Genomic DNA, 230,686 nt, shown 5'->3' on the forward strand with positions numbered 1-230,686 from the left:
TCGCATGCTCCGCTCAGACCTTCCCCCTTCTCACGCGAGGAGGGGGATTTTTTTTGACCTGATCAAAGCCAAATGGACTTGCGTGGAGTTTCAAGGTCACCCCGGGGCAAAGGCAAGTACGCCCACACAGGTACCTCGCATGAGCTGTCAACAGCCCATGTTGAAAGTGATTAGCAGCAGGCGTCGCCTGTTTCCGTCGAATTGCGGGTAATCGTTATTCCCCCAAGCGCACGGACGGGCTGGACGTGAAGTCGGCGCTGGAAAACCGCAGGTGCTCCAGAACCTGGTTGGCGCCGATGGCAATCACGATAATGGCGGCAAACGCGATGAGCATTGTTTTCATTGTGTATCTCCTTCGGATGGCGCCGTCGCCGATTTCAGATAGTCGATCAGATCGTCACGGTCTTGCTGTTCCACAATCCGCTGCATCGGCATCTTCGACCCTGGAATATAGTGATCCGGACCGTCCAGGAACAGTTGATCGATCGTCGTTTCCGACCAGACAATATCAGATCCTGACAGGGTCGCCGAATAGGGGTAGTCCGGAATAGTGCCCGCACGCCGGCCGAAGATGTTGTGAAGCGTCGGCCCGGCCTTGCGCGCGGTATCGCCGGTCAGGGCGTGGCAGATCGAGCATTTGCGCGCGAACTGCCGTTCGCCGTTGGACATTTCTTCCGGTTTCTTGAGGAATTGCGGTGTCTCGGTTGCCATCGGATCGAATGTTGCAAGATCGGCAAGGGGCCATGAATAGACGATGTTCTCGATGCCGCCCGCATGCAACACATCGCCGTCCTTCGAAAAGGCAAGCGCCCAGATCGGACCTTTCAGTGCTGCCCGGAAATCCGTTTCAAGCGCCCAGGACGTCGTGTCGAACACGGTGATATATCCATGACCGTCACCGGTCGCCAGACGTGAGCCATCCGGACTGACCGCCATGGCCAGTATCGGCCGGCGCTCGAAAGTGAAGTCATGCAGCCGTTCGCCGGTTTCGATATCGACGATCCGCGTCACTCCGTCCTGGGAGCCGTAGGCAATCCAGCTCTCCCGGTCACCCTCACCGCCAATGGCAATGACATTGATGCCGAAACCGTTGCGATCAACGACCCGCTTTTCACTTTGCGTTGCCAGATCCCAGAGCTTGATCGACCCGTCGACCGACGCGGAGTAGAGCTGGCGCCCGTCCTTTGAAAACGCGACCGCATTCACCCCGGCTGCATGTCCGGCAAGATAGGCCGGCTCGCCGCCGGCAACCGGCCACAGCCCCACACGTGCATCCCAGCTTGCGCTCGCAATCATCGTCTTGTCGGGAGAAACCGCAAGCCCCATGATCTTGGCCGTGTGCCCTTCCAGAACCCGGTTCGAGTTATCGCGGGTGTTCCAGAGAATAAGCTCGTTGTCGTCTCCGCCGGACACCAGATGGCTGCCGTCCAGAAACTGAACCACCTTGACCGCCGCCGCATGGCCCTCAAGCCATTGCGGCACCCGGTCTTTCCAGATGCCGACCGAATTGTCGAAGCTGGCAGTGGCCACCTGCCCGGTCTCAAGGGAAACGTCGATATCCATGACCGGGCCGCCGTGGCCCTTCAGGGTCTGGAAATCGGCGCTCCCGGCTGCGGAGACCAGCGTCAGAAGGAAGCCGGCAGCGGGCCCGAAGACCCGTGCAAGCAACCATACGGGATCCGGCTGAAACGGCATGTCACGCCGGGCCTATTCGGCGGGAACCGCGCTGTCGCCGCCTGAATGTTTGGCGGCTTCGCGCTTTTCAGCTTCTTCGACTTCCTTCACCCAGAGACCGTGGTGCTCCTTCGCCCACTGCAGTTCAACCTCGCCGGAGCCCATGGCGTCATAGGCGCCTTCCATGCCGATGGAACCGATGTAGATATGCGCCAGGATCAGCGCCATCATCACGAAGGCCACAATGGCGTGCCACAGCTGCGCAAACTGCATTTCCTCATGCGGTGCAAGCGCGGTAGGCAATGTACCGAGACCCACCAGCTGCGGCAGGCCGAGTGCGTTGAGCTTTTCGAAGGTGACCGCAAACATCGGCATTTCGAACGGGAACAGCAGCGACAGACCGGAAACGGAAATCGAAGCGCCCAGGACGATCACCCCCCAGAACACCAGCTTCTGACCGAAGTTGAATTTCTTGGCCGGCGGGTGCACGCCCTTCTTGAAAAGCCCGCCACCGACGGCGATCCATTTTACATCCGTCTTGTTCGGTATGTTGTGTGCCACCCACATCACGAACACCATGATCAGGCCCAGCATGAAGGCCCAGGCGACATTGTTGTGGATCCACTTCGAGAAATGCGCGACGGGCGCAAAAGCGTCCTTACCGATCATGGGGATGATCACGAAGCGCCCGAAAAGCGTCAACAGGCCGGTAATGCCAAGCAGGACGAAGGATCCCGCAAGCAGCCAGTGCCCGAAGCGCTCGATCGCCTTGAAGCGGGTGATGGTGCGGCCAGTCTTCTCGCCATCGATGCGAATACGGCCGCGAATGAGATAGAAAAGGGCCAGCAGCACGATGGTCCCGCCAAGCAGCCAGGCGCCATAAGTGGCAAGCGGACCCTTGCGCCATTCGAGCCAGCGCATGCCGCCATCCTGCATCAGAACGGTTGCTGCAAATCCACCGGAAGAGACTGTTACATCCGCGGAGCCATACCGCAGTGCCCGCCAGAGCTCCGGATCGGAGACACCGCCAAGTGTCCCGAGCTGTGAGGAAATCGACGCCGCGTCGTCCGGATCACCGGTATTGTTGCGGCGGAAGTCGTAGTCGACCTTCTCGCCACGCTGGCGCTTCATGATGTCTTCAAGCGTCTGCGCACCACCGGTCGCCGACCGGTCGGCGGACGTATCCTGTGCAAACCCTGTCCCCAGACCCGCACCAAGAAAGGCCAGAAGAACAAGCAAAGCCATAGTCACGCGTTTCATGACCGCAAACCTCATTGTCGATTACAACCGGAGACGAGCGGGGCGGCTGTAAAGCCGCCCCGCCTACGTTTCTTTCAGGCATCCACCCAAGCGTGACGGGCAGTCCGGCGTGCCGGTCTACCCTCACCCCGCAAGGGATCAGCCGCCTTTCTGGCCGTAAGCGGTACCCCAGCCCCAGGCACCCGAGCCGAAGCCGCGGGCAACCACACGTTCGCGGTAGATGGCCGACACGACGTCGCCATCACCCGCGAGCAGGGCTTTGGTGGAGCACATTTCCGCGCAGAGCGGCAACTTGCCTTCCGCGATACGGTTGCGGCCGTATTTCGCGAACTCTGCAGTGGAGTTGTTTTCTTCCGGACCACCTGCACAGAAAGTGCATTTGTCCATCTTGCCGCGCGATCCGAAATTGCCCGCTTGCGGGAATTGCGGTGCGCCGAACGGACAGGCGTAGAAGCAGTAGCCGCAGCCAATGCACAGGTCCTTCGAGTGAAGCACCACGCCTTCTTCGGTCTGGTAGAAACAGTCCACCGGGCACACCGCCATGCAGGGTGCGTCCGAGCAGTGCATGCAGGCCACGGAGATCGACCGTTCGCCCGGCTTGCCATCATTGATGGTCACAACACGGCGGCGGTTGATGCCCCACGGCACCTCGTGCTCGTTCTTGCAGGCCGTGACGCAGGCATTGCACTCAATGCAGCGTTCGGCGTCGCAAAGGAACTTTGATCTTGCCATTTGTCGTCCTCCTTACGCTGCCGAGATCTTGCAGAGAGTAGCCTTGGTCTCTTGCATCTGGGTCACCGAGTCATACCCGTAGGTCTGAGCGGTGTTACAGCTTTCCCCAAGCACATAGGGGTCTGCACCCTTCGGATACTTCGACCTCAGGTCCTCGCCCTGGTAATGACCACCGAAGTGGAACGGCATGAAGGCAACGCCTTCGCCGACACGTTCGGTAACCATCGCCATGACCTTGACCTTGCCGCCCTCCGGGCCTTCGACCCAGACCTGTGCGCCGTCACGCACCCCGAGATTGTTGGCATCCCGCGGATTGATTTCGACGAACATGTTCTGCTGGAGTTCAGCCAGCCAGGGGTTCGACCGGGTTTCGTCCCCGCCGCCCTCGTATTCGACCAGACGGCCGGATGTGAGGATGATCGGGAAGTCCTTGGAGAAGTCGTTCTTCTGGATCGACGCATAGAGTGTCGGAACACGCCAGAACGACTTGTCGGCATAGGTCGGATAGTCCGCGACCAGATCCCGCCGGTTGGTGTAGAGCGGCTCGCGGTGCAGCGGCACCGGATCCGGGAAGGTCCACACAACGGCACGCGCCTTGGCGTTGCCGAACGGGGCACAGCCATGGGCGATCGCCACGCGCTGGATACCGCCCGAAAGGTCGGTTTTCCAGTTCACGGTGCCGATCTTGTCCGCAGCGCCGGCAACAGTCTCGATCGACTGACGCTCTTCGGCCGTCAGGTCACCATCCCAGCCGAGATCGATCAGCATCTGCATGGTGAACTCGGGATAGCCGTCCTGAATGTCCGCACCGGGGTTGGAGACCCCTTCCGCAAGAAGGTTCTGGCCATCACGCTCCACGCCGTAACGGGCACGGAAGCACAGACCGCCTTCAGCGACCGGCATGGACATGTCGTAGAGATTTGCCGTTCCCGGGTGTTTCATCTCTGCGGTGCCCCAGCACGGCCACGGCATGCCGTAGAACTCGCCGTCGTTCGGACCACCGACTGCACGCAGCGTGGTACGGTCGAAGGTGTGCTGGTTCTCCATGTGCGACTTGATACGCTCAGGCGACTGGCCGGTGTAGCCCACCGTCCACATGCCGCGGTTGAACTCGCGTGTCAGGTCCTCGATGTTCGGCTCGTCCCCGTCCATGCCGATGTTGCGGAAGAGACGGTCGTCGAAACCGAACTTCTTGGCGAACATGGCGATGATCGTGTGGTCGGGCTTGGATTCGAACAGCGGTTCAATCACCTGTTCGCGCCACTGTAGCGACCGGTTGGAAGCGGTCACCGAACCACGGGTCTCGAACTGGGTCGAGGCCGGCAGCAGGTAACAGCCGTCGGTGCGGTCGTGCAGGATTGCCGAAACAGTCGGATAGGGATCAACCACGACCAGAAGGTCGAGCTTTTCCATAGCCTGTTTCATTTCCGGCAGACGGGTCTGGGAGTTCGGGGCATGGCCCCACAGCACCATCGCACGGGTGTTGTCCGGCTGTTCCAGGTTTTCCTTGGCTTCAAGGACACCATCGATCCAGCGGCTGACCGGGATACCGGTCAGGTTCATCATGGCCTTGTCCTTGCCGTCCGCACCCTTGATGGTGCCGAAGCGGCCCTTCAGCCAATCAAGATCTTCTTCCCACACACGAGCCCAGTGAGCCCAGGAGCCGGCGGTCAGGCCGTAATAACCCGGCAGCGTGTCGGCGAGAACGCCGAGGTCGGTCGCTCCCTGCACGTTGTCGTGGCCACGGAAGATGTTGGTGCCGCCACCGGCGGTGCCCATGTTGCCGAGAGCCAGCTGCAGGATGCAGTAGGCACGGGTGTTATTGTTGCCGTTGGTGTGCTGGGTGCCGCCCATGCACCAGATCACGGTGCCCGGACGATTGTTGGCAAGCGTCCGCGCCACGCGCTTCAGCTGGCTTTCCGGCGTACCGGTGACACGCTCGACTTCATCGGGCGTCCATTTGGCAACTTCTTCGCGGATCTGGTCCATGCCCCACACGCGGGTGCGGATGAACTCCTTGTCTTCCCAGCCGTTTTCGAAGATGTGCCACAGAATGCCCCAGATGAGGGCAACGTCCGAACCCGGACGGAAGCGCACATATTCGTCGGCATGGGCCGCGGTGCGGGTGAACCGCGGATCGCAGACGATCAGCGGTGCGTTGTTCTGTTCCTTGGCGCGCAGCACGTGCAGCAGGGAGACGGGGTGTGCCTCCGCCGGATTGCCGCCAATGATGAAGATCGCCTTGGAATTGTGGATGTCGTTGTAGCTGTTGGTCATGGCGCCGTAGCCCCATGTGTTCGCTACGCCGGCAACCGTCGTGGAGTGGCAGATGCGGGCCTGGTGGTCGACGTTGTTCGTTCCCCAGTAGCCTGCAAACTTGCGGAAGAGATAAGCCTGCTCGTTACTGTGCTTGGCCGAGCCGAGCCAGTAGACGCTGTCCGGACCGCTTTCTTCGCGGATCTGCAGCATCTTGTCGCCGATCTCGTTGATCGCCTCATCCCAGCTGATCCGCTTCCACTCTCCGCCTTCCTTTTTCATCGGATATTTCAGGCGGCGCTCGCCATGAGCGTGTTCGCGGACGGAAGCTCCCTTGGCGCAGTGGGCACCCAGGTTGAACGGGCTGTCCCAACCGGGCTCCTGCCCGATCCAGACTCCGCTGGAAACTTCGGCGATAACGGTACAGCCAACGGAACAGTGCGTGCAGATCGACTTGACGGTCTTCACGGCATCGCCGGTGGATTGTGCCTTGGCTTTGGTGACCGTTCCTCCGGTCACGGTAATGGCGGCTAGGCCGCCTGCGGCAAGACCGGATCCCTTAAGGAACGTACGGCGGTCTACCGACTTGTGTGCAGCGTCTTTCAGGATACTTGCACCTTGGGGGCGTCGCGCAACCCCATTGGTCTTTTTCCTAAGCATATTGCCCTACCTTGCTTGTATCAGAACCTGATACGGCTGGGTTATTTGTGAACCGGCGTCCGGGCGTCACGCAACCATGGCCGGGGAAGTCTCACAGGGTCCAGTTAGAACCGGGCGCTGTCGTAGTAGGCACGGGTATGAACCGTGTCCTGCATCTTGTCGGAAGCCAGATCGGGCTCAGCCGCTTCAGCGGTGGTTCCGGCGGTTACCGTGGTCACGGCAACCGGGGCAGAAATCGCCGCCAGCTTCAGGAAGTCCCGGCGGCCTGTACCCTCTTCGGGGCTTGCCGTTTCGGGTCGTTTCATTGTCGCATTCCTCCTCTCGCAGATGGATGGCCAAGCCACCCCATTTCAGATGCAACCGTCAGTTCGAGATCATGTCGAAGCCCTGTGCCTCGATTTCCATGAACTGGCGCCCCAACGATCCGACAGCACCGTAGAACACCGATGTTCCGGCCGCTTCCAGATCAGTGAAGAAATGTATCGCCCAGGGTTCCACGTGGGCGTTGAAGAAACTCTTCTGTTCGCTGAGAGACGTCACCTTGCCGAAACGGCCGAGGATCATCCCCGCCATCATCTCCATCAGCGATGCGATGTTGTCTTCCGGCTCATGCTTGTCTTCAGCGCGCTCAATCCCGCGCTCCGCCATGTCTTGGCGCAGCTTTGCGAGAGGCTTTTCGTTGAGGAACCCTGTCAGGTAATAGCTGGCGTATGGCAGCAGTTCGCCGCGCCCGAGACCGACGAAAAGGGCATTGAATTCACGCTCGGCCGTCTCCGGCGTCGTCACTGCCGCAATTCTGGCAAGCACATTGAGAGCATTGCCGAGGGGCGTGTCACCACCCTGCAGGCCTGCAATCTGCTCGAGCAGTTCGGCTCCGGCCGGGCGCGCAAGCACCAGTGCCAGAAAGTCGTACAATTCGGACCGGGCCTGATCTTCCGGTTCGATAATGAATTCCCTCGCCACAACGGCCATTCGAGCCTTTTCCTCCCACACACACGGTGCTTTTCTGGCGCAAAAACTTCTTAGACTTTAGTATTAATCAAAGTCGAAACGCATTCGGCGCCGTTTCGGCAGGCGCTCTTCTTCGGTTTCGACCAGTGCTGTTTCATCAGACACAATAGTTCCAATTTCACTAATTTGCACCTTCTCGTCTCTTTGCGTCAATCGAATAGATGTTTTTCCATTTTCGACATAAGTATGCTGCGCTGCAGCAAGTTGTTCCGATTGCGGCGCAGCAGAATCACTTTGCCCGGAAAGTACTTCACCTTCTCCGGCCTGCGTAGCGTCCGAGTTTTCGTCCGGCTCCGTTTCAGAGATTTTTTTCAAGAATCCACGACCAACTTCATAGGCGGTCTTCACCACCTGACCGGCGGTCGATGCATCGGTAAAATCATCGTCATAATCGTTCAGGCCATCGAGATTGGCGAGAACGGGGTTGGACAGCCACAAACGGCGCAATGCCCTCCGGCGCAGACGCTCCGGCACGGTCTTGGCCAGGAACTGCGTGAAATCGTCGTCCTTCTGCAGGCTGTCGGGATCAGGCAATCCAAGTTCTTCCAGGATTTCCGCGTCGGTCTTTTCTTCCAGCTGGACCCGTTTCGCGGTTTCAAGCTCAGCGTCCCGGCGCTCGACCTCCGCAGCTTCGGCCTCACGAACCGCAGCCTTGCGCCTTGACCAGAAATCCATTGGCTTGTCGTCGCCGGAGTTCACTGCAGTGTATCCTTCTTGCGGGTGCCGGGCGCCCGGTAAACGTCGGCAAGCTGCCGGATGCGTGGATCACCGATGCCTTCTTCCTCCAGGTCGATCCGGTGCTTGTCACGCTGGCGCTTGTAGAAGATTTCCTCTTCGTGGTGCATGTCAATGAATTCCCGGACCCAGGCAATCAGTCCTGGCGGCATTGGCACCTTCTCGACAAAGACCTCGGCGGAATCCGCGTAATCCAGGCCTTCATGGGCAGACGCTGTCATGTGCAGCACCTCAATGGGGATCGCCGGAGCCAGCTCCGGGGCAGCCCGCATCACAACGTAGACGGAGGGAACCTTGTCGGACAGGGCAATCAGATAGGCTTCGGTCTGGGTGTGATGCAGCTCCAGGCTCAAGGTCGTCGCATGGTATTCGATCGCATCGCCTTCGGCCCGCAGCATTTTCCAGTCCGCAGGCGCGGCTCCCGGCAGCAGGGACACCGGCAACCAGGTCCACTTCTGCCAGCGCGTTACGCCAGGCAGCCTGCGCACCACAACCCCCACCGGCATGACGCGCGTTCTTTCCCTAGTCACGAACCACCTACCTCCCCGTCCGCCGGTTCAATCCGACTCTGTTTTGATGTTACGTAAAATGCTGTAGCAAGCGACATAAATTTCAAGCCCCGCAGAAGTCGAACTTGACGCGCGCCTTTCCGCGCCCTTGTTATGGGGTTCGGCATTGTCTGACAAATCACAAGAGAATCGGTTTCGGACGATCCGGGGGAGAGGACGCGCACACAATGACGCAACCAAGGCTTCTGCTTTGCGATTGCCTGAATACACAGGCTATTGACGCCGGGCTTATCGAACAGGCGACGGGACTGCCCTGTTCGAAAATTCACACGCAACTTTGCCGCGGCGAAGCAGCGCAGGCTGCCGAAGCGCTTCAGGCGGGCAATGTCATCATTGCGTGTCAGCAGGAACGCCAGGCATTCGAGGATCTGGCCGCAGACCTTGAAGCGGACGAACCTCTTTTTGTCGATCTGCGCGACCGAGCCGGTTGGACCGCCGACACCCGCAGCACGTCTCCCAAGATGGCCGCGCTGCTCGCCGAATCGATCTTGCCGACACCCGGTGCAAAGGTCGTGGACGTTACCTCGGAGGGCACCTGCCTCATCCTTGGCGACAGCGAAGCTGCGCTTACCGCGGCAGACCATCTTTGCGAGCTCCTGAGCGTTACAGTCATTCTCGACCCTGCCGACGAATTGCCTCTTGCCGACGACCGGCGGTTCGACATCGTGCGCGGCCGGGTAACAACAGCAACCGGTGCGCTTGGCCACTTCAAGGTCGGTTTCGATGCCCTGCAGGAACGCATTCCCGGCGGGCGGGGCGCGTTCAACTGGACAGACCCCAAGAGCGGTGGGCGCACGGAATGCGACATCGTGCTGGACCTCCGCCGGGGGCAGCCGCTCTTTCCCGCACCGGAAAAGCGGGAAGGCTACCTGCGGGCGGACCCGGGCAATACGGGCGCGTTCACCAAGGTGCTCCTGGATGCCTCACAACTTGTCGGCACTTTCGAAAAGCCGCTCTACGTTCGTCTGGACGAGCAGCTCTGCGCTCACTCCAGGGCCCGCAAAACAGGCTGCACGCGCTGTCTGGATCTTTGCCCAACAGGTGCCATCAGCCCTGGCGGCGACAGTGTTGCGGTCGATACGATGGTCTGCGCCGGCTGTGGAAGCTGTTCGGCGGTCTGTCCGTCCGGTGCCATCAGCTACGATGCTCCTCCCGTCAGCCACACCTTCCAGCGCCTGCAAACGCTGGCGGCAACCTGGCGCAAGCTCAGCTCCGACGCACCGCGCCTGCTCGTTAACGACAGCAGCCACGGCGCAGAACTGATCCGCCTGGGCGCGCGCTACGGCAAGGGCTTGCCGGCAGATGTCATTCCGCTGGAGATGGAAGCCATCGCCAGTTTCGGCCATACGGAAAGCCTGGCAGCACTTGCCTGCGGCTTCGCCGACGTGACCGTGTTGCTATCACCAGCCACGGAAAAGGAAGGCATGCCCTTCCAGGCTGAACTTTCCAATGCGATCGCCGGCGAAGACCGCGTCTGCCTCATCACCCCGTCCGATCCGGACGAGCTGGAAGAAATCCTTTACCGCGAACAGTCTCCGGTGACCGCGAAGCAGCCGATCCTGCCCCTTGGCTCCCGCCGGCAAATCACGCGTCTTGCCGCCAAAACGCTCAACGAGCCGGGCAAGGTCATCCCGCTTCCGGAAGGAGCCCCCTATGGCTCGGTTGTCCTTGACCAGGACGCCTGCACGCTGTGCCTGTCCTGCGTGTCGCTCTGCCCGTCAGGCGCCCTGAAGGAAAATCCCGATGCGCCGCAGCTGCGCTTTCAGGAGGATGCCTGCCTGCAGTGCGGCATCTGCACGACAATCTGCCCGGAAAAGGCCCTGACACTGGACCCGAGGCTTGATCTTTCGGACGACGCATTGCGCGCCAGGGTGCTGAAGGAAGAAGAGCCGTTCAACTGTGTTGAATGCGGCAAGCCATTCGGTGTCCGGTCAACAGTGATGAGACTGACGGAAAAGCTCGCCGGCAAACACGCCATGTTCCAGGACAACAAGGCCATACAGCTCATACAGATGTGCGACGACTGCCGGGTGAACGCCGTCTACCATTCGGAAAACAACCCGTTCGCCTCCGCCGAGCGCCCACGTGTTCGCACGACGGACGACTACATCAGCATGCGGCGCGATCATTGAACCGGATGAGACAAGATCACTGGTACTGTATGGGGGCTCCGAGGTCGGCCGGCGGAATGCGGGAAACGAACGCAAGGATCGCTTCGAGTTCTTCAAGCGTCATCTGCACCGGCACGATCGGCGATGGCCTGCTTATGTCGAAAGGTTCGGTAACGCCGTCGATCACCGTGAAAGCGGGATGCGGATTGAGGGCAAAAAACGCCTCGAACCGCATTTGCCAGTCGGAGAAACTGCGCATCACCGCGAAGGAAGGCGATGAACCGATGGTCGTAAGGCGCGTCGCCTCGTTGACCATATGGCACCGTCCGCAATGGAGAACGGCCAGTTCCTCACCCCGGATCGCATCGCCGGACAGGACGACCGGACCGTCGTCCTCCACCTGTTCGAGCGCTGCGGTGAACACCTGCTTGCCGTCCTCCTCGAAAGCATCAACCGTGCGCCTGCCGATATCCCCGGTCAGCCAGTCCCGAAAGCGGATCGCGTGTTCGTTGGTTTCCTCATGGGTCATGAGGAACCAGGTCTTGCCAAGTCCGGAGAACACGGCAACCCCGGAAGCGCCTTCCGAAAGACTGAGTTCGGAGGATTCCGTGTCACCCACGATTTCGATGCGGATCCCGGTCTTGAGCGAAAAGCGCGGCAGCAGATACTGGAGGAAGCCGGTTTCCGCAATCGCGTTCGGCACGCCCATCCGGAAAGACCGCGATTGCGCGATCCCCGGTTTATGGAACAGGATGCCGGCCGACAGGGCAACGGCAAGAAATATCAAGGCACGGCAGCCCACGCGCTCCTCCCTCACGTTGCTGGCCAGATCCGCTAGGGTAGGTTTCAATCGGGCGAGCCGTCAATGTGCGCCGCATTCAACAGGAGAATAAGATGAGCGAAGATTTCAACATGTCCATGCGCAAGTTCCTGAAGCAGGTCGGTGTGACCTCGCAGCAGGCCATCGAAAATGCGGTGCGCGAAGCAGGCCCGAATGCGGGAAAATCCTTCAAGGTGAAAGCTGTCGTGACGATCGAGGAACTCGGTCTCGAGCACGTGGTCACCGGCGAAATCGAGGGGCAGGACTAACGTGTCACTGACGCGCGAAACCGCCCTGTCGGTTCTGAAGACGATCAAGGATCCGGCCTCCGGCGAGGACATTGCCGCCTCGGGCATGATGCGGGCACTGCAGGTCAATGGCGGTACGGTCCGCTTCGTTCTGGAGATCGACCCGCGGCGCATGGCCGAGATGGAAGTTCTGAAAAGCGAAGCGGAAACGAAGCTTGAAGCGCTGGAAGGCTGCGAAAGCGTTCAGGTGATCCTGACGTCCCATGCGGACCAGCCGGCCGCACAGGCCGCCAAACCCGCAGCGCCCAAACCGTCCGAACCGCAGCCGATCCGGGCGAAACCGGCAGCACCGGGCGCAACCGGGCCGCAGAAGGTGCCTGGCATCGACCGGGTGATCGCGGTTGCCTCGGGCAAGGGCGGCGTCGGCAAGTCGACCGTGGCTGCCAATCTTGCCTGTGCGCTGGCCGCCGAAGGCCGCAAGGTGGGTCTGCTGGATGCCGATGTCTATGGTCCGTCGCAGCCCAAGATGCTTGGCATCTCCGGCCGGCCGACCTCGCCGGATGGCCAGATGATCCTGCCGCTGCGCAACCACGGTGTCACCATGATGTCCATCGGCCTGATGACATCTGGCGACGAGGCAGTTGCCTGGCGCGGGCCGATGCTGATGGGTGCTCTGCAGCAGATGATGACCCAGGTGCAATGGGGCGCGCTCGATGCGCTGATCGTCGATCTGCCGCCCGGCACCGGCGATGTCCAGATGACACTTTGCCAGAAGTTCGCCGTCGACGGCGCCATCATCGTTTCGACACCGCAGGACGTTGCCCTGATCGATGCCCGCAAGGGCATCAGCATGTTCGAGCAGATGCAGGTTCCGCTTATCGGCATGATCGAGAACATGTCGACCCACATCTGCTCCAACTGCGGCCATGAGGAACACGTCTTTGGCCATGGCGGCGTTGCTGCGGAAGCGGAAAAGCTCGGTGTTCCCCTGTTGGCCGAAGTGCCGCTGCATCTCAACATCCGTCTTGCCGGCGATGGCGGCACACCGATTTCGATCAAGACACCTGAAGCGCCGGAAGCTTCCGTGTTCCGTCAACTCGCCCGAACTTTGATCGCGGAGGGCAACGCATGAGCGAAGTGCAGTTTCCGCCGCTTTTTCAGGGCGAGGCACTAACCGGACAGGCAGATCCCTTCGAACGTGCATTGGCGCTTGCCATCACCGGCACGGACCCTGGAACAGTCATCTATAACCTTGGCGGGGAACGCCTGCGGGCGGCTCTGATCTTTGCACCGGAAGTCCCGCTGGAGGAGGCCATGGCCATCCTGCCCGTGTGCGGCCTCGGCTTTCAGGCAGCGCTCGGCACGCTCGCCCCGCCGGAGGTGGCAGTCCACCTGGAATGGGATGGCCGGATTCGCGTCAACGGCGCGGTCTGCGGGCGCATGCGCGTCAAGGCGTCTACGCAGGATCCCGAGGCAACCCCGGACTGGCTGATCCTCGGCCTGGAACTCAGCATGACTAGCCGGAAATCAAACCCCGGCAAGGATCCTGACCGAACCTGGTTGTCCGAAGAAGGCTGCGGCGAGATTACCCCCGACCAGCTCCTGGAGTGTTGGGTGCGCCATAGCCTTTACTGGCTCAATCGCTGGCTGGACGACGGCCCGCGCCCCGTCCATTCCGACTGGCGCAGTCTTGTTCCGACGCTGGGTGAAACGGTGGAGGTTGACGGAACCTCCGGCACTTTCGTCGGTGTCGATGAAAATTTTGGTATGTTGCTGAGAACGGGTGAGGACACGACCTTGATCCCGCTTTCCAGCCGTCTTGAGGGATAACCGGATGAAACTCGCTCGTGCCATTCACCTGGATGACAGCGACCGCAACGTCTTCTTTTCCCCGGCTCGTACCGGCGAATGGTGCCTGTCCGGCGGCTTCGAGTTTTCCGACTGGACCGAAGCCGACCTGACCGGCAAGGCACGTCAGGCCTTTGCCAACGGCTGGCTGGGGCTGGAAACCTTCGGCAGAGCAACCTTCGTTGCCGTCACCCCGATCGAAGAGGCCGAGCTTGCCACCCTCGCAGAGCGGCTTGCTCAGCATTTTGTCGACATTTACGGCGCACCTTCCGTAGAGGCGGCGCTTGGTGTTGCCCGTCAGGAGCTGGCCTATATGGCAGAGCTTTGCGAGGAGCATCCGGAAAACACGCTGATCGCCGTTCAGCGCGACCTGACCGAAGACGGTGTGCGCGAAGCCTTCAGAACCATTGCCGCTCCGGAAGCGAAACTGGATATGGTCGCCGTCCACGGCGACATCGAATAGCACCCGACCTGCCGGCCGGATGCCGTTCTGGTGCCGGCCACTTGCTTGTCTGCTCAAGACACGGTTGCTTAACCAAGAAGTTTCAACAAACCCGCATTACACGTCGTTAAGTTGATCTCTCAGGTGCGTTTCGCGCATCATGCATATGCTTGTTTTGATTTCAGTATCTCCCCAAGGAATTTGCATATGCCCCGGCACACACTCTCCCGCCGTCTGTTTCTCGGCACTGCGACCGCTGCACTGACTGCACTGCCACTGCGTGGGTTTGCGCAGGAGCTTTCTCCTGCCCAGACACCAGGCGTTGAAGCCTCGCCCGAGCAGATTGCAAAGGCAGTCGCGGAGCTTGACGCAATCGTGGCCGACGTGATGACGCGCAGCAAAATCCCGGGGCTCGCCGTTGCCGCCGTTCATCGGGGCGAAACCGTCTATTCCAAGGGCTTCGGCGTGCGCCGCCTTGACGGACCGGAAACCATCACACCGGACACCGTGTTTCAGCTTGCGTCCCTCTCCAAACCGGTGGGCGCGACCGTCGTTGCGAGCCAGGTCAGCAAGGGCGTCGTCGGCTGGGACAGCCGGATGCGTGAACTGTTGCCCTGGTTCGAATTGTCCGATCCCGACCGCACCGAAAAGCTGACCATAGGTGACCTCTACAGCCATCGCTCCGGTCTGCCGGACCACGCAGGCGACGATCTGGAAGACCTGGGTTACGACCGAAAGGAAATCCTGCAGAGATTGAAGCTTCTGCCGCTGGCACCTTTCCGGATTTCCTATGCCTATACCAACTTCGGCCTGACTGCCGCCGCGGAGGCCGTTGCCGAGGCTGCCGGCACCGACTGGAGCAGCCTTTCGGAAGAAGCGCTTTACAGGCCACTCGGCATGACGTCGACCAGCTCACGCTTTGCCGACTACATAGCAGCAAGCAACCGCGCCATCCCACACAGCCGAGACGGCGACGGCTTTGCTCCGCTGTACCAGCGCAAGCCCGATGCCCAGTCGCCGGCAGGTGGCGTCAGTTCGACCGCCAACGATCTGGCCATCTGGCTGAAGATGCTGCTTGCAGACGGCGCCCACGCGGGAACTCCGCTTATCGCACCCGAGGCGCTTCTGCCGGCCATCAGCCCGCAAAGCTTTTCGGATCGCCCCCACAGCCCCGATGCCAGGTCCGGCTTTTACGGTTACGGTTTCAATGTCGGCACTGATCCGTCCGGCCGTGTCCGGATCGGCCATTCCGGCGCGTTCCTGCTGGGCGCGGGCACCTGCTTTGCGATGATCCCCTCGCTCGGCCTGGGCATAGTCGTCCTCACCAATGCAGCCCCTGTCGGGGCAGCTGAAGCCATCACGGCCTCTTTCACCGACCTGGCACAGCTCGGCCACATCACCCGGGACTGGTACGGCGGATATTCGAGCAGGTTCGAAGGCTTCTACACCAAACGTGGCAGCACTGTCGGTCAGGACCGCCCGGCAGATGCCGGCCCGACGCCTCCGCAAGACCTTCTCACCGGCACCTATTCCAACCCGTATTTCGGCAAGGTCGAAATCAAGGCAGACGGCGACAAGCTGGTGCTGATGGCAGGACCGAAACAGATCCCCTTCCCGCTGAAGCCCTGGAGCGGGCCGGTAATGGTGTTCGATTTCGTCACCGAGAACGCGCCCGACGGATCCCGTTCGACGCTCGTCTTTGGCGATGTATCATCCGGTCCGGCCAAGTCGCTCGAGATCGAACTCTTCAGCGAGACGGGACCAGCGCTGTTCGAACGGGTCTGACGTCACACCGGCGCAGCGGGTTTCACAGGTGAAACTCGCCCGTCAACCGCAAGGCCGCATACCCACCGACAGAAACACCGGTGACTTCGCCGCCAGACGTGTTCAGCACTGTTCTGACGATGCTTGGACGACCCATCTCGAAGCCCTGCTCCGCGACCAGGACCGCCTGTCCGCCATTACCAGGCAGAAGTTTTTGCGCCCGGAACAATTGGCAGGCCAGCGCACCGTTGGTGGTGCCGCTCGCCGCCTCTTCCGGATCGCCGACACCGTGGCAGAGATCCCGCAGGCGAACCTTAGCCTTGCCCAGACCACGCCCTGTCCGGCACCAGATGCCCATCGTGTCGATCGACCGTGCCTGGCTGAAACGGCGCAGCCCGTCATCATCCGGACGAAGGGCTGCCAGAGCATCGGTATCTTCCACTTCGATGAAAACATGCCGAAGGGCTGTCGAGGACGCCGCAACGCTGAGAATACCAGCCGGCTCCATGCCGAGCAGCGGAGCTATCTCGTCCGCGATTGCCTCGTTCAATCCGAACTTCGGCAAAGGCTGGTGCATGGTGATGGCACCGTCCGAGGCGACATCAACACCGATTTCCCCCGCGGGTGTTTCCTGCACATAGCTTCCAGGCCCAATCCGCCCGTCGGCCAGCAACGCTGCAAAAATCGCAACTGTAACATGGCCGCACATATCCATTTCCGCCCGGGTCGAGTGAAAGCGGACCTCGATCCTCTTGTCGGACTTCTGGCGGACAAAACCCGTTGTCGGGGCACCGATATCCGCAGCGATCCGCTGACGCGCGTCTGGCCACAGCGGCGTATCCTCAAAAACAACGCCGCCGATGTTGCCGCCTCGCTCATCGGCAGCAAAAGCGGCATAGAGGCGGACGGGCAACTTATCCATTTCGGCATTCTCACATTGTCGGCGTTGTAAAGAGGGCGCATCCGATCATGCAAGAGGAGGTGTAGCAACAGCGCCGGCGCGTTATCCAAAGATTGGAAACAGCCGCTGCGGGGCGTCAATTTTTCATCACGAATTCGTCACGCAGGACCCTCGCCATTTTATTTCCATGTGATCGCATTCAGAGCCAAGTATCTGCCAGCAGAAGAGACAATCTCAGGAAAGTGATCCCGTCATGAATACGACTTCCAGCCAGGCCCAGACTGCCGGTACCCTGCCCGCCCTGAGTTTTCATACGCTCGGTCTGATGTTCATCTCGGGCTTCTTTGCGACCAACGCGTTCGACCTCTGGGGCCAGATCATCAGTCCGGCTTTGGGTTTCGCGACCCTTTCACCGCACGGCCTCGCCAAAAGCCTGCTTGGCAGCCTGGGTCTTCCGAACGGCGACTTCGGCGGATATTTCGTCCATTTCTACGCCGTCGGACTGATCGGCTACCCTGTCGGCTGGATGTTCATCTTCGCACCGTTGTGGCAGCGCGTGGTCGGCAACACCCACTGGCTCCTGCCGTCGGCAATTTACGGTTTCGGTCTCTGGGTCTTCGCCATCGGCGGCATCACATCGGTCGCTGGCCTGCCCTTCTTCCTGAACTTCAGTGGCATCGTCTGGGTCGCCCTTGTTGGCCATGTTCTCTACGGCATCGTGCTTGTGGCAGTGCTGAAGCTGATCGAACGCAGCCAGGGCGCTTCATCCTGACACCTTGAGACGACCGGCAGCCTCCCACACCCGAAAGCGCGGGAGGCTGCAGTCCACTTGAGCAAAAAGCTCGATCGTGTCCCCGGCCAGGCCGTCAGTTTGCCGCCTTCAAATCTTCCCGGAAAGCCTCAACAATCATCTTGGCCATCTGATCGTGCAGCTCGGCACGAGACCTGCCGCCACCATCGGTGCACAGGCTGTCCGTCTCGCCGATGGATTTCATGAAGGCAATCGCATCTTGCTTGCACACGGGCAAGAAGCTGAAATGAACGGCATCCTCGATGTGATCCAGATCGGCGTCTGGCGCAGCAGCGGCCAGATGCGCAGAACGCACACCGACATCGATCTGCCCTGCCACGCCAAGATTGAGGAAATGCAGCGGCACACCGACGCCCGCGAAGCTTTGCTCCTGAAAGGCGGCCGCCAGCGCCGGATCGACAGCAATAACAGACTTGATCCGGGCATCATGGCTCTTTTGTTCGAAAAGAACCTTGTCGACCGTCCGCAGATCAAACGGCTCGACCTTGATTTCCTCCCTGTCGACAAACGCCCTGCCGCCCATGAACCATTTGCAGTCCGGCATCTGCGGATTGGTGTCGCAATAGTCGACATAAGCCTCCAGGCTTGCCGTTGCACCCACGCTTTCCAGAACGGCAGCGCCGCCAAGGGAAAAACCGAGCGCCCCGATATTTCCTCGATCGATTGACGCCAACCAGTCCGGATCGGCAATCAACTTATCAATCACCACGGAAAGGTCGTTCGTTCTTTGCCAGAGCTTCGGCGTATCTTCCGGCGTGGAATCGCCGCTGGTGGTGCCAGGGTGATTTGCACCGGCGACAATAAAGCCTTCGCCGGCAAGTTCGCTCGCGATCCAGGCCATCTTTTCGACTGACGCTCCCGACCCGTGCGAGAGCACGATCAGCGGATACATCCCTTCCGCCCTTGCGGCATCGGCCAATGCTGGCGTGCCTTCGAAGATCCTGTCATCGCCGATCAGCACCGCCTCCCCGCCCGGCTTGGCCGGGTACCAGACCAGAACAGTGAGATCCTCGCCTCTGGCTTTCGAATTTACCGAGATCTCGCGAACACCCACCGGTTCCTGGGCCTTGGCTGGTGTGGTGACAGCCAGCGTGAGAACCAACGGCAAGAAAAGAGATTGTATTTTCATGAGGGGTCTTTCAGTCAGTGGAGCAATGACCGAATTCTTGCTAAGGCCGTGATGGAAAGCGTCCTCTTTCACGATTCAGTCATGCCGGATCGCGATAAAGGTCCCCGCCATCGCCCCATCGAGGTGCCTTGCCCGTGCTGTTTGTTCCCCTGCCCTTCGTCAACGCGTTGCTTCTGGCGCTTGTCTTTGTGTTCCTGAAGAAAAGCAACGGAGCAACAGCCACACGCGCCTTCCTGATGCTGATTGCCCTGTGCTGCCTGCAATCCATCGTCCTGGGCCTGCGCTGGGGATATAACGTCGACGCTTTGCGCTTCGTGCAGCCGCTGCTGGCCGCTCTGCTGCCCCCTCTTGCCTATGAGAGCTTTCGCGGTCTCGTCGACCAGGCCGCGCCCGGACGGTTTCGCATGGTAGCGGCGCCACTGGCCGCACTCGTCATTCTGGGTCTGATGCTTGCGGCGCCTATCTTGCTGGATAGTGCCCTGGTGCTGCTGTTCCTGGCCTATGCCGTGGCCCTGGCACGGATCGCCTGGCGCGGACCGGACGGCCTCGGACTTGCCCGTCTTGACGAAGCTGCCGCTGCCCACCGGGCACTGTGGCTGGCCGCCTTCTGCCTGTGCCTGTCCGCCCTGTTCGATCTGGTGATCCTTTTCGATTTCGAACGCTCGGGCGGCAGCCATGCAGCCATTCTGGTCAGTAACGCAAATATAGTCAGCCTGCTGCTGATCGGTCTTGCCGCCCGCACGGCAGGCCATGCCCAGACGGAGACAAACACCGAGCCGGAACCCGCGGCCCAGACCGCCACCTCCGAAGACGCGGAAATCGTCGCGCGAGTCGACGCCCTGATGATGGCACAGCACCTTCATCGCGACGACACGCTCAACCTCTCAAGGCTGGCTCGCCGGGCCGGTCTGCCCGCCCGTCAGCTCTCGCAGGCCATCAACCGGGTGCGCGACATGAATGTCTCACGCTATGTGAACGATTTCAGGATCAAGGATGTCTGCACGCTGCTGCGCCAGGACGGCATCACGGTGACCGAGGCCATGTACCGGGCAGGGTTTTCGACCAAGTCGAACTTCAACCGCGAATTCCTGCGGGTGACCGGCATGACGCCGGATCAGTGGCGGAAGGCGGAGAGCAGCGATCTCGAACAGAAAGACCGAATGGCGCGCTGAGCGCCAGCAATGCACGCACCACCAACCTCATCCTGGAAACGTTCAGAGCGACCTGAAGTGCAAAGGCTCTGAGTGCGTGATCCGCGACGCAGCGAAGCGAAGACCCGGGATCGGAGAGCGTCAAAGCTGTCCGCGAACAGTTCTGGTCCATCTACAGGCCTCGCGGCACACCGGCCTGGCTTGGCTACGCTTGGCCGTGATTGCGAAAGATGGCCTGAAAAACAAAAAAAGGCGCACCGGTATCCGGTGCGCCTTCGAGGTCAAGGGGTCTTGCTTCAGACGGTACCCTGCTGAGCCTTGTCGAAGATGTCCAATGCGCCTTCCTTGGTCAGCGGAACCGGGTTACCGCCTGCGGTCGGGTCGACAATCGCCATTTCGGCAATCAGGTCGCGCTTGCTGTCATCGACATTGAGACCGGCCAGCGTGTGCGGTACGCCGAGGTCTTCACGCAGTTTCAGGATCGCATCGAGCACACCCTGATAACCGCCGGCGATGCCAAGGAAACCGGCAAGCCGCTCGAATTTCTGTTCGATGGCGGGTTTGTTGAACTGCAGCACGTAAGGCATGAAGACCGCATTGGTCATGCCGTGGTGAGTGTCATAAAGCGCACCGACCGGATGAGACAGCGAGTGGATCGCTCCGAGGCCCTTCTGGAAGGCAACAGCACCCATGGCGGCGGCGCTCATCAGGTGACCACGTGCTTCAAGATCAGACGCATCCGCAGCAACTTTCGGCAGGTTTTCAAACACCAGCCGCATGCCTTCAAGCGCGATGCCTTCGGACATCGGGTGATACATCGGTGCGGAATAGGCTTCCAGGCAATGTGCCAGAGCGTCCATACCGGTGCCGACGGTGATGAAACGCGGCATGCCGACGGTCAGTTCCGGATCGCAGATCACGATGGCCGGCAGCATTTTCGGATGAAAGATAACCTTCTTGGTGTGCGTCGCTTCGTTGGTGACAACACCCGCGCGGCCAACTTCCGAGCCGGTTCCGGCAGTGGTCGGCACCGCGACGATCGGCGCAATACCGGCCGGATCTGCACGGGTCCACCAGTCGCCGATATCTTCAAAGTCCCATATTGGCCGGGTCTGGCCGGCCATGAAGGCGATCAGCTTGCCTGCATCGAGGCCCGAACCGCCACCAAAAGCGATGACACCATCATGTCCACCGGCCTTGTAGGCGGCGACACCGGCAGCAATGTTGCTGTCGACCGGGTTCGGCTTGACGTCGGAAAAGACCGCAGCCTTAAGGCCGGCAGCTTCCAGGCTTGCAATCGCCTCTGCGACCATCGGCAGGCCGGCAAGGCCCGGGTCGGTGACCAGCAGCGGATTGGCCATTCCGGTGGCCTTGACTGCATCGGGAAGTTCCTTGATGCGGCCGGCACCGAAGCGAACGGAGGTCGGATAGGACCAATTGACGGAAGGAAGTGAGCTCATGGGTGTCTCGTTGTCTTGAAACTCAGGGTTCTGGTCGCTGCCACACCGACAAGGGAGGCAGTTACAAGTCTCGGCAGTGCCTCTTGCACCCCTCTCCCCCTTGCGGGGGAGATGTCAGCGAAGCTGACAGAGGGGGGTGACTGGGCTCTGCGTATATTCCGGTGCCTAGTTTGCCGAGGGGGTGGCACCCCCCCTCTGTCTCCTTGCGGAGACATCTCCCCCTCAAGGGGGGAGAGGGGAGCAAGCTCAATCACCCTGCCCGATTTGGGACTAGGAAACTGGGCTTGCTCGGTCGTCTGTCAGACCGGCCTCAATGTTCCAGACGGAAGTGGAACGACTTCGGCCGGGTCAGGTTGTGGAAGCCGATTTCGGAAAGAGCCGCGCCCTTGCCGGTGTCCTTGACGCCGGTCCAGACCAGGGCCGGGTCGAGATAGTCGCAGCGGTTCATGAACACGGTGCCGGTCTCGATCTTGTCGCCGATCTCTGCAGCGGCCTGAACGTCTTCGGTCCAGATCGATGCGGTGAGGCCATAGGGGCTGTCGTTCATGAACTGCAGCGCTTCCTCGTCGTCCTTCACCTTCATGATGCCGACGACCGGGCCGAAGCTTTCTTCGCGCATCACGGACATCTGGTGATTGACGTCCGTCAGCACCTGCGGCGCCAGGTAAGGCGTGCCTTCCTTGTCGGCTTCGAACTTGGAGGTATCGATGTGCGCCTTCGCGCCCTTGCGCAGAGCTTCTTGCGTCTGCTCGCGGATCCAGGCGGCAAAACGCGCCTGGGCCATCGGGCCGAGAGTGGTCGCTTCATCCAGCGGATTGCCAAGCTTGTACTGGCTGGTCAGATCGACAAAGCCTTCGACGAAGCGGTCGTAGAGGCTTTCATGCACATAGACGCGCTCGATGCCGCAGCAGCATTGGCCGGCGTTGTAGAATGCACCATCGACCAGGTTCTCAACCGCATAGTTCAGGTCTGCATCAGCCCGCACATATGCCGGGTCCTTGCCGCCCAGTTCCAGACCAAGCGTCGCGAAGGTACCGGCCAGCGCCTTTTCGATGGCACGTCCGCCGCCGACGGAACCTGTGAAGTTGACATGGTCGATCAGACCGGAACCGAGCAGTTTTTCCGTGCCCTGATGGGTCAGGACGATGTTCTGGAAAACGCCCTTCGGCAGACCGGCAATCTCGAAGGCCTTGGCGAGGCGCTCACCGACCAGAAGGGTCTGCGCGGCATGCTTCAGCACGACCACATTGCCTGCCATGAGCGCCGGCATGATGGTATTGATCGCCGTCATGAACGGATAGTTCCACGGCGCGATCACCATGACGATGCCGAGCGGCACGCGGCGCAGGTAGCGCTTGAAGCCCGCCTTGTCGGTGCGCTCCACATCGGCCAGCGCTTCAGCAGCGATCTTCGCGCAATATTCGGTGCGCTCGATGGTGCCGCCGAGTTCGCCACCGAAACGGATCGGCCGGCCCATCTGCCAGGCCAGTTCGGGCACGACTTCTTCGTTCATCGCCTTCAGCGCTTCCAGCGCCTTGAGGCAATAGGCAACGCGGTCGGCAACCGGCACGGCAGCCCAGCTTGCCTGTGCGGTCCGTGCGGTGGAAACCACCCGGTCGACCGCGGCGTCGTCCAGCGCCGTGCGTTCGGCATAGACCGAACCGTCGATGGGGGAAATCAGCTTGATGACATCTGACATTTTGAACCTCTCAGAACCGCCTCTACGGACGGTTTGTTGAAAGTGGTTGGCTCCGATTTCTTGTTTTTCAGCACCCACCTCCCTCATCCTGAGGAAGCGCGCGAGCGCTGTCTCGAAGGATGGGCCGCTTGTCCGGTGTGCCGCCCATCCTTCGAGACGGACCTAGCGGTCCTCCTCAGGATGAGCGGTAACCAAGCAGCTTGCCTTCTAGTGCTTCATCGCCTCTTACGCCCGCTCGAAGCCGCGGGCAATCTCGTAATCGGTGACCACGCGGTCGAACTCCTCCAGCTCCCATTCGGCGGCGCGGGAATAGTGGTCGATCACCTGGTCGGAGAACGCTTCTCGCAGGAATTTCGACTTGCGCAGGGTCTCGCGGGCCTCGCGCAAAGTGTGCGGAATTTCCCTCGCCTTCCTGGCGTCGTAGACGTCGCCGGTGGTCGGTGCGTCGAGTTCCAGCTTCTCTTCCATGCCCTTGATGCCGGCAGCGATCTGAACCGCCAGTGCCAGATAGGGATTGAGGTCGGAACCGCCGATGCGGCACTCGACGCGAAGGCCCTTGGTGCCTTCGCCGCAGAGCCGGAAGCCGGCGGTGCGGTTGTCGACCGACCACACGGTCTTGGTCGGCGCGAAGGTGCCCTTCTGGAACCGCTTGTAGCTGTTGATGTAGGGCGCCAGGAAATAGGTGTAGTCCGGCGCATACTTGATGAGCCCGGCCATGTAGTGGCGCATGGTCTCGGACATGCCATATTCACCCTTGGCATCCACGAAGACGTTGTTGCCGTCCTTGTCGAACAGCGACTGGTGCACATGGGACGAAGACCCGACGCGGGAATGATGCCACTTGGCAAGGAACGACGCGGAACGCCCTTTTGCCCAGGCAATTTCTTTCACCGCATGCTTGGCGATGGTGTGATATTCGGCCGTGTCGAGTGCCGGTGCATACTTGATGTTGAGCTCTTCCTGCCCGGCTTCGGCTTCACCCTTGGTGTTCTCGACAGGGATGCCGGCGGCATAGAGGTGATTGCGCACCGGGCGCATCACATCCTCTTCCTTGGTGGTCTGCAGGATGTGGTAATCTTCGTTGTAACCGGAAATCGGCTCCAGATCGCGGTAGCCGCCCTTGCGCATGTCCTCAAAGCTTTTCTCGAACAGGAAAAACTCCAGCTCGGTCGCCATGATCGGCGTCAGTCCAAGTTCCTCCAGACGCGCGACTTGCGATTTCAGCATCGCACGCGGGGAATGCGGCACTTCCTTGTGGGTGTGGTGATCGAGGACATCGCACATCACCATGGCCGTGCCTTCCAGCCACGGCACCCGCCGCAGGGAGGAAAGATCCGGTTTCATGACATAGTCGCCGTACCCGCCGGACCAGCTCGTCGCCGCATAGCCTTCGACCGTGTACATCTCCAGGTCGGTTGCCAGCAGATAGTTGCAGCAATGGGTCTCGTGATAGGCACTGTCGACGAAATGCTGGGCGTGGAAGCGCTTGCCCATCAGCCGTCCCTGCATGTCGACGATACAGGTCAGCACCGTGTCGATCTCGCCGGAAGAGACGAGAGTCTTCAGTGCATCAAAGGTCAGGTTGCCAGGCATTTTACGGTTGTTCCAGGTTGAGCGGTCGAGAATTTAATTCCGGAAAATCCCGGTCCGGAGGGGTCGCTCCGGACCGGCAGATCTGACCGTGCCTGCCGATGGCCGGCACGGTCCGGGTTTCTATCAGGAATAGCGGTAAGGCCGGCCGGCCTTCTTCATGTCCTGATTGTACTTCTTGAAGATCTCCACGACCTTTGCCTTGGTCGGGGATTCAGCTGCGATCTCGTCCCAGAAGGCCATCGCGGCTTCTTCGACCGTTGCCCATTCTGCGTCCGGAATGGAGGTCAGCTCCATCTTGGTGCCGTTGACGCGCAGGTTGGCTTCACCGCCCCAGTACCACCACTGGCGATAGTAGTGCGACGCATCCATGGCAAGCTGCAGCATGGTCTTCAGGTGATCGGGAAGCTCGTTCCAGCGCTCCTGGTTGGCGAAGAACGAACCAGCCCACGCACCCGAGATGTTGTTGGTGAGGAAGTAGTTGGTCACATCCGCCCAGCCGACGGTGTAATCCTCGGTGATGCCCGACCAGGCAATGCCGTCGAGTTCGCCGGTCTGAACGGCAACCTCGATGTCTTCCCACGGCAGGGTGACCGGCACGACGCCGAACTGGCTCATGAAACGGCCGGCTGTCGGGAAGGTGAAGACGCGCTTGCCTTCAAGATCCTTCAGAGAACGGATCGGGTCCTTGGTGGCAAAGTGGCACGGATCCCAGGAACCTGCGGAAATGTGCTTCACGCCAACCTTGGCATATTCCTCTTCCCAGATTTCCTTCAGGCCGTACTGGTTGAACAGCACCGGCACGTCGAGGGAATAACGGGAAGCGAACGGGAAGTAGCCGCCGAAGACGGTGACTTCGGTCGGGGACGCCATGCTGTCGTCGTCCGACTGAACGGCATCGATCGTGCCCTGCTGCATGGCGCGGAACAGTTCGCCCGTCGGCACCAGCTGGTCGGCGGTGTAGAGCTCGATCACCATCTCGCCGTTGGCGGCCTTGTTGAAGGCATCGATATGCGGCTTGATCACGTGCTCGGCGAGCGCCGGACCGGCATAGGTCTGGAGGCGCCATTTGATCTGCGACTGGCCATGCACGGCCGGAGCCGCAAGGGTGGTCGCTCCGGCGGCGGCGGCAGTGCCGATACCGGCTTTTTTCAGAAACTCACGTCTGTTGGTCATCTCAAGTTCCCCTAAGTTTCACATTCAGCTAAAGCGGTGCGGCCGTTTTCCGGCTCTCGTAAGTCCGCGGTCCAACTCCGTTTTTCCTCCGGACGTTGTCTTCTTGTCCCGTTCCTTGCTACCTGCCGTAAACCAGATCCGGCAACCACAGGGCAATTTGCGGGAAAACCATGACGAGGACGAGCGCCAGGACCATCACCGCGACAAACGGCGTAATCGAGCCGTAGATGTCGCGCATGCTGATTTCCTTGGGCGCCATCGCCCGCATCAAGAATAGATTGTAGCCAAAGGGCGGTGTCATGTAGGCGATCTGCGTGGTGATCGTGTAGAGCACCCCGTACCAGATCAGAACTTCGCCCGCCGGCATGCCCAGATCAAGGCTTGCGACCAGAGGCACGTAAAGCGGTGCCACGATGACCAGCATTGCCGTATCGTCCAGGAAGGTGCCCATCACCAGGAAGGACAGCTGCATCAGGATCAGGATCATCCACGGCGACAGGCCGAGCTGTTCGGTGAAGAGGCTCTCGATGGCCTTGACCGCGCCCAGACCGTCAAACACCGCGCCGAACCCGAGGGCGGCAAGGATGATCCACATGAACATGCACGAAATGCCGAGCGTGTTCTTCAGGCAAAGCTTCAGGATATCCCAGGTCATCCGGCGACGGATGATGGCAGCCACCAGGGCGGCCAGAGCACCAATGGCCGAGCTTTCCACCAGGCTGGTGTAGCCCTTCACGAAGGGTACCATCATCACCGCAAAGATGATGATCGGCAGGATGCCTGCCAGAAGCAGATGATATTTCTCGTCCTTGGAGGCGTCGCGCTCTTCTTTCGTCAGCGCAGGGCCGAGTTCAGGTTGGATCTTGCAGCGGATCGCGATGTAGACGACGAACATGGCTGCCATCATCAGACCAGGAACGACCCCTGCCAGCCAGAGCTGGCCGACAGGAGCGCGCGCGATCATCGCATAAAGCACCAGTACCACGGACGGCGGCACCAGAATGCCAAGCGACGACCCGGCCTGGATTACCCCCGTGACCATCCGTTTGTCGTATTTTCGTTTCAGGAGTTCCGGCAACGCGATGGTCGCACCGATGGCCATGCCGGCAACCGACAGACCGTTCATGGCGGAAATCAGGACCATCAGCAGGATCGTGCCAATAGCCAGACCGCCATTGAGCGGGCCCATCCACACGTGGAACATCTTGTAGAGGTCGTCGGCGATCTTGGTTTCCGACAGCACATAGCCCATGAAGATGAACATCGGCAGCGTCAGCAGCGGATACCACTTCATCAGCTTCATGGCCGCGGAGAACGGAATATCGCCACCGCCAGTGCCCCAAAGGGCCAGAGCGGCGATTGCGGCAATGCCACCGATGGCGCCGAAAACGCGCTGCCCCGTCAGGAGCATCAGCATCATCGACGAGAACATCAGGAGAGCGATCATCTCGTATGACATCAGAGCGTCTCTCCCTTGATCAGGGCGATATCCTTGATGAATTCCGAGACGGCCTGCAGCAGCATCAAAACAAATCCAATGATCATTATGAGTTTGACCGGCCAGAGATAGGGCCGCCAGGCCGTCGGGCTCCGCTCGATATAGCCGAGCTTTTCAGCCGCCGCGTCAGGACCACCGGTGATGAAGGTAACGAACAGGTCCCACCAGAAGCTGAGCGAGTCCTTGCCGAAATAGCCAAGCGAGTACGCCGTGGAATTCAACGCGCCATAGAGCAGCACGCCGAGATAGAACATCAGCAGCAGCACCGTGAAGGCATCGAACCAGGCCTTCTTCTTGGTGCTCCACTCGGCATAGAACAGATCCATGCGCACATTGGAGCCGAGCTGTATGGAATAGGGCCCGCCCAGAATGTAATAGGCAACCATCGCGAACTGGGCGACTTCCAGTGTCCAGAGCGATGGATTGAAGAAGGTCTTGGAGATCGATGACCACAGAAGGATCGCCGCCATGACGAAGACCCCCCACATGATTATCTTGCCGAGGCCCCGATTGAAGCCGTCGACGATGCAGATATAGACGCGGGCCGCCTTAAGCATGGGCTTCTCCCTGCGTCTGCCCGCCAACGGCTTGCGCGGCGTGCTCCAGCAGGGGCGCCAGAAGATCGCTCCACTGCGCTTCTTCTGCCGAGGTCTTCACTTCGTCGTTGCGGATTTCAATCATCAGGCAAGGCAGCTTGCGATCCTCGCCGTGCCGGCGGATTGTATAATAGACACCATCGGACGGAGCGTACGGCTCATTGTCTCCAACGGTCAGGCCACCCTTGGCCTTCAGGCCCTCCAGGACCGGATCCGCAAGACGCCGGTCCTTGTCGTAGATGAGGCCGATTTCCCAGGGACGGGACTGGCCCTTGTAGACCGGCGTGAACGAATGGATGGAGACCACCGCTGTCGGCAGCCCGCGCTCGAGACGCTGGCTGATCACATTGTCGATGGCGTCGTGAAACGGCCGGTGCGCAAGGTCCAGACGGAAGGTCTTCTCATCGGCCGACAGGTCCTGGTTGCCCGCAATCTTGGTGGTTTCGCTGAGGCACGGGATCAGGTCAGGCCGGTTTTCCTCACGATTGCAGTCGATGATCAGGCGCGAGACAGTGGTATGCACCAGCGGCGCATCAAGGCTCTTGGCCAGCCCCCTGGCAACGCCGAGCGCTCCCGGGTCCCACGCGATATGCGCAATCTTGTCCGCATCGGTAATACCGAGCGATGTATCGTAGGGGGGCGGAAAGAAGTTGGAAGCGTGATCGCAGACAAAAACGAAAGGCCCCGCTCCCTCCGCATTTTCAACGGCGACAGCCCGAGTCATTCCTCCGGTCTGGGGATTCGAACCCATTCCCTACTCCCTGAAAGATCGGCCCTGCATTTTGTAATGTTTATTACAGGATTGCCGACTTAACTAACTTCTGTAATATTTGATACGCAGATTGCAGCGGCTGTCAAATGAAATTCAGTGCCGCGGACCGTCATAAAGGCCGACGCCCATGGAACGTCCTCTTCTGGAAGATATTCGCGACCGTCTGGACGAATTCACCGCCACGGAAAAGAAGGCGGCGCATGCGTTGTTGGCCAATTACCCGATGCAGGGACTGGGCACCGTCGCCCAGTTTGCAGAGGCCGCGGGGGTCAGTTCCCCCACCATCTTGCGCTTCGTCGGCCGCCTGGGCTTTCCCGGCTTCGCCGAGTTTCAGCGAAAACTCCGCGGCGAACTGGAAAGCCAGCTGAATTCGCCACTCGCCCGCAGTGCCAACATGGAAGACGATCCGGTCGGCGACCCCCATGTCAGCCAGCTTCTGGAAAATGTGCGCGAGACCTTTGCCCATCTGCCGAAAGGTGAACTCACCGGCCTCGTCAAGCTGCTGTCGGACGAACGCAAGCATGTGCACCTGATCGGGGGCCGCTTTACCGACGGCCTTGCCCGTTACATGGCGGCGCATCTGCGGATCGTCCGGGCCAACGTCAATCACGTCGCCGGCCAGCAGGGCAACTGGCTGGACCAGCTCATCGGCATCGGTCCGAAGGACGTCGTCGTCGTTTTCGATATCCGGCGCTACCAGGCTGAAATCATCCAGTTTGCCGAAGCCGCAGCCCGTCAGGGTGCCACAGTGGCCCTTGTCACCGATAGCTGGATGTCACCGGTCGGCCGCATCGCCACCTTCGTTCTGCCTGCCCGCGTCGCGGTCCCCTCCCCATGGGACTCCTCGCTGGCGCTCATGGCGATTGCCGAAGTGCTCATCACCGGCGTTACCCGCGAGAACCAGAAGCGAGCCCAGGAGCGCATGCGCGCACTGGAGAAATTGCGCAACGACATCGACCCCTCGACAGAAGGCCGCGCCATGGGGCCGGATATCTGAGCGGGCCGGAAGCGCTTGAAACCGTGCACAGTCGAAGATCGGTTCGCTCGCGGTGAGCGACTCACCTATACTCGCCCCATCACGGCCCTGCTGAAAGCCGAAGCGGGCCCCTGACAGAAGCTGCGCCAGCCGGTCTGGCAGGTCCCGAACCGGCAGGCCTGAACAGGGAGCGAGATCCATCGCAAGTGACGCGCCCCTAAAAGGTGCCGTGTTTCGGCCCGTCATCCGCTCAACACCAAGAGCCTTTATCCGCCGGGGTGACCGGCTGCTGGTGCAAGACAAGCGACACCCCGTCAAAGGCCGGTACTTCACTCTGCCCGGCGGCAAGCAGGACCCGGGCGAAACGCTTGAAGCCTGCCTGAAGCGCGAATGCGTGGAAGAAATCGGTGCCGCAATCACCGTGTCGCACCTGATGCATGTGGCGGAAGTTCATCGACGCAAACAGGCCGCAAGAGAATATCAGCACCAGCTCGATTTCATTTTCGCCTGCAGCGTTGCCGAAGATTACGAACCGGTATTGGGACCACGCCCGGACGCCCATCAGGTCGGGACACGCTGGATAGGTTTCGACGAAGCTCAACAGCTACGTCCGCTTTATGTCACAAAACTGTTTTCACTTGGCTGTACGCGGGAGCCCGAAGTCTATCTCGGACCCCATAATGATTAATGCCCCAAAGACCATTCGGGAAAATCTCCGTTTTCTGTGCGCGGAAATCGATGGTCAGCTCATACAGCTTGAAGCCTTCTTCAAGGAACCGACGGCAGCGACGGCACGCCGGATCATGGACCGTGCCGGATACGCCCATAACCTGAAGAGCCGGATCCTTGCGGCCTGTGTCCAGCAGATGGCCGGAGCCAGAAAGAACGATCGCAAACATCTTACCCTGCGCAGCCTGGAGTTTGTCGCCACCGATCTTCAGCGCATCGCCAACCTGGTGCGCCAATCCTTGCGCCATGCAGAGCGCATCGAGACCTTTGTAACGCTCGAACCTGAACGTTATCCCGCGATCGTCCGTCGTGTCCGGCAAGGCGTCGCCCGCATCGAGGACGCCCTTCTCAGCAGGGACAGTGAAAAGGCCATAGAGATCGGCCAGCTCCAGAACAAGATCGAGGCTGACTACCGCAAGCTCTTCAAGGCCTACACACGCGACATGCGCAACCCGGACCGGCTGCCGGCCGACATCGCCAACAGCCTGCTGGTCGCCAGCGAATTTCAGCGCATGGGCGAATCCCTGCGGACCATAAGCGAAGCGCTGATTTCCGCCAACATCGGACAGGCAGTCAATTTCGAACGCTATTTCGCCCTGCAAAGCCTGATGTCGGACCTGGACACGGCCAGCGACGATGTCACCATTGAAACGATTGCCGAAACCAGGTCGGGAAGTTCCATCTCCGCCATCAAGGACAAGAAGACCGAAACGGTTACGGCGGTCTTCAAGGATGGCGACAAGAGCAAGGTCAAGGAAGAGCGCCAGGGGGTGAAAAGCTGGCATTCCATCTATCCAGGCCTTGCCCCGAAAATCCTGTCCTACCGCAAACGCGACCAGTCGGCAGCGCTCCTGATCGAACATTTGCCCGGCCTGACCTTCGAGCACATCGTCCTGAACGAAGGCGACGCCCTGCGCAACCAGGCACTTGCCAGTCTTTCCCGCACGCTGAAAGACGTCTGGAAGCAGACGCGGACTGCAGAACCGGCGGATCTCGGCAGCATGCAGCAACTTGGCAAACGCCTTGGTGACGTCCGCAGGGTTCACCCGGAATTCAAGGAAACCGGCATCCATTTCGCGGGAGAAACCCTTCCCTCGCTCGACGCCCTGATCATCGAGGCAGCCGTCCGCGAGGCAAGGGTAACAGCTCCCTTTTCCGTCTATATCCATGGTGACTTCAACGTCGACAACATCATCTACGACCCCGGCGAGAACCGGATCCACTTCGTCGATCTGCATCGCTCCCGCTACATGGACTACGTCCAGGACGTTTCCGTGTTCATGGTCTCGAATTACCGGCTTCAGGTGCTCGACAGGGAAACACGCCGGCGGATCAGCGATGTCTCTCTCGCATTCTACAAATCCGTAAGAGCCTTCGCCCGCAAGCAGGGTGACGACACGTTCGAATATCGGCTTGCCCTTGGCCTTGCCCGGTCCTTTGCCACATCGACGCGGTTCATTCTGGACAAGTCCCATGCCCGGCGCATGTGGCTGCGTGCCCGCTACCTGATCGAACAGGCCCTTGCCTGCCCGCCTGGCGCCGAGGCCCGGTTCCGCCTGCAAATGAAGGAGATCTTCGTTGACTGACCTCAGGATCGGCGTTGTCGGCATACCCGGCAAATGGTCGACGGAAGTTCTGGCGGACGCCCTGGAAGCACAAACAGGTTTTCGCTGCGTGGTCGACATGGCCGACGTCGTTCTGGATCTGGAAGCCAGGGCGCTGATAGCTGGGCAGATCGATCTTTGCAGCCTCGACGGCATCGTGGTCAAGAAGATCAGCCAGACCTACAGCCCCGCAGCGCTGGACCGGCTGGAGATGTTGCGCCTTGCCGAGGCCAGCGGCACCAGGGTCTTTTCCAGCACAAGGTCCATTCTCGGCCTGGTCAACCGGCTGAGCTGCACCGTGACACTGGCCTATGCAGGCATTCCCATGCCAGCCACCTGCGTAAGCGAAAGCGAAGACGAAGCCCTGGCCGCCGTCCTGCGGTTCGGCAGTGCGGTGTTCAAGCCCCTGTTTTCGACAAAGGCCCGCGGCATGACGCTGATGGATGCCGCCGAAGGCGAAACAGCCCTCCGGCACAAGATTGCCGCGTTCAAGGCCGACAATCCGGTGATGTACCTGCAGAAGAAGGTCAATCTTTCCGGCAGGGACCTCGGCATGGTTTTCCTCGGCGGGTCCTATCTCGGCACCTATGCCCGCGTCGCCCAGACTAACAGCTGGAACACGACCATCCTTCACGGCGGCAAATACGAACCGTTCGAACCGGATGCCGACCTGATCGAACTGGCGCGCCGCGCGCAGGAACCGTTCGATCTCGACTTCACCACCGTGGATGTCGGCCTGACGGACAGCGGACCGGTCGTGTTCGAGGTCTCGGCCTTCGGTGGTTTCAAGGGAGCTCTGGAAGGCGCCGGCATCGACGCTGCCAAGCTTTACGCCAACCATGTAATTGAAAAGGTGCGCGGATGACCGGCATAACCGTCCAGGACGTTGTCGACGCTCTTTCCCCGGCTCGGGAAACGCGAAACTGCGATCCGGTGTGCCTCACGGTCGGCGGCCATGTGGTCGAGGTGAGATGCACCTCGTCGGCGCTTCTGGCCGAATTGCTGCGCTATTTCCAGCATGTGATATCCGCGCCGAGCGAACCCGACAGGATCGTCCATGTGCTCGGATCCATGGAACTGCCCTTCGACCCGGAGTACACCGACTGGGAGCGGGAAACGGGAAAGTCCGGCCGCAAGGATGCGGTCTGCGACCTTGAAAACGGGCGCCTGATCCTGAAGGTCCGCACGGGTCTGCAGTTCCTGCAATCCCCCGACTGGGCGATCGCCTTTGGCCCTACGGACGATCACCCCAACCAGGTGATCAACTTCATCAACACCCAGTTTCTCAATCACTTCCAGCGGCAGGGGTGGGTCGCCTGTCATGCAGCGGCTGTCCGCACCCCCAACAGGGGGCTTGCGATATCGGGCCTTTCCGGCGGCGGCAAGTCCACCTCGATGTTGCGCCTGATGGAACTCACCGGCACGCAGTATGTCACCAACGACCGCCTTCTCGTGCGCAATGCCGGCAACAGTACCGATGCGCTCGGCATTCCGAAACTGCCGCGCATCAACCCGGGCACCATCGTCACCAATGCACGGCTGACCGGTCTTATCGACGAGGAGCGCGAAGAGGAACTGCGCAACCTGGAACCGGACGAACTCTGGCACCTGGAAGAAAAATACGACCTCTTCATCGATGACATCTATGGCCCCGGGCGCATTTCCCACGATGCGCGCCTGACAGATTTCTGGGTGTTGAACTGGTCCCGCGACAGCGCCGACGCGACCGAAGTAAGCAAGACGGATCTGAAGGACCGGCCGGATCTTCTGTCCGCGATCATGAAGAACCCCGGCCCGTTCTACCAGACGCCGCAAGGCCCGTTCTGGCCGATGAAAACACCGCTCGACACAGAGGCCTATCTGGGGGCGCTCGAAGGTGTTCAGGTGTGGGAAGTGAAGGGACTGATCGATTTCGACGCCCTGTTTGAAGCCGGTGCAGAGCTGCTGGGACAAACGCCATGACAGACCGCTTCGCCATCCTGGTGCGTCATGGCGCTTACAATCAAAAACCGGACACGCCGAGTGCCCTGCAGCCCTATGGCCTGACCGATGCAGGCAAGGTGCAGGCACAAGAACTTGGCGCCGAGATTGCAGACATCGCGCGGCAGGAAGGCATCCGGCTGGCACCGGAGATCTTGTGTTCACGCCAGCTCAGAGCCTGGCAGACGGCAGCGCTTCTCGGCCAGTCGCTTGGTGAAGTCCTCGGATCGGACTTCACGATCACCGAGGATGAAGCTCTTGCCGAACGCAGTGTCGGTGCCCTTGCCAACCTCACCTTGCGGGAAATCGAGCAGGTGATAGCAGACGATCCACGCACCGCCTCGCTGCCGGGAGACTGGAAGTCGAACAGCCACCACAGACTGCCGGTTCAGGGCGCTGAGAGCCTGATGGAAGCCGGACAGCGGGTGGCTGCGTTCCTGGATCAGAAGATGACAGATCTGGATGACGAGGCAGGACCCGGTGCCCGGATCTTCGTCGGCCACGGTGCTTCCATACGACATGCCGCCCATTGCCTGGGTGTGCTTACGTTTGATCAGATCCGCCAGCTCAGCATGCACCACGCGCGCGCCGTCGTCCTGAAACTGGAGAGGGACGGCACCTGGGTGCACCACCGGGGTGACTGGAAACTGCGCCAGCCACTTGAAACCGCAACGGATTGAACCGGATTGCTGCCATGATGACCCATCTGCCACTGACCCCGCTTCTGCCGCCGATGGACCAGGCGGAAGCCATTGATCTCGGCCTGCCCGAAAGCTGTGTTCCCTGGCCACTGGCGCCCATCGGGAATCTGCCCCTCGGCCAGTTCACCACCGAAAGCACCCTTCCCGGTGTTGTCGGCAGCCTTGCCCGGGCAAATGCTCTTGGCCCCTGGGACTGGCCGGAAAAGCCGGTAATCTTCATTTCCGACCTGCATGCGGATGCGGAAAGCCTGTTGAGATCCCTGACGGCGGCACGGGCAATCCAGCGCAATGGAGATGGTCTGAGCGACTTTCACCTGACGCCCTTCGGCCGAAGCTGCCAGTTCATCATCGGTGGCGATTGCCTGGACAAGGGCCCCAGCAATCTGGACCTTCTCGACAGCCTCAGCGCGCTGCTGAAAACCGGCGCCGATGTCGTCATCCTCGCCGGCAACCACGACCTGCGGCTTTACCTCGGTCTCGAAGCCCTGACGGTCAAGCGCAGCTCGCTCAATGCCCATATGTTCGTTCGCATGGGCAAGAAGGTGATGCCGCTCTTGAAGGAAGTACACGAGCGGTATGTCGGCAGCTCGGCCGACCTCGCCTTGCTGCCCGACGAGGAAACCTGCCTCTCGCTGATGGTTCCGGGAAAGAAGTGGACCAGACAATTTCCGAAGGCAGCCTCACGCTATCTGAGTGACGCGGCCATCCGCAAGGAAATGCAGCGGCTCAAGAAGAAGGCGGACAAGTTCGCGGAACACGCCGCCGAAGTCGGCCTTACCATTCGTCAGCTGTATGCTGCCGCGCTCAAATGCCGGGAACTCTTCGTTGAACCCGGCGGACGCTACGCCTGGTTCTTTCAAAGTCTCAAGGCCGTGCATCAGAGCGGCTCGCTGCTGTTCGTGCATGCCGGTATCGATGATCAGATGGCGTCCCAGATTTCGGCAAAAGGTGTGGCCCACGTCAATCGCCGCTTTCGGAAGGAAAGCCGGAAAGATCCCTTCGTGTTCTACTCCGGCACCATCGCCAATCTGATGCGCACGAAATACCGGGAAGTGGACCATCCGCTGACCGAAACCGGTGTAGACGATCTCCATATTGCCGGCATCAGGATGCTGGTACAGGGACACGTCAACAGGCACAGCGGACAGGAGCTGACGTCCAAGCACGGCCTCTTGCATCTGGAAGCGGACATCACGCTCGACCGGCATTCCAGAAGCTCCGAAGGCCTTGAAGGCATCGGCACAGGCGCCACGATCATCTGCCCGGATGGCAACATCGTCGGCATCAGCCGGGATTATCCCCACGCCAAGCTGTTCAATCCGACGCACATTCTCCAGCAACACGGATTGTCGTCATGATGGAACGCAAGGGCCGTTTCCGGCACCAGTCCCTGCAGGACAGGAAATCGATCCAGAAACTGCTCGACGCCGTCAAGCGTGGCATCGCCAAGGGCGAGCTGCAATTCGGTGACGACACTGGTGAGATTACCCTGCACCCGAAAGGTCTGTTGGCCATCAGGGTGACAGCCACCACGGAAGACGACCAGTCCCGCCTGGACCTGCGCATCACATGGGCCAACGACGGCCAGGACAAGAAGGACAATGGCAAGCTGAAGGTAAAGGGCGGATAGGCCAAGCCCCGAAAACCGGTTGCCTCCTCACCGTCATTCCGGACCAGGAAGGCGCAGCCGCCCGCAGATCCGGAACCCGGCCATCAGCCGCGCTGCGAGCGCGTCCTCTCAAGTCCCTGACTGAGAAAACAAAGCAGCCTCTCCTGGAGGAACACAATGACCGGTACGTGCTGGATCCCGGTCCTGGCTGCGCCAGACCGGGAGGACAAGCATCGGATTGGGAAAGTGCCTTGGGGCCCATGCGGCCCTCAGCAGATGCGCGGCAGTTGCTCGCCCGAGAGCCAGTCGACAACACGGGAGCCGCCGAAGCCGGTCTTCATGACCACCATGCAATCGGCGTCCTCCACGATTTCGCCGATCTTCGCAGCATTCTGCCCCAGCGGGTGAGCCTTCATGATCTCCAGCAACCGGTCTGCATCAGAAGCCTCGCAGATGCAGATCAGCTTGCCTTCATTGGCGACATAAAGCGGGTCGAGACCGAGCAGCTCGCAGGCCCCTTCCACATCCGGGCGAACGGGGATCTCACCCTCTTCGAGCATCACGCCAACCTTCGAAGCATGGGCGATTTCGTTCAGCGCAGTTGCCAGTCCCCCCCTGGTTGGATCCCGCAGAACCGAAATGCCCGGCACCGCGTCGACCATCGAACCGACGAGGCCATGCAGCGCTGCACTGTCGGACTGGATTTCGGTTTCGAAGGTCAGGTTTTCCCGTTTCGACAGGATGGCCACACCATGATCGCCAATGGTACCGGACAGAAGAACCGCCTGACCTGGCTCGGCCGCAGCGGGAGAAATCGAGACGCCTTCCGGCAGAACGCCAACACCGGTCGTCGTGATGAAGACCCCGTCGCCCTTCCCCTTTTCAACCACCTTGGTATCGCCGGAAACCACCGGCACTCCGGCTTCACGGGCTGCGCGCGCCATGGATATGACAATCCGTTCCAGATCAGCCAGCGGGAACCCTTCTTCCAGTATGAAACTCGCGGTGAGCGACACTGGCCTTGCACCAGCCATGGCCACATCGTTCAAGGTGCCATGGACCGAAAGCGATCCGATATCGCCACCTGGAAAGAACAGCGGCGAGATCACATGGGCATCGGTCGACATGACGAGCCGTCCTGGCGGCACTTCGAGCACCGCCGCGTCATGGCCCTGGTCCAGGATTGTATTTTTCAGATGCCGGTGAAACAGGTCCTCGATCAGGACGGACATGGCCCGGCCGCCGCCGCCATGGGTCATGTCAACAGCACCGGTACGGAATTTTGCCTGCGGATCGATGCTGGTCACGCCGCGGCCCCCTTGGCGGCGGCAATCGCCTTGCGCTTGCGGCCATAGGTCCAGTATGCGGCGCAGGCACCTTCAGAGGAAACCATGCAGGCCCCCATCGGATTGTCCGGCGTGCAGACCGTGCCGAACAGCTTGCATTCCGTCGGTTTCTTCACGCCGCGCAGGATCGCGGGACATTCGCAGGATTTGACTTCACGCGACTCCTTCGGGCTGAGTGCAAAACGCTCTTCGGCATCGAAGTCGACATAGGCTTCTCGGATTTTCAGGGCACTGTCAGGAACATAGCCCAGCCCGCGCCATTCAAAGGTCCGGCGCAACTCCAAAACGTCGTCAACCAGCCTTTGGGCCTTGCGATTGCCTTCCTTCGTGACGACCCGGGTGTACTGGTTTTCCACTTCATGCCGGCCTTCGTTGATCTGGCGGATCAGCATCAGGGTCGACTGCATCACGTCGAGCGGCTCAAAGCCGGCAATGACGACCGGTTTCCTGAAGTCCCGCGCCGCCGGTTGGTACGGCGCCCAGCCGATGACCGAGCTGACATGAGAAGGCCCAAGGAAACCATCAATCTTAACCGGCGGCTCCCCTGGCTCTGCCGGAGCGTTGACGATATGGGCGATGGCAGGCGGTGTCAGAACGTGATTGCAGAAGACGGAGAAATTCTTCAGGCCTTCCGCCTTTGCCTGCAGGATCGCGACCGCCGTTGGCGGCGTCGTCGTCTCAAAGCCGATGGCGAAAAAGACCACTTGCCGTTGCGGGTTCTCCCGCGCAATCCGCAGCGCATCCTGGGTCGAATAGACCATCCGGATATCGGCGCCTTCGGCCTTGGCCCGGATCAGACTCCTCTGCTTGGTGCCCGGCACCCGCATCATGTCGCCATAGGTGGTCAGGATCACATTCGACTTCAGTGCCAGCTCGATCGCATCATCGAGACGCCGTACCGGCAAGACACAGACCGGGCAGCCCGGCCCATGCACATACTCGACATTTTGCGGAACCAGATCCTGCACCCCGTAACGGAAAATGGCGTGAGTATGCCCACCGCAAAATTCCATCAGATGGTAGCGTCGGTCCGGCTCAGCTTCCTGCCGGATTGCAAGGGCAAGCTTTTGCGCCAGTTTGCCGTCCCGAAATTCCTTGATGTATTTCATGCGTCCGTCCCCACCACCGGCTCGCCCGCCATCTCCTCCAGCTCCTCGGCAAGAACACCGGCTTCCGCCATAAGCTGAAGGGTCCGTTCGGCTTCCTCCTCGCTGAGCTTGTGCAGGGCATAGCCGACATGGACGAGCACATAGTCGCCAACGGCAACCTCCTCCAGGAGAGCTGTCGAGACCGGTTTCCGGATCCCTTCCAGAGCGACAGTTGCCATGTCGTCGCTATCGACGGAAACCACCCTTGCGGGAATGGCGAGACACATGACGGAGAACTCCTATTCCGCAGCAAGGCCGCGTGCGTGCGCTGCCTGCGTCTTCAAGGCACCGTCCAGCCAGACTAGCCAGCCTTCCAGGCCACCGCCAGTGCGCGCCGACACTTGCAGGATCTGGATCTTGTGATTGACCCGTCGTGCATTCCGGATCGCCGCGCCGACGCAAAAATCGACATGCGGCAGAAGGTCGGTCTTGTTGAGGATCATCAGGTCGGCGTTGGCGAAGATATCGGGGTATTTCAGCGGCTTGTCCTCACCTTCCGTTACCGAAAGGATCACCACCTTGAAGGCTTCGCCGAGATCGAATGCCGCAGGGCAGACCAGGTTGCCGACATTCTCGATGAAAAGCACGCTGCCTTCGTCCAGCGGCAACTTCTCCAAGGCATGACCGACCATATGTGCATCCAGATGGCACCCCTTGCCGGTGTTGATCTGAATGGCAGGTACTCCCGTTTTCCGGATCCGCTCGGCATCGTTTGACGTCTGCTGATCGCCTTCGATGACCGCAGCCGGGATCCTGCCCGCCATCCGCTTCAAGGTTTCGACAAGCAGCGTTGTCTTGCCGGAGCCGGGGCTTGAAACGAGATTGAGTGCCAGAACGCCTTTTGCGGCCAGCAAGGCACGATTGTTGTCCGCATAGGAATTGTTCTTGCCCAGAATATCGGTTTCGATCTGGATCAGCCGTGCCTGGCTCATGCCCGGAACGGAAACGCCGGCTTCCCCTTCGCCGAAATGGACATGACCTGCGTCATGTGAATGGGCGTGTCCATGGTGATGCTCATGGTCATGTTCGTGAGAGCCGCTGCAACCGCATACCGTACACATCACACCACCTCCAGTTCCCGGATCTTCAGCTCTTCCCCACTGACACCCTGCAGGGCTTCCGAACCACATTCCGGGCAGCAATCGAACCGTGCGCTCACCTGCACGGTCTTGAAACAGGAAAGACATAGCGCCTCGGCTGAAGGCCTGGAAATTTCCAGAATGGCGCCTTCGGCGAGTGAGCCCCGCATGACGACGTCGAATCCGAATTTCAGCGCCTCTGGTTCGACGCAAGACAGCGGTCCGATGTCGACCGCGACCCGCTTCACCCGGGTAAAGCTATCCTTCGCCGCCTGATCCTTCAAAATGTCGAGTATGCTCTCGCAAAGTGACATTTCATGCATGGGCTGCCTCCCTCTGCTGATCTGCCTTTTGCAGCCACTCCAGCAAGAAAGCCTCGGCTGCAGCCAGATTGGCAGCTGCCTTGTCGGACAGCCCTTCCTTTACCTCACCAAATTCATAGCCGGAGATACCAAGCACGAAGGCTTTCGGTCGGGCGCCATAAAGGGTATCGCAAAGCGCCAGAACAGTCTGCGGAATCAGACTGTGGCTGCCAAGCACTTCCGGTGCACCCGGCGCGATTTCCCGGAACGAATAAGGTCCCGCGGCACCGATCTCAGCGTCAACGAAGATCACCACATCGTGCTCTGAGACCGCCAGCGCATGTTCGGCGACAAGCTGATAATCGGTATCGACCTCCAACCCCGGCAATCCGCGCACGTCGATAGCCTCGGACAAGGCCGGCCCAAGCCCGTCATCGCCCCGCCCGGGATTGCCATATCCGATCAGAAGCATGAAGACGTCCTCTCTTCAGAGTTCCTACAAAAACCCTTTCCAGCGTCATCCCGGCCAAGCGCAGCGCGGGCCGGGATCGGGGAGGCACAGATTTCTCGGCAATTCATTTCCCGAAAGAGAGTATCGAACTCGCCGATCCCGGATCTCCGCTTTGCTGCGTCCGGGTGGACGATCTGAGAGGCTGTCATATCGTCGAACCTCCCACGCTCACACACACTGCGTCCGGCTGTCGACCAACGCGCCATCCGCATTGAACAGCTCCACCTGCAGCGGCATCTGGCCGAGAGCGTGGGTGGCACACGAAAGGCATGGATCATAGGCGCGGATCGCGACTTCGACATGGTTGAGCATGCCCTCGGTGATCTGCTCCTTGCCGGAAAGATGCTTGACCGCGACATCCTTCACCGCGCGGTTCATGCCCTCGTTGTTATGGGTCGTGGAGACGATCAGGTTGCAATAGGTCACCTGGTCATGTTCATCAACCTTGTAATGGTGGATGAGGTTGCCACGCGGAGCCTCGATCACCCCGATGCCTTCCTCGCGCCGGTCCCCCTTGGCAATCAGATCCGTCCCTTGCAGATCCGGGTCGTTCAGAAGCTCCCGGATCTTCTCCACGCAATGCAGAACCTCGATCATCCGCGCCCAGTGATTGGCCAGCGTGGAATTGTTCGGCGTACCGCACGTCACGGCCTTGAGGTCTTTCAGGGCTGCATCGGCGAGAGGCGTGTCGATGAAGGCAGCCGTGTTCATGCGTGCCAATGGCCCGACCCGATACCAGCCGACATCCGGACCAAGCGTCGTGATGAAAGGGAATTTCATGTACGACCAAGAGCGCACGTCCTCGACAATCAGCTCGTGATATTTCGTGTAAGGCACCTGATCGAAGATCATGTCTCCGGTGGAGCTGAGAGCCCGCAGGTTGCCGTGATAGAGATCAAGCGCCCCGTCGCTCTCGCGCACCAGTGACATGTAGTTGGAGGGGAACGAACCGAACTCGGCGACCAGGTCTTCATGCTCCAGTGTGTAGTTCCTGGCGAGTTTCACCGCATCCAGGGACCATTCGATCATCTGGTCCACCGAGGCAAGAAAATGATCCCGCCGTTCAATGGGCAGGTTTCGGTTGATACCACCGGGAATGGCGCCGGTGCCGTGCACCTTCTTGCCTGCCGTCGCCTCGATGATTTCCTGCCCGTATTTGCGCATCAGGACGGCGCGCTTGCCGAGTTCCGGATTCTCCTTGATCACCTCGAAGATGTTGCGCTTTTCCGCAGGCGCACCGAAGCCGAACAGAAGATCGGGCGCTGCCAGGTGGAAGAAGTGCAGCACGTGGGACTGCATCACCTGGCCGTAATGCATCAGCCGGCGCATCTTTTCCGCCGTCGGCGTCAACTGGTCGACACCGGCGATCATGTCCATGGCTTTCGCTGCCGCCAGATGGTGGCTGACAGGGCAAATGCCGCAAAGCCGCTGCACGATCACCGGCACTTCCCACATCAGCCGGCCTCGGATGAACCGCTCGAAGCCGCGGAATTCGACAATGTGCAGCCGGGCTTCATCCACTTCGTTTTCCGCATTGAGGTGGATCGTCACCTTGCCGTGGCCTTCCACGCGGGTAACGGGAGAGATTTCAATCAGTCTGGGTTCAGTCATCGCCATCACCCTCAGTCGAACTTGATCATTTCACGCTCGAAGCCCCGGAACTTGCCGGTCAGCAGCTTGGAAAGCGTGTCGAAGATGATGTCCCCACTGGGTGCACAGCCGGGGATCTGGTAGTCGATCTCCACCACCTGGGAACACGGATAAACCTCGTCCAGAAGCAGCGGCAGAGCCGGGTCGTTGGGCACGTTGTGGGTCGTGTTGCGGATGTATTTGCCGGTGATATAGGCCTCGTCCAGACACTCGCGCAGCGGCGCATCGGAATGCATGATCGCGTTGCGCATGGCCGGCAGCCCACCCATGATCGCGCATTGGCCGAGCGCGATCAGCACATCGCAGTTGCGCCGGAAGTCATGCAGCACATGCACGTTTTCCTCGTTGCAGCAGCCGCCTTCGATGATGCCGATGTCGCACCGCTGGGTGAAGCGCTTCTTGTCGGTAAGTGGCGAGCGGTCGACATCGACAAGCTGCATCAGCTCGATCAGGCGCTCGTCGATATCCAGGATCGCCATGTGACAGCCGAAACAGCCGGCAAGAGAAGCGGTCGCGATCCGGGCCTTGGGCAGCTCGCTCATTTGCGCTTCTCCTCGATGTCGTGACCGATCAGGCCATGATCGAATTCCCGCTCGCCGATGGGAACGGCGAAGCCGACGCGCTTGCGGATGATGCAGCCGACCGGGCAAACCTCCGCCGAAATCGCGTGATCGGTCACCTCCGCATCGGTATCGGCAAGGTTCTCGCCGTTCACTGCGACGCGGCGGTGAATGCCCCGGCCGACATAACCGAAGATGCCCTTGCCATCGACGTCCTGGGAGGCGCGAATGCAGCGCCCGCAGGAAATGCAGCGGTTGGTGTCCAGCGCGATGTCGGGATGGGATGCGTCCAGCGCCCGGCACGGCTCCAGATAGGGAAACCTGGTGGCTTCCGTCATGTCGAGCCGGTAGGCCATGGCCTGAAGCTCGCAATTGCCGCTGGCCTCGCAGATCGGGCAAAGGTGATTGCCCTCGTGAAACAGCATTTCCACCAGATCGCGGCGCATCTTGGTCAGGCGCGGTGTCTCGTTCTCCACCGCCTGGCCGGGGGCTGCCGGCTGGGTGCAGGCGGCAACGCTGCGCCCACCCGCCTTCACCGTGCAGACCCGGCAACTGCCCTGATGGCGCAGGCCTTCGTGATCGCACAGGCGCGGGATATAGACCCCGGCCTCGTCGGCCGCTTCCATGATGGTCTGGCCCGCATAGGCGGTGATCTCCACCCCGTCGATGGTGAAGGTGAAGCCGGTCTCTCTCTTCGTGCCGCTCATTGAGTGAAATCCTTGTCGAAGATATAGGAGCGGCGCTTGGCGATCTTGCGTGCCCCGTCGATGGCCGACTGGATGTCGAACGTATCGCGGATGCCGTCCTTGCTTGGCTTGATCACCGCCGAATAGACCAGCGGGAAGTTCTTCAAGGTGGTGAGAACCGGGTTGGGAGACGTCATGCCGAGACCGCAGCGGCTGGTCTCGATGATCGTTCCGGAGAGGTCCTTGAGGTAGTCGATGTCCTCCGGGTTCGCGAGGCCCTTGCGGAACTTCTGGATCGCCTTCTGAAGGAAGACGTTGCCGACCCGGCAGGGCGTGCAATAGCCGCAGCTCTCATGCACGAAGAAGGACATGTAGTATTCGACGATTTCCAGAACGTTGCGTTCGCCGTTGAAGACGATGATCGCGCCGCCGGTCGCAAGGTCGTCGAACGTCAGTTTGCGGTGAAAGCTGTCGCGGGCAATCATCGTGCCGCTCGGTCCGCCAACCTGAACCGCGGCGGCATCCTCGCCGCCGACCATCGCCAGCAATTCCCGGACCGTGTGTCCGTAAGGCAGTTCGTAGATGCCCGGGTTCAGGCAATCGCCACAGACGGAGAAGAGCTTGGTGCCGTGCGAGCCCTCCATGCCCATGGCATTGAACCATGCTGCCCCCTTGTCGAGAATGCGCGCGGCATGACAGAAGGTCTCAACGTTGTTGACCACCGTCGGATACCCGAGATAGCCGCGGTTGACCGGGAACGGCGGCCGCGTCTTGGGTTCGCCCGGCAGGCCCTCGCAGGAGCTGATAAGCGCACCTTCCTCGCCACAGATGTAGGCGCCCGCGCCAAGCTGCAGGCGGATATCGAAATCAAAGCCCTTAACGCCCAGAATGTCCTTGCCGAGAAGACCGCGCCGGTGTCGTTCTTCCAGAACCTGAAGCAGAAGCTCGCGCAGATAGACATATTCGCCGCGCAGATAAAGGATGCCCTCGCGCGCACCGACAGCCCTTGCCGCTATAGTCATGCCTTCGATCAGGAGATGCGGCCGTTCGGTCAGGAGGACGCGGTCCTTGAAGGTGCCCGGTTCGCCTTCATCGGCATTGCAGATGACGAAATGCTTTTCGGCACGCTCGCTGGCGGCAAAACGCCATTTCCGGCCGGTGGTAAAGCCCGCGCCGCCACAGCCGCGCAACCCGCTTTCCTCGATCGCGGAGATGATCTGCGTCGGTGTTATCGTGGCCGCCTTGGCAAGCCCGGCATCTTCTGGAACAGGCCCCAGCAGCACTTCACCCGCATGGCGGATGTTGTTGTCGACCATATGCAAGGCGCGTTCGGATGGTGTCAGCGCCTCGAACCGCTCGCTGATCAACTGCTCCGGGCTGCGGCCTGCCTTCAGCGCCTGCGCGGCGCTGCGCGCGGTCTCCGGCGTCAGTTTCGTCAGGACGATGTCGTTGACCATCGCGGCCGGTGCCTGATCGCACATGCCGATGCAAGGAGTGTATTCCAGCGAAAACGCACCGTCGTTGCTGGTTTCGCCGATTTTGAGCCCAAGCTCCTCTTCAAAAACACAGGCAACCTCTGACACCCCGGAGAACCGGTCGACGATATCGTCACACAGCCGAATGGTGACCCTGCCTTTCGGCGCCAGGGAGAGGAAGGAATAGAAGCTGGCAACGCCCTCCACCTCGATCCGGGTGAGACCGGTAGCGGCGGCAACATGGTCCATGGTGGCCGGGGCAATGCAGCGGTAGCGGTCCTGCACCTCGCGCAGGATGTCGAGCATTCGGTGCTTGTCGTTGCCGAATTGCGCGCAGATCGCTTCGATCTCTTCGGCAGGAACAGGCGCGGTTCCGCAGATGGCCGTGGAGACCCCGTTCCCGGTCTTGTGCCCGTTGTCCATGGCCCCTCCCTCCTGATACCCAAAGCAGTTTGCGCCCGCGAAAGCGATGACCGTTCCGTCCGGCGTGATTGGCTGGTGTTGCGCCCTGTCGCTAAATCGATTTGAGATCAAACCGGACTGCAGCACATGATGGCAACGACCCGCAATACACTTGTGAAATTTCCGAGTGGTTCCACGCTTCCAGACTTGCAGGAAAACGTCTTTGAGGAAGATCAACCTGCTTAAAATCGGGGCAGATGGAACCCGATGGCCTATCAGTCGATCCTGCTGACCGAGGCACGTTCAAGGACCTTCAGTCAGGGCAAAAAATCAGTCATCGAAGGTTGAGGGCGCTCGCAAATTTGCCGCGATCACCGCCTGACCGAGCGCAAGGCCGCCATCGTTGGCGGGCACACTTTTGTGGTTGAGAACAGTGTAGCCATCGGCTTTCAGCGTCTCGGTCAGGCCGTCGCGCAAGAAGGCGTTCTGGAAAACGCCGCCGGAAAGAACGACCCTGCCGGATGGTCTTGCGCCTGCAGCCGACAGGCCGCGCGCAAGGCCGTCGATCAGGCCTTGGTGAAAGCGCGCGGAGATAGTCTCATGCTTCACACCGGATTTGAGATCGCCAAGAAGCGCAGGCCAGACCTTGTCGAACGACAGCAATACGGTTTCCGACGTCGTCACCTCCACCGGATATCCTTCCTTGCCAGCCACGGAGGCGCGCGCCAGCACCTCCAGCTGCATTGCAGCCTCACCTTCGAAGCCTTGCTTGTCCGGACAAATATCAAGCGCGGCAGCCACCGCATCAAACAGTCGCCCGGCAGAGGACGTCATCGGTGCGTTGACACCTTTCTGCATCATCTGATCAAGCAGCTTTGCCTGATGGCCGGCAAACCTGGTTTCCAGACCGGTTCCCACCAGGTTGACGCGGTAGTTCACTCCAAAGGCAGTAAACAATTGCGCAGCCAGATTGCGCCACGGCTCCCGGTTTGCGGCCTCTCCTCCCGGCAACGGCACTTGCCTCAAATGGCCACGCCGCACGAAGCCGCCATAGCTTCCCTGCAGGATTTCACCGCCCCAGACCGTCCCGTCCGCACCCCAGCCCAGCCCGTCCAGAACAACGGCATGAACGTTCCCAGGCATCGCCTGGTCTTGCCCCTGATCAGCCAGACAGGCCGCGAGATGCGCATGGTGATGCTGCACCCGAACCAACGGCAGGCCACGCTCCCGGGCAAAGTCTTCGCCGGTCCGCGTCGACAGATATTGCGGATGTGCATCGACGGCGACAATATCAGGTTCGAACCGGTAGAGGTCCAGATAGAGCCTCAGCATCTTCTTGTAGTCCGCAAGGGTCGGCGCGTTTTCAAGATCGCCGATATGCTGCGACAGGACTGCATTGCGGCCATCGAGAAGGCAGAAGGTCGCCTTCAGCTCTCCCCCAAGAGCAAGAACCTTCGGCGCCCCCTCGAAAGAAATGGGCAGACGGATCGGCGACGGAGCGTATCCGCGCGCGCGGCGCAGGATGGAAACGCCGAATCGATCCTGACGAACGACGCTGTCATCCAGCCGGTTGACCACGTCGCGGTTGTGCATCAGGAACCCGTCGACAATGCCTGCAAGGTTGTGCCGGGCACATGCGTTTTGTGTTTCCTGCGGGTTCTCGGAAAGATTTCCGGAGGTCAGCACAATCGGCCCCTTCAGCTCGGCCATCAGCAGATGGTGCAAGGGGGTGTTCGGCAGCATGACACCCAAGCGGTCGAACGGACCGGCGATACCCGGCGCCAGTGGTGTGCCCGCTTTCTTAAGCAGAACGATCGGTGCCGCCGGGCTTTCCAGCAGCGCCACCTCTTTTGCATCAGCCAAGGCGAAGCCCCGGATCTGGTCCAGATCCCGCGCCATAAGGGCGAGTGGCTTCACCGGACGGTGCTTGCGCAACCTCAGCTTTTCAATGGCGCTCTGATTGCCTGCATCGACCGCTATCTGAAACCCGCCAAGACCCTTGATCGCCAGAATGGCACCGCGCCCGAGCCGCTCGGCGGCAAGGACGACAGGATCGCCATCAACGGCACATCCGTCTTTGTCCTCAAACCAGAGTTTCGGCCCACACTGCGGACAGGCAATCGGTTGGGCATGGAAGCGTCGGTCAGCCGGGTTTTCATATTCGATGCGGCACGCCCGGCACATTTCGAAGGCCGCCATGGCTGTCGAAGCCCGGTCATAAGGAATGTGCCGCAGGATGGACAGACGCGGTCCGCAATGGGTGCAATTGGCAAAGGCATAGCGGTAACGCCGGTCGGCCGGGTTGCGGATGTCGGCCAGGCAGGCCGGGCATGTTGCGGCGTCCGGTACCACGCCAGTGGCGACCTTGCCATCTTCACTCGGCAGAATTCTGAAATCTCTGGCATCGGGCGCACCTGCCAGATCGGACACAACAATCTGGTCGATACGTGCCAGCAGTGGCGCGTCCGATTGCAGACGGCTCAGAAAAAGGTCAAGCGAGCGCTCGTCACCACTTGCTTCGATCAGCACACCTTCGCCGTCATTCAGCACATGACCGGCAACACCCAGGCCCCTCGCAAGCTGCCAGACAAACGGCCGAAACCCGACGCCCTGGACAAGACCCCTGATCCGTATGGATTTGGCTGACCTGGATGGACCTGTTTCTTGCACGCGCTCAAGATCTCTGGATTGCCCGACACCACCGCCGACGATGACATTCATTTCTCGCCAGCCACGAGGCACCGCCCCTGTGCAGGCACGGTTCAGTAATCCCCTGAATGGCGAATGATTTCCAGATGGATATTTTTTGAATGACCCGCAATCGAGGCACGCGCAGCCCGAACGGGAGCTCGAGGTAGCCTGTCGGAACAAGGCCTCAAGGTTTGTGGAACAGAGGGGAAATGCTCCTGCTCCGGACGACTTTCCGCCCGGAGCAGTGCTGGATCACTCAGCGCAGCGGGCGCTGCGCAAAGGTATTATAGGCCTGTTGCCCGTTCGAACCGTTTCTGGTTTCCAGGCGTTCCAGATTGATGATGGCCGACAGCATCAGCCGGTCCTGGCTCCAGTCCGCCGGTTTCTGGATCGATAGTGCCGACAGGAAAACCACCGCCACCATGGGCAGCACGGCCAGGCAGGTAACGCCCCAATGAGGACGAACCCGATTGGTCTCCAGCAAGGCCTCCACGCGGCGGCGCAGTTTCGCGGCCGGGGAACGGCGAAGCAGCTTGTCCTGCACCTCCAAAAGGGCAACGGCTGCGATCCCGACGGAACGTTTGCGCGCTTCCTTGTCCTGGCGCTTGCGGATCCCCGCCTGGGCGGCGCGGAGCAGACACATGCAATAGGACCTCAGGTCCACATGGGCGTTTTCGGCGACCTTCTGATCGCAGGCCAGTTCACGCAGACGCTCGACTTCCGACTTCCACATGTAGAAGAACGGGTTCCAGAAGAACAGCGGGCGCAGCAGTTCAAGCCCGATTTCCCAGGTGACATCGCCCTGGCGCAGATGCTGGAACTCGTGCTTGAGAACCAGCTTCAGGTCTTCCGGCTCGGCCAGCAGGTCGGACGGAATGACCACGTAGTGGCGCCTCAGCCCACGTGCGGAAAACGGCACCATTGCGCGATCCGACAGCAGCAACAGCACACGGCCATTGCTCCGCCATTCATGGCAGGTTGCCAGCACCCGGTACAATCGGACGAAGCTGACGACAAGCTTCAGCGCGAAATAGCTGAACCCGGCCACGAAAGCCAAAGCAATCCCGGCACCCAGACCGGTAGACAGGGTCAGGATCGTTTCGCTGATCTGCGTGCGCAGTCCAAGCAGCGACTGAAAGTCTTCCGCCGAAATGGCGATGCCGCCACGCAGGTACTGCGACACGGCGTAATCGGCCAGGTTGACGGACATGGTCCGGGGGACCACCTCCGCCGACAACATGTGCTGGTAGCCCATGACGGCGAAGGGTGTTAGCAGGATCAGGGCGAACAAGCCGTTCAGCAGCCCAAGCTGTACGGAAAAGTCGACCTTCTTGCCGGAACGGGCCAGCAGAAGTTTGGCGCTCAGCCACACCATTGCGGTAATGGCCAGTGTGATGTTCAGATCGATATAGATATCGAAAATCTGGTTAAGTAGCGTCATCTGTCCTCCTCCTGTCCAGCAACGCTCTGATTTCCTCCAGATCGTCTCCCGATAGTTCGTATTCATCGACAAGTCGGGCCACGAGGGACGCCGGTGTGCCGTCGAACAGTTTTTCTGAAAGGTTTCGGAGAGATCGGGACTGGTAGGTATCCCTGGTCAGCCGAGGGGAATAGATGAATGTCTTGCCTTCTTTGCGGCTGTCCACGAAGCCTTTTTCATCCAGGATCCGCATGATGGTGGCGCAGGACGTATAGGCGAGTTTTCTCTCCGGCGGCAGACATGCAAGGATGTCCCGCACGGAACCTTCGCCGAGTTTCCAGAGTTCGGTCATGAACTCCAGTTCGACTTCGGTCAAAAACTCGTTGCTCTTACGCTTTCTCATTACAGTCCTGCACCGATTGCGGAATGGATGTGGCTTACGCATCTATTCATGCACCAGAATATCGGAAATTACTATGTCTTTAGTCGACGAAGGTGTTCGGGTTTCTCCCCTGATCGAGACCACCTGATGGACGAAGCGCGCGGGAAACCCGCGCGCCTTTATTCACGTCAGACTTTCCAGAAGCAGAAGACACCCCAACCGATGCTCAGGGCGAGCGGCCACCAGAGCGGGTTGCCCACCAGGCCAAGCCAGGCCAGAAAGATATAGGCCGTTCCGAGCAAGGTGATGAAGAGGCGGTCGCCGCGGGTCGTTTCCAGTCCCAGGACACCGCGCCGGGCAGCGCCACCGGGAAATTTCACTTCCAGAGCAGTCAGCACCCCGATTGCGGAGAATATACCGACGAACAGCAGAGCCGTCGGCAGGGTCCAGGCCATCCAACCGAGCATCATACCCTCCCCAGGGCAAAGCCCTTGGCAATGTAGTTACGGACAAAATAGATGACGATGGCGCCGGGAATGATGGTCAGGGTCCCGGCGGCCGCCAGCAGACCCAGTTCGTAACCGGCGGAGGAAGCGGTTCGGGTCATCACGGCGGCAATGGGTTTCGCCTCGACGGCGGTAAGTGTCTTGGACAGCAGCATTTCCACCCAGGAGAACATGAAGCAGAAGAAGGCGGCCACCCCGACGCCGGACTTGATGGCCGGCAGGAAGATCGTCATGAAGAAGCGCGGGAAGGAATAGCCGTCCACATAGGCGGTTTCGTCCAGTTCCTTCGGCACCCCGCTCATGAAACCCTCCAGGATCCAGACCGCCAACGGCACGTTGAACAGGCAGTGTGCCAGTGCAACGGCAAGATGGGTGTCGAACAGGCCGACGGCGGAATACAGCTGGAAGAAGGGCAGCGCGAAGACGGCGGCCGGTGCCATACGGTTTGTCAGCAGCCAGAAGAACAGGTGCTTGTCGCCCACGAAGGAATAGCGGGAGAATGCATAGGCTGCCGGCAGCGCGACGGTGATCGAAATGACCGTGTTGATGGTCACGTAAATGATCGAGTTGATGTAGCCCCAGTACCAGGTCGGATCGGTGAAGATCTCGATGTAGTTGGCGAAGGTCCAGGTCTGCGGGAACAGGGTGAACCCGGACAGGATCTCGTTGGTGGTCTTGAAGCTCATCGCGACGAGCCAGTAGATCGGCAACATCAGGAAGAGAATGTACAGGATGGGAACCAGGCTTTTCAGGCGCATGACGGTTCTCCTCAGGACTTGTTATCGTTCATCGTCATCAGCGTGTAGAACAGCCAGGAGGCGAACAACGTGATGGCGAAGTAGATGAGGGACATGGCGGCTGCCGGTCCAAGGTCGAACTGACCCAGCGCGATCTTCACAAGATCGATCGAGAGCAGCGTCGTGGAGTTGCCCGGACCACCGCCCGTCAGCACGAAAGGCTCCGTATAGATGTTGAAGCTGTCCATGAAGCGCAGCAGCACGGCAATGGTCAGCACCGTTTTCATCTTCGGCAACTGGATGAAGCGGAACACCGCCCACCGGGAGGCTCCGTCGATTTCCGCCGCCTGATAATAGGCGTTGGGGATCGAAACCAGACCGGCATAGGCCAGGAGCACCACCAGCGACGTCCAGTGCCAGACATCCATGACGATGATCGTCACCCAGGCAGCGATCGGGTTCTGGGTCATGTCATAGGAGATGCCCAGGGTGTGGTTCAGGAAGTAACCGAGCAGACCGATATCCGGCAGGGTGAAGATGTTCCACATCGCGCCGACCACGTTCCACGGGATCAGCATCGGCAAGGCCATGGTGACAAGGCAGAACGGCACCCAGAACCCTTTCTTGGGCATGGACAGCGCAATCGCGACACCAAGCGGCACCTCGATAATCAGGATCAGGAAAGTGAACAGGAACTGCCGTCCGAGCGCATTGTGAAAGCGCTCCGAGCGAAGCACCTGCTCGAACCAGTCCAGACCCTGCCAGAAGAACAGGTTGTCGCCGAAGGTTTCCTGAACGGAGTAGTTCACCACGGTCATCATCGGGATGAGCGCGTTGAAGGCGACAAGAATGAGCACCGGGGTTACGAAGAACCAGGCGCGTTGATTTTGCGTTTTCATCGGGCCCCTCCCTCAGGCTGGCTCGCCAGCCAGCCGTCCTTGTAGAGACGCGTCTGGGATTGTTTGAAGTCGAGCATCACGTCGTCTCCGGCATTGGGCGCTTCGCCCTCCAGAATGGCGTTGATACGCATGTCATGAGCGATCGCCTCAACCACCTTGTGGCGGCCGATATCGGCAACCTTGCGGACCTTCGCCGCAATGCCTGCACCGTCGGCAGACACCTTGACGAATTCCGGACGGACCCCGATCTCCGCCGTGCCGTCGCCGGCGGCAGTCACCGGGCCTTCCAGCGCGACCTTTTCACCGCGGAAGAACGCGGCGCCGTTCTGGACGTCGCAGGGCAGGACGTTCATTCCCGGGGAGCCGATGAAGTGACCGACGAAAGTGTGGGCCGGACGTTCGAACAACTCCACTGGCGTCCCGATCTGCACGACTTCACCGTCCTGCATCACCACCACCTGGTCGGCAAAGGTCAGCGCTTCGGTCTGGTCGTGCGTCACGTAGATCATGGTCGCCTTGACCCGCTGATGAAGCTCTTTCAGCTTGGATCGCAGCTTCCATTTCAGATGCGGGTCGATCACCGTCAGCGGCTCGTCGAACATGACGACGTTGACGTCCTCGCGGATGAGGCCGCGGCCCATGGAGATCTTCTGCTTGTTGTCCGGCGAAAGATTTGCCGCCCGGACCTTCAGCATGTCGCTGACTTCCAGCATTTCGGCGATCGCGGCGACCCGGCGCTTGACCGTGTCCTCGTCCCGCCCGCGGTTTCTGAGCGGAAAGGCCAGATTGTCGTAGACGGTCATCGTGTCGTAGATGACCGGAAACTGGAACACCTGCGCGATATTGCGCTTTGCCGGCGGCAGCGAGGTGACGTCCTGATCGTTGAACAGGATCTTGCCTTCAGAAGGAACCAGCAGGCCGGAAATGATGTTCAACAGCGTGGACTTGCCGCAGCCCGACGGGCCAAGCAGAGCATAGGCGCCGCCGTCATCCCACGTCAGGTCGATCTTCTTCAGCGCGTAATCCGCATCGCTCGCCGGGTTGGGCTGGTAGCTGTGACGCAGATTGGAGAGTTTGATTTGTGCCATGATGTCCTCTCCTCAGGCGACCAGCTGGCCGTCAGGCGCAAAGAAGAAACAATGGCTCGGATCCAGGTAGAAAGTGTGGACCTCGCCGACGGAATAGGGATGAACACCGGGTGACAGAGAGACCCAGGCGTTGCCGTCCATGTCGAAATGGGCACTGCTTTCCGAACCGCTGAGCTCCGTCACCAGTACGTGTCCGTCAAGCTTCACGGTATGATGTGCACTTGCCACCGGCATCACGTGATTGGGCCGGATCGCAAGGGTGTAGGCGCCATCTTGAAGTCCCGACGCAGCACCTGTGGCCTGCCAGCTCGTGACCTCGTTCAGGATCACCAGGTCCCCGCGCTTGGTCACCGCGGCGACATTGATCGGCGGGTTGGAGAACACCTTGGCTGCGTCCAGATCCTTCGGCTTGCGATAGATGTCGGCGGTCGGGCCGAACTGCACCACGTTGCCGTCGGTCATGAGGGCCGTGTGCCCTCCCAGAAGAAGGGCCTCTTCAGGCTCGGACGTTGCGTAGACGACGACCGCGCCGCGGCCTGCAAAAAGTTCCGGAAGCTGGTCGCGCAGTTCCTCGCGCAGCTTGTAGTCGAGGTTGGCGAGCGGTTCGTCGAGGAAGACCGCATCGCTTTCCTTGACGATGGCCCGCGCCAGCGCGGTGCGCTGCTGCTGGCCGCCCGACAGTTCATGCGGCTTGCGGTTGAGATACGGGTTCAGCTTCATCAGCTTGGCCGCTTCTTCCACCCGGCCTTCGATCTCCGACCTGGCAACTCCTGCAACCTTCAGCGGCGAGGCGATGTTGTCGAAGACAGACATATGCGGGTAGTTGACGAAAAACTGGTGCACCAGGCTGATGTTGCGCTTTTGCGCGGACAGGCGGGACACGTCCTTGCCATTGAGCACGATCTGCCCTGTCGCCAGGCTGTCGAGACCAGCCATCAGCTTGATCAGCGAGGTCTTGCCCGAGCCGGTTTCCCCAAGCAGAACGTTGAAGTGACCGGGATGCAGCGTCAGGCTCGTTTCCTTGACATGGGTGATGCCTGCAACGCGCTTGCTGACGTTCTTAAGTTCTAGAGACATTTATTTTTCGCCCGCGTCCGGACAGGTGCAAGTGGCGAAACATCGATTTCGCGCCCTGTCGCTTCGGATCGGTGGTGGACCGGGGAGACGCCCCGGTCCGGTTTGTTGGGTGATGGGTGCCCGGGCACCATGTTCTGCATGGCAGACACGATGCCCTTGCACGTCGCGCTCAGATTTACTTTTCAGCCCAGCGTGCGACCAGCTCGTCGTAGTTCACGGTCTGGCCCTGCGGCTTCTCGTTTTCGAGCTTTGCCTTCGGTGCGCCCGGCTTGTTCAGCCATTCTTGCGGATCCGACTCTTCGTTCAGACGCGGACCGCAGCCACCGTAGACGTTGGCGCGCTCGTCAGCCTGCTGCATGCGGGCCATGACGATGTCCATTTCCTGTGCCAGACGATCCATGGCTTCCTGCGGCGTGAACGCGCCGGAGTTCACGTCACCGATCTGCTGCCACCAGATCTGGGCCAGCTTCGGATAGTCCGGAACGTTGATGCCGGTCGGGGACCAGGCAACACGGTCCGGCGAGCGATAGAACTCGACCAGGCCGCCGAGCTTCGGAGAACGCTCGGTGAAGGACTCGTGACGCACGGTACTGTCGCGAATGAAGGTGAGACCGACATGGCTCTTCTTCACGTCAACCGTCTTGGAAACCACGAACTGGGCATAGAGCCAGGCTGCTTTCGCACGATCCACCGGAGTGGAGTTCAGGATGGTCCAGGAACCCACGTCCTGGTAGCCGACCTTCTGGCCTTCTTCCCAGTAAGGACCATGGGGGCTCGGAGCCATGCGCCACAGCGGCGTGCCTTCGTCGTCAACCGTGTTGTTGCCTTCGGACTTCGGCTTCACCATGTCCGCGGTGAACGCGGTGTACCAGAAGATCTGCTGGGCAACGTTGCCCTGGCTGAGAGCCGGCAGAGACTGGTAGAAGTCGAAGCTGGCAGCACCCGGAGGCGCGTAGTTGCGCAGCCATTCGTCCCACTTGCGGATCGCGTAGACGGCCGCCGGGCCGTTTGCAGCACCACCGCGGGAAACCGAAGCGCCAACCGGGTTACAGGTGCCGGCTTCCATGCGGATGCCCCACTCGTCAACCGGCACGCCGTTCGGCTCGCCCTTGTCGCCTGCACCCGCCATGGACAGCCAGGCATCGGTCATGCGCCAGCCGAGGTCCGGTGCGCGCTTGCCGTAGTCCATGTGACCATAGATCTGGACGCCGTCGACTTCCTTGACGTCCTTGGTGAAGAATTCGGCGATGTCCTCATATGCGGACCAGTTGACCGGCACGCCGAGTTCATACCCGTATTTTTCCTTGAAGGCTGCCTTCAGGTCTTCACGGTCGAACCAGTCCTTGCGGAACCAGTAGAGGTTCGCGAACTGCTGGTCAGGCAACTGATAGAGGTCGCCGTCCGGGCCGGTCGTGAACTGGGTGCCCATGAAGTCTTCCAGGTCGAGACCCGGGTTGGTGACATCCTTGGCGTCGCCGTTCATCCAGTCGGTCAGATTGTAGGCGAGCTGCAGACGGGAATGGGTGCCGATCAGGTCGGAGTCGTTGACATAGGCGTCATAGAGGTTCCGGCCGGTCTGCATCTGGGTCTGCACAGCCTGCACCACTTCCCCTTCGCCGAGGATCTGGTGATTGACCTTGATACCGGTGATTTCTTCGAAGGCCTTGGTCAGAACTTCCGACTCATAGGAGTGCGTCGGAATGCCTTCGGACAAGACATTGATTTCCATACCCTTGAACGGTTCGGCCGCATTGATGAACCACTGCATTTCTGCAAGCTGCTCATCTTTTGACAGAACGGATGGCTGGAATTCCTGGTCGATCCACTTTTGCGCCGCTGCTTCATCGGCAAAAGCGGACCCTGCCCCCGCAAGCACAGCACCAGCTGCGACTGCGGTGAGTAGATACTTACGCATCTGCATCTCCTCCCGTGAGATATTAAACGCCGTCATTAACCGGCTACGAATAGATGGTCACAGCATCGCCATGTTGTCAAACTAAATTTTTAGTAGATAATCAAGCCTACTCAAACGAGTGGCAAAATATTGTTTTCAAAGGCTTTTCAAGAACAGGAACGCCCCCTGCACCCGACCCGAAAACCCGGTCACCTGTCGACCAGCACCGTCAGTGTGGCACAATTTTGACATCAGATGTAGCACGAAATCGGGTTTCGAGTCTTTCATATTTTTCTACATCATACTTCTATTGAGGTTCGTTTTGCATCGCAAAACGAAATCCGAATACTGACTTTGCACTGCAGCGTGACCTGCTCGCCCATGTCCACAGCCTGTCTGCGCCCAGGATACGACGTCCACCAGGCAGGTCTTCACGATCGTCTGTCGCCCATTGGCTGCTGGTCGGGCATCTATGGCAGAAACAATTCCTGTGTTGACGCACACCATCCAGCGGCTATCTCACTGCTTGGACAAGCTGCCGGCGCAAGAGCGGCCTTCAAAGGAAGGATGACCAGATCCGATGACCTCTTTTTCCACCGATGCACCGGTCCTGGTAACGGGTGCCACGGGCTATGTTGCCGGCTGGCTGGTGAAGGAATTGCTCGATGCGGGAATTACGGTGCACGCTGCTGTCCGTGACCCGGACCGCAAGGACAAGGTCGCACACCTTCAGGAGATTGCGGCCGGATCTCCGGGCACCCTGCGTTTTTTCAGGGCCGACTTGCTGGAGGAAGGTTCCTACGCCGAGGCGATGGCAGGCTGTGCCATCGTCTTCCACACAGCCTCCCCTTTCACCACATCGGTCAAGGACCCGCAGAGGGAACTGATCGAGCCAGCGGTCAAAGGCACACGGAACGTTCTGGAAACCGCCACGCGGACTGCAAGTGTCAAACGCGTGGTCGTCACCAGCTCCTGCGCGGCCATCTACACGGATGCAATCGACTGTATTAAAGCCCCGGGTGGCAAACTGACGGAGAAGGTCTGGAACACCACCGCCTCTCTCGAATACCAGCCCTACAGCTATTCCAAGACGCTTGCGGAACAGGAAGCCTGGAAGATCGCCAGGGCTCAGGATCGCTTCGAGCTGGTCACCGTCAATCCGTCGCTGGTGATCGGTCCAGCCCTTAACGCCAGGCCGACATCCGAAAGTTTCAACATCGTCCGCCAGATGGGCGACGGCACCATGAAACGGGGCGCTCCGAAACTTGGCCTTGGCGTCGTGGATGTGCGTGACCTTGCCAGGGCACACATGGAGGCGGGTTTCCGGGAAGAGGCCGAGGGACGGCATATCATCTCCGGCCACGACACCAACATCCTGGAACTCGGCAAGGCCTTGATCGAGAAATACGGCGATCGTTATCCGGTGCCTCGCCAGTCGCTACCCAAATGGATCGTCTGGCTGGTCGGGCCGATCGTCGGCGGTATTTCACGGAAATTCGTCACCAACAACGTCGACGTGAAATGGCGCGCCGACAATTCCAAAAGCAAACGCGCCCTCGGCGTAACCTACAGACCGATGAAAACCTCCATGGAAGAGATGTTCCAGCAGATGATCGATACAGGTGTGTTCGGGAAGTAGCTCGCTTCAGATCACGCCCTCACCGTTCGCTGAGGTCGCGGCATGGATTGCAGGGTCAGGCCCTGCAATGACGGACGCTGGACTAAGTATCGCCGTATCCATACCCTCTATTCTCCCGCTCGTTCGCCGTCATCCCATGGCTCGACCATGGGATCCATGCCGTTGCCCTTGGGCCAAACCGCAGCCTCGGCAGGCATGGTCAAGATGCGGATTACAGGGGCAAGCCGTGGAAAGACCGAAGACAGGTGAGGAGTAATTTCGCCGGCAAAGGTAATTGAATCCAACCCCATACTTCCGGCGAAACGCGAGCCGGGACCCGGTAGCCCCACGATTTCAAAAAAGAAAAAGGCGCAGCCCGGAGACTGCGCCTTTCGCAAAGCTTGGAGAACCCGCCGGGTCTTACATCTTGCACTCGGCTGAATAGGCGTCACCATGATCGGTCAGGGCCGTTCCGACGATCTTGTTGGTGTAGACATCACCTTCCTTGATCACCTCGCGAACATAGATGTCCTGGATCGGATGATGGTTCGGGCCGAAGCTGAACTTGCCGCGCACGGACGGGAAGTCAGCTGCTTCAAGCGCTGCGCGGAAACCGTCAGCGTCCGTCACATCCGCTTTCGCCATGGCCGACAGCAGCAGATTGGCCGTGTCGAAACCCTGGGCCGCATAAAGCGACGGCAGGCGACCGTATTCGGCCTGGAAGCTTTCAACGAAGGCCTTGTTGGCATCGTTGTCGATATCCTTGCTCCACTGGCTCGTGTTCTTCACGCCCAGCGCAGCATCGCCGACTGCCTGCAGGATACCCTGATCAAAGGAAAAGGCCGGACCAACGACCGGAAGGCCGACTCCGCTGTCGGCATATTGCTTCAGGAAGGAAATACCCATGCCGCCAGGCAGGAAGAAGAACACGCTATCGGCGCCCGATGCGCGGATCTGGGCAATCTCGGCCGCATAGTCGGTCTGGCCCAGCTTGGTGTAGATCTCACCCGCCAGTTCACCGTCGTAGTAGCGCTTGTATCCGGTCAGCGAATCCTTGCCGGCCGGATAGTTCGGCGCGAGGATGAAACTCTTCTTGAAACCGGCTTCCTTGGCGTAGGCGCCTGCGGCCTCATGCAGGTTGTCATTCTGATAGGCAACACTGAAATAGTTCGGATGGCAGCCCTTGCCGGCCAGAGCGGACGGACCGGCGTTCGGTGACAGATAGAACTTGCCCTGGGCCGTGACAGACGGCACGACGGCCATGGCCAGGTTCGACCAGATAATGCCGGTCAAGACGTCGACCTTGTCTGACTGGATCATCTTGTCGGCAAGCTGAACCGCGACGTCCGGCTTGCGCTGGTCGTCTTCGATGATCACTTCCAGGTCCTTGTTGCCGGCCTGTTTGACCGCCAGCATGAAGCCGTCACGTGCATCGATGCCAAGACCTGCACCACCGCCGGACAGGGTCGTGATCATGCCGACCTTGACGGGTTCGGCCTGTGCCGCTCCCGCCAGAAGGGCCACCAGGCTGGCGGCCGCAGCAAATTGTTTCAACATAGGAAATCCCCTCTTCAGTCCCTTGAGCCCGCTTGCGGGGCTCTTGAAACGACACTCTATCGGCACAAACGCCGATGGCAAACATGCAATTCGTCCAAGAATGACGAGACGCAGACTGTTTCAGAGCGCGGTGCGCACATGCCAGAGCTCGGGGAAGAGTTCGACTTCCAGCATGCGCTTCAGGTAACTGACGCCGCCGGTTCCGCCGGTTCCACGTTTGAAGCCGATCACCCGTTCCACGGTGGTGACATGATTGAAGCGCCACCGGCGGAAGTAGTCTTCCAGATCAACCAGTTTCTCACCGACCTCGTAAAGGGCCCAATGGGCGGACGGATCCCGGTAAACCTTCTGCCAGAGCGTCATGATCGCGGGAACTTCGAGATGTGGAGCAGAAGCAGGTACCGCAATGGCGTCATCCGGCACATCGAGACCCTGGCTGCGGGCGAATGCCAGCACGACCTGGTAAAGGCTGGGGCGGGCCAGCTCCGCATTCAGCAAAGCAACGCTTTGCGCATCGTGCTCGTGCGGTCGGATCATTGCCGTGTTCCGGTTGCCCAGCGCATATTCGATCAGCCGGTATTGCAGCGACTGGAAGCCCGAGGACATGCCGAGGGCATCCCGGAACTGGGTATAGTCGCTCGGCGTCATTGTCCGCAGCACATCCCAGGCAGAATTCAGTTGCTCCATGATCCGGCTGACCCGGGCAAGAAGCTTCATCGCCTGCGGCATGTGATCATCGGCAATCGCATCGCGAGCGGCGTTCAGCTCATGCAGCATGAGCTTCATCCACAATTCCGACGTCTGGTGCTGAATGATGAAAAGCAGTTCATCGGAAGCGTCCGACAACGGTGCCTGTGCATTCAGAATCTGCGTCAGCCCCAGATAGTCGCCATAGGACATCTTGTCCGCAAAGCGCATCTCGGCGCCTTCCGTTTCCGGATTATAGGCTTTGCCCGGTTCGGCTTCGTCGCTCATGGCTCTCTCCCGCTGGGCTCTTCAAATGGCCCTTCCAAGGCATCTATACCGTCCGGACAGCAGACTTGGATAGGTGAGAATTCAAAGTGTTACGAGAAAAGAAACAACAGCCGTCCACTTCCAGCCGGCACGCCGGTCAACTGCCGGCAGCTTCCAGAATGGCGTCAGCTGAAAAATCGTAGTGGCTATGATTGGAAGACGATTTGCAGAAACGGGCAAAGTCGATCTTGTCCCAATTCCCGTCACCAAGCCTGCTGAGATATAGCTCGACGTTCTGGGCGGTGATCGGCGACATCTTGAACACGACATCGACGAAAACTTCCCCCTGAACGCTTCTGAAGAAATGATCCCTCAGCATCACGATCGCCCAGGCACCTGCAAAGAAATGCCCGCCATGAGTCATGGTCAGTTCGTTGGACCGTACCGCGTTCATGCCGCGGTTCGACCAGTTCAACCCGGCGAACAATATATCCTTGCCGATGTTCAGCCCGGCATCGGTTGCTGCACGCTGTGCACCGAAAGCAATGTCATCGTTCGCACCCCAGACGACGTCAATTCGCGTACGGTTCAAAACGCTTTTCGTCCGCGCGAAAGCAAGTTCCTCGCTCCAGTCGACCGGAATGGCATGGACCAGTTTGACGTCACTGTTGTCTGCGACAGCCCGCAACATGCCGAGTTCCCGCTGCAATCCGGCAGGCGTGGTTGAATCGCCTGTCAGGGACAGCAATCGGATTTCCCCGGCATCCGGGTTGAGCCGCCGCGCTTCGGCAAACAACGACTGTGCCATCTCGTAACCGGCCGTTTCATTGTCCGGAACGACCGAGGCGATAATACCATGAAGATCGATGTTCCTGCGTTCCAGGTCGACCCGTTGCTTCGGTGTCAGCTTGTTGAGCAGGAACAGAACCTTGCTCTCCCGACCCTCCATAAGCTGCATCAGACGGGCAGCCGCCTGGTTCTCGTTGACCAGAATGAAATAGTCCGGCAGCTCCCCCTGTTCCAGCCGGAGGCTGAGAAGCTCTTCCATGCCGTAGGGACGCCGATCGGCGTGCAGGATTTCCAGGTCGACGTTCAGATCGGCAGCAGCCGCCATCATGGTTCTGGACACGTCACCCCAGAAACCGGTCTCACCACCCGGATTGATGAAGGTCACGCGGAAGTCCGCCGCCTGGACCACGCCGGCTGCCACCCAGAACCACACCATGCACAGCAGTCTGACGAACATCATTTTCCTTCGCTCTTCATCCTTGCCCGTCCCGTCTTGCAGCTCTTCACGCAAGAACGGCCCCGCTTCAGATCACGGACATTCACCGCAGCACCGGTTGAATGTTCGAAAGCCGAACGGAACCTTGACATGGGGCCGGCCAATCGCACCGAAACAGTGCCTGGTCATACCCCCGGCGTCATATTAGCCACCACAAATATGTTCTGCAGAAGTGGCAACCACTTACGCACATTTTATTGGCGCATATCCAAAGATTGCCAGAAACCGGCTCCTGAGGCATTCCTGCGTGAAACCCGGCCGCAACAGAGCTGCTGCCTGCTGGCCGTTCGCTGGCAGCCGGCACCTTGATCCGATTGTGTTAATCAATCCGAAATTAGCACAGGAAAAGCGCTCGTCAGAGCCGGCTTCGCCGGAAGGATTGCATCGTGTTTAACGAACCCTGACCGGCGACACGAGATTTCACCTGATTTCCGGTCTTCTCCTTTCACAAGATGCTTGCAGCCCATTCGTGAGGCGAAACTGCCTACAGAAAGACGTGGTTATGCGTTTGATTTTGTGAAAACCTGACACTCGCGCTTTGAAACGGACAAATACCGGGGCCCTGTAAATGTCAATTCGTGCAAGCATTTATCACCTGACCCATTACCGATACGACCGTCCGGTTACCTTAAGCCCGCAGATTATCCGCTTGCGGCCGGCCCCTCACAGCCGCACCCGGGTCCTGTCTCACTCGTTGAAGGTTTCGCCCGAAGGACACTTCGTCAATCACCAGCAGGACCCCTACGGCAACTGGCTGTCCCGCTTCGTGTTTCCCGAGCCTGTACGCGAATTCAAGATCGAAGTGGATCTGGTCGCCGACATGGCCGTCTACAATCCCTTCGATTTCTTCATTGAGGAGAGCGCGGAGGAATGGCCCTTCGACTATCCGCCGGAACTTCGCGAAGATCTTCAGATCTACCGTCGCCTCGACCCGACCGGCCCGCACATGACCGCGTTCCTGGAAACGGTTCCGAAGGATCGCCAGAGAACCGTCGACTTCATCGTCGGGCTGAACGCCAAGGTCTCCCAGACCGTCAACTATGTCATTCGCATGGAGCCTGGCGTACAGACACCGGAAGAAACCTTCGAGAAAGGAACCGGGTCCTGTCGCGATTCCACCTGGCTGCTGGTGCAGGCCCTGCGCCATCTCGGTTTTGCCGCAAGGTTTGTCTCCGGATATCTCATCCAGTTGAAGCCGGATCTGGAAGCACTGGACGGCCCCTCCGGCACCGATCACGATTTCACCGATCTCCATGCCTGGGCCGAGGTCTTCCTGCCGGGTGCAGGCTGGATCGGGCTCGATCCGACCTCCGGCCTTCTGGCAGGCGAAAGCCACATTCCGCTGGCCGCGACGCCGCATTACGTCAACGCCGCCCCGATTGTCGGCATGGCAAGCAAGGCGGAGGTCGACTTTGCCTTCGACATGAAGGTGGCCCGCGTCGCCGAACATCCGCGCATCACCAAGCCGTTTTCAGACGATGCCTGGTCGGCACTCAATCAGCTCGGCACCAAGGTCGACCGGATCCTGTCGCAGGAGGACGTCCGCCTGACCATGGGCGGTGAACCCACCTTCGTCTCGATCGATGATTTCGAAGCCGCAGAATGGAACACCGACGCGGTCGGCCCGACCAAACGCCAGAAGGCGGATATTCTGATCCGCCGGCTGCGTGAACGCTTTGCCCCTGGAGGGTTCCTGCATTACGGCCAGGGGAAATGGTACCCTGGTGAAACCCTGCCCCGCTGGACTTTCTCGCTTTACTGGCGCCGCGACGAAAAACCGATCTGGCATGATCCGGATTTGATCGCGGAAGAAGGCGACGATACCAAGGCCAGCGCAGATCAGGCCGCAGCGCTGCTGCAGGAGATCGCCACGAAGCTGGAAATCGACCCGGACCACGTGGTGGCCGCCTATGAAGACCCGGCGGTGTGGCTGGTGAAGGAAGCCAACCTTCCGGAAAATGTCACCCCGAAAAATTCCAAGCTGGAGGACGCCGAGGCCCGGCATCGTATTGCCCGTGTCTTCGACCGCGGGCTGACCGAACCTGCCGGATATGTGCTGCCGATCCAGCGCTGGCAATCGAAGGCCGGCGGACACCGCTGGCGATCCGAACGCTGGAAGCTGCGCCGTGATGCGCTGTTCCTCGTACCCGGAGACAGCCCTGTCGGCTACCGCCTGCCGCTGGAATCCCTGCCTCATGTCCCACCGGCCCAATATCCCTACACCAACATCGCCGATCCGACCGTCCCGCGCGATCCGTTGCCGGAGTTTCCTGCGGGCCCGCGCGCTGACCGCAGGCAGGATGTCGCCCATTTCACCGCCAGCGAAGGCCAGCAGGACCGGCGGGAACAAACCCTGACGGACGACGAATTTGGCGGGGCATCGGTCAGAACAGCGCTGTCGGTGGAAGCTCGCGACGGACGTCTTTGCGTCTTCATGCCGCCGGTGGAACGGATCGAGGACTATCTGGAACTCATCTCGGTGGCGGAATCTGCTGCGGCTGACTTGAAGCTGCCGGTTCATATCGAAGGATATCCGCCCCCGCCCGACCCGCGCATGAATGTCATCCGCGTTGCACCGGATCCGGGCGTCATCGAGGTCAACATCCATCCGGCGTCCAGCTGGCAGGAATGTGTCGCGATCACCGAAGGCGTCTACGAGGAAGCCCGGCAGTCGCGGCTCGGTGCCGACAAGTTCATGATTGACGGCAAGCACACCGGTACCGGCGGCGGCAACCACGTGGTAGTTGGCGGCGCGACGCCGCTCGACAGTCCGTTCCTGCGCCGGCCTGATCTCCTGCGCAGCCTGATCCTGCACTGGCAGCGCCATCCAAGCCTGTCCTACCTGTTCTCCGGCCTCTTTATCGGCCCGACCTCGCAGGCTCCGCGCGTCGATGAGGCCCGTCATGACGGCCTTTACGAGTTGGAAGTCGCCCTGTCACAGATCCACCGCCCTCATGAAGGGGCAACGCCGTTCCCCTGGCTTGTTGACCGGTTGCTGCGCAACCTTCTGGTGGATGTCACCGGCAACACCCACCGAGCGGAAATCTGCATCGACAAGCTCTATTCGCCCGACGGCCCGACAGGACGGCTAGGCCTCGTCGAGTTTCGCGGCTTCGAAATGCCGCCGAACCCGCGCATGAGCCTTGCCCAGCAGCTGTTGCTCAGGGCGCTCGTTGCGCGCCTGTGGCAGCAGCCACTGTCCGGCAACCTGACCCGTTGGGGCACGGCCCTGCACGACCGGTTCATGCTGCCGCATTATGTCTGGACCGATTTTCTCGACGTCCTGGGGGATCTGGAGCATCACGGTTTTCAGATGCGTCCGGACTGGTTCGAAGCCCAGGCCGAATTCCGCTTCCCCTTCTGCGGAGAACTCGAGGTCGATGGCGTTCACCTGGAACTTCGACAGGCGCTGGAACCCTGGCACGTACTGGGCGAGACCGGCGCCATCGGTGGCACGGTGCGCTATACGGACAGCTCAACCGAACGTCTGCAGGTTAAGCTCACCACCAGCGATCCGGATCGCTACGCCGTCACCTGTAACCGGCGGACCTTGCCGCTCAGGAAAACCGAGACCAACGGCGTTTCGGTTGCCGGTGTCCGTTACAAGGCCTGGCAACCGGCCATGGCGCTGCACCCGGTGCATCCGGTCGACGCCCCGCTGACCTTCGATATCTTCGATCGCTGGAGCGGCCGGGCCCTTGGTGGCTGCGTCTATCATGTTGCTCATCCGGGCGGACGGAACTATGACACGTTTCCTGTCAACGGGAACGAGGCAGAAGCCCGCCGCCTTGCAAGGTTCGAGCCCCACGGCCATACGCCCGGGCTCTATCTTCCGGGGCTTGAACGGCCGCATCCGGAGTTTCCGTTGACGTTGGACCTGCGCAGACCGCAGAATGTCTGACGAACCGGCAGCCCCGCCGACTGGAAACGATGCATGAGCTTGGACGAAAACGCAGAACCCGGAGCGCTTCGCTACGGCCTCTTGAAGGCCTATCGTCCCTTTCCGGATGTTTCGGACGAGCTACTCTTCCCTGATGGCCGGGTAAGACCGGTCTGGCGGCCGTTTCTGGAGCATCTGAGCGCTCTGACGCCGGAGGAAATTACCGAGCGTTTCGCGCGCGGCAATCAGTATCTGAACGATGCCGGGGTCTATTTCCGCCAATACGGGCAGGACGGGGCGAATGAGCGGGAATGGCCGTTGAGCCATATTCCGGTGATCATCAGCCAGGACGACTGGCAGGTGATTGCAGACGGTCTGACCCAGCGCGCCGAACTTCTGGAACAGGTTGTCGCCGATCTTTATGGCGACAACAGGCTGGTGACCAACGGCTACCTTCCGGCAAGCCTGATTGCGCAAAGCCCGGAGTGGCAGCGTCCACTGGTGGGCATCAAGCCGAAATCCGGACACTTTCTGCACTTCCTGTCGTTCGAGATCGGCCGCGGGCCGGACGGAACCTGGTGGGTTCTGTCCGACAGGGCACAGGCGCCTTCCGGTGCCGGCTTCGCGCTGGAAAACCGGGTTGCAACCGGACGCGTCTTCAACGAGTTCTTCGCCCGCGCCAATGTCCATCGGCTGGCCGGGTTTTTCCGACGGTTCCGCGACCACCTGGTCGAGCTGCGTGGAGAAAGCGAAAGCCGCGTTTCGATCCTGACACCAGGCCCGCTGAACGACACCTATTTCGAGCATGCCTACATCGCCCGCTATCTCGGTTTCATGCTGCTGGAAGGGGAGGACCTGACCGTTGAGAACGGCAAGCTGATGGTTCGCACGGTCGCCGGACTGAGGCCCGTCAGCGTTCTCTGGCGGCGCCTTGATGCCGCCTGGGCCGATCCGGTGGAATTGAACGAAACCTCTCACATCGGTACACCAGGTCTTGTTCAGGCGGTCCGCAGCGGCGCAGTCACCATGATCAATGCGCTCGGCACCGGCATTCTGGAAACACGTGCGCTCCTTGCCTTTCTGCCGCGCATCAGCGAACACCTGCTCGGCGAGCCGCTGAAGCTGCCCAACGTCGCGACCTGGTGGTGCGGTGAAGAGGGAACGAAAGCCTACGTGAAAGAAAATGCGGAAGGCATGATGTTCAGCCCCGCGCTGTCGACCGCGCTGCCTTTCACGTCCTCCCATACCGATTTTATCGGCAAGGATTTCGACAAGTTCCACAAGGGCATTCTGGAAACCTGGATCGACAGCAAGAGCGACAGGCTGGTCGGGCAGGAAGCCGTGACCCTGTCGACGACACCTGCCTATGACAACGGGCTTCTGGTCCCCCGGCCGATGAGCCTGCGCGTCTTCCTGGCCCGAACGACCAACGGCTGGGAAGTCATGGCTGGCGGCTTTGCCCGGATCGGACAAACGGAAGATGCAAGTGCGATTGCCATGCAGGCAGGCGGATCGGCGGCCGATGTGTGGATCGTCGGCGGTCAGAAGCCGCACAAGGAAACCTTGCTCCACCAGACGGAATCGCCGTTCTTCAAATCACAGACCGGTTCCCTGCCATCGCGCGCAGCCGACAATCTGTTCTGGCTCGGCCGCTACGTGGAGCGTGCGGAAGGCGCGGTGCGGCTGCTGCGTGCCTATCATGCCCGTTTGATGGAAACGGCGGACCCGGAAGCCCCGCTTGTGGCATTGACGGCGGAATATCTGGACAAGATCGGCATGGCGCCCGTCGAGCCGGTTCCCGATGGCCTGTGCGACATGCTGCAATCGGCCGTCGCCAGCGCTGCAAAGGTACGCGACCGGTTTTCCGTCGATGGCTGGCTGGCGCTGAACGACCTTGCCCAGGCCGCGAACGGCGCCAAGCGCACGATGCGCGACAATGCCGACGTTACCAGAGCCATGGGCCTGCTGCTGCGCAAGATCACCGGCTTTTCAGGTCTTGTGCATGAAAACATGTACAGGTTTATCGGCTGGCGTTTCCTGTCCATCGGCCGTGCACTGGAACGCGCCCACCGGATGGCTGATCTCCTGTCGGTCTTTACCGACGAAGACGCCCCGGAAGGCTCTCTTGAACTGCTGCTTGAGGTTGGCGACAGTGCCATGTCCATGAGCCGGCGTTATGCGGTCTCTCTCAGCCATGCCACCGTGCTGGACCTTTTGGCGATGGACACCAAGAACCCGCGCGCGGTGCTCTACCAGCTGACCGACATGAAAGACCATATCGGCGTGCTGCCCAACGCGACGGAAAACGGACATCTTTCGGAGCTGGCCCGCTCCGTCCTGCAGGTTCACACACTTCTGGCAATCGCCACCCCGGAGACACTGACACCGGCTTCTCTTGCCGATCTTCGCGATCAGATCTCCTATCTCTCCGTGGAGCTGACCGATGCCTATATCCGGTAACGGACGGTCGCTTTCACCCGACACGCCCGACGCGAGGCGCCCGTGCATTACGATGTAACGCTTGAAATCACCTACGACTATGCCAGCCCGGCCAACTACGGACATCATGCGCTCCGGCTGATGCCGGCGACCATTCCCGGCGAGCAGAAGCTGATGGCGGGGCAGATCCATATCGTGCCTGGCCCTTCTGAGCGTCACGACCGGACGGACTTCTTCGGCAATGCTGTCACCGACGTTGCCTACCGGCGCAGCCACAGTGAACTCAGTTTCAAGCTGAAGGCCCGTATCGACAGAACAGCGGTGCCGGAAGAACTCGACATTTCACCGCCGTTGCACGCGCTGGCAAGGGAGCTCTCCGGCGTTCAGTCGCTTGCCCCCAGGGCGCCGGTCCATTTTCTTTCCGCCTCGCCGCGCCTGCCCCTCGACCCCGCATTTGCAGTCTATGCGCAGGACCATGTCGTCCCGGGCATGAGCACGATTTCCGCCGTCGAAGCCATCGGCAAGGCCTTGAACACGGACATGCGTTTCGATGCCGAGGCCACAACAGTCGACACTCCGGCCATCGAGGCGTTCGAGCGGCGTCATGGCGTCTGTCAGGATTTTTCGCACATCATGATCGCATGCCTCAGAAGCATCGGCATTCCGGCAGGCTACGTCAGTGGCTTTCTCCGGACCATTCCGCCGGAAGGCCAGGAACGGCTGGAAGGTGCGGATGCCATGCACGCCTGGGTCAGGGCCTGGTGCGGCATCGAGATCGGCTGGATCGAATATGACCCCACCAATGCCCTCAGGGTCGGACAGGATCACATCGTTGTCGCGCATGGCCGCGACTATGGAGACGCGGCACCGGTGAAAGGCGTGTTGCGCACGTCAGGATCCCAAACCACCGATCACAAGGTCGATGTTGTTCCGCTTTGAAACATGGTTTTTCAGGCCGCTCCATCTGAACACCGCCTCCGGAATTTTATCGCGAGATATCCCCGACTGAGCAGGGCGAGCCTGTTTCCATCATCGCCGTTTTGCTAAAATGTGGAACGCGACCAAGGGGAGCTGGTTATGCGTTCGTTTCTTCATGCCATCGTGTTTTTGCTGGTATCAACCGGCACCGTGCAGGCAGGTTACGATCAGTCCAAGGACTGGTTCCATGCCAGGGACTGGCGAGAACGGGTCCGGATCCAGTTCCTGCTGGTCTTTACGGGAGACTACGCCTCACAGGTGGACGGAACCTTCGGCAGGCTCACCTATAACGCACTCACAACTTTCCAGAAGCACCGGGACTTCACCCCGAACGGTGTGCTCGACGACGAGCAGATGCAGATCCTCCAGCGCGATGGCCTAGACCTTGTCGAACGGGTCGGTTTTGAAACCTACAAGGACACCGTTTCCGGATTGCAGCTCGGCGTTCCGGGCAAGCTCTTCGAACCGTCCACCCAGACGCCGCGCGGACACCTCTGGCGGGCCTACGACAACAGCATCGAACTGGAAACCCTGCAGGTTTCGGCGGAAGAAACCGACTACGCGGCCCTCTACAAGCGCCTGACCGATACCAGCGACGGGCGGACTGTGGAGCACAAGCAATTCCGGAATGACTACTTCGTCGTCTCCGGTCGGCAGGATGGACGTGATTTCTACCTGCGCATGATGAAGACCTCTTCGGACAGCCGCGGCTTTTCGCTTGCCTGGCAGGCACGCCATGCCGTCTTCATGGATCGCGTGGCAGTTGCCATGTCGAACAGCATGACGTTTTACGACGGAACAGATGAGGAGAAACTGGACGCGGTCACATCAGCTCCCGGCCTGCAGGTTCTGGAAGAGGACAACAGCAGCAATCCGCTTCCCAAGGGAGCACGCAAGGATATTATCGGCCGCAAGACCTCCTCCTCCGGCAGCGGCTATTTCCTGACGAGCGAAGGCCACATCGGCACCAATGCACATGTGGTCGGCAACTGCTGCTCGCTGGATATTCCAGGCCACGGTACCGCGAGGCTGGTGAAAGCGGACACGGAAAACGACCTCGCGATCCTGCAGCTTGACAGCGGCAAGTCGGATCATGTTGCGCAGTTCCGCTCAAAACAGCCGATCGTTCGCGGAGAGGAGATTTTCGTGATCGGCTATCCCTTTGCCCAGATCCTGGACAACAACCTGAACTTCACTCCCGGCATGATCTCGTCGCTGGCAGGCGTCAAGGGCGACAGCCGCCATTTCATGCTGACAGCACCGGTACAGCCAGGCAATTCAGGTGGCCCGGTTCTGGACAGGACGGGGGCTGTTGTCGGCACTGTTGTGTCTCGTCTGGACAAGTTCAAGACGCTCAAACTGGCCGGTGACCTGCCGGAAAACGTGAATTTCGCGGTCAGGGGCAAGCTGATGGCGGAGTTCATGGAAGATCTCGGCCTGGCGCCTTCCTACAACACCATAACCAACATCAAGAGCCCAACCCGGATCGACGAGGAGGCTTCTCGATACACCGTGCTGGTGCTCTGCCGGAACTGAACCCGCCGAAAAGGCCGGGTTCATTCCGACAGACTGTCTTAGCGGATGGCCTTGTCTTCACCGTCGAAGAAATGCAGGCGGCTCTCGTCGAAGGTCAGACCAACACGAGTACCCTCCTCCACGTCTTCGGCACCACTGATGCGCACAAGGATCGTTTCAAGCCCGTCGAGCGCCACGTAAAGGAAGGTGTCTGCACCCAGATATTCGGCCACTTCCACCGTCCCGGTGCAATGCCCCTCGCCCGGCGTTGCAAGGCTGATGTGCTCCGGACGGATGCCGAGTTTAACCGGTGTTTGCCCGCTGCCGGCATACGGATAAGGTCCTCCGCCATGCCCGCGCAGCGAAAACCGTCCTTCTTCGAGTGAACAGGGCAACACGTTCATCTTCGGCGAACCGATGAACTGGGCCACGAACAGATTGTCCGGCCGTTCATAAAGTTCGCGCGGTGATCCGACCTGTTCGATCCTGCCGGCCTGCAACACCACGATCTTGTCGGCCAGCGTCATGGCTTCCACCTGATCGTGTGTCACGTAGATCATGGTGGTGCCGAGGCTCTTGTGGAGCCGGGCGACCTCAAAACGCATTTCAACGCGAAGCGCTGCGTCCAGGTTCGACAACGGTTCATCGAACAGGAAGGCACTTGGCTCGCGAACAATGGCGCGGCCGATGGCCACCCGCTGGCGCTGTCCACCCGAAAGCGCCTTGGGGCGCCGGTCGAGATATTCGTCCAGCTTCAGCACTTCAGCAGCCGCATTCACCTTGCGGTCGATCTCCGCCTTGGGAAAGCCTGCCGTCTTCAGACCGAAACCGACATTCTCGCGCACCGACATATGCGGGTAAAGCGCGTAGGACTGGAAGACCATCGACAGTCCCCGCCCCGATGGCGGCAGTGCAGTGACGTCCTTGCCATCGATTTCGATAGCACCACGGCTGGTTTCCTCAAGCCCTGAGATCAGACGCAACAGTGTCGACTTCCCGCAGCCGGACGGTCCGACAAAGATGACAAATTCGCCATCCTTGATGTCGAGGTCGATGCCCTTGATGACCTGCAGGTTGCCGAACCACTTTTCAACCTTGTTGAGCTGGATCGCTCCCATCGCGTCCCCCTTAAGCTGCCTGCTCGGCGTGTGAAGGCGAAGCCCAGGTCAGCCAGATGGCCGACGTCCAGGAGAACGATCCGCCACCTGCTCCTGCGCCCGTTTCCGGACTGAAATATTCCGCAAAGCCCCCGGTTTCGATCAGCCGTGCGGTGTCGGCGCGCAGTCGTTCGGCCCGGACGGCATCGCCTGCTTCGGCAAAGCCTTTCGCGATCATGTAATTGATCATCGCCCACACCGGTCCGCGCCAATACCGCAAGGGCTCGTAACTGCGGTGATCGGGATCATAGGACGGCATCAGGTATTCGACCCGCTCCGCGATCCTGTCAAAATGCGCCTGAAGCGCACCAAGGGTCTGCGGATCATGGAGCCCGGCATAGAGCGCCAGGAAGGAAGCACTGGAGATGCCATCTGTCTGCTTGCCGCGACGCTCGTCAAAAGCGACATGTGCCTTGACCTCATCATTCCAAAGCGTCCGGCTGCCTTTTTCCATCGCCGCGATCCACCCTCGGATCTCGTCGGCTTCCGCACTCATGCCGAGTTTTTCGGCCAGCGCGAGAAGATCCCGGTTGGCGCGCAGGAAGATGAAGGTAACGCCCGGGTCGGCAACGAAGAACGGGCAGGTTTCGGCGACTTTTTCCGGATCCCAGCCTACCTTTCGGCAAGCAGCGACAATGCTGAGATAACGGTCGTAGTCCTCCTTGTGCGGCCGCATGGCCGGATCGACATGAGAGGTGTCCTTCCGCTCATAGGGACCAATGTCCTTGACCTCGACCGCCCGCAGCGCCTCGTCCCAGTCCGGCAGGTTGTCCCGCCCGGATTCCCAGGGGTGAATGACCGCAATGACACCAAGGTTTTTCGGGTCGCGATAGGCAAGATACCAGCGATGCCAGGCCATCAGTTTCGGCAACAAGGCCTTCGCCCGCTCCAATGCCTTGCCGGTCCGGTCAGCCTCCACCAGGCTATGGACAACGGACGCGGCCACCGGCGGCTGGGAATGACCGGAACTCGGGATCGGACCGCCGTCGGTTCCCCACACGCCCGGTCCGGGAAAATAGCTCGGGTCGTCCTTGCGAAACAGGATGTGCGGCACCATTCCGTCGCGCCACTGGCCCTGGAACAGCATCTCGATTTCCTGCCAGGCCCGGTCCTGGTCGAATTCCGCAAACCCCAGGGCGACAAAGACGGAATCCCAGTTCCACTGGTACGGATAAAGACCCTTCGTCGGGATCGTGTACCCGCCCTGGTCGTTTTCGGTCAGGATGGCCTTTGCCGCCTGGTCTAGATCTGCGTGTGCCACAGCGTACTCCCTCGGGCTCTTCAGAGCCCCTTCTCTTGATCGTTCAACCCTTGACGCTGCCGGCCGTCAGGCCCTGGACAAGGAAACGTTCGAACCACAGGAAAATGAAAAGGACGGGCACGGTCGCAATTACCGCGCCCGCCATGAGATGCTGACGTGGCACCTCGGAGGAATTGAGGGACACCACTCCGCGCGACAGCGTGAAGATGTCCGGATCGTCCAGGAACATGAACGCGAACAGGAACTCGTTCCAGGCGATCATGAAGACGTAAAGCGAAACGGAGGCCAGCGCCGGAAGGGACAGCGGCAGGGTGATCTTGAGGATCACGCCGATGCGTGACAGCCCGTCCATCAGTCCGGCTTCCTCCAGCTCCGACGGCAGACCGCGAAAGTAGCCCTGCAGCATGTAGAGCGCGACCGGGATGGTCGTTGCCGGATAGACGATCAACAGGCCGGTGAGCGTGTTGCGCAGGCCAAGCTGCGAGAACACCGCATAGAGCGGGATCACCAGCACGATCGCCGGCACCATGTAGATGAGCAGCACGGAGCGGGCCAGGAATGCCTGCCCCGGAAACCGCAGCCGCGACACGGCATAGGCGCCCGGCACCGAGAACAGCAATGTCAGCACGACGGTTGCCACCGACACGAAGGCGGACACCATCAGGTAACGACCGAAGTTGAACTGGGTGAAAAGCTCGACATAGGACCGGAACAGCCCGCTGATGCCCTGACTGACGTCGATCGACAGGTCCAGCGGATTGGCCAGCAGCGCCTGTTGGCTTTTGAGCGAGGTCATGATCATGACGTAGAACGGCAAGGCGACAATGATCGAGAAGACGACGAAGCCGACGCCCTTCGCGATGCGAATATAGACAACCTCACGCTCGTAGCGCGACATGGCACCAAGCCGGGCCCCACCGAGGCAGATCGCATTGGCACCGGTAACGCCAGCGACAAACATCACCAGACCAAGTCCCTGCCACAAGGAGTGCTGACCAAGCGACAGACCGAAGGGCGCCGCGAAGGAAGCCACCATCAGGACGACGAACAGGACGGCAGCACAAAGCCCCCTGTCCGCCATGGCTCCAGCGCCCCCGGTCGACTGCCTCCAGACCAGAACCAGAGCACTGACAAGCCCCGCAAGACCTGCCGCTGTTGCCTGCGGCTGCGCCACATCGCCGGTCACCAGTGTCAGTGTGACACCGATGACCACCATGGCAGTGACGCCCCAGATCAGGCCGGTCAGCGCCGCGAGAACGATACTGCCGGGTCTCATAGCCCTTCCTCCTTCGGCGAAAAGCGGATGAACAAAGTGGCGAAGGTGACAAGGACGACAAAGACGACCACGGCAACGGCTGCACCGGCGCCGAGATTGGACAGGGCAAATCCCTGCTCATAGACATCGACGGTCAGCGTACGCGTGCCCGCGTTGCCGCCGGTCAGAAGGAAGATGTCGTCGAACTTGTTGAAGGTCCAGATGAAGCGCAGCAGGAACAGGACCGAGAGGATCCCCATCAGTTGCGGCAGCGACAGGTACCAGAACTGTTGCAGCGGCGTCGCACCGTCCATTTCGGCAGCTTCATACATGTCCGTGTTGATCGACTGCATGCGCGCCAGGATGAACAGGAAAGACAGCGGGAAGTAACGCCAGGCCTCGAAGGCAATCACCGTCGTCAGCGCCAGCGGAAACTCCATCGGAATGCCGAGAACGGAAAACTCGATCGCCCTCTGGCCAAAGAAATTGATCGGATCGGCGACAACGCCCATTTTTGTCAGAAGGGCATTGAGCGTGCCGGAAAACGGGTCGAACAGCACGACCCAGGTAAAGGCAACCGCGATCACCGGCGAGACGTAGGGAAACAGGAACAGGCCCCGTAGGACACCGCGACCGGGGAAGGTCGTGTTCAGGAGCTGGGCCGCAAAGAGACCCAGCACCAACGCGCCACCCGTCCCGAAGATGGTATAGTAGAACGTAATGCGCAGCACTGACCAGAACTCGTCCGCGCTGAAGATCCGGCTGAAGTTCTCGAACGTGAATTCGAAGTTGGTCAGCACATTGTTGGCTTCGCCCGAAATAACCGGCTCGCTCGCACGTTCGGGACGGTTTGCATCCAGAAACCCCTGCGACACGGTTCCAACCAGTTCGACGTCACCTCGCCAGCCAGGCGCTACGGTTCCAAGATCGCACGTCAGCGCGGCGCCATTGAGCGAACAGTTTTCGGAATGCGAAGTCACCGTGAAGCCATCGGGCACTACATCGCTCAGCGTCACGTTGCGGACTTCCTCGTCCTGGGACGAATTGCGCAGCCGGTATTCCAGCCGGGCCTCGTCGCCTGGTGCATTTGGCCGACCACGAACCCGTTCGTTGACGAGCACGGTCGGCGGCCGCAGGTCGGCAAGCTGAACCGGTTTCACACTGATCCAGAAATTGGCAAGCAGCGGTCCGGCAACAATCATCAGGATGATGGCAAATGTCGGCGCCAGCATCAGATACGCCAGCCACATTTCACGCCGCTGCATCGGACCGATGCCTTTCGGCGGCCCTGAGGAAGCGTCAGCTTCGGTTTTGGTGTTCATGTTTCCGCCCGGGGTCTAGATCCCGTTCTGCCGTTGGCGACCGACAAGTCCCAACCGGCAACTGTCTGGAGCCCATCTCGGCTGCCGGCAATGCAGCGGCAGGAGATTGGGAAGGACCGGGCATCCGATAGACGCCCGGTCCGGGCCGTTATGTGCGGGCTTTCCCACCCCCTCGTGGGGTCTTGAGGGGTGGAAAGGCGTTACTGGATCTTGGCCAGTTCTTCATTGAGCTTGGCAACGGTTGCCGCAGCATCGCGTTCGTCGTCGATGTATTCACGCACCAGACGGTTCATCACCTGGCTGTTGATCATCTTGGAGGCAAGCGAGAGCTGGCCTTCCTTGACGCCCCAGCGGCTGGCGGTGTCGAGACCGGAGACGATGGTCTTGATGGTGTCGGCATCGTAGAGATCGGTCAGCGGCGCCTTGCGGTCGACACCCACCGGGAGCTTTGCCCAGCCATCGACGAATTCGGTCGCGTTGTCGGCAGAACCACGACGGATCGGGAACTTGCCTTCCGGCGCGATCGACAGGGTCGACAGGTAGCCGTCATCCATGGAGAACTCGACGAACTGCATCGCCGCTTCCGTGTCCGCGTCGTTGGTGATGCCGAAGTAACGGATGTCAGCCCAGGCTGCCCCATCTGGATTGGACGGGCCGCTCAAGGTGGTGACAACACCGGTCTTGGAAGCAAGTTCCGTGGAAGTCGGATCGTCAGTGATGGTCGGCGGAGCGCTGTCCCGCAGGCCGGCAAGCTCATCCAGGATGAACGGCGACCAGATGATCATGGCTGCTTTGCCGGCAAAATAAAGCTCGCGCGACTGCTTCCAGAAGAGGTCACCGGGAGGCGATGCCTTGGCGATGGCCTTGTAGAACTCCAGCGCTTCGACAGTCTTCTTCTCGTCCAGCGGCTTGAAACCGTCGTCACCGACAGGGCTGACACCATTGGCCAGAAGCACGTGCTCCAGCACCTGGCTCATGAAGTTCTCGTCAACCTTGGTCGCGGCGACGAAGCCGAACATTTCAGGCGGGTTATGCAGTTTTTCGACGGCCGCCAGAATGTCTTCGTAGCTGTCCGGAGCGGCAAGGCCGTTTTCCTCAAAGAGGTCCTTGCGGTAGATCACCATCTGGGTCCAGCCGTCCACAGGCACGGAGGCGACACCGTCTTCAACGGCAGCCATGGCAACCGCGCCAGGCGCGAATGTGCCGGCACCCAGTTTTTCAAACACTTCGGTCGCAGCTTCCGTATCCAGGATGCCTGCTTCGGCCCAGGGCAGCGCGTATTGCAGCGTGTGATAGATGACATCCGGCAGATCGCCGGCGGCAAAGGCTGCCGTGGCACGCGTGCCGAGATCGGATTCCGTCACCGGAATGACGTCCACCTCGATGCCTGTCTTATCCTTGAACGCGGCGGCCATTTCTTCCTGCTTGGCCAGGCGTTCCGGTTGTTCTTCAGTCGTCCAGAACCGCAACGTCTCGGCCTGTGCGGCCGTCAGACCGAGCGTCAGAACGCCCGCGATGGTCGAGGCCAGGAATGTTGTCCTCCCAAACATATTACTCTCCCTTCCTGCCGGAATGTGGCTGTTGGTTCAGCCGGTCGCGGAGCGCGCTTGCAAGCGCCTCCGATGAATTTGCCGGAGCGCCATCCGAGGCGCGCCGGATCAGGTTTGCCTTGGCAAGGGCCTGCAGATCCGTGGGGTTCTTGCCGTCCAGAACATCGATAAGCATGCGGGCAACCCTGCCGCCTGCTTCCTGGGCGCTTTGCGAAAAGGTCGTCAGCGGCGGGTCCAGGTATTCGCCCACCGGCAGGCCGTCATAGCCGACGACGGTAACGTCGGAGCCGACCTTCAGACCGAACTTGCGGCAGTACTGCACCGCTCCGATGGCAAGGGCGTCAGTCACGCACAAAAGTGCGGTCGGCGGCGCCTCCAGCGACAACAGCGCCTCGGCCCCTGCAAAGCCGCCTTTTTCGCTGAGCGGCTGAAGATTTTCCAATGCCGGATCATGCGCAAGGCCCAGGGCCTCCAGGCCCTGCCTGTACCCGTTGCGGCGCTGAAGCGCGAAGTTGAGTTCCATCGGACCGCCGATGAACCCGATCCGCTCGTGTCCGAGGCTGTAGAGGTGGCGAACGCCGTCAGCAAAGGCCGCCTCGTTATCGATATCGAACCAGGCATAGCCTGCCGGATCGCGCGTGCGGCCGTGGGCAACGAATGGAAAATTCTGTTCCCGCAGATAGGCGATGCGCGAATCGTCCACTTCCGTTCGGGTGACGATGAAACCGTCCACCTTGCGCCTGGCGATCAGCCGCTTCACGGTCTCGATCATGTGTTCGCGCGAATGGGCAGTGGTCACCAGAAGGTCCAGCCCCAGTTCGTCGAGAGCTCTTGCGATGCCGTCGATGAACTCGGACAGGAACGGATCCGCTCCACTGCCGTGACCCACGGGGATGACGATGCCGAGCGTGTCCTGACGTCCGCGCTTCAGATTGCGTGCGGTGGCCGACGGCTGATAGCCCAGATCCTGAACAGCCTTGAGGATACGTCTGCGGGTGGCTTCGGAAATATCGGTGTAATTGTTGAGGACCCGCGACACGGTTCCTTTCGCAACGCCCACATGGCGCGCCACGTCATCAATGGTGACGGAATCGCGAAGTCGCGACATCGATCCTCCCTGCGAGCCCGAAGGGCTCAATTCCCGGCCTGCAGCCTCAAAAGGCAACAGATTGTTTTATTGAGGAAAATTTTTACAAAACCGATTTTGCAAGTCAACAAAATCGGTTTTGGAGATCAAATTTTTATTTTTTGCAGAGCGGGAAGCGACTGACGTTGCAACGAAACATGCCGCCGCAACGTTTCGGAAAACAAAAATGGGAGGAGTATTTCCACTCCCCCCTCGCGCCGGTCAGTTCTCATCGATGGCTGTGGAGACAGGCCTTGCAGACACCGTCTGCGGCGATTGTCAGAACGGTACGCCGGAGACGAGAATCAGATTTGCATAAGGCGTGCATTCACCGGTACGAATGACCGCACGTGCCTTCGAACAACGCTCCTTGAAGTCCTCGTGAGACATGCGGACATGTTCGATCGGCTTGCCTGTATCAGCCGCCCAATGGGCCAGCCGGACCTCGATCTGCGTGACGAGATCTTCCGATGCCTCGTCCGCAAAGACCGCCTGCTCGACGATCATTTCATCGGCCAGCGCTTCCAGAACATCGAAGAAGGCCGGAATACCGGGGCTGACTGCCAGGTCGATCACACCAACATTGGCAGGAACCGGAAGGCCTGCATCGGCAAGGACGATCTCGTCCATATGGCCGAGCGAGGCTACCAGTTTGCTGAGATGCCGGTTTAGAAGCTTCGTACGTTTCATGGCCTTGTCCTGAATGTTCGGTGGTGATTACGTCAGCGAGACCAGAGTTTCGCAAAGCGGCACAGGGGCATAATAGGGTGCGGACGCCTTGCTGACGAGATCGAGCCGAAGCACGGAAAGCCCAAGCGCCTGCAGCCCTTCCGTTTCCTTCTCCGGAACCGCTTGGTCGACGATCACGAAGTTGAGCAGACGGTCGACCGGGCAATCGCTGCCCGCGTCCCGCCGCAAATAGGCAAGCAGGGTCTGCACCTTGTCGGCAACGCTCATCGTGCCGGTTTCCGGATCCTGCCCCGTTCCGGGCACATAGACCTTCGGAACGGTGCGTGCGGCAATGGCTTTTCCGACGCCTTTCGGCAGAAGATTCGCGATCAGGCTGGTATAGAAACTGCCCGGCGCATAACAGATGAGGTCAGCGGACTGGATGAGGCTCCGGTTGCGGTCCGGAAACGCTGCTTCCGCAGGGTCCTTGCCGGTCAGCCCCCGATTGAGGAACAGGTTCCTGATCGGCGAAACCAGTGGCGGATGCTCCTTGCCGGTCAGAAGATGCTGGCCGATGACAACCTCGCCATCCTCAAGGTCTGCCCCCAGGTGCAGGTTGTCGTCTGCAACGGCCCGGACGGTGCCTTGAACACCCACCAGCTTGGCCACCAGAAAGATGATCGGTTCAAGTTGCTGGTTCTGGTTGAGGTAACCACCTGCCAGGATCAGGTTGCCGATGCTGGCGCCGCGAAGGTCGAAATCTATCGGACGTGCGGCGTGAAACATGCCCAGCTGATTCTGGATGAGCGTGCGCATCGGCTGCTCTATCGCCTCCACCAGCGGATGCGTTCCGGCGATCATGCTTTCCAGCTCGGCGGCCAGATCCACTTGCGAGGCTGTTTTCGAAAACCGATGTGTGAACAGGCGAAAAACGTCCGGATGGCCGAGCACCGTTTCGTCGGCGAGTGCCATCAACCGGCTTCTGAGATCACCAATGGCCGGCATGTTGAAGGCAATCCTGAGCCCTTGCGAGCTGCCGCCGGAATCGAACGGTGTCACCAGGTGGATGGAATTATGCGTGTAGCGCTTCAGGCACTGGGCGACACCGTTGAGTGCCGATCCACCGCTGAAGAACAGCGTCCTCGGGCCAAGCTTGGGATTGGACAGAAACCGTTCGATCCGAAACGGATCCGGCAGGCGCGCCACACGGGTGATGGTGATTTCAGTCAAGTCCGGTCCCTTGGGAATTCCGGCGCCATTTGCCGGGTAAAGTATTTGCGGGCGTTCGTCCCGGCCAATGCACTATCCGATCCATATGGCACGGAAATCATTGACATTCGTCAGTGTCGGCCCGGTGACAACCTGATCTCCGATCGTGTCGAAAAAGCGGTGAGCGTCATTGGTAAGAAGTGCCTCTTCCACATCGGCACCCGCCTTGTCCGCCCTCGCCAACGTATCCGGGCCAATGACAGCACCCGCTACCTCTGCTGCCCCGTCGACACCGTCCGTGTCGCAAGCGATCGCGTGGATACCTGGAGCCCCGCGCAAGGCAAAGGCAAGAGCCAGGGCGTATTCGGCGTTCGGTCCGCCAATGCCCTCGCCGCGTCGGGTCACCGTCAGCTCACCGCCGGACAGGAGCAGCAAGGGCCGGCTGCCTTCGGGGCGCTCGCTCTGGCGGCTGAGGGCAAGCTCTGCATGGGCACGCGCAACTTCCCGCGCTTCGCCTTCCAGGGCATCCCCCAGGATCTCGACATCACAGCCTTCTGCTTCGGCAAGTGTCCGGGCAGCTTCCAGCGACTGGGAGGGAGCTGCGAAGATGACATTCGACACACGGCTAAGCTTTTCGTCATCGGGCTTCAACACACCGCTTCCGGCGGCGAGAACCTGTTGCACCGAAGCCGGCACTTCGATCTTCCACTGCTCCAGGATCGCCTTGGCATCGGCCGTCGTGCTGGTATCGCCAACCGTCGGACCGGACCCGATTTCAGCAGGATTGTCACCGGGAACATCGGAGATGAGCAGAGCCAGCATCTTTGCAGGATAGGCAGCGGCTGCCAATTGTCCGCCCTTCACCCGGCTCAGATGTTTCCGCACGACGTTCATCTGGCCGATTGGCGCACCGGAGGCCAGAAGCGCCTGGTTGACCGCCTGCTTTTCGGCCAGCGAGATTTCTCCGGCAGGCGCAATCAGCAAGGCCGAGGCACCACCGGACATGAGCGCCAGCACGTAGTCGTTCTCACCCAGGCCGGAAACAAGCTCGATCATGCGTTTGGTCGCGACAAACCCCATTTCGTCCGGAACCGGATGCGCGGCCTCCACGATCTCGATCCCTTCGCACGGCCTCGCGTAGCCATAGCGCGTGATCACCAGGCCCTCGCACGGCCCCCAGATGTTTTCGACCGCTTCCGCCATTCGGGCGGAGGCCTTGCCTGCGCCGATCACCACGACGCGGCCCGCTGGTTTCTCCGGCAGAAACGCACCAAGGCTCTGCATCGGGTCCGCCACTTCGACGGCCCGCAGGAACAGCCGTTTCAAAAAATCCTGAACGCTTTCGGCCATGGCACCACTTCTTCCTAAATTCATGTTCTCCTGTTTGAGCGCAGAACTGCAGGAATTATCAAGGCCGAAACGATGACCTTCAACCTGCGAACGCCCAAAACCCAGCGAAACCGTGTGCCCTGCAGCATAGAATTGTTTTGCGTTTCACCGTCACCATCCACACATGAGGGCCAATTCCACGGAGGACCTCATGACTGCGCAGACAATGCCCGCCTTCGATACGGCGATCCGCAACCCGGAAAACCCCGACCACCTGATGGTGATTAAGGACGTGCCCCGGCGAATTCGCATCTATCAGGGCGCGGCCCTGCTGGCGGACAGCATCAATGCGGTTCGCGTTCTTGAAATCGGCAAGTCTTTTTATGACCCCGTGATCTACGTGCCGGAAGCCGATCTCAAGACCCGGTTCGGGTATGTCGACAAGTCTACCCATTGCCCCATCAAGGGCGACGCCAGCTACATTTCCCATGATGGCGAGGAGATCGGCTGGGTCTACAGATCCCCGGTGCCGATGGCGGAGAAACTTGCCGGGCACTACGCCTTCTGGCCATCCAAGGTCCGGATCATCGAGGGCGAGTAGAAGGCCCTCGAATGCGCACCCGGTCAGCCTAACGCCGCTCGGCAGCCAAAAACCTGTAACAACGGCTCAGTCCTTGCCGACATCCTCGACATAGACCAGCGCCCGGCCCTGACAGATGCGGGTGCCGTCCTCGGCTTCACAAACCGTTTCCAGATCGACCAGGTGTTTTTCCGGCCGCAAGCGCGTGATGGTCACCGAGGCCGTCAGCGTCTCCCCAACCGGGGCAGGCGCCAGAAACTCCAGGTTCTGCTTCAGGTAGTTGGTTCCTCTCCCCGGCAGTTCGACGCCCAGCAGATAGGAAAAGAGCCCGCCGATCAGTGGTCCCGGAACAGACACCGGTACTTCCGCACCGTTTCCGGCAAGCTGCGCGAAACCACGCATGTCGTCTTCTGTGTAGCTGCGTTTGACTTCCGCGCGCGCTCCGACTTCCATGCTCATGTCCGCCCCCCCAGTTTGCAGGAACCGGACAAGGTCACGGCCCCGTCCGCTGCACGGGCGACCTCGATCAGGATCAGGTCCCCATCGTCCTCGCTCGGCGTGAACGAAAACGTTAGCTCCTCATCCGCATAGGCCGGATTGGGAAACATCAAAGTCTGCACGGCATGGCTTCGCCCCGGATGGAGGGCCTCCAGATGCGCAAAGACCCGCGTATAAAGCAGCATTCCGTGGGAGACCGTCCGACCGAACCGTGTGCGAGCCGAAAATTCGGGATCGACGTGGATCGGGTTGTCATCACCGGACAGATCGGCAAAGGCATCGAAATCCTCCTGACGGGGGATCCAGCTAAACGTTGCGCTGTGCTGCGCGTCAGCGGTCAGGCTCATCGGTTATGCTTTCTCCAGGGAATTGTCGGCAAGGAAGTCGTCTTTCAGAATGTTCTTGCGCACCTTGCCCGCCGCGGTGCGCGGCAGGTCGTCAACGACGGTAAAGCTTTTCGGCACCTTGTAGGGCGCCAGCTGCTTGCGGCACCAGTCGGCCAACGTCGTCGTATCGAGGTCTTCGCCGGGACGTACAATCAGGAAGGCCGCACCGACCTCGCCCCACTTAGCATCAGGCACACCAATCACCACGGCCTCCAGAACGGCCGGATGTCCAACAAGAACCTTCTCGACTTCGGCCGGATAGACGTTCTCGCCTCCCGAGATGTACATGTCCTTGATCCGGTCGACGATGTAGTAGTAGCCGTCCTCGTCGCGGCGCCCGATGTCACCGGATTTCAGCCAGCCGTCGACCGTGAAGGTGGCAACCGTCGCTTCCTTGTTGTCCATGTAGCCCGGCGTGATGTTCGGCCCGCGAAACTGGACTTCCCCTTCCCCCGGCCCTTCGACGATACCGCCATCGCCGTCGACCAGGCGAACATCCGTCAGGATCTGCGGTTTTCCGACTGAACCGATCTTGGCGGGCGCATGGCCCTTGTCCATCAGGAACACGGTTGGCCCGGTCTCGGTCATGCCCATGCCGTTGCAGATGGTGACGCCCCGCTCCTGAAACTCCGACAACAGGTGTTTCGGCACCGGCGCACCGCCACAGCCGAGCGAGCGGACCTTCGAAAAATTCGTCTTGCCGATCCTGGGTGACAGCGCCAGCGCCTGATAGATCGCCGGAACACCGAAAAAGCAGGTGACGTTTCCGGCGGAAACGAGATCAAGCACGGTCTCCGGGTCGAACTTGCGCAAGACAGTCGACATGCCGCCGTTCAGGAAGATCGGCAGCGTCGGCAGGTTAATCCCCGCCGTATGGAAGAGCGGCAAGAAATTGACGCCCTTTTCGCCGATCGAAAGACCCGTTGCCTGGCAGTAGTTGATCATGTTGGCATAGGCCATGCCTGCCGTCTGGATGACCGCCTTGGGCAGGCCCGTCGTTCCGGAGGTGTAAAGCAGATACCAGGGGGCTGAAGCCTTGACCTTGCCGCAGCCGATCGCTGCAGGACTTGCCCCCGTCAGAAGACGATCAAGAGCGCTGCCACCCCGGCCCTCGGCGCCCAGCGGCAGAAGCGACAGGCCGGTTGTGGCGGCAAGTTCTTCGGCAATCTCGACAAACGCAAGATCATGAAACAGCAGCTTCGCACCGGAGGCCGCCAATATGGGCTGCAGCTCGGCAACCGGCTGCCGCCAGTTGAGCGGCACCAGCAGGATGCCGGTTTTCTGAGCCGCAAACAGCAGCACGAAGAAATCCGGGTGGTTATGGCAGAGCACCGCCATGCGGTCGCCCTTGGCAAGGCCGCGACCCAGCAGAAGGTTGCCCAACCGGGTGGCGCGCTCGTTGATCTCGCAGAAACTGAAAGATCTGCCGCTTTCATGATCGACAAAGGCTGTCGCCCCGGGCGTGAGCTCCGCCCGTTTTGCGGCCATGTCGGTTAAATATTCCATGCGTCCTCCCAACACCTGGCGGGGCCTCGAGCCAGCGCCCTGCAAGGCGAGGTGTCCGTCTTGCAGTCGCCGTCCTGGTCCTTCGGACGGGCGTCTCCTCAGGCCCGTTTCCTGGTGAATTCCTTCATGCCGTCGAGCGTGCTTTGACGGCTCACCAGGTCCAGGAACCTGGCTTTTTCCTGGTCGAGACGGTCTCGCACCATCGCGCATCTGCGTGAATCCCAAACACTCTGCCGTGTCGTGCGGTGGGTCTGCGCGAAGCCTTTGCCGAGATCCACGACCCAGCCGTCAACAGTTGCAACAAGCTCAGCCCCTGGTACCTGACAGACGGCAAGCCCCAGTTCCACAGCCTCCGAAGCACTGATGCGCGTGTTGCGATACTGGATCGCAAGTGCCTTAGAAGTGCCGATGCGGTCCGGCAGCAAGGCTGTCCAGCCGCCATCCGGCCCGAAGCCCACCTGATTGTAGTAGGGCTGGACAAAGGCCGTCCCGGACATGGCGACCATGTCTGCCGCCAGCATCAAGCCAGCAGAACCACCCGTCACCGGCCCATTGACCGCCGCCAGCACCGGCGCCGGAAAGGACAGCAGGTCGAGGATCGTCTCGTGCAGGCTGCCGACAAGCTCGTCCGAGTAGGCTACGAGTTTACCTTGCGATCCGGCATGGTCCAAAAACCCGCCAATATCGCCACCAGTCGAAAAGCTGGATCCGCGGCCCGACAGAACCAGCGCCACCGGTTCGGCCATCGCCGCTTCGGCAATGGCGCTCCGCAGTTGCGAAACCAGGGCCGGAACCAGGGCATTGTGCCGGTCCGGCCGGTTCAACCATATCCAGATCGCGCCGCCGCGTGTTTCTGTCTCAACGAGGCCCATGACATGCGCCTCAGGGTTTGATGCCGTTGGCAATCAGGTCGTAGGCACTGGCAACCAGTTCGGAAATGGGTTTTTCCGACTTGAACACGACCAGCTGCTCGCCAAGGGCCCGGGCGATGCCCATGAGGGCCCAGGCACGGGTTTCCGTGTCCCCCTTGGAGATCTGGCCGGCGGCCTCGGCAGCAACCAGTCCCGACCGGTAACCGGCGGCGAATGTCTTGTAATATTCCTCATAGGCTGCAGGATCGACGAACAGTGCTTCCTGAACGATCCGGTAGAGGTCCGGATGGGCCTGGACGAATTCCAGGAAGGCCTGCAAGCCGGCCTTTTCCGCTTCAAGCCGGTTGCCGATGCCCTGCGTTGCCTCGGCGATCGTGTGCCGGACCAGCCGCCCCATTTCCAGGACGAGCTCCGAGAACACCTGCTCCTTGGTGGTGAAGTAGATATAGAAAGTGCCTTGGGCGACACCTGCCTCACTGGTAATGTGGCCGATGGAGGCGTCGTTGTAGCCTTTCTCGCCGATCACCCTTTCGGCAGCAGTCAGGATTGCCTTTCGGGTGGCTTCACCGCGCGCCGTTTTCGGCTGGTTGCCTGCAGCCTTTTGCGGCGCGTCTGCTTCTGCGGCTGGTTTGCGCACCTGCTGTTTCCTCCCAATTCATGAAACATGAATCAGTATTCATGTTTGAGGGTTGAAAGCAAGAAACTTCTTCAAACCGGGCCGAAGAATGCGGCAATTTGGCCCCATGCACTTTCCGATGCCGTACCCATCTTTGCCGTAACAGCGAAAACTTTCCGGCAATCACCTTGGGATATTCTTCGGTTTCTCCGGGTATTGCGCACATTTTCCGACAAGGGAACAAGGCCGGTTTTCCTTGGCAAACCACGGCAACGGACACTATGGCGATTGGACGCAGCCGGGGTTTTTGACCTTGATCAAGGCCAAAACTTTGATAAGCAGTTTTGAATGGCTATAAGTTAGCTGCTAGTCTGGAATCGGACGGAAAGGTTCCAGGCAGCAAATTGGCCGCGCGGGACGCGAGTTGCGCGGGCAGGAGAGAGGCGCTGGCAAAGGTGCCCGCGATGAGAGGATCCTGAGAATGGACGTGAACGCGTATCTGGAAGAACGCCTGGGCAAACTGCATGACAACGGCAATTACCGTGTGTTTGCAGATCTGGAACGTCAGGCAGGTGCTTTTCCGCGCGCAACCCGTTACCGCGAAGATGGTTCCGTTCAGGACGTGACCGTCTGGTGCTCCAACGATTATCTCGGCATGGGCCAGAACGAAAAGGTCGTGTCCGCGATGCAGGACGTGATCTCCAAATGCGGCGCAGGCGCAGGCGGAACGCGCAACATTTCCGGCACCAACCACTACCATGTTCTTCTGGAGAACGAGCTGGCCGACCTTCACGGCAAGGAAGCTGCTCTGATCTTCACGTCCGGTTATGTTTCCAACTGGGCAGCGCTGGGTACGCTCGCCTCCCAGGTTCCGGGCATGATCGTCTATTCGGACTCGCTCAATCACGCCTCCATGATTGAAGGCATCCGCCACGCCCGCTGCGAAAAGCGCATCTTCAAGCACAACGACTATGAAGACCTGGAACGCCAGATGGCGGCGGACGATCCGGACGCGCCGAAACTGGTCGCATTCGAAAGCGTCTATTCCATGGATGGCGACATCGCGCCGATCAAGGAGATCTGCGACGTTGCCGACAAGTTCGGTGCACTGACATACCTCGACGAAGTGCACGCCGTCGGCATGTACGGCCCGCGCGGTGGCGGCGTTGCCGAACGCGAAGGCCTGATGGATCGTCTGACCATCATCGAAGGCACGCTCGGCAAGGCCTTCGGCGTGATGGGTGGTTACATCACCGGTTCGAAGACGGTGGTCGACTTTATCCGCTCCTTCGCCTCCGGCTTCATCTTTACCACCGCCCTGCCGCCGGCGCTGGCAGCAGGCGCAGCCGTCTCCATCCGTCACCTGAAGGACAGCCCGTTCGAGCGCAAGGCGCACAAGGACCGGGTCGCCCAGGTCCGCGCCGCTCTCGACAAGCGCGGTATCCCGCACATGGAAAACCCGAGCCACATCGTTCCGGTGATGGTGGGTGATGCCAAGAAGTGCAAATGGATCTCCGACATCCTTCTGGACACCTACGGCATCTACGTTCAGCCGATCAACTATCCGACGGTTCCGGTCGGCACGGAGCGCCTGCGCTTCACCCCGACCCCGCTGCACACGGCCGAGGACATCGAACACCTCGCCAACGCGATCAACGACCTGTGGTCGCAATGCGCACTGGCCCGCGCTGTCGCGTAAGCTCTGGTTAAAAAGCAGACCCTGCAAAACCCGCTTTCCGATGGAAGGCGGGTTTTTTGTTTGTTCAATTCCAAGTGTCGTCATCCCATGGCATGACCATGGGATCCAAGCCGTTGCACCTCCATACAAAGTGCGTGAACGAGGAAACGCGTTGGCATGGATTGCGGGATTAAGCACATCCGAACCTCCATGATTTGTCGTCCCGGTTTGTTGCGTCAGCAGCAAGACCGGGACCCAGTACGCCGTGTCGTATGAGACGAAAACCGCAAAGTCTGTGAGTTACTGGATCCCTGCCTGCGCAGGGATGACAAGTTGCCAGTGCTTGAGTGCAAATATTCTGTGGCGAGAGCTTCCCCGGATACGAGTGGGGCAAGCCGTATTATGACATGTGCAAACAACGACAAACTTCGCGACACGACCATCATCCACCCTGCCCTTTTCCCGACCTCGCCCTAGCTACTCTCAGATGCCTTTGCCATGGGGAGACGGTTGCGATGCGGATAATCCTTGCTGTTGTTGTCTGGTGCCTTTTTCTGATCCCCCCAGCCTTTTCCGAAGAACTCGACCTGGAACTGGTGCTCCTGGCCGATGCGACCGGGTCAATCGATGACGAGGAAATCCGCTTCCAGCGCAAGGGCTATGCCGACGCGATCACGGACCCGTCAGTGCTGAATGCCATCGCCAGCAACATCTACGGCAAGATCGTCGTCACCTATGTCGAATGGGCGGACATGCACTCCCAGGATGTTGTCGTGGACTGGACCGTCATCGACGGACCTGAGAGCGCCCAGCATTTTGCAACGGAACTGATGGCAGCCCCGCGCCGCGCCTACGGCCGCAACGCCATTGGCGCAGCGCTTCTGAAAGGCAAGGAGCTGATCGACGAAAATGCCTTTGCGGGCTTGCGCAGGGTGATCGACCTGTCTGCCGACAGCGCCAACAACTGGAACGGTCCGACCATACCCGAAGCCCGGAATATCGTGGTTTCCTCCGGTATTGTCATCAACGGCCTGGCGGTTCTGTGCCGGCATTGTTCCGGCCGGCCGATTGCCTACGATCTGGAAAAGCGGTTCTACGAGAGCATCATCGGCGGTCCGGCCGCCTTTGTGGTGACTGCCGACAGTCCAGCGACATTTGCCGAAGCAGTGCGCAAGAAACTGATCCTTGAAATCGCCGCCAAACCCACCGATGCGCAGCGCATCCTGAAGCAATTGGCGGCCTTGCAGTAATCCTCACACGGGCCTTTGACCCGCCCTTTCCAAACGCATTTTCGCCTTTGGCAAATCACGGCTGTCGCACAACCGCGTCATCGCATTATGATTTGAGACGGCAGCTCGCGCTGTCCTAACGTCACAGCGTTCGAGGGGGATACCGTTTCATGACAACCGGCCTGTTGCTTCTGGCGCTGTTTACGGTCTGCTACACGCTGCTGGCCAGGACATTGTCGAAGGGCGTCCTGACAGCGCCGATCCTCTTCATCGGCTTCGGCTACCTGATGGCCCAGACCGGGCTGATGCCCGGAACCGATGCTGAACGCCTTCTGCATATCGTTGCCGAAATGGCTCTCATCGTCCTTTTGTTCCTGGACGCTGCCCAGATCAATCTTCAGGCCCTGCGCCAGCGCCACCAATGGCCCCTGCGCATGCTCGCCCTTGGCCTGCCACTTGCCATCATTATCGGAACCATCGCGGCCATACCGTTTTTGAGCGGTGAACCGCTCATCGTCGCCGCTCTTGCTGCCGCGCTGCTCGCCCCGACCGACGCTGCTCTCGGCCAGGCTGTCATCACCAACAAGGCGGTGCCGGAGCGGGTGCGCCGGGCGCTGACGCTGGAAAGCGGCCTCAATGACGGACTGGCCCTGCCGGCCATCTTGCTGTTCGCGAGCCTTGCCGGGGAAATGATGCAGCCGGGTGCGACAGACTGGCTGATGTTTGGCGCCAAGCAACTGATCCTTGGTCCCCTGGCGGGCGCGGCTATCGGAGCTGCGGGCGGAGTGCTGTTTCTGGCTGCCAAACGCCGGGGCATGACCACCGATACCATCGAAGGCATCGGCGCCATTGCCATGGCGTGCGGCGCTTATCTTGCCGCCGGCGAAATCGGCGGCAACGGTTTCATATCAGCGTTTGTCGCAGGGCTCTTCTTCGGCAACGTCATCAAGGGGCAATGCGCCTTCATTTACGAATTCACCGAAAGCGAAGGCCAGATGCTTTCCTGGGGTGCCTTTTTCCTGATCGGTCTTGCCCTGTTGCCCGAAGCCATCGCTCACCTTGATGCCGCCAGCCTTGCGCTCATTCTGGTGAGCCTGTTCGTGGTGCGACCACTGGCGGTCTGGCTGTCGCTTGCCGGCACGGATGCCGCCCCGCTGACCAAGCTCTTTTTCGGCTGGTTCGGCCCGCGCGGACTGGCAACAGCCCTCTTCGCGCTCCTCGTCGTTGACCAGATCGATCACGCAATCGGTGAACAGCTCCTGAACCTGGCCGTTAACGCGGTCTGGATCAGCGCGGTCCTGCATGGTGTCACAGCCGTGCCTTTTGCCAAATGGTACGCTGCTCACATGTCCGGCAAGGACGGGGCAGCGGAACTCAAGGCAATGCCGCCCATGCGGCCGGAAGTGCCTGCCGACTGAATTTCGACCAACCCAATAGCAAGGGCGCATATCGCCAGTAGCCGGGGGAAGACATGACAAAACAGGTTGTTGCCAAACTCAGCGAATTGCCGGACAGAAAACCGACCTATGCCCTCGTCGCAGATGTTGACCTTGTGGTTGTTCGCTTCGACGACGACATCTCCGTCTTCTACGGCCGCTGCCTGCATCGCGGCGCGCTCATGTCCGATGGCTATGTCAGCGGCAACAACCTCATCTGCGGCGTTCATTACTGGGATTACCGGCTCGACAGCGGCGTCTCCGAATACAACAACTCCGAGGCCCTGCCGAAATTCAAGAGCTGGGTGGAAGGCGACGATATCCTGGTCGACGAGGACGAGGTCGCCACCTGGGCTCGGGAGCATCCGCAGCCGTTCAACCGCAACAGCTACCTCGGCCTTTATGCCGACACCAGCCACGGCACAGAGGAAGAACCTTACAACGGCCTGATCCAGCAATACGCCCGCGACGGTCTTAAAAAGACAGGTCATCATGGCCGCGTCGACGCCATGGGCGTGCCGCGCAACCAGTTGCCCGACTGGGACGATATCCAGATCCTGACGGCCCAGCTGCAGAAATTCCCGCTTCTGGAGGACGAACCGGTCGGCACCGACGTTGTTGTCGGGCCGAACGCGCAGAAACCGCTGAAACTGAAAATCCCGTTGCTGGTTTCCGACATGAGCTTTGGCGCCCTGTCGGAGCCGGCCAAGATTGCCCTTGCCAGAGGCGCAGACCTTGCCGGAACCGGCATCTGCTCCGGCGAAGGCGGCATGCTACCGGAAGAACAACAGGCCAATTCAAGGTATTTCTATGAACTTGCCTCGGCCCGTTTCGGTTTTGCGTGGGACAAGCTCGACAAGGTTCAGGCGTTTCACTTCAAGGGCGGTCAGGGGGCCAAGACCGGCACGGGTGGGCATCTGCCCGGTGCCAAGGTCAAGGGCAAGATTGCCGAGGTCCGCGGCCTCAAGGAAGGCGAAGATGCGATCTCGCCGCCCCGCTTTCCGGACTGGACAGATCGATCCCAGATAAAGGATTTCGCCGACGAGGTCCGCACCCGCACCGGCGGCATCCCGATCGGTTACAAGCTGTCGGCCCAGCACGTCGAAAAGGACATCGACGCGGCGTTGGAGTTGGGTGTCGACTACATCATCCTTGATGGCCGTGGCGGCGGCACCGGGGCAGCACCGATCATCTTCCGCGACAACATCTCCGTTCCGACCATTCCCGCGCTTGCCCGCGCCCGGAGGCACCTCGACACGTCGGAACGGCCAGACATCACGTTGATCATCACAGGCGGCCTGCGCAAACCGGCCGATTTCATCAAGGCCCTGGCGCTCGGTGCCGACGCGGTCGCGCTTTCCAATTCGGCCATGCAGGCCATCGGCTGTATCGCCATGCGAGCCTGCCACACCAACAATTGCCCGGTCGGGATCGCCACCCAGAAACCGCATCTGGTCAATCGGCTGGAAATCGAGAAATCCGCCCGCCAGCTGACCAACTTCTTCGAAGCATCGGTTGAACTGATGCAGGTGATGGCAAGGGCCTGCGGCCATTCTCACCTGAGCCAGTTCACCCTGGAAGACCTGACGACCTGGAAACGGGAAATGGCCGAGCTATCCGGCGTTGCCTATGGCGGCATCGCGTGACCGATCGCGACGTTTAAGGGAGGAAGACCAATGGACGCTCAGGATCTCGACTGGATCAAGGTTGGGCACGTCAAAGACCTGCCCGAAGGCCGGGTGAAAACGGTCACCGCGCGAACAACCTCGATATGCCTGTCGCATTTCGAAGGCCAGTGGGCGGCGATGGACAATCATTGCCCGCATCAGCGCGGCCCGCTCGGGGAAGGTTCCATCGAGAAGGGGTCGGACGGAAAATGCTGGATCCGTTGCCCCTGGCACGGCTGGGATTTCGATCCGCTGACGGGCACGCCTCCCGGCGGTCACGAAGACAGCGGCCAGAAGCTCTATCCCCTCAGGATCGACGGTGACGAGATCTACATCGGCCTGGACCCGGAGCCGCCCCATGAACGCACGGTGACCGACGTCATGGCCGAAACCATGGTCAACTGGGGCGTCAAGCGTGTCTTCGGCATGGTCGGCCACTCCAACCTCGGTCTTGCCGATGCAATACGCCGTCAGGTCGACAAGGGCGCCTTGGGCTATATCGGCATTCGCCACGAGGGCGCGGCCGCCTTCGCTGCCTCCGCCTATGGCAAGCTGACAGGCAAACCGGCAGCCTGCCTCACCATTGCCGGCCCCGGCGCAACCAACCTTCTGACCGGCCTCTGGGACGCCAAGGTCGACCGGTCACCGGTTCTGGCCCTCACCGGCCAGGTGCAGACCCAGGTGTTCGGCCCGGGGGCCTTTCAGGACATTGATCTCAAATCCGCGTTCGAAGCTGTCTCGAAGTTTTCCCAGCCGGTACTCAGCAGCTCCAACCATGCCGAACTGATGTCGCTGGCCTTGAAAACCGCGCTGGTGGAACGGGATGTCGCCAATCTCATTTTCCCCGACGACGTCCAGACCAACCCGAGCAGCAAGGAGGCAGGCAAACCCGAAGGCCGCCTCGGCGGAACCGGCATCACGCCCTCCGGCGAGGATCTCGCAAAGGCCGTTGAGATGATCAACGCAGCGAAACGCCCGGTCATTGTGCTTGGCTACGGCGCCAAGGATGTTCGCGACAAGGTCGTCGCGCTTGCCGAAAAGCTCGGCGCACCGGTCCTGACCACTTTCAAGGGCAAGGGCCTGATCCCGGACACCCACCCACTGGCGGCCGGTGTTCTTGGCCGCTCCGGGACCCCGATTGCGAGCTGGTTCATGAACGAGGCGGATCTGATCGTCTCGCTCGGGTCTTCCTTTGCCAACCACACAGGCATCGCCCCCTACAAGACCATCATCCAGGTAGATTTCGAGCGCATGCAGCTTGGCAAGTTCCATCCCGTGACCCTGCCTGTCTGGGGCGAGATCGGCACCTTCTGCGAAGCCATTGTCGATCAGGTGCTGAAACCGGCAGATGCCCCCGACCAGGCGAGCGAGCTGGTGGAACGCTGGACAATCTGGCGCGCGGAAAAGGACCTTCGTCTTTCCGAGGACGGCGGCAGGGGCATTCACTCGGCGGCCGTTTTCAAGGCTTTGAGCGATCTGTGCCCACCGGACGCGATCATCCCGGTCGACGTCGGCAACAACACCTATTCCTTCGGTCGGTATTTTGAGCCTTGCGGACAGCGTATCCTGATGTCCGGCTATCTCGGCTCCATCGGCTTCAGCCTGCCCGCGGCCCTGGGTGCCTGGAGCGCGACCCAGGATTTCGAGGAATTCCGGGGCCGCAAGGTGATCTCGATTTCCGGTGACGGAGGTTTTGGTCAATACGCCATGGAGTTCACCACGGCCGTCAAATACGGAATGGATATAACCCATATCCTTTTGAACAATTCCGAGCTCGGCAAGATCTCCAAGGAGCAGCGCTCGGGCGAATGGCCGGTCTGGGAAACGAACCTCACCAACCCGTCCTTCGCCGCTTTCGCGCGCCTGTGCGGTGGTCACGGCCACCGGGTGACCGACCCCGCCGAGCTGAAAGACGCCATCGCCGATGCGATCGCTCACGACGGTCCGTCACTGGTGGAAATCATTACCGATGCGGATCTGGTGTGATGGAAACCGTGACAAGGTCTCAATCGCTCCTTTTACGCGGCAAGGCCACTCGAGCTACACCTCCTCCTCCGTCATCCCATGGCTCGACCATGGGATCCATGCCATTGCGGTTCGACATGACGGACCTCGCTCAAGGCACGGAAACGGCATGGATTGCAGGGTCGAGCGCTGCAATGACGGGGTGAGAAGAGAAGAGCGGCCAACTCGGACCGGAAGAATTGAAGAGACCGTTGGCAATGCTTCGTAATGAGCTAAGCTGACACCAATCACATCCAGACCTGGCGGGGGTCCACTTGCAAACAGCAGCCATTCTGATCGACATCGGAAAATACTATCTCATGGCCGGCGGGCTGGTCGCGGCACTCTTTCTTGTCATCGGCATCGACCGGGTGGAGCCATCCGCACGCGGGTCTCATGTCTTCCGGCCCTTGCTCATTCCAGGTATCTGCCTGATCTGGCCGCTGGTGCTCTATCGTTGGTACGTGCTTGAAAAGCATGGGGAGGCTGGCCGGTGAAACGTGCACATCGCAAAGCCCATGCCCGTATCTGGACCGTCCTCGGCCTGCTCCTGCCGCTGGTCTTCTTCACCATTCTGGCGATGCGTCAGTCGCCCCCCACGGACAGACCGGCTGTGCTGATTGAAGCTCCGGTGGAAAGCTCCGGGGAGGCAAGCCAATGAGCGTGCAATACACACCGGTGATCTGGAATCGCAACAAGATGGTCTATGATGCCATCCTGCTGATTGCCGTTGCGCTTTATCTTTACATCTTCATTCGTGTCGGGCCGTTCCATGAGGATATCACCCGGCCAATCGACGGTGCCATCCTGAGGATGCGTGCCTTCGGCAGTTGTGCCTTCCTGATGCTGACGGTGATCCTGTGCATCGGGCCGCTGGCACGGCTCGACCGGCGCTTTCTGCCGCTGCTTTATAACCGCCGCCATTTCGGCGTGATGACCGCCGGTATTGCCGCCGTTCACGCCAACTATGTGCTTGGCTGGTATTTCAACTTCTCACCGACAGACAGCTATGTCGCGTTACTGTCGTCCAACACAAGCTACGGGCAGGTGATCGGCTTTCCCTTCGAGGCTTTCGGTATCGCTGCTCTCCTGATCCTGTTCGTACTGGCTGCCACCAGCCATGATTTCTGGCTCAGCTTTCTGGGAGCGCCGATCTGGAAGGCGCTGCACATGTTCATCTATGCCGCCTACGCCTTCGTGGTGTTGCATGTCGCGCTCGGCGCGCTGCAAGGCCCGTCCGATCCCATCTTCACCAGCATGGTTGCGGCAAGCGTTGTCATGGTCTGCGGTCTTCACTTTGCAAGCGGACGCCTGGAGGCCAATCGGGAAAAAGGCGATGCCACGGCAAAGGCTTCACTGGAAGAAGCCGGCTGGGTCGTCGCCGGAGAGGTGGACGAAATCGACGACAAATGCGCCAAGGTCGTGACCCTGAGCGAAGAGGAGCGTGTCGCAATCTTCAAGTATGACGGTAAGCTGTCAGCTGTCACCAATGTCTGCGCCCACCAGAACGGTCCGCTTGGCGAAGGCAAGGTGCTGTGGGGTTGCATCACCTGCCCCTGGCACGGATATCAATACAATCTGGCCGACGGTCGAGCACCCGCGCCCTTCACCGAGAAGATCGCCACCTACAAGCTGAAGCTGGTCGGCTCCACCGTCCTTCTCGATCCCAACGCTCTGCCACCCGGCACCTATGTCGAGCCGGTCGTGATCGGAGGTGCGTCATGAGCTGGAAACAAACCAAGGCGGCGCCGTTTTTCGTCGGCTATCTCAACAAGGTGCCGAAGCCGCTGGTGGCCTTTCTCGGGGTCTTCTCCCTGTGTTTTGTCGCGGGACTGGGCCTTGCAGCCTTCGCCCTGTCCACCACCCAGAACGATCCGGGCAGCGGCACGTTTCAGTGGGGCAACAGGTTCGAGCAAACAGGCCTGTTTGAACTCCGGCCCTATCCGGTGTTCCGCATTCCGGCTGATGGCGACACCCCTGCCCGCACCTACATGCTGGCAGGCCAGGGCAAACGCGGTGTCTTTGAACAGGCAGAAGCCAATCGCGAGATGCCGGTGACCTTGCGTGGAGTGCCGGTCAACCGCGGCGATCTGACAATGATCCAGGTGGGACAGGTAGAACCTGCAACGGAGGATACACCCGGCTTCACCCCATCCGAACCCGTCTCGCTGGGACGCTGGAAACTGACCGGTGAAATCTGCGACGGCAAGTGCTATGCGGGCGCCATGCGCCCGGGCCGGGGCCTTGCGCACAAGGCCTGCGCGGACCTTTGCCTGACCGGCGGCATTCCCCCGGTCTTCGTCTCGTCCGGACCGGTCGAGGGACGCAATTTCTTTCTTCTGGCAGGCAAGGACGGCCAGCTTCTTGGCGAGGCCATCGATCCGCTGCTGGCGCTATTCATCGAGGTCGAAGGCGAGGTCGAACAGCTGGACGACCTGATGGTGTTCAAGGCAGACCTTCTGACCGCCAGGGTGCTGAAATGAGCGACCAGCCACAAAAGCCTCTCTGGCAGACCATCGTGATCTCGCTGGTGATGACAGCACTCCTCGCCGGGATCGCCTGGGCTGTGTGGACCTACGCCAACAGCAGCGTCCAGGATTTTGCCCCCGGCACGTTGCTGCGCGACCTCCGCTTCTTCGTCGGCCTGCTCGCCGTGTTCCTGGTTTTGAGCATCCTGGACCGGATCATTGAATTCGTGAAGGCGAAGCTGGGCGGCGGACACTGAGGAAACGGTCAGGATGGCCGTCCCAAAAAGCCAAGTTTGTGCACCTCAGCCCTTCACCAGGTTCCGCAGCAGGCTGTTGAACTTGTCCGGCTCTTCCATGTGCGGCGCGTGGCCCGACGCTTCAAAGCCATGGAAATGGAAATCCGGAACATTGTCCGCGTGCCAGCGATGGACACCCGGGCCGTAAAGCTGGCTGCGCAGACCCGCCACCAGATGAAACGGCACGGGAAAGGCTTTCAAAAGCAGGCGGAAATCCTGCGCGGTGAGCGACGACCACATCGGCTTCAAGAGCACAGGATCGGCTGCAGCAATCTCTTTGCGGGCTAGCTCCGCAACGCACTCCGGCACGGGCAGGCCTTCGGCGAACAGTCGTCTCGCGATCCGGGCCGGCAGTTTGGCCCAATCCGCCACAATGGCATTCAGGAAATGGTCGTTGAGTTCGGCATTGAGGCCGTTCAGCGTTCCGTTCTGCCAGTCGGGGTCGTTCAGAACCTTCGGCGTCATGTCAATGGCAACGAACTGCGAGATCCTGTCGGCGCCGTGCCGCTCGATCATTGCATAGGAAACCAACGCTCCCATCGACCAACCGCAGAGGATTACTTCAGTTAGTTCGCGCTCGGCCAAAGCTGCATGAACCGCATCGGCTGCTGCCTCGATGGTCAATGGCAACCGGCCCGCTGTTTTACCGTGGCCCGGCAGATCCGGAACAATGCAACGGGCGTCAGTTTTCAGAGCCCCGATCTGGCCTTCGAAGAACCGGCCCGGACAAGACCAGCCGTGGATCAGCACCAGCGGTCTGCCCGTTCCCTCGTCGCGGATATGCAGCATATTCCCGCTCACGCACGCCCCGCCCGTAGCCGTCCGACAATGCCCGTCGGGAAAAAATAGACCGACAGAATGAAGAGAACACCCAGCCACAACAGCCAGCGTTCCGGCGCCACCAGCGTCGAGAACACCGGCACCGCGCTGGTTGCTTCTGCAGCAACACCCATCAGGTTCTGCAGATAGGTCTGCGCCAGAATGAACAGGGTTGCCCCGAGCACGGCCCCGTAAAGCGTGCCCATGCCCCCTATCACGACCATCAGCAGAATGTCGATCATGATCTCCATGGAGAGCGTTGTTGCCGGGCCGGTGTAGCGCAGCCAGATGGCCAGAAGAGAGCCTGCAAGCGCTGCCATGACTGCCGACAGAACGGTGGCCGTGGTGCGATACCAGACCACGCGGTAACCGATCGCCTCCGCCCGGAAGGCATTGTCGCGAACCGCCTTCAGCGTGCGGCCGAACGGCGAATTGACGATGCGCAGCATGATAAGGAACAGGATCGCGGCGGCGAAGAACACCAGGTAATAGGCCAGGATCTTGCCATTGATGCTGACGTCGAACACCTTCGCCTTGATAAGCTTGAAGGCGGGCGTCAGTTCGCGCGGGATCTTGTAGTTGAGCCCATCCTCACCGCCTGTTAGCCAGGACATCTGCGACACCAGCACCGCAAAGGCGCTTGCGACCGCCAGCGTCACCATGGCGAAGAAGATCGCCTTCACCCGAAGCGAGAACAGCCCGATGGCCAGCGCGAACAGGGCCGCAACCCCCGCGCCCGCCGCCGTGCCCCAGATCAGCGAACCGTAGTTCGGCCCGGTGGTGGACAAGGCAAGCGCGGTCCCATAGGCGCCGATGCCGAAGAACATGGTGTGGGCGAAGGAAACGATACCGGCATAGCCCAGCAGCAGGTCGTAACTTGCCACCAGCACGATGAAGATGCAGATCCGTGCGGCTGTCTCCAGCGACTTGGTGCCGGGAAAGAGAAACGGTGCAAAGGCGAGCGAGATCAACACGATCAGCAGCAGCGCCGTCAGAAGGCCGCTGCGCGGCGTGTCGCCGGAAAGAAGTCTGGTCAGCATGATCTTGTTCCGTCCCTACTTCGCCTTGACCACCGGATAAAGGCCCTGCGGCCGCCACATCAGCACCGCGACCATCAGCGCGATGGTCGAGATCAGCGCTACTTTCGGCGCCAGGAAGGCCGTGTAGTTTGCAAGCAGTCCCACCAACATGGCGCCGATGAAACAGCCCTCGACCGAGCCAAGGCCGCCGATGATCACCACGATGAACACCAGCACCATGATCTCCGAGCCCATGTGTGCAGTAATCGTTTCCTGATAGAGGCCCCACATGACGCCCCCAAGCCCGGCCAGCGCCGACCCGGTCATGAACACGATCAGGAACAGCCGGCGGATGCGGTAGCCGAGCGCTTCCACCATCTCGCCGTTCTCCACCCCGGCGCGCACCAGCAGACCGATCTTGGTGTTCTTCAGGATATGGCGCATGCCGATGAACAGCGCGAGGCCGATGCCGACCGCCACCAGGCGGTATTTCTCGATGGCTGCTTCGCCGATCACCAGCGATCCCTGCAAGGCTTCCGGGCGGGACATATGCAGCTCGTCCGGCCCCCAGACCACGTAGATCATCTGCTGGGCCACGATCAGCCCGCCCATGGTGACAAGGATCTGCTTCAGATGTTCGCCGTAGACCGGCATCACGATCACCCGCTCGAAGGCAAGACCGAGAAGGCCGGTGACGAGCATGGCCGCAAGGATGGCAATCAGCACGGCGGAGAGATTCATGAAGACGCTTGGCGAAGCCGTCCAGCCGGCCAGCCAGGCCAGAACCGTGAAGCCGACGAAGGCGCCGACGGCAACAAAGGCGCCATGGCCGAAGTTGATCACGTCCATCAGCCCGAAGACCACCGTCAATCCCGACGCCATGATGAAGATCATCATGCCCATGGCCAGCCCGGCCACCGTCAGTGTCAGCCAGCTCGCCGGATTGCCGATGGCAATGAGCCCGACGGCAGCCAGCACCGGCACCAGCAGCACCGGCAGTTTCTGGGCAAGCTGTTCCTTCAGCGGGATCTTCTCGATCCGCGGTTTGATCGCCGTCTCGCTCATTGATGCGCCTCCAGGCTCAGTCCCATGAGTTTTTCCTGCAAGGCGACATCCGCCACCAGTTCGTCCATGCGGCCGGAATGAATGATGTGACCATCGTCCATCACCGCGACCGTGTCGCCGATGCTGGATGCCATGGCGAAATTCTGCTCCACCAGCAGTATGGTGGTATCGGTTTCCTTCAGTTCCTTCAGCGCATCGGTCATCGCCTTGATGATCGCCGGTGCGAGACCTTTTGTCGGCTCGTCGATCAGGATCAGCCGACGCGGCTCGATGATCGCCCGCGCCACGGACAGCATCTGCTTCTGACCACCGGACAGCGTTCCTGCGGAGGAATTCCAGAAGCTGCCGATCGGTGGAAACAACTCCTTGATCCAGGCAAGGCGCTTTTGGTCCATCGGCCCGTTGGCAGCGGCCAGGATCATGTTTTCGGCAACTGTCAGATCGGTGAAGATGCCCATGTCTTCCGGCACGAAGGCAATTCCCCTGCGGGAAATTTCAGGCGTCGACAATCTGGTGATGACATGATCGCCAAACCGGATATCGCCCAGGCTGGCCGTCCAAAGCCCCATGATGGTGCGTAACGTTGTGGTCTTGCCCGCGCCGTTGCGGCCGAGCAGAACGGTCACCCCACCTTCAGGCACTGCGAGGTCCACACCCTGCAGGATGTGGTAAGGGCCGATATGGGTGTGCACTCCGGAAAGGGTGAGCAGATTTTCCGCCATCACGCAGCCTCCCCGGAGGGAGCCGGTGCCTTGCCGAGATAAGCCTCCTGCACGATCGGCAGGGCAATCACTTCCGAGGGTTCTCCATCGGCCACCAGCGCCCCGTTGTGCAGAACGATGATACGGTCGGCCAGGGTGCGAATGACATCCATCTTGTGCTCCACCAGCAGGATCGTCCGGTCCATGTCGCTCTTCAATTTCTGGATCAGCTCCAGGATCACCGGCACTTCGTCGACGCTCATTCCGGCGGTCGGCTCGTCGAACATGAGCACCTGGGGCCCAAGCGCGATCAGCAGCGCCACCTCAAGCTTGCGCTGGTCACCATGGGGCAGAGCGGAAACGGTCTGTTCGGCCTGATCGATCAGCCGAACCTCCGCCAGCACGTGGTCTGCCCGCTCCAGAAGTTCCACATGGCTTTCTGCAACGGTGAAGAGATCGAACCCCTTGCGTGCCTTCGCCTGAGCTACAAGCCGCACGTTTTCGCGCACGCTCAGGGTCGGAAAGAGATTGGTCAGCTGGAACGCCCGGCCGATACCCCTGTCGGTGCGTTCAGGCACCGACAGTCGGGTGATGGTCTCGCCGTTGAGCAGCACAGCCCCGGAGGTCGCTGCCAGCTGACCGGAGATCAGGTTGAAATAGGTGGTCTTGCCCGCGCCGTTCGGCCCAACGATCGCCGTCAGGGTGCCTCGCTCGAAGGCGCAGGAAACGTGATCGACCGCCACATGACCGCCGAAGCGAATGGTCAGGTCCCTCGTTTCCAGAATCGGGTGTTCCTTGGCCACGATGCGCGTTCCCAGGCTTGATTTGTCGCGAAAACTGTATCGGATGAGTGCCCGGCCGGACGGGTTTCCCACCAGCCGGGCAAACTTAAAGGTCTTGGGGCCACGCGGGCGAAGCTGAAGGCTCCGCCGCGTCTTCATTCGGCTTACTGGTTGCGCACCGGGATGTTCATGTCCTCGATTGTCAACTCGCGCACCAGCTCCGGGATGCCCCATTCGACATCCGGGTCGACCTTGATCTTGAAGTGATACATCGACTGCAGAGCCTGGTGATCTTCCGCCCGGAACATCATCTTGCCCTTTGGCGTTTCGAACTCCATGCCTTCCATGGCAGTGATCAGGTCTTCGGTCTCCGTGGACCCGGCCTTGCGGATGGCCTCGACAATGGCAATGCCGGAAGACATGCCACCCGCGGTGAAGAAGTCCGGCGGCGCATTGAAGCGCTTCTGGTGTTCGGCCACCAGCCAGTCGTTCACCGGGTTCTTCGGGATCTCGTAGTAATAGTAAGTCGCGCCTTCCATGCCCGGCAGCTCCTTGTAGGCCGCCATGGCCGCCAGGATGTTGCCGCCCGTGGCGATCTCGACACCAAAGCGCTCCGGCTCCATTGCCTTGATCTTGCTGATCGGATTGCCGCCACCGGCCCAGATCACGAACAGGAACTTGCGGCCCGGCTCATCCTTCAGGGCATCAAAGACTCGCTGCGCGTTGGCTGTGAAATCCTTGGTATCGGTCGGCGCATATTCCTCGAACACCAATTTGGCACCCGTGCCTTCCAGCGCTTCCTTGAAAGCGGCGACGCCGTCACGTCCGAACGCATAGTCCTGTGCGAGCGTCGCGATGGAGACGCCTTCCTGCCCCAGTGCGACAGCGTTGGCGATCGCGTCCTGGGACGAGTTGCGCGCGGTGCGGAAGATGTAGCGGTTCCAGTTCTCGCCGGTGATGCTGTCGGCAACCGCCGGCTCCACCAGAAGCACCTTCTCGTATTCTTCGGCGACCGGCAGCATGGCCAGCGCAACGCCGGAGGAGACGGGGCCGACAGCAATATCGACTTCATCGTCACCATAGGCTTCCGCCAGCGCGGCCTTGCCGATATCCGGCTTCAGCTGGGTGTCCTTCTCGATGACCACGATCTTGCGGCCGTCGATTTCCATGGTGCCGTCGGTGGCATATTCGAGACCCATCATCAGGCCGGTATGCGACTGCTTCGCATAAGCCTCCAGGGCACCGGTCTTGCCGTAGACATGGGCGATCTTGATATCGTCGGCCTGGGCACCGGCAATCCCGGCAGCCGCCACGCTGATGCCAGCCAAAAGCGGCACGGCCCAGCGGAAAACGCGTTTCGTCATGAATTCTCCTCCCGTTGCGCGAAAGGCCGGCAAACCTGCACGGCCGCTCCCACGGCCTCCACAGGGTAACATCATCGCCTGACGCTGGAATATATGACACATGAATCAGTATTCATGTCAAGGCAAGATACGTGTTCGAAGTGGCCGCCTTTCCGGGCGGGTCGTCAGTTAGCGTAACACGAGCTCATGACAGATGAATGCAGCCCGGTCCTGCAAAGACACGGCAACAAGAGCGGCAGCGCAATGCCAGACAGTCATGTGATAAAGACTGTCTGAAGGATGATGATGACAGAGGGAAAAGATCGGCTCTGACAGGAGAGCCGCCAAAATCGTCAAAAAAACAGACCCGCCCACTAGACGAATGCAATGCAAGTGACCCGCAGACCAGATGCCCTGCGTCCCGGCATAAGTGGAAAGGTGTTCTCAGCCCCCTGCGCAATCCGTGTTGCCAGCCCCTCGAGGACAAGACCTTCAACGGTTACCCACAGTCATTCCGGACAAGCGCAGCACAAGCTGCGTGCAGATCCGGAATCCAGCGCATCTGCGTGCGTGTAGCGAACTCTTTTTCGTACGAGGAGACGCGCCAATGGCACGGCTGATAGCCTGATTCCGGATCGACGTTGCCTCACTTGTCCGCAATGACGCGCGGAAGGCGGGCCGCCTGGACCAGTCGCCTCGGCGAGACTACCTCAGCCGCTGTTCCGTCTTCGCATCGAAGAACAGCGCCGAAGCCGGGTCGAAGTCGATGGCGACAGTTCCATCAGAAACAGGCGCATCCTCACCCTTGGTTTCCACGATCACACGCTCGCCCGTTGGGCAGATGAGATAGGAATAGGCGACACCGCCAAGCTGCTCGCACAGATCGACCTTCGCCCCTTCCTGCGCAGGCGAGACTTTCAGATGCTGCGGGCGCAGACCAACCAGCACCTTTTCGCCCTTGGCCGGCAGCGCGACCGATGTCGGCACGGCAACACCGCCGAACGCAGCAACACTGACCGCCCCCTCCCCGGCAATACCCTCCACGAAATTCATGCTGGGGGAACCGATGAAGCCGGCAACGAACCTGTTGTCCGGATCGGAATAGAGCTGCATCGGCGAGCCGACCTGTTCGATATTGCCACCGCGCAGAACCACGATCTTGTCCGCCAGCGTCATCGCCTCGACCTGGTCGTGCGTCACGTAGATCATCGTCGCGCCGATATCCTTGTGCAGGCGGGCGATCTCCACGCGCATGTCGACACGCAGCTCGGCATCCAGGTTGGAGAGCGGTTCGTCGAACAGGAACACTTCCGGACCACGCACGATGGCCCGGCCGATGGCAACACGCTGGCGCTGCCCGCCGGAAAGCGCCTTCGGCTTGCGCTTCAGATAAGGGTCCAGCTTCAGGATGCGGCTGGCTTCGGCAACCTTGGACTGGATCTCGGCCTTCGGATGACCGTTCATCTTCAGCCCGAAGCCCATGTTCTCCTCGACCGTCATATGCGGGTAAAGCGCATAGGTCTGGAACACCATGGCAACGCCCCGTTCCGCGGGGTCTGACTTGGTCACATCACGGTCACCGATCTCGATCCTGCCGTCGGTCGTTTCCTCCAGCCCGGCGATCATGCGCAGAAGGGTGGACTTGCCACAGCCGGACGGACCGACAAAAACGCAGAATTCGCCATGCTCGATCTGAAGGTCCACTCCGTGGATGACTTCCAGGTCGCCATATTTCTTGACGGCTTTTGTCAGTGTGACGCCAGACATGTAATTCTCTCTCCCTTGGGATTCTTGTTAGGCAGGGAACTGCCAGTCCTCGACCGCCGCCGCGATCTTCGAGGCCGTATCCAGCAATGCAGGCCGTGCCTCCAGAAGCTGTTCGAGGCTCTTGCGCTGCGTGGACGTGGTAACGGAAAGCGCTCCAACCGGGCGCCCCTTGGACGACAGGATCGGCGCTGCAATGCAGATGATGCCGGGCTCGTGTTCCTCGCGGTCGTAGGACAGCCCCTCTTCGCGGATCTTTTCCAGGTCTGCACGCAGTTCAGCTTCGCTGGCCAGCGTTGCCGGGGTGTAGCGATAGAACGACTGCTTCTTCAAAACGTGATCGAGGTCCGCAGGCTCCAGAAAGGCCATCAGGGCCTTGCCGACCCCGGTGCAATAGGCCGGACCAACCTTGCCGGCCTGCGAAAACATGTCGATGGCATTGGTCGGGTTTCTCTTGTCGACATAAAGCACCTGCCCGCTGTCAAGCTGTGCCAGGTGCACCGTTTCGCCGACAGCTTCCGACAAGGCGTTGATGAAGGGCCGCGCAATCGGCGCGATGGAGCTTTGCCGCCAGGCCGCATGCGCCAGCCGCACCAGGCGGATACCCAGCGAATAGGTCTGCTGGCGCTCGTCGTAAGCCAGCATGCCCTGGCTCACCAGCGTCTGCAGCAACCGGTACAGCGTCGCCTTGGGATGAGTGCTTTCAGAAAGCAGTTCGGAAAAGCGCACGGGCCGGCCCACAGCCGCAACCTTGTCCAGCACTTCCAGCGCCTTGCCGACCGTGCCGTCACCTGTCGATGACCCCGCCTGTTTGTTCATGAGCTCCTCCTTCGGCCCGTTTCTTGTCGTCGAGCCTGTTGACAACTTATCGCCATCACATCAAAGTATCAATATACAAAACTAAGTTTCACATAATGGAACCAAAAGGGAGGACACCATGCGTTCCATGCTGAAAACGTCCGTAGCGGCATTTGCCATGTTGGCAGCCGTGATGGGCGCAGCTTCTGCTGACGGCCTGACAGGCAATCTGAAAATCTTTCTCGACACATCGAACCCGGCGCCGCGTGCGACCATGGAAGAGATGATCGCTCAGTTCCAGGAGAAGAACCCGGAGCTGAACATCGAGACGACGGTGATTGACCGGGAAGCCTACAAGACCCAGATCCGCAACTTCCTGACGGCAAATGCGCCGGACGTTGCCACCTGGTACGCGGCCAACCGCATGCGGCCTTACGTGGAGGCCGGCCTTTTCGAGGATGTGTCCGACCTTTGGGCGGAACCGGCAATTGCCGACAACCTCGCCTCTACCAAGGGTGCGATGACCATCGACGGCAAGCAGTGGGGCGTGCCCTACACCTACTATCAGTGGGGTGTTTACTACCGCAAAGACATCTTCGACGAGCTTGGCCTGTCCGAACCCACTACCTGGGAAGAAGAAAAGGCGAACTGCCAGAAGATCATCGATGCCGGCAAGAAGTGCTACACGATCGGCACCAAGTTCCTCTGGACCGCAGGTGGCTGGTTCGACTACCTGAACATGCGCACCAACGGCTTCGACTTCCACATGGACCTGCTCACAGGCAAGGCGTCCTGGAAGTCCGACGAAGTCCGCAAGACCTTCGCCAACTGGCGCGAGCTCATCGACATGGGCGCCTTCATCGACAACCATCAGACCTACTCCTGGCAGGAAGCTCTGCCGTTCATGGTCAAGGGCGATGCAGCCGCTTACCTGATGGGCAACTTCGCCGTGGCACCGCTGCGCGAAGCCGGTCTTTCCGATGACCAGATCGATTTCTACCAGTTCGTGGAAATCACGCCGGGCATCGCCAAGGCGGAAGACGCGCCGACCGATACCTTCCACATTCCGGCCAATGCCGAGAACAAGGAAAACGCGCGCGAATTCCTGAAGTTCGCGGTCTCGCCGGACGTCCAGACCTGGATAAACGACGGCAAGCACCTCGGCCAGCTCCCGGTGAACGCCAAGTCGTCCGTGGACCAGGACAAGTTCCTGGAACAGGGCTTTGAGATGCTGTCCACGAACTCCCCGGGCGGCGTTGCCCAGTTCTTCGACCGCGATGCCCCGGCTGAAATGGCAAAGGTTGCCATGGAAGGCCTGCAGGAATTCATGGTCAAGCCGGACAACCTGGACAAGATCCTGGACCGTTTGGACCGCGCCCAACAGCGTATCTACAAATAAGGTCTGCCTTCGCATGACCGGACAGGGGGCAACCGCTCCCTGTCCTCTTTTCCGGTATACGCCGACGACTCACGAAGAGTTCCGAAAATGGCCCAAGCATCCGTCGCCGAGACCCGCCAGAGTTCCTGGTGGTATCGCAACCAGCAGCAGTTGACACCCTGGCTGTTCCTGGCTCCCGGGATCCTGTTCTTCCTGTTCTATGTGATCTTTCCGATTTTCCAGTCGTTCAACCTGTCGCTCTACGAGTGGGACGGTTTGGGCCAGGCGGAATATGTCGGGCTCTACAATTACGAGGAACTCTACTGGGATGACGCGTTCTACACCTCGCTGAAGAACAACGTCATCTGGCTGCTGCTCTATCTGCTTGCCATTCCGGCCGGTCTGTTCATCGCGCTGTTCCTGAACCAGACCGTCACCGGCATCCGGCTGTACAAATCCCTGTTCTTCTTTCCCTTCGTGATTTCCCAGGTCGTCGTCGGCCTGGTGTTCACCTGGTTCTACGACCCGACATTCGGCATCCTCAACGTTCTGCTCGGCGCGGTCGGCCTGCCGCCGCTCAACGTGCTGGGGGACGAGAACTGGGTCACCGTGGGCATCATCGTCGCGGGCCTCTGGCCCCAGACGGCCTATTGCATGATCCTCTATCTCACCGGCCTCAACGCGGTTGATCCGGAGCAGATCGAGGCCGGACGCCTCGACGGCGCCAAGGGCTGGCGCATGCTCTGGTACATCATCGTGCCGCAGCTTCGCCCGGCCACCTTCATCGCCTTCGTCGTCACCATCATCGGCGCTTTGCGCTCTTTCGACCTGATTTCGGTCATGACCAACGGCGGGCCCTTCGGCGCCAGCCGGGTGCTCAGCTTCTACATGTTCGAGGTCGCACTCTCCGAATACGGCTTCCGCATGGGCTACGGCGCTGCCATTGCCGTGGTGCTGTTCCTGATCATGCTGGCCTTCATCGCCTACTTCCTCTGGTCGATGTACAAAGAAGAAAAGGCGCGCTGACATGTTCCCGACACCGATCGAACGCACGTCCCGCCCCTGGCAGATCACCTATCAGACGCTGCTTCCGCTGGCGCTGATCCTGTGGCTGCTGCCGCTGATCGCGGTCGCCATCTTTTCGGTCAAGCCGGATTCGGATTTTGCCAACGCCAACTACTGGGGCTGGCCGTCATCCTTCGAAGGCTTCACCAACTACGCGCTGGTCTTCACCGGCTCGGACATGCCGCAGTATTTGCTGAACTCGTTCAAGATCACCATTCCAACGGTGATTGGCGCGGTTGGCCTCTCGTGCATGACCGGCTTCGCCCTCGGCATCTACAAGTTCAAGGCCAATATCTGGCTCTTCTTCATGTTCGTGGCGGGCAACTTCGTGCCATTCCAGATCCTGATGGTACCGGTGCGCGACCTGACCCTGCAGATGGGCCTCTACAACACCATCACCGGCCTGGTTCTGTTCCACATCGCCTTCCAGACCGGCTTCTGCACACTCTTCATGCGCAACTTCATCCGTGCCCTGCCGTTTGAGCTGATAGAGGCCGCGCGCGTTGAGGGCGTCTCCGAATGGCGGATCTTCTGGTACGTGGTGCTACCGCTGATGAAGCCGGCCATCGCCGCGCTGTCGGTGCTGATCTTCACCTTTATCTGGAACGACTACTTCTGGGCCGTGGTGCTGACCCAGGGCGTTGAAAGCCAGCCTGTCACCGCCGGCATCACGTCCTTCAACGCGCAATATCGTGCTGCCTACCACCTGATGAGCGCCGGTTCCATCGTGGCCGCCCTGCCGCCTGTCGCCATGTTCTTCCTGATGCAGCGCCACTTTATTGCAGGCCTCACACTCGGAGCCGTGAAATGATCCGCAGCTGGCATCTTGGAGATGACAGACAGAGCCTGGTCCTGGCCAGCTTCGACGACCGATTGCCGGAAGCTGTCTACTGGGGGCCCGCCCTTCCCACTGGCGAAAACCTGGAGACGCTTTCGGCAGCCGCACTTGCCGACGTCACCGGTGGCATGGTCGACCGCAACGCCGGTCTGAGCCTGTGTCCGGAAGCCTCCGAAAGCTTCCCCGGGCAAACCGGCCTGACTGCAAGGAACGCATCCGGCGCGCCGCTCATGCCCAGTTTCCGGTTCGAAAGCGAAGCCGCTTCGGAGCATGGCCTGACGCTTGTCTTTGCCGACAACAGCCTTGATCTCAGCCTCGTCTTCGATCTCGTCCTGACACCGGAAACCTCCCTGTTAAAGCTTCAGACACGGCTGGAAAGCGCCGATGAGATCACGGTCGACTGGCTGGCGGCTCCGGTTCTGCCGGTCCCGGCTCACACTGGCGAGATGATCGAGTTTTCCGGCCGCTGGTGCGCGGAATTCCTGACCCGCCGCCTGCCGTTTGCGCCCGGTGCCCGTGTCCGCGACAACCGCACGGGCCGCACGGACCACGCCCATTTCCCGGGGCTTGTTGTCTGCAATGCCGGAACGTCCAACACGGCCGGTGAAGCTTTCGCGTTTCACTATGGCTGGTCCGGGGGCCACAAGATGGTTGCCGAGGAACTTGCCGATGGCCGTCGCCAGGTCCAGTTCGGCCACGCCACTGCCAGCCTTTCCAGCGGACGCCACTTCGTCACCGCACCGCTCTACGCCACCTATTCCGCCACCGGCTTCAACGGTGCCGCCGTTCGGTTCCAGCGCCATGTTCGCGACCATGTGGTTCAGGGAGCCCGCACTCCCCGCCCGGTCCACTACAATTGCTGGGAAGCGGTCTATTTCAAACACGACCTCGACGAACTCAAAGCCATCGCCTCCCAAGCGGCGGGCCTGGGCGCCGAGCGCTTTGTGCTGGACGACGGCTGGTTTGGCCGCCGGGATGACGACACCTCGTCTCTGGGAGACTGGGTGATCGACAAACGCAAGTACCCGGACGGCCTCACCCCGCTGATCGACCATATCAAGGCGCTCGGCATGGAGTTCGGCATCTGGTTCGAACCGGAAATGGTCAACGAGGACAGTGACCTCTGCCGCGCCCATCCCGACTGGGTGCTCGGTCACGCAGACCAGATCCGCGGGCGCCAGCAACTGGTGCTGGACGTGTCCAACCAGGAGGTTCGCGACTATCTTTATGCCCACATCGCCGATGTCCTGAAAAACAACGACATCAGTTACATCAAGTGGGACCACAACCGCATCCTGCCCGTGGTCGATGCCGAACAGGCCGAAGGCTTTTACGAGCTGGTCGACCGTCTGCGGTCCGATTTTCCGGCAGTGGAGATCGAGAGCTGCTCGTCCGGCGGCGGGCGGATCGACTTCGGCGTTCTGGAACGCACGCACCGGGTCTGGCTTTCGGACAGTAACGATGCGCTGGAACGCCAGCGTATTCAGCACGATGCCGCCCTGTTCCTGCCAGCCTCGGTAACAGGCTCTCACGTCGGGCCCCGTCACTGCCATACTTCCGGCCGGACGATGGACATTCGTCTGCGCGCCTGGACCGCGGCTCAACGCCACATGGGCTTCGAGATGGACCCGCGTGAGCTGACAGAAGCCGAAGCCGAAACGCTGCGCAATGTCACGAGCTGGTGGAAAGCCAATCGGAGCTGGATGATGCAAGCCGATATCCTGCGGCTCGACAGCGCCGATCCGGCCGTGATCGCAGAACAGCAGCTTGCCGGCGACGGCAGCCGGTTCGTTGCGTTTGCCGCGCTGACGCGACCAAGTGACCAGATCCTGCCGCGTCCGTTACGCTTGACCGGTCTGGACCCGCAAGGCAGATACAGGCTATCTCTCGTCAATCGGGACGAAGCGCCCCGGCTGTCCCGCGGTGCGCCTCTCCTGAAACATCAAGACCTTGAAGCCAGTGGACAATATCTGATGTCCCACGGGCTCACGCTCCCCTGGCGGTTCCCTGAAACCGTCTGGGTTGTGGAAGGCGAACGTCTTTGAGTAACGTTACTCAAAACGAACCGATTTCGGCTTAGGCCGCCAAAACAATTGAGGAAGTGCCATGTACGCAACATACCCGGATCTCGACAACGCATCGGTATTCATCACCGGTGGCGGCTCCGGCATTGGCGCGGCGCTGACGGAGGGCTTTCTGCGGCAGGGGGCGAAGGTCGCCTTTGTGCAGCGTTCCGACGCAGCGCCCTTCTGCGACGAGATGGAACAGAAATTCGGCCGCCGTCCGCTGTACCTGCCCTGTGACATCACAGACATGGCTGCCCTCAAGGCAGCCCTGGATCAGGCAGCAGAAGCCCATGGCCCGATCACGGTTCTGGTCAACAATGCCGCCAACGACAAACGCCACAAGACCGAAGAGGTTGACGAGGCGTTCTGGGACTGGTCCGTGGCGATCAACCTGAAAGCCTATTTCTTTGCCTGCCAGCATGTGGTTGCCGGCATGCGAGCGGCCGGCGGTGGCTCCATCGTCAACTTCTCGTCCATCTCCTACATGATGGGCAATGCGGGCTACCCGGTCTACACGACCGCGAATTCCGGCATCAACGGCATGACCCGCAGCCTCGCACGGGAATTCGGCCCGGAGAACATCCGCGTCAACGCAATTGCGCCCGGCTGGGTCCTGACCCAGAAGCAGAAGGACATGTGGGTAACGCCGGAAGGTCTGGCAGCGCACATCGACCGGCAGTGTCTCAAGGTTGAACTGCAGCCGGACGACATGGTTGACCCGGTGCTTTTCCTTGCCTCCAGAACCAGCAAGGCGATGACCGGACAGGCGCTGGTCGTGGATGGCGGCGTGGTGGTGACGGGATGAACACACATCCAAAAGCGTCCTGGATCGCGGCGGATTGGGGCACCACCAATCTGCGCATCTGGGCGCTTGACGAAGCCGGCGGCATCCTTGCCCATCGCAGCTCCGAAAAGGGCATGGGGCGACTGGAGAAACAGGATTTCGAACCCGCTCTGATCGAACTGATCGCTGACCTCCTGAAGGACGGTGAGGTCACACCTGTGATCGTCTGCGGCATGGCCGGGTCCCGGCAGGGTTGGGCCGAAGCTCCCTACATGACCGTACCCTGCGCGCCGCCGTCGATCCGGAACGCTACCCGGGTGGATGCAGCCGACCCGCGCCTTGACGTGCGCATCCTGCCGGGCATCAAGCAGCTCACCCCTCCCGATGTCATGCGCGGCGAGGAAACACAGATCGCGGGGTTCCTTGCGGATAATCAGAAATATACCGGCACCTTGTGCCTGCCTGGAACGCACACCAAATGGGTCGCTCTCCAGGACGGACGAATTGAGCGGTTCCGCACCTTCATGACAGGGGAGACCTTCGCGCTTCTGTCCAAACACTCCGTCCTGCGGCACGGCCTTTCCGCCGATGACCTCGACAGCACAGCCTTTGCCGAAGCGGCCGAACACAGTTTCAATGCGCCCGAAGCGCTGACTGCCGATCTCTTCGGCGTGCGCGCTGCAGGCCTTGTCGCGGACCTTGGCCCTGCACAGGCAAGCGGCAGATTATCGGGGCTTCTGATCGGAGCCGAACTGGCCGCTGTCAGCCGTGATTTCGACCTTGGTAACACGGCCCTGCTGGGCAGCGACAAGATCGCCGGTGCCTATCGCAGCGCCTTGACGCATCTCGGCCATGCCTCAAGGCAGCTCGATGCGGAAACCATCACCTTGAAGGGCCTGACCCTTGCCTATTCCTTCTACGAACCGGAGCATTCATGAGCCGTAACCTGATAGCCATCCTGCGCGGCCTGACCCCGGACGAGGCTCTGCCCGTTACCGAATGCCTGATTGCCGCCGGCATCACTCGTATCGAGGTTCCGCTCAACTCGCCGGACCCGCTTGTCAGCATTGCCGCCATGGCCAAGGCCTTTTCGTCGAACGCCGAGATCGGCGCAGGCACCGTACTGGCGCCCGAACAGGTGCGCGACGTCAAGAACGCCGGCGGCACGCTGATCGTATCGCCCGACTGCAATCCGGATGTCATCAAGACGACGAAAGCCGAAGGCATGTCTTCTTTTCCCGGTGTGATGACGCCAAGCGAGTGCTTCACGGCGCTGCGCAGCGGGGCAGATGGCCTCAAATTCTTTCCAGCCTCGCTCATCGGCCCGGACGGACTGAAGGCGATGCTGGCGGTATTACCGAAGGGCACTGCGACCTATGCCGTGGGCGGTGCCGGCCCGGACAATTTCGGGGACTGGATCAAGGCCGGGGCTGCCGGCTTCGGCATCGGAACGGCTCTGTTCAAACCCGGTTTCAGCGTTGCCGAAGTCAGCGACCGGGCCGAAAAAATCGTCGCCGCCTACGACGCGGCCGTTGCAGCATGCAGGTGATGTCATGAGCACAGTTTTCGACGAGCGCCAGTGCACCCTTGGCGAAGGCCCGTTGTGGCATCCCGAACGCCAGCAGCTGTTCTGGTTCGACATTCTCAACAAGCGCCTGCTCAGCCGTGACAACGGCACGGAAAAGACCTGGCAGTTCGATGAATATGTTTCTGCCGCAGGCTGGGTCAGCCGGACCGAACTCCTGATCGCCAGCTCTTCAAAGCTGTTCCTGTTCAATCTGGAAACGGAAGCCTCCGCAAAGATCTGCGATCTGGAGGCCGACAACGCAATCACGCGGTCCAACGACGGCAGGGCAGATCCCAAGGGAGGCTTCTGGATCGGCACCATGGGCTTTGGTGCCGAAAAGAACGCCGGATCGATCTACCGCTATTACAAGGGAGAGCTGCGCAAGCTGTTCTCCGACATCACCATTTCCAACGCGATCTGTTTTTCGCCGGACGGCAGGACAGCCTATTTCGCCGACACCGACACCCTGACCATTCAGAAGGTCGCCCTGGACGCCGAGGGCTGGCCAGCAGGTGCGCCGTCCCTGTTCGTCGATCTGTCCGCCGACGGGTTCAATCCGGATGGCGCCGTGGTCGATAGCGAAGGATTCCTGTGGAACGCCCATTGGGGGGCGAACCACGTTGCACGCTATACAGCGGACGGGAAATTTGCCGAGGCCGTTTCCATGCCTGCAAAACAGATTTCCTGCCCGGCATTCGGCGGGGCGGATCTGCAGACGCTCTTTGCCACATCCGCCGCCGAAGGTCTTACTGGCGAGCACGAAGGCAAGACCTATTTCGCGCAAGTGAAGGTTCGTGGACAGAGCGAGCACAGGGTGTTGCTCTAACAGGGCCGCCGTCCATCTCCCGGGCAAAGTGTTGGGAGCACCGGGACAAAATGCAAGTTCAGTGGACCTTTAAAGGGTTGTCAGGCCCCGCCTTTGCGGGAATGACACGGAACATGTGGCAACGCTTCACCATCCGGATGAGCGTTGCCGAACCATCAAGCAGTGAGCATCCATCATGAAACGCACTCTCGGCACCTGCTATTATCCGGAACACTGGCCGGAAGAAATCTGGGAAGCTGATGCCCGCCGGATGGCCGAGACCGGGCTGACATGGATCCGCATCGGTGAATTCGCCTGGTCGCGCCTCGAGCCCCGCCCCGGTGACTTGCACTTCGAGTGGCTGGACAGGGCCATCGAGACCTTGGGCCGTGCCGGGTTGAAGGTCGTTCTCGGCACACCGACCGCAACGCCGCCGCGCTGGGTTGTCGACAAGCATCCGGACATGGTCGCCGTCGATGCCAACGGCAATCCCCGCAAGTTTGGTTCCCGCCGCCACTACTGCTTTTCGCACGAGGGCTTTCGGCAGGAGAGCGACCGGATCGTGAAGCTTGTCGCCGAGCGCTACGGCAACAATCCGCATGTCGCCGCCTGGCAGACCGACAACGAATATGGCTGCCACGACACGATTCTCTCCTATTCGGATGCTGCGCGAAAAGCGTTCCGGATCTGGCTGAAGGGCCGCTACGGCTCCATCGAGGCGCTCAACCGCGCCTGGGGCAACGTGTTCTGGTCTATGGAGTATCTCTCCTTTGACGAGATCGACCTGCCGAACCTGACCGTAACCGAACCGAACCCCTCGCACACGCTTGCTTTCCGGCGGTTCTCCTCCGATCAGGTGGTTACCTTCAACAAGCGTCAGGTCGATATCATCCGGGCGCATTCCAGCGCACCGATCAGCCACAACTACATGGGCCGGGTAACGGACTTCGACCACTTCAAGGTCGGCGACGATCTCGAGATCGCGACATGGGACAGCTACCCGCTCGGTTTTCTGGAAGACCGTGTCGGCGCGAATGACGCCCATCAGCGAGCCTTCATGCGCCAGGGCGATCCGGACTTCCAGGCCTTCCACCACGATCTTTACCGGGCCGTTGGCAAGGGCCGCTGGTGGGTGATGGAACAACAGCCGGGACCGGTGAACTGGGCCCCCCACAATCCTGCTCCTCTGCCGGGCATGATGCGGCTTTGGGCCTGGGAGGCGTATGCCCATGGGGCCGAGGCCGTGTGCTATTTCCGTTGGCGACAGGCGCCTTTCGCGCAGGAACAGATGCATGCCGGCATGCTGCGCCCGGACAATGCCGATGCACCGGCACTGCTCGAAGCCCGCAAGGTCGCCGACGAATTGCGCGACGCGCCTGACGTCTCGGCCCCACAGGCACCTGTTGCACTGATCTTCGACTATGACGCGGATTTCGCCTGGACCACCCAGCCGCACGGCAAGGGGCTTTCCTATTTCCAGCTTGTTTTCGACACCTACAAGGCGCTGCGCAAGCTCGGGCTTTCGATTGATATCCTGCGCGGCGAAACCCGCGACTTTTCCGGCTACAAGATTATTGCCCTGCCTGGCCTGATCTACGTGCCGCAGGACCTGAAACAGGTGCTTGCCGAAACCGAAGCGCTGGTGGTGATGGGCCCACGCACAGCCGCCCGCAACGCCGACATGGTCATTCCCGTGCCATTGCCACCAGACATGCCCGGGCTTGACCTTGCGGTCTCACGGGTCGAAAGCCTGCGCCCAGATATGCCGATGCCGCTCAAGGGCGGCGGCGCCTTCACCGGCTACCGCGAGGAACTGGAAGGTGCTGGCGAAGTCATCCTGGAACTGGAAGACGGCCAACCCGCCGCCTACCGCCAGGAACATCTCGTCTATGTCGGCGGCTGGGGTGACGAAACCGTGCTGAAGCGCCTCTACACCATGCTGTGCGAAGAAGCCGGGATCGACACGCTCGACCTTGCCGGCGGCGCCCGCTGCCGTGTGACCGATGGCCTGAGGATCTGGACAAATTACGGCGCCGAGCCTGCCGACACACCTGCCGGTCGGATCGAAGCTGCAGGGGTGTTGTTCGAAAAGCTGTAAGGCAAAGTTGGTTCTACCCTGAGAGTGGTTAGATAACCGAACTCTTCCTCCTCCCCGTGATTGCAGGGCTTGTACCTGCAATCCATGCCGAAACAGCGCCGCAAAAAAGGGCCTGTCGAGCGGGAACGAAACGGCATGGATGCCATGGTAGCCATGGCATGGCGAAGATATTGGACGATCTACAGGTTATCTTTACGGCTGTGCCGTCAGGCCGCCTTGCCTTTCGTCAGCTCGGTGATGATGGCCGAGAAATTGTCGACGCCCTGTGCGCCTGATACCAGGTGCTGACGCTCGAAGATGACAGCCGGAACGCCGTGAATGCCGTTGCCGGTCCAGAAGGCTTCTTCCGCACGAACGGTTTCGGCAAAGCGGCCGTCTTCCAGAACGGCAAGGGCTTCAGCCCGGTTGAGACCAATGCTTTCGGCCACATCCGCCAGAACCTGATTGTCATTGAGGTCCTTCCGGTCGCCGAAATAGGCCTGGAACAGCGCCATCTTCAACTGGTGTTCCTTGCGGCTCTCACCGGCCCAATGGATCAGCTGGTGCGCCTTGAAGGTGTTCACCATGCGCATGTCATCCGTGAAATTGAACTCGAAACCAAGGCTAGCGCCAAGGTCCGTCAGCCGGTCCCGCGCTGCCTGGGATTGCTCCGCGCTGGAGCCGTATTTGCGCATGATGTGTTCGCGCAGGTTCTCTCCCTCGGCAGCCATATCCTGATTGAGTTCAAAAGGATGCCATTTGATGGCGGCCGTAACGCCGGTCCTTGCGATCGCCTGTTCGAGCTGCTTGAAGCCGACGATGCACCACGGGCAGACGACATCGGAAACAATGTCGATCTGCAACACATCATCGAGGCCGGTTGTGTCGGTGTCTTGCGAAGTCATGATTGGTTCCTGTTCCGGCGCTGTCAGCCATTTGTCTGGCCGGCGCCATTGTCTGTCTTGCCCCGCATATAGGAGCCGCTGCCAGCCGGGAAAAGGCAGTGGTTACCACGGGGAAACCTCATTCTTTCGTCGGAACGCTGCTTTCCGCCTCCCGTCAGAGCGTCGCATCGCCCTTTGGGGGAGGTGTCCAGCCACGCTCCGATCCTTCAGGGCGATCACCACCCCTGTCGACTTGCATGATTTCGAACAGGGTTTCGGAATGCGCCCGCATGGCATCGATATAGGAAGTGTCGACGCCACCGTCGTTGAAATTCTCGCGAAGGTCATCGAGCATCGCAATGTCGTGATGACGGAATTCCCTCGCCTTGGTGCGCGCCCGGAACGGATGGTACCCCAGCTCGGTCAAGGCCTGGCGCCCAAGCGCCAAGGCCCCTTCGAAGACCTCTCGCTCGGCACAATGAGCACCGGCATTTTCCAGTTCGTAGACGTGATGCCGGTCGCGGGCACGGGCGAGGATCCGGACATTCGGATAGGTCTTGGCAACGTGTTCCACCAGTTCCGTCTGCTTGTCGCGATCATCTAGCGCGGCAACGAAGAGGTCGGCATCGTCCAGCCCGGCACCGTGCAGAAGGTCTGGCCGGGTCGCATCCCCATAGAAGGTTCGAATGCCTATCCTGCGCAGATTTTCGATCGTCTGCGGGTCATGATCGAGAATGATCACGTCATAACCACTGGTCAGCAGCAGTCGCGAGACGATCTGGCCGAACCGGCCCATGCCCGCGACAACAACCCGGCCGCGCCTGTCGATGACATCCGGTTCCCGATCCGCTTTCGCCAGAGCCCGTGGAGCGACGATTTTTTCGTAGAAGATGAACAACGCGGGTGTCAGCAGCATGGAAATCGCCACCACCAGGGTCATGGTCTTGATCAGCGATGGTTCCAGCACCCCGCTGCCCGAGGCAAATCCGAACAACACGAAAGCGAATTCCCCTGCCTGTGCCAGCCCGAGCGCGAACAGCCACCGATCTGGCCCGGTGAGGCGAAAGAGGGCTGCAAGCAGGAACAGCACCAGAAACTTGACTGCCATCAAGCCGAGCGCGAGTCCAAGGATCGATAAAGGGGCACCGAACAGCAGGTCGAAATCGATCCCCGCCCCGACCGTCAGGAAGAACAGGCCAAGCAACAGGCCCTTGAAGGGTTCGATATCGCTTTCCAGCTCATGACGATAGTCGCTGTCGGACAGGACAACCCCGGCAAGGAAGGTTCCGAGGGCCGGCGACAGACCGACAAAATCCATGACCAGGGCGATGCCGATTACGAGCAGCAGCGCGGTTGCCGTGAAGATTTCCCGCAGGCGTGCTTCGGCTATGAACCGGAAGACAGGCCGCAGCAGATGACGCCCTGCCAGGATGATGGCGGCAATAACAGCCAGAATGACAAGAGCCTGTGCCCAGCCCGGCAAGGCCGCCAGAGCTTCACCACCATGACCGGCACTCTCGCCATGCCCATCCGCGGCTCCTTCCCCGCCATGGCCACTGATGGCAAGCAATGGAAGAAGCGCCAGCATTGGAATGACCGCGATATCCTGGGTCAGCAACACCGAGAAGGAACTCTGCCCACCTTGCGTTTTCAGCCAGCCCTTCTCGTTGAGGGTCTGCAAGACGATGGCGGTGGAGGAAAGCGACAGGATCATGCCGAGCGCCAAAGCGCTCTGCCAGTGAAGACCGAACGCCAGACCGGCCGCGGCAAAGACGAGCGCTGTCCCGACAACCTGCAGGCCGCCAAGCCCGACAAGCTGCTGGCGCATTTTCCAGAGCATGGTGGGCTGCAGTTCCAGCCCGACCAGGAACAGCATCATCACCACGCCGAATTCTGCAAAATGCTGCACGTCGGCCGCTTCCGACCCGACGATGCCGATGACCGGCCCGATCACCACACCGGCGATCAGATAACCGAGCACGGAGCCAAGGCCGAGCCGGTTGGCAATCGGCACCGCGATGACGGCCGCGCACAGATAGACGAAGGCTTCGCTGAGCAGCGCCATCAAACCGTCTCCCCTGCCAGCAGGAACGCATCCAGGTCATCCGGCAGCACCGGCGCTGCGGCCGCCTTTGCAAGATCCAGCTGATCGCGGACCAAAGCATTCAGAAGCTTTCCATAGGCATGGCGGTGGGCCTCAAAGCGGTTTTCCTCCAGTGCCCGCCCGGCCCCGAACAGCGCAAAGGGCGCAAGGTAGCGCATGCCGCACAGATCCGCCGTTTTTTCGAATGGGCCCAGCAAGCTGCGCAACTCGGCATGGTTCATGCCCGTCTGCGAATAGGCATCCGGTTTGGCACCGGTCGTGACCGCGTTCAGAAACACCTTGCCATGCAATGCCTTGCCGGCATGACCATAGGCAAAGCCATGTTCCAGCACTAGATCCTGCCACTCTTTCATGATGGCGGGCGCCGAATACCAGTAAAGCGGATGCTGGAAGACAACCACGTCATGAGCCCGCAGGCGGTCCTGTTCCCGGTCGATATCGATGCTGAAATCCGGATAGTCCGCATAAAGATCAACGGTGGTGATCTCCTTGATCGACCGCGCGGTTTCAAACAGCGGCAGGTTCACCTCCGACCTGTGCGGTCGTGGGTGGGCAAAGAAAACGATTACCTTGGCCAAGAGGATCTCCCGGATCTGAGTAAGCCCGCAGAGCCGGCAAGGCCTGCCGGGCACGGCGGACCAACGGTCTGTATTCTCAAGAGTTTATAGGGATCATCCGCAACAGATAAAGGGCGCGAACAGGAACCGGCCTGTTCGCGCCCATTGAACAATAAAGTGAGCGATAGACAGTGGGATGCTGTCGGCGTCAGTCCGCCCTGGCAACCCGTACCCGGGAGCCCGTCTCTCCGGCCTCGGCAATCGCATGAATGACCGCCTCGAAATGGAGCGCCTCCCGGAAGGACGGCACGGCATTGCGCCCTTCGGAAATCGCCTTCAGGAACTCATGAACCTCTATCACCTTCAGATCGTTGAACCCGAGCTGATGGCCGGCGGCCGGAACGAATTGCCCGTACGGGGGATGAGCTGGCCCGCTGAGCAACGTCTTGAAACCCTGTTCGGCAAGCTCACCCCGGTTCTGATAGAGACGGAGTTCGTTCATGCGCTCCTGATCAAAGGTGATCATGCCTTCCGTTCCATGCACCTCGAAGCCGATGTAGCTCTTGCGGCCCCAGGCACTGCGCGAGGTCGAGACAACACCATGGACACCGTTTTCGAAGGTCAGCAGCGCAGATGCGATGTCTTCGTTTTCAACCGGACGCCGCTCGCTTGAGCCATTGCCCATGGGCCGTGTTTCATGAACCGTCCTTGTCTCCGCGACCAGGCTTTCGACCGGTCCGACGAGCGCGGTTGCGAGCGAAATCAGATGGCAGCCAAGATCGCCGAGCGTGCCGAGGCCGGCATCGGCCTTGGTTGCCCGCCAGGTCCAGGCGAGGTTCGGATCAGCCTGGTAGTCTTCATCGACCATTCCGCGAAAATGCACGATCCGGCCGATGGCGCCATCCGCGATGAGTTTGCGGGCATGCGAAATCGCCGGATTATGCAGGTAGTTGTAGCCGACGATGGTCTTCGCACCTGTTCTTTCGGCAACAGCCAGCATCTGTCTGGCGTCCTCCAGACTGAGCGCCATCGGTTTTTCCAGATGCACATGCTTGCCGGCCTCGAGCGCGGCAAGCGCCATTTCCTTGTGCACCTTGTTGGGTGTGGTGATGCAGACGATACCGACCTTCGGATCCGCAATCAGATCTTTCCAGTCGCTCGTTGCCCTTGCAAAGCCGAACTGGTCGGCAAAGGCTTCTGCCTTTTCTGCAGGAACATCGCACAGAACTTCCAGGCGTGTCGCCGGCACATCGCCGAACACCGCTTTCACCGAACCATAGGCAAGCGCATGGCACTTTCCCATGAAACCGGTGCCGATCAATCCGATACCGAGACTTGTCATGTAATCCGATCCTCCCGGAGGTGACGAAGCGGACCGTTCCGCCCTTTAACCTCATCCTGAGGAAGCGCCTTGGCGCTGTCTCGAAGGATGGGCTGCTTGCTCATGAGTGTGCCGCCCATCCTTCGAGACGGACCAGACGGTCCTCCTCAGGATGAGGTCATAGTGGTTCTGACGCTCAGACTTCGTCCATGCCGACGGCGCGGCGTTCGGCGATGGACTTGAGGGCAGCTTCCGCCAGGGCGAGCGCCTTCAATCCGTCCTCGCCACTCGGTGACGGCGCAGTACCGGTTTCAATAGCCTCGACGAAAGCGGTGATTTCAGCCGCATAGGCTTCCGTGTAGCGGGTCATGAAGAAATCATGTAACGGCGGACGGGTGTATCCGGCTTCGGTTGCCACTTCGATAGATACCGGACGCTGGTTTTCCGCACTCACCACACCCTTGGAGCCATGCACTTCGATGCGCTGGTCGTAGCCATAGGTTGCCCGGCGGGAATTGGAGATGGAGCATTGCTTGCCGGACGCCGTCGTCAGCACCACCATCGCGCTGTCGTAATCGCCGAGCTTGCCGATTTCCGGATCGACCAGAACCGACGCGGTCGCGTAGACGGTCGTGACTTCATCGCCGAGTAGGAACCGGGCCATGTCGAAATCATGGATGGTCATGTCACGGAAGATGCCGCCGGACGACGTGATGTAGGATGGCGGCGGTGCACCCGGATCGCGCGAGGTGATCTGCACCATTTCCACGTCGCCGATCCGCCCTTCGTCAATGGCTGCGCGCACGGCGCGGAAATGCGGATCGAAACGGCGGTTGAACCCCAGCATCAAGGTTGCGCCAAGGTCTTCTACCGTCTTCAGGCAGGCTTTCACCCGGTCTAGCGACAGATCGACCGGCTTTTCGCAGAAGATCGCCTTGCCTGCGCGTGCAAACTTTTCGATCAGATCGGCATGGGTGTCGGTCGGCGTGCAGATGATCACCGCGTCGACATCCCCGGCGGCAGCGATCTCTTCGATCGTGCTGACACGGGCGCCATAGGCGGCTGCAAGCGTTTCGGCGGCTTCCGGGAAGGCGTCCGCAACAGCGACGAGCGTCGCACCGGCGGCCGCGCCAACGGCCTTTGCGTGCACTTTACCGATACGTCCAGCCCCAAGCAGGGCGACATTGACGGCCATGATACTTCCTCCCGGATGACATGTGGCAGAGCGGTTTGAACCAGCGCTTGCCAATTTAGAATAAAAATTCCAAAATCATTTTCGACGGAATGTGTCAAGCCGGAAAAGAAGAAGACAATGAATGACGCCTCGCCCGATCCAGAAAATGAACCCAATCTCGCCTCCGCCGAAATCCTTGCGCCGCCGCAGTCGATCGATGCGTTTTTTGCCCGGCTCGGCAGCACCGCCGAAAGACTGCCCAAGCGCCTGAAACAATTCGCAAACTACATCGCCGCCAACCCAGACAAGGTGGCGGTTTCCACGGTTGCCGAACTTGCCGAAGGCGCCGACGTTCAGCCGTCCGCCGTGATGCGTTTCTGCCAGGAAATGGGCTTTTCCGGTTTTTCGCAAATGCAGAAACTGTTCCGCTCGGACTATTCCCAGAAATGGCCGGACTACGCCACCCGCCTCGCCAAACTGCGCGAGCACGGCACCGAGTCCCCTTCTGCGCTCCTGGCCGAATTCGTCGAGGTTGGCCGTTCTTCGCTGGAAAACCTGCTGACAACCGTCGACCCGACCGCGCTTCAACAGGCAGTCGATGTGCTGGCCCGTGCCGAGACGATTCACATGATCGGCTTCCGCAGGGCCTTCCCGGTCACGTCGTATCTTGCCTATGCCTTCGAAAAGATGGACGTGCCGGCGGTTCTCCATTCAGGCATCGCCAACATCAACATGGAACACCTGATCCGACCGAACGACGCGGTCATCGCGGTGACCTTCGCCCCGTACACGGAAATGACCATCGACATGGCCACCAAGGCCCGTGCCAGCGGCGCTGACATTGTCGCGATTACGGATGTCGTGACCAGCCCGCTCGCACGCCTGAAAGCAATCCAGCTACTGGTCTCGGAACTGGACGTAGGCGCGTTCCGGGCGCTGTCCGCAAGTCTCTCCCTGGCCATTGCCCTGGCCGTTTCCGTGGGGGCCCAACGGAACAGGCTGTGATCTTTCTGGAAAAAATCTGTTGCGCTTCGATAAAAATGGAATTTATATTCCAAATGCGGCAACGGCGATCCCGAGCCGCCACAGACTTCTGATGACGCGGGTGGGATTGTTCGAGGCCCGCGGACCACGTTCTGGGAGGAACACCATGAAGAAGACACTTATTGCAATGGCGGCTGCCGCCGTTGCCTTTACCGGCCTTGCCGCTCCGGCCTCCGCTGATGGCGAACGTTTCGTTCTGGTCAGCCATGCACCGGACAGCGACAGCTGGTGGAACACGATCAAGAACGCCATCACCGTTGCCGGTGGCCAGATGGGCGTTGAAGTGGAATACCGCAACCCGCCGACAGGCGATCTTGCCGACATGGCTCGCATCATCGAACAGGCTGCTGCGTCCAACCCGAACGGCATCATCGCGACGATCGCCGACTACGACGTTCTGAGCGGCCCGCTGTCCAACGCGGTTGCCAAGGGCATTCCGGTCATCACCATCAACTCCGGCACTGAAGAGCAGTCCAAGAAAATCGGCGCTCTGATGCATGTCGGCCAGCCGGAATACGATGCCGGCAAGGGTGCAGGTGAAAAGGCCAAGGCGGCCGGCGTCACCAGCTTCCTTTGTGTGAACCACTACATCACCAACCCGGCTTCGGTTGAACGTTGCCAGGGCTATGCTGATGCACTGGGCGTCGAACTGGGCGGCCAGATGATCGACAGCGGCCAGGACCCGGCTGAAATCAAGTCCAAGGTCATGGCCTACCTGCAGGGCAACCCGGACACCAATGGCGTCCTGACCCTCGGCCCGACCTCTGCGCATCCGACGCTGGCTGCGCTGGAAGACATGGGCAAGTCCGGCACCATCCACTTCGGCACCTTCGACCTTTCCGGTGAAATCGCTGAAGCCATCAAGGGTGACGTGATTGCCTTTGCCATCGACCAGCAGCCTTACCTGCAGGGCTACCTGCCGGTCGTCATCCTGACGAACCTGGCTCGTTACGGCGTGGTTCCGGGCAACTCAATCAACTCCGGCCCGGGTTTCGTGACCAAGGGCAACATTGCCCTGGTGGAAAAATACGCCGGCGAATACCGCTAAGCTGAAGGGCCGCCAGGCGCGGCCCTGTGGAGAGGCGGCCTTCCGCCTCTCCCCTGCAACTGACACGCTCGCGCACCCCGAAGGGTAAGCGCTGAATTCCAGAACACTGTTCTGCGGCCGGGCCGCATACTGGACGCGGCCGGCCACCCCGGCACGCAGGAGGAGACCTATGGCTGAGACACAATCGGCAGCCGCCCCTCGGAAAGACGAGCGCATCCGCGAAATGTCGCCTATGCGCAAGGCCCTGATCCGCCCGGAGCTGGGCGCGATCTGCGGCACTATTCTCGTATTCATGTTCTTCCTCGGCATCGCCAGCGACAGCGGCATGTTTGCCCCGGAAGGCATCATCAACTGGGGCACAGTCTCTGCCCAGTTCGCCATCATCGCCGTCGGCGCCTGCCTTTTGATGATCGCCGGAGAGTTCGACCTCTCCGTCGGTTCGATGATCGGCTTTTCCGGCGTCATCATCGCGCTGTTCACTGTTCAGTGGGGGTTCCCCGCATGGTTCGGTATCCTGGTCGCATTTGCCATGGCGCTGGCCATTGGCGGGCTCAACGGATACCTGGTCATCAAGACCGGCCTGCCCTCCTTCATCGTCACCCTCGCCTTTCTCTACATTCTGCGCGGTCTGACGATCTTCATTTCCATCGCCACCACCCGCAAGACCATTATCGGCGGCGTGCGTGAAGCGGCGGAAGGTGATCCGATCGCATGGCTTTTCGGCGGCAAGGTCTTTTCCGGCCTCTTTGTCTGGCTGGCCGATCTCGGCATTGTCGGCAAGTTCGTTGCCGGTCCGAAAGCAGGACTGCCGGTGGTCGAAGGCATTCCGATGCTGATGATCTGGGCAATCATCCTGATCGTGTTCGGCCATATCCTGCTCACCCGTACCCGCTTCGGCAACTGGATCTTCGCCGCCGGCGGCGACGCCCAGGCAGCGCGCTATGTCGGCGTACCCGTGAACCGGGTCAAGATCCTGATGTTCATGTTCTCCGCCTTCTGCGCCACTATTTTCGCCACCTGTCAGGTGATGGAATTCGGCTCGGCCGCAGCCGACCGCGGCCTCCTGAAGGAATTCGAAGCCATCATTTCCGTAGTGATCGGCGGCGCACTTCTCACCGGCGGCTACGGTTCGGTGGTAGGGGCGGCGCTTGGCGCACTGATCTTCGGCGTTGTTCAGCAAGGCCTCTTCTTCGCCGGGGTCGAAAGTTCGCTCTTCCGGGTTTTCCTCGGCGTTATCCTGCTGCTCGCCGTGATCCTCAACACCTACATCCGCCGCATGATCACGGGGGAACGCTAAGATGTCCGACAACCTCATCGAACTCGTCGATATCGAAAAACACTTCGGCCCGGTAATCGCCCTCAATGGTGTCTCCGTTTCCGTGAAGGCCGGCGAATGCCACTGCCTTCTGGGCGACAACGGCGCGGGCAAGTCCACCTTCATCAAGACCATGTCCGGCGTCCACAAGCCGACCAAGGGCAAGATCCTGATGGAAGGCAAGGAAGTCAGCTTCAACAGCCCGCGGGACGCCATGGAAGCCGGCATCGCGACCGTCTACCAGGACCTGGCGATGATCCCGCTGATGTCGGTGACCCGGAACTTCTGGATGGGCCGCGAACCGCAAAGGCGCTTCGGCCCGTTCAAGTTCTTCGATTTTTCCGAAGCCAACGAAGTCACCATGACCGAGATGGCCAAGATGGGCATTCATCTGCGCTCGCCGGACCAGGCGGTCGGCACATTGTCGGGCGGTGAACGCCAGACGGTCGCCATCTCGCGCGCAGTCTTCTTCGGGGCCAAGGTGTTGATCCTCGACGAACCGACATCTGCCCTGGGTGTGCGCCAGACCTCCAACGTGCTGGCGACGATCGACAAGGTCCGCCAAAAAGGCATCGGTGTTGTCTTCATCACCCACAACGTGCGCCATGCCATGGCCGTGGGCGACAGGTTCACGGTGCTCAACCGCGGCAAGACGCTTGGCACCGCAGAGCGCGGAGACATAAAAGCGGAAGAACTTCAGGACCTGATGGCCGGTGGCCAGGAACTGGCGGAACTGGAAGGTTCCCTCGGCGGCACCATCTGACGGGCTGAATCAAAAACGGAATGTGCACGTGAAGAAACTCGATGTCATCACGATAGGCCGCTCGTCGGTCGACCTCTACGGAGCCCAGGCTGGCGGCCGTCTGGAGGACATGGCGTCCTTCAACAAGTATATCGGCGGCTCGCCCACCAATATGGCCTGCGGCACGGCTCGGCTCGGCTTGAAATCCGCGCTGATCACCCGTGTCGGTGACGAACACATGGGCCGTTTCATCCGCGAGGAACTGGAACGGCACGGTGTCGACACACAAGGCGTGATCACCGACAAGGAGCGGCTCACCGCGCTTGTGCTGCTTGGCATCCGCGACCAGGAACAGTTCCCGCTGATTTTCTACCGCGAGAACTGCGCCGATATGGCTCTTGGCGAAGATGACATCGATCCCGCGTTCATTGCCTCGGCCAAGGCCGTGGTCGCCACGGGCACGCACCTCAGCCATCCGCAGACGGAAGCTGCCGTTCTGAAGGCACTGAGGCTTGCCCGCGAAAACGGCAGCCGTACCGCGCTCGACATCGACTACCGCCCCAACCTCTGGGGTCTGTCAGGGCACGGCGACGGCGAGAACCGCTTCATTGCCTCCGACAAGGTGACGGCCAAGCTGCAATCGAGCCTGCATCTGTTCGACCTGATCGTGGGCACGGAAGAAGAATTCCACATTGCCGGTGGAACCACGGACACGGTCGAGGCACTGCGCAACGTGCGCAAGGTATCGGGTGCGACGCTTGTCTGCAAGCGCGGGCCGATGGGGGCAACCGCCTTCGAAGGCGCGATCCCCGACAGCCTCGACGACGGCATTTCCGGTCCCGGCTTCCCGATTGAGGTGTTCAACGTTCTGGGGGCCGGCGACGGCTTCATGTCCGGTCTGCTGAAAGGCTGGATCACCGGCGAGGACTGGGTCACGGCCCTGACCTACGCCAACGCATGCGGCGCGTTTGCCGTCTCCCGGCACGGCTGCACACCGGCCTATCCGAGCTGGGAAGAGCTGCAGTTCTTCCTGAAACGGGGCGTGAAGGACAAGACCCTGCGCAAGGACCCGGAACTGGAACAGATCCACTGGTCCACAAATCGGCACCGGCTGCACGGCGGCAACTGGTCGACCATGCGTGTCTTCGCCTTCGACCACCGTATTCAGCTCGAACAGATGGCCGATACGGCCAACGCCGGTCACGAGCGGATCGGATCGTTCAAGAAACTCTGCCTCGACGCGGCCCTTTCGGTCGCGGACGGCCAGCCGGGCTATGGCATTCTGTGCGACAGCCGACACGGCCGCGAGGCGCTTTATCGGGCCGCCGGAACCGGGCTTTGGATCGGTCATCCGGTGGAGTGGCCTACCTCCCGGCCACTGACACTGGAACCGGAAATCGGTCCGGATTTCGGCGGCCTGGCCGAATGGCCGACGGAGCATGTGGTCAAGGTGCTGTGCTTCTATCATCCGCATGACACCGACGCGATGAAGGCCGAGCAGGAAGATGTCCTGAAGCGGCTGTTTGCCGCCTGCCGCCGCAACCGGCTTGAAATGCTTCTGGAGATCATCCCCTCCAAGGTTGGTCCGGTTGATGCCGACACCACGGCAGATATCATCCGCCGTTTCTACGAGATCGGCGTCTATCCGGACTGGTGGAAGCTGGAACCCATGACCTCGGCAGAAGCATGGGCGAAGGCTTGTGACGCGATTTCCGAAAACGACCCTCACACTCGCGGCATCGTGGTGCTCGGTCTTGATGCCCCGGAAGAGGAACTGGCCGCGAGTTTTGCCGAAGCGGCCCGCTTCCCGCTGGTCAAGGGCTTTGCGGTCGGCCGCACAATTTTTGCCGAAGCAGCCCGCAAATGGCTGGCAGGTGAATTGACAGACGAAGCTGCCGTCGCCGACATGGTGAGCCGCTTCGCCCGCCTGTGCAGCATCTGGGACACGGCGCGCGCAGAAGCCGGAACCGAGGCACACGTCAACGAACTCCAGGGAATTTCCGCATGAGCACGATCCGTCTCACCGCCGCCCAGGCCATGGTGCGGTATATCTCCGCGCAGATGACCGAGGACGGCGAGCGTTTCATCGACGGCATCTGGGCGATCTTCGGCCATGGCAATGTTGCCGGTCTGGGCGAGGCGCTGGAGCAGGCCGGCAACGCGCTGCCGACATGGCGCGGCCAGAACGAACAGACCATGGCCCACACGGCCATCGCCTATGCCAAGGCCAAGAAGCGCACACGGGCAATGGCCGTCACCTCGTCCATCGGCCCCGGCGCCACCAACATGGTGACCGCCGCAGCCCTTGCCCATGTCAACCGCCTTCCCGTTCTGCTGATCCCCGGCGATGTCTTTGCCAATCGGGCACCCGACCCGGTGCTGCAGCAGGTGGAGGATTTCGACGACGGCACGGTTTCGGCCAATGACTGCTTCCGTCCGGTATCGCGCTACTTCGACCGCATCAGCCGCCCGGAACACCTGCTGACGGCCCTGCCGCGCGCCTTCCGCGTGATGACCGACCCGGTCAATTGCGGGCCGGTGACCCTGGCGTTCTGCCAGGACACGCAGGCAGAAGCCTTTGATTATCCGGCAAGCTTCTTCGAGCCGAAGGTCTGGCGCATCCGTCGCCCGGAACCCGACAGCCGGGACATCGCCGATGTTGTCGCCCTCATCAAATCCGCAAAGAACCCGGTTCTGGTCTGCGGCGGCGGCGTTATCTATTCGCAGGCTGAAGAAACTCTTGGCGCGTTTGCGACAAAGCACGGCATTCCGGTGATCGAGACCCAGGCGGGCAAGTCGGCGCTGGCGCAATCTCATCCGATGAACTTCGGCACTGCCGGGGTCGACGGCTCGGCCTGCGCCAACGAGATTGCCGAAAGCGCGGACCTCGTTATCGGCATCGGCACCCGCTTCCAGGACTTCACCACCGGCTCCTGGGCGCTCTTCAAGGCTCCGGGCCGCAAGCTCGTCTCCATCAACGTCCAGGGCTACGACGCCCTGAAGCATGGCGCCGTCGGTGTCATCGGCGATGCCAAGGTGTCTCTGGAGAAGATCTCAGCGGCCCTTGGCTCAGAGACAAAATCGGCTTTCAATCCGCAGTCCCGTCTTGACTGGCTGGCGAAGGTCGATGCCCACTGCAGTGCGCGGACCGATGGGCCTGAAGGCTACCTGCCGCTCGATGCTGAAGTCATCGGCGCGGTTCAGCGGACATCTTCGGAAAAGACCATCGCAATGTGCGCGGCTGGCACCATGCCGGGCGCCCTGAAGCTTCTGTGGCAGGCGCCGCAGGGTGGCTATCACATGGAATACGGCTATTCCTGCATGGGCTACGAGATTGCCGGTGCCATGGGCATCAAGCTGGCGCAGCCGGAACGGGATGTCGTCTGCTTCGTCGGTGACGGCTCCTACATGATGGCCAACTCGGAACTTGCGACTGCCGTCATGAGACGGGTGCCGTTCACGGTCGTACTCACCGACAACCGGGGCTACGGCTGCATCAACCGGCTGCAGATGGGCACCGGTGGCAACCAGTTCAACAACCTCTACAAGGACTGCAATGTCGAGGCGCAGCCGGACATCGACTTCGTCGCCCACTCGGCCGCCATGGGCGCCCACGCGGTAAAGGCGAAGGACATCGCCGATCTGGAAGCGCAGATCCTCGCCTCGAAGGACCGGGCCATCCCGACAGTAATCGTCATCGATACGGACCCGATGCACGGGCCGGGCGAGAACGGTGGCGGTCACTGGTGGGACGTCGCCGTGCCGGAGGTTTCTGAGCGGACCGAAGTCAACAAGGCCCGTGAGGGCTATGTCGACGCGCTGAAGCACCAGAACCTTGTGGATTGAGGGGGAGGCATCGCAACACACCGGCCTCCTCTCTCAAGACCTCATCCTGAGGAGGACCATCAGGTCCGTCTCGAAGGATGGGCGGCATATACCGAACAAGTGGCCCATCCTTCGAGACAGCACTGAAGTGCTTCCTCAGGATGAGGTTCGAAAGTTACGATCAACTCCAACGCTCCAATGCGTTACAGGACAACAGCCATGATCCTTTACGGCACCAACCCGATCGCCTGGGCCAATGATGACGACCAGACCCTTGGCGCGCATATTCCGACCGATCAGATCCTGTCGGAAGCTTCCGAAATCGGCTTCGACGGTATCGAGAACGGCCACCGCTGGCCCAACGACCCGGAAGAGCTGAAACAGCTTCTGGGCGGCCATGGGCTCAAGTTCATTTCCGGCTGGTACTCGCTCAACCTGCTTGCCCAGTCGGTCGAGGCCGAAAAGAAGGCCATTCAGCCGCATCTGGACAAGCTGAAGCACAATGGCTGCAAGGTCTGCATTACCTGCGAGACCTCCAACACCATTCAGGGCTCTCAGACCGACATCAACACCAGCCCGGTTCTGACCGCAGAAGAGATGAAAGCCTTCGGCGCCAAGATCGAGGAACTTGCCGCCTTCTGCGCAAGCCAGGGCATCGACCTTGTCTACCACCACCACATGGGCACTGTGGTCGAGACACCGGCGGAAATCGACGCCTTCATGGATGCCACCGGCCCGGCGACCAAGTTGCTGTTCGATGCCGGTCATTGCTATTTCGGCAGCAATGGTCAGGACCCGGCGCCGGTTCTGGAAAAACACGCTGCCCGCGTGAAGCATTTCCATGCCAAGAACGTTCGGCCTGCCGTGATGAACGAAATCCGCGAAAACAAGAAGTCCTTCATGGACGGCGTCCGTGCCGGAGTCTTCACCGTACCGGGTGACGGTGAAGGCGGCGTTGATTTCAAACCTCTTCTCCAGATCCTGAAGGACACCGGCTACGAAGGCTGGATCGTTATCGAGGCAGAGCAGGACCCGGAAGTCCGCAATCCGTTCCAGTATCAGAGCCTCGGCCTCAAGACCCTCAAGCAACTCGCAAAGGAAGTGGATTTGACATGAGCCATCTTCTCGTCAAACCGTCCGGCACCTCCGGCAAGGTGCACGACATCACGCCTGAAAGCGCCAGATGGGGCTATGTCGGCTTTGGCCTGTATCATCTGGAAGCGGGACAGTCGGCCTCGGAAGAAACCGGTGACAAGGAAGTCATCCTTGTCCTCGTGGAAGGCAAGGCGTCGATTTCCGCTGCAGATGAAAGCTTTGGTGAGCTGGGCGACCGGATGAGCGTTTTCGAGCGCAAGAAGCCGCATTGCGTCTATGTGCCCAACGGCAGCAGCTGGTCCGCAACGGCAACAACCGACTGCGTTCTGGCGGTCTGCACCGCCCCCGGCAAGGGCAACTACAAGGCCCGTGTGATCACGGACATCGGCCAGGTGGAACGTGGCAAGGGAGCGAACACCCGCTATATCCACCCGATTGCGATGGAAGAAAGCGATATTGCCGACAGCCTGCTGGTGACGGAAGTGTTCACACCCCAGGGCAACTGGTCATCCTACCCGCCGCACCGGCACGACGAAGACAATTTTCCGGACATGACCTATCTGGAAGAGACCTACTACCACCGCCTGAACCCGAAACAGGGTTTCGGGTTCCAGCGCGTTTTCACCGAGGACGGCGAGCTTGACGAGACGATGGCTGTTGCCGATGGCGACGTGGTGCTGGTTCCCAAGGGCCATCACCCCTGCGGCGCACCCTACGGCTACGAGATGTATTATCTGAATGTCATGGCCGGCCCGATGCGCAAGTGGCGCTTCCAGAACCATCCGGATCACGACTGGATCGCCCAACGGGACGCTGGATAGGCTCAAGCAGCTGAGACTGAGCAAGTGGCCCATCCTTCAAGACGGGCCTTTGCCCCTCCTCAGGATGAGGATCGTGAATGGTGAGGACAGGGAAAAGGCGCCAACGGCACCGTTCCTTTCCCCCTCATCCGTCATCCCGGACGCAGCGAAGCGAAGATCCGGGATCGGTGAGCCAAGGGTTATCGTCAAAAAAGGGCGCCAAAAGGCGCCCTTTTCGTTTCCTGAGATTGCCGTCTTATGCGGCGATGAGAATGTGGCTTTCTGCTAGCTGTTCTGCGAATTCGACGCCGCAGCCTGCTCCTGTCTGGCGCACGACCTTGCCATGCAGCACGGTGCCATCCAGGAATTCCAGCGTCATGCGCTCGCCAATCGGCAGGTCAGTCATATCCAGGATCTGCGCACCGGTGACGCTGACGTCGATCAGCTGCGCGGTGCGCTTGCGACCGTCCGCAAAGGTGATGGCAACATCCTCGGAAATCGCTTTGCGCACCGAACGTCTCCGGTCCTCGACGTCCTTCGTGACGTCCGCCAGGAACTTCTCGACCTCGCGGGCAAGGCTGTCACTTGCCTCCGAAACCAGATCGGACGCGGTGTTGACCGATCCGGCTTCCGTCGACGTTTGTTCAACTGCACCGGAAACAGACGACATGCTGCTGGCTGCATTGCCTGTGCTGTCGCTGGCAGAACGAGCCGAGCGCGCAATTTCCTGGTTTGCCGCCCGCTGTTCCTCGATAGCCCCTGCCACGGAACTGGTCAGGTTCTTGATGTCGGACACCTTCTCGGCAATGTGCTCGATGGCACCCGCTGCATCGCGAACCGAGGACTGGATGCCTGAAATCCGGCCGGAAATCTCGTCCGTCGCCTTGGAGGTCTGCTCTGCAAGCTGTTTGACTTCCGATGCCACGACCGCAAAACCGCGACCGGCTTCACCCGCACGGGCAGCCTCGATGGTGGCATTGAGCGCCAGAAGGTTGGTCTGCTCTGCGATATCGCGAATGAGATTGACCACGCTGCCGATATGTTCGGCAGCTTCCGACAGCGTCTGAACGTTGCGGTTGGTCTGTTCCGCCGCTTCCACGGTCTCCAGAACGATGCGGGTGGTGGCTTCGGTCTGATTGGCGATTTCCTGAACCGTGGCCGTCATTTCTTCTGTTGCGGCGGCAACGGCGGCAACGTTTTCAGAAGCGCTGATGGAGGCGTGACCTGCCTGATCGGATTCAGACTTCGCATTTGATGCCAGGTCTTCCAGCGTTGAAGCTGCCCCCCGCATCCGTTCCATCTGGTCGGACACGGTTGCCAGGCGATCAGTCATGATCGACTTGAAGTCCGTGATCACCCCTTCCAGGAAAGCCTGGCGCTGGCGTTCCCTGTCACGTTCGTTGCGGGCCTGATCTTCAAGATGACGGCGCTGAATGGCATTTTCCTTGAAGATAGCCACAGCCTTGAACATGTCGCCGATCTCGTCGCCACGTTCGGAACCGTCTGTCTCTACGCGCGTGTCCCCATCGGCAAGCCGGTTCATGGCGGAAACCACCATGTTGATCGGCTTTGTTACGGAGCGAGCTGCAAAGAAGCCAAGGGCAGCGGCAATCGCAAGCAAGGCGAGCCCGGCGAGGACCATCCGGTTGCGCATATCTGTCAGCGGGGTAACGGCTTCTGCATAAGGCTGCATGGCGACGATGGCGAAGTTCTTGCCCTGGTAGGTGAACTTCTCCGCTTCAACGTCCATCAGTTCGTCACCAAAGTAGGTAGACATGCCGAAGGCGCTGCCTTCCGCGAAGGCCTTGTCGATGACGGGCCCACTCAGTTCCGTAGCCAGAATATCGTTCTTGTCGGCAGTGAGCGGCGTGTCATTGCGCATCATGCGATCTTCGCCGATCAAAGCCAATTCACCGGTTTCTCCAAGCCCGAGACCGCTACTCATGAGGGAATTGATCTTGTCGATCGGCATCTGGAAGGCCACTACGCCAACCGTTTCTCCATTCACGTGAATGGGGTGCGCCATGAAGCTGGCGGGGGCGTCGAAGCTCGGTTTATAGGCGGCAAAATCCTCAAAGGCGACTTCGTCCTCGGCGGTGATCGCCATCGCCTTGCGATAGACTTCGCCGAGGTCGGTATCCGCCCACTGGCCACCACCCTTTTCAAAATTCGTGGCGTAATCCAGTTCCTTGAAGACCGTGTAGACGAGGTTGCCCTTGGCGTCGAACAGGAACACGTCGTAATAGCCCTGGTCCTGCTGCAGTTTTCGGAACCAGGGGTGATACTTGGCGTGCACCTCGTCGTAAGCCGACCCGGTCTCGGCCCGGTCCAGCTTGTGTTTCTCGCCGGTCGGATGCGGGTTGCCGGTGATATAGGCAGCTTGCAGTTCTTCCTGCGGATTGCCGCCGTACATTTTCCAGAAATCCCAAACAGAGGCGAACTCCTGGACAGCGGCTGCTGTGCCAGGGTGCTCAGCCGTCAGAATGAGCTCGCGTTCGATCGCCTGCAGATAGGCGACTGTTTCCTTTTCGCCAGTCTCGGCAGCCGTCTGAAGGCGTTCCTTCGTCAGTTCTTTCACGATCACAGAAGACGTGAGGTAGCTTTCTACACCGACACCGATGCCAACCACCGCAGCGGCGCCCAAAACCAGCGCCGGAATCTTTTTCGACAGACGCATGCCTGAGAACATTCGTACCCCCCATCAGATGGCCCGTTCAGCCAACGATCAAAACCGAAGGTAGGGTAAGGACAAGGAGCGAATGAAAGCTTAATTTCATCGCATAAAGTTATTTTCAGGCAAATAATCGCGAAAGAATTCGGAGCCGCTCCTAAATCATACTGTCAATAATCGCAATATATTCTCTTGTGGGTTGAACGCCTCTTCTTGAAGCAATCAATCACCAGCCGAATCATACGCACTTACCCTTAGGCAGTTTCGAGACAGGCAACGAGGGCGCCACGGTGCTGGATCACCTTGCCGGCGAGACTTGCACCGGCATCAACGCTTGCCGGGACGTCGCCCCCCGAAAGATATTTCGCCAGAAATGCAGCGTTGAAGCTGTCGCCGGCCGCAGTCGTATCGACAATGTTCGAAACCGGCGCAGGCTGGAAAGCCTGCCGGGAACCGGCATCTGCGCAGATCACCTCTTCCGGCCCGTTCTTGACCACAACCATGCCTGCCCCTGCAGCCAGATAGCGGTCGGCGCTGACGTCTGGCGTTCCATCACCGAAATGGGCCAGCTCGTCCTCGAAGGACGGCATCAGGAAATCACAGCAGCCGGCAGCTTCCGTAACACTTGCCCGCATGGTGTCCGCGTCTTCCCAAAGACGCGGACGCAGGTTCGGGTCGAACGCCGTTTTGGCACCGGCTTTTCGCGCGGTTCTGAGTGCGTCCAGAAATTTTGCCCGGTCTTCCGGTGGAAGGATCGCAAGGGTAATCCCGCTAAAGTAGATCAACCCCGCACCACCAAGCGCAGATGCAAGATGTGTCCCGTCCGCGGCAAGACACCGGGCTGCCGATTGCGATCGCCAGTATGCGAAGCTGCGTTCGCCGTCCTTCAGTTGAATCATGTAGAGGCCGACCGTCCGGTCGTCCCGCTTCTGGATGGCAGCCGTCTCCAGGTCTGATCCTTTCAGGAAAGAAAGCATCTGCTCCGACACCTGATCGCGGCCAACCGCAGTGTAATAGCCAACGGTCCAGTCGGCAGGCAGGCATTTGCGCGCATACCAGGCGGTGTTGAGCGTATCGCCGGCAAACCCCATGGCATAGGTGCCCTCACCCGTTGGTGCCATCTCGACCATACATTCGCCAATGGCAAGGAATTTGAGTGACACGGCGGGGCTCCTCGATGCTCGGGGATCAGAAAAACTTAAGGCGAAAACCCCGCAGAAAACCGGGATTTAAATCCATTAGCATAAAAGCCCCTGCCTTAAAAAGTGGCACAAAGGTCTATGCGCCTTGCCAAAGCGGTTTGGCCGTCCGGACGATGGTCGTTCATCCCCGGTTTCTGCTGTTTCTCGGATTAATTTTATTTGATGCCGGCGCGCATGAAGCTTTGGACAAACTGCCTCTGGAACAGCAGAAAGGCGATCAGCAGCGGCCCGGAGGTCATCAGCGTCGCGGCATTGATGACCGACCACTCCACCCCGCTGTCGATCGCCGAGAAGATGCTGAGACCAACGGTAACCGGGCGGGTGTCCACCGAGTTGGTCACAATCAGCGGCCACAGGAAATTGTTCCAGTGGTGACTGACGGAAACGAGGCCGTAGGCAAGATAGGTCGGTTTGGCGAGCGGAATATAGACCCGCCACAACACGCCCAGAACCGAAGCACCCTCGATGCGTGCTGCCTCGTCCAGTTCCTTCGGGATGGTCATGAAGGTTTGCCGCAGCAGGAAGATGCCAAAGCCGGACGCGATGTAGGGCAGCGCGATGGCGGGGATGGTGTCCACCAGATTGAGCATGCGCATGGTCTGATAGTTTTCCACCATCAGGATGTCCGGCATCACCAGAAGCTGCAGCAAGACAAGCGTGAAGAGGATATTGCGCCCGGGAAACTGGAACCTTGCGAAGGCAAAGGCAGCCAGCGTGCCGAGGAAAAACTGCCCGGCTAAGATCATCGAAACCAGCAGGAAGGTGTTCAGAAAGTAGCGGGCGAAGGGCGCCGCATCCCAGGCCTTTGCGAAATTGTCGAGTGTCAGCGGTGCAAGAAGCTCGAACCGTGCCTCATAGGCCGCCGGATGAAACGCGGTCCAGACGGCATAGGCCAGCGGCAGCACCCATAAGAGTGCCAATGCCCAGGCAGCGAAGGTGTTGAGCACCCTGTCGAAGGAAAAGCCGGCGCCGGTCATTTGTAATGCACCTTGCGGTCGAAGAAGAAGAACTGGCCGATGGCAAGCAGCGACAGAAGCACCAGAAGAGCGACGGTAAGCGTTGCGCCATAGGCGGTTTCCCAGAAGCGGAAGGCGACCTCGTAGATGTAGAACAGCAGCAGTGCCGAGGCGTTGTCCGGCCCGCCGTCCGTCAGAATGAAGATATGGTCCACCAGGCGGAAGGAATTGATGACCGCGTTGACGCAGACGAACAGGGTCGTCGGCATCAGGAGCGGAAAGGTGATCCGCCAGAAGATCGTCCAGCGCCCGGCGCCTTCGATCTGCGCGGCCTCCTTCAGCGTGACGGGAATTGCCTGCAGCGCCGCAAGGTAAAAGATCATGAAGAAGCCGGCTTCCTTCCAGACGGTGACCACGATGATGGCGTTGAGCGCGGTGTCCGGGTTGCCGAGATAGTTGCTGGCAGGCCAGCCAAACAGGGCACCGGTGATCTGGTCGACCAGGCCAAAGCCGGGCGTGTAGAAAAACATCCAGATGTTGGCGACGGCGATCAGAGGCAGAACGGTCGGCGTGAAATAGGCCATGCGCACGAAGCTTCTGCCAACCAGCCTGTCGTTGACCCAGAGCGCCATGACGATGGCCAGACCAACGGAGACCGGAATGGTGCCAAAGGCGAACCAGGCGTTGTTCCAGAGCACTTTCCAGAACACCGGGTCATCCAGCATGCGCTCATAATTGGATAGGCCGATGAACTTGGCCGGGCGGCGTCCGCGCGGGGTGGAAAAGAAGCTGTTCAGGAACGTCGTGACCGCGGGGATGTGGGTAAAGGCAAACAGGAACACCATCGCCGGCAGCAACAGCAGCCAGCCCTGGATCCAGTCGCGTTTCAAGGCAATGCCCCGCTTCATGGTCTAGGCCCCGATAAGGAGAAACACCCGACCTAAAGCAAATTGCGGTTAGGACGGTGAAAGGTCTGGGGAACGGGACGGAACACCGGAGTGGGACCCGGCGCTCCGCCCCGAATGGCGTTAGCGGTATTCGCTCAGGATCTCGTCGGCCTGCGCCTGAGCTTCCTTCAGCGCCGTTTCGGCATCCTTCTGGCCCGTGATGGCAGCAGCCAGTGCATCGTTGAAGATGCCCGTCACGCGCTGGTTCTGGTAGGTCGCCAGTTCAGCCTTGGCGAAGTCCAGCTGGTCGCGGGCAACCAGGACAGCCGGGAAATCAGCCGCATAGGCTTTCATCGTGTCGGTTTCCCAGGTTTCGGCGCGCGGAGCGACGTAACCGGTTGCGATGGTCCACTTCGCGGACTGTTCCGGAGCCGTGATCCACTGAACGAACTTGACGGCAGCCTTGTTCTGTTCGTCGGAAGCTCCCTTGAACAGGTAGAAGTTGCCACCGCCGGTCGGTGCGCCGCGCTGTGCCTTTTCCGGCAGCATGGCGACGCCGAACTTGAACGGAGCATTGTCACGAACGTTGGTGAGGTTGCCGGTGGAGGTCCACATCATGGCCGTCTGGCCTTCGAAAAAGGCTTTCGGCGTTGCGCCCCACTCGATGATGCCCGGAGCCATCACTTCGTGCTTGGTGCTGAGATCGACAAGATACTGCAGCGCCTCGACCACCTTGGGATCATCGAAGTTGGTCTTGTTGCCGTCGGCATTGGCCAGGATCGCGCCGTTTTCGATGGCAAGGCCCTGGAACAGCCAGTACGGGAAACCGGAAGACGGAATACGCACGCCCCACTGGGTGACATTGCCGCTGTCGTCTTTCTTCGTCAGCTTCTTGCCGAATTCGACCATTTCGTCCCAGGTTGCCGGAGCGACCTCCGGATCAAGCCCGGCCGCTTCGAAGGCTTCCTTGTTCCAGTAGAGCACCGGTGTGGAGCGCTGGAACGGAATGCCGTAGGTCTTGCCGCCGGTCTGGCTGTTTTCCATGAATGCCGGATAAAAGCCTTCGACCCATTTCTTGTCTTCGTCGCTGGTCAGATAGTCGTCGAAGGGCTGGATCAGGTCTTCATCGATCAGGGTGAACATGTCGGCAGACAGGATCACCGAAAGCTGGGGCGGGTTGCCACCGCGCGAAGCGGTGATCGCCTTGGCGACGGTGTCCTGGTAGGAACCGGCATAAACGGCGTCGATGGTAACGTCCGGGTTCTGCGCAACATAGGCGTCGGTCAGTTCCTGGATGGTGTCAGCAGCCTTGCCGCCAACGGCGACCGGAAAATAGAATTGCAAATCAACAGCCTGAGCGGAGGCCCAGGTGCTGAAGGTAAGCGCCGTTGCCGCAACGGCTTTCAGGAAAGTGGACTTCAACATCAGTTTACTTCCTAAGGTTCGAAAATCCGCAGGTCTGCGGTCGGTCTACGCGGGCGTGCGCAGCAGGTCAGGAGCGCAACAAGGCTCCGAACTCGGAAATGAGATCGTCCCGGCGGCGGCCGGTATCGGCGTCGAAAACATGAAGGTCGTCCGGCGAAAAGCCGAGCTGCACGGATTGGCCTGGCGTGAAGGCCCGGCTGGCCGGAAGGCGCACCTGAAAACCGGTGCCGGCAACTTCGCAATCGGCCAGCACATCCGCCCCAAGATACTCGACGGCACGAACAGACGCGTTGACCGGACCGCCCTCTTCCAGATGCATTGCCTCCGGGCGCAGGCCGAGCTTGAAGTCCGGCGCGGTGCACAGCTTCCTGAAGGCATTGGCCGGAAAGAGGTTCATTGGCGGGGTGCCGATGAAACGGGCGGCAAAGGGCGTTGCCGGTTTTTCGTAAAGATCCCGCGGGCTCGCCACCTGCTCCAGCCGGCCACCGTTCAAAAGCACCACCTGATCGGCCATGGTGATGGCCTCGACCTGATCATGCGTGACATAGACCATCGTGAAGCCGAGCTGCTGCTGCAGCGCGCGGATCTCCACCCGCATTTCATGGCGCAGCTTGGCGTCGAGATTGGACAGCGGCTCGTCCATCAGGCAAATCGGCTTTTCGCCGATGATTGCCCGCCCAAGCGCGACACGCTGCTGCTGACCGCCCGAAAGCTGACCCGGCTTGCGCTCCAGCAACTGGCCAAGGCCCAGAAGATCGGCAACCCGTGCAAGGCGGTGGTCCCGGTCGGCCCTGCCAACCCTGCGAACCTTCAGGCCGAAAACGATGTTCTCGCCAACGTTCAGATGCGGAAACAGCGCATAGGACTGGAACACCATGGCAAGATCACGCTTGGCCGACGGACGGCCGGTGACATCCTCTCCGCCGATCAGGATGCGTCCGCTGCTGACATTCTCGAGACCCGCAATCATGCGCAATGTCGTTGACTTGCCACAGCCGGACGGCCCCAGAAGTGCCGTGAAGGAGCCTGCCGGAATATCGATCGACAGACCATCGACGGCCACCGTCTCACCCCAGGTACGCGACACCGTTTCAAGGACGATCGGCTTGCCGGCGCCAGAGGGTTTTGCACCCGGGATATGCGGATCTGATGTCACGCCTCATCCCCGTCTTCGGCCACGAACACTTCCGTTTTTGTGCCTTCCAGCGATGCCAGGAAAACATCAGGCACCGGGCAATCGGTGAAGATCGCATCGACATCGCTGAGCTGACCGCCGCGCACATGGGCATTCCGGCCGAACTTGCTGTGATCGAGGACCAGATAGGACCGGCGGCAATTGGCGAGTATCGACTGGCGGGCCGCCACTTCGTCCTCGTGGAAATCCAGCAGCGTGCCGTCTTCATCGACACCTGCGACACCAAAAATGCCGATATCGACCTTGTAATTGGAGAAGAACGCCTGCGCTGCGGACCCCAGCACGTCGCGATCGCCATGACGCAGCCGCCCGCCGGTGATGGTCACCTGAAACGACGGATTGACCGAAGCCGTGAAGGCCACGTTCAGATTGTTCGTGAAAACCGCCAGTTTCTCGTGCCCAACCAGGGCCTGCATCACGATCTCCGGGGTCGTGCCGATGGAAAACGCGATCGACTGGTTGTTGCCGACATGGCCGGCCACCAGTTTCGCAATCAGCTGCTTTTCCGGAAGATTGAGGATCTGCCGGGTGGAATAATGAATGTTGGACGCCGGTGCTGGAGGCTCGACGCCGCCGTGGGTCCGGCGCAGGATCCCCAGTTCGCATAGACCGTTGACGTCCCTGCGAATTGTCTGCGTGGTCACCTCGAACCGGTCCGCCAGTTCCTCGACGGACGCAAATCCTGCCTTTTGTACCAGATCCGCGATTTCGGCCTGACGCTTTGAAATGTCTATTTGCCCAAGCATGTTCTTCTGATCCGCCATCGTCCCCTCTCCTCCTGCAGATGCAGAAGGCCAGTTGCTCCAAAGGCATCATGTTGACTCGAAAAAGCCTGACTTCGAAGCCCGTTAAAACATTTTCATATGAACCTTATTCGACGCTCATATGAAAATGATGTGACAATAGGGGATAGCGGGCAGCCCAGGAACACAGGACGCGACAGCGTCCTCAGATTTCAGGACGCCATTTTTCTATCTGTAATTGCCCGGGCGTTTCACGAGGCTGCCAGGCCGATGACCCGGCAGGGAATAACCCTGCGGTTCGATGACAAGACGCTACCGAAGAAGAGACAAGACGGCGCAAAAGTAGAAGAGTTGAATTCAATCGTCGAAGTTATGTAATAAAATAACAAATCTGTTTCGTCATCCAACTGTCAATCAGATGTCATGCAGCGTTTTTAAGTAGCTCCCGGGATGCACCCTCACCTCCGGGAGATATCATGAAAACGATCGTTTGCACTTCGCTGGCGCTGGCCCTGACCGGCTCCGTCGCCTTTGCTCAGGACGCCCTGCCGCAAGCCTCCAGCCAGTGGTACAAGGATGGCGAAGCCGCCATTCAGGCCATTTTGGACCGTCAGCCGAACACCAACCGCGCCAAGAACGTGATCCTGCTGATCGCAGACGGCAACGGTGTCGGCACCAACTACGCCACCCGCCTTTTCGACGGTCAGCAGAAAGGCATGCTGGGCGAGGAAAACGTTCTCCCGTACGAAACTCCGGAGTTCTACAGCGCCCTGGTCAAGACCTACAACATCAACGCCCAGACGCCGGACTCCGCTCCGACCGCCGGCTCGATGAACACGGGCGTGAAGCAGCGCTTCAACCTGATCAACCTCGGCGAAGAAGCCATCCATGACGATTGCTCCACCGTCGAAGGCAACCAGCTTGCCCTGTTCTCCGAAATGATGACCGAAGCCGGCAAGTCCGTCGGCGTCATCTCCACCGCCCGCCTGACCCACGCAACTCCGGCTGCCGTCTACGCCAAGACCGCGAACCGCAACTGGGAAGACGCCGTACCGGAAGGCTGCACCGCACAGAAGGACATCGCGACCCAGCTGATCGACGCCATGGAAGCCGGCACCGTTGATTTCGCAATGGGCGGCGGTGGCCGTTACTTCCTGCCGAAGGACAAGGAAATGGGTGGGCTGAAGGGCCGCCGCGAAGACAATGTCGACCTGGTTGAGCGTGCAACCGGGCTGGGCGCACAGTTCGCATCCGACACCGCCGGTTTCCAGTCGCTGAAGCTTGACGGCTCCAGCCCAGTCCTGGCCCTGTTCAACAACAGCCACATGGAATATGAGGCCGACCGCGCCGACAATGACGAGCCGTCCCTGGCCGACATGACCAAGGCAGCCATCGAGTATCTGTCCAAGAACGAAGGCGGCTACTACCTGGAAATCGAAGCCGGCCGCGTCGACCACGCCAACCATGACGGCAATGCGGCCCGCGCCATGCGCGACGGTGTTGCCTTTGCAGAAGCCGTTGCCATTGCTGACGAGCTGACCAACGATGAAGACACGCTGATCATCGTCACGGCCGACCACGAACACGCAATCGCCTTCAACGGCTATTGCGGCCGCGGCTCGGCCATCCTCGGTCTTTGCTACGACGTTGCCCAGGTTGGCATCAAGCATTCCGACAAGGTTCTGACCGCGGATGACGGCAAGCCGTACACCGTGATCGGTTACCTGAACGGCACAGGCTCGGTTCTGAAGAAGGGCGAAGGCGAAAACGACTACACCGGCTCGCGCCCGGACCTGGACCAGGAAACGGCCACCGATCTGGACTACGTCCAGCAGGCGCTGATCCCCAAGTCCTCCGAAACCCATTCGGGTGAAGATGTCGCGGTGTATGCGAAGGGCCCGTGGGCACACCTGGTTGATGGCACCATCGAGCAGAACGTGATCTTCCACGTCATGAACCACGCTGTGAACGCCCAATAAGCCTTCAGTCAGCGTCCAACTAGCGCTCAGCGGGATCCCTGGTCGAAAACCGGCCAGGGATCCTGAAGGCCTGCCGCCCGGCAGGCCTTTGCCTGTTTGTCATATTAGCCGGATAAGTTAGGAGCATGAATTGGCCAGAACCAGCGATGTCATGAACCGCAGACAGCTCATCGTCGGGCTCGGTCTCGCTCCGTTTGCCGGGCATCTGCTAAAGGGCACAGCCAGTGCGGCGGACGCCCCCCTCAAGTTGCGCACGCTTTACAACAAGGACCGGAGCTTTTCCGACCTCGCCCATTCACTGGAAGGCACCAGGGTGTCGGTCGGTGGCTACATGGCCCCACCCCTGAAGGCCGACAGCCAGTTCTTCGTGCTCACCAAGATACCGATGGCAGTTTGCCCGTTCTGTGAAACCGAGGCGGAATGGCCGCGGGACATTCTCGCCATCTACACCAAGCGCATTGTCGATGTGGTCGCCTTCAACAGCAAGATCGTGACAAGGGGCGTTCTGGAGCTGGGAACCTTCAAGGATCCAGAGACCGGGTTCGTCAGCCGGGCAAGACTGGTCGATGCTGTCTATGAACGCAGCTGACAACTCCTCATGAATCTTGCTCTTCAAGTCGACGATCTCCGCGTCAGGGCACCCGGTGGCCGGGTGCTGCTGTCTTGCGATCACTTTGAAGCAACACCAGGCGCAACCATCGGCCTGCGTGGCCCGTCAGGTGCCGGGAAATCGACCTTTCTCTACGCGCTCGCCGGACTGCACCCGGCCATGACAGGTCATATCCGCTGGGGTGCAACCGATCTGGTGCAGCTGAACGATACCGCCCGCGCCGCGTTCCGCCGCAGCCATGTCGGGCTGATCTTCCAGGACTTCCTGCTGTTCGAGGAACTGAGTGCGCTTGGCAACGCCTCCCTTGCAACAGCGTTCAACCCGGCAGAAAAGCGCCGGGCGATCACCGACACCGCACGGGATTTTCTCAAGAGCCTCAAGGTGCCGGCAGAGGCGCGGACCGTAGACAGTTTTTCCGGAGGCGAACGCCAACGCACTGCGATTGCCCGCGCGCTGGCCCACGACCCCGCGATCATTCTCGCGGACGAACCGACGGCAAGCCTCGACCGCAGGACAGCCGATGCCCTGATCGAAGACCTGATCAGCCTGACGCGCGCGCGGAACAAGACGCTGATCGCCGTCAGCCACGACCAACATCTGCTGGACCGGATGGATAGGGTCATCGAAGTGACGGACGGCCACCTGCAGACGGAGGCCGCCGGTGCCTGACTTTGTCGCAGACCGCTGGCAGGACCTTTCGCCACTTGCCCAGGACACGCTGTGGCTCGTGCTGCTTCTGTTGCCTGCCGTGATAACCGGCCTGATCGTGATCTGGGGCTTCCGGCCACAGGCACTGGTCGGAGCACTGCTCTGGCGCTTCCGCTGGACCAATCTGACCTTCGTTGCCCTGATCGCCATTTCCATCGGTATCGGCGTTGGCCTGATAGCCCAGGAACGCGGCCTCAGAAAGGGCACCGCACGGGCAGCGGAAAAGTTCGATCTGATCGTCGCTGCCCCCGGCAGCGAAATCACGATGATGTTTGCTGCCGTCTATCTGCAACCGAGCGACGTGCCGCTTCTGGGAGGCGAGATCTACAACGAGATTGCCACCCATGACGACGTCGACCTTGCCGCCCCGATTGCCTTCGGCGACAGCTACCTGTCGTCACCTGTTGTCGGCACCACGCCGCAGTTCGTCACGCATCTGGCAGGGAGCCTCGCCGAAGGCAGGCTCTTTGCCGGCAGCGGGGAAGCGGTTGCCGGCTCGCGGGTCGACCTGAAGCTTGGCGAGACATTCGAACCCGCGCACGGCATTGGTGACAGCGCGGAAGAAGATGCCCACGCCGGCCACGCGCTCACCATCGTCGGCAGGATGCCGCCCACCGGCAGCCCGTGGGACAAGGCCATTCTCGTTCCGGTGGAAAGCGTCTGGGAGGTGCATGGGCTGACCAATGGCCATGGCCCGGAACGACAGACACAGATCGGCCCGCCGTTTGACGCCGATTATTTCCCGGGAACACCGGCGATACTCGTTCATGCCAACGAGCTCTGGGCGAATTACGCCCTGCGGTCCGAGTTCACCCGCACCGACACCATGGCGTTCTTCCCCGGCGCGGTGCTTGCGCAACTTCATGCACTCATGGGGGACATCCGCCAGATCATGTCGGTGATGGCGGTGCTGACCCAGGTGCTGGTGACCGCTGGCGTCCTGACGGGGCTGATAGCCCTTGCCCGGCTGTTCGCCAGGCGTCTGGCACTCCTGCGGGCTCTCGGGGCACCGGGACGCTTCGTCTTTGCCGTGGTCTGGTCTTATGCCGCCACCCTGATTGTCCTGGGCTCGGCTGCCGGGCTGGGCGTCGGTTGGATCGCGGTCGATGTCATCTCCTCAATCGTCACCGCCCAAACGGACATTCTGGTGACGGCAACGCTCGACTGGCCGGAGTTTCACCTCATCGCCGGTTTCGTCAGTCTGACGGTGCTGCTCGCGCTTTTGCCCGCCTTCATGGCAATGTCACGTAATATCATTACTGATTTGCGCGCCTGACCTGAAGCCCGAAGGATCTTCCCGATATGCGCGCCCTTGCCGTCCTGTTGCCGCTGCTGCTCTGCCTGCCACACTCTGCTTTGGCGTCCGGCACACATACTGCCTCCGAAACAGGGCATGGCGATGCAGAAGCACACGAAACGCATGACGAAGCCGAACATCATCATGATGAGGATGAAGGCAGCCACGAAGGCACGTCTGAAGGCGTGCGTGCTGTCCACGCCTGGATCCGCGAGACTTCGGCCAACTCCGCGCTGCTTTTCGTCAACATCGAGAACACCTCCGGACGGCAGGTAAAGCTGGTTGGCGGTCACACCGAGATCGCCTCGAAGGTCGAACTGGTCGGCTTTGCCTTGAAGGACGGTGAAACCGGCTACGATCCCCTGCCGCCCGTTCCGATCCAGCCGGGCAAGTCCCTCGTTCTTGCTCCCAACGCCCTGGCCCTGCGCCTCGGCGGCCTTACCCGCCCTTTCCGGGAAGGAGAGGATTTCGAAATCGAGATCGAATTCGATTTCGGCCATATCGAGATGCAGGCCCAGGTCGAATCCATCAATGCTAGCCGGCACAGCCACGCCGGGCATCAGCATTAGATCTGCCGGGATAAGAGACAGGGATTCAGTGGGGTTGGTATCCCAAGCTTCAGTCGATGAATACCCCCACCCCTACCCGTCCCCACAACGGGGAGGGGGATCAGTCCGTGCAGATTGAAAAGATCTCACTTGTCTGCCCGAATACCTGAAAAGGGATAGCGGGTTTCAGCGCACCTACATGTTAGCGCGGTAAAGCATTAGTCACCCTCCCCCTTGAGAGGAAGGGTTTGCGGTGGGCGTCAGCAGCCATGCACCCCTTCGCTACCCTGCCGGGAATATCACCTGTACAGGAACGACCGCCCCTCGCCATCGAACAGATGCAGCTTTTCCGGCGGGGCCGTCAGGCGCAGTTCCGTGCCCTTTTCGACCTTGTAGATACCCGGGATCTTGGCAATGAAAGCATCGTGGCCTTCTCTCGGCGCGAAATAGAGCACTGTTGTCTCGCCGAGGGCTTCCACGATTTCGACATTCGCCGCGACCAGATAATCGTCACCTTCGGTAACGCTGAGATCTTCCGGACGCACGCCCAGCTTGACGCGCGCACCCTTGTCGCTGTCTAGCGAGGCAATCGGTACGTCCGCATGACCGCCATCAGACATCTGGACGGATGTCATCTGGCCGGTCGCCGTCACCTTGGCATCGACAAGGTTCATTGCCGGAGAGCCGATGAACTGGGCAACGAACGTGTTTGCGGGACGCTCGTAAAGGTCCAGCGGCGCACCGAATTGCTCCACGTCTCCACCATGCAGCACGACAATCCGGGTCGCGAGGGTCATCGCTTCCACCTGGTCGTGAGTGACGTAGATCATGGTGCTTTCCGGCATGCTCTCCTTCAGCTGTGCGATCTCGATCCGGGTGGCAACACGCAAGGCGGCATCAAGGTTCGACAGCGGTTCGTCGAACAGGAATACCTTGGGATCCCGCACGATCGAGCGGCCGATGGCAACGCGCTGGCGTTGACCGCCGGACAGTGCTTTGGGCAAACGGTCGAGATAGGCGGTGAGCTGCAGCCTGTCCGCAGCCGCCCGTACGGCCTTGTCGATTTCGTCGCGCGACTTGCCCGCCAGCTTCAGGGCGAAGGCCATGTTGTCGTAGACCGTCATATGCGGATAAAGCGCATAGGACTGGAACACCATGGCAATGCCGCGCTGTGCCGGCGGCACGTCGTTGACGACCACACCGTCGATCTCCAGCGTTCCGCCGCTGATCTTTTCAAGTCCTGCGATCATCCGCAGCAATGTCGACTTTCCGCACCCGGACGGACCGACGAAAACGATCAGCTCGCCTGCGTTGATCTCCATGTTGATGTTGCGCAGAACTTCGACCGATCCATAGGACTTGCTGACATTCTTCAAGGACAACGATGTCATGCCGGCTGCTCCCGATTGTTGATTTTGTTCATGTTATTTCACCGACCCGGCCAACAGGCCGCGCACGAGGTAGCGCTGCATCGCGAAGAACACGAAGAGCGGCACTGCGATGGACACAAAGGCCGCCGTCGCGAGAATTTCCCAGTTGCCGCCACGCGTTCCCAGGAGTTCGACGATCTGGTTGGTCATCACCGTGGTCGAGCCTGTGGCATCGATCAGGAACACCTTGGCCACCAGCAGATCGTTCCAGGTCCACAGGAACTGGAAGATGGCGAAGGACGCCAGGGCCGGAAAGCTGAGCGGCAGGATGATGCGGGTGAAGATTTGGAAATCCGTCGCCCCGTCCACCTTGGCATTCTCGATGATGTCCCGCGGCAATCCGACCATGTAGTTCCTGAGCAGATAGACCGCGAGCGGCATGCCGAAGGCCGTATGGGCCAACCAGACCCCCATGTAGCCCTTGCCGATACCGACGGCGAGATGGAGCCGCAGCAGCGGAATGAGCGCCAGTTGCAACGGCACGACGAGCAGCGCCACGACGGCGGCGATCAAGAGGGCGCGGCCGGGAAATTCCATCCAGGCAAGCGCATAGGCTGCGAACGCCGCAATGACGATCGGGATGATCGTCGCCGGAATGGTGACCGTCAGCGTGTTGAAGAACGCCTTGCCCATGTTGTCCTGTCCGGTGCCGGAAAAGAGGATGGTCTGGTAGTTTTCCAGCGTGAATTCCGGCGGCACGGTCGCGGTCACGAAAACACGCTGGCCACGGCCGGAGATCTGCTTGTCATTGCCCTTCCAGACATAGGACCCGTCGGCCTGGAGCGTCAGGCTTTCGCCATCGCCCATATCCGCCGTTTCGCCCGGCTGGTAAGCAGACACGTCTCTGGACGAGACGCCCCACGAGCGGATCTCGCGCGGCTCGCCTTCGAAGATGTTGCCGGACACGGTGAAAAGGTCTCCATCGGCAACACGGGTCTCGTCCGGATCCGAAGTCCGGTAGACCTCGTTCTGTTCGGCCGGAAACAGCGCCGCCCACCAGCCCGAGCTGGAGATCTGGTCCGCTGTCCGGAAGGACGAGACGAAAAGCCCGACGGTCGGAAACAGCCACAACAGAACGAGCGCTGCGACGGAGATCTGAACGGCCCAGGTCAGGCCGGATTTTTTCCCAGCAATACTGGCCATCACTTCATCTCCTTCCGGGCGTTGTAAACGTTCCAGACGAGGATCGGCGTGACGAGCAGCATGATGATGATGGCACTCGCCGACCCCACTCCCCAATCGTTGGCACGGAAAAGCTTGTCGTACATGTAGTTGGCCAGAACCTGCGTCTCCCACTGGCCGTTGGTCATCGCGAAGACGATGTCGAACACCTTGAGCACGGTGAGCGTGATCGTGGTCCAGACCACCACGATGGTCCCCATGATCTGCGGCACCTTGATCTTGAAGAAGATCTGGAACGGATTGGCACCGTCAACGATCGCAGCTTCCACGGTTTCCTCCGGAATGCCGCGCAGGGCCGCGGACAGGATCACCATGGCAAAACCGGTCTGGATCCAGATCAGCACCACCATCAGGAAGAAGTTGTTCCACAGCGGCAAGGTCAGCCAGGTCTGCGGTTCGCCGTAGGGCACTTCGGCAATCCAGACACCGAGCGCGGAACACAGCGAAATCCAGATCAGCCAGATCCCGCCAACGGCGACCAGAAGGCGCAGGGGCAGAAGCCAGATCGACTTGTCCTCCCCCCGGGCGACAATGCCGCGCACGAAGGTCCAGGCCACATAGGCAACAACAACAGCGAACGCCAGCAGGAGAAGGGTCGGCAGAAGCTGAAGAAAGACAACGGAGCCGATGCCACCGTCAAACTTCAGCCAGATCGCGTTCAGAACGCCGATCTGGTTCTGATCGGCGGCGCGGGTATCGTAGATCAGCTTGAAGATGACCGATGCGCCAACGAAAGAGATTGCCATCGGCATGAAGATCAGCGACTTGGCGAAGTTGCCCCACCTGATCCGGTCCGTGAGCTGGGCGACCAGCAGCCCGAAAGCCGTCGAGGCAGCCGGCACGACAATCAGCCACAGCATGTTGTTGCGCACCGCTTCCCAGAACTTCGCCTCGTTCATCATCTGGCGATAGTTGGCAAGGCCGACAAAAGCCCCTCCCTGGGAGCGGTCTGTCAGCGACAGCCGCAAGGTCTCGAAGACCGGATAGGCAAGATACAGCGTCAGCGCGAACAAGGCCGGGAACAGGAACAGCCAGGGCCGGATCATGTTGGCCCGGTTGATGTTCTTTCCTGCATTGGGGCCGCGCGCCGGAAACAGGACCTTGTCGAGAAAGACATTCGAAAAGAAGAAATAGGCAAGGCAGGCTCCAACGCCAACGACGATGGTAAAGAGCCCTAACAGTGCCGGATTGTCCGATAGCATGGCCGTTCCCTCCCATTATTGATTATGGGGAGGCACCCGGAAGACCGGGGGCTTCCTGCGTTTAGGAACTTTGTTTCTTGGACGTTTTCGCCGATCCGTCAGAAGAACGGCCAGCCTCCCTGGGGAGACCGGCCGCCTGAAGGATTACTTGAGGGCGTCCCAGCTTTTCTGGATTTCCTCGGCGACGGCTTTTGCGTCCTTGCCGCCGGTATAGTCGACCATTCCGGTCCAGAACGTGCCCGCGCCAACGGCACCCGGCATCAGGTCGGAGCCATCGAAACGGAAGGTGCTGGCATTGACCAGGATCTCGCCCTGACCGCGCAGCGTGTCGTCCTTGTAGGCTGCCGGGTTGGCACCCTTGTGAGGCGTGAGGAAGCCAGTCTGGGCCATCATCACTTCATGCGAGAGCGGCAGTTCGAAGAACTTCATCAGTTCGTTGGTCGCGTCGGACGGATTGGTGATCGCCATCAGCGTACCACCACCGAGAACCGGGCTGCCGAGATCCTTTTCCGCGTAGGCCGGGAAGTAGAAGAAGTCGACATCGGTGCCGAACTCGACGCCATCCGGGAAGAAGGCCGGCACGAAGGATGCCTGGCGGTGCAGGTAGCACTGCGGCGGTGAGGAGAAGAGACCCTTCGGGCTGTCACGGAAATCGGTGGAAGCAACGGCTCCCGCACCGCCCGCGACCTTGGCATCGTCGCGTGCGAACCAGCCGAATTCCTCGATCGCGGCAACGACACGCTCGTCGTCAAAGGGGATCTCGTTGGTGGTCCACTGGTCGTAGACGTCAGCCGGCTGCGTGCGCAGCATCAGATCCTCGACCCAGTCGGTTGCCGGCCAGCCCGTGGCAGCACCTGAACCCAGACCGATACACCAGGGTGTTTCGCCATCGGCAACGATCTGCTCAGTCAGCGCCTTCAGCTCTTCCATGGTCGTCGGCACTTCATAGCCGGCGTCCTCGAAGTTTTCCGGCACGTACCAGACAAGGCTCTTGACGTTGACGTTGTAGAAGAAGCCGAACAGCTGATCCTGGCCGTCGGCATCCTTGTAGGTGCCGAGGTTCACCCAGCTTTCGCCGGCCCCGTAGTTGTTGGCGACCCAGTCAGCCATGCCTTCCGGGAGCGGCTTCAGCAGGCCGCGCGCAGCCATGTCGGCGGCAAGGCCCGGCTGCGGGAAGACAGCGATATTCGGTGCGGCGCCGGCTTCGGCATCAATCACGATCTGCTGTTCGAAGGAATCCGAACCGGTGTAAATGACTTCAGCGCCGGTAGCTTCGGTGAAATAGGCTAGCACGTTGCGGAAATAGCCGTCTTCCGGCTGCAGCCACGGGCCGGCGATCGTCACGGTCTGCCCCTTCAGGTCAGGCGCGCTCTCAGCCCATGCGTTGTAGCTGTCCCAGTTGAACGGGCCTTCGCCCGGAGCGAATTTCAGGTCAGCCGCGGATGCAGAGCCCGCGCCAAGCCCGATGGCAAGCGCCAGACCTGCCGTGCAGGCTTTCAAACGTAGTTTCATATCTGTCCTCCCAGATTGTCCCTATGCTGGAACACTCCACCCAAGGTGGCATACCTCGCCACCTTGCAGCAATACCTACCCGTTTTTCCAGGTCGGCAATTCTACCAGAACCCTTTATCCAAACCGCTTTGGATTTGGCCCTAACCATGTCTTCAGGCTTCGGCCTTGTCAAGCGCGCAACTCGCGAATTAATGTTGCATTTCAATAACAGCCTGTTGGGAGGGCGCTTTCAAAGCGTTTTGGGCCAGAATGAGCAATGGCGTAAACCTGAAAGAACTGTCGCAACGGCTGAACCTGTCTCAGACCACGGTAAGCCGCGCACTCAATGGCTATCCGGAAGTCAGCGAAGAAACGCGCAAACGCGTGACCGAGATGGCCGACAAGCTCGGCTACGCGCCCAACAGCCAGGCGCGGCGGCTTGCAACCGGCCGCGCAATGGCCATCGGCCATGTCATACCGCGCTCAATTCACGAGATGATGAACCCGATCTTTCTGGAGTTCATAGCCGGCGCCGGGGAGACCTATTCGCGCCACGGCTACGACATGATCATCTCCGTCGTAGACGATGCCAAGGAAGAAGACGCCTACCGGCAGATCGCCTCACGCAAGAAGGCCGACGGCGTGATCATTCACGGCCCCGCAAATGACGAACGCAGGCACAGGCTTCTGAAAGAACTCAATCTGCCCTTCGTCGTTCACGGACGCATCCCGGGTGCCGAGGAAGAAACATCGTGGATCGACATGAACAACCGGCGGGCCTTCGAGCGGGCGACGAACCTGCTGTTGGACCTCGGCCACACCCGGATCGCACTGTTGAACGGTCTGGAACATATGGACTTCGCCAACCGGCGCCGGCGCGGCTTCGAGGAAGCGCTGGCAGCACGGGGCCTTACACCGGACCCGGGCCTGATGCGCAGTGCGGACATGACCGAACCCTACGGCTGCGACAATGCGATGGAGATGCTGAAAAGCGACAATCCGCCGACCGCCTTCCTGATTTCGTCCATGATATCAGCGATCGGTGTCGCCCGCGCTGTCGGCCAGTGCGGATTGAAGACAGGCAGGGACGTGTCCATCATCACCCATGACGATGCCCTGTCTTTCCTGCCCAACAGCGGCGAAGTGCCAATTTTCACCTGCACCCGCTCCTCGGTTCGCTACGCCGGGGAAAAGGCTGCCGAGCTGCTCCTGAACATGATTTCCAATCCGGCCAGCAAACCGGCTTCCCTGCATCTGGACGCGGAGCTGATCATCGGACAGTCCACCGGCCCGGCCCCAGCTGCGGCAAAATGATCAAACGTGGCTGAGACCGCAGTCCTGCAGCACATCCTTCATCCTGAGCATTCCGTTGAGACGGTGTAACCGCGCCGTCTCCGTGGCGCCGTCGGTGTCGCCGTCCCGGATCGCCTGCACAATCTTGCGATGATCGGCAGCATTCGAGGCCGGTGCCTTGTTCAGGCGCAGCAACACGGTGTTAGCCCGGTAGACCTGATCGAGAAACCCCTCGATCTCCGCTTCCAGACGCAGATTGCCGCTCGCCTTGGCCATCAGCCTGTGGAACCTGTCGTCGTGAACGGCCCAGGCCTCGATATCCTGACGTTCCAGCGCATCATCGGCCTCGTTGAGCACTTCTTCGATTTCCGCGAGCGTCTCGTCGCCCGCCTTGCGGCAAGCAGTGCCTGCGGCAAGGGCTTCAAGCGCCGATAGGATCTGGTAGATCTCGCAGATGTCCTGCAGCGAAATAGGCAGAACCTTTGCTCCCCGGCGGGGCACGAGGTCCACCAGACCGTCAGCCTCCAGCCGGATAAGCGCTTCGCGAACCGGCGTCCGGCTCATGCCCAGCCGTGTCGCGATGTCCGGTTCCGGTGCCTGAAATCCCGGCGGCAATTGCCCGTTCAGGATCTCGGTTTTCAAGCGTTCATAAGCGTTGTCGACGCGAGTGGATCTGGCTTTCGTTGGCATTGCGGGATGCACCCGTTCTCCTGACGTGTCTTAAACAGTTTGCATTGTCCCGCACCTCTCGCTCGAGGCCGGAGCGGCATTTCTGATCGCTGAAGGCATTGCCCTCCGGCGCGGCCGCCCTGTTTTGGAAGCAAATCAATGCCGTATTGCTAATTATATCGATAGAATTTTATCCATCCCCATGCCCTGAGGGCACCCGGGCAGAGTCGCGACCTTCCGGATCCGCTCATTTGCTGGATTTTGCACGAATTTCGGGCTTTCTTGAGGCTGAAAAAATATTGTCAAAAATTACGGTGACTTAAGGACATGCTCCAGTTACCGAAGCGTCAAGTCAGTGCTGCAGAACGCGCCACTTCCTGAAAATGCCGCGCTTTTGGCGGCAGATGTTTACGAATTTGCCTGGCTCAGACAAAGGGCGGGTTTCGCCACGCTCTTCAGAAGCAGCTTTTCCGCTCCAATTGCACGCAGGTAAACCGGCAGCGGCACCTATGTGACCCAAAGCCGCTCGTAAAACAGGTCAATACTGACAATAAAAGCCACCAATTGACCGGATACTTCATGCGCAATTACAACAATACCAGATTAAACAAAGAGCAATACTTGAAATACCCCGAAAAAACACAGTTTGTTATGCTTTTTAAGCTTTCATGAAATCAACCGTCGGTGGGAGCTTTTATGGAACGCGTCGCAACAGTTTTGTCTTTTGAGCATGACCATGCTCTTTTGACACTTGCGATCGCAACGTGTCTCTTCGGATGCGCCTTTTCCTTCCTGCTCCTTGCGAAGGTTGACCGCGATGCAAGCCCTGCACGGGTCATCTGGCTCATCTGGTCTGCACTCGTCGGCGCCTCGGCAATCTGGGCGGCCCAGATCATCGCCTTTTCTTCGGTAAAGCTTCCCGCGGAATCAGGGTACCGGCTTCAAACGGCTCTGCTTGCCCTGCTTGTCGTCTTTGCCGGTCTCCTCTCAGGTTATGCACTTGCTGTGCGTCGAAACATCCGGCTCGCACCGGAACTTGGCGGCATCCTTTTTGGCCTTGCCATTGCAGGAATGGGTCTGACGCTGACGACGGCCAGGGAGATCGCCGGTTTACCTGATACGAGCGAAGCCTTCGGACTTTGGACATTTCTGTTCGGAACGTGCCTTGGGGCAATTGCAATGAGTTTCGTTCCGCAGCTGCAGTCCAGACGCGCATTTGTAAGTGCAACGCTGTTCCTTTTCCTGTCAGCAGTTTCGATACACTTGCCGGTGCATTCCCCGGCCACGCCCCTTCGCGAAGTCAGTTTCCCGCGCGAAATCATGCTCATGTCCGAAAGGCACATGATGGTGATGTCGCTGGTCATCTTCGGCCTATGCACCTTTGCGGCTGCAACTGGTGCGCTGCTCGACCGGTACAGGAAAAACGCGGCCAGGCGAGCCTATAAACACCTGTCGCTGCAGGATTCTCTGACACGACTTCCAAACCGGCATTTTGTGCAGAAGGCTGCGGCAGACCTTCTGGAAAAGGCCGAACTGGAGGGCAAGACATGCGCCGTCGTGCTGATCAGCCTGGACCAGTTCAAGGTCATCAACGACCTTCACGGCTACGAAGTCGGCGACACTGTGCTGTGCACCCTGGCCAACACACTGAAAAACAACCTGAGCGACAGGGTCTTCATCTCCCGCTTCTACGGTGACGAATTTCTGGTCATCAATCCGTCGCTCGACACATTGGATGACGCCGTAGACTTCGCCCGTCTGGTTCGCTCCCTTGCCCGAAGGCCGGTTCAGTGGAATTGCTACCGCCTGTCCATCCGCTCCAGTATTGGCCTTGCCGTGTTTCCGCGCGACGGCAAGGACCTGAACAAGCTGGTGCAAAGGGCAAACCTTGCTGCCAAGCAAGCAAAATCGATCGGCGGCAACCTGATCCAGCCCTATGTCACGGGCATGGAGGAAACCAATCGCTGGGAGGCGGGCCTGGCGGCTGACTTGCGCAATGCAACGCTCGAAAACCAGCTCAACCTGGTCTTCCAGAAACAGAATCTGACAAAGACCGGCGAGCTGATTGGCTACGAAGCTCTGGTCAGGTGGCGCCACGCGGAAAAAGGTCCGATTCCGCCGGAGGACTTCATTCCGATTGCCGAACGGTCAGGCATTATCCTGGATATCGGCAACTGGGTCCTGGAAGCAGCATGCAAGGAAGCTGCCTGCTGGGAAAACCCGGTAACGCTGTCGGTCAACGCTTCCCCGCTGCAGTTCTCCCGTTGCGATTTTGCCGGTCTCGTTTCCACCGTACTTATGAAGACAGGCCTGCCGGCGGAACGCCTGGAAGTAGAACTCACCGAATCCACCCCGATCGAGGATCACGAACGGGTTCACGAGACGATCCTCTCGCTGCGCAAAATGGGCGTGCGCGTTGCCATGGACGACTTCGGCAAGGGCTATTCCTCGCTCAACACGCTGCAAGCCTTTCCCTTCGACAAGATCAAGGTCGACAGAGCCTTCACCCAGTCGCTGGAAACCAACCCCCATGCCCGGGCAATCCTGCGCTCTGCCGTTCTGCTCGGCCATAGTTTCAAGATCCCAGTAATCGCCGAAGGTGTCGAAACGGAACGACAGCTGCAATTCCTGCAACAAGCCGGATGCCTGCAAGTGCAGGGCTTTCTGTTCGGGAAACATCTACTGCCTTCGCAGATCAAAAAGTTTCACCCGAGTTTAGACAGAACGGGAAGCTGACTTATCACTGAATTCAACTTAAATTATTATCAAATTAAACCTTGATATTAATATCAATATCCTAAAAGAAGCAACGACAAACAAAGATTACCCTAGGTAATTACTGACAACTCTTGGCCATATTCTCTAATCTCAACTTACTTTTGATTAACTATAAAATTTTACCTTAAGGGCAGACAACGATCACGGTGCTGCAATGACGACCTTCCCTGCCCCTGCCAAACTGATGCACGGATTGAAAACCCGCCTTGCCGGTCTGCTGGCAGGCGCGTCACTGATCAGCCTGTCCTTCGCCAGCGCAACCGTATCCGCCCAGTCGCTTGAAGAAGCCATGGGGGCGGCCTACGCCATCAACCCTGGCCTCAAAGCGGAACGGTCGCGTTACGAAGCGACCAACCAGGACGTCTGGACCGCCAGGTCCGAGTTTCTGCCGACGGTTACCGGCACCTACCTGGGAGAACAGAACGCCTTCCGCAGCGAGCGCAGCGGCAACAGCGACAGGTCGTTCTTCCACGAGCTGGGCATTTCCATGTCCCAGACGGTGTTTCAGGGTTTTGCGGGTGTCAATCGGCTGAACCAGGCTCATGAGGAAGCGAATTCCGGTCGCAACCAGCTCATTGGCGCCGAACAGACGCTGCTGTTCAACACAGCTGATGCCTATCTGCGCGTTGTTCGCGATCGGGCGATCCTCGCTCACCTGCGGGCCTATACCAACGTGGTGCAACGGGAAGTGAACGCCGCCCGCGCCCGTTACAAGTCGGGAGACGCAACGCGCACCGATATCGAACAGGCGCTTGCCCGTCTCGGTGAAGCGCAGGGGAATTCGGACCAGGCGGTCGGCGACCTGGAAGCCTCCGAGGCTGTCTATGAGCGGCTGACCGGACAAAAGCCGGGCAAGCTCGGCTGGCCTGGCATTCCACAGACAATCGAGCCCGCCGGTCTGGATGACGCGATCAACGTCGCGCTGCAGAACAATCCGTCCATCCGCGCCGCAACGGCAGATGCAAGGGCCGCACGTTACGCCGCACGCGCCGCAGTCGGCGACATGCTGCCGCGTGTCTCGCTGGAAAGCGAATGGCAAACCGGTTACCAGGGCAACCTTGGCAATCAGGACGAAGAAGACTTCCGTTTTGGCGTGCGCGTCACGGCCCCTTTCTTCACCGGTGGCCGCAACATTGCCGCGGTCAAACGCGCAAACTTCACGGCAGCCCAACAGGAATACGAGCTGGACGACACCCAACAGATCATCCGCGAGAACGTTGTCCGCGCGATGAAGCAGCGGGCTGCCTCAAGGCTGAAGGTCAAGGCTGTAAAGCGCGCGATTGAGGCCAACCAGCGTGCGGTCAAGGGCCTGCAGGTGGAATTCGACAGCGGTCAGCGATCCCTGCTCGATGTTCTGGACGGCGAGCGCGAACTATTGCTCAGCAAGGTCGACCATGTCCGGGCACGCTATGACAGCCGCATTGCGGACTTCTTCCTGCTGGCCAACATTGGCCGGCTGGCGCCGCAGCATTTCGGAATCATCGAGGAACGGCCGGCACCGGTCCCGCGCCTCATGCCTGAGTTCAATACCTGGGACCTGCGCCTTGGACCGTCGGAGAACGATGTCTTCCAGTCGACCGTCGTCGAGGTCGTGACCAGCGACATGGTCTTTATCGAGACAGAACCACTGCCTCCGATTCAATAACCGGCAACACAAAAAGCGGGCGTAACAAGCCCGCTTTTTTTGCCTTCCTGCTGATCAGTACTGAACGCCTTCCAGATCCGTGAAGTCGATGCGTCCGCCATCGGCAAACTCGATGTAGCCCCCCGAATCCTGCGAAAGGGTGATCTCGCCCGCCGCTGCATCGATGCTCTCGATGGAACCTTCCGTCATGGTGATGGACCAGTCGACACCATAGGTTCCGATATCGGTGCCATCGGCGGCCTTGCTCAGATCGACGATATCGATCCAGCTCCCGCCGGCACCGCCGTAAATGCTGTCATGCCCGTCGCCGAGCATGTAGGCGAACAGATCCGACCCGTCACCGCCGGAAAGAACGTCGTCGCCCGCGCCACCCCGGATCACATCGTCACCAGCCCCGCCATAGATGAGGTCGTTGCCACCCTGGCCCAGCAGGATGTCATTTCCGCCAAGTCCGGAAATGCTGTCCACGAAATCGCCCCCAACAATCGTATCGGCATTACTTGTCCCGACCTCGCACAGGGGCACATCATCAAAGTCGACCACGTCCAGGGTAATTGTCTCGGTATCCGACAAGCCTCCGCTGTCCGTCGCGGTAACGTCTATCGTGATGCTTTGCTCCGTTTCGTAGTCGACTGCCGCATCATCCTTCAGCTTCAGCAGATAACTGTCGCCATTGCTCACGACTTCAAACCGGTCATCCGACACCGTGAAGGTGTGCGTGTCGCCGATATCGGGGTCCACTACCGAAAGTTCGATAAGTTCGACACCTGTCTGGTTTTCGGGAACATGATGTTCGTTGCCCGTACAGTCGTCGTCGTGGCCGTGATAGGTCTGACCGTGGACGCCGTCATCTTCATGATAGTGTCCTGTTTCCCCGTCCTGGATATGCCCCCAATGGCCATCATGATGATCGTCCCAGTGCTTGTTGCCCTGGTCCGGCCGGTAGATCGCGTTGCCGACGATCAGATCAGGCGGCGAGTTCTCAGTCACACCCGAAGTCACCGTCACGGGAAAAACCGCGCTCGACTGGGATCCGTCACTTGATGTGGCGGTGATCGTCACGTCGATGGTCTCGCCTGCAACCAGCGCTGCACCACTGGCGAGGGTCACCACACCGGTGTCTGCGTCGATATCAAACCGGCTGTCGTCGATGGAATAGGTCACCGTGTCTCCGGCGTCGGCATCTTCCGCGAATGCCGTCAGGCCGATCACCATTCCGGCAGCAGCTGTCGCCGCAACCAGATTCTGGGCCGTATCGACATCCCTGACAGGCCCGATCGGCGCATTGTCGTCGGCAGGCCCTTCCGGCTCCACGTCGATGACGTCGATCACGATGGTTTCCGTGTCCGACAGCCCGCCGCTATCGGTAACGGTAACCTCAACGCTCACCTGGGTCTCGGTCTCATAATCAAGCGCCACACCGTCCTTCAGTTTGAGAATGTTCTCACCGTTGATCGATATGACCTCGAAGCGACTATCGGAAACCGTGAAGCTGTGCGTATCGCCGACATCGGGATCGAATACCGACAAGGTACCGATTTCCGCCCCCGGATCTTCTTCATAGACCGCGGCACGAGCAGTGGTTTCGAAAGTTGTCTGGTCGAAGACGACGTCGTCGAAATCCTCGTCACCCCCGCCGGCAATGTCCTCAAAGCCGATCCTGATGCCGCTTTCCACCGTGTAGTCGTATCCATTCGGATTGAGTGACCCGTTACCGGAGAAAAGAACATTGACCTCAGCCCCGACCAGCAGCGTCCCGTCAGGTCCGACGGCCTGCCAGTTCCCTTGCCCGTCTTTCTGGAACGTCACCTTGTCACCGGCAAGAAGACCATTGTTCGTGTCTGCACCATCCGGGATCAAAAAATAGCCGATTTCGCTCGCTTCGACGCCTTCCAGATAGAGGGTCGCCGTATCGCCCGGTGTCAATTGGTTCTGGTTGACCCAGACGATTTCGCCGGCCATGGGATTGCCGTTGCCGTCCACGTAGAAGACACCAAGCACATTGCTGTGGCCGGCGTATTCCTCGACAAAGGTCAGCGTCACGGAAACACCCGGCCCAAGTTCCGGATCGAAGTCGAGGTCCGGCGCCTCATTGGCATCGGCAATCGCAATCGTGAAGGTTTCGGTTGAGACTGATCCGTCAGTCGAAGTAGCCGTCACCAGAACATCGATTTCCGGTTCGGTTTCGTTGTCGAAGCTTGCCCCACTGGCGACGGTGATCACCCCCGACACCGGATCGATCTCGAAGCGCGAGTCACCGCTGAGTTGATAACTCACGCTGTCGCCTGCATCCGGATCGTTTGCAAAGGCAGTCAGACCCACGACGGCACCTGCAGCGGCATTTTCAAGAACCTGGTTTGCGCTGGCATCAATGTCGGTGAGCGGACCGATGGGAGAATTGGTGTCGTCGATATCGATCACGTCGATCACCACGATCTCCGTGTCGGAAAGCCCCCCCTGGTCGGTTGCCGTCACCTCAAGGGTCACCTGAGTCTCGGTTTCGTAATCGAAGGCCTGATCGTCTTTCAATTTGAGCAGGTATCGGTCGCCGGAAACGACCACCTCAAACCGGTCGTCCGAAACAGTGAATGTATGCGTATCGCCCACATCCGGATCGAACACAGACAAGGGCGCAATCTCGGCGCCGTAATATTCCTCGACGACCGCAGTGCGGTTATCGGAAACGATGGACACACTGTCGATCAGCGCACCACCCAGATTATCGGAACCGATCTCAACGAATGTCAGCGTATTGGAGCCGTCGCCGGATCCGCCAACGATGTCATAGGCATAGGCCTGCCAGCCCGTTCCCGATGTGGCCGGGTCGATCGTGTCGATCAACTCGCCGTTCCAATAGACCTCGGCGACACTTTCCCCCACGCCGCCGCGCGATTTCATGTCGAATGTCAGATGATAGACCTGACCATCAAGCTGCCCCTCTATTTGCTGAGAAGCCCAGCCATTGTTCATGGCTGCAAGGTCCAGATGATGACCGCCGTCTGTCGCTCCGTAACTATTGTGCCCCGCCTCATGCACATCGACGTTGTCGTAGGTCCAACCCTCTATCGAAGTTGGATTTTCGTACCAGCCGGACCCGGCGGGTCCGCCGTGAACCCCGTCATGGATTTCGAAGCTGCCGTTGACGACAAACTGTTCTGAGCCGTTTTCCAGATGAACGATCAGATCCGGTGCTTCATTGCTGTCTGTCACGGCCACGGTGAAGGTCTTCGTTGAAGAAGAGCCATCCGTTGACGTTGCGGTGACAGTCATCTCGATGGACGGTTCTGTTTCCGCATCGAACGTCGCACCATCCTTTACGGTGATGACACCTGTGTCCGGATCGATCTCGAACCTGTCGTCACCAGTCAGCTGGTAGGTGACACTGTCCGCCGGATCAGGATCCTCGGCGAAGGCAGTGATCCCGGCAAATTCGCCCCCATTGGCGGTCTCTGAAATGCTGTTGGCTTCCGGGTCGATATCGCTCACCGGCCCGATATCGAATTCGTTTTCGTCGCCCACAATAATCCGGAAGGTACCGTTCGAGGTTGACCCATCCGTTGACGTGGCTGTGACTTCAATATCGATAAAAGGCGTCGTCTCGCGGTCGATCACCGCGCCAACGGCAACGGTAATCACGCCCGTGTCTGGGTCGATATCGAACCGGCTGTCTGTGATGGAATAGGTCACCGTGTCCGTTGCATCAGGATCCTCGGCAAACGCCGTCACACCGACAACCGTGCCACTGGCGGAGTTCTCCTGAACGAAGTTGTCGGCACCATCAACGTCCGTCACTGGGCCGATATCGAACTCGTTCTCGTCGCCCACCGTGATCCGGAAGGTGCCGGTAGCAGTCGAGCCATCCGTTGAGGTGGCTGTAACCTCGATATCGATATAGGGGGTTGTCTCGCGGTCAATCACCGCGCCATCGGCAACGGTAATAAGGCCCGTATCCGGATCGATCTCGAACCGGCTGTCTGTGATTGAGTAGGTAACCGTGTCGGTCGCATCCGGGTCTTCGGCAAACGCCGTCACACCGACGACTGTACCACCGGCGGAGTTCTCCTGGACGAAGTTGTCGGCACCATCAACGTCCGTCACCGGACCGATATCGAACTCGTTTTCATCGCCAACCGTGATCCGGAACGTGCCGGTCGAAGTCGATCCATCCGTGGACGTCGCCGTCACTTCAATATCGATAAAAGGCGTCGTTTCGCGGTCAATCACTGCACCATCAGCAACGGTAATAACGCCCGTATCCGGATCGATCTCGAACCGGCTGTCTGTGATTGAGTAGGTAACCGTGTCGGTCGCATCCGGGTCTTCGGCAAACGCCGTCACACCGACGACTGTACCACCGGCGGAGTTCTCCTGGACGAAGTTGTCGGCACCATCAACGTCCGTCACCGGACCGATATCGAACTCGTTTTCATCGCCAACCGTGATCCGGAACGTGCCGGTCGAAGTCGATCCATCCGTGGACGTCGCCGTCACTTCAATATCGATAAAAGGCGTCGTTTCGCGGTCAATCACTGCACCATCAGCAACGGTAATAACGCCCGTATCCGGATCGATCTCGAACCGACCATCGGTGATGGAATAGGTGACCGTGTCGGTCGCATCCGGATCCTCGGCAAACGCCGTCACGCCGACAACGGTGCCACCGGCGGAGTTCTCCTGGACGAAGTTGTCGGCACCATCAACGTCCGTCACCGGACCGATATCGAACTCGCTTTCATCGCCAACCGTGATCCGGAACGTGCCGGTCGAAGTCGATCCATCCGTGGACGTCGCCGTCACTTCAATATCGATATAGGGGGTCGTCTCGCGATCAATCACCGCGCCATCGGCAACGGTTATCACGCCCGTATCCGGGTCGATTTCGAACCGACTATCGGTGATGGAATAGGAAACCGTGTCCGTCGCATCCGGATCTTCGGCAAACGCCGTCACGCCGACGACCGTGCCACCGGCCGAGTTCTCCTGGACGAAGTTGTCGGCTCCGTCCACATCCGTCACCGGACCGATATCGAACTCGTTTTCATCACCAACTGTAATTCGGAAGGTTCCGGTCGAAGTCGAGCCATCTGTCGAGGTGGCAGTGACTTCAATATCGATATAGGGGGTCGTCTCGCGATCAATCACCGCGCCATCGGCAACGGTAATAACGCCCGTATCCGGATCGATCTCGAACCGGCTGTCTATGATCGAGTAGGTGACCGTATCCGTCGCATCCGGATCATTCGCAAAGGCGACCACGCCGACAACGGTACCCCCTGCGGCGTTTTCCGTTACAAAATTGTCGGTGCTGTCGACGTCCTCGACAGGGCCGACCCCGGTGTTCCCACCATCGCCGCTTTCACCAGCACCTCCGCCGCCGCCGCTGGTTCCGTCACCAACCTGGGAGCCCGATGACTGAATGCCATCGCCGCCCAGATCGAATTGAGACAACGTCGGGTCGAGACCACCCGCTTCCGGAACGGCACCGTCGCCAAGGCCGCCGTCATCGTTTGGACCACCATCGGCGGTTTCGGCCACTTCGGTACCGCCGTCCGGCAGTAGCGTGTCACCGGTTCCAGCTCCGCCCAACCCCTGACCCAGCCCCCCATGCGCACCCTGGCCGTCTCTACCGCCGTCGCCGCCAAGTCCCTCGGCATCCTGGGTTGAGGCACCAGATCCTCGATCTTCGAGAGGCACAGCCTGATAAAGGTTCGCCAAGGTTGCTTCACCGGTATCTTCCGGTTCCAGGGACAGGGAATAATCATTGCCACCGGCCGGGCGGTAGGGATCGCCTGCTTGAGCCTCCATGCGTGCAGGCGACGGTTCTGATCCGCCGTTGGACTTTGCTGCGGTCTCCGTTGAAGAAGAAACGCCGGGCTTGCCTGCATTCGCTGAAGTATCGGTGTCGGCCATGACTTGCACGTGCTCCGTTAAAACCTAACGTCATCACACGCAGGGTTACCTTAATAAAAACCAACTTCATTCTTAGAATTACATGTATAACTTGATGTAAATTTAGAATTTGTGGTATTTTTGGTAAACGGTTTTGAAACAATTACGCGCCTTAATGTATTCAAGGAGGCGCTTACTATGGCATCTTTTATCACTGATACTTTTTCCAGTATCAAACTGCCGCAACTGGAGTTTTTTTCCTCCGAAACCGGAGAAAAAGTATCAACACCGAAACTCCCGCGCTCGGTGGTAACCGCTTCCATCCTGATCAATATCCTCGGTCTGGCGATGCCGCTGACCATCTTGCAGGTCTATGACCGGATTCTGCCGAACAAGTCGACCGACACTCTCGTCATCCTGATCGCAGGACTGGGTTTCGTTCTGGTGATCGATGCGGTTCTGAAAACGACACGGTCCTATCTGACAGGCTGGCTTGCAGCCTCTTTTACCCATCAGGCCAACGTCGAAGCGGCCAGACGTCTTCTGCACTCCAGAGCGGACATCAACTCTGAGGCGACGGTCACCAAACATCTGGACTCGCTGCGCTCGCTGCAAGCAATGGGCGACCATTACGGTGGTCAGGCCCGCCTCCTGGCAATCGACCTTCCCGCCAGCCTCCTCTTTCTTGCCGTCCTGTTTCTTATCGGGGGGCCGATCGGCTTCGTGCCGCTTGTTCTCCTGGCCTTGTTTGCCCTGAGAACCGCCGCTCTAAATACAAGGATCGACAGCCTGATTGAAAAACGCGCAGAGCAGGATCAGCGCAAATACGATTTCATATTCGAGGTCCTGTCCGGCCTCAACACCATCAAGGCTATGGCCTTCGAGCCGGTCATCCTGCGCAGGTTTGAACGCCTGCAGACGCAAAATTCTCGTCTTGGCTACGACTATATCGATCTCACCAACCGGGCACGGAATTCCTCCGGGTTCTTCACCGTCCTCACAACGGTCTGCGTGGTGTCGGCCGGGGCCCTCATGGTCATGTCCGGGTTCATCAGTGTCGGGGCGGTTGCGGCCTGCACCCTGCTGGCAGGTCAGGTCGTGCAGCCCCTGCTGCGCGGCATCAACCACTGGACGGACATGCAGCGGGTCAAACATGATTTCCGCGAAGCGCGCGCCCTGTTCGATTTGCCAAAGGAAGAGCGATCAGGGAACAGGAACCTGACAATTGTCGGCAACATCAAGCTGCAAAATGCCAGCTTCGCCGCGCGCAGCGATGCGATCGTGCCTGTCCAGAATCTGAGCCTGACGATCAATGCCGGAGAAACAGTTGCCTTTGAAGGCAGCGACGGCAGCGGCCGAACGACGCTTGCTCGCCTGATTTCCGGTGATATCGAACCGACCTCCGGCAAGGTCATGATAGACGGCCAGGATCTGTACGGTGTCGACCACCGGTATCTGTGCCGGCACATCGCCTACGTCAGCAACGACGCCCAGATGTTCGCCGGCACGATCCTGCAGAACCTGACTCTCTTCGGATCTCGCGCGAGCCCGCAAAAAGCCCGCATGGCCGCTGACCTGATCGGCCTTGAAAAGGACATTCACCTGCTGCCGCTGGGTTACGACACTCCGCTCGGCAACGCGATTGAAGAAAATCTCACTGACAGCATGGTACAGCGCATCGCCATTGCGCGCGCGCTCGCAGGCGAACCGAAGATCCTCATCCTCAACGATGCCAACGGCGCTCTCGACCACAAGAGCGAAGCGCAGCTCGTTGAAGCGTTGAAGCGGCTCAAAGGCCAGTTGACGACATTGATCGTCAGCCACCGCCCGTCTTTCCGCGCCATTGCCGACAAGCAGTTTCTGATGGAGCACGGCCGGATTAGCGCCTTGCCGGACACGCCGAACACACCTCGATACAAATTGCGGCGGCGCGAGCCAGCCGACACCAAAAAGCAGGCTTAGGAGCTGAACATGTCCCTGGCGGCTTTTGAAAACGCGGATTCGATCTTTCAGAATCTGAACCCGGCAGAGAGCCGGATGAACCTGGAAACCCGTGTCCAGCAGCATTCAGGCAGTACGATCGACCGCGCGTCTCCGGCAGAAGCCTGTTTGCTGCCCCTGCTGGAAGCCCTCGGCTGGGATGGCATGGAACGCCATCTCTTCGAAGCCCTGCCTCACCTTGAAGGCATAAGGGGCATCTTCGATCTTCGCGCCGTGCTGACCCGGCTGAACTTTCGGGTCACTCCGACCGGACGGTCCGCAAAGCAGCTGACCGCGGAACAGTTTCCCTGCCTGGTGAAACACGGAGACAATCTACTGGTCGGCCTGGGCCGCACGAGCGACGGCCGGTTCCAGGCCTACAGCGGCGAGGCTCATCGCACGGTCGCCATTGCCTTCAGCGAACTCAAGGATGCCGAGATCTTCGTGATCGAGCCGGATGACAGCACCGAAAGCGCCGGTTTTCAGCACTGGTCCTCCCGCCTGTTCCATCAGTTCCGGGGCACGGTGCTGTCGATCATGACCGTCGGCCTGCTGTCGAACATCCTGGCGCTCGGTCTGCCGCTCTTTGTCATGAGCGTTTACGACAAGGCTATCGGCGCCAAATCCGTTTCCGTGCTGGTCACGCTGCTGATCGGCATTGCACTTGTGCTGATCATGGACTGGATGGTCAGAGGCACCAAATCGCATCTCCAGGCCTACCTGGGCGCCAGGCTCGACGCGGTGGTCGCCAACACCACCTTCCGCCATTTCCTGCATCTGCCGCTCCCCCTGATTTCGTCCGCCCCCATCGGAGCGCAAATCACCCGTCTGAAGCAGTTCGACGGCGTGCGGGACGTCTTTCACGGCAATCTCGCCAATGCGTTGATCGACCTTCCCTTCTCGGTGATTTTCGTCATGGTTCTCGGCTTCATTGGCGGGCCGCTGGCACTGCTGCCGGCTGGGCTGCTGGTGCTCTATGTCCTGTCGGCCATGCTCATCGTTCCGCGCATGAAACAGGCAATCAATCAGGCCGGCGATGCAAAGTCGCGCATGCAGAACATCACCGTGGAGATCCTGTCGAAGCGAAAGGCCATCCGGGAACTGTCCGCCGACGACATCTGGGTCGAGAAATACCGGGCGATTTCCGCGGACTTTGCACTGAAGAACCTGAAGACGAGGCAACTGTCGCAGGTCATGCAAGTGGTCTCGCAGATGTTCATGACCCTGTGCGGCATCGGTGTCCTCGGTTTCGGAGCCGTTCTGGTCATGAACCAGGACCTTTCTCAAGGCGCGCTCATTGCCGTCATGGCCCTTTCCTGGCGTGCGCTCAGCCCGATGCATCAGGCCTTTCTCAGCGTATCGCAACTGGGCCAGGCCCAGCAGACGATCGAACGGATCAACAGCCTTCTGAAAATCGAAATGGAACGCCAGCCCGGCAGGCTGCCGAGCCTGCACCGCCAGTTCCAGGGCACGATCCGCTTTTCCAACGTCGTGCTGCGCTACCCTTCCCGCCAGGAACCGGCCTTGCGCAATTTTTCGCTTCAGATGGAGCAGGGATCCGTAACCGCGATCACCGGCCCGAGCGGCTGCGGCAAGACCTCGCTGGTGCGGGCCGTGCTCGGGCTTTATCGACCCCAGATGGGCGCTGTCCTTGTCGACGATCTCGACATCCGCCAGCTCGACCCGGGCGAATGGCGCAACTCCATCGGCTATGCACCGGAACACCACGATTTCTTCTACGGTACGATTGCGCAGAACTTCCGCATGGCCAATCCGCAGGCGGACAACGATCAGGTTCGCAAGGCCTTCGAGGAATTCGGCCTCAACGCCTATGGCGAAATTCTGCCCCAGGGTGTGGAGACCCGGCTGACCGGCCAGCTGATCGAAGTGCTGCCGGACAACGTCAAACAGCGCCTGCTGCTGGCCAGGGCCTTCATGCGCCCTGCCCCGATCTATCTGCTAGACAACCCTGCCGGAAATCTGGATTTCGAAGGCGACAAGTTCCTGATGAAGAAGATCGACCAGGTTCGCGGAAAGTCGACCGTCATCATCACGACCTACCGCCCCAGCCACATGCGCATGGCAGACAACCTCGTCTACATGCAGAGCGGCATGGTGGCGATGGCCGGAGCCCCGAAGGACATCCTTGAAGACGTGCTCAAGCAGCAATCGAAATAACGTATGGGGCCGCCGCCGGCCCGCCGCAAGACAACCGCCGAGGACTTTCCAATGGCAGCAAAAGACGATCCCGACACACTCCGCAAGGCGGTCTACGGCCGCGTCGGCCTTCCGCTGGAATTGGAAGACGGCGTGCCTCCAGCCTTTTATTCACGCCTCCTCATGGGACTGACCATCGCGACCGGCTTCCTGTTGCTGTGGGCTGCCATCGGCCAGATCCGGGAAGTGGCCAACACGATCGGGGAGATAGCGCCTGCCGGCCAGATTTTGAAAGTGGAGCACCTGGAAGGCGGCATCGTCTCGGAGATCCTTGTCGAAGAAGGCCAGCTGGTACAGGCCGGAGACCCACTCGCCCACCTGGAAAAACAGGATACGACCACGGAACTCGCCCGCATTCAAAGCCGTCTCAGCTATCTGGAACTTGAGGAACGCCGCCTGCTTGCACAGGAATACAGCGATGCCAACACCGTTGGCCTGCGCCTGGACCCGTCGGTGGATGGTCTGAGCACCCAGCAACGGGCGGCCTTGACCGCCAACCGCAAGGCGGTTGCCGACGAACAGGAAGCCTACACGGCGCGTGTCGCCCAGAGGCGTGCCGAAGTGGTCAGCCTGGAAGCACAGGTCGAACTTCAAAAATCACAGGTCGAACTGGAAAAGGAAAAATTCCAGATCCAGGAAGGTTTGCTGAAAGACGGCTACACGTCGCGTCGCCGCTTCCTGGAGGCCAAGGGGGATTTTCAGCGGTCGCAGGTCACACTGGAACAGCTGTTCGGCAATCTCGCACAGGCCCGTGAAATGCTGACCGAAGCCCAGGCCAGCCTCAGTCAGGCCGGCGCCGAAGTGAACCGGGATGTCGCCGACGAGCGCGCCAGGATTGCCCAGGAGCGCGACGAACTGAAACAGGAAATCACCAAACTGAAAGACCGACAGGACCGCCTGTTCGTGAAGGCGCCGGTGGCAGGTTACGTCAAGAGCCTTGGCCCGACCGGTCGTGGTGCAGTCGTCAATCCCGGCGATCTGATTGCCGAGATCGTCCCCCTGTCCGAAAACCTCGTTGCCGAGGTGAAGGTCAATCCGAAGGACGTCGGCCATATCAACATCGGCGACAGGGCCGACATCACGATCACCAGCTACGACCCGAACATCTATGGCACCGTGGCCGCGGAAGTGGAGACCATTTCCGCCTCGAGTTTCCAGGACGAATTCGGCGAATACTACTTCAAGGCAACCCTCGCCTTTCCCGGCCAGGTCATCGGCGCCGGTTCACACGAACGGCCGATCCGCCCTGGCATGCAGGTCAACGCCCAAGTGGTCACCGGATCGAAATCGATCCTCCTTTACCTGCTGCACCCTGTAACACGTGCGGCACGAACGATCTTCACAGAGCGCTGAAGTCGAGTTCTCCGGAAATCCTGAAGCCCCGGAAACACTCCGGGGCTTTTTCTTCTTCCAGGTACACCGGGGCTTCTTCCGAGAAAGAGTGGAGGTTGCCGCCCAGGATACAAAAAACCCCGGAGCGAACTCCGGGGTTTTGACGTTTTCACACTTCATTGGCTCAGTGGGTTGCCGGCGTCACCATCGCATAGATCGTGTCATGCACGTTGAGCACGCCGATCGGACGGCCATCGCTGTTGACGATGTTTGCCTCGCCCTCGCCCGTGTCGGCAAAGGTCCGGGCCGCTTCTTCCAGCAGGATGCCGCTGGAAATCGTCGGTCCGTTTTCCAGCGTCCGGGACGTATCCATGACCGTGTCGACCAGGATCACCCGGCCACGGTTCACTTCCTTGACGAAGTCGGCAATGTAGGCGTCCGCAGGCTTCAGAACGATTTCCTGCCCGGTCCCTTGCTGCACAACTGCCCCGTCGCGCAGGATCGCGATCCTGTCGCCAAGGCGCAGCGCCTCGTCCAGATCGTGGGTGATGAAGACGATGGTCTTGTGCAGCTCTTCCTGAAGGTCGAGAAGCACGGTCTGCATGTCCATGCGGATTAGCGGGTCGAGCGCCGAGAACGCCTCGTCCATCAGCAGAATGTCAGCATCGTTGGTGAGTGCGCGCGCAAGCCCCACACGCTGCTGCATGCCGCCGGACAGCTGGTTGGGATAGTGGTTCTCGAACCCTTCCAGCCCGACGCGGGCAATCCAGCGGGCCGCACGCTCTTCAGCTTCCTTGACCGGCACACCCTGGATTTCCAGACCATAGATGGCGTTCTTCATCACCGTGCGGTGTGGCAGCAGCGCGAACTTCTGGAACACCATCGCCGTCTTGTGGCGGCGGAATTCCCGAAGCTCTGCCTGAGACATCTTGCAGACATCATCGTTGCCATAAAGCACTTCGCCATCGGTCGGGTCGATCAACCGGTTGATATGGCGGATTAAGGTGGATTTGCCCGAGCCGGAAAGGCCCATCACTACCTGGATCTTGCCACCCGGCATGGAGATGTTGATGTCGTTGAGGCCAAGCACATGGTTGAATTTCTCGTTCAACTCGGACTTGGATATGCCGTCCTTGACCTTCTTGACCATCTCCTTACCGTTCGATCCGAAGATCTTGTAGAGATTCTTGATCTCGATACCCGTTGCCTCAGCCATGAAGCACCTCCGAATGTTTTTGAAGGCGTTTTCCATATGCCTGTGTTGCCCGGTCGAATATGATAGCGATCGCGACAATCGCTAGACCGTTCTGAACCCCCATGAAGAAATACTGGTTTGCGATAGCGTTCAGGACAGGCTGCCCAAGCCCTTTGACCCCGATCAGGGCCGCGACAACAACCATGGCCAGTGCCATCATGATTGTCTGGTTGATCCCCGCCATGATGGTTGGTAGCGCCAAGGGCAACTGAACATTGACTAGCTTTTGCCATGGGCTGGATCCAAACGCATCGGCAGCCTCAAGGACATCCTGATCGACAAGGCGGATTCCAAGGTTCGTCAATCGGATAGTCGGCGGGATAGCATACACAACGATCGCGATCAGGCCGGCAACTTTACCAATTCCGAAAATCATCACGACCGGAATGAGGTAGACGAAGCTCGGCATCGTCTGCATCAGGTCCAAAATGGGGTTGATCCAGCCTTGAACCCGTTCCGAGCGCGACATCAAAATGCCAAGCGGGATTCCCAAAAGAATAGCCAACATGGTACAGACCGTGACCATGGCGATGGTCCGCATGGTGTCTTCCCACATACCGAATACACCGATCAGGATGAGTGAAAAGAGTGATCCGGCAACGATCTTGTAGTTCCGACTCATTAGGAAGACGATGCTGAGAAGAACAGCCAGCACAATTGGCCAAGGTGACGAAATCAGTAGGTCTTCCAGCCAGATGAGAAAATCTTTCAGGGGATCGAAAGCGTGTTCGATCGCTTCGCCATAGGCCCCCAGAAAAGTGTCAACGGTGCCGTCGATCGTCACGCGAATGTCTCGCAACGTACCCCTGCTTAACGAGGGAAATTCAATCCAATCCATCTAACCAATCCTGATGGTATTCTTTTTGCCCCATATGGAAAGGGCCGCACCTGCTGGGGCGGCCCTTCTACTTATTGCCGGCTCAGAGTGCCGACTTGACCTTTTCGGCCGTTTCCGGGCTAACCCACTTGGTCCAGACATCCTCGAAGTTTTCGAGGAAGTAGTAGGCACCATCTTCATTGGTCGCCTGGTTGTCGGTCATCCAGGCAAGAACCTTGCCGGCCGTCCGGTTATCCCAGGTGCGGCCCTTGATGTACTCCATGGCCGGGCCTGCCTTGTTGGCAAAGTCGTCGGTGACGACGGTAAAGACTTCAGACTTCACCCAGGAGTTCGGCTTCGGCTCCGGGCAGTCCTCGATCACGGTGCAGGTGTCCCACTCTTCCTTGTCATGCGGGACTTCGAAGTCGAGCAGGGTCATGTCGTACTTGCCGAGGATCGCGGTCGGTGCCCAATAGTAACCGAGCCAGCCTTCCTTGCGCTCGTTGGCTTTTGCGAGTGAGCCATCGAGACCGGCAGCAGAACCCGGATCAACAAGTTCGAAACCGCCCTTGTCGAAGCCGAAGGCACGGAACAGGTTTCCGGTTGTGATGCGGCAGTTCCAGCCGGTCGGACACGTGAAGAAGGCACCCTTGCTTTCGTCTTCCGCGCCAGGGAACAGTTCTGGATGCGCAAGAGCGTCCTTCACTGTGTAAATATTATGCTCTTCGGCGATATAGGTCGGAACCCAGAAGCCTTCGACACCGCCTTCGTTCAGGATTTCACCGCCAATGATCAGGGAGCCTTTGGCAACTTCCTTGTCGAGAGGCTCACGCACGGCGTTGATCCAGAGTTCCGGCGCCATGTCCGGCTTCCCTTTGGAGCTCATGGAGGTGAAGGTTGGCATCGTGTCGCCTGTGACCAGTTCGACGTCGCAGCCGTAACCATTTTCCAGAATGATCTTGTCGATCTGCGCGATAGCGCCTGCCGACGCCCAGTTCATTTCCGCAACGGTGACCGTGCCGCACTCTTCTGCCATGGCGGACGAGGCCATGCCGATAAGAGCGGTCGCGGCGACCGAGACAAACAACTTCTTCATGAGGATGCTCCTGTGCAGTCTGTTTGCTTGAGATTGAATTGGGCGCGGCGCGCGAAAGCTTCCGTGAAAGCAATCACCTCCCTGCGCGTCCAATGGAAAAGAATAACGAGTTGAGAACAGAATTGAGCCGTGAAGGCCTCTAGATTAAATCTTATTAATTCAGCCTTCATTTGACGCATATACGTTGTTCTTGCTCGAAATAAGCCTGACCGCCGTCTCTACTTGAGAAGAAGGTCATACTCGGTATTTGTACCGAGCTCAGGCCCAACGACCAATACAATTGCATTAAGAGGCTCCTAGCACAACAGTATAGTCGCAATTCTCATACCATTCATACGTCAAATTTCGTGAACATGCCTGCAAACGACATTTTAATGCCGGTATTCGTCATGACACATAATTTTCTTACTATGACAGTGATTCTTTTCACCCTTAAAAGGTGTTTAAACTCAATAAGATCAACCAGTAAGTGCCGAATTTAACCATATGTACTGATGACCTGATCGCGCAACACCTTGTGCACGAGGTCGGCAAGTACCGGTGCGGAACAAGTGTGCTTTCGCAAGAAAACCATTTCGCGGCCGGCGCCGCCCTGAAGATCTTTCAAGGTCATCTCCGGACCATGCATCCGCAACCCTCGCCAGACGGGCAAAATCGCCTGTCCTGCTCCCTGAGACACCATCTGCGCGATCGTTTCCGGAGCATCGAGCTCACAAAGGATGTGTTCTTCGCCAACCAACACGCCAAAATCCGCCCAGAGTTTGCGGCCGCCCCACGATTGCCTGTCATAGACAATCCAGGGCAGTTTTCCGGCCTCGGTTTTGGATAGATCGCGTTCGGGCGGCAAGGCATGAACGATAGCCTGAGCCTCCAGTGTTCTGCAGATGATGTCCTTGGGCAATTCAAATGGGGCGGCAACCGTAATGGCCGCGTCCAACGCCCCGCTGCGCAATCCTTCGTAAAGGTCGGCCGACGTGCCGGGCCGAACGGTCAGCACCGCCTGAGGCGCCTTTTGCCGGAACTGCTGGATGACCGCGGGCACGTTGTCCGAAAGGGCCGTCGATACCGCCCCAAGCCGAAATGGACCGCTTAACCCATCAGCATCTATGCGGTTTGTCAGCTGCTCCGCGTCCCGCACAAGGCGACGTGCTGCGGGCAACAGCCGGAAACAGGTTTCGGTCGGCAGGGCTGCGTGTGCCGTTCGGTTGAGAAGCGTTGCCCCCAATTCGGCTTCCAGCACACGAATACGCTGGCTGACGGCGGCGGCCGTGAGCCCCTGCTGCCGCGCAGCCGCAGCAATGGATCCGGTTTCGGCAACGGCCAGCAGGCTTTCAAGAAATCGGGTATCCAAAACATTTTCCTTCGCTCAGAAGCAGAAAAACATCTTAAATGTTTTGAATCGGATCTGCTACTCAACATCCGTTTTCAAAGGAGCCGAGCGATGCAACCCTGTTTTCACCTTGCCTATCACGTAACCGATCTGGACGAAGCCCGCGCGTTCTACGGCGGCCTGCTTGGCTGCAAGGAAGGCCGCAGCACGCAGACCTGGGTCGACTTCAACTTCTTCGGCCATCAGGTGTCCCTCCATCTCGGCAAGCCTTTCGAGACGACCAACACCGGCAAGGTCGGTGATCACATGGTGCCGATGCCGCACCTGGGCGTGGTGCTGGACATGGAGACCTGGAAGACGCTTGCGCAAAAACTGACAGACGCTAACCTCGCCTTCGTCATCGCCCCGACCGTCCGGTTCGAGGGCCAACCCGGCGAGCAGAGCACCATGTTTTTCAAGGACCCTTCCGGCAACCCAATCGAAATCAAGGGCTTTGCCGATGAAGCCGGGGTTTTCGCCGCATGAGGCCCGTCGTTCCCTTTGTTTCCTCTGCAAGCCCTGATGAGCGCCAGAGCTGGCGCGAAGCACTGCCGAAGGCGCTCGACGGCATCGCCGACGTCAAGCCGTTCGAAGACCTGACGGAGGACCAACGATCCGAAGCGCGCGTTGCCATCGTCGCCAATCCCGACCCCGCCAATGTGGCGGCACTTCCCAATCTGGTCTGGGTACAAAGCCTGTGGGCCGGGGTGGAGCGCCTGATGGGTGAGCTTCCCGCAAACGGTCCGAAGATCGTCCGCCTGACGGATCCGCAAATGGCGGAAACCATGTCGGAAGCGGTTCTTGCCTGGACGCTTTACCTGCACAGGGACATGCCCCGTTACATTGCCCAGCAGCGGCAGAAGGTCTGGCAGGATCATGCACTCGAACGCCCACAGGAACGCACGGTTGGTGTTCTGGGTCTTGGCAAGCTCGGCGCAGCCGCCGCCTTGCGGATGAAAGCCAACGGCTTCAATGTGCTCGGCTGGAGCCGTACCGAAAAATCAATTGAAGGCATAGCCTGCCGGCATGGTCGCGATGGCCTTCTGGAGGTGCTCGGCCAGTCGGATTTCATCGTCCTGCTGATGCCGCTGACGGATGAAACACGCGGATTGCTCGGCCAGGACGAGCTGAGCGCCTGCAAGAAGGGCGCTTCGATCATCAACTTCGCCCGAGGGCCGATTATCAACACTGCCGCTCTCATCAACAAACTCGACAACGGCCCGCTCGGCCATGCCGTTCTCGACGTCTTCGATGAAGAGCCCCTGCCACCGTCAAGTCCGCTGTGGGATCATGACAAGGTCACGGTGCTGCCGCACATATCCGCCCCGACCATCATCAGCACAGCGTCCAGGATCGTGGCAGACAACATCGGCCGTTATTACGAAGACGGTACGATTCCCCCAGCCGTCGACCGGGACCGTGGATACTGAAATTTGATCCGCTCTCCGTCGCAATAGTGTCAAGGATCAGCCTCTAATCAGGCGACAACCGTTTCGTCTCCTTCAAAGGTGTTTCATGACCGACCTCCCAATTCTTGGTGCCGCGCTGACAGTCGACGCGCTGGAAACCCATCGCAATCTGATGCTGGACAAACCGCGGGATCTGGAACTTCAGGACTTCTGGCCGGCCGAAGTGCTGAACGGCGACTGGAAACCGATTGTCGAGAAGGCCCGAAAACTGCTGGACGGCCATCAGGGCCGTGTCGGCATTCACGGCCCCTTCTTCGGCTTCACCGTCGACAGCATGGACGTGGATGTCCGCGAGATCGTACGCAAGCGCCTGTTGCAGGGGCTGGAAGTCTGCGAGGCACTGGGCGGCACCCACATGGTCGTGCACAGCCCCTATACGACCTGGGACTTCAACAACCTCGACAATTATGAAAATGCCCGGCAGCGCAAGATAGAGCTCTGTCACCTGACCATGAGCGACGCAGTCAAGCGGGCAGAAGATATCGGCTGCGAACTCGTCATCGAGAACATCGAAGACAAGGACCCTTATGCCCGGATAGAGCTTGCCGAGAGCTTCGGTTCACAGGCGGTGAAAGTCTCTATCGATACCGGACACGCTCACTATGCTCATGGCACGACTGGCGCCCCGCCGGTCGATTACTACGTCAGGGCCGCCGGCAATCGTCTGCGCCATATCCACCTGCAGGACGCGGATGGCTACGCCGACCGCCACTGGACGCTTGGGCAGGGCACGATCAACTGGCACTCCGTGTTCGATGCGCTGTCCAAGCTCGAGAGTGGTCCCCGTCTGATCATCGAACTGCGCGACCATTCCGGCCTGCCGGCGTCAATTGCCAACATGGCGGCACTTGGACTGGCGCAGTAACCACCAGGATGGCACTGCAAGGCGGCGCATATCCGTGCGCCGTCAATGCGGACAAGTGCTTCGCAGGGCGCACGCCGAGCCGCAATGACGCCCAGGCGAAAGTCTGAGCGTCTGATTTTTTGGCCTCAGCCCATCGCCCAGGGGCCGTGGTAGCCGCCGCCGTCCTTGTCGGTGCGCTCAAAGCCATGGGCGCCGAAGAAGTCGCGCTGGCCCTGAAGCATGTTTGCGGTGGAACGCCCTGTGCGCATGATGTCGAAATAGGACAGCGCCGCCGAAAGGGCCGGTACCGGCAAACCATGCAGCGCGGACTGGGCAACGACCTGGCGAAGCATCGCTTCGGTTTCCTTCAGCTTTGCGGAGAAGAACGGCGCCAGCATCAGGTTGCGTTCGGCATCGTCGGACAGTGCGGACGACATGTCGTTCAGCATGGACGAGCGAATGATGCAGCCGTTACGCCAGATCTTGGCGATTTCCGGCAGGGGCATTGCCCAGCCATATTGTTTGGCCGCTTCCAGGATCAGACCGAAGCCTTGCGCATAACAGATGATCTTGCCGGCAACGAGAGCTGCTTCCAGCGCATCGATCGTCACGGCCTCGCGGTCCATGCCGCTCGGAGCCGCGCCAAATTCGGCTTCGCCTTCCTTGCGCTCCTCATACCGCGCGGACATGTTGCGCACGGCAACGGCCGCCTCGATGGCGCTTGCCGGGGTGCCCAGCATCAGCGCCTCGATGGCCGTCCAGCGACCGGTGCCTTTCTGGCCGGCCTTGTCCAGGATGATGTCGAGCATCGGTCTGCCGGTGTCCGGATCCGCCGTCTTGGCAACCTTGCCGGAAATCTCGATCAGGTAGGACTGCAGGATGCCGCCATTCCACTTCTCGAAGACATCCCCGATCTCTGAAGCCGACATGCCGAAACCGTCGCGCATGACGCCGTAGACTTCGGCAATCATCTGCATGTCGGCATATTCGATGCCGTTGTGAACGGTCTTGACCAGATGACCCGCGCCCGCTTCACCCAGAAAGGCCGCGCAGGGCGTTTCTTCGTGTTTGGCGGAAATCGCTTCCAGAATATGGCCGACCTGATCCCAGGCGTCCTTCGCACCGCCACCCATGATGGACGGACCGAAGCGTGCGCCTTCCTCGCCACCGGAAACACCGATCCCCATGAAGCGAGGGCCTTTTTCGGCAGCTTCCGCCGCACGGCGGTTCGTGTCGTGGTAATTGGCATTGCCCGCATCGATGATGAGATCGCCTGCATCGAGCAGCGACCGCAGAGCCTCGATCTGTGCATCGACCGCTTCACCGGCCGGAACCATCAGGATGACCGCGCGCGGGGTCTTGATGGATGCAACGAAGTCTTCCAGCGTCTTGGTCGGAACCAGTTTCGGCGCGAGTTCCCCGGCCTTCGCCATGAATTGGTCGGTCTTCTCCGTGGTCCGGTTGAACACCGCGATCTGAAAGCCATGTTCGGCAATATTAAGCGCAAGGTTGCCACCCATGGTACCGAGACCGATCAGGCCGATTTCCGCGGCCGCGCCGTTTGAGCTCATGAACATGCCTTTCATAAATCGATTAATGTCTGGTGGGGCGGTGATAGCCGACAAGCTGCCCAACGGCAATGTCTGGTTGGGGCAAGACCGTGTAAAATCCGATCAGCCGAAAGCACTTGCCAGATGATCCACCAGCAGGCGAACGCGCTTGGGGATGAACCGTCGTGACGGCAGGACCGCAAAGAGCGGCAACTCCGGCAGATCGACCGGACACGCAGCCTCGGCCAACCGTCCATCCGCCAGGAATTCGGCACACATCGATTTCGGCAAGATACCCGCCACACCACCATTCAGCACCAGGGCCAGCGCAAGCTGCAGGTTCCGCGTCCTGTAGACAGGCGCGCCTCCTCCTTGCCCCGCCTCCACCAGCACTTCGGCGGGATCGATCACCCGTCCTGACTTCAAAAGGTGATCGTACGCCGTCTCTTCCAAGAGCTCCGGCCGGGCAACAAGAACAAGGAAACTGGAGGCGATCTTGCGGACGATGACACTTTCCGATGCAACCCGGTTGCCGCGGAGGGCGAAGTCGAACCGCTCGCCGGTCAGATCAACGGGGCGATCGCTGACATGCACTTCGATCCGGACCTCCGGATATCGCAAATTGAAGCTGGCCATCGCCTCTGCCAGAACATCCAGCGGCAGGTCGACCGGGACGGACATACGCACCATCCCCTGCGGTGCCTGCGCCGATTTCAACTGTTCTCCGGCCTCCTCCAGATCCCGCAAGGCCGGCTGCACTTTTTCCCGGTAGGCCTCGCCTTCCACCGTCAGGCGCACCTGCCTGGTCGTGCGCTGGAACAGGGCGACGCCAAGCTCTTCCTCCAGTGCCTTGATACGAGCTGTAACTGTCGACCTCGGCAAGTCGAGCTGCCGGGCGGCAGCAGCGAAACTGCCAAGACTGGCCACTTCAACAAAGGTCTCCAGATGTGCCAACGTTGTCATTGCGCGATATTTTCAGCCAGACTGTTCATTTTTATACAACTACACCGAACAATATCTGCGGTCTACCTACAACGCACCATCAACGGTCCCAAGAGGTATTCCCATGAAACGGCGCAGTTTTCTGAAGTCAGCCGGCACCATGTCGCTGGCTGCTCCCGCAATCTTGACCGGTGTTTCGTCCGCTCCCGCAAGAACCGCAACAGGATCTCCCCGGCTCGACATCACCTGGCTCGGCGGTGCAACGATGCTGATCGAATGCGGTGACCTGACCCTCCTGACCGATCCGGCTTTCGGCGAAGGTGAGGAAGCGTTCCGCATGGGTGACCCCAACGAGATGTTCGATCTCGCCAAGGGACCCGATGTGGTGACACACAAACGGCTGACCCCGTTTCGCGGTATGGATCTTTCCAGGGTTGATCAAGTCCTGCTGTCCCACCTGCATGAAGATCATTTCGACCAGTCGGCGGAAAGCGCAATTGCCCCGGACATGCCGTTCCTCGTTCCCTCTCATGACCGGGAGCGATTGACCGCAAAGGGGTTCACGCAGGTTCAGGTAGCAGACTGGATGGAACCTCACGTGATCACCAAGGGCGACGTCACGCTCTCGCTGACCGCACTACCTGCCGAACACTCGGAAAACCCGGAGATTGCCTCGCTGCTTGGCCCAGGTAACGGCTACTGGCTGGAGATCCGCCAGGGCGATTGGGCAAAGTCTGTCTATTGGACCGGTGATACCTTCCCGACGCCAAATGTCCTCGACGCGCTCAAGGACTTCGGATCGCCGGACGTGTTCATTCCACATCTTGGCGGCGTCGGCACTTCAGGACCTCTCGGGCAGATCAGCATGGGCGCTAATCATGCCGCCGATTTCGTAGATAAGCTCCGGCCTGGCAAGGTGCTGCCGATCCATCACTCCACTTACGCGCTTTATCTTGAACCCGTCACCAGCCTGCCGACTGCGCTTGCCGGCAAGACGCAAGGACTGGATCTTGTTTCGGAAGGCACCTGCGCAAGTTACGTCTGACCACGAAAACAACGGAGCGCCGGCGTCTCCAAAGGAGATGTCGGCTGCCGCAAACGCCTCCCATAAAATAAAATTAGCCGGCAAAGTTACCCGTAAAAATACCCGCTGCCTGAATAAAACTGTCATGTAGAGCTGATAGGCGATTTTCATCCGCAACCCTTTTGCTGCTCTGTGCAAAGGATCTGTCACATGAAAAAGCTTCTGATCGCAGCCGGCCTCCTGGCCGCGGCATCCGCCTCCGCTTACGCCGAAGATGTTACCGGCAAGCTCGTGCTCTACACCTCCCAGCCGAACGCCGACGCCCAGGCAACCGTCGATGCCTTCACCGCGGCGCATCCGGGCGTTGAGGTCGAGTGGGTCCGTGACGGCACCACCAAAATCATGGCGAAGCTGCTGGCCGAATTCGAAGCCGGCGCGCCGAAGCCGGACGTACTGCTGATCGCCGACATGGTGACCATGGAGAGCCTGAAGCAGGAAGGTCGTCTGATGGCGCATGAGGCAGCCGACGTTTCCGCCTACGATCCGGCGATCATGGACAAGGAGAAGAGCTACTTCTCCACCAAGCTGATCACCACCGGCATCATGTACAACACCAACGCGCCGATGAAGCCGACCTCCTATAAGGATCTCCTGAAGCCGGAAGCAAAGGACAAGCTGGCAATGCCGTCGCCGCTGACCTCCGGCGCCGCGACCATCCACATGACTGCGCTGACTTCCAACCCGGAGCTTGGCTGGGCCTATTACGAAGGCCTCGCAGACCAGGGCGCCAACCCGCAGGGCGGCAATGGCGGCGTCTACAAGGCGATTGCCGGTGGCGAGAAACTCTACGGCTTCGTCGTCGACTTCCTGCCGATCCGCGAAAAGGTAAAAGGCGCACCGGTTGAGTTCGTCTTCCCGGAAGAAGGCGTCTCCGCCGTCACCGAGCCGGTTGCGATCCTCTCCACTGCCCAGAACCCGGATGCCGCCAAGGCATTTGTCGACTTCCTGATTTCTGAAGACGGTCAGAAGCTTGCCGCATCCCAGGGCTACCTGCCGGCACACCCAGGCGTCCCCGCTCCGGAAGGCTTTCCCGCGCGCGACCAGATCAAGCTCATGGATTTCGATCCGGCCAAGGCCCTGGAACAGGACCAGGCAGACAAGATGAAATTCTCCGAGATCTTCGGCGGGTAAGGCCAACGCCTCCTTTCGACAACGGGCAGCGTGGCGGAAGCCTCGCTGCTTTTTTCCGTTCCCCCGTCAATCCGGACAAATGCAGCGTGGCTGCATGCTGATCCGGAATCCAGACATCAGCGTGAGCAAAGCGAATACTGTTCCGTTTGGAATTTGGCCGCGTCTCCGGCGCGAAACATGTCTGGAATCCGGATCATCGCTCGGCTACGCCTCACTTGTCCGGAATGACTGCGAGAAGCAACGGCAAATCCCTGTGCAGCTATCGAAGCTTTCCGAAAAGACCACCCTCCTCGCGCTTGTGCTTGGCGCAACGCTTATCTGCGGCCTGCCGCTGCTGCTTTTGTTCAAGACCGGGCTGACGAGTGATGGCGGTCTCGACCTCGGCCCGTTGATGGAAGCCGTGCAGAGCCGGTCGGTCCGAAGCGCACTTTGGCATTCCGTTGAGAGCAGTTTCTTGTCGGCACTGGCAGCAACCGCGCTCGGCACCCTGCTCGCACTCCTGATCGGCCTCACCGATATTCGCGCCAAGGGCCTGCTGGTCTTCCTGATCCTGCTGCCGATGATGATCCCGCCGCATGTAACGGCAATTGCCTGGATACAGGCGCTCGGCCCGGGCAGTCCGGTGTTGCGCTGGCTTGGGCTGGCTCCGGAACTCGGCTCCACCCACCCTCTCTACTCCCGTGAAGGCCTCGTCCTGCTGCTGACCCTGCAGCACAGCCCGCTGGTGTTCCTGCTTGTCCGTGCCGCGTTGAGGTCGTTTCCGCGCGAACTCTCAGACGCAGCCCGCGTTTCCGGCTCCGGAAGCCTCTTGATGTTGCGCAGGATCACCTTGCCGTTGCTCGCGCCATCCCTGCTGGCCGGTTTTGCGCTCGCCTTCGTTGCCGCACTTGGCAACTTCGGCATCAATGCCCTGATCGGCATTCCGGCACGCTACACCACCTTGCCTGTTCTGGTCTGGCGGAGGCTGGCAAGCTTCGGTCCGGATGTCCTGCCAAACGTGGCGGTAATTTCCGTTATCCTGGCCGTTGTCGCCCTTGCCGCGATCCTGCTGCAAGGTGTGCTGCAGCGGCGCCTGCGCACCAGCCTCATCGGTCTGCCGCAAGACCCTCTGGCGATCTCCCTTGGCCGCAAGCGTCCCTTTGTGGAAGCCACTCTCTGGCTGTTCGTCGCCTTCGTGCTGCTGCTGCCGGCAACCTCGTTGCTGGCGACTTCGCTGGTCCGCACTTACGGCCTGCCGCTGTCTGCGGAAACCCTGACACTCGAAAACTTCACCGAGGTGCTCTGGCGTCAGTCCGTCACGCTCAGGGCCTTCGCCAACTCAACTCTCGTTGCCGGGGTTGCCGCACTTGTCATTGCTGTCATCAGCCTGTTCCTGGCCTATTTCCTCGCCCATCGGAAGCCGGCTCACAGAACCTGGGCGAACCTTGCGCTCACACAGTCGGAAATCGCCTTTGCCGTGCCCGGCCTGGTGATGTCGATCGCCTTCATCCTGGCATTCATCCGCCCCCTGCCGCTTTTGAACATCTCGCTCTACGGCACCCTCTGGATAATCCTGATTGCCTATGTCTCCGTTTTCCTGGCGGTGGGCCTGAAACCGGTTGCCGCCGCCTTCCTGCAAATGGATGGTTCATTGGAAGATGCGGCTCGGGTTGCCGGCGCCGGGTTCTACCGGCGCATGACAAGGATCTTCACCCCGCTCGCAGCTCCCGCGGCTGCCTCCGGTGCAATTCTGGTGTTCCTGACCGCTTACAACGAGGTCACGGTCTCCGCCCTGCTCTGGTCCACCGGCAACGAGACCATCGGCACGACAATCTTCAACTACGAAGACGGCGGCTACACTACGCTTGCCGCCGCCATGTCGGTTGTGGTCGTCGCCGCAACGATTTTGATCATGCTGACGATGAATGCACTGGCCCGCAGGGTTCCGGCAGGGACGATCCCCTGGAAGGATTGAGGGATAGTCGAAGCTCTTGTCATCCCGGGTCTGCGCTTTGCCCTCGGTGACAACAAGGAACAAAACTCACTCCGGCAACACCCATCCGCGCAGGATATCGAGCTGCAGGAGCTCGCCAGGTTCCGCCTTTCGGTGAAGCACCATGAGAAGCGGTTGCGAAAGGCCCTCGAGACGGACGAAGACTTCCCAATAGCCACCCCGGTAGATCGTCCGTTCGACCGTTGCCTCGAAGCCGGAAGTGCCCGTTGCGAGCACCAGATGTTCCGGCCTGAGCAACAACGTTGCTGGGCCCGAAACTGTTTGGTCAGGACAATCGACGACCGCGATAACATTGCCGAACCGCACTTGCGCCTCGCCGTTTTCAACTCGCAGCACATCCACCGGAACGAGGGTGCTGCGGCCGATAAAACCGGCGACCTTCTTCGAATTCGGACGGCGGTAAAGCGTGTCGGGATCGTCCGCCTGCAGGATGGAGCCATCCCACATCACCGCCACCTTGTCGGCAAGGGCCATCGCCTCGCGCTGGTCGTGGGTAATGAAAAGCGTCGTCGCGCCGCTCGCCCTGTGGAATGCCGCCAGCTCTTCTTCCATCGTGCTGCGCAAATGCGGATCGAGATTGGCGAGAGGCTCGTCCATCAGGACGGTGCGCGCGCCCTGCGCCAGGCACCGCGCCAGAGCCACCCGTTGGCGTTGACCGCCGGAAAGTTCGGCCGGCTTGCGCTGCCGGAACGGTGTCAGAGCCACCGTTTCCAGGCACTCCGCCACACGGGCCGTCACCGCGCTCCGCCTTTCTCCCGCCGTCTCCAGCGGAAAGGCGACATTGGCGGCAACATTCATGTGCGGCCACAGCGCATAGGACTGAAACACCACTCCCACCTGGCGCTGCTCGGGCGGCAGGTGCAGGCCCTTGCCGGCAACGGCCTGCCCACTGAGTTTGATCTCTCCCGCATCGACCGGCTCCAGCCCGGCAATGGCGCGCAGCAGGGTCGACTTACCGCAACCGGACGGGCCGAGCACCACGAAAAACGTGCCGTCCTCAATCGAAAGGGACACGCTGTTCAGCGCCTTATGGGCATCGAAGGACTTGGAAACGGAAGCAAGCTGGATGGACATGCCTCCCGTTAGCCTTCTCCCATGACAGATTGATTACAACTGCTGCAAACGCCCCTCATCGGCCCCGCAAACGCAGCAGCAAGTCGACTTCCTCTTCCAGCGCGCGGCCATAGGCCCTGGCCGCCGGGGCGTTGGAATGCATCAGTGTTTCGTGGCGGAACAGGCAATAGGCTGCAAGGCACCAGTGATAGGCGCCGCGCTCCTTCAGAAAATGCTCGACCGTCTCCTGGTCAGGGTAGCGCGTCAGGAACATTTCCTCCGCATGGGCGACAAGCGGATGAAGGCCATAGAGCGTTGCAAGACCGGGCGAGACGAAACAGGCGATATCCTCGACCGGGTCACCAAGCCCGGCGAATTGCCAATCGATCAGCCGTGCACCATCGCCGGTTGCCTGGATCGTGCCGAGACAGAAACTGCGATGAACGAGCGAACGCTTGATCTCGCGCCTTTTGACGGCGCCATCGGCCGGACGCGACCGCTTCAGGTTCGCCGCCTTGCGACTATGCGGAATGAGCGCCAGCATGGCATCGCCCCGCGCCAGCACCTCGTGATATCCGGCCGGAACTGTCTGGTGTCCCGGTACAGGTTCGCTCAAGGCGGCAAACCGACCGATCAGCTCGGCGGCTTCTCCGACATCGATCTCGTTGTCGACCGGGGTCGGATAGCCATAGATCAACAGCGGTGTTTTCGCCGGACTGTAGGTGAAAGCTTCAAGCTCCGGCGACAGGCCATGGCGGGCCAGAACGGCAAGGGCGTCCGCTTCCTGCCTCGGCAAGGTCGGATACAGAGGGTTGTCTTCGTTTTCGGGGAAGAACTCCTTGATGACAAAGCTTCTGCCCGGCGTGTCCAGCCGCCAGAACCGGGCGGTATAGGCGACCGGCAACGGCCGCAGCCGCGCAACTGACCAGTCCTTCACCGGCAGGAGCGTTTTCAGAAAAGCCAGCAGTTCCGAATCCGACAGCAACACGCGCACCAGGGGTCCCCACGAAAAGTCTCCCTGTTCTGATCGCTTTGAAGTCCCTTTCCGTCAAGCCCCCCGATGGGCGAGACCACGGCTGGATCGAGGGCACGGTGCCGGATGTCGGAGTTGAAGCACTGGCCGTCGTTCTGAGACTGCCCGCTGAAAGTCCCCTCTCAAGTAACGTCTGATGAAATGGCGCAGACCGGGCCGCGCCCAAGCCTTTCGAGGGCATCAGGTCCGGCTTTCAGGAATAGTGGCGGACGACATGACGCATGACATCGAAACGGCCTCGCTTGCCGAGACGGCTCCCGCACGACGCGGACGGCGGCGCAGGGGCGGCGAGAAGACCGGTCCGGATCTCTTTCCGCAAAAACCCTTCAAGCAGCCGCGGCATATCTTCAAGCCGTTGGAAGCCGTTTCCGCTGACGAACTTGAAGCGATCCACGACGCATCCATGCGCGTTCTGGAAGAGATCGGCATCGACTTCCTGCACGAGGAAGCAAAGCAGATCCTGAAGGATGCCGGGGCCGACATCAAGCCGGGTGAAGACCGTGTACGCATGGACCGGGCAATGGTGGAAGAGCTTGTCGCCAAGGCCCCCGCCGAATTCACGATCCGTGCGCGCAACCGGGCGCATGATCTGCAGGTGGGCGGCAATGCCCTTGCCTTTTCCTGTGTGGCCAGCGCGCCCAATGCCGTCGACCGCGACCACGGCCGTCGCCCGGGCAACCAGGAGGACTATCGCAACTTCCTGAAACTGTCGCAGTTCTTCAACATCATTCACTGCGTCATGGGCTACCCGGTCGAACCGGTCGATATCCACGCTTCCGTGCGCCATCTCGACTGCGTTGCAGACATGCTCCGGCTCACCGACAAGGTCTATCACATCTATTCGCTCGGCAAGGAGCGCAACCTCGACGGACTGGAACTGACCCGGATCGGCTACGGCCTTACCCCGGAAGAATTCGTCGAAACGCCGTGCGTGGCAACGGTCATCAACACGTCCTCGCCGCTGAGGCTCGACACGCCAATGCTGCAAGGCCTGATCGAAATGGCCAAGGCCGGACAGGTTTCCATTGTCACGCCTTTCACTCTTGCCGGTGCCATGGCTCCGGTCACCGTTGCCGGCGCGCTGACCCTGCAGAACGCGGAAGCCCTTGCCGGGATCGCCTTCGCCCAGCTTGTCCGCCCGGGTGTGCCGGTGGTCTATGGCGGCTTCACGTCCAACGTCGACATGAAATCCGGCGCGCCAGCCTTCGGCACGCCGGAATACATGAAGGCAGCAATCGTCGGCGGCCAGCTCGCCCGGCGCTATCATCTTCCCTACAGGTCGTCAGGCGTTTGCGCGGCCAACACGGTCGACTATCAGGCAGCGCTGGAAACCACCTTGTCGGAATGGGGCGCGATCAACGGCGGGGCCCATATCATCAAGCATGCCGCCGGTTGGCTGGAAGGCGGACTGAGTGCCGGTTTCGAGAAATTCATCACCGACATCGATCTGCTCCAGAAGATCGCCGAATACCTGACGCCGCTTGATGTGTCAGAGGCAGCCCTTGCCGTCGATGCGATCCGCGAGGTCGGACCGGCGGGCCACTTCTTCGGCACCCAGCACACCCAGGACCGTTACAAGGACGCTTTCTACGCGCCCATCGTTTCCGACTGGCGCAATTACGAAAGCTGGTCGGAAGCAGGCAGCCCGACCGCCTACGACAAGGCGAACATGCTCTACAAGAAGGCTCTGGAAGCCTATGAGCAGCCCCCGCTTGATCCGGCTATCGACGAGGAAATCACCGCCTTTGTCGAGAGGCGAAAGGCCGAGGGCGGCGCCCCGACCGACTTCTGATCATTTCACGTTTAACGTTCGAACACGGCCTGCCGCGCAAGAGCAGGCGCTTCCGGAGCAGATTGCATGAATACCCACACTCAGGTTGTTGTCATTGGCGGTGGCGTTGTCGGCTGCAGCGTTCTGTATCACCTGACCAAGCTCGGTTGGAAAGACGTCACGCTGATCGAGCGCGACGAACTGACATCCGGCTCCTCCTGGCACGCAGCAGGCGGCTTCCACACTCTGAACGGCGATCCGAACGTAGCCCAGCTGCAAAGTTACACCGTCGACCTCTACAAGGAACTGGAAGAAATTTCCGGTCAGTCCTGCAGCCTGCACCTGACCGGCGGCGTCATGCTGGCCGATACGCCCGAGCGGATGGATTTCCTGCGTCTTGCCCAAGCCAAGGGACGCTATCTCGGCATGGACCTGGAGCTGATCTCGGTCTCCGAAGCCAAGAAGATGTTCCCGCTTCTGGACGAGAAACACTTCATCGGCGCGCTCTGGGACCCGATTGAAGGCCATCTCGACCCCTCCGGCACCACCCATGCCTATGCAAAGGCGGCACGCGTCAACGGCGCGACCGTCCTGCGCCACACCAAGGTGGAAGAACTGGTTCAAACGCCCGACGGCACCTGGGATGTCATCACCAACAAGGGCACGATCCACGCCGAACACGTGGTCAACGCCGGAGGCCTTTGGGCGCGCGAATGCGGGCGCATGGTCGGCATCGAACTGCCGGTGCTCGCCATGGAGCACATGTACCTCCTGACCGACGAGATGGAGGAAGTGACCTCACACAACGAGGCCACCGGCAAGGAACTGATCGGCGTTCTGGACTTCGGCGGTGAGATCTACACCCGCCAGGAAGGCAAGGGCGTGCTGCTCGGCACCTACGAGCAGAACTGCCGCCCCTGGAGCCCGCGCCAGACCCCCTGGGATTTCGGCCACGAACTGCTGGCACCGGATCTCGATCGGATCGCGCCGGAGCTGGAAGTCGGCTTCGAGCATTTCCCCGCCCTGCAGAATGCCGGCATCAAGCAGATCATCAACGGGCCTTTCACCTTCGCGCCGGACGGCAACCCGCTGGTCGGCCCGGTTCGCGGTCTTCGCAACTACTGGGTTGCCTGCGGCGTCATGGCCGGGTTCAGCCAGGGCGGCGGTGTCGGCCTGACACTCGCCAACTGGATGATCAACGGCGACCCCGGCTACGACATCTGGGGCATGGATGTTGCCCGCTATGGCACCTGGGCAACGCTCTCCTACACCAATGCCAAGGTTCAGGAAAATTACCGCCGCCGGTTCCGGATCCGTTTCCCCAACGAGGAACTTCCGGCCGCCCGCCCGCAGCAGACAACCCCGCTTTACGACCGCATGCTGGCGCAAGGCGCCGTCATGGGCGACAGCTGGGGCCTGGAAACACCGCTCTGGTTCGCTCCGGAAGGCGTGGAAGCCAGGGACATCGTCTCCTACCACCGCTCCAACGATTTTGAGCACATCGGCGCCGAGTGCCGGGCTGTGCGCGAGAGCGTGGGCGTGACGGAGACGGCCAACTTCGCCAAATACGAGATCACTGGGCCCGGCGCGGAAAGCTTCCTGTCGCTATTGATGACCAACACAATGCCGAAGGTCGGCCGCATCATCCTGACGCCGATGCTGAACGAGAACGGCAAACTTATCGGCGATTTCACCATCGCCCGGGCCAGCGACCAGAAGTTCTACATGTGGGGCTCGTCTCAGGCCGAGATCTATCACATGCGCTGGTTCGAGAAGCACCTGCCAGAGGACGGCTCGGTGACGATCCGCGCAATCAACCTCGGCTGGGTTGGCCTCTCCATCGCCGGTCCCAATTCGCGCAAGGTTCTGGAGAAGATCACCGGAGACGATGTCTCGGGCGAGGCCTTCCGGTTCATGGACTTCCGCGAAATGGACGTTGCCAACGCCCCCTGCAAGGTCAACCGCATCACCTACACGGGCGACCTTGGCTACGAGATCTGGATGGCGCCGGAGTACCAGCGTCGGGTCTATGATGCGCTGATGAAGGCCGGAGCCGAGTTCAACATCATCAACTTCGGCATGCGCGCCCTGCTCTGCCTGCGACTGGAAAAGAACTTCGGCACCTGGTTCCGCGAGTTCCGCCCGATCTACGGCGCATTCGAAGCCGATCTTGGCCGGTTCGTGAAGCTGTCCAAGGACACCTTCATCGGCAAGGAGGCGGCTCAGAAAGAATTCGATGAAGGCCCGAAGCGCCTGCGTGTCAGCTTCGTGGTCGACGCGTCGGACGCCGACGTCATGGGCGATGAGCCCGTTTGGCACGATGGCAAGGTGATCGGCTGGGTGACTTCCGGCGGCTACGCCCACTACCTGCGGAAATCCCTCGCACAAGGGTATATTCCCTCGGAACTGGCAACGAACACGCAGGAAGGCGCCTTCGAGATCGAAATCCTCGGCGAGCGCCGCAAGGCCACCATCATCAGCGAACCGCTGTTCGACCCGAAAGCCGAACGCATGCGCATGTGAATGCATCCGGTCGTCGGACCAACACCCCGACGACCGCCTCCCCCTCCTGAACTCCACCTCCCCCTATCCTCCCGGGCTCCCCTCCCCTCAACCTCATCCTGAGGAGGCGCAAAGCGCCGTCTCGAAGGATGGGCCGCTTGTTCCCGAGTATGCTGCCCATCCTTCGAGACGGGCCTCCGGCCCTCCTCAGGATGAGGGGTTGGTGTAGGGAACGATTGGGATTTACCGGAGGTGGGGTCGGCACGAAAAGGCAGGGAAGACGAGGACTGTTGAGCGGACAAGAGCGTCCCAGCACTGAGGATACCTGCCGAGTTCCGAAGAGCGCAGAGCGACAGATCGATTCAGAGACCTGCGCAGTCACTCCATCCGGAACACCCCGATTCTTCGCCTTTGCTGAACTCCGCCTTCCGCTCCCCTCATCCCGAACTTCTCCCCCCTTATCCTGAGGAGGCGCGAAGCGCCGTCTCGAAGGATGGGCGGCAAACGCCAACACAAGTGGCTCATCCTTCGAGACGGGCTTTCAGCCCTCCTCCGGATGAGGAGTTTGGTGGGGACTGGCAGATTATCATGCGACGTAAGCAAACCGATGGCAGAAGCCAGTCGGCTTATCGGAACACGCCTGCAGACCGGTTCTCGGCCTTTACTTCAACCGGATGATCTTCGGCCCGAGAGCACGCACGTAATCGCTTTGATCGGCAAAGACCATCACGTTGGTTTCGGTCACTTCGGTCTGCTTCAGTTCCAGCGGTGTCTTGCCGTCCGGATTGACGATCACCTTGCGGGTCGGTGGCAGGCCGCGGAACACCAGCACACCGGCTTCCTTGGTCACGATGGCACCATAAGGTTCGTCGTGGACAATGCGCGTCGTGCCGCTTTCGGCCTGCGCTGCGGCTCCAAGGGTGATGCTCAAGCCGGCTGCGGCCAGCAGGGTTTTGCAGATGGAATTCATGACACGTCTCGCTGTTAACGCTTCATTTACCATGAATCGTAACCGCTCGTTAACTTTTGCGCCAGAGGTCCTGCGGGTTTGTCCCGTGAAACGGAAATTATGGTTAACGCGACAGACTGACTTCAGACCGAGACGCCGTGGCTGAGGTCCTTGAAGCTTTCGGCAACATGCTTGGCGAACGCATGAGTGGCTTTGCCTGCATGGGCCCTCTCGGCCATGAGAATGTGATAGTCGCCGATTTCCGGCAGGCCATGCCGTTCGTCCAGGGCCATCAGGGGCGCCTCGACAACACTCGCCGGAAAGGGAGCCACGGCAAGGTCCGCCAGCAGCGCGGCTTCCTGGCCCGCACTGTGAAAGCTGGTGTAGGAAACGCGGTAAGGCTTCTGGGCATCGTCCAGCGCAACCCGCGCAGCTCTGCGCCAGGGGCACCCGGGCGTGGAAACGGCAAGCGGCAAAGGATCGCGCTCATAGGCGATACCACCTTCCAGTCCTACCCAGACCAGCGGTTCGGTGAAGACGATTGTGCCTCCCCGCGCCAGTGCGGTACCCGGACGGGCGGTAAAGAGCGCAAGGTCCAGCTCCCCCTTCTTCACCTTCTCGTCCAGCATCGGACTGCCATCGAGATGCACGTCCACGTTCACACCAGGATGAGAGCGTGCAAAGCGTGAAAGAATGTTGGGCAGGAACCTGGTGCCGAAATCGGACGGCGCTCCGAAGCGGACTTCGCCTTCCACTTCAGGAGACAGGAACAGCGAAACAGCTTCCTCGTTCAGCATCAGGATACGCCGTGCATATCCAAGCAAAGCTTCGCCTTCCGTAGTCATACGTACAGTGCGCCCTTCCCGGGCAAACACCGAAACCCCGAGGATCGATTCAAGTTTTTTGATCTGCATTGAAACTGCTGACGGCGTTCGCCCAACAAGCTCGGAAGCTTTTGAAAAACTTGAGGTTTCCGCGATCACCAAAAAGGTCCTGTAAAGATCCAGATCGATCAGCGGCATGCCGGTGCCGGGCAACTTTTGCATGGTCCAGATTTCCCGGAAGTTCAGTTCAATTTTTTTGAACGAATAGATGAATACTATTCGATTGATTGAACCGCAAGTTCTGCCCATATAGCAGGCAAGCGGCCTCGCGTTTAAGCAGTGGACCGCACTTTCTTGTAACAATCGAATACGCTCAGGATTGGCAACGCCATGACCTATCTTGCACAAGCCCTCGGCACCAACCTCATGGGTGTCGTCAGCGGACACACCACGGCAGAGCTGGCTCGTATGAACCAGGCCCTGCGCCAGCGCGAAGCTCAGAAGTCCAAGACACGCTGATCCGACGACCTGGATGACTGCCGATTGCCGGCCTGAAGCCGGCAATCTGACAATTTTCCAGAGAGTGCGAAACCAGCGTCAGGCCAGCACGGGATACCCGCGCTCTGCCGCCTCGGTTTCCATCTTCAAGATAACCGCGTAATCGTCGGAAGACAGTTTCGAAAAGCCGTGAATGCCAAGGCGTTCACGGCTTTGTTGCGTTTCAGGCGCTGAAAGCACCTCGGCAACGGTATCGCGAATAAGAGCGTGTTCCCCATCGCTGAAACGGCGGGAAGTGATCAGCGGCAACCCGGGCGCAGATGCTGTGCGGCCAAGCGGCCGAACTTGCGCCGCCAGCTCCGGCATTTCCCTGTAGACCAGTGCCCAGCAGACTGCATCGATGGAAGCGATGTCGGCCTTGCCCTCCGCAACGGCCTTCAAGGACGCAAGGTGGCTCCCGCTCACAATGACGTCTGAAAAGAAAGTGCCCTCAGTATCAAGCTGCGCCACCGCGTGACGGAAAGTATTCATGCCTGACTGGCTGTCCGAGCCGTTGAAAACCGCCCGGTGACCGCGTAGGCCTTCCAGGTTTTGGTGGGAGCTGTCACGCTTGACGATCAGCTGACTGCAATATCGTGGACCATCGCACCCTTCCGCGTCGTAGTGAGGCGTCCCCACGAGCAGGACCTTGTCCGCAAGCGCATGGGTAAGGGGGTATCCGCAGGTTTGCGACAAGAGGAGATCCGGGTCCGTCCAGGCCTCCGCCAGATCTTGCCCATCCTGCCATGGCCGGATATCGCTTTCACTCAGTCCCAGAACGCGGCAAAGCGCGCCCTGGAGCGCGCTTTCAAGTTCCCGCGTGGCATGACGTACCTCCGGCCAGTCGTACATCGGCAGCCGGACAGCGAGAAAAGATCCACCGGTCAAGACACCGCCTTTTCCGCGGCAGAAAATCCGCTGGTCTCATTGTATTTGATCGGGTGCACAACGGGCTCCTTCACCTTGAAAAAATAGTGCCTGGCCAACTGGAAATAGCTCGCAAAGACATAGCCGCCGTTCCGTTCCTGCCATTCCGAGCGGGCAGCGCGGTAGATCTTCGGAAGATGATACCAGGGTGCCCGCGGATTGGCGTGATGAACGACATGGAGGTTATTGTTCAGAAACAGAAGCGAGAACACCGGGCAGAACTCGACGATGATCGACCGCGCCTCCGCATGTTCATGCGCACGGTGCTCCGCATAGGTGCGCAGCATCAACAGGCTCATACCCGGATAGGCGACGCTGAGAACATACAGCCAGAACGGCATGCCGCTGACCAGAGTGACAAACAGGACAAGCGGCACCACACCGGCAACATGATGTGCCCAGGCGCGCATGACGACCTTGTCCCCCGCAAGCATCATCCGGATTTCGGCTCCCACGAAACCGACCATCGAGACCACCGGCCCGATCAGCAGCCGGCCCAATAGCGTGTTGTTGATCGTCAGGATCATTTGTATCGGACGAGGAAGGCTCTGCCAGTCTGACCAGGCCAGATAGTAGCTTTCCGGATCGTCATAGGGATCAGTCAGCCGGTCGTTGTTATGATGGCGCAGGTGAAGAGACTTGAAGCGGCGATACGGCACGCACAGGCCGAACGAGCAGTAGACCAGGGCTTCGTTGAGTGCGGGACTGCGCGTGGGGTGACCATGAAGTACCTCGTGTTGCAGTGAGGATTGCAGTGTCACCAGGATCGCCGCCAGGGGGCAGACCACGAAAGGTCCAAGCTCGGAATAGAACCCTATCAACAAAAACCAAGCCGACGAGGTGGCCAGAATCAGGGCCAATGTCGGCCACTCGCAGAATTTCGCGCGCGGCAAGGAAGTCTCCAAATGTTTGAAAAATCGGCGTAAACCGACATGAACTGGTTTGACTATGCGCGCAGGCCATCTTCAGGACAATTTGAGACTTGAGAACAAATTCCACGATATTTAGCAAACTCAGCATGATGGTTTTATTTGTAAACAGATGATGATTTTTGGCTGCATCTGCAGCCTTTCCGACAAACGATATGACTGGATCGGAACATCAAGTGGCGGTTTTGCCGCTAGACAAAAAAGGGGCTGTCCTCTGTTCTGGGCGAAACGCCGAAAGGAAAGACAGCCATGCCAACATCAAACGAAACGCCGAACCGTCATGACGTGATTATCATCGGTGCCGGCATCATCGGTTGCGCCATCGCACTGTCCATGACACGCAAGGGCTACAAGACACTGAACGTCGACGCCCTGCCGGCAGCCGGCTATGGCTCCACCTCCAGCTCCGCGGCGGTGATCCGCACCTATTATTCCACGCGCGACGGCACGGCGATGGCCCTTGAAGGCTATCACGACTGGAAGAACTGGCAGGCCTATCTGGAAACGGAAGACGCCGGGGAACTGGCGCATTTCATCGAGACCGGCACCCTGGTGATGAAGACCGCATCCGACAACTACCAGAAGCATGTTCTGGAACATGCCGACGCCCTCGGCATCCCTTATGAACACTGGTCGGCCGACCGCATCACACAGGAACTCCCCGGCTACAACCTGGACTGTTTCGCCCCGGCGAAAACCATGGATGACGACGACTTCGGCATGCCGACCGGTGGCGCGCTTCAGGGCGGTGTCTTCTTCCCGGCAGGTGGCTACGTCGACGATCCGCAAATCGCCGCCCGCAACCTGAAGGATGCGGCAGCCAGGCTTGGGGCGCAGTTCCGCTTCAAGACCAGGATCGTCAAGATTCCGGTAGAGAACAACCGTGTCACCGGTGTTCTCACTGAAAACGGCGAGCATATCCCGGCAGCTATCGTCATCAATGTCGCCGGCCCGCATTCCGGCAAGGTGAACGCACTCCTGGAAGGTGAGACCGGACTGAAGATCGGCCACCGCCCGTTGCGCCAGGAGGTGGTTCAGATCGCCCCGCCACAAAGTCTGAAATATTCCCGCGTAGGTCTGGTCGTTTCCGACAATGACATCTCCGTCTACGTCAAGCCGGGTGGCGGCGGCCAGTTGATGATCGGCAGCCAGAACCCTGCCTGCGACCCGCATCTCGTGGAAGATCCCGACGATTTCGCAATGGACCTCACCGACCGCGGCCTTACCTATGCCTACCGCTACTCTCAACGGGTTCCCGAGCTGGGCGTATCCCAACACCCTGTCGGTGTGGCAGCGCTCTATGATGCGACGGACGACTGGCTCCCGATTTACGACCGCACCAATGTAGATGGCTACTACCTGGCCATCGGAACCAGCGGCAACCAGTTCAAGAACGCAACCGTTGCCGGGCGCCTGATGACAGATCTGATCGGTTACTGCGAAGCTGGCAACGATCATGACGCCACGCCATTGCAATTCAAGCTGGAGCATGTCCCCCACACGCTCAACACGGCCACGTTCTCCCGCAAGCGCAAGCTGACGAAGGAAAGCTCGTTCTCGGTGCTCGGGTAATTTCACTCAAGCTTCTGTTCTTCTGAGCCGAAATCGTAGGAGCGATCCCCAACCCTCCCCCTCATCCTGAGGAGGGGGAGGTTGGGGCTAGGGCTGGGTTGGAGCTGAGTCTGGGTCTACGGCTGCGGCTGGGGTTGGAACTACGGCAAGGTCTGAGGCTGGCGTCTGGATTGGAAACGGCTCCTGTCTGGCTTCGCTGGACGAACGCCCGGTGCGCGCGACTGAACATAACGGCCTCAAGCCCCCCCAATTCCGCCGTGGTCGAATCGCCCGTTTCGGGGTAAGCAACCGGTTCTGATCCTGAAGGAGCATTCCGTGGCCTGGTCCCCGCAACAAGATGAAGCCCTGAAAGAAGCCGCTGCCTGGCTAAAGCGCGGCGACAGGCAGGTGTTCCGCCTGTTCGGCTTTGCGGGCACGGGCAAGACAACGCTTGCCCGGCATCTGGCGGAAGGCATCGACGGCGACGTCTGTTTTGGCGCTTTCACCGGCAAGGCTGCGCATGTGCTGCGCCAGAAAGGCTGCGAGGATGCGGGCACGATCCATTCGCTGATCTACCGCCCCCGTTCGGCCAAGGAAGAAGACGACCTTGACGACGATGATGACGACAGCGGCCCGCAGTTTGCCATCAAGCGGGACAGCCAGGCTTCGACCGCGAGCCTGATCGTCATCGACGAATGCTCCATGGTGGACGAAGACCTGGGCAAGGACCTTCTGTCCTTCGGCACGCCCGTTCTGGTGCTGGGTGACCCGGCACAGCTGCCTCCGGTCAAGGGCGGCGGCTTTTTCACCGAAGCAGAACCCGACGTGATGCTGACCGAGGTTCACCGGCAGGCGCAGGACAATCCGATCGTGCGCATGTCGATGACCATTCGCGACGGTGGCCAGCTCGACTACGGCACATTCGGCGAAAGCCGGGTGATCCACCGGCGCGACATCGACAAGGACCAGATCCTTGCCGCCGATCAGGTACTGGTCGGCACCAACAAGACGCGCAGGCTCTACAACGCCCGCATTCGCGAGTTGAAGGATTTCTCCACTCCCATGCCAGCGGTCGGCGACAAGCTGGTGTGCCTCAGGAACGACAAGACCAAGGGGCTTTTGAACGGCGGTCTTTGGACGGTCAAGCGCCTGCGCCCCCCACGCGGCAACACGTTGCGCTTCGATGTCGTGTCCGAGGACGAGCTCTCGAGAAACGCCGTCAAGGTGAAGGTGTTGCCGGCCATGTTCGAGGATGGCGCGGAAAGCATTCCCTATGCCATCCGGCGCAAGGCGGACGAATTCGACTACGGCTATGCGCTGACCGTCCACAAGGCCCAGGGCTCGCAATGGGACAACGTTGTCCTGTTCGATGAAAGCTGGGCATTCCGCGAGCACAAGAGCCGCTGGCTTTATACCGCAGTCACCCGCGCCGCCGAGCAGATCACTGTCGTAAGATAGGCGAGTTGAACGCGGCTTCGGAAATCTCCTGCAGATCATTGCTGGCAGGAAGTGCCTGGAGACCGGTCTCGATAAAGGTTCTGAGGTCGTTCTCGCTGCTGCCGCTGCGCCCAAGCAGGGCAATTGCCGAAAACTGTCCGTCGATGAAGGTTGCCGTCCGGTCCACGTCGGTATCTTCAGACATCTCCCCCGCGGCAACCGCCTTTAAGAGGCGATCCCTGATGGCCTTGAACCGTGCAGCCCTCAGGTTCAGCACAACTTCCTGATGCCGCTGAGCGCCATATGTGCAGTCGACAAGCGCATTGACGAGAAAACAACCAGCCGGTGTTTCCTTGTCCAGCGTCAGGTCCGCGACGGCACCGAGAAAATCCCGGAAGTCCTGGACAACGTGTTTTTCAGCCCGTTTCAACCTGGCAAAAACCGGCCCGCCATAGGTTTCGAAATAATGCAGAAGCGCCTTTTCGAACAGTGCTTCCTTGTCGCCGAACGCGGCATAAAGGCCCGGTTTGGCCATGCCTGACGCTTCGGCAAGATCGCTCATGGATGTGCCGGTATAGCCGTTCTGCCAAAAGGCGATCATCACGGAATGAAGAGCGTCTTTGGTATCGATTTTTCTTGGCCGTCCGCGCGCCATCGGTCTGCACTCCTCATAACAAACCGTGTGATCCGGTTATTAAAGCTCGGGAACCTTGAACCTCGGCAGGATGTGCGCCTTGCCCACCATGCGCACCACCAACCGACCACGACATCCTGTTGAAAGAATAGCTGCTCGTTTTCAACGCAGAATACGCAATTTATTGCAATTCGTACAGGAACTACCCACCATTCAACCTAAAAGTGCATACCAAAACAATTTCACTGCACTGCCTGCGGTGAAATTGGTTCGCCATTGGGCTCAGCTCGTTTCAATCCGGCGCGCCCGATCCGGCAATCTTTCGGTATTTCACAGTGGACGGAGCTCATCGGTCCCTTTTCCGCCCGATTGAGGGGGCTTATCGTCTGCGGCTCAGATTTTTCTCGACGGAAAGTACCTTTCGTAAATGGCAAGCGTATCGATGACCGACCCGACCACGTCCACTCCCAAGGCCGACCTGTCCGCCCAGACCGCCCTGCGCATCGCACAGAGGATCGCGGATGAAATCGGCTGCAAGGCCGGCCAGGTGAATTCGGCCGTCCAGATGCTGGACGAAGGTTCAACGGTGCCGTTCATCGCCCGCTACCGGAAGGAAGCCACCGGTGGGCTTGACGACACCCAGCTGCGCAAGCTCGAAGAGCGGCTGATTTATCTGCGCGAAATGGAAGACCGCCGCGTCGCCATAACCAAATCCATCGAAGAGCAGGGCAAGCTCACAGACGATCTTGTTGCCGGCATTCAGGCAGCCGATACAAAGTCCCAGCTTGAGGACATCTATCTGCCGTTCAAGAAGAAGCGTCGTACCAAGGCGCAGATTGCCCGCGAAGCCGGCCTGGAACCGCTGGCCGACACTCTTCTGGGTGATCCCACCCGAGACCCCGAGGCCGAAGCGGCCGCTTACGTGGATGAAGGCAAGGGCGTTGCCGACACCAAGGCGGCGCTTGACGGTGCTCGCCAGATCCTGATGGAACGCTTTGCCGAAAACGCCGAGCTGGTCGGCCGCCTGCGCCGCCATGTCGAGGAACGTGGTGTCGTTCAATCGAAACTCATCGACGGCATGGCAGAAAAAGGTGCGAAATTCGCCGACTATTTCGACTATTCCGAACAATGGTCCAAGATCCCGAGTCACCGCGCCCTTGCGCTGTTCCGTGGTCGCAACGAAGGCATCCTGTCTGTCGACCTGACGGTTGATGCTGACGACGTCTCCCCTGTCCTGCCCGCCGTAAAGATGGTTGCTGACACCTATGGCATCGCCGACCGGGGTCGTCCTGGCGACAAGTGGCTTATGGAAGCTGCGCGTTTCGCCTGGAAGGTGAAGCTTGCCCTGCACCTGGAACTCGACCTGATGGGTGTCCTGCGTGACAAGGCGGAAGAAGAAGCCATCCAGGTTTTTGCCCGCAACCTCAAGGATCTGCTGCTGGCAGCGCCCGCCGGTTCGAGAACCACACTCGGCCTCGATCCCGGCATCCGGACAGGCGTGAAGGTTGCCGTGGTCGATGCAACGGGCAAGCTGGTCGAAACCGCGACTATCTATCCGTTCCAGCCGCGCAATGATGTCTCCGGCTCCCGCGCCGCTCTCCTCGCCTTGATCGCGAAACACAAGGTCGGCCTGATCGCCATCGGCAACGGCACGGCCAGCCGTGAAACGGACAAGCTGGCGGGTGACGTTCTTGCCGACATCCCCTCCGCCCAGCGCCCGGTAAAGGTCATCGTCAACGAGGCTGGTGCTTCGGTCTATTCGGCCTCGGAACTGGCGGCGAAGGAAATGCCGGATGTCGACGTTTCCCTGCGCGGCGCGGCCTCCATCGCCCGCCGCCTGCAGGACCCGCTTGCCGAACTGGTCAAGATCGAACCGAAGTCCATCGGCGTCGGCCAGTACCAGCACGACGTCAACCAGACCAAGCTGGCCCGTGCGCTGGATGCGGTTGTCGAAGACGCGGTGAATGCCGTCGGCGTTGATCTCAACACCGCCTCTCCCGCCCTGCTGTCGCGCATTTCCGGCCTGTCGGACAGTCTGGCAAAGGCGGTTGTCGAACACCGTGAAGCCATCGGCCGCTTCGACAGTCGCACACAGCTCAAGGAAGTCCCGCGCCTCGGCGCCAAGGCTTTTGAACTTTGCGCAGGCTTTCTGCGCATCAACGAAGGCAAGGAACCGCTCGACGCCTCGTCCGTCCACCCGGAAGCCTATCCTTTGGCAAAACGGATCGTGAAGGCCTGCGGCCGCGACGTGCGCCAGATCATGGGCGACGCCTCACTGCTGAAAGGCCTCGAACCGTCAGAATTCACCGACGAGAAATTCGGCCTCCCAACCGTGAAGGACATCCTGTCGGAACTGGAAAAGCCGGGCCGCGACCCGCGCCCCGAATTCAAGACCGCGACCCTTCAGGACGGCGTCGAGGAAATTTCCGACCTGAAACCGGGCATGAAGCTGGAAGGCACGGTCACCAACGTTACCAACTTCGGCGCCTTCGTCGATGTTGGTGTTCATCAGGACGGGCTGGTGCATGTTTCCCAATTGGCTGATCGGTTCGTCGATGATCCGCACAAGGTCGTGAAGGCCGGTGACATCGTCAAGGTGACGGTCCTGGAAGTGGATGTTCCACGCAAGCGCATCTCCATGACCATGAAGTCCCAGGCAGATTACCAGGGCCAGCGCGAGCGTGGTGGTCAGGACAGGGGTGGCCAGAACCGGAACGGTCCGGGAGGCAGAGGCCCCAGCGGCAAGGGACCCGGCGGCGGTAACGGCCCGCGCGGAAATGGCCCCCGTGGTGGCGGCGCGCCGAAGTCCTCCGGCGGAGACAGCGGCAACAACGCCTTGGCCGCGGCACTCGCCGCAGCGATGAACAAGAAGAAATGACGGACTGATCCAGCGGCGTTATCAGCGCCGCTGGATCAACCTGTTACTGGTTTTCGTAACAGTCATCGATGCCCGAAGGCGACTGGAGCAAGAGCTGCCGTCCCTTGCTGTGAACCGTGTACTGACCGTCCGTATAACGCGCGCCTGACCCTGAGACGACCTGCTCGAGCCGTCTCGGCGTGTGACCGTCAATGGTGTAGATCAGGTGGCCATTGCCGCTTTGCACGTAGGTGGCCGTCAAAGGCAATCCTTCGGTGCACGTGTAATGCACCGTGATTGAGTCACCGGCGGCCGGCTGCGCCACATTGCCAGCTGCTGCCGGTTGATAGTTGCGCGCCGGAAAGGCATCGGTGATCTGGTAAAGGTCCGACCGCGGACCATTTCCCTGCGCATAAAGGATCATGCGCCGATGCAGATTCAGCTGCAGCGTCACATTTCTTGAAGCATCGTGGAGATACACCGACCAGTCGTCCCGGCCGAATTCCTGAAAATGGAAATTCACGGTGCCGTAGACGTCCGCTTCCTGCCACTGGCCGTTTCCAACGTTTGTGAAACTGCCGCCAGAATGCCGGACGACACCAACGTTCTGCCCGTTCACACCAGGAGCTGCCGACAGTTGACCGCCAGGTTGCTGCGGAACCGGGTTCTGGAGCTGAGGCCGGCCACCGCAGACCTCGTATATCCCCGGGTATGGGCGCTCCGAGCAGAACAGCCCGCCCCAGTGATAGCCTGTCTGTCCGTTGCGATACCTGACCTGGAACCACTCGTATCCATTCATCATGACCCCGGTACCGGACAGGATCAAAATGGCATCCCCCTGACGGAGACTGCCGCTTTGCCCGTATTGCATACCAGGACCACTGCGAACCTTGCCGCCGTAGGATGCACCGTTTTGCGGGAAATCGACGTCCGGTGAGGCGAAAGCGAAACTGGCTGGCAAAACAAGTGTTGCCAGCACGACAAAAAGCGAAAATCTGCTCATCAAAATGCCTGTTCTATTGAAGTTACTTAAGAGGAAATGCAGCGTCTTCGGAGAAAATTACTGTATTCAACGACGAACTTTAGGTCATAGGAACAGGAAATGGAACTTCGTTTTGCGGCTGCTTGCGCGGCACTTTGTCAGACAGGCAGCGCGCGCCCTTCCCCGGCTTCGCCATGGTCAATTTTGCCCCTCTGGCAATAGCGGGAAACTGCATTACTCTGTTTTAAAAGGAAGTCCGTTTAGGAACGGAATATGTCTCAGAAGGATCAGGAACAGGACTGGCCCAAGCAGGACATGGAGTCCGGCACGCTCACCGCGCTTGCCCACCTTTACCGCGCGGAGGTGTTTCGCAGCACACATTGGCGCACCCGCCTCGACAACACCACCAACTGGGCCGTCGTCACCACCGGCATCGCCCTGTCCGCGACATTCTCCAACAAGGAAGCCTCACCCTTGCCCATGGTGCTGGTGGGGCTGCTGGTAACTGTTTTCCTGATCTTCGAAGCTCGCCGCTACCGCTACTACAACATGTTTCGGGCCCGGGCACGGCTGATGGAGACGGACTTTTACGCGCCTATCCTCGCTGGAGGCAAAGTGCCCATGCGCGGAAGCTGGGCAACGATGCTCTCCGACGACTATGAGATGCCGCATTATCATATCTCGCTGGTCAGGGCGGCAGGACGGCGCTTGCGCAGCAACTATTCCTGGATCCTGGCGATCCAGGCTGTCGCCTACTACGGCAAGCTGGCGATACACCCCGTCCCACTGACCAGCCTTGCCGACGTGTTCCAACGGGCGGCGATAGGGCCGATTCCCGGATGGACCGTCATGCTCGCAGGTCTTGTCTTTCATACCAGCTGGGTGGTGTTTGCCATCGTGACCTTGCGACTGGACAAGCTCTACAGGGAAAAACGCCGCTCGCCGATGCAGTCGATCTGAGACAGCCGGTGTCAGCTTCGAGAAGCACATGTCTTTTCCTCCGGCAGCAGGGTGTGGTATGGGCCTCTCAGTCCACTTCGGAGATTTTATGTCCTGACCTCTCGGGCACCCATCGGTGCCCATCCGCAAATCGCCTCCGGCTGCTCCGGACTGCGTTTGCCAAACCTGACGAGAGACACCACCCGGTCGTGACCTCATGATCGGACGAGGACAATGTTATCCAAATGATCAGACCCTATGTCAGCCAGGACGCTGAACGGATCATCCATATCTGGCGCAAGGCCAGTGAATTCGCCCACCCGTTTCTGAGTGACGACTTCCACGACATGGCCGCCATTGCCATCCGCGACATCTATCTGCCAAAGGCGGAAACCTACGTCACGGAGATCAATGGTGTTGCCGTCGGTTTCATCTCGCTGCTGGACAACTACATCGGCGGCCTGTTTCTGGACCCGCAATATCATGGACGCGGCCTCGGAAGGGCCCTTGTGGATCACGCGGTCAAACAGAAGGGGCCGCTCACGGTTGAAGTCTTCAAGGAGAATGCTAGCGGCCGGCGTTTTTACACTGCCTATGGCTTTGTGCCGACCGAAGAATACTTTCACGAACAGGCACAGCACGTCAGCATTAAAATGACGATGAAGCCCTGACAGGAAAGCGGCGGCCTTCGGGCCGCCGCAACTGACTCTGGCTCAGAACCGGCTTGCCGCAAAGGGCGCTGGATCGATATCAGGCCGCGCGCCCTCGATCATGTCCGCAATCATCTGCCCTGTGACGGCAGATTGCGTCAGACCGTGGTGCGCGTGCCCAAAGGCATAAAAGATCCTGCTATGCCGTGTTGCCGGCGAGATGACCGGCAGGCTGTCAGGAATCGACGGGCGGAACCCCATCCAGCGTTTGCCGCCTTCCGACTTGAGCTCCGGGAAAAACAGCTTTGCCTTGGCCAGCATTGCGTCCACGCGGCGCCAGTTCGGCGGCAGGTCGAGACCGCCGAATTCCACCGCTCCGCCGACGCGCAAGCCGCTGGACAGACGCGACAGGACGAACCCGTGACCGGACAGCATGATCATGCGGTTCACGTTAACGCCGGGGTTCGGGATGGTGATGTTGTAACCGCGCTCCGTATCCAGCGGGATCGGATCTCCCAGCTGCGCGGCAAGGGCCTTCGACCATGCCCCGCAGGCAATCACCAGTCGCTCGGCCGCGATCGTGCTGCCATCTTTCAGGATCACGTCACAGCCCTTGTCATTGGGCTGCAAGCGGCTGACCTCACCAACCTCGAACTTGACACCCTGAGATGACAGCCACTCGGCAACCGAAAGGCAAAGGACCTTGGGCTCATCCACCTGCACCCAATCCGGCACGAGTGCTCCGCCGACGACACGGGAAGAAAGGTCCGGTTCCAGATCCCGGATCGCTGATGCATCCAGCTCCTCAACCTTGATGCCGTAGTCACGCTGCTCGGCCCAGCCCGCGCGCGAGGCTTCAAGCGACTGCACCGTGTCGAACAGTTCCAGGCAGCCGTCCCGGCGCACCTGGTTGTGGGTTCCCGTTGTCCGCCAGAGCGCTTCCCACGCAGGAAGAGCGCCTCCATTCAGATCCGCCAGCGCCTTCGTGCTCTGCGCCACCTTTGCAGGGTTTGAAGCTGCCATGAAACGCAGCATCCACGGCAGGATCTTGAGCGCATAAGCCGGACGGACAGATAAGGGACCCAGCGGGTCCAGCATCCATTTGAAGGCCTGTTTCCAAAGACCAGGCGAAGCAAGAGGCGCAACATCTGTCCAGGCGATGGCAGCCGCGTTGCCCTGGCTTGCGCCTGCCGCAGGGCCTTCGCGGTCCAGCACCGTAACGCCGTATCCGCGTTGCACCAGGCTGGCAGCAGTCGCCAGCCCGACGATGCCCGCACCAACCACATGGACATGTCCCTTGCTCATTCGGCGTGTCTTTTCTCGTTCGCGATCAACGACCTGTTCGGCGAAACAATGCGGGTGTCGCAAGGATCCACCGACCGGACCAACAGTCTGTTTTCAGGTTCACCGTCCTGCCAGAACCGGCAAGGCTCGTCTAGCGGCCAACCTTCTGATATATCACTCGCACATCTGAAACATATAAAGGCTCAGACTTTCATGTCCGCAGATTTCAGCCGATCCACTCAGGCCTACCGCCTGCTGGAAGAAGAAATCGTGACCCTGAAACTGAAACCAGGGGCAACCGTGACGGAAGCCGCGCTTACACAGAGACTGGGTTTTGGCAGAACACCCATACGCGAAGCCATTCAGCGGCTGTCCTGGGAAGGCCTTTTGAGCATCCGGCCGCGGCTTGGCATTGTCGTTGCGGAAATGCACCCGTCCGATTTTCTGAAGGTCCTTGAGGCCCGCCACGCCCTGGAACGTCTCGTTGCAGGGCTGGCAGCGCGGCTTGCCAGCAAGGACGACCGCAGAACCCTGGAAGCGATTGCACTAGACATGCGCGAGGCGGCTGCGAAGCCGGACGTGGCAGACTATCTGCGCCTGGACAAAGCCTTCGACGAAGTCGTCTCGGCCGCTGCCTGCAACCCATTTGCTGCAAAGGCTCTGGCCCCTTTGCAGACGCAGAGCCGCCGGTTCTGGTACCGCCATTTTGGTGAGGAAGATCTCACCCCGGCAGCCTGGAGCCACATGGAGGTCATGCGCGCTGTTGCTGCCGGAGACGAGGCCGCCGCGATGGATCACGCGGAAAACCTGATGCTGTACCTGCGCCGTCAGGCAACGACGCTGGTCAGCGGCTCCGGTTAGGCAGCCGCCGGAAAGTGAGACCGTGTCCGGTTTGCAAAAGCGACCAGAGACAGCATTACCGGCACTTCCACAAGAACACCGACAACCGTCGCAAGGGCAGCGCCCGAGTTCAGACCGAACAGGCTGATGGCAACGGCAACGGCAAGCTCGAAGAAGTTGGACGTCCCGATCAGCGCTGCCGGCGCGGCGGTGTTGAACGGCACCCGCCACAGATACCCCCAGGCGTAGGCGACGAAGAAAATGCCATAGCTCTGGATCAGCAGGGGCACGGCAATCAACACGATCACCAGCGGCTTTTCCAGAATGGTCTGCGCCTGAAATCCGAACAGCAGGACAACTGTTGCCAGAAGACCCATGACGGAGAAGGGTTTGACCTTTCCCGTGAACTCCGCGATGCGCTCATCGCTCCCCGATCCATCCAGCGCCTTGCGGGTAAAATAGCCGGCCACCAGCGGAATGATCACATAAAGGATCACCGACAGCAGCAAGGTCTGCCACGGTACGACAATGTCGGTCACACCAAGCAGCAGCGCCGCGATGGGTGCGAAGGCAAACACCATGATGATGTCGTTGATGGAGACCTGGACAAGCGTGTAGTTGGCATCGCCGCGCACCAGCTGGCTCCAGACGAAGACCATGGCCGTGCACGGCGCGACCCCGAGCAGGATCATGCCGGCGATGTACTCTTTCGCAGTCTGCGGATCCACCAGCCCCGCAAATACGTGCTCGAAGAACAGGATACCGAGTGCAGCCATCGTGAAGGGCTTGACCAGCCAGTTGACGACGATCGTGATGCAGAGCCCCTTGGGCTTGCGGCCGACATCCTTCAGCGAGGCAAAATCTACGTTGACCATCATCGGGTAGATCATCACCCAGATGAGTACGGCCACAACCAGATTGACGCTGGCATATTCCAGAGAGGCGATCGCCTCGAAAACCCCGGGAAAGAGGGCGCCGAGCCCGACCCCGGCGGCAATGCACAGGGCAACCCAGAGCGACAAGAAGCGCTCGAAGAGCCCCATGGGTGACGTTTCCTGTGTCATTCCAACTCTCTCTCACATCGGCATTTCAGCAAACCAGGGAGCAGCGTGGAAAACCTGCCCGAGGTGTCTCAACATCAAATCGCTCAGAACCGGTCACGCAACTTGTCTTGCTGCCGAAAGGAACCTTCCGGCATCCAGGCATATCTGTTTCCTGAATGTCAGCACTTCCCACCTGGTTCACAGCCGCCACCGGCCACAAGCGATGCGATCGGTGCGCAGAGTTCCGGGTTGCCGCCGCAGCAGTCCTGCAACAGGTAAGTCACGAGGCCCTGCATCGCTTCCAGGCTCGCCCGATAACAAATCGAGCGCCCGTCTCGTTCGGCGTGCACAAGGCCGGAACGGGACAAGGCGCCCAGGTGGGTCGACAGGGTATTCGGACGCACATCGAGTGCATCTGAGATGGCACCGGCAGTCATGCCTTCTTTTCCGGCCTTCACCAACAGGCGAAAAACGTCGAGGCGGGTTTCCTGACCAAGAGCTGCCAATGCATTCAGGGCGTCTTTTTTTTCCATATTTCGAGAATACTCGAAATCTAGAACTATGCAACCCAATAATTGCTGCATTGCGAGAAGTTGCGAACCGAAGCTGCGACCGGCAGGAATGTGAGCGCACCTCTGTGACCGAAAGCAAAAGACCCCCGCTCCGGAAAGAGCGAGGGTCTTGTTTTCAGCGTCTGACAGAACTGCCGGTTCAGGCAGCCTTTGCGGCCAGTCGTTTCCTGATGCTTTCCACATCCGCATTCGGCGTCGCGGCGAACAGTGTCTTGGTGTAATCGTGCTGCGGGTTCTCGAAAACCTCGTCCCGCGTGCCGTATTCCACCACTTCACCGAAATACATCACCATTACCTTGTCTGCGATGTAGCGCACCACCGACAGGTCGTGAGAGATGAACACATAGGTGAGGCCCATCTCTTCCTGCAGGTCCGCAAGCAGGTTCAGAATCTGCGCCTGGACCGACAGGTCAAGCGCGGAGACCGGCTCGTCGAGCACCAGCAACTTCGGCTTCATCATGATTGCCCGCGCAATCGCGATGCGCTGGCGCTGACCACCGGAGAACATGTGCGGATAACGGCCGTAGTGCTCCGGCTGCAACCCGACCTTCTCCAGCATCTGCAGCGCCAGGTCACGGCGTTCTGCCGACGGCATGTCGGTGTTCAGGAGAAGCGGCTCTTCCAGAACATGGCCGATCTTCTGGCGCGGGTTCAGCGAGCCATAGGGGTTCTGGAAAACGATCTGCACCTTCTGGCGCATTTCGCGGGAAATACCGGTCTTGGAGATATCGATCGGCAGGCCGTCGATCTCGATAAGGCCGGAAGACTGCGCGTCAATCATGGTGAGCATGCGCGCAAGGGTCGACTTGCCACAGCCACTTTCGCCGACCACGGCAAGGGTGGTGCCGCGTTCCACATCCAGGTTCACACCCTTGACGGCGGTCAGGGTCGACGCCTTCTTGAACATGCCGCCCTTGATGTCATAGGTCCGGTACAGATCGCGGACCTTGAGGATCACATCGTCAGCCATCTCAGAAACCTCCCGCTTCGGCAAAGTCGCTCACCGTCGGCAAGCGGTCGCCCGTGGCATTTTCCGGCAGCGCTGAAAGCAATGCCTTCGTATACGGGTTCTTGGGGTTTTCGAAGAGGGACAGCACGTCGGCCTCCTCCATCTTGCGGCCCTTGTACTGCACGATGACACGATCGGCCGTTTCGGCCACCACACCCATGTCATGGGTAATCATGATCAGCCCCATGCCGCTGTCCTGCTGCAGCTTGACCAGGAGATCCAGGATCTGTTTCTGGATCGTCACGTCAAGGGCAGTCGTCGGCTCATCGGCAATCAGCAGTTTCGGCGCACAGGCAATTGCCATGGCGATCATCACACGCTGGCACTGGCCGCCGGACATCTGATGCGGAAATGCGGACAGGCGTTCGGCTGGGTTCGGAATACCGACGGAAGTCAGGATCTCGACCACCCGGTCCCGGGCCTGACGTCCCTTCAATCCCATGTGGGTCTTCAATGTTTCACTGAGCTGGAAGCCAACCGTGAAACACGGGTTGAGACTGGCGATCGGCTCCTGGAAGATCATCGAGATGTCTTTCCCGATCACCCGGCGCCGTTCCTTGGCCGACAGGGTGCGCAGGTCGAGACCCTCGAATTCCATCTTGTCGGCGGTGATCGTTGCCGTGTTCGGCAGCAGACCCATGGTCGCCAGCATGGCGACGGATTTTCCGGACCCGGATTCGCCGACGATCGCCAGGACTTCGCCCGCATCGACCGCATAATCAACGCCGTCGAGCGCCTTGAAAGGGCCCTTGGCGGTGTCGAACTCGACCTTCAGGTTTCTGATTTCAAGAAGAGACATGGCTTAGCTCCTCTTCAGTTTCGGGTCGAGCGCATCGCGCAGACCGTCACCGACCAGGTTGATGGCAAGAACGGTGATCAGGATCGCCAGACCCGGGAAGGTTACCACCCACCACGCGCGCAGGATGAATTCACGCGCTTCGGCAAGCATGGTGCCCCATTCCGGTGTTGGCGGCTGTGCTCCCATGCCCAGGAAGCCGAGGGCAGCCGCATCCAGGATCGCGTTGGAGAACGACAGCGTCGCCTGAACGATCAGCGGCGCCAGACAGTTCGGCAGGATCGTCTTGAACATCAACCGCATGTGCCCGGCACCTGCCACCTTCGCCGCGACGACATAGTCCCGTGTGCGTTCGGACAGGACCGCCGCGCGGGTCAGACGCACGAAATGCGGCTGCAGCACGATGGCAATTGCGATCATGGCGTTGATCAGCCCGGGCCCCAGGATAGCCACCAGCACGAGGGCCAGCAGAAGCGAGGGGAATGCCAGGATGATGTCCATCACACGCATGATCAGCGTGTCGGTCATGCCGCGCATGTAACCGGCGACAAGGCCGATCACGACACCGCCGACAAGGGCGATGGTGACGACGACAACACCGATGAACAGCGAGAAGCGCGCGCCGAAGATGAGGCGCGAAAGAATATCACGACCAACGGCATCCGTTCCCAGCAGGAACGCGGCCTTGCCGCCCTCCTCCCAGACCGGAGGCACGAGGAAACTGTCGCGGTACTGGAAGTCGGGACTATGCGGTGCGACCAGCGGTGCGAAGATGGCCATGAGGACCAGCAACGCGAACACCACGAGGCCGACAACGGCACCCTTGTTCTGTGAGAAGTAGTACCAGAACTCGACAAGCTGCGCCTTGGTGGCGTTGCGGCTTTCGGCCTGGAGCTTGGTCTGATCGGCTTTCGCAGCCGGCGAGGTATTTGTCATTTTCCTTGTCCCCGGCTCAGTTGTGGCGAATTCGCGGATTGATCAGGCCGTAGAGCACGTCCACGATCAGGTTGACCATCATGATGATCCCGGCAATCAGCAGCAGACCACCCTGGACCACGAAGTAGTCGCGGCGCGAGATGCTGTCGACGAGCCATTTGCCGATGCCCGGCCAGGAGAAGATGGTCTCTGTCAGGATCGCGCCGGCAAGAAGCACGCCGACCTGCAGGCCGATGGTGGTCACCACCGGGATAAGGGCATTGCGCAGCGCATGCAGACCGATCACCGCGCGGGGCGGCAGGCCTTTCGCGCGGGCCGTGCGCACATAGTCCTCGCCCAGAACTTCCAGCATGGCGGATCGGGTCTGGCGTGCGATCACCGCCATCGGAATGGTCGCCAGAACGATGGACGGCAGGATCAGGTGACGGACGGCGGAGAGGAAGGCCCCCTTCTCGCCGGACAGCAGACTGTCGATCAGCATGAAGCCCGTAACCTGCGGGAAGAAGAACATCAGCGAGATGCGCCCGGAGACCGGTGTCCAGCCGAGGGTTCCCGAGAACAGGATGATCAGCAGCAGACCCCACCAGAAGATCGGCATCGAGTAGCCGACCAGCGCCGTGCCCATGATTGCCTGGTCGGCAACCGATCCGCGCTTCACGGCCGCGAAGATGCCAGCGGGAATGCCAAGGCAGACGGCAATGATGATGGCGCAGAGCGCGAGTTCGGCAGTCGCCGGAAACAGTGTCAGAAATTCATCCAGCACCGGCTTCTTCGACACGAAGGACGTGCCCAGATCCCCCTGGAAGATACCTGCGATGTAGTCGAGGTACTGTTGCCAGAGCGGTTTGTCGAAGCCAAGCTGGCCAAGGACCTGAGCCCTCCGCTCATCAGATATACCGCGCTCGCCTGCGAGCAGTTCGGCAGGATCGCCGGGCAGCATGCGGATAAACGAGAAGGCGACGAGGGTGACGCCGAAGAATGTCGGTATCAACAGGCCGAGACGACCTAGAAGAAAGCGAAGCATGTCAGGTTCCAGATACGAAGAGCCAGCGGAAACGACCTGATGTCAGGAAAGCATCCGCCGGCCAGAATGTCCGAAGGCGCCGGCATTGCTGCCAGCGCCCTCTTCGAGTTAGGCGGATTTACTCCGCAATGTCCACGCCGTCAAACCAGTGGCCGCCGAGCGGGTCCATGACGTAGCCGGAGACCTTGGAGGACATCGGCATGAAGACCACGGAGTGCGCGATGGTTGCCCACGGAGCCTGCTCCTTGAACACGACCTGTGCCTCTTCGTAGAGCTTGGTGCGCTCTTCCTTGCTGGTCACGGTCTTTGCCTTCTTGATCAGCGCGTCGAACTCTTCGTTGCACCACTGGGCGCGGTTGGAGCCGCCGACACCGTCACAGCCGAGCAGAACGGCCAGGAAGTTGTCAGGGTCGCCGTTGTCACCGGTCCAGCCGAGAAGCACGGCACCGTCGCGGTTCTCGTCCTTGGAACGGGACAGGTATTCACCCCATTCGTAGGAAACGATCTCGACGTTCACGCCGACGTTCGCGAAGTCGGCCTGCATGACTTCAGCCATACGACGAGCGTTCGGGTTGTACGGACGCTGTACCGGCATTGCCCAGATCTTCATGGAAAGATCGGATACACCAGCTGCTGCCAGCATTTCCTTGGCCAGTTCCGGATTGTAGTCGTCGTCTTCAACGGCGTCGTTGTAGGACCACATGGTCGGCGGGATCGGGTTCTTGGCAGCCTGGCCGGAGCCCTGGAAAACTGCGTCGAGGATCGCCTGCTTGTTGATCGCGTGGTTCAGCGCCTTGCGGACTTCCGGCTTGTCGAACGGTGCCTGCTTGGTGTTGTAAGCGAGGTAACCGACGTTCAGGCCCTGCTGTTCCATCAGGGTCAGGTTGCCGTCAGCCTTGATGTCGGCGATGTCGGCCGGTGCCGGGTACGGCATGACGTGACATTCACCGGCCTTCAGCTTCTGAAGACGCACGGCTGCATCCGGAGTGATCGCGAAGATCAGGTTGTCGACCGGCTGCTTGCCACCCCAGTAGTCCGGGTTTGCCGCATAACGGATCACGGCGTCCTTCTGGTAACCCACGAAGGAGAACGGACCGGTGCCGACCGGCTGCTGGTTCAGCTGTTCCTTGGAACCGGCTGCTTCAAGCTGGGCTGCGTATTCGGCGGACACGACGGAAGCGAAGTCCATCGCCAGGTTGGCGATCATCGGTGCTTCCGGACGGTTCAGGACGAACTTGACCGTGTAGTCGTCAACCCTGACGATTTCCTTGATCAGGTCCGGCATGGACATGCCGTCGAAATATTCCCACGCGGTACCGGCGGTGTATTCGTGCCACGGATGATCCTTCTTCAGCTGACGCTCGAAGGTGAAGATCACGTCGTCTGCATTGAATTCACGGGTCGGCGTGAAGAAGCTGGTGGTGTGGAACTTCACACCCTGACGCAGCTTGAAGGTGTATTCCAGACCGTCTTCGGAAACTTCCCAGCTTTCAGCCAGGCCCGGCAGCACTTCGGTCGTGCCGCGCTTGAACTCGACAAGCCGGTTGTAGATCGGCTTGGAGGAAGCGTCGAACGTCGTGCCTGCGGTGTAAAGTGCAGCATCAAAGCCTTCAGGCGAACCTTCAGAGCAATAAACCAGGTTTTTTGCAGAAGCGCCGGTTGCTGCAATCACAGCAAGGCTTACGCCAAGAAGGGATGCCTTCAAGGTTTTTTGGAAATTCATCAAACTGTTCTCCCCTTGATGAAGAGCAAGGGCCTTGCATCGTTGAATCGCGCAAAGGAGTTAAGCCCAAGCCAGCGCAAACTAAGGCGTTTTTTTGGCAGAAAATCAACTGCCAACATATTTCTAATTTGAGGATGTTTTTGAAATTTTTTTGCTAGGTAAGAGTTGCTGCCGTAAATTTTTAATGCGGCAACGTTAACTCACGAGAAACAAATACCGCAACGGCAGCGTTTTTCAAGCTTCATCTAACCGCCTGAAAACAAAAGGCTCCCGCAATAACGGGAGCCCCTGAATTTCTCAATCCTGCGTAGAACGGGTTCGTTTGACAGCGTCCTGCCATCCGGCAAGCAATCTGGCCCGCTCACTTTCCTGTAAACGCGGCTCGAAACGCTTTTCCAGCTTCCATTCAGCCGAAAATGCCTCGGCGCCAGGCCAGATACCTGCCTTCGATCCGGCGAGCCACGCTGCCCCGAGCGCTGTCGTTTCCGGGACAGTCGGCCGGTCGACCGGCGCGCCCAGAATGTCGGCCAGGAACTGCATCGTCCAGTCGGATGCCGTCATGCCACCATCGACACGGAGCACCGGTTGTTCGGCCTCCGGCCAGTCTGCCCGCATGGCTTCAACCAGGTCGCTGGTCTGGTAACCGACGCTTTGCAGCACCGCCCGGGCAATTTCCTTCGGACCCGTGTTTCGCGTCAGACCGAACAGCGCGCCCCGCGCTTCCGCGTCCCAATAGGGAGCGCCAAGACCAACGAAGGCAGGAACAAGGTAGACGTCCTGGTTGGGATCTGCCTGTTCGGCAAGCGACTGCGTGTCGCCGGCACTTTCGATGAGCCCCAGACCGTCGCGCAGCCACTGGACGGCAGCACCGGCAACGAAGATCGACCCTTCGAGCGCATATGTGGTTTCGCCGTTCAGCCTGTAGGCGATGGTCGTCAGCATGCGGTTGTTGGACCGGACCGGTTTGGACCCGGTGTTCATCAGTGCAAAGCAACCCGTGCCGTAGGTGGACTTGACCATTCCCGGTTTGAAGCATGCCTGCCCGACCGTCGCGGCCTGCTGGTCGCCGGCAACACCGAGGATCGGTATTGCCCGGCCGAACAATTCCGTATCGGTGACGCCGAAATCATCCGCACTGTCCTTGACCTCGGGCAGCAGGTTCTGCGGGATGTTGAGGAGCTTGCACAGCTCTTCATCCCACTTGTTTTCGTGAATGTTGTAGATCAGCGTCCGGGATGCGTTGGTGGCATCGGTTGCGTGCACCTTGCCGCCCGTGAGTTGCCAGATCAGCCATGTGTCGACGGTGCCGAAGGCAAGCTCACCGCGTTCCGCACGCTCGCGCACACCGTCCACATTGTCGAGGATCCAGGCGATCTTGGTTCCGGAAAAATAGGGATCCAGCAACAGGCCCGTCTTGGCGGAAAAAACTCCTTCGCGGCCTTCCGAGCGCAATTTCGCACAGAAATCGGCCGTACGACGGTCCTGCCAGACAATGGCGTTGTAGACCGGTTCGCCCGTCGATCGGTCCCAGACAAGGGTGGTTTCCCGCTGGTTGGTGATCCCGATCGCGGCGACATCCGCGCCACCGGACGGTGCCTTTTCCAGCGCCTCCCGACACACGCGCAGCGTGCTCGTCCAGATATCGGCCGGCGAATGCTCCACCCAACCCGACTTCGGGAAGTGTTGCGGAAACTCCTGCTGCCCCACACTGATTGGATGGAAATCGTCGCCGAAGACAATTGCCCGGCTCGACGTCGTGCCCTGGTCTATTGCCAAAACACATCCGGCCATGGCGCACCTCCCGTTTTCTTCTTGTCATGAAAACTGCCGGCAAGGCCGGCAGGTCATCTGGTTCCGTTTGATAAAACTATGCCGCAGCGCCGGCCTGCTCCGCAAGATAAGCCGACAGATAGGTATCCAGCTCGGCAGCTTCCTCCCCGCTGAGCCGCAAACCCAGTTTCGTCCGCCGCCACAGGATGTCCTGCGCGCTGCGGGCCCATTCGCGGCGGACCAGCCATTTCACTTCCGCTTCATGAAGATTGTAGCCAAAGCAGCGGCCGAGATCTTCGAGCGTCTTCGCTTCCCCGAGTATGAAGCGCGCATCCGTGCCGTAAAGACGGGTCAGACGAGTAGCGAATACCTTGTCGAGGAACGGATAATCGGCCTCGAGGCGTGACACTTCCGCATCGAACTCGCTCACCTTGAAATCACCGCCCGGCAGCGGCGCATAGGCCGTCCATACCCCGCGCTTGAAAGGCAGATACGGCTCAAGCTTTTCCAGGACATGCTCGGCAAGCTTGCGATAGGTCGTGATCTTGCCGCCAAAGACAGACAGGATCGCCGGCTTTGCATCACCCGCATCCAGCTCAAGCACATAGTCGCGCGTCGCCGCCTTGGCATCCTTTGCGCCGTCATCGTAGAGCGGGCGAACGCCGGAATAGGTATGGACCACATCTTCAGGCGTGATCGCGTTTTCCAGATACTCGCTCGCCGCCTTGCACAAATAGGCGATTTCGTCCTTCGAGATCTCGACCTTGCTCAGGTCGTCCTGGAAATCGACATCGGTCGTACCAATCAGCGTGAAGTCGTTTTCATAAGGAATGGCGAACACGATCCGGCCGTCACCGTTCTGGAAGATGAAGCAACGGTCGTGTTCGAACTGGCGCTTGACGATGATGTGGCTGCCCTTGACCAGCCGGACGCTGGAACTGTTGTTTGCCCCGGTAACGCCGCTCAGCATGTCCGCAACCCAGGGCCCGGCGGCATTGACCAGCACATTGGCAGTGACGGTCTTTTCCTCGCCGCTTGCAAGGTCTTTCAGAACGACCTGCCAGACGTCGCCATCGCGCCGCGCGCTGATGCATTTGGTACGCGTCTGGATTTCGGCACCGCGATCAGCCGCATCGCGCGCGTTCAGAACCACCAGTCGGGCATCGTCCACCCAGCAGTCTGAATATTCGAACCCCTTCTTGAAGAGCTTCTTGAGCCCTTGCGAGAACGGAGCCTGATCCAGGCGCACGGTCTTGGTGGCCGGCAGCAATTCCCGCCCGCCGAGATGGTCATACATGAAGAGGCCGAGCCGCAGGAGCCATGCCGGACGCAGGTCCTTGTGATGCGGCAGAATGAACCGCAGCGGCCATGCAATATGCGGCGCTGCGCGCCACAACACTTCACGCTCTTTCAGCGCTTTGCGCACCAGACCGAACTCGTAATATTCCAGATAGCGCAGCCCGCCGTGGATGAGCTTGGTCGAGGCCGACGATGTGGCGCCGGCAAGGTCACCCATTTCGACCAGAAGTACCGAAGCCCCCCGGCCGACCGCGTCGCGCGCGATGCCCGTTCCGTTGATGCCCCCACCAATGATCAAAAGATCGTAATCCGCAGCCATAACTGTCCCCGGCCTGTGTTTTTGCGTCTCAGGATTAAAAATGAAAATAAAACGAAACTTCTCGAAATTCAATCAACAATTTCGCACACCAAGACGAAACACCCCGGCAAGAAGCTCGCGCCTCCGCCGGGGTTAAATAGACCACTCAGAAACTACAAGGCATTGATCTGCCTAGTTTTCTCCGTCCTCTGCCGGAGCATCGTCCTCCAACTGGGTCGAAGAAACGTCAACCTTCTTGCGCTGTTTCGGTTTGTTCCCGTCTTCCACGAAGGGAGGCGTAGCGGCGTGATAGGTCACTTGCGGGAACGGGATTTCGATATTCCGTTCGTCAAAGACCTGTTTGACGAATTCGTTATACGCACGCCCGACGCCCCACTGATCCCCCGGGACGGTCTTGATGCGGCCGCGGATATCAATGGAACTGGCCCCGAAATTGGTAACGCCGTGCATTTCGAAATCACCGATGATCTTGGGTCCGAAATCCGTTTCCTTCAGTCTGCGGAAGGCTTCCAGCATGGCGTCCTTGGCGTGGGTGATATTCGTGTCGTAGGCAACACCGATCAGCGCGACATGATAGGAGAAGCCGCGCATGAAGTTGGACACCATGTCGACCGACGAGAACGGAATGATGTGGGTTGTTCCGTCGATGTCGCGCATGCGCACCGACCGGACGGTGATCCCCTCGACCGTTCCCGTTATTCCGGCAACAGTGACGACGTCGCCCTCGTTGATGGCATTCTCGACCTGGATGAAGGCTCCGGTGATGATGTCCTTGACCAGGGTCTGTGCACCGAAGGAAATCGCCAGACCGACAACACCGGCACCGGCGATCAGCGGACCGATATCGACGCCGACTTCCGACAGCGACAAGAGCAGCGCCATCACCACGATGACGACCGTCGATGCATTGCGGAACAACTGGAACAGCGTGCGTTCGCGCGCCGTTACGATGTATCCGGAACGTGACTGCAGCCTGAGGTCCACCCACGACATGACGGCAAGCCAGATCATGAAAGCCACGAGCAGGACCAGGAAGGCAGAACCGTAGCTGCTCAGAAGTTGCACCCCGGCTTCGCTGACCAGCCATTCGGCAACCGTCAACAGACCCCAGATCTCCAGAAGCAGCAACACCGTCACCAGGAAGACGGCGAACCGGATGAACTTCAGAAGGCGCGGCACAAAGGCGTTCAGCCGGCTCTGAAGCGCCGGAAGGGTCCGGTTCAGGTCGTCCGGCAGGCGAATCCCGCCCTTGATGGCCTTGGTCACGACCAGCGAAATGGCCATGCCCGCCATGATGGTGAGGATCGACAGTCCCGTTGCCCGCAGAATAATGGTTGTCGCGTCAAACGGCCGGGTCACCCAGATGATGAAAACTGCCGCGATATAGCCGTAGGCAGCCAGGTGCCAGAGCTGACCGACCAGCACGAGCGCACGCTTGGCAAGAGCGCTCTGCAGATGCTCGGCGTAATCCCGCGCACCCTCGTTTACCCGGTGCCTGTTCTGGTGCACCAGCACCAGAAGATAGATCATCCCGAGAAGCACGACGAGGAACCGCAAGGCGTTGCCGAGCACGAAGGATACCGCAACATTGGCGATCGGCACGGCCAGGAACAGGCCGAAGACCATCCAGTACATGAACAACCGCAAACGGCCGTACCAGTAGAGCGAACTTTCATCGGTGAACGGCAGCAACCGCAGTTCAGGCCGCCCCGGCGCAAATATGAAGCGCAGCGAGACGTTGGCCATGCCAAGGATGAAAAACGCGTTCAGCGCGAGACTTTCCTGAAGCGTTACGCCTGCATTTATTCCACCGAAGCTTGCCAGGGCCGCCGCGTTGCCGACGGCCCAACCGACGCCTACCGTCACTGCATCGACGACAGATGTCAGAACAAGAATGAAACTGCGCGTCAGCCCACCGCCGTAACGCGCATAAAGCGACATGCGCGGATAGAGTGCCTTCGCGATCAGCTGGCTGGCAAAAAAGCCGAGATAAGCCGCAAGAAGCACGATGCCGACCTGGATCGCGATATCCTCGACCCGGTCCCATTTCACCGGGATATCGCCGCGCGCGACCAGAACCAGGCCGTTCAACGAGCGCATTGCCTGCTCCAGCAGATACCCCGCGTCATCTACCAGAACTCGTGTGTATTCACCGATCCGCAGGGCGAAGTTTTCCTGTTGCAGGGGTTGGGAGATCCCCTGAACCGGAATTGCAGCTTCATTCCCGGGAACCTGCCTGTCACCTTCAGCAGGCTGGCTGTCCCCTGTGCTTTTCTGCAAGAGATCGATCAACGCCGCTCGGCTTTCAGGGTCGTTCAGAACCTTTATCAGGGCCTGGCTCGCCTGTTCGACATCGGCCGGTGGCGCCTGCTCCTGCGCCGGGGCCTGCCCCCCGCTTTCCTGAGCCAGAACCGGAGCCAACCCGGCAAGCATCATTGTCATCAGGGCAAAGAGGCAGCAGCGCAAAATCTTCATTTCAAACTCTTGTCAATTCCAGAAAGACCGGCGGGGGTCCGGCCATGGCACGGACAATATGGAGGAACGCTCGCGGATGAAAAGGGTTCAGGCTGCTGTCTTCGGACATTTTTTAGGTACTATTATAAAACGCAAGTTTCCCGTGCAGTAACGACCGCATCAAAACCAGCAGAAACAAGGATTCACTGGAAATCGCAAAAAGATTTCACCTTTACGCAAGGTAATATGCCAGCCTCCATTTATCGGGTAACGTAATAATAACAATATGGGCGCCAATCTGGCCCGACGAGGAGGAAGGATGCCCAGGTCCTTGATCAAACTTGCACAGGAAGGCACAGACGAGGCGCGACGACGGCTGTTCGCTCAGGTGAGCGAACTTGTGATTGCGAACCTCGATGAGCGGACCGACCGGGAACTGGCAATCTTCTCCGAAGTAATCATAAAACTGTACAGTGTCGGCTCGCCCAGGGACCGCGCCAGGCTGGCGCACAAGCTCGCTTCGCAAGTCAACACGCCGCCGGAACTTGCCCGCAAGATCGCCGAAGACGACGTCAACGTGGCCATGCCGCTACTTGCGCAAAGCCCCGCGCTGACCCAGGAAGACCTGATCGACTTTGTCGAACGGCTGAGCAACAGTCACCTGCAGGTGATTGCCCGCCGCACCGACCTCTCGCCTGAAGTCTCAGATGCCATTGCCGAAAAAGGCGACCGCCCGGTGCACCGTATTCTGGCCGGCAACCGCGAGATCAAACTGTCCCGCGAAACCATGCTGAGTTTCGTCAAATACGCCACGGAAGACGTGGTCCTGCGCGAGGACCTGTGCCTGCGCTCCGATCTTTCCCCTGCAGTGTGCCGGGCCTTGCTGCCGCTTGTGGACGATGAGACCAAGAAGCGACTGCGCAGTATCATCGAAGGCTCCCTGTCGCAGGATCAACTGGACCAGATCGCAAGACTGAAGGTGCTGCGCCGGGAGTTCGGCGATGCCCTCAACAATCCGGACATGACCCTCCTGTGGCGGGAAGCGGAGCGTGCGGAAATCACCGTCAACGAGCTTATGATTCTGTTGCTGCAGGATGGCCGCTTCAATCACGCGATCGAACTGCTCAGCGCGCGCGGACGAACGGCCCAGACGGCACTCAAGGATGCGGTCTTCAACGGCAAGAAGGATCTGGTTCTCAGAACCGCGGAGAAAGCCGGCCTCGACACGCCGACCTTCGCCCTTTTCGCCAAGGTTCGCTGCGACCATTTGAAGATCCCGGCAACGCAGGGCTCCGAATGGACGGCCACCTACAAGAAGTTTCTCGACAGCACGGCACAGACCAAACAATCCCGATGCGGTGATTTCCAGGCGAACCGGCGGGAAAAGAAACCAAGACCCACGGGTGATCGTCCCGGACGTGTCGCGGCAATGTAGCGACAACGCCAGCGTTGCTTCGCGCCAACCGACTCATCGAAGAGCAACCTTGTCAGCGCTTTTTCTAGCCCGTGTTTTTCGAGAGTTCAGCTTTTGGAACAAAGCGTCGCGGCGATTGCTGTCGACAGGGTCGCGGCCGCGTAGAACCAGAGCCCCGGCAAAATGGCGGCTGCCGCCAGTCCGCTTGTCTTGGCGGCAAAAAGCACCAGCGCCACCAGCATGACATCCAGCATCGACCACTTGCTGACCATCGACAGGAGCGCAAGCGAACGCGTCTTGGCGCCACTAAGCACGGCCACATGGATCAGAAGGATCTTCAGCGCGGGAAACCCGATCGAAAACAGCGCCACGATCGCGGCAAGAACCGCATCGCCCTCGTGATAGAGGCTGGTCACCATTTCGATCAGCGTCGGTCGGTCTTCCAGAAAATAGAGGCGCTCGAACCGCATGAGCGGCTGCGTCAGTCCGAGGGCGAACGAGAAAGTGGAAACGGGAAGCAGCAAAGCCAGAAAAAATCGCATTGAAACTGCCGTACCCTGGCTATCGCGTAAACTTGTAGCGGCACCTGCGCCCGGCAACACCGAGAGGAGCACCATTTCCTATATCACCCGGATCGGAAAGCACAAAACCTGACCGCCGCGAGCAACGATCAGGAATATAAGAACGTATATCAAGCCCTGCCAGCCCCCATTCGGAGACCGGCTGTTTCTAGGGAAGTTCAGTAAGCCGTTATCGACCTCGAGCCCGCGCAGCAACTTCGTCGAGCTGATCCTGCTCCGCCAGTTCCTGGGCTGTGCGCTCGCGCTGTTGGTCGCGTTCTTCCAGCTGCTCGAACTTCTTCAGCTCCTCGATCGCCTCGCTGAGCTCGTCCTGGGCACGTTGCAGCTGGTCGTCCAGTTCATGCGCGGAATTGCGCAGGTTGTCGCGACGGTCCGCTGCGGCCTTGGCAAACGTCGGATAGGCAAAATGCGTGACATCCGTAATACCGACCCGCTCCTGCTCCGACCGGATCTGGTCATCAAGTTCATCGGCCATACGGTTGAACTCGGCGATCATGCTCTCGATCTGAGCAAGCTGTCGTCGTTTCTCGTCAACCTGAAACCGCTTCAAACGGATCAAACTGTCTCGGGTTTTCATTACTCAATACTCCCCTAACACGGGCAGTCTACCCCTGAGTCATTTCCAAAAGGTTGGCAAGTTGCTCATACCCGTCAGAAAGTGATGTCGCTTCGTCTTTTCCCTGATTCAGGAATTCGTCGATCATGTCGAACCTGTAGATGGCTTCGTCCACGGTCGGGTCGGATCCCTTCCGATATGCGCCCAGCCGGATCAATTCTTCCATGTCCGTATAGGTCGATAGAAGCTGTCGGGCCCTGCGCAGAACCGGGAGCTGCTCCGGCGGCACGCAGCGCGGCATGGTTCGTGACACGGATTTCAGCACATTGATTGCCGGATACCGGCCACGCTCGGCAATGCCGCGTTCCATCACCACGTGGCCATCGAGAATACCGCGCACCGCGTCGGCCACAGGCTCGTTGTGATTGTCACCCTCCACAAGAACGGTGAAAAGGCCGGTGATCGATCCGCTGTTCTCCTTGCCAGGACCTGCCCGCTCCAGAAGTCGCGGCAATTCGGTGAAGACCGTCGGCGTATAGCCCTTGGAGGTCGGCGGCTCGCCGATCGACAAGCCGATTTCGCGCTGTGCCATGGCGAATCGCGTTACCGAGTCCATCATGCACAGCACGTTCTTGCCTTCATCGCGGAAATGTTCGGCAACAGTCATGGTCAGATAGGCGGCCTGCCGCCGCATCAGAACGCTTTCATCTGAGGTCGCGACGACAACCACGGAGCGCTCCAGCCCCGAATCGCCCAGATCGTCCTCGATGAACTCCTGAACCTCTCGACCGCGTTCGCCGATTAGGCCGATGACCGCGACATCACATTTTGTATTGCGCGCCAGCATGGACATCAGCACGGACTTGCCGACGCCGGAGCCGGCAAAAATGCCCATTCGCTGCCCCTCGCAACAGGTTACGAATGTATTAAGTGCGCGAACGCCGAGATCCAGGGGGGGTCCAACTCGTTTACGTTCGGAGGCTGGCGGAGGCGAACTTCGCAATTTGCGAGGCACTCCGCCATGAACAAGACTTCCTTTACCATCAATCGGTTCACCAAGTGCGTTAATCACTCGGCCAAGCCAGGCATTTGCCGGATGAACCACGCTGTCACGCGATTGAATCACGGCTTTGCAACCCATTCGCACGCCTTCAAGCCCGGAAAAAGGCATGCAAAGTGCGTGTCCCTCACGAAAACCCACAACCTCTGCGGGCACTTTCGGGTTATCCTCACCGTTGTCGATCAACAATCTCGAGCCGACACTCATTTCGTGAATAGGGCCCGCAATCTCGACGAGAAGTCCCTGAACCGCAGTCACCCGGCCATAAATTTCGGTCGGCATGAGCGAATCAATCTCGGCGAAAAGCGCCTTCACGTAAGATTCCTTCCCTCGTTAACGGTTTTGGTAACCGATCGTTTACGACTCTGGTTAATCTTAACCTTTGGAAGGCTGACAAGCGAGAGCCATTTCGAAGTCAAAACGGCTTTGTTGAAAGGAATCTGAACGGAATCGGTTAGCGCCGGTTCTTAAAGTTCAACATTAAGATTTGTGAATCCGAATTTTTTCTGGGGATTCAATAAGTTGAGTGTTGTTCACAGTTTCCTCTCTCCAGAGCTTGCCGTTACGAATCATATTTTGTTAACCATTAACCGATAGCTTTGAGTCGGGGTTAACATCAGTCCTTCGTAGCAGGCACCGACAGAGCCGTTGCGACTTGCCCAGGAAAGGCAGAACAAGGGGATTGGCATGCGTGTATTGTTGATTGAGGATGACAGCGCCACGGCGCAGAGCATCGAGCTGATGCTGAAGTCCGAGAACTTCAACGTCTACACGACAGATCTTGGCGAGGAAGGCATCGACCTCGGCAAACTGTACGATTACGACATCATTATGTTGGATTTGAACCTGCCGGACATGTCCGGTTACGAGGTTCTCCGGACACTACGCGTTTCCAAGGTCAAGACACCGATCCTGATCCTTTCCGGTAACGCGGGTATCGAAGACAAGGTTCGCGGCCTCGGCTTCGGCGCCGACGATTACATGACCAAGCCGTTCCACAAGGACGAGCTGGTCGCGCGTATCCACGCAATCGTCCGCCGCTCGAAGGGGCACGCACAGTCGGTCATCGTCACTGGCGACCTGAAGGTCAACCTGGACACCAAAACCGTCGAAGTCGGCGGCCAGCGCGTCCATCTGACCGGCAAGGAATACCAGATGCTGGAGCTTCTCTCCCTGCGCAAGGGAACGACGCTCACCAAGGAGATGTTCCTGAACCATCTCTATGGCGGCATGGACGAGCCGGAACTGAAGATCATCGACGTGTTTATCTGTAAGCTTCGCAAGAAGCTGGCAGCTGCAACTTCCGGCAAGAACTACATCGAAACGGTGTGGGGCCGAGGTTACGTTCTGCGCGAGCCGGACGTCGAAGCAGCCGCCTGATCCAGCATCAGACGTTGACGTTTTAAAAGCCCCGGCACTGCCGGGGCTTTTTGTTGTTGAGGGTTGGATGTGACAAGGCTGTTCTAGCCCTGGCCACCTGCGCGCTCGGCAAAGGTCAGCACAGCCCCTTCCCCCGCCTGCCCGTAATTGACTGACGCCAGCATCTCGCCGGAACTGTCATGCAGGGTAATCAACCCTTTGCGGTTCGACATCTGCATGTGATGGACCGTCGCCCGCGTCACCGACACCTTCAAAACGGCACCTGCAATCAGAACAACCGCCTCCACCGGCTGCGGCCTGCCCATCTTGTCCCGCAGTTCGTAGCCCGTGAGGTCGATGTCCGCTGCACCGGCATTCCAGATCTCCACCCATTCCGTGCCCTGGTCATCCCCCGGCGGGTTCGGCAAAGCCGAAAGAATGCGAAGCGGACCGTCATTCTGCATTTCAACGGTCCTTGGACGCACGACCACATTGCCTGAATCGTCCGTGCGGGTGCTGCCGTCGCCAAGGAACACAGGGTAGAATGAGCGGATGTGCTGTCCCAGCGAGCCATCAGCCGTGGTCTCGTGATACATCACCAGATCGAACTTGCCCTCACCGAGCTGAACACGCTTCTTCTGGTTGGTGAGCAAGCCATGCAGGCCTTCGTAATAGGCAAGCGTGCCGAGCGCGAATTCGCACGCAGGACTGCTGCCGACAAAAAATCCACCCTTGCTCTTGAAGAGCTCAGCGACAAGATTGCCGGTCATGTCCTGGTGGTTCCAGACCATCTGCAGCGTCACGACATGGGGGTTTTCCGGTCCCGGACCTCCGAGATCGTATTTGTAACCAAGGTAGTCGACCCGGTTGTTGAGCTCGTCCAGCGCGAATTTCACCCAGGAGTGATAACCGGAGATTTCACCCTTCTCCGAGGCGGAATTCGCCCCTTTCTTGTATTTGCCCTCGCCGACAAAAACATGCTCGAAGCCGGTGCAGAAGTGGGTCGACTTGCCCCGGAAGAAGTTGGTGTAGACCTCGAACCACATCCGGAACAGATCCTGCCGGAAGGTTTCAGCGGTCATGTCCCTGACGAGCTCGGCAGAAATATGCTCGAAGGCGATCTGCATCGGCCGGCTTGCAATCACCAGATCGAGAAACCCTTCGATCTCGTCTCGCTCGGCAGGCGAAATGGTTTCCGGGTCGCGAAAGTGGACCGCATAGTTGTCCAGAAGCCGGATGAAGGACTGGTACAGATCGCTCGCCGCCATCTTGTCGAAATCGACCCGGGCAAAGAGCGGGTTCGCTGCCAGGTCGATCTGGCGGGACCCTTTGGCCTTCACCTGCTCGTCCAGCAGAATGTCGGCTGTCATGTCCGTCCAGTCACCATCCACGTTGCGCGTGCTGACACTGAACCGGTCGGCATCTTCGTTCCAAATGGCCTGATAGATATGGTCCGACATGCGCGCCTCAACCTGAAGTAACGAGAAGAAGGCTTTCACACGTTTATGACATTTTCACTACCAGACGGAAACTCGTAACTGTCCGGCAAAAACAAAAAAGCCGGCGTTGCCGCCGGCCTTTCCGCACTTGCGATGGCAGGATCAGAGCTGCAGCTGGTATGACGCTGGGACATAGCGGAAACCGCTGTCGTTGGTCTCCACGTAGCCGACCGCCGGGAACGGCATGTGATAGCCCACGAACGGTATCTTGTCGGCGGCCAGCATGCCGAACACCGTCTTGCGGGTGGCCGCGGCGCCTTCCTTGTCCATGTCGAAACGCACTTCCCATTCGGGATGCGCCAGCGACCAGACGTAGTGGTTGGCGGTATCCGCCGTTATGGCAAGCTGCTTGCCGTCGTTTTCAAGCATGTAGATCATGTGACCGGGGGTATGACCTGCAGCAGCCATCGCGGTGACACCCGTCGTCACGCTGCCGCCGTCATCGAGGAAAGTCATTTTCTCCGCCAACGGTTTGACGTGGCTCGCCATCAGCTTGGTCACCCCATTGGCTTCCGCATCCATTGCCGCCCAGAAGTCATATTCCTTCTGCCCGGTCACATAGCGGGCATTGGCAAAGGTCGGCGAGCCGCCTTCCATCAGACCGCTGACGTGGTCGGGATGCATGTGCGTCAGCACCACCACGTCAACCTGCTCCGGCGTGTATCCCGCATTTTCCAGCGCGGCGCGCATCTTGCCACGGCCTGGCCGGGCACCTTCGCCATTGCCGGTGTCGAACAGGATCAATTCGCTGCCCGTGTTCACGAGCGTTGGCGTGAAACTGATCTGGAAACTGTCGTTGGGCAGGAAGTTATCGGCATTGGTCGCAGAAAATGTATCCGCGTCCACATTCATGGCGAAGGTCTTCTGTGGCTCGGTCAGGGAGACTGCACCGTCATGCAGAGTGGTTACCTCGAACCCGCCTACGGAATAGCGGGCGACGGGCGCCGGCACAGAGGCCTGCTTTTCTGCAGCCGCATGGACAACGGTGGTTCCGGCAAGACTTGCCCCGGCAAGCGCACCACCTGCTCCCAGAAGCGCCGCGCGACGTGTGAGTTCAACTTTTATCTCGGTCATATTCCCACTCCCTGCAATTCCGATTCATGAAAACAGTCCCGCAATCGAACACCCCGAGTGCCCGGCAGGACGCAAAGCTTACGTTCGTGAAAATGGAATGGATGCAGATGCAGACAAGTGCTGTTCGCCGCCAGCCGGATAAACTTCACGAGAGCGAACGAACGAAATGAATTTCAAAAACTTGCTCACTCGCAACAGACCGCTTTTCTGACGGGATTTCTTCACGGTGCAGCGAATGAAAAAGGCGGCCAGAGGCCGCCTTTGAACTTGATCCGAAATGTCCGAACCGTGCTGAAGGAGTGCCGCAGGTTTAACGCTGCAGACCCAGGCCTGCTCCAGCTCCCACGGCCAGGCGGGGCGTTGCTGCCGTGCCGGTTGCGGCCTGTGCAGCCTGTTTCTTCTGGAAGAGGCCTCTCTTACCGGGCACCGGCTTGAAGGCATCCGTCAGACCGACCACGGTTTCTGCGGCACCGAGAACGAGATAACCGTCATCCGGCAAGGATTTCGCCAACCGGCCGAGGATTTCCGTCTTGGTTGCCTGATCGAAGTAGATCAGCACGTTGCGGCAGAAAATGATGTCGAACTCGCCCAGATGGGTGAAGCTTTCCAGCAGGTTCAGCTTCTTCCATTCGATCATGGCGCGCATGCCGGCATTGATCTGCCACATGTCACCCTTCTGCTCGAAGTATTTCAGCAGCATCTGGATCGGCAGACCACGCTGAACCTCGAACTGGCTGTAGAGGCCGGTCTTGGCCTTTTCCAGAACTTCGTTGGAGAGGTCCGTACCCAGGATCCGGGTTCGCCAGCCAGCCATCTTGGCCGCATCTTCCTTCAGGCAGATGCCCAGGGAATAAGGCTCCTGCCCGGTCGAGGCAGCCGCACACCAGATCTTGATCTGCTTGCGTGTCGCGCGGCTTTCCAGCAGCGCCGGCAGCATCGTGTCCTTGAAGTGCTCGAACGGTGTCTTGTCGCGGAAGAAGAACGACTCGTTGGTCGTCATCGCCTCAACGACGTCCGTTTCCAGCGCTCTGTTGGTGCCGCGCTGAAGCTGCTGGATCACCGCACTGAGCGTTTCCAGCTTGGAGCTGCGTGCAATCGGCAGAAGACGGCTTTCGACCAGGTATTGCTTGTCGTTGGACAGAACCAGGCCGGAGCGGGTCTTCAGGAAGTTTTTCAGAAACTCGAACTCGCTCGGGGTCATCTCGTGTTCCCCTTCAGAACGCGCGAGATCTTCGGGCCGATCTCCTTCAAGGGTAGAATTTCGCTGCAGACGCCCGTTTGTGCAGCTGCGCCCGGCATGCCCCAGACCACGCTTGTGGCTTCGTCCTGCGTGATCACGCTGCCGCCGCCTGCTGCAATCGTCTTGACGCCTTCAGCGCCGTCATGACCCATACCGGTCAGGATGACACCCAGGCTTGCCGAACCGAATACCTTCGCAACGCTGTCGAACAGGGGATCGACGGCAGGCTTGCAGAAGTTCACGGGAGGACCGTCGGTCAGCCGGATCTTGGCGACACCGCCGTCCTTTTCCACGATCATGTGCTTGCCGCCAGGCGCGACATAGATATTGCCGGGCTTCAGCACTTCGCCATCTTCACCTTCCTTGGACGGACGCAGGGCAGCCTTGCCCATATGCTCGGCCAGAATTGCAGTGAAGGTTGGCGGCATATGCTGGGTGATGACCACCGGCACATCATTCATGGCCGTACCGACTTCGCGCATGACTTCCTGCAGTGCCTGCGGACCGCCCGTCGAGGAACCGATCGCAAGGATGCGCGGGCGCGCCGAAGAGTACGGGCGTGTCTGGTACTTCACTGCACCGGCAGCAGCTCCCGCCGGTTGAGCAGCTCCGCGAAAGGTCGCCCGTGTATCCGTTGCCGGACGCGCAGAAATCGGTCTGACCGGCTGCGCGGTGCGGCCTGCGCTGGTTTCTGCACGCATGGTGCGCGCAGGACCGCGCATGCGCAATGCACGTGCCCCAAGAGCCTTGACCTTCTCGATCAGCTCACGGCGAAAATCGATGGACGTCGTGACCTCGGAAGTCGATTCCGGCTTCGGCACATAGTCGGCCGCGCCCAGAGACAGGGCCTTCAGGCTGATTTCCGCGTTGCGGCGGGTCAGCGTCGAAGCCATGATCACGACGAGATCGCGCTTCTTCGCCAGCATGAGCGGCAAGGCCGTCATGCCGTCCATTTCCGGCATCTCGATGTCGAGAACGACGACGTCGGGATTGCTTTTTTCGATATCTTCTACAGCAAGCTTGCCGTTGCGATGCGAGCTGACGACTTTCAGACTTTTGTCTTCACCGAGCCAGCGTGTCAGGAGTCCGCGGATGACGACAGCGTCATCTACGACCATGACTTTGATGGGGTCGCTGCCCGGACTCGTGCCCGCAGTTATGCTTCTTTGCGCAAACGCCATTTAGACTGCCCAACTCGAAACTAGATAAGACCGACTTCCTGAAACTTGGCTTCCACGATTTCGCGGTCAAACGGTTTCATGATGTACTCGTTTGCACCGGCGCGGATGGCACGTGCGATGTGAGCAACATCGTTTTCGGTCGTGCAGAATACGACGATCGGGTTTTCTCCGCCTTCTTCCGCACGCAGGCTGGTCAGGAACTCAAGTCCGTCCATGACGGGCATGTTCCAGTCCAGCAGGATCGCGTCCGGCATGGTCTTGCGGCATTCGTCAAGCGCCTTCTGGCCGTCTTCCGCTTCCGTAATCTCGAAATTCATATCCTCGAGAATGCGGCGAGCCACCTTCCGGATGACGCTTGAGTCATCTACTACGAGGCACTGTTTCATCAGGCGTAACTCCACTCAATGGCCATTGCGGCCCAGTTATGCTGCAGCCATGGGTTCGGTGAACATCGCACCAAGCAGACGGTCGACATCCAGAATGACCATCAGGCGGCCGTCCAGACGATGGACGCCTCCGGAGATCTCGGCCCAACGGCGATCCAGGTTCGACGGGTTGGGCTCTGCAGATGCGGACGGCAGCGTCAGCACCTCACCAACCGTGTCGATGACAAGGCCGTAGCTTTCCTGCTTGTACTCGATGCCCACGGCCATCATCTGCCCTTCCTTCAGCGGAGGCAAGTGAAGGCGGCGGCGCATGTTGATTGCGGTGACGATGCGTCCACGCAGGTTCAGGACACCCTGAACCTCGGGTGCGGACATCGGCACGCGAGTTACGCTTTCCGGCACGAACACGTCGTGAACCTGGGAAATGGGCAGGCCGAACAGCTGGCCGCCGATGACCACGGTCACATACTGGATCATGTCACTTGCGGCTTTTTGCTCCGCGGTCAGTTTGTGTTCCAGCACACTCATGCTGCAGCTCCCATTTCACCGGAGAAGACGTCTTTCAGGGCGGCGATCAGGCCCGGACGGTCGAATTTGGCGACATAGTCGTCAAAGCCCGCCTGGCGGCCGCGTTCGATCGAGGCCGGCGTCACCATGGACGACAGGGCCAGGATCGGAATGTTGCGGAACCGGGGATCGCGGCGCAGCGATTCACAGAACTCGAAGCCGTTGATTTCCGGCATTTCGATATCACTGACGATCGCATGGAACTTGTCGCCGTTTTCCAGAAGTTCGAACGCCTGATGCGGACCGGTACAGGTGGTCACATCGTAGCCGGCAGCCTTCAGAACCGGTGTCAGCATGTTGCGGAAGAAGGACGAGTCATCCACGAAGAGAACCTTCTTCGTCAGCGCCTCGATGTCCATTTCCTTGCGCATGAACCAGTCTTCAAAGGCCTGCGGCAGATAGTAGCCGAGGTCGATGATCTCGGTCGCACGTTCCTTCACCACGGCAGAGCCGAGGATGCCCGGACGTTCCGAACCGACTTCGATGTTCATGCGGTCCTCGACGATGTCGACGATCTCGTCGACCACGAGGCCCATGGAGCGTCCCGCATCGGAGAACACCAGCATCGGCTGCGTGCCTTCCGACTTGTGGCTGTCGCCTTCGTTCAGATAGACGAGCGGCATGAGCGCACCGCGGTACTGGACCAGATCGCGGCCGTTCGACCGTTCGATCTTGGAGACCTCGAACTCCTCCAGGCGCGTGACCAGCGACAGCGGCACGGCTTTCGGTTCCGGCGCACCGGCACGGAACAGCAGAAGCGAGATCGAGCTCTGGCCGGAAATAGCGCGGCTCTGCAGGTCTTCCCGTTCGTCTTCCTGGTTCTCGGTGACCGCGCTGGATGCATGGCTTGCCATGGCACCGGCGATGCCGTTCGGATCGATGATCATGATCACGGAACCGTCGCCCAGGATGGTGTTGCCGGAGAACATGCCGAGGTTGCGCAGCATCGTCGACATCGGCTTGACCACGATTTCCTCCGTATGGAAGACACCGTCGACAACCACGCCGAATGTCTGGCTACCGACCTGCATGACAACGATGAAGCCGTTGTCCGCATCAATCGCCTCGTCCGCGTTTTCGCCCTCATAGATACCGAGGAGCTGGGACAGGTGCACCAGCGGCAGCAGCTTGTTGCGCAAGCGCAGGACCGGGGTGTCCTTGATCCGCTCTATACGGTGTTCCGAATTGGTCTGCACGCGGACCAGTTCGACAACGGAAAGCTGCGGGATGGCGAACCGGTCGCCGCCGGCTTCGACGATCAGCGTCGAAACAATGGCAAGCGTCAGCGGGATCTTGATGATGAAGCTCGAGCCCTTGCCCTGGGTAGAGCGCAGGTCGACAGTACCGCCGATCAGTTCGATGTTGTTGCGAACGACATCCATGCCGACGCCGCGGCCGGACACGCTCGTGACCTTTGCGGCCGTGGAGAACCCGGCTGCGAAGATGAACTTGTGGATCTGGGCGTCCGTCATCTTGTCGACTTCGGCTTCCGACGCCAGGCCGCGTTCCACGACCTTCGCCTTCACCTTGTCGACGTCGATGCCCTTACCGTCATCGCGAACTTCGATGATGATGTGGCCGCCTTCATGGTAAGCCGCAAGGGTAATGGTACCCTTTTCAGGCTTGCCAGCGGAGCGGCGCTCATCCGGACGCTCAAGACCATGGTCGGCCGAGTTGCGGACCATGTGCGTGAGCGGGTCCTTGATCATCTCGAGAACCTGGCGGTCCAGTTCGGTATCCGCACCGATCATTTCCAGTTCGATCGGCTTTTCAAGTTCCTGGCTGAGATCGCGAACGATGCGCGGCAGTTTCTGCCAGGCATTGCCGATCGGCTGCATGCGCGTCGCCATGACGCCTTCCTGCAGTTCGGCAGTTACATTCGACAGACGCTGCAGCGGCACCTTGAATTCGCTGTCTTCATGGCGGCGTACGATTTCCAGAAGCTGGTTCCGGGTCAGCACCAGTTCGGACACCATGGTCATCAGGTGCTCGAGCGTGTCGACCGCAACGCGGATGCTCTGGTTGGAAACACCGCCACCGGAGGATTTCTTCTCGCCGCCTTCGCCGCCAGCCTTTTTCGCCGGGGCTTTCGCAGCCGCGTTGGCTTCTGCCTTGACCGCAACGGGAGCAGGCTCTGGCTCATCGGCTTCGTCGACGATCTCTTCGAGTTCCGGAACTTCCGGCTCGGCGACTTCGACTTCAACTTCGGTTTCGCGGAACGCGCGCTCCAGTTCGTCCAGCGACACTTCGCCAGGACGGAGCGGACGTTCAAGAGCTTGCTCGGCGGCAGCTTCTTCGGCAGGCGCTTCAGGCTCTGCCGCAACGGCTTCAGCCACAGGCGCTTCCGTGACGGCTGCGCCACCCTTCATGGCAGCGTCAGCTTTCGCGGACATCTCTTCCAGCTGGCCGATCAGCTCACTGTCGTCGCCTTGCGGCTCTTCGCCTTCGGCAGCTTCCAGTTCACCCAGAATGTCCTTGATCTGATCGATCGAGGTCAGAATGAGGGAAACGGCCTCTTGCGTGACAGGAGCGCCATCGCGGAACTTGCCCATGAGGGTTTCAGCCGCATGCGCGATACCTTCAAGACGGGGAAGACCCAGGAAGCCACAGGTGCCCTTGATCGTGTGCACCAGGCGGAAAATATTATCTAGGATAGTCGCGTTGTTCGGTTCCTGCTCGAATTTTACGAGCTCAACGTCAACAACATCGAGACTTTCATTCGTCTCGGTAATGAATTCCCTGAGGAGGTCGTCCATGGCCT

Annotated in this window: 193 protein-coding genes; 77 read left to right on the top strand and 116 right to left on the bottom strand. The window is 59.9% G+C overall.

Annotation, left to right across the window (positions count from 1 at the left end; all coding sequences use genetic code 11):
* Positions 1-214: 214 nt before the first annotated feature.
* The 9 genes from ACVDG9_RS20705 to ACVDG9_RS20745 all read right to left on the bottom strand — a co-directional run bounded on the left by ACVDG9_RS20705 (position 215) and on the right by ACVDG9_RS20745 (position 8,858).
* Positions 215-343: a hypothetical protein gene (locus ACVDG9_RS20705; protein WP_023003119.1), complete on the bottom strand. Its 129-nt coding sequence runs from the start codon at positions 341-343 to the stop codon at positions 215-217.
* Positions 340-1,695 carry a c-type cytochrome gene (locus ACVDG9_RS20710; protein WP_447238855.1) on the bottom strand — a complete coding sequence of 452 codons (1,356 nt, stop codon included), beginning with the start codon at positions 1,693-1,695 and terminating at the stop codon, positions 340-342. Before ACVDG9_RS20710 ends, ACVDG9_RS20705 begins: the two co-directional genes overlap by 4 nt.
* 12 nt (positions 1,696-1,707) lie before the next feature.
* Complete coding sequence (locus ACVDG9_RS20715) at positions 1,708-2,934, bottom strand: formate dehydrogenase subunit gamma (protein WP_055656237.1); 1,227 nt, start codon at positions 2,932-2,934, stop codon at positions 1,708-1,710.
* 138 nt (positions 2,935-3,072) lie between these two features.
* Positions 3,073-3,666, bottom strand: coding sequence for a formate dehydrogenase FDH3 subunit beta (gene fdh3B / locus ACVDG9_RS20720; protein WP_006937368.1), 594 nt, complete (start codon positions 3,664-3,666; stop codon positions 3,073-3,075).
* 12 nt (positions 3,667-3,678) lie between these two features.
* Entirely contained in the window at positions 3,679-6,582 is a 2,904-nt protein-coding gene (locus ACVDG9_RS20725; RefSeq protein ID WP_447238856.1) for a formate dehydrogenase subunit alpha, read from the bottom strand.
* A gap of 104 nt (positions 6,583-6,686) precedes the next feature.
* The gene (locus ACVDG9_RS20730) at positions 6,687-6,887 is read right to left on the bottom strand and encodes a hypothetical protein (RefSeq protein ID WP_023003115.1); all 201 of its coding nucleotides are present in this window, start codon (positions 6,885-6,887) and stop codon (positions 6,687-6,689) included.
* A 58-nt stretch (positions 6,888-6,945) separates the two neighbouring features.
* Entirely contained in the window at positions 6,946-7,554 is a 609-nt protein-coding gene (locus ACVDG9_RS20735; protein WP_055656785.1) for a TorD/DmsD family molecular chaperone, read from the bottom strand.
* A 63-nt stretch (positions 7,555-7,617) separates the two neighbouring features.
* Complete coding sequence (locus tag ACVDG9_RS20740) at positions 7,618-8,292, bottom strand: DUF3306 domain-containing protein (RefSeq protein ID WP_447238857.1); 675 nt, start codon at positions 8,290-8,292, stop codon at positions 7,618-7,620.
* Positions 8,289-8,858 (bottom strand): DUF3305 domain-containing protein, encoded by a 570-nt coding sequence (locus ACVDG9_RS20745; protein WP_208984238.1) that lies wholly within the window; start codon positions 8,856-8,858, stop codon positions 8,289-8,291. The genes ACVDG9_RS20740 and ACVDG9_RS20745 overlap by 4 nt, the downstream gene beginning before the upstream one ends.
* 206 nt (positions 8,859-9,064) lie before the next feature.
* Between ACVDG9_RS20745 and ACVDG9_RS20750 the strand changes: the two genes are divergently transcribed.
* Positions 9,065-11,029: a 4Fe-4S binding protein gene (locus tag ACVDG9_RS20750; RefSeq protein WP_447238858.1), complete on the top strand. Its 1,965-nt coding sequence runs from the start codon at positions 9,065-9,067 to the stop codon at positions 11,027-11,029.
* A gap of 16 nt (positions 11,030-11,045) precedes the next feature.
* Here the strand turns inward: ACVDG9_RS20750 and ACVDG9_RS20755 are convergent, their stop codons facing one another.
* On the bottom strand, positions 11,046-11,810 hold the full coding sequence (locus tag ACVDG9_RS20755) for a hypothetical protein (RefSeq protein ID WP_208984239.1): 765 nt from the start codon (positions 11,808-11,810) through the stop codon (positions 11,046-11,048).
* Between the two features lie 92 nt (positions 11,811-11,902).
* On the opposite strand from ACVDG9_RS20755, the gene ACVDG9_RS20760 reads away from it, so the two are divergent.
* From ACVDG9_RS20760 to ACVDG9_RS20780, 5 genes are all read left to right on the top strand, one after another.
* On the top strand, positions 11,903-12,097 hold the full coding sequence (locus tag ACVDG9_RS20760) for a DUF6494 family protein (RefSeq protein WP_023003109.1): 195 nt from the start codon (positions 11,903-11,905) through the stop codon (positions 12,095-12,097).
* Between the two features lies 1 nt (position 12,098).
* Positions 12,099-13,208 (top strand): Mrp/NBP35 family ATP-binding protein, encoded by a 1,110-nt coding sequence (locus ACVDG9_RS20765; RefSeq protein ID WP_447238859.1) that lies wholly within the window; start codon positions 12,099-12,101, stop codon positions 13,206-13,208.
* Positions 13,205-13,906 (top strand): biotin/lipoate--protein ligase family protein, encoded by a 702-nt coding sequence (locus ACVDG9_RS20770; RefSeq protein WP_447238860.1) that lies wholly within the window; start codon positions 13,205-13,207, stop codon positions 13,904-13,906. Before ACVDG9_RS20765 ends, ACVDG9_RS20770 begins: the two co-directional genes overlap by 4 nt.
* A 4-nt stretch (positions 13,907-13,910) precedes the next feature.
* The gene (locus tag ACVDG9_RS20775; protein ID WP_062487297.1) at positions 13,911-14,387 is read left to right on the top strand and encodes a DUF6505 family protein; all 477 of its coding nucleotides are present in this window, start codon (positions 13,911-13,913) and stop codon (positions 14,385-14,387) included.
* Between the two features lie 186 nt (positions 14,388-14,573).
* Positions 14,574-16,151, top strand: coding sequence for a serine hydrolase (locus ACVDG9_RS20780; RefSeq protein WP_152505630.1), 1,578 nt, complete (start codon positions 14,574-14,576; stop codon positions 16,149-16,151).
* 22 nt (positions 16,152-16,173) lie between these two features.
* Here the strand turns inward: ACVDG9_RS20780 and ACVDG9_RS20785 are convergent, their stop codons facing one another.
* Complete coding sequence (locus ACVDG9_RS20785) at positions 16,174-17,052, bottom strand: PhzF family protein (protein WP_152505629.1); 879 nt, start codon at positions 17,050-17,052, stop codon at positions 16,174-16,176.
* A 232-nt stretch (positions 17,053-17,284) separates the two neighbouring features.
* On the opposite strand from ACVDG9_RS20785, the gene ACVDG9_RS20790 reads away from it, so the two are divergent.
* Positions 17,285-17,803: a hypothetical protein gene (locus tag ACVDG9_RS20790; RefSeq protein WP_023003103.1), complete on the top strand. Its 519-nt coding sequence runs from the start codon at positions 17,285-17,287 to the stop codon at positions 17,801-17,803.
* A 94-nt stretch (positions 17,804-17,897) separates the two neighbouring features.
* On the opposite strand, the gene ACVDG9_RS20795 is transcribed toward ACVDG9_RS20790, so the two are convergent.
* The gene (locus ACVDG9_RS20795; protein ID WP_447238861.1) at positions 17,898-18,971 is read right to left on the bottom strand and encodes an alpha/beta hydrolase family protein; all 1,074 of its coding nucleotides are present in this window, start codon (positions 18,969-18,971) and stop codon (positions 17,898-17,900) included.
* Positions 18,972-19,105: 134 nt separating this feature from the next.
* Between ACVDG9_RS20795 and ACVDG9_RS20800 the strand changes: the two genes are divergently transcribed.
* A complete protein-coding gene (locus tag ACVDG9_RS20800; protein ID WP_447238862.1) occupies positions 19,106-20,143 on the top strand; it encodes a helix-turn-helix domain-containing protein in 1,038 nt (345 codons plus the stop codon).
* Between the two features lie 275 nt (positions 20,144-20,418).
* Here ACVDG9_RS20800 and ACVDG9_RS20805 read toward each other — a convergent pair whose 3' ends face one another.
* The 7 genes from ACVDG9_RS20805 to ACVDG9_RS20835 form a co-directional block, all read right to left on the bottom strand.
* The gene (locus ACVDG9_RS20805; RefSeq protein ID WP_447238863.1) at positions 20,419-21,582 is read right to left on the bottom strand and encodes an iron-containing alcohol dehydrogenase; all 1,164 of its coding nucleotides are present in this window, start codon (positions 21,580-21,582) and stop codon (positions 20,419-20,421) included.
* Between the two features lie 310 nt (positions 21,583-21,892).
* On the bottom strand, positions 21,893-23,281 hold the full coding sequence (locus ACVDG9_RS20810) for an aldehyde dehydrogenase family protein (protein WP_296603469.1): 1,389 nt from the start codon (positions 23,279-23,281) through the stop codon (positions 21,893-21,895).
* Positions 23,282-23,506: 225 nt separating this feature from the next.
* Positions 23,507-24,874, bottom strand: a complete 1,368-nt coding sequence (locus ACVDG9_RS20815; protein WP_447238864.1) for a glutamine synthetase family protein — start codon at positions 24,872-24,874, stop codon at positions 23,507-23,509.
* A 123-nt stretch (positions 24,875-24,997) separates the two neighbouring features.
* The gene (locus ACVDG9_RS20820; RefSeq protein WP_023003097.1) at positions 24,998-26,047 is read right to left on the bottom strand and encodes a TRAP transporter substrate-binding protein; all 1,050 of its coding nucleotides are present in this window, start codon (positions 26,045-26,047) and stop codon (positions 24,998-25,000) included.
* A gap of 118 nt (positions 26,048-26,165) precedes the next feature.
* Entirely contained in the window at positions 26,166-27,506 is a 1,341-nt protein-coding gene (locus ACVDG9_RS20825) for a TRAP transporter large permease (protein ID WP_023003096.1), read from the bottom strand.
* Positions 27,506-28,102, bottom strand: a complete 597-nt coding sequence (locus tag ACVDG9_RS20830) for a TRAP transporter small permease subunit (RefSeq protein WP_447238865.1) — start codon at positions 28,100-28,102, stop codon at positions 27,506-27,508. The genes ACVDG9_RS20825 and ACVDG9_RS20830 overlap by 1 nt, the downstream gene beginning before the upstream one ends.
* The gene (locus ACVDG9_RS20835) at positions 28,095-28,892 is read right to left on the bottom strand and encodes an N-formylglutamate amidohydrolase (RefSeq protein WP_209009322.1); all 798 of its coding nucleotides are present in this window, start codon (positions 28,890-28,892) and stop codon (positions 28,095-28,097) included. Before ACVDG9_RS20835 ends, ACVDG9_RS20830 begins: the two co-directional genes overlap by 8 nt.
* Positions 28,893-29,040: 148 nt before the next feature.
* Here ACVDG9_RS20835 and ACVDG9_RS20840 point away from each other — a divergent pair, with 148 nt between their 5' ends.
* The 8 genes from ACVDG9_RS20840 to ACVDG9_RS20875 all read left to right on the top strand — a co-directional run bounded on the left by ACVDG9_RS20840 (position 29,041) and on the right by ACVDG9_RS20875 (position 36,533).
* Positions 29,041-29,910 carry a MurR/RpiR family transcriptional regulator gene (locus ACVDG9_RS20840; RefSeq protein WP_023003093.1) on the top strand — a complete coding sequence of 290 codons (870 nt, stop codon included), beginning with the start codon at positions 29,041-29,043 and terminating at the stop codon, positions 29,908-29,910.
* 271 nt (positions 29,911-30,181) lie between these two features.
* On the top strand, positions 30,182-30,577 hold the full coding sequence (locus ACVDG9_RS20845) for an NUDIX domain-containing protein (RefSeq protein ID WP_447239046.1): 396 nt from the start codon (positions 30,182-30,184) through the stop codon (positions 30,575-30,577).
* Complete coding sequence (locus tag ACVDG9_RS20850) at positions 30,570-32,204, top strand: phosphotransferase (protein ID WP_447238866.1); 1,635 nt, start codon at positions 30,570-30,572, stop codon at positions 32,202-32,204. The genes ACVDG9_RS20845 and ACVDG9_RS20850 overlap by 8 nt, the downstream gene beginning before the upstream one ends.
* Positions 32,197-33,087 carry a GAK system ATP-grasp enzyme gene (locus ACVDG9_RS20855; RefSeq protein WP_447238867.1) on the top strand — a complete coding sequence of 297 codons (891 nt, stop codon included), beginning with the start codon at positions 32,197-32,199 and terminating at the stop codon, positions 33,085-33,087. Before ACVDG9_RS20850 ends, ACVDG9_RS20855 begins: the two co-directional genes overlap by 8 nt.
* Positions 33,084-34,184 carry an HprK-related kinase B gene (locus ACVDG9_RS20860; RefSeq protein ID WP_055656270.1) on the top strand — a complete coding sequence of 367 codons (1,101 nt, stop codon included), beginning with the start codon at positions 33,084-33,086 and terminating at the stop codon, positions 34,182-34,184. Before ACVDG9_RS20855 ends, ACVDG9_RS20860 begins: the two co-directional genes overlap by 4 nt.
* A complete protein-coding gene (locus ACVDG9_RS20865) occupies positions 34,181-34,882 on the top strand; it encodes a histidine phosphatase family protein (RefSeq protein ID WP_447238868.1) in 702 nt (233 codons plus the stop codon). The genes ACVDG9_RS20860 and ACVDG9_RS20865 overlap by 4 nt, the downstream gene beginning before the upstream one ends.
* 14 nt (positions 34,883-34,896) lie before the next feature.
* Complete coding sequence (locus ACVDG9_RS20870; protein WP_447238869.1) at positions 34,897-36,261, top strand: metallophosphoesterase family protein; 1,365 nt, start codon at positions 34,897-34,899, stop codon at positions 36,259-36,261.
* A complete protein-coding gene (locus ACVDG9_RS20875; protein WP_152505618.1) occupies positions 36,258-36,533 on the top strand; it encodes an amphi-Trp domain-containing protein in 276 nt (91 codons plus the stop codon). The genes ACVDG9_RS20870 and ACVDG9_RS20875 overlap by 4 nt, the downstream gene beginning before the upstream one ends.
* Before the next feature lie 248 nt (positions 36,534-36,781).
* Here the strand turns inward: ACVDG9_RS20875 and hypE are convergent, their stop codons facing one another.
* From hypE to ACVDG9_RS20970, 19 genes are all read right to left on the bottom strand, one after another.
* On the bottom strand, positions 36,782-37,771 hold the full coding sequence (hypE, locus tag ACVDG9_RS20880) for a hydrogenase expression/formation protein HypE (RefSeq protein WP_447239047.1): 990 nt from the start codon (positions 37,769-37,771) through the stop codon (positions 36,782-36,784).
* Positions 37,772-37,815: 44 nt separating this feature from the next.
* Complete coding sequence (gene hypD / locus ACVDG9_RS20885) at positions 37,816-38,967, bottom strand: hydrogenase formation protein HypD (protein ID WP_447238870.1); 1,152 nt, start codon at positions 38,965-38,967, stop codon at positions 37,816-37,818.
* Positions 38,964-39,233, bottom strand: coding sequence for a HypC/HybG/HupF family hydrogenase formation chaperone (locus ACVDG9_RS20890; RefSeq protein ID WP_023003083.1), 270 nt, complete (start codon positions 39,231-39,233; stop codon positions 38,964-38,966). The genes hypD and ACVDG9_RS20890 overlap by 4 nt, the downstream gene beginning before the upstream one ends.
* Positions 39,234-39,245: 12 nt before the next feature.
* On the bottom strand, positions 39,246-40,067 hold the full coding sequence (gene hypB / locus ACVDG9_RS20895; RefSeq protein WP_447238871.1) for a hydrogenase nickel incorporation protein HypB: 822 nt from the start codon (positions 40,065-40,067) through the stop codon (positions 39,246-39,248).
* Complete coding sequence (hypA, locus tag ACVDG9_RS20900; protein ID WP_447238872.1) at positions 40,067-40,408, bottom strand: hydrogenase maturation nickel metallochaperone HypA; 342 nt, start codon at positions 40,406-40,408, stop codon at positions 40,067-40,069. Before hypA ends, hypB begins: the two co-directional genes overlap by 1 nt.
* A complete protein-coding gene (locus tag ACVDG9_RS20905) occupies positions 40,401-40,859 on the bottom strand; it encodes a hydrogenase maturation protease (RefSeq protein WP_447238873.1) in 459 nt (152 codons plus the stop codon). Before ACVDG9_RS20905 ends, hypA begins: the two co-directional genes overlap by 8 nt.
* 207 nt (positions 40,860-41,066) lie before the next feature.
* Entirely contained in the window at positions 41,067-42,509 is a 1,443-nt protein-coding gene (locus ACVDG9_RS20910; RefSeq protein WP_082809895.1) for a Ni/Fe hydrogenase subunit alpha, read from the bottom strand.
* Between the two features lie 11 nt (positions 42,510-42,520).
* Positions 42,521-43,090, bottom strand: coding sequence for an NADH-quinone oxidoreductase subunit B family protein (locus ACVDG9_RS20915; RefSeq protein ID WP_055656289.1), 570 nt, complete (start codon positions 43,088-43,090; stop codon positions 42,521-42,523).
* The gene (locus tag ACVDG9_RS20920) at positions 43,087-43,815 is read right to left on the bottom strand and encodes a 2Fe-2S iron-sulfur cluster-binding protein (protein ID WP_062487256.1); all 729 of its coding nucleotides are present in this window, start codon (positions 43,813-43,815) and stop codon (positions 43,087-43,089) included. The genes ACVDG9_RS20915 and ACVDG9_RS20920 overlap by 4 nt, the downstream gene beginning before the upstream one ends.
* Positions 43,812-45,692 carry an NAD(P)H-dependent oxidoreductase subunit E gene (locus ACVDG9_RS20925; protein ID WP_447238874.1) on the bottom strand — a complete coding sequence of 627 codons (1,881 nt, stop codon included), beginning with the start codon at positions 45,690-45,692 and terminating at the stop codon, positions 43,812-43,814. The genes ACVDG9_RS20920 and ACVDG9_RS20925 overlap by 4 nt, the downstream gene beginning before the upstream one ends.
* Before the next feature lie 309 nt (positions 45,693-46,001).
* Entirely contained in the window at positions 46,002-48,392 is a 2,391-nt protein-coding gene (gene hypF / locus ACVDG9_RS20930; RefSeq protein WP_447238875.1) for a carbamoyltransferase HypF, read from the bottom strand.
* Between the two features lie 226 nt (positions 48,393-48,618).
* Positions 48,619-49,803 carry a M56 family metallopeptidase gene (locus ACVDG9_RS20935; protein WP_023003072.1) on the bottom strand — a complete coding sequence of 395 codons (1,185 nt, stop codon included), beginning with the start codon at positions 49,801-49,803 and terminating at the stop codon, positions 48,619-48,621.
* Complete coding sequence (locus tag ACVDG9_RS20940) at positions 49,790-50,185, bottom strand: BlaI/MecI/CopY family transcriptional regulator (RefSeq protein WP_023003071.1); 396 nt, start codon at positions 50,183-50,185, stop codon at positions 49,790-49,792. Before ACVDG9_RS20940 ends, ACVDG9_RS20935 begins: the two co-directional genes overlap by 14 nt.
* Before the next feature lie 167 nt (positions 50,186-50,352).
* Positions 50,353-50,634, bottom strand: a complete 282-nt coding sequence (locus tag ACVDG9_RS20945; RefSeq protein WP_023003070.1) for a DUF2160 domain-containing protein — start codon at positions 50,632-50,634, stop codon at positions 50,353-50,355.
* The gene (locus ACVDG9_RS20950) at positions 50,631-51,428 is read right to left on the bottom strand and encodes a carbohydrate ABC transporter permease (protein ID WP_023003069.1); all 798 of its coding nucleotides are present in this window, start codon (positions 51,426-51,428) and stop codon (positions 50,631-50,633) included. Before ACVDG9_RS20950 ends, ACVDG9_RS20945 begins: the two co-directional genes overlap by 4 nt.
* Positions 51,429-51,439: 11 nt before the next feature.
* On the bottom strand, positions 51,440-52,306 hold the full coding sequence (locus ACVDG9_RS20955; protein ID WP_023003068.1) for a carbohydrate ABC transporter permease: 867 nt from the start codon (positions 52,304-52,306) through the stop codon (positions 51,440-51,442).
* On the bottom strand, positions 52,303-53,394 hold the full coding sequence (locus ACVDG9_RS20960; protein ID WP_062487254.1) for an ABC transporter ATP-binding protein: 1,092 nt from the start codon (positions 53,392-53,394) through the stop codon (positions 52,303-52,305). Before ACVDG9_RS20960 ends, ACVDG9_RS20955 begins: the two co-directional genes overlap by 4 nt.
* Before the next feature lie 12 nt (positions 53,395-53,406).
* Positions 53,407-54,471: an ABC transporter ATP-binding protein gene (locus ACVDG9_RS20965; protein WP_075281959.1), complete on the bottom strand. Its 1,065-nt coding sequence runs from the start codon at positions 54,469-54,471 to the stop codon at positions 53,407-53,409.
* Positions 54,472-54,646: 175 nt separating this feature from the next.
* Positions 54,647-56,386 (bottom strand): ABC transporter substrate-binding protein, encoded by a 1,740-nt coding sequence (locus ACVDG9_RS20970; protein ID WP_031270305.1) that lies wholly within the window; start codon positions 56,384-56,386, stop codon positions 54,647-54,649.
* A 559-nt stretch (positions 56,387-56,945) separates the two neighbouring features.
* Here ACVDG9_RS20970 and ACVDG9_RS20975 point away from each other — a divergent pair.
* Complete coding sequence (locus ACVDG9_RS20975) at positions 56,946-58,004, top strand: NAD-dependent epimerase/dehydratase family protein (RefSeq protein ID WP_447238876.1); 1,059 nt, start codon at positions 56,946-56,948, stop codon at positions 58,002-58,004.
* Between the two features lie 399 nt (positions 58,005-58,403).
* Here ACVDG9_RS20975 and ACVDG9_RS20980 read toward each other — a convergent pair whose 3' ends face one another.
* The 3 genes from ACVDG9_RS20980 to ACVDG9_RS20990 form a co-directional block, all read right to left on the bottom strand.
* Entirely contained in the window at positions 58,404-59,540 is a 1,137-nt protein-coding gene (locus tag ACVDG9_RS20980; RefSeq protein WP_023003062.1) for an ABC transporter substrate-binding protein, read from the bottom strand.
* Between the two features lie 120 nt (positions 59,541-59,660).
* Positions 59,661-60,515: a tryptophan 2,3-dioxygenase gene (kynA, locus tag ACVDG9_RS20985; RefSeq protein ID WP_447238877.1), complete on the bottom strand. Its 855-nt coding sequence runs from the start codon at positions 60,513-60,515 to the stop codon at positions 59,661-59,663.
* 136 nt (positions 60,516-60,651) lie between these two features.
* Positions 60,652-61,743, bottom strand: a complete 1,092-nt coding sequence (locus ACVDG9_RS20990; RefSeq protein WP_447238878.1) for an ABC transporter substrate-binding protein — start codon at positions 61,741-61,743, stop codon at positions 60,652-60,654.
* A gap of 604 nt (positions 61,744-62,347) precedes the next feature.
* Between ACVDG9_RS20990 and ACVDG9_RS20995 the strand changes: the two genes are divergently transcribed.
* From ACVDG9_RS20995 to ACVDG9_RS21010, 4 genes are all read left to right on the top strand, one after another.
* Positions 62,348-65,680 carry a transglutaminase family protein gene (locus ACVDG9_RS20995; RefSeq protein WP_447238879.1) on the top strand — a complete coding sequence of 1,111 codons (3,333 nt, stop codon included), beginning with the start codon at positions 62,348-62,350 and terminating at the stop codon, positions 65,678-65,680.
* 33 nt (positions 65,681-65,713) lie between these two features.
* A complete protein-coding gene (locus ACVDG9_RS21000) occupies positions 65,714-68,119 on the top strand; it encodes a circularly permuted type 2 ATP-grasp protein (RefSeq protein WP_023003058.1) in 2,406 nt (801 codons plus the stop codon).
* A gap of 42 nt (positions 68,120-68,161) precedes the next feature.
* Complete coding sequence (locus tag ACVDG9_RS21005) at positions 68,162-69,037, top strand: transglutaminase family protein (RefSeq protein WP_023003057.1); 876 nt, start codon at positions 68,162-68,164, stop codon at positions 69,035-69,037.
* A gap of 138 nt (positions 69,038-69,175) precedes the next feature.
* Positions 69,176-70,612: a trypsin-like peptidase domain-containing protein gene (locus ACVDG9_RS21010; RefSeq protein WP_447238880.1), complete on the top strand. Its 1,437-nt coding sequence runs from the start codon at positions 69,176-69,178 to the stop codon at positions 70,610-70,612.
* A 38-nt stretch (positions 70,613-70,650) separates the two neighbouring features.
* Here the strand turns inward: ACVDG9_RS21010 and ACVDG9_RS21015 are convergent, their stop codons facing one another.
* The 9 genes from ACVDG9_RS21015 to ACVDG9_RS21055 form a co-directional block, all read right to left on the bottom strand.
* Positions 70,651-71,709 (bottom strand): ABC transporter ATP-binding protein, encoded by a 1,059-nt coding sequence (locus ACVDG9_RS21015; protein WP_023003055.1) that lies wholly within the window; start codon positions 71,707-71,709, stop codon positions 70,651-70,653.
* A 10-nt stretch (positions 71,710-71,719) separates the two neighbouring features.
* Complete coding sequence (locus tag ACVDG9_RS21020; RefSeq protein WP_168685170.1) at positions 71,720-73,009, bottom strand: MGH1-like glycoside hydrolase domain-containing protein; 1,290 nt, start codon at positions 73,007-73,009, stop codon at positions 71,720-71,722.
* A gap of 43 nt (positions 73,010-73,052) precedes the next feature.
* Positions 73,053-74,285 carry a carbohydrate ABC transporter permease gene (locus tag ACVDG9_RS21025; RefSeq protein WP_077291865.1) on the bottom strand — a complete coding sequence of 411 codons (1,233 nt, stop codon included), beginning with the start codon at positions 74,283-74,285 and terminating at the stop codon, positions 73,053-73,055.
* Positions 74,282-75,586 carry a carbohydrate ABC transporter permease gene (locus ACVDG9_RS21030; protein WP_077291864.1) on the bottom strand — a complete coding sequence of 435 codons (1,305 nt, stop codon included), beginning with the start codon at positions 75,584-75,586 and terminating at the stop codon, positions 74,282-74,284. The genes ACVDG9_RS21025 and ACVDG9_RS21030 overlap by 4 nt, the downstream gene beginning before the upstream one ends.
* 200 nt (positions 75,587-75,786) lie before the next feature.
* Entirely contained in the window at positions 75,787-77,136 is a 1,350-nt protein-coding gene (locus ACVDG9_RS21035; RefSeq protein ID WP_075284699.1) for an ABC transporter substrate-binding protein, read from the bottom strand.
* Position 77,137: 1 nt separating this feature from the next.
* Complete coding sequence (locus tag ACVDG9_RS21040) at positions 77,138-78,244, bottom strand: LacI family DNA-binding transcriptional regulator (protein ID WP_447238881.1); 1,107 nt, start codon at positions 78,242-78,244, stop codon at positions 77,138-77,140.
* 297 nt (positions 78,245-78,541) lie between these two features.
* Entirely contained in the window at positions 78,542-78,952 is a 411-nt protein-coding gene (gene rbsD / locus ACVDG9_RS21045) for a D-ribose pyranase (RefSeq protein ID WP_062487232.1), read from the bottom strand.
* Positions 78,953-78,979: 27 nt separating this feature from the next.
* Positions 78,980-80,161, bottom strand: a complete 1,182-nt coding sequence (locus tag ACVDG9_RS21050; protein WP_367020018.1) for a GAK system CofD-like protein — start codon at positions 80,159-80,161, stop codon at positions 78,980-78,982.
* 72 nt (positions 80,162-80,233) lie between these two features.
* Positions 80,234-81,514 carry a glycerate kinase type-2 family protein gene (locus tag ACVDG9_RS21055; protein WP_447238882.1) on the bottom strand — a complete coding sequence of 427 codons (1,281 nt, stop codon included), beginning with the start codon at positions 81,512-81,514 and terminating at the stop codon, positions 80,234-80,236.
* Between the two features lie 166 nt (positions 81,515-81,680).
* On the opposite strand from ACVDG9_RS21055, the gene ACVDG9_RS21060 reads away from it, so the two are divergent.
* Positions 81,681-82,070: a DUF427 domain-containing protein gene (locus ACVDG9_RS21060; RefSeq protein WP_208984244.1), complete on the top strand. Its 390-nt coding sequence runs from the start codon at positions 81,681-81,683 to the stop codon at positions 82,068-82,070.
* A 66-nt stretch (positions 82,071-82,136) separates the two neighbouring features.
* Here ACVDG9_RS21060 and ACVDG9_RS21065 read toward each other — a convergent pair whose 3' ends face one another.
* The 5 genes from ACVDG9_RS21065 to ACVDG9_RS21085 all read right to left on the bottom strand — a co-directional run bounded on the left by ACVDG9_RS21065 (position 82,137) and on the right by ACVDG9_RS21085 (position 85,948).
* Positions 82,137-82,508 (bottom strand): hotdog family protein, encoded by a 372-nt coding sequence (locus ACVDG9_RS21065; protein WP_447238883.1) that lies wholly within the window; start codon positions 82,506-82,508, stop codon positions 82,137-82,139.
* Positions 82,505-82,894 (bottom strand): MaoC/PaaZ C-terminal domain-containing protein, encoded by a 390-nt coding sequence (locus ACVDG9_RS21070; RefSeq protein ID WP_447238884.1) that lies wholly within the window; start codon positions 82,892-82,894, stop codon positions 82,505-82,507. Before ACVDG9_RS21070 ends, ACVDG9_RS21065 begins: the two co-directional genes overlap by 4 nt.
* A gap of 3 nt (positions 82,895-82,897) precedes the next feature.
* Positions 82,898-84,439, bottom strand: coding sequence for an AMP-binding protein (locus ACVDG9_RS21075; protein WP_023003043.1), 1,542 nt, complete (start codon positions 84,437-84,439; stop codon positions 82,898-82,900).
* A gap of 98 nt (positions 84,440-84,537) precedes the next feature.
* Entirely contained in the window at positions 84,538-85,311 is a 774-nt protein-coding gene (locus ACVDG9_RS21080; protein WP_447238885.1) for an enoyl-CoA hydratase/isomerase family protein, read from the bottom strand.
* Between the two features lie 10 nt (positions 85,312-85,321).
* Positions 85,322-85,948, bottom strand: coding sequence for a TetR/AcrR family transcriptional regulator (locus ACVDG9_RS21085; protein ID WP_447238886.1), 627 nt, complete (start codon positions 85,946-85,948; stop codon positions 85,322-85,324).
* Positions 85,949-86,408: 460 nt separating this feature from the next.
* Here ACVDG9_RS21085 and hemA point away from each other — a divergent pair, with 460 nt between their 5' ends.
* The 10 genes from hemA (at position 86,409) to ACVDG9_RS21135 (ending at position 96,666) form a co-directional block, all read left to right on the top strand.
* A complete protein-coding gene (hemA, locus tag ACVDG9_RS21090; RefSeq protein WP_031270302.1) occupies positions 86,409-87,626 on the top strand; it encodes a 5-aminolevulinate synthase in 1,218 nt (405 codons plus the stop codon).
* 494 nt (positions 87,627-88,120) lie between these two features.
* Positions 88,121-88,855 (top strand): DUF1194 domain-containing protein, encoded by a 735-nt coding sequence (locus ACVDG9_RS21095; RefSeq protein WP_447238887.1) that lies wholly within the window; start codon positions 88,121-88,123, stop codon positions 88,853-88,855.
* Positions 88,856-89,004: 149 nt separating this feature from the next.
* On the top strand, positions 89,005-90,252 hold the full coding sequence (locus ACVDG9_RS21100; RefSeq protein ID WP_447238888.1) for a cation:proton antiporter domain-containing protein: 1,248 nt from the start codon (positions 89,005-89,007) through the stop codon (positions 90,250-90,252).
* Between the two features lie 53 nt (positions 90,253-90,305).
* The gene (locus tag ACVDG9_RS21105; protein ID WP_447238889.1) at positions 90,306-91,916 is read left to right on the top strand and encodes a glutamate synthase-related protein; all 1,611 of its coding nucleotides are present in this window, start codon (positions 90,306-90,308) and stop codon (positions 91,914-91,916) included.
* Positions 91,917-91,946: 30 nt separating this feature from the next.
* A complete protein-coding gene (locus ACVDG9_RS21110) occupies positions 91,947-93,923 on the top strand; it encodes a thiamine pyrophosphate-binding protein (RefSeq protein ID WP_447238890.1) in 1,977 nt (658 codons plus the stop codon).
* Positions 93,924-94,216: 293 nt separating this feature from the next.
* A complete protein-coding gene (locus ACVDG9_RS21115) occupies positions 94,217-94,438 on the top strand; it encodes a hypothetical protein (protein ID WP_062487206.1) in 222 nt (73 codons plus the stop codon).
* Complete coding sequence (locus tag ACVDG9_RS21120) at positions 94,435-94,602, top strand: hypothetical protein (protein ID WP_209170093.1); 168 nt, start codon at positions 94,435-94,437, stop codon at positions 94,600-94,602. Before ACVDG9_RS21115 ends, ACVDG9_RS21120 begins: the two co-directional genes overlap by 4 nt.
* Positions 94,599-95,666, top strand: coding sequence for a Rieske 2Fe-2S domain-containing protein (locus ACVDG9_RS21125; protein WP_447238891.1), 1,068 nt, complete (start codon positions 94,599-94,601; stop codon positions 95,664-95,666). Before ACVDG9_RS21120 ends, ACVDG9_RS21125 begins: the two co-directional genes overlap by 4 nt.
* The gene (locus tag ACVDG9_RS21130) at positions 95,663-96,424 is read left to right on the top strand and encodes a hypothetical protein (RefSeq protein WP_447238892.1); all 762 of its coding nucleotides are present in this window, start codon (positions 95,663-95,665) and stop codon (positions 96,422-96,424) included. Before ACVDG9_RS21125 ends, ACVDG9_RS21130 begins: the two co-directional genes overlap by 4 nt.
* Positions 96,421-96,666: a hypothetical protein gene (locus ACVDG9_RS21135; RefSeq protein WP_447238893.1), complete on the top strand. Its 246-nt coding sequence runs from the start codon at positions 96,421-96,423 to the stop codon at positions 96,664-96,666. Before ACVDG9_RS21130 ends, ACVDG9_RS21135 begins: the two co-directional genes overlap by 4 nt.
* Positions 96,667-96,711: 45 nt before the next feature.
* Here ACVDG9_RS21135 and ACVDG9_RS21140 read toward each other — a convergent pair whose 3' ends face one another.
* The 8 genes from ACVDG9_RS21140 to ACVDG9_RS21175 all read right to left on the bottom strand — a co-directional run bounded on the left by ACVDG9_RS21140 (position 96,712) and on the right by ACVDG9_RS21175 (position 105,017).
* Positions 96,712-97,494, bottom strand: coding sequence for an alpha/beta fold hydrolase (locus ACVDG9_RS21140; protein ID WP_447238894.1), 783 nt, complete (start codon positions 97,492-97,494; stop codon positions 96,712-96,714).
* Positions 97,495-97,502: 8 nt separating this feature from the next.
* Positions 97,503-98,564, bottom strand: a complete 1,062-nt coding sequence (locus ACVDG9_RS21145; protein ID WP_206906640.1) for a branched-chain amino acid ABC transporter permease — start codon at positions 98,562-98,564, stop codon at positions 97,503-97,505.
* Positions 98,565-98,579: 15 nt separating this feature from the next.
* Positions 98,580-99,608 (bottom strand): branched-chain amino acid ABC transporter permease, encoded by a 1,029-nt coding sequence (locus tag ACVDG9_RS21150; RefSeq protein ID WP_077291844.1) that lies wholly within the window; start codon positions 99,606-99,608, stop codon positions 98,580-98,582.
* On the bottom strand, positions 99,605-100,330 hold the full coding sequence (locus ACVDG9_RS21155) for an ABC transporter ATP-binding protein (protein WP_447238895.1): 726 nt from the start codon (positions 100,328-100,330) through the stop codon (positions 99,605-99,607). Before ACVDG9_RS21155 ends, ACVDG9_RS21150 begins: the two co-directional genes overlap by 4 nt.
* Positions 100,330-101,112: an ABC transporter ATP-binding protein gene (locus tag ACVDG9_RS21160; RefSeq protein WP_447239048.1), complete on the bottom strand. Its 783-nt coding sequence runs from the start codon at positions 101,110-101,112 to the stop codon at positions 100,330-100,332. The genes ACVDG9_RS21155 and ACVDG9_RS21160 overlap by 1 nt, the downstream gene beginning before the upstream one ends.
* Before the next feature lie 143 nt (positions 101,113-101,255).
* Positions 101,256-102,455, bottom strand: a complete 1,200-nt coding sequence (locus ACVDG9_RS21165) for a substrate-binding domain-containing protein (protein WP_023003024.1) — start codon at positions 102,453-102,455, stop codon at positions 101,256-101,258.
* A gap of 684 nt (positions 102,456-103,139) precedes the next feature.
* Positions 103,140-104,201 (bottom strand): ABC transporter ATP-binding protein, encoded by a 1,062-nt coding sequence (locus ACVDG9_RS21170; RefSeq protein ID WP_447238896.1) that lies wholly within the window; start codon positions 104,199-104,201, stop codon positions 103,140-103,142.
* 27 nt (positions 104,202-104,228) lie between these two features.
* The gene (locus ACVDG9_RS21175) at positions 104,229-105,017 is read right to left on the bottom strand and encodes an IclR family transcriptional regulator (RefSeq protein ID WP_055656799.1); all 789 of its coding nucleotides are present in this window, start codon (positions 105,015-105,017) and stop codon (positions 104,229-104,231) included.
* A 118-nt stretch (positions 105,018-105,135) separates the two neighbouring features.
* Between ACVDG9_RS21175 and ACVDG9_RS21180 the strand changes: the two genes are divergently transcribed.
* From ACVDG9_RS21180 to ACVDG9_RS21220, 9 genes are all read left to right on the top strand, one after another.
* A complete protein-coding gene (locus tag ACVDG9_RS21180) occupies positions 105,136-106,395 on the top strand; it encodes an ABC transporter substrate-binding protein (protein WP_152505586.1) in 1,260 nt (419 codons plus the stop codon).
* An 87-nt stretch (positions 106,396-106,482) separates the two neighbouring features.
* Positions 106,483-107,400: a carbohydrate ABC transporter permease gene (locus ACVDG9_RS21185; protein ID WP_447238897.1), complete on the top strand. Its 918-nt coding sequence runs from the start codon at positions 106,483-106,485 to the stop codon at positions 107,398-107,400.
* Position 107,401: 1 nt separating this feature from the next.
* Positions 107,402-108,250, top strand: a complete 849-nt coding sequence (locus tag ACVDG9_RS21190; RefSeq protein WP_023003019.1) for a carbohydrate ABC transporter permease — start codon at positions 107,402-107,404, stop codon at positions 108,248-108,250.
* Positions 108,247-110,322, top strand: a complete 2,076-nt coding sequence (locus tag ACVDG9_RS21195; protein ID WP_447238898.1) for an alpha-galactosidase — start codon at positions 108,247-108,249, stop codon at positions 110,320-110,322. Before ACVDG9_RS21190 ends, ACVDG9_RS21195 begins: the two co-directional genes overlap by 4 nt.
* Before the next feature lie 61 nt (positions 110,323-110,383).
* Complete coding sequence (locus ACVDG9_RS21200; protein WP_447238899.1) at positions 110,384-111,148, top strand: SDR family NAD(P)-dependent oxidoreductase; 765 nt, start codon at positions 110,384-110,386, stop codon at positions 111,146-111,148.
* Positions 111,145-112,065: a 2-dehydro-3-deoxygalactonokinase gene (locus ACVDG9_RS21205; protein ID WP_075284226.1), complete on the top strand. Its 921-nt coding sequence runs from the start codon at positions 111,145-111,147 to the stop codon at positions 112,063-112,065. Before ACVDG9_RS21200 ends, ACVDG9_RS21205 begins: the two co-directional genes overlap by 4 nt.
* Positions 112,062-112,676 (top strand): 2-dehydro-3-deoxy-6-phosphogalactonate aldolase, encoded by a 615-nt coding sequence (locus tag ACVDG9_RS21210; RefSeq protein ID WP_075284225.1) that lies wholly within the window; start codon positions 112,062-112,064, stop codon positions 112,674-112,676. The genes ACVDG9_RS21205 and ACVDG9_RS21210 overlap by 4 nt, the downstream gene beginning before the upstream one ends.
* 4 nt (positions 112,677-112,680) lie before the next feature.
* Positions 112,681-113,520 carry an SMP-30/gluconolactonase/LRE family protein gene (locus ACVDG9_RS21215; protein ID WP_447238900.1) on the top strand — a complete coding sequence of 280 codons (840 nt, stop codon included), beginning with the start codon at positions 112,681-112,683 and terminating at the stop codon, positions 113,518-113,520.
* A gap of 175 nt (positions 113,521-113,695) precedes the next feature.
* Positions 113,696-115,597 carry a beta-galactosidase gene (locus ACVDG9_RS21220; RefSeq protein WP_447238901.1) on the top strand — a complete coding sequence of 634 codons (1,902 nt, stop codon included), beginning with the start codon at positions 113,696-113,698 and terminating at the stop codon, positions 115,595-115,597.
* A gap of 206 nt (positions 115,598-115,803) precedes the next feature.
* On the opposite strand, the gene ACVDG9_RS21225 is transcribed toward ACVDG9_RS21220, so the two are convergent.
* The 5 genes from ACVDG9_RS21225 to iolG form a co-directional block, all read right to left on the bottom strand.
* Positions 115,804-116,481: a DsbA family oxidoreductase gene (locus tag ACVDG9_RS21225; RefSeq protein ID WP_447238902.1), complete on the bottom strand. Its 678-nt coding sequence runs from the start codon at positions 116,479-116,481 to the stop codon at positions 115,804-115,806.
* Positions 116,482-116,635: 154 nt separating this feature from the next.
* Entirely contained in the window at positions 116,636-118,525 is a 1,890-nt protein-coding gene (locus ACVDG9_RS21230; protein ID WP_447238903.1) for a monovalent cation:proton antiporter-2 (CPA2) family protein, read from the bottom strand.
* The gene (locus ACVDG9_RS21235; RefSeq protein WP_055656383.1) at positions 118,525-119,142 is read right to left on the bottom strand and encodes an NAD(P)H-dependent oxidoreductase; all 618 of its coding nucleotides are present in this window, start codon (positions 119,140-119,142) and stop codon (positions 118,525-118,527) included. Before ACVDG9_RS21235 ends, ACVDG9_RS21230 begins: the two co-directional genes overlap by 1 nt.
* Positions 119,143-119,329: 187 nt before the next feature.
* The gene (locus ACVDG9_RS21240) at positions 119,330-120,463 is read right to left on the bottom strand and encodes a Gfo/Idh/MocA family protein (RefSeq protein WP_447238904.1); all 1,134 of its coding nucleotides are present in this window, start codon (positions 120,461-120,463) and stop codon (positions 119,330-119,332) included.
* Between the two features lie 175 nt (positions 120,464-120,638).
* Positions 120,639-121,637: an inositol 2-dehydrogenase gene (iolG, locus tag ACVDG9_RS21245; RefSeq protein WP_447238905.1), complete on the bottom strand. Its 999-nt coding sequence runs from the start codon at positions 121,635-121,637 to the stop codon at positions 120,639-120,641.
* Between the two features lie 117 nt (positions 121,638-121,754).
* Between iolG and ACVDG9_RS21250 the strand changes: the two genes are divergently transcribed.
* The 8 genes from ACVDG9_RS21250 (at position 121,755) to iolB (ending at position 131,506) form a co-directional block, all read left to right on the top strand.
* A complete protein-coding gene (locus ACVDG9_RS21250) occupies positions 121,755-122,621 on the top strand; it encodes a MurR/RpiR family transcriptional regulator (protein WP_447238906.1) in 867 nt (288 codons plus the stop codon).
* Positions 122,622-122,766: 145 nt separating this feature from the next.
* Complete coding sequence (locus tag ACVDG9_RS21255) at positions 122,767-123,708, top strand: sugar ABC transporter substrate-binding protein (RefSeq protein ID WP_023003006.1); 942 nt, start codon at positions 122,767-122,769, stop codon at positions 123,706-123,708.
* Between the two features lie 169 nt (positions 123,709-123,877).
* Positions 123,878-125,005, top strand: a complete 1,128-nt coding sequence (locus ACVDG9_RS21260; RefSeq protein WP_031270286.1) for an ABC transporter permease — start codon at positions 123,878-123,880, stop codon at positions 125,003-125,005.
* A 1-nt stretch (position 125,006) separates the two neighbouring features.
* A complete protein-coding gene (locus ACVDG9_RS21265) occupies positions 125,007-125,786 on the top strand; it encodes an ATP-binding cassette domain-containing protein (protein WP_023003004.1) in 780 nt (259 codons plus the stop codon).
* Positions 125,787-125,814: 28 nt separating this feature from the next.
* On the top strand, positions 125,815-127,773 hold the full coding sequence (locus ACVDG9_RS21270) for a bifunctional 5-dehydro-2-deoxygluconokinase/5-dehydro-2-deoxyphosphogluconate aldolase (RefSeq protein ID WP_447238907.1): 1,959 nt from the start codon (positions 125,815-125,817) through the stop codon (positions 127,771-127,773).
* Positions 127,770-129,611 (top strand): 3D-(3,5/4)-trihydroxycyclohexane-1,2-dione acylhydrolase (decyclizing), encoded by a 1,842-nt coding sequence (gene iolD / locus ACVDG9_RS21275; RefSeq protein WP_447238908.1) that lies wholly within the window; start codon positions 127,770-127,772, stop codon positions 129,609-129,611. The genes ACVDG9_RS21270 and iolD overlap by 4 nt, the downstream gene beginning before the upstream one ends.
* Positions 129,612-129,809: 198 nt before the next feature.
* A complete protein-coding gene (gene iolE / locus ACVDG9_RS21280) occupies positions 129,810-130,706 on the top strand; it encodes a myo-inosose-2 dehydratase (protein ID WP_447238909.1) in 897 nt (298 codons plus the stop codon).
* On the top strand, positions 130,703-131,506 hold the full coding sequence (iolB, locus tag ACVDG9_RS21285; RefSeq protein WP_062487170.1) for a 5-deoxy-glucuronate isomerase: 804 nt from the start codon (positions 130,703-130,705) through the stop codon (positions 131,504-131,506). Before iolE ends, iolB begins: the two co-directional genes overlap by 4 nt.
* A gap of 235 nt (positions 131,507-131,741) precedes the next feature.
* Here the strand turns inward: iolB and ACVDG9_RS21290 are convergent, their stop codons facing one another.
* From ACVDG9_RS21290 to ACVDG9_RS21320, 7 genes are all read right to left on the bottom strand, one after another.
* Entirely contained in the window at positions 131,742-134,174 is a 2,433-nt protein-coding gene (locus ACVDG9_RS21290; RefSeq protein ID WP_447238910.1) for a methyl-accepting chemotaxis protein, read from the bottom strand.
* A gap of 236 nt (positions 134,175-134,410) precedes the next feature.
* A complete protein-coding gene (locus ACVDG9_RS21295) occupies positions 134,411-135,319 on the bottom strand; it encodes a sugar kinase (protein ID WP_447238911.1) in 909 nt (302 codons plus the stop codon).
* Positions 135,320-135,513: 194 nt separating this feature from the next.
* Entirely contained in the window at positions 135,514-136,335 is an 822-nt protein-coding gene (locus tag ACVDG9_RS21300; protein WP_075283661.1) for a carbohydrate ABC transporter permease, read from the bottom strand.
* Positions 136,332-137,222, bottom strand: coding sequence for a carbohydrate ABC transporter permease (locus ACVDG9_RS21305; protein WP_447238912.1), 891 nt, complete (start codon positions 137,220-137,222; stop codon positions 136,332-136,334). The genes ACVDG9_RS21300 and ACVDG9_RS21305 overlap by 4 nt, the downstream gene beginning before the upstream one ends.
* Positions 137,223-137,342: 120 nt before the next feature.
* Positions 137,343-138,626, bottom strand: a complete 1,284-nt coding sequence (locus tag ACVDG9_RS21310) for an ABC transporter substrate-binding protein (RefSeq protein WP_075283663.1) — start codon at positions 138,624-138,626, stop codon at positions 137,343-137,345.
* A gap of 67 nt (positions 138,627-138,693) precedes the next feature.
* A complete protein-coding gene (locus ACVDG9_RS21315; protein ID WP_447238913.1) occupies positions 138,694-139,782 on the bottom strand; it encodes an ABC transporter ATP-binding protein in 1,089 nt (362 codons plus the stop codon).
* The gene (locus tag ACVDG9_RS21320; RefSeq protein WP_075283664.1) at positions 139,779-140,585 is read right to left on the bottom strand and encodes a DeoR/GlpR family DNA-binding transcription regulator; all 807 of its coding nucleotides are present in this window, start codon (positions 140,583-140,585) and stop codon (positions 139,779-139,781) included. Before ACVDG9_RS21320 ends, ACVDG9_RS21315 begins: the two co-directional genes overlap by 4 nt.
* A gap of 455 nt (positions 140,586-141,040) precedes the next feature.
* On the opposite strand from ACVDG9_RS21320, the gene ACVDG9_RS21325 reads away from it, so the two are divergent.
* From ACVDG9_RS21325 to ACVDG9_RS21345, 5 genes are all read left to right on the top strand, one after another.
* Complete coding sequence (locus ACVDG9_RS21325) at positions 141,041-142,543, top strand: alkaline phosphatase (RefSeq protein WP_075283666.1); 1,503 nt, start codon at positions 141,041-141,043, stop codon at positions 142,541-142,543.
* A 130-nt stretch (positions 142,544-142,673) separates the two neighbouring features.
* Positions 142,674-143,132 (top strand): hypothetical protein, encoded by a 459-nt coding sequence (locus tag ACVDG9_RS21330; RefSeq protein ID WP_209009942.1) that lies wholly within the window; start codon positions 142,674-142,676, stop codon positions 143,130-143,132.
* A gap of 9 nt (positions 143,133-143,141) precedes the next feature.
* On the top strand, positions 143,142-143,822 hold the full coding sequence (locus ACVDG9_RS21335) for an ABC transporter ATP-binding protein (protein ID WP_447238914.1): 681 nt from the start codon (positions 143,142-143,144) through the stop codon (positions 143,820-143,822).
* The gene (locus ACVDG9_RS21340) at positions 143,815-145,137 is read left to right on the top strand and encodes an FtsX-like permease family protein (RefSeq protein ID WP_447238915.1); all 1,323 of its coding nucleotides are present in this window, start codon (positions 143,815-143,817) and stop codon (positions 145,135-145,137) included. The genes ACVDG9_RS21335 and ACVDG9_RS21340 overlap by 8 nt, the downstream gene beginning before the upstream one ends.
* 26 nt (positions 145,138-145,163) lie before the next feature.
* The gene (locus tag ACVDG9_RS21345; protein WP_447238916.1) at positions 145,164-145,727 is read left to right on the top strand and encodes a copper chaperone PCu(A)C; all 564 of its coding nucleotides are present in this window, start codon (positions 145,164-145,166) and stop codon (positions 145,725-145,727) included.
* Between the two features lie 278 nt (positions 145,728-146,005).
* Here ACVDG9_RS21345 and ACVDG9_RS21350 read toward each other — a convergent pair whose 3' ends face one another.
* The 4 genes from ACVDG9_RS21350 to ACVDG9_RS21365 form a co-directional block, all read right to left on the bottom strand.
* Positions 146,006-147,097 (bottom strand): ABC transporter ATP-binding protein, encoded by a 1,092-nt coding sequence (locus tag ACVDG9_RS21350; protein ID WP_447238917.1) that lies wholly within the window; start codon positions 147,095-147,097, stop codon positions 146,006-146,008.
* A 33-nt stretch (positions 147,098-147,130) separates the two neighbouring features.
* Entirely contained in the window at positions 147,131-148,279 is a 1,149-nt protein-coding gene (locus ACVDG9_RS21355) for a carbohydrate ABC transporter permease (RefSeq protein ID WP_075283674.1), read from the bottom strand.
* Positions 148,279-149,520 carry a carbohydrate ABC transporter permease gene (locus ACVDG9_RS21360; RefSeq protein WP_447238918.1) on the bottom strand — a complete coding sequence of 414 codons (1,242 nt, stop codon included), beginning with the start codon at positions 149,518-149,520 and terminating at the stop codon, positions 148,279-148,281. The genes ACVDG9_RS21355 and ACVDG9_RS21360 overlap by 1 nt, the downstream gene beginning before the upstream one ends.
* A 144-nt stretch (positions 149,521-149,664) precedes the next feature.
* Positions 149,665-151,032: an ABC transporter substrate-binding protein gene (locus ACVDG9_RS21365; protein ID WP_023001179.1), complete on the bottom strand. Its 1,368-nt coding sequence runs from the start codon at positions 151,030-151,032 to the stop codon at positions 149,665-149,667.
* Positions 151,033-151,281: 249 nt separating this feature from the next.
* Between ACVDG9_RS21365 and ACVDG9_RS21370 the strand changes: the two genes are divergently transcribed.
* The gene (locus ACVDG9_RS21370) at positions 151,282-152,325 is read left to right on the top strand and encodes a LacI family DNA-binding transcriptional regulator (RefSeq protein WP_447238919.1); all 1,044 of its coding nucleotides are present in this window, start codon (positions 151,282-151,284) and stop codon (positions 152,323-152,325) included.
* On the opposite strand, the gene ACVDG9_RS21375 is transcribed toward ACVDG9_RS21370, so the two are convergent.
* Positions 152,326-152,994: a GntR family transcriptional regulator gene (locus ACVDG9_RS21375; protein WP_055656419.1), complete on the bottom strand. Its 669-nt coding sequence runs from the start codon at positions 152,992-152,994 to the stop codon at positions 152,326-152,328.
* 675 nt (positions 152,995-153,669) lie between these two features.
* Between ACVDG9_RS21375 and ACVDG9_RS21380 the strand changes: the two genes are divergently transcribed.
* Both ACVDG9_RS21380 and ACVDG9_RS21385 read left to right on the top strand, forming a co-directional pair.
* Complete coding sequence (locus ACVDG9_RS21380; RefSeq protein ID WP_447238920.1) at positions 153,670-155,709, top strand: putative bifunctional diguanylate cyclase/phosphodiesterase; 2,040 nt, start codon at positions 153,670-153,672, stop codon at positions 155,707-155,709.
* Between the two features lie 196 nt (positions 155,710-155,905).
* A complete protein-coding gene (locus tag ACVDG9_RS21385; RefSeq protein WP_447238921.1) occupies positions 155,906-157,396 on the top strand; it encodes a TolC family outer membrane protein in 1,491 nt (496 codons plus the stop codon).
* A gap of 54 nt (positions 157,397-157,450) precedes the next feature.
* On the opposite strand, the gene ACVDG9_RS21390 is transcribed toward ACVDG9_RS21385, so the two are convergent.
* Positions 157,451-163,306 carry a cadherin domain-containing protein gene (locus ACVDG9_RS21390; protein ID WP_447238922.1) on the bottom strand — a complete coding sequence of 1,952 codons (5,856 nt, stop codon included), beginning with the start codon at positions 163,304-163,306 and terminating at the stop codon, positions 157,451-157,453.
* 177 nt (positions 163,307-163,483) lie between these two features.
* Here ACVDG9_RS21390 and ACVDG9_RS21395 point away from each other — a divergent pair, with 177 nt between their 5' ends.
* From ACVDG9_RS21395 to ACVDG9_RS21405, 3 genes are read left to right on the top strand one after another with little or no spacing between them, the layout of a single operon-like run.
* Positions 163,484-165,247, top strand: coding sequence for a peptidase domain-containing ABC transporter (locus ACVDG9_RS21395; protein WP_062487137.1), 1,764 nt, complete (start codon positions 163,484-163,486; stop codon positions 165,245-165,247).
* 9 nt (positions 165,248-165,256) lie between these two features.
* On the top strand, positions 165,257-167,443 hold the full coding sequence (locus ACVDG9_RS21400) for a peptidase domain-containing ABC transporter (RefSeq protein ID WP_447238923.1): 2,187 nt from the start codon (positions 165,257-165,259) through the stop codon (positions 167,441-167,443).
* A gap of 51 nt (positions 167,444-167,494) precedes the next feature.
* Positions 167,495-168,835 carry an HlyD family type I secretion periplasmic adaptor subunit gene (locus tag ACVDG9_RS21405; protein WP_447238924.1) on the top strand — a complete coding sequence of 447 codons (1,341 nt, stop codon included), beginning with the start codon at positions 167,495-167,497 and terminating at the stop codon, positions 168,833-168,835.
* 163 nt (positions 168,836-168,998) lie between these two features.
* Here the strand turns inward: ACVDG9_RS21405 and ACVDG9_RS21410 are convergent, their stop codons facing one another.
* The 4 genes from ACVDG9_RS21410 to ACVDG9_RS21425 form a co-directional block, all read right to left on the bottom strand.
* A complete protein-coding gene (locus ACVDG9_RS21410) occupies positions 168,999-170,030 on the bottom strand; it encodes a quaternary amine ABC transporter ATP-binding protein (protein WP_055661244.1) in 1,032 nt (343 codons plus the stop codon).
* A complete protein-coding gene (locus ACVDG9_RS21415; protein WP_152505558.1) occupies positions 170,023-170,907 on the bottom strand; it encodes an ABC transporter permease in 885 nt (294 codons plus the stop codon). The genes ACVDG9_RS21410 and ACVDG9_RS21415 overlap by 8 nt, the downstream gene beginning before the upstream one ends.
* Positions 170,908-170,989: 82 nt before the next feature.
* Positions 170,990-171,982, bottom strand: coding sequence for an ABC transporter substrate-binding protein (locus ACVDG9_RS21420; protein ID WP_447238925.1), 993 nt, complete (start codon positions 171,980-171,982; stop codon positions 170,990-170,992).
* 478 nt (positions 171,983-172,460) lie between these two features.
* A complete protein-coding gene (locus ACVDG9_RS21425; RefSeq protein WP_447238926.1) occupies positions 172,461-173,333 on the bottom strand; it encodes a LysR family transcriptional regulator in 873 nt (290 codons plus the stop codon).
* A 90-nt stretch (positions 173,334-173,423) separates the two neighbouring features.
* On the opposite strand from ACVDG9_RS21425, the gene ACVDG9_RS21430 reads away from it, so the two are divergent.
* The 3 genes from ACVDG9_RS21430 to ACVDG9_RS21440 all read left to right on the top strand — a co-directional run bounded on the left by ACVDG9_RS21430 (position 173,424) and on the right by ACVDG9_RS21440 (position 175,685).
* Positions 173,424-173,837: a VOC family protein gene (locus ACVDG9_RS21430; protein ID WP_023003365.1), complete on the top strand. Its 414-nt coding sequence runs from the start codon at positions 173,424-173,426 to the stop codon at positions 173,835-173,837.
* A complete protein-coding gene (locus ACVDG9_RS21435; protein ID WP_447238927.1) occupies positions 173,834-174,781 on the top strand; it encodes a 2-hydroxyacid dehydrogenase in 948 nt (315 codons plus the stop codon). The genes ACVDG9_RS21430 and ACVDG9_RS21435 overlap by 4 nt, the downstream gene beginning before the upstream one ends.
* Positions 174,782-174,866: 85 nt before the next feature.
* On the top strand, positions 174,867-175,685 hold the full coding sequence (locus ACVDG9_RS21440) for a sugar phosphate isomerase/epimerase family protein (RefSeq protein WP_447238928.1): 819 nt from the start codon (positions 174,867-174,869) through the stop codon (positions 175,683-175,685).
* Positions 175,686-175,810: 125 nt separating this feature from the next.
* On the opposite strand, the gene gnd is transcribed toward ACVDG9_RS21440, so the two are convergent.
* Together gnd and ACVDG9_RS21450 are read right to left on the bottom strand one after the other, a co-directional pair.
* Positions 175,811-177,235, bottom strand: coding sequence for an NADP-dependent phosphogluconate dehydrogenase (gnd, locus tag ACVDG9_RS21445; protein WP_447238929.1), 1,425 nt, complete (start codon positions 177,233-177,235; stop codon positions 175,811-175,813).
* A 102-nt stretch (positions 177,236-177,337) separates the two neighbouring features.
* Complete coding sequence (locus tag ACVDG9_RS21450; protein WP_447238930.1) at positions 177,338-178,177, bottom strand: LysR family transcriptional regulator; 840 nt, start codon at positions 178,175-178,177, stop codon at positions 177,338-177,340.
* A 103-nt stretch (positions 178,178-178,280) separates the two neighbouring features.
* Here ACVDG9_RS21450 and ACVDG9_RS21455 point away from each other — a divergent pair, with 103 nt between their 5' ends.
* From ACVDG9_RS21455 to ACVDG9_RS21465, 3 genes are all read left to right on the top strand, one after another.
* Complete coding sequence (locus ACVDG9_RS21455) at positions 178,281-179,201, top strand: MBL fold metallo-hydrolase (RefSeq protein WP_447238931.1); 921 nt, start codon at positions 178,281-178,283, stop codon at positions 179,199-179,201.
* Between the two features lie 189 nt (positions 179,202-179,390).
* On the top strand, positions 179,391-180,371 hold the full coding sequence (locus tag ACVDG9_RS21460) for an ABC transporter substrate-binding protein (protein ID WP_447238932.1): 981 nt from the start codon (positions 179,391-179,393) through the stop codon (positions 180,369-180,371).
* Between the two features lie 253 nt (positions 180,372-180,624).
* A complete protein-coding gene (locus ACVDG9_RS21465) occupies positions 180,625-182,325 on the top strand; it encodes an ABC transporter permease (protein ID WP_447238933.1) in 1,701 nt (566 codons plus the stop codon).
* Between the two features lie 66 nt (positions 182,326-182,391).
* Here ACVDG9_RS21465 and ACVDG9_RS21470 read toward each other — a convergent pair whose 3' ends face one another.
* On the bottom strand, positions 182,392-183,438 hold the full coding sequence (locus tag ACVDG9_RS21470; RefSeq protein ID WP_447238934.1) for an ABC transporter ATP-binding protein: 1,047 nt from the start codon (positions 183,436-183,438) through the stop codon (positions 182,392-182,394).
* Between the two features lie 55 nt (positions 183,439-183,493).
* Entirely contained in the window at positions 183,494-184,411 is a 918-nt protein-coding gene (locus tag ACVDG9_RS21475; RefSeq protein ID WP_062491377.1) for a phosphotransferase, read from the bottom strand.
* 253 nt (positions 184,412-184,664) lie between these two features.
* On the opposite strand from ACVDG9_RS21475, the gene ACVDG9_RS21480 reads away from it, so the two are divergent.
* On the top strand, positions 184,665-186,242 hold the full coding sequence (locus ACVDG9_RS21480; protein ID WP_152505549.1) for a trimethylamine methyltransferase family protein: 1,578 nt from the start codon (positions 184,665-184,667) through the stop codon (positions 186,240-186,242).
* 66 nt (positions 186,243-186,308) lie between these two features.
* Complete coding sequence (locus ACVDG9_RS21485) at positions 186,309-188,744, top strand: GcvT family protein (RefSeq protein WP_447238935.1); 2,436 nt, start codon at positions 186,309-186,311, stop codon at positions 188,742-188,744.
* 640 nt (positions 188,745-189,384) lie between these two features.
* Here the strand turns inward: ACVDG9_RS21485 and ACVDG9_RS21490 are convergent.
* Positions 189,385-189,693: a hypothetical protein gene (locus ACVDG9_RS21490; protein ID WP_447238936.1), complete on the bottom strand. Its 309-nt coding sequence runs from the start codon at positions 189,691-189,693 to the stop codon at positions 189,385-189,387.
* Between the two features lie 122 nt (positions 189,694-189,815).
* Entirely contained in the window at positions 189,816-190,718 is a 903-nt protein-coding gene (locus ACVDG9_RS21495; protein WP_062487111.1) for a LysR substrate-binding domain-containing protein, read from the bottom strand.
* Positions 190,719-190,886: 168 nt separating this feature from the next.
* On the opposite strand from ACVDG9_RS21495, the gene ACVDG9_RS21500 reads away from it, so the two are divergent.
* Positions 190,887-191,015 carry a hypothetical protein gene (locus tag ACVDG9_RS21500; protein WP_023003379.1) on the top strand — a complete coding sequence of 43 codons (129 nt, stop codon included), beginning with the start codon at positions 190,887-190,889 and terminating at the stop codon, positions 191,013-191,015.
* Positions 191,016-191,093: 78 nt separating this feature from the next.
* On the opposite strand, the gene ACVDG9_RS21505 is transcribed toward ACVDG9_RS21500, so the two are convergent.
* Complete coding sequence (locus ACVDG9_RS21505) at positions 191,094-191,921, bottom strand: phosphate/phosphite/phosphonate ABC transporter substrate-binding protein (RefSeq protein ID WP_447238937.1); 828 nt, start codon at positions 191,919-191,921, stop codon at positions 191,094-191,096.
* Positions 191,918-192,853: a fatty acid desaturase gene (locus ACVDG9_RS21510; RefSeq protein ID WP_447238938.1), complete on the bottom strand. Its 936-nt coding sequence runs from the start codon at positions 192,851-192,853 to the stop codon at positions 191,918-191,920. The genes ACVDG9_RS21505 and ACVDG9_RS21510 overlap by 4 nt, the downstream gene beginning before the upstream one ends.
* Positions 192,854-193,138: 285 nt before the next feature.
* Here ACVDG9_RS21510 and ACVDG9_RS21515 point away from each other — a divergent pair, with 285 nt between their 5' ends.
* On the top strand, positions 193,139-194,461 hold the full coding sequence (locus ACVDG9_RS21515) for an NAD(P)/FAD-dependent oxidoreductase (RefSeq protein ID WP_447238939.1): 1,323 nt from the start codon (positions 193,139-193,141) through the stop codon (positions 194,459-194,461).
* A 315-nt stretch (positions 194,462-194,776) separates the two neighbouring features.
* A complete protein-coding gene (locus ACVDG9_RS21520; RefSeq protein WP_023003383.1) occupies positions 194,777-195,898 on the top strand; it encodes an ATP-dependent DNA helicase in 1,122 nt (373 codons plus the stop codon).
* On the opposite strand, the gene ACVDG9_RS21525 is transcribed toward ACVDG9_RS21520, so the two are convergent.
* Complete coding sequence (locus ACVDG9_RS21525) at positions 195,882-196,532, bottom strand: TetR/AcrR family transcriptional regulator (protein ID WP_055661227.1); 651 nt, start codon at positions 196,530-196,532, stop codon at positions 195,882-195,884. The two genes, ACVDG9_RS21520 and ACVDG9_RS21525, sit on opposite strands and share 17 nt — an antisense overlap.
* A 421-nt stretch (positions 196,533-196,953) precedes the next feature.
* Between ACVDG9_RS21525 and ACVDG9_RS21530 the strand changes: the two genes are divergently transcribed.
* On the top strand, positions 196,954-199,389 hold the full coding sequence (locus ACVDG9_RS21530; RefSeq protein ID WP_447238940.1) for a Tex family protein: 2,436 nt from the start codon (positions 196,954-196,956) through the stop codon (positions 199,387-199,389).
* A 43-nt stretch (positions 199,390-199,432) separates the two neighbouring features.
* On the opposite strand, the gene ACVDG9_RS21535 is transcribed toward ACVDG9_RS21530, so the two are convergent.
* Positions 199,433-200,371 carry an MliC family protein gene (locus tag ACVDG9_RS21535; RefSeq protein WP_447238941.1) on the bottom strand — a complete coding sequence of 313 codons (939 nt, stop codon included), beginning with the start codon at positions 200,369-200,371 and terminating at the stop codon, positions 199,433-199,435.
* Between the two features lie 252 nt (positions 200,372-200,623).
* Here ACVDG9_RS21535 and ACVDG9_RS21540 point away from each other — a divergent pair, with 252 nt between their 5' ends.
* Both ACVDG9_RS21540 and ACVDG9_RS21545 read left to right on the top strand, forming a co-directional pair.
* Positions 200,624-201,310, top strand: a complete 687-nt coding sequence (locus ACVDG9_RS21540; RefSeq protein WP_023003387.1) for a DUF2270 domain-containing protein — start codon at positions 200,624-200,626, stop codon at positions 201,308-201,310.
* Positions 201,311-201,534: 224 nt separating this feature from the next.
* Complete coding sequence (locus ACVDG9_RS21545; RefSeq protein WP_447238942.1) at positions 201,535-201,960, top strand: GNAT family N-acetyltransferase; 426 nt, start codon at positions 201,535-201,537, stop codon at positions 201,958-201,960.
* Between the two features lie 42 nt (positions 201,961-202,002).
* On the opposite strand, the gene ACVDG9_RS21550 is transcribed toward ACVDG9_RS21545, so the two are convergent.
* Positions 202,003-203,244 carry an NAD(P)/FAD-dependent oxidoreductase gene (locus ACVDG9_RS21550; RefSeq protein WP_447238943.1) on the bottom strand — a complete coding sequence of 414 codons (1,242 nt, stop codon included), beginning with the start codon at positions 203,242-203,244 and terminating at the stop codon, positions 202,003-202,005.
* Positions 203,245-203,436: 192 nt separating this feature from the next.
* Here ACVDG9_RS21550 and ACVDG9_RS21555 point away from each other — a divergent pair, with 192 nt between their 5' ends.
* Positions 203,437-204,084 carry a GntR family transcriptional regulator gene (locus ACVDG9_RS21555; protein ID WP_447238944.1) on the top strand — a complete coding sequence of 216 codons (648 nt, stop codon included), beginning with the start codon at positions 203,437-203,439 and terminating at the stop codon, positions 204,082-204,084.
* On the opposite strand, the gene arsB is transcribed toward ACVDG9_RS21555, so the two are convergent.
* From arsB to ACVDG9_RS21605, 10 genes are all read right to left on the bottom strand, one after another.
* On the bottom strand, positions 204,081-205,127 hold the full coding sequence (gene arsB, locus ACVDG9_RS21560) for an ACR3 family arsenite efflux transporter (protein WP_023003391.1): 1,047 nt from the start codon (positions 205,125-205,127) through the stop codon (positions 204,081-204,083). The two genes, ACVDG9_RS21555 and arsB, sit on opposite strands and share 4 nt — an antisense overlap.
* Positions 205,128-205,285: 158 nt before the next feature.
* On the bottom strand, positions 205,286-205,639 hold the full coding sequence (locus ACVDG9_RS21565) for an ArsR/SmtB family transcription factor (RefSeq protein WP_447238945.1): 354 nt from the start codon (positions 205,637-205,639) through the stop codon (positions 205,286-205,288).
* Between the two features lie 178 nt (positions 205,640-205,817).
* Positions 205,818-206,648, bottom strand: a complete 831-nt coding sequence (locus tag ACVDG9_RS21570) for a dipeptide ABC transporter ATP-binding protein (RefSeq protein ID WP_023003393.1) — start codon at positions 206,646-206,648, stop codon at positions 205,818-205,820.
* A 1-nt stretch (position 206,649) separates the two neighbouring features.
* On the bottom strand, positions 206,650-207,486 hold the full coding sequence (locus tag ACVDG9_RS21575; protein ID WP_023003394.1) for an ABC transporter ATP-binding protein: 837 nt from the start codon (positions 207,484-207,486) through the stop codon (positions 206,650-206,652).
* Positions 207,487-207,489: 3 nt separating this feature from the next.
* Positions 207,490-208,419, bottom strand: a complete 930-nt coding sequence (locus ACVDG9_RS21580) for an ABC transporter permease subunit (RefSeq protein ID WP_023003395.1) — start codon at positions 208,417-208,419, stop codon at positions 207,490-207,492.
* 16 nt (positions 208,420-208,435) lie between these two features.
* On the bottom strand, positions 208,436-209,443 hold the full coding sequence (locus tag ACVDG9_RS21585; protein ID WP_023003396.1) for an ABC transporter permease subunit: 1,008 nt from the start codon (positions 209,441-209,443) through the stop codon (positions 208,436-208,438).
* Between the two features lie 118 nt (positions 209,444-209,561).
* Positions 209,562-211,166 (bottom strand): ABC transporter substrate-binding protein, encoded by a 1,605-nt coding sequence (locus ACVDG9_RS21590; protein WP_023003397.1) that lies wholly within the window; start codon positions 211,164-211,166, stop codon positions 209,562-209,564.
* A 297-nt stretch (positions 211,167-211,463) separates the two neighbouring features.
* On the bottom strand, positions 211,464-212,957 hold the full coding sequence (gene glpK, locus ACVDG9_RS21595) for a glycerol kinase GlpK (RefSeq protein ID WP_077291786.1): 1,494 nt from the start codon (positions 212,955-212,957) through the stop codon (positions 211,464-211,466).
* A gap of 76 nt (positions 212,958-213,033) precedes the next feature.
* Positions 213,034-214,554, bottom strand: coding sequence for a glycerol-3-phosphate dehydrogenase (glpD, locus tag ACVDG9_RS21600; RefSeq protein WP_447238946.1), 1,521 nt, complete (start codon positions 214,552-214,554; stop codon positions 213,034-213,036).
* A 171-nt stretch (positions 214,555-214,725) separates the two neighbouring features.
* Positions 214,726-217,029, bottom strand: coding sequence for a mechanosensitive ion channel domain-containing protein (locus tag ACVDG9_RS21605; protein ID WP_209171447.1), 2,304 nt, complete (start codon positions 217,027-217,029; stop codon positions 214,726-214,728).
* Between the two features lie 298 nt (positions 217,030-217,327).
* Here ACVDG9_RS21605 and ACVDG9_RS21610 point away from each other — a divergent pair, with 298 nt between their 5' ends.
* The gene (locus ACVDG9_RS21610; protein WP_152509572.1) at positions 217,328-218,443 is read left to right on the top strand and encodes a DUF2336 domain-containing protein; all 1,116 of its coding nucleotides are present in this window, start codon (positions 217,328-217,330) and stop codon (positions 218,441-218,443) included.
* A gap of 86 nt (positions 218,444-218,529) precedes the next feature.
* Here the strand turns inward: ACVDG9_RS21610 and ACVDG9_RS21615 are convergent, their stop codons facing one another.
* The 3 genes from ACVDG9_RS21615 to fliI form a co-directional block, all read right to left on the bottom strand.
* Positions 218,530-218,964, bottom strand: a complete 435-nt coding sequence (locus tag ACVDG9_RS21615) for a paraquat-inducible protein A (protein ID WP_055661214.1) — start codon at positions 218,962-218,964, stop codon at positions 218,530-218,532.
* Positions 218,965-219,172: 208 nt separating this feature from the next.
* Positions 219,173-219,580: a flagellar export protein FliJ gene (gene fliJ, locus ACVDG9_RS21620; protein WP_023003403.1), complete on the bottom strand. Its 408-nt coding sequence runs from the start codon at positions 219,578-219,580 to the stop codon at positions 219,173-219,175.
* 28 nt (positions 219,581-219,608) lie between these two features.
* On the bottom strand, positions 219,609-220,934 hold the full coding sequence (gene fliI / locus ACVDG9_RS21625; RefSeq protein ID WP_031270495.1) for a flagellar protein export ATPase FliI: 1,326 nt from the start codon (positions 220,932-220,934) through the stop codon (positions 219,609-219,611).
* Between the two features lie 372 nt (positions 220,935-221,306).
* Between fliI and ctrA the strand changes: the two genes are divergently transcribed.
* Positions 221,307-221,999: a response regulator transcription factor CtrA gene (gene ctrA / locus ACVDG9_RS21630; RefSeq protein ID WP_031270498.1), complete on the top strand. Its 693-nt coding sequence runs from the start codon at positions 221,307-221,309 to the stop codon at positions 221,997-221,999.
* Positions 222,000-222,082: 83 nt separating this feature from the next.
* On the opposite strand, the gene ACVDG9_RS21635 is transcribed toward ctrA, so the two are convergent.
* From ACVDG9_RS21635 to ACVDG9_RS21665, 7 genes are all read right to left on the bottom strand, one after another.
* A complete protein-coding gene (locus tag ACVDG9_RS21635; RefSeq protein WP_447238947.1) occupies positions 222,083-223,438 on the bottom strand; it encodes a lamin tail domain-containing protein in 1,356 nt (451 codons plus the stop codon).
* Positions 223,439-223,579: 141 nt separating this feature from the next.
* Positions 223,580-224,551: an MBL fold metallo-hydrolase gene (locus tag ACVDG9_RS21640; protein ID WP_447238948.1), complete on the bottom strand. Its 972-nt coding sequence runs from the start codon at positions 224,549-224,551 to the stop codon at positions 223,580-223,582.
* A gap of 310 nt (positions 224,552-224,861) precedes the next feature.
* Positions 224,862-225,752: a CheR family methyltransferase gene (locus tag ACVDG9_RS21645; RefSeq protein WP_023003408.1), complete on the bottom strand. Its 891-nt coding sequence runs from the start codon at positions 225,750-225,752 to the stop codon at positions 224,862-224,864.
* Positions 225,749-226,972 carry a protein-glutamate methylesterase/protein-glutamine glutaminase gene (locus tag ACVDG9_RS21650; RefSeq protein ID WP_023003409.1) on the bottom strand — a complete coding sequence of 408 codons (1,224 nt, stop codon included), beginning with the start codon at positions 226,970-226,972 and terminating at the stop codon, positions 225,749-225,751. Before ACVDG9_RS21650 ends, ACVDG9_RS21645 begins: the two co-directional genes overlap by 4 nt.
* A gap of 20 nt (positions 226,973-226,992) precedes the next feature.
* Positions 226,993-227,358: a response regulator gene (locus tag ACVDG9_RS21655; protein WP_031270504.1), complete on the bottom strand. Its 366-nt coding sequence runs from the start codon at positions 227,356-227,358 to the stop codon at positions 226,993-226,995.
* Between the two features lie 36 nt (positions 227,359-227,394).
* The gene (locus ACVDG9_RS21660) at positions 227,395-227,886 is read right to left on the bottom strand and encodes a chemotaxis protein CheW (protein ID WP_023003411.1); all 492 of its coding nucleotides are present in this window, start codon (positions 227,884-227,886) and stop codon (positions 227,395-227,397) included.
* Positions 227,883-230,681 (bottom strand): hybrid sensor histidine kinase/response regulator, encoded by a 2,799-nt coding sequence (locus ACVDG9_RS21665; protein WP_447238949.1) that lies wholly within the window; start codon positions 230,679-230,681, stop codon positions 227,883-227,885. The genes ACVDG9_RS21660 and ACVDG9_RS21665 overlap by 4 nt, the downstream gene beginning before the upstream one ends.
* Between the last annotated feature and the right edge of the window lie 5 nt (positions 230,682-230,686).

It is taken from the genome of Roseibium sp. RP-7, from assembly GCF_053005225.1.

Coding starts and splice junctions, on each gene's coding strand:
- ACVDG9_RS20705 (WP_023003119.1), bottom strand. CDS start 343: ATGAAAACAATGCTCATCGCGTTTGCCGCCATTATCGTGATTGCCATC.
- ACVDG9_RS20710 (WP_447238855.1), bottom strand. CDS start 1,695: ATGCCGTTTCAGCCGGATCCCGTATGGTTGCTTGCACGGGTCTTCGGG.
- ACVDG9_RS20715 (WP_055656237.1), bottom strand. CDS start 2,934: ATGAAACGCGTGACTATGGCTTTGCTTGTTCTTCTGGCCTTTCTTGGT.
- fdh3B (WP_006937368.1), bottom strand. CDS start 3,666: ATGGCAAGATCAAAGTTCCTTTGCGACGCCGAACGCTGCATTGAGTGC.
- ACVDG9_RS20725 (WP_447238856.1), bottom strand. CDS start 6,582: ATGCTTAGGAAAAAGACCAATGGGGTTGCGCGACGCCCCCAAGGTGCA.
- ACVDG9_RS20730 (WP_023003115.1), bottom strand. CDS start 6,887: ATGAAACGACCCGAAACGGCAAGCCCCGAAGAGGGTACAGGCCGCCGG.
- ACVDG9_RS20735 (WP_055656785.1), bottom strand. CDS start 7,554: ATGGCCGTTGTGGCGAGGGAATTCATTATCGAACCGGAAGATCAGGCC.
- ACVDG9_RS20750 (WP_447238858.1), top strand. CDS start 9,065: ATGACGCAACCAAGGCTTCTGCTTTGCGATTGCCTGAATACACAGGCT.
- ACVDG9_RS20760 (WP_023003109.1), top strand. CDS start 11,903: ATGAGCGAAGATTTCAACATGTCCATGCGCAAGTTCCTGAAGCAGGTC.
- ACVDG9_RS20770 (WP_447238860.1), top strand. CDS start 13,205: ATGAGCGAAGTGCAGTTTCCGCCGCTTTTTCAGGGCGAGGCACTAACC.
- ACVDG9_RS20775 (WP_062487297.1), top strand. CDS start 13,911: ATGAAACTCGCTCGTGCCATTCACCTGGATGACAGCGACCGCAACGTC.
- ACVDG9_RS20780 (WP_152505630.1), top strand. CDS start 14,574: ATGCCCCGGCACACACTCTCCCGCCGTCTGTTTCTCGGCACTGCGACC.
- ACVDG9_RS20785 (WP_152505629.1), bottom strand. CDS start 17,052: ATGGATAAGTTGCCCGTCCGCCTCTATGCCGCTTTTGCTGCCGATGAG.
- ACVDG9_RS20790 (WP_023003103.1), top strand. CDS start 17,285: ATGAATACGACTTCCAGCCAGGCCCAGACTGCCGGTACCCTGCCCGCC.
- ACVDG9_RS20795 (WP_447238861.1), bottom strand. CDS start 18,971: ATGAAAATACAATCTCTTTTCTTGCCGTTGGTTCTCACGCTGGCTGTC.
- ACVDG9_RS20805 (WP_447238863.1), bottom strand. CDS start 21,582: ATGAGCTCACTTCCTTCCGTCAATTGGTCCTATCCGACCTCCGTTCGC.
- ACVDG9_RS20810 (WP_296603469.1), bottom strand. CDS start 23,281: ATGTCAGATGTCATCAAGCTGATTTCCCCCATCGACGGTTCGGTCTAT.
- ACVDG9_RS20815 (WP_447238864.1), bottom strand. CDS start 24,874: ATGCCTGGCAACCTGACCTTTGATGCACTGAAGACTCTCGTCTCTTCC.
- ACVDG9_RS20820 (WP_023003097.1), bottom strand. CDS start 26,047: ATGACCAACAGACGTGAGTTTCTGAAAAAAGCCGGTATCGGCACTGCC.
- ACVDG9_RS20825 (WP_023003096.1), bottom strand. CDS start 27,506: ATGTCATACGAGATGATCGCTCTCCTGATGTTCTCGTCGATGATGCTG.
- ACVDG9_RS20830 (WP_447238865.1), bottom strand. CDS start 28,102: ATGCTTAAGGCGGCCCGCGTCTATATCTGCATCGTCGACGGCTTCAAT.
- ACVDG9_RS20835 (WP_209009322.1), bottom strand. CDS start 28,892: ATGGGTTCGAATCCCCAGACCGGAGGAATGACTCGGGCTGTCGCCGTT.
- ACVDG9_RS20840 (WP_023003093.1), top strand. CDS start 29,041: ATGGAACGTCCTCTTCTGGAAGATATTCGCGACCGTCTGGACGAATTC.
- ACVDG9_RS20850 (WP_447238866.1), top strand. CDS start 30,570: ATGATTAATGCCCCAAAGACCATTCGGGAAAATCTCCGTTTTCTGTGC.
- ACVDG9_RS20860 (WP_055656270.1), top strand. CDS start 33,084: ATGACCGGCATAACCGTCCAGGACGTTGTCGACGCTCTTTCCCCGGCT.
- ACVDG9_RS20865 (WP_447238868.1), top strand. CDS start 34,181: ATGACAGACCGCTTCGCCATCCTGGTGCGTCATGGCGCTTACAATCAA.
- ACVDG9_RS20870 (WP_447238869.1), top strand. CDS start 34,897: ATGATGACCCATCTGCCACTGACCCCGCTTCTGCCGCCGATGGACCAG.
- ACVDG9_RS20875 (WP_152505618.1), top strand. CDS start 36,258: ATGATGGAACGCAAGGGCCGTTTCCGGCACCAGTCCCTGCAGGACAGG.
- hypE (WP_447239047.1), bottom strand. CDS start 37,771: ATGACCCATGGCGGCGGCGGCCGGGCCATGTCCGTCCTGATCGAGGAC.
- hypD (WP_447238870.1), bottom strand. CDS start 38,967: ATGAAATACATCAAGGAATTTCGGGACGGCAAACTGGCGCAAAAGCTT.
- ACVDG9_RS20890 (WP_023003083.1), bottom strand. CDS start 39,233: ATGTGTCTCGCCATTCCCGCAAGGGTGGTTTCCGTCGATAGCGACGAC.
- hypB (WP_447238871.1), bottom strand. CDS start 40,067: ATGTGTACGGTATGCGGTTGCAGCGGCTCTCACGAACATGACCATGAG.
- hypA (WP_447238872.1), bottom strand. CDS start 40,408: ATGCATGAAATGTCACTTTGCGAGAGCATACTCGACATTTTGAAGGAT.
- ACVDG9_RS20905 (WP_447238873.1), bottom strand. CDS start 40,859: ATGCTTCTGATCGGATATGGCAATCCCGGGCGGGGCGATGACGGGCTT.
- ACVDG9_RS20910 (WP_082809895.1), bottom strand. CDS start 42,509: ATGACTGAACCCAGACTGATTGAAATCTCTCCCGTTACCCGCGTGGAA.
- ACVDG9_RS20915 (WP_055656289.1), bottom strand. CDS start 43,090: ATGAGCGAGCTGCCCAAGGCCCGGATCGCGACCGCTTCTCTTGCCGGC.
- ACVDG9_RS20920 (WP_062487256.1), bottom strand. CDS start 43,815: ATGAGCGGCACGAAGAGAGAGACCGGCTTCACCTTCACCATCGACGGG.
- ACVDG9_RS20925 (WP_447238874.1), bottom strand. CDS start 45,692: ATGGACAACGGGCACAAGACCGGGAACGGGGTCTCCACGGCCATCTGC.
- hypF (WP_447238875.1), bottom strand. CDS start 48,392: ATGAATGTCATCGTCGGCGGTGGTGTCGGGCAATCCAGAGATCTTGAG.
- ACVDG9_RS20935 (WP_023003072.1), bottom strand. CDS start 49,803: ATGACGCTACTTAACCAGATTTTCGATATCTATATCGATCTGAACATC.
- ACVDG9_RS20940 (WP_023003071.1), bottom strand. CDS start 50,185: ATGAGAAAGCGTAAGAGCAACGAGTTTTTGACCGAAGTCGAACTGGAG.
- ACVDG9_RS20945 (WP_023003070.1), bottom strand. CDS start 50,634: ATGATGCTCGGTTGGATGGCCTGGACCCTGCCGACGGCTCTGCTGTTC.
- ACVDG9_RS20950 (WP_023003069.1), bottom strand. CDS start 51,428: ATGCGCCTGAAAAGCCTGGTTCCCATCCTGTACATTCTCTTCCTGATG.
- ACVDG9_RS20955 (WP_023003068.1), bottom strand. CDS start 52,306: ATGAAAACGCAAAATCAACGCGCCTGGTTCTTCGTAACCCCGGTGCTC.
- ACVDG9_RS20960 (WP_062487254.1), bottom strand. CDS start 53,394: ATGGCACAAATCAAACTCTCCAATCTGCGTCACAGCTACCAGCCCAAC.
- ACVDG9_RS20965 (WP_075281959.1), bottom strand. CDS start 54,471: ATGTCTCTAGAACTTAAGAACGTCAGCAAGCGCGTTGCAGGCATCACC.
- ACVDG9_RS20970 (WP_031270305.1), bottom strand. CDS start 56,386: ATGCGTAAGTATCTACTCACCGCAGTCGCAGCTGGTGCTGTGCTTGCG.
- ACVDG9_RS20975 (WP_447238876.1), top strand. CDS start 56,946: ATGACCTCTTTTTCCACCGATGCACCGGTCCTGGTAACGGGTGCCACG.
- ACVDG9_RS20980 (WP_023003062.1), bottom strand. CDS start 59,540: ATGTTGAAACAATTTGCTGCGGCCGCCAGCCTGGTGGCCCTTCTGGCG.
- kynA (WP_447238877.1), bottom strand. CDS start 60,515: ATGAGCGACGAAGCCGAACCGGGCAAAGCCTATAATCCGGAAACGGAA.
- ACVDG9_RS20990 (WP_447238878.1), bottom strand. CDS start 61,743: ATGATGTTCGTCAGACTGCTGTGCATGGTGTGGTTCTGGGTGGCAGCC.
- ACVDG9_RS20995 (WP_447238879.1), top strand. CDS start 62,348: ATGTCAATTCGTGCAAGCATTTATCACCTGACCCATTACCGATACGAC.
- ACVDG9_RS21000 (WP_023003058.1), top strand. CDS start 65,714: ATGAGCTTGGACGAAAACGCAGAACCCGGAGCGCTTCGCTACGGCCTC.
- ACVDG9_RS21010 (WP_447238880.1), top strand. CDS start 69,176: ATGCGTTCGTTTCTTCATGCCATCGTGTTTTTGCTGGTATCAACCGGC.
- ACVDG9_RS21015 (WP_023003055.1), bottom strand. CDS start 71,709: ATGGGAGCGATCCAGCTCAACAAGGTTGAAAAGTGGTTCGGCAACCTG.
- ACVDG9_RS21025 (WP_077291865.1), bottom strand. CDS start 74,285: ATGAGACCCGGCAGTATCGTTCTCGCGGCGCTGACCGGCCTGATCTGG.
- ACVDG9_RS21030 (WP_077291864.1), bottom strand. CDS start 75,586: ATGAACACCAAAACCGAAGCTGACGCTTCCTCAGGGCCGCCGAAAGGC.
- ACVDG9_RS21035 (WP_075284699.1), bottom strand. CDS start 77,136: ATGTTTGGGAGGACAACATTCCTGGCCTCGACCATCGCGGGCGTTCTG.
- ACVDG9_RS21040 (WP_447238881.1), bottom strand. CDS start 78,244: ATGTCGCGACTTCGCGATTCCGTCACCATTGATGACGTGGCGCGCCAT.
- rbsD (WP_062487232.1), bottom strand. CDS start 78,952: ATGAAACGTACGAAGCTTCTAAACCGGCATCTCAGCAAACTGGTAGCC.
- ACVDG9_RS21055 (WP_447238882.1), bottom strand. CDS start 81,514: ATGAATTTAGGAAGAAGTGGTGCCATGGCCGAAAGCGTTCAGGATTTT.
- ACVDG9_RS21060 (WP_208984244.1), top strand. CDS start 81,681: ATGACTGCGCAGACAATGCCCGCCTTCGATACGGCGATCCGCAACCCG.
- ACVDG9_RS21065 (WP_447238883.1), bottom strand. CDS start 82,508: ATGAGCATGGAAGTCGGAGCGCGCGCGGAAGTCAAACGCAGCTACACA.
- ACVDG9_RS21070 (WP_447238884.1), bottom strand. CDS start 82,894: ATGAGCCTGACCGCTGACGCGCAGCACAGCGCAACGTTTAGCTGGATC.
- ACVDG9_RS21075 (WP_023003043.1), bottom strand. CDS start 84,439: ATGGAATATTTAACCGACATGGCCGCAAAACGGGCGGAGCTCACGCCC.
- ACVDG9_RS21080 (WP_447238885.1), bottom strand. CDS start 85,311: ATGGGCCTCGTTGAGACAGAAACACGCGGCGGCGCGATCTGGATATGG.
- hemA (WP_031270302.1), top strand. CDS start 86,409: ATGGACGTGAACGCGTATCTGGAAGAACGCCTGGGCAAACTGCATGAC.
- ACVDG9_RS21095 (WP_447238887.1), top strand. CDS start 88,121: ATGCGGATAATCCTTGCTGTTGTTGTCTGGTGCCTTTTTCTGATCCCC.
- ACVDG9_RS21100 (WP_447238888.1), top strand. CDS start 89,005: ATGACAACCGGCCTGTTGCTTCTGGCGCTGTTTACGGTCTGCTACACG.
- ACVDG9_RS21105 (WP_447238889.1), top strand. CDS start 90,306: ATGACAAAACAGGTTGTTGCCAAACTCAGCGAATTGCCGGACAGAAAA.
- ACVDG9_RS21110 (WP_447238890.1), top strand. CDS start 91,947: ATGGACGCTCAGGATCTCGACTGGATCAAGGTTGGGCACGTCAAAGAC.
- ACVDG9_RS21125 (WP_447238891.1), top strand. CDS start 94,599: ATGAGCGTGCAATACACACCGGTGATCTGGAATCGCAACAAGATGGTC.
- ACVDG9_RS21130 (WP_447238892.1), top strand. CDS start 95,663: ATGAGCTGGAAACAAACCAAGGCGGCGCCGTTTTTCGTCGGCTATCTC.
- ACVDG9_RS21135 (WP_447238893.1), top strand. CDS start 96,421: ATGAGCGACCAGCCACAAAAGCCTCTCTGGCAGACCATCGTGATCTCG.
- ACVDG9_RS21140 (WP_447238894.1), bottom strand. CDS start 97,494: ATGCTGCATATCCGCGACGAGGGAACGGGCAGACCGCTGGTGCTGATC.
- ACVDG9_RS21145 (WP_206906640.1), bottom strand. CDS start 98,564: ATGCTGACCAGACTTCTTTCCGGCGACACGCCGCGCAGCGGCCTTCTG.
- ACVDG9_RS21150 (WP_077291844.1), bottom strand. CDS start 99,608: ATGAGCGAGACGGCGATCAAACCGCGGATCGAGAAGATCCCGCTGAAG.
- ACVDG9_RS21155 (WP_447238895.1), bottom strand. CDS start 100,330: ATGGCGGAAAATCTGCTCACCCTTTCCGGAGTGCACACCCATATCGGC.
- ACVDG9_RS21165 (WP_023003024.1), bottom strand. CDS start 102,455: ATGACGAAACGCGTTTTCCGCTGGGCCGTGCCGCTTTTGGCTGGCATC.
- ACVDG9_RS21170 (WP_447238896.1), bottom strand. CDS start 104,201: ATGTCTGGCGTCACACTGACAAAAGCCGTCAAGAAATATGGCGACCTG.
- ACVDG9_RS21175 (WP_055656799.1), bottom strand. CDS start 105,017: ATGAACAAACAGGCGGGGTCATCGACAGGTGACGGCACGGTCGGCAAG.
- ACVDG9_RS21180 (WP_152505586.1), top strand. CDS start 105,136: ATGCGTTCCATGCTGAAAACGTCCGTAGCGGCATTTGCCATGTTGGCA.
- ACVDG9_RS21185 (WP_447238897.1), top strand. CDS start 106,483: ATGGCCCAAGCATCCGTCGCCGAGACCCGCCAGAGTTCCTGGTGGTAT.
- ACVDG9_RS21190 (WP_023003019.1), top strand. CDS start 107,402: ATGTTCCCGACACCGATCGAACGCACGTCCCGCCCCTGGCAGATCACC.
- ACVDG9_RS21195 (WP_447238898.1), top strand. CDS start 108,247: ATGATCCGCAGCTGGCATCTTGGAGATGACAGACAGAGCCTGGTCCTG.
- ACVDG9_RS21200 (WP_447238899.1), top strand. CDS start 110,384: ATGTACGCAACATACCCGGATCTCGACAACGCATCGGTATTCATCACC.
- ACVDG9_RS21205 (WP_075284226.1), top strand. CDS start 111,145: ATGAACACACATCCAAAAGCGTCCTGGATCGCGGCGGATTGGGGCACC.
- ACVDG9_RS21210 (WP_075284225.1), top strand. CDS start 112,062: ATGAGCCGTAACCTGATAGCCATCCTGCGCGGCCTGACCCCGGACGAG.
- ACVDG9_RS21215 (WP_447238900.1), top strand. CDS start 112,681: ATGAGCACAGTTTTCGACGAGCGCCAGTGCACCCTTGGCGAAGGCCCG.
- ACVDG9_RS21220 (WP_447238901.1), top strand. CDS start 113,696: ATGAAACGCACTCTCGGCACCTGCTATTATCCGGAACACTGGCCGGAA.
- ACVDG9_RS21225 (WP_447238902.1), bottom strand. CDS start 116,481: ATGACTTCGCAAGACACCGACACAACCGGCCTCGATGATGTGTTGCAG.
- ACVDG9_RS21230 (WP_447238903.1), bottom strand. CDS start 118,525: ATGGCGCTGCTCAGCGAAGCCTTCGTCTATCTGTGCGCGGCCGTCATC.
- ACVDG9_RS21240 (WP_447238904.1), bottom strand. CDS start 120,463: ATGACAAGTCTCGGTATCGGATTGATCGGCACCGGTTTCATGGGAAAG.
- iolG (WP_447238905.1), bottom strand. CDS start 121,637: ATGGCCGTCAATGTCGCCCTGCTTGGGGCTGGACGTATCGGTAAAGTG.
- ACVDG9_RS21250 (WP_447238906.1), top strand. CDS start 121,755: ATGAATGACGCCTCGCCCGATCCAGAAAATGAACCCAATCTCGCCTCC.
- ACVDG9_RS21255 (WP_023003006.1), top strand. CDS start 122,767: ATGAAGAAGACACTTATTGCAATGGCGGCTGCCGCCGTTGCCTTTACC.
- ACVDG9_RS21260 (WP_031270286.1), top strand. CDS start 123,878: ATGGCTGAGACACAATCGGCAGCCGCCCCTCGGAAAGACGAGCGCATC.
- ACVDG9_RS21265 (WP_023003004.1), top strand. CDS start 125,007: ATGTCCGACAACCTCATCGAACTCGTCGATATCGAAAAACACTTCGGC.
- iolD (WP_447238908.1), top strand. CDS start 127,770: ATGAGCACGATCCGTCTCACCGCCGCCCAGGCCATGGTGCGGTATATC.
- iolE (WP_447238909.1), top strand. CDS start 129,810: ATGATCCTTTACGGCACCAACCCGATCGCCTGGGCCAATGATGACGAC.
- iolB (WP_062487170.1), top strand. CDS start 130,703: ATGAGCCATCTTCTCGTCAAACCGTCCGGCACCTCCGGCAAGGTGCAC.
- ACVDG9_RS21290 (WP_447238910.1), bottom strand. CDS start 134,174: ATGTTCTCAGGCATGCGTCTGTCGAAAAAGATTCCGGCGCTGGTTTTG.
- ACVDG9_RS21300 (WP_075283661.1), bottom strand. CDS start 136,335: ATGACCGGCGCCGGCTTTTCCTTCGACAGGGTGCTCAACACCTTCGCT.
- ACVDG9_RS21305 (WP_447238912.1), bottom strand. CDS start 137,222: ATGAAGCGGGGCATTGCCTTGAAACGCGACTGGATCCAGGGCTGGCTG.
- ACVDG9_RS21310 (WP_075283663.1), bottom strand. CDS start 138,626: ATGTTGAAGTCCACTTTCCTGAAAGCCGTTGCGGCAACGGCGCTTACC.
- ACVDG9_RS21320 (WP_075283664.1), bottom strand. CDS start 140,585: ATGGCGGATCAGAAGAACATGCTTGGGCAAATAGACATTTCAAAGCGT.
- ACVDG9_RS21325 (WP_075283666.1), top strand. CDS start 141,041: ATGAAAACGATCGTTTGCACTTCGCTGGCGCTGGCCCTGACCGGCTCC.
- ACVDG9_RS21335 (WP_447238914.1), top strand. CDS start 143,142: ATGAATCTTGCTCTTCAAGTCGACGATCTCCGCGTCAGGGCACCCGGT.
- ACVDG9_RS21345 (WP_447238916.1), top strand. CDS start 145,164: ATGCGCGCCCTTGCCGTCCTGTTGCCGCTGCTGCTCTGCCTGCCACAC.
- ACVDG9_RS21350 (WP_447238917.1), bottom strand. CDS start 147,097: ATGACATCGTTGTCCTTGAAGAATGTCAGCAAGTCCTATGGATCGGTC.
- ACVDG9_RS21355 (WP_075283674.1), bottom strand. CDS start 148,279: ATGGCCAGTATTGCTGGGAAAAAATCCGGCCTGACCTGGGCCGTTCAG.
- ACVDG9_RS21360 (WP_447238918.1), bottom strand. CDS start 149,520: ATGCTATCGGACAATCCGGCACTGTTAGGGCTCTTTACCATCGTCGTT.
- ACVDG9_RS21365 (WP_023001179.1), bottom strand. CDS start 151,032: ATGAAACTACGTTTGAAAGCCTGCACGGCAGGTCTGGCGCTTGCCATC.
- ACVDG9_RS21370 (WP_447238919.1), top strand. CDS start 151,282: ATGAGCAATGGCGTAAACCTGAAAGAACTGTCGCAACGGCTGAACCTG.
- ACVDG9_RS21375 (WP_055656419.1), bottom strand. CDS start 152,994: ATGCCAACGAAAGCCAGATCCACTCGCGTCGACAACGCTTATGAACGC.
- ACVDG9_RS21380 (WP_447238920.1), top strand. CDS start 153,670: ATGGAACGCGTCGCAACAGTTTTGTCTTTTGAGCATGACCATGCTCTT.
- ACVDG9_RS21385 (WP_447238921.1), top strand. CDS start 155,906: ATGACGACCTTCCCTGCCCCTGCCAAACTGATGCACGGATTGAAAACC.
- ACVDG9_RS21390 (WP_447238922.1), bottom strand. CDS start 163,306: ATGGCCGACACCGATACTTCAGCGAATGCAGGCAAGCCCGGCGTTTCT.
- ACVDG9_RS21395 (WP_062487137.1), top strand. CDS start 163,484: ATGGCATCTTTTATCACTGATACTTTTTCCAGTATCAAACTGCCGCAA.
- ACVDG9_RS21400 (WP_447238923.1), top strand. CDS start 165,257: ATGTCCCTGGCGGCTTTTGAAAACGCGGATTCGATCTTTCAGAATCTG.
- ACVDG9_RS21405 (WP_447238924.1), top strand. CDS start 167,495: ATGGCAGCAAAAGACGATCCCGACACACTCCGCAAGGCGGTCTACGGC.
- ACVDG9_RS21410 (WP_055661244.1), bottom strand. CDS start 170,030: ATGGCTGAGGCAACGGGTATCGAGATCAAGAATCTCTACAAGATCTTC.
- ACVDG9_RS21415 (WP_152505558.1), bottom strand. CDS start 170,907: ATGGATTGGATTGAATTTCCCTCGTTAAGCAGGGGTACGTTGCGAGAC.
- ACVDG9_RS21420 (WP_447238925.1), bottom strand. CDS start 171,982: ATGAAGAAGTTGTTTGTCTCGGTCGCCGCGACCGCTCTTATCGGCATG.
- ACVDG9_RS21430 (WP_023003365.1), top strand. CDS start 173,424: ATGCAACCCTGTTTTCACCTTGCCTATCACGTAACCGATCTGGACGAA.
- ACVDG9_RS21435 (WP_447238927.1), top strand. CDS start 173,834: ATGAGGCCCGTCGTTCCCTTTGTTTCCTCTGCAAGCCCTGATGAGCGC.
- ACVDG9_RS21440 (WP_447238928.1), top strand. CDS start 174,867: ATGACCGACCTCCCAATTCTTGGTGCCGCGCTGACAGTCGACGCGCTG.
- gnd (WP_447238929.1), bottom strand. CDS start 177,235: ATGAGCTCAAACGGCGCGGCCGCGGAAATCGGCCTGATCGGTCTCGGT.
- ACVDG9_RS21450 (WP_447238930.1), bottom strand. CDS start 178,177: ATGACAACGTTGGCACATCTGGAGACCTTTGTTGAAGTGGCCAGTCTT.
- ACVDG9_RS21455 (WP_447238931.1), top strand. CDS start 178,281: ATGAAACGGCGCAGTTTTCTGAAGTCAGCCGGCACCATGTCGCTGGCT.
- ACVDG9_RS21460 (WP_447238932.1), top strand. CDS start 179,391: ATGAAAAAGCTTCTGATCGCAGCCGGCCTCCTGGCCGCGGCATCCGCC.
- ACVDG9_RS21470 (WP_447238934.1), bottom strand. CDS start 183,438: ATGTCCATCCAGCTTGCTTCCGTTTCCAAGTCCTTCGATGCCCATAAG.
- ACVDG9_RS21480 (WP_152505549.1), top strand. CDS start 184,665: ATGACGCATGACATCGAAACGGCCTCGCTTGCCGAGACGGCTCCCGCA.
- ACVDG9_RS21485 (WP_447238935.1), top strand. CDS start 186,309: ATGAATACCCACACTCAGGTTGTTGTCATTGGCGGTGGCGTTGTCGGC.
- ACVDG9_RS21490 (WP_447238936.1), bottom strand. CDS start 189,693: ATGAATTCCATCTGCAAAACCCTGCTGGCCGCAGCCGGCTTGAGCATC.
- ACVDG9_RS21495 (WP_062487111.1), bottom strand. CDS start 190,718: ATGCAAAAGTTGCCCGGCACCGGCATGCCGCTGATCGATCTGGATCTT.
- ACVDG9_RS21500 (WP_023003379.1), top strand. CDS start 190,887: ATGACCTATCTTGCACAAGCCCTCGGCACCAACCTCATGGGTGTCGTC.
- ACVDG9_RS21515 (WP_447238939.1), top strand. CDS start 193,139: ATGCCAACATCAAACGAAACGCCGAACCGTCATGACGTGATTATCATC.
- ACVDG9_RS21525 (WP_055661227.1), bottom strand. CDS start 196,532: ATGGCGCGCGGACGGCCAAGAAAAATCGATACCAAAGACGCTCTTCAT.
- ACVDG9_RS21530 (WP_447238940.1), top strand. CDS start 196,954: ATGACCGACCCGACCACGTCCACTCCCAAGGCCGACCTGTCCGCCCAG.
- ACVDG9_RS21535 (WP_447238941.1), bottom strand. CDS start 200,371: ATGAGCAGATTTTCGCTTTTTGTCGTGCTGGCAACACTTGTTTTGCCA.
- ACVDG9_RS21540 (WP_023003387.1), top strand. CDS start 200,624: ATGTCTCAGAAGGATCAGGAACAGGACTGGCCCAAGCAGGACATGGAG.
- ACVDG9_RS21545 (WP_447238942.1), top strand. CDS start 201,535: ATGATCAGACCCTATGTCAGCCAGGACGCTGAACGGATCATCCATATC.
- ACVDG9_RS21550 (WP_447238943.1), bottom strand. CDS start 203,244: ATGAGCAAGGGACATGTCCATGTGGTTGGTGCGGGCATCGTCGGGCTG.
- ACVDG9_RS21555 (WP_447238944.1), top strand. CDS start 203,437: ATGTCCGCAGATTTCAGCCGATCCACTCAGGCCTACCGCCTGCTGGAA.
- arsB (WP_023003391.1), bottom strand. CDS start 205,127: ATGACACAGGAAACGTCACCCATGGGGCTCTTCGAGCGCTTCTTGTCG.
- ACVDG9_RS21565 (WP_447238945.1), bottom strand. CDS start 205,639: ATGGAAAAAAAAGACGCCCTGAATGCATTGGCAGCTCTTGGTCAGGAA.
- ACVDG9_RS21570 (WP_023003393.1), bottom strand. CDS start 206,648: ATGGCTGACGATGTGATCCTCAAGGTCCGCGATCTGTACCGGACCTAT.
- ACVDG9_RS21575 (WP_023003394.1), bottom strand. CDS start 207,486: ATGTCTCTTCTTGAAATCAGAAACCTGAAGGTCGAGTTCGACACCGCC.
- ACVDG9_RS21580 (WP_023003395.1), bottom strand. CDS start 208,419: ATGACAAATACCTCGCCGGCTGCGAAAGCCGATCAGACCAAGCTCCAG.
- ACVDG9_RS21585 (WP_023003396.1), bottom strand. CDS start 209,443: ATGCTTCGCTTTCTTCTAGGTCGTCTCGGCCTGTTGATACCGACATTC.
- ACVDG9_RS21590 (WP_023003397.1), bottom strand. CDS start 211,166: ATGAATTTCCAAAAAACCTTGAAGGCATCCCTTCTTGGCGTAAGCCTT.
- glpK (WP_077291786.1), bottom strand. CDS start 212,957: ATGGCCGGATGTGTTTTGGCAATAGACCAGGGCACGACGTCGAGCCGG.
- glpD (WP_447238946.1), bottom strand. CDS start 214,554: ATGGCTGCGGATTACGATCTTTTGATCATTGGTGGGGGCATCAACGGA.
- ACVDG9_RS21605 (WP_209171447.1), bottom strand. CDS start 217,029: ATGAAGATTTTGCGCTGCTGCCTCTTTGCCCTGATGACAATGATGCTT.
- ACVDG9_RS21610 (WP_152509572.1), top strand. CDS start 217,328: ATGCCCAGGTCCTTGATCAAACTTGCACAGGAAGGCACAGACGAGGCG.
- ACVDG9_RS21615 (WP_055661214.1), bottom strand. CDS start 218,964: ATGCGATTTTTTCTGGCTTTGCTGCTTCCCGTTTCCACTTTCTCGTTC.
- fliJ (WP_023003403.1), bottom strand. CDS start 219,580: ATGAAAACCCGAGACAGTTTGATCCGTTTGAAGCGGTTTCAGGTTGAC.
- ctrA (WP_031270498.1), top strand. CDS start 221,307: ATGCGTGTATTGTTGATTGAGGATGACAGCGCCACGGCGCAGAGCATC.
- ACVDG9_RS21635 (WP_447238947.1), bottom strand. CDS start 223,438: ATGTCGGACCATATCTATCAGGCCATTTGGAACGAAGATGCCGACCGG.
- ACVDG9_RS21640 (WP_447238948.1), bottom strand. CDS start 224,551: ATGACCGAGATAAAAGTTGAACTCACACGTCGCGCGGCGCTTCTGGGA.
- ACVDG9_RS21645 (WP_023003408.1), bottom strand. CDS start 225,752: ATGACCCCGAGCGAGTTCGAGTTTCTGAAAAACTTCCTGAAGACCCGC.
- ACVDG9_RS21650 (WP_023003409.1), bottom strand. CDS start 226,972: ATGGCGTTTGCGCAAAGAAGCATAACTGCGGGCACGAGTCCGGGCAGC.
- ACVDG9_RS21655 (WP_031270504.1), bottom strand. CDS start 227,358: ATGAAACAGTGCCTCGTAGTAGATGACTCAAGCGTCATCCGGAAGGTG.
- ACVDG9_RS21660 (WP_023003411.1), bottom strand. CDS start 227,886: ATGAGTGTGCTGGAACACAAACTGACCGCGGAGCAAAAAGCCGCAAGT.
- ACVDG9_RS21665 (WP_447238949.1), bottom strand. CDS start 230,681: ATGGACGACCTCCTCAGGGAATTCATTACCGAGACGAATGAAAGTCTC.